Below are 230,686 nucleotides of genomic sequence, written 5' to 3' on the forward strand. Positions count from 1 at the left end.
CTCTGCGAACTCGTATGGATATGAGCAAGAATCGGTTGCGTCCCAATTAATAGACCAAGTCATCATTCCACGAACATTCGGGTATCCGTTTTTTTCAAACATAACATAAGAACCTGTGTAATTATCTGATTTTCCTAATAAATAATTCATTGCCATAAGGACGCTATCAGGATGCATATAGCCACTGCTTGCTGCAAGGTTGCAAGCGGGAAGCCCAACGGTAACTTTTTCTGGTGGGAACCCCTGAAAAAAACCACCTTTGGTATTAAATCCTTTGATTAATTTTTCCGTCATAGCAACTATAAAATCAGGAGTTGCCTGATTGTAAACTTTCCAGTCTAATCCATACATACCGCCGCTATTGTAGAGCTGCACATTTACTAAATCTATTGAATCGCGCAATGCGTTTAAAATCGGCAGATATGCTCCCCAAACTCCACCATATCCGCTTTGCCCACCCTGGACGTAAGCAGTTTCCGGAGAAATGGACAAAATTGCTTTTTTCCCGAAAGCTTCCGAATATTCCCGCATTATTTCTTTAATTGCATCAATCAGCAATATAACGCAAGAATCAACCGGTTGTGATATTGTGCCGCCAGAGATTCTTATTGAATTGCCCTCGAAGTCAATATCTATTCCATCGAATTCGTAGTCGAAAAGAAGCCGAAGAACAGATTGGACAAAAACGTCGCGTTCCATTGTGCTATCGAGTTTGATAGTAGTATTTCCGCCACCGATGGAGAGCAACACCTTCTTGCCTTGTGATTGAATTGTCTTTAGGCGTGATTTGAAATCATCTTTTTTGATAATCAACGGATGAAAATATATGTCGTAGTCTGTTCCTGCACGTGGAGTAGCAAATGCGATATTAATCACATTATAGGCTGGATGAACTCTTTCAGGACCAATCATAGGAGCAAGTGGATTATCCCAATTGTGCCAGTAGCCAACAAGAACTTTTTCAGGCAAGTTGTCAGAATATATCTTATTTATATTAATCAGCAAAAATAGAATAGTAATAAACAAAATGTAATAATTTTTCACGTTGTTTCACCTTAGTTCACAATTTCAATTAATGAATGCACGTTATACATTTTGCCGAAATCAATAATAATGCCGATTTTTAAAAACAATATATTTTTTTTAAAAAAGTCTATTAAATTTGTTTAATTGTTGAATTTGGAGAATAATATATGCGTTTCCAGTTGTTAGTTTTGTTAGTAATAACATTATTTTCTACAAATATTTTATTTTCAGAGGGAAAAATGGATAGACCAAAGTATTTAATCACAACTTATCAGAAAGGCGAAGAGCTTGGGAAAATAAAGATTGAGCTCTATAATGATGTTGCACCAAAACACGTTGCAAATTTCGATAGTCTTGTATCAATTGGTTTTTATGATGGAACTGCTTTTCATAGAGTAATTCCCGGATTTATGATACAAGGAGGCGACCCTAATTCAAAAGATAAACCACGTGAAATGTGGGGATTCGGCGACCCAAGCCAAACAACAGTTCCGGCTGAGTTCAGCAAATTAAATCACAAGCGTGGAATCATTTCTGCTGCAAGAAAGCCAGACCCAAACAGTGCTACTTCCCAATTTTTTATCTGCGTTGCTGACGTACCACACTTGAACGGACAGTATTCGATTTTTGGTGAAGTCATTGAAGGTATGGAAGTTGTTGATAAGATTGTAAATATGCCAAGAGATAGCAGAGATAATCCAATTGACAAAGTTGAGATGAAAATTGAAAAGATAAAATAATGAAGCGAGCAGTTTTTTTTGATAGAGATGGAATAGTTAATATCAGGATAGTTAGTGATTATGTAAAAAAAATTGAAGAATTTATCTTTATTGAGGATTTTTTTGATTTATTTTCGATTGTTAAAAGGCTTGGTTATTTGGCAATATTGGTAACAAACCAACAAGGAATAGGCAAGGGATTAATGACAAGCGATGATTTGGAAAAAGTGCATAATTTTATGAATGAAAAGTTGCAAGAGAAGACAAATTATAAGTTTGATGCTATTTATTACTGCCCTGATCTTGCACAATCTGGGAGCAAAAGGCGGAAACCAAATCCCGGAATGTTTATCGAAGCAATCGAACATTTTGGGATTGATGCAAAGAATTCATGGACAATCGGAGATAGCATTACGGACATTGAGGCTGGGAAAACAGTTGGCACAAAAACAATACTCGTTGGGTTGCATCTGAAAAATAAATCAGCAGATTATATTTTCCCATCAGTAAAAGAAGTAAGGCTTTTTTTTGAAAATATGCAAAATTCAAAGGAATAAATATGAACGAACGTTTTGAAAAAATTATCGAGTTTATAAAAAATATTGTTCCAGAAGCAAGCGAATATATTTTTCGGGAACAACTTAGTATTAATGTCCCGAAAGAAAAACTTGTTGATGTGGCAGAAAAATTAAAAACCGACGCAGAAATGTCTTTTGATATGTGCATCGATGTAACAGCAATTGACTGGCTCGATAAAAAAGATAAGCGTTTCGAAGTTGTATATTTTCTATATTCAAATAAATTCAAAAGCAGGGTCAGAATTAAAACAGAGATTGATGAGAATGATTGCACTTGTCCAACATTGACTAATGTGTGGGCTTCGGCGAATTGGTATGAAAGAGAGACTTATGATATGTATGGGATAAAATTTATTGGGCACCCTGATTTACGACGTTTTTATATGCCGGAAGACTATGTAAATCCAGAAACTGGCGAACCGATTCATCCTTTGAGAAAAGATTTTCCGTTGATGGGAATACCTGATTCATTGCCTCTTCCACCCTATCCTGAAAAATATGGTGAAAAATAATTGATTTTATTTTTTTTGAATTTAAACTAAAATGTGGTTTGAAAAAACCACATTTTTATTTGGTAAAATGTTCAGCAAAGAGTATAAAATACACTACAAAATAAATTGGGGCATCGCATATCCGTTAGTGCTTGGGCAAGCGGGGCATATGATTACCTCAATTGCAGATACAATAATGGTTGGGCAATTAGGCTCGTTGCAACTTGCAGCAGCATCAGTTGCACACAATGTTTTTATTCTGGTGTTTGTTTTTGGACTGGGGATTTCCTATGCAACGACTACAATAGTTGGCAAAGCATATGGCGAACGGAATACAGAACTGCTTCAAAGCATTTTTTTTAACGGGCTTTTTGCAACAATTGGTTTTGGGATACTGCTTACAACTCTGATGTATTTGATAACATACTTATTTCCATACTTGCAACAAAAACAGGAAGTCATAGAACTTGCCGTTCCTTATTATAAAATTTTAGTCTTATCGTGGCTTCCCTATTTTATTTTTATGCATTATAAACAATTTGTGGATGGGCTGACCAAAACAAAACCCGGTATGATAATAATATTAGTATGTAACGTAGTAAATGTGATTTTGAACTACGGATTAATTTTTGGGAAACTTGGAATGCCTAAGATGGGACTAAATGGAGCAGCAGTTGCAACAGTAATTGCGAGAAGTCTGATGGCAATTTGTTTTATATTATTAATGAGATATAGCAAGTCGTTAAGTATATATCTGAAAAAAGTATCTATAAAATATTTATCGTTCGAAAGAATAAAGGAATTTTTCAAATTGGGATTGCCGATAGGTGTTCAGCACATATTGGAAGTAGGTGCATTTGTTGTGGGAGCATTGATGACCGGTTGGCTTGGAGCAAAACAATTAGCAGCATATCAAATAGTAATAAGCCTTGCCTCGCTTACTTTTCTTATGTCGAGTGGAGTATCATCAACTGCTACAATAAGGATAAGCAATTTGCTTGGTGAGAGAAAATATCATAGATTGAGAGTAGCTGGTTTCTCTGCATTTTATATGGTATTAACTTTTATGTCAATTTGCGGAGTATTGTTCATAATTGGGAGATATGTAATACCTTCGATATATATAAATGAACCTGACGTAATTAAAATTGCGGCTCAACTTATGATAATTGCCGGATTATTTCAGATAATGGATGGCACACAGGTTACTGCTCTTGGTGCTTTAAGAGGGCTGCAAGATGTTAATTACCCAACTTTAATTTCCTTGCTTTCATACTGGATAATTACACTACCATTTGCATATTTTTTAGGTATATATTTAAATTATGGAGTGAATGGAATTTGGTGGGGATATTTGATAGGGTTGTTTTTTGCAGCAGTTATCCTGACAAGCAGATTTCTTTATTTGCTGAAAAGAATTAATAAACAATTGATTTTCAATCATTCGTCTTAAATAATTATGATAAAAACGGTATATATTACTTTAGGATTTATTTCGCTTGGGTTTGGGATTTTTGGCATTTTCATTCCTATTCTTCCGACAACACCATTTTTGTTATTAACTGCATATTTGTTTGCAAAAAGTTCTCCAAGATTTTATAATTGGTTAATAAACAACTCACTTTTTGGCTCTTACATAAGAAATTACAAAGAACATAATGGTATGCTATCAATACATAAAATTGTTGTGATTGTTTTACTATGGTCAGTAATTATAACCACGATAATCTATGGAGTAGAGGAATTTTGGATAAGATTAGCACTTGCAATAGTCGCAATTGCGGTAACTACACATATATTGATGATAAAAACATTAAAAAACGAGATATATGAAGAAAGTCGAGTTAAATCAGCTGAGCAAGAAACAAATTGAGCTTATTGAAGCTGCAATTCAGGTTAGAAAAAATGCTTATGCACCATATTCCAAGTTCAAAGTTGGAGCAGCTGTATTGGATGAAAATGGCAATATACATACAGGTTGCAACATTGAATCTATCGATTACACACTCACTTCGCATGCAGAGATGGTTGCGATTGATACAATGGTAAAATCCGGATGTAGAAATCTGAAAGAAATTGCGATTGTATTAAAATCAACAGCTTATTCTGTTCCTTGTGGACTATGCAGACAAAAAATGGTTGAATTTTCTAACAGTGATGTAAGCATCATCTGCGTGAATTTAGATAGCGATGAGCAAATAAAAGAGATATTCGCAACTTCGCTTAGTTTGCTACTTCCATATGCTTTTAAAGAATTATAGAAGAAGCAGCTTAGGCTGCTTCTTCTATAAATAACGAAAGAATGTCTTCTGCTTTAATATTTGCTTGTGCGCCCAGAGCTTCTTTTGCATAAGCATCTGTATTTAAGAAGCGAAGTTCAAGAAGAGCTTCTTCAAACGTTTCAATAGGGCGATTTTCAGTTTTATCGAGCGGGTGACTTGCATCGGATTGGACTTTATTTTCAATTAATTCCAATGCTGAAAGTAAAATGTCTTTTTGCCAATTCATACTTTCTGCAGAAATTTCAACTTTGTCTTTGATAGGATTGCTTTCAGCTTTTTTTTCAACTTTTTCAGGTTGAAAAGACTTAACATCAACAGCCGGAACGCTTGATGGGCGGATTTCTGTAATTTTCATTGGTAGCCTCTATTTAGTTACAACATATTTCAAAACAAATTTATATGAAAAACGTCAAGAATGATGCCAGAGAGTGGAAGCAAGACATAAATAATAACATATGCCATTGAAATACAAGGAATTACAAAGCTGTGCTTTGCCTCTCACAATAATATAGTCATTGAACACTATTAACCATTTTTATTAAAAATTGAAGAATAATATTATTATTGTAGTAAACAAATTAGGAATATGTTAAAAAAATAATTATGAGTAGTAAAATATGACACAAGAGCACAATTATTACAAAATGAGTATTGATGAAACATTAAAAGCATTGAATAGCAGATTGAATGGTCTCACAGAAGAAGAAGTAAAATCAAGATACGAGAAATTCGGAGCTAATGAACTCAAAGAAAAAGAAAAAGAACCGGCTTGGAAATTATTACTTTCTCAATTTAATAATTTACTTATCTATATATTAATTCTATCGGCTATTATTTCAATATTGCTGGGCAAAACAGTAGAACCAATAGCTATTATTGTCATAGTGATATTGGCAGGAATAACCGGCTTTGTGCAAGAATATCAAGCTGGAAAAGCAATTGAATCTCTACGCAAAATGGCATCCCCGAATGCTAAAGTGCGTCGAAACGATAAAATAATCGAAATTCCGGCAAAAGAACTTGTTCCCGGAGATATTATTTTACTTTCTGCAGGCGATAAAGTTCCGGCAGATGCAAGATTAATTAACGCGAATTTACTTCGTGTGGAGGAGGCAGCATTAACCGGCGAATCAGTTCCAGTGAGTAAGCATATTCTACCAATCTCAGGGGACAACATTCCGCTTGGAGATAGAAAGAATATGCTGTATATGGGCACTGCAATTGTTCAAGGACGTGCAGAAGCAGTAGTTGTTTATACAGGGATGCAAACAGAATTCGGGAAAATTGCTACATTATTGAACGAAACAAAAACAGAACGAACACCGTTGCAAAATAATTTAGATAAATTAGGTAAGCAATTAGGTATTTTTTCTATTGTTCTGGCAACTTTGGTCAGCGTCCTTGATTTTTTGAGAGGGTCTCCATTATCGGAAGTATTTGTCTGGGGTGTGGCTCTTGCAGTTGCAATAATTCCAGAAGCATTGCCAGCAGTAGTAACAATTACGCTTGCTTTGGGCGTAAAACGGATGGTGAAACGTAGAGCGTTAATAAGAAAATTGCCAGCAGTTGAAACGCTCGGTTCAACTAATATAATTTGTTCGGACAAAACCGGAACCTTAACACAAGATGAGATGACAATTAAAAAAGTGTATGTCTATGATAGATTGCTTGATGTTACAGGTTCGGGATATGCACCCGAAGGCAAAATGCTGGAGAATGGAGTCGAGATTAATCCGCAAAAAGATAAGCAAATATCAGAAGCAATAATAAATGGGCTCTTGTGCAATGATGCTAGTTTGTCGTTTGTAGAAAATGAATGGCAAATAGTTGGAGACCCAACCGAAGGTTCAATAATAGTGCTCGCAAAAAAATTAGGATTTGAACCGGATACTATTAAAAGTATGCACCCGAGAGTGTCCGAAATACCATTTTCGTCAGAAACGAAAAAGATGACAACAGTCAATCAATTTGGGGACAAAAAAATTGCAATTTCGAAAGGTGCACCTGAAATTATTCTTGCACAATGCGATTATTATTACGATGGAGAAGAGAAAAAGCAATTGACCGAAGAGGTAAGGAATAGAATCTTGCAAGTTTATCGGGAAATGGCAGAAAATGCGTTGCGTGCAATTGCTGTTGCAAAGAAAGAGATAATAAATGAGGGAGATGAGGAAGAGACACAACAAATCTTTTTAGGAATATTTGGAATGATTGATCCACCACGAGAAGAAGTTAAGGACGCCATTAAACTTTGCGAAACAGCCGGAATTAAACCAATAATGATAACAGGAGATCATAAAATCACTGCTGTTGCAATTGCAAAAGAGCTTGGGATAATGAAGAATGGAATTGCAATTGCTGGTCCCGAATTAGAAAACATGAAAGATGGTGAACTGGAAAAAGTAATTGACAATGTTGAGGTTTTTGCGAGAATATCTCCTGCTCATAAACAGAAAATTGTAGATGCATTGATAAAAAAAGGTAACATTGTAGCGATGACTGGAGATGGAGTAAACGACGCACCGTCTTTGAAACGGGCTGATATAGGAGTTGCAATGGGAATTACCGGAACAGAGGTAAGCAAAGAGGCTGCTGATATGATATTGACGGACGACAATTTCGCATCGATTGTAGCAGCAGTAGAAGAAGGAAGAAGTATATTTGAAAATATTCGCAAGTATCTTGTTTACTTGTTGAGTGGGAATATGGGAACTGTATTTGGATTGGTTGCAGCATTGCTGGCTGGGTTTGCCGCTCCACTTACAGCTGTGCAAATACTCTTCATTAATTTTGTTATGGATGGGATATTAGCGATTACATTAGGTGTAGAGCCACCAGAGAAAGGTATCATGCAACGTAAGCCAAGACCAAAAACAGAAGGAATCCTGAATAAAGCATCTGTTGCCTATATAGCTTTTGTAGGTGTGTGGATTGGTGTGATTTGTCTTGTTGCTTATATGTCGTATATTTATATTTATGTGAATTTAGCATTTTTCCAAAATATATTTAGTCTGGTTGGTTTGCATCCTGCTAACGTTGAAATAGTTAATCCAGAAGCTTATGCGATGACAATGTTCTTTGCAACATTAATCTTTGCAAGAATATTCAACGTTTTTGCAACACGTTCCCTAAATGAATCATTTATTAGATATGGAATAAAGAAGAATAATACATTGCTTGTTGGAGTGGGTGTTACTATTATACTAAGCGTGCTTACAATCAACTGGCAGCCAATGAATAAGGTGTTTTCGACCGTTCCGCTGACAATTCAGGATTGGGCAATAGCAGTAATTTTAGGCTTTTCTGTTCTTTTAATTGCTGAAATATTCAAATTTGCACACAACAAATTGCAAGGAAAGAACTAAGACATGATTTTTTGAGATAGAGCATTTCTTTTGAGAGTGAGTTCTGCTTGACGCTTTAAAAGTCTATCCAAGATCTCACTCTCAGCATTAGCTATACGTGCTTTTATTTCATCGATTTCATTGTTGATAATCCGAAGTTCTAATTTGATAAGAGCATCGGATATTATTTTTCTGACATCAATATTTTCTACTGTTTCATCAATTTCTTTCCAACGTTCGCTGGGAGCTTCTTCCATCATCATAGAAATAAGGGAATTTTTGACATTTGAAGGATAGTTTTCATTTTCGATGATACTTTGTAAGATGTATAATTCGTTGGAATATTCGTGGATAATTGAGTAAACTGTTTTTGCAGAAGCTGAAATAAAGGTTGCTTCTGTAATACCCATTTCATCAATAATTTTGAAATACTTTGGCAATTTCATCGCCAATTTAATAATCATTTTTTCTTCGGGTAGAATTTCATCAATATTGAAATGGATAGAATTTTCTTGATCAACGGAATTTTGTGGTTTTTCCGGAGTATCTGTTTCTATATTTTGCAAGCTGGATTTAACATTTTTATTTCGTTCTGAATAAAGAAGTCGAACTTGATTTTCTGTAAGATCAAGCAGTCTTGCAAGTTCGGTGATAAGAAAATCGTGCTGAAAAGTATCCTGAATTTTGCTGATTAGAGAAAGCATTTCACGAGCAAAATTTGCTTTAGCCAAAGCAGTGGGCTCGCCTTTTGATAGGAATAACTCTACAGCATATTTTAGAAATGTTTTGCTATCGCGAAGTCTTGCTTCGAAAAGCGATTTTCCGTGGTGGTTAATCAAACTGTCCGGGTCTTCGCCATCGGGGAGCGAAACTACTTTTAGGTCGAAACCTTTTGATAATCCAAGCTCAATTGCCCGATAAGTGGCTTTTTGTCCTGCTTCGTCGGCATCAAATACAAGAAAAAGATTTTTACTGTATCTGCCGAGTAAATCAAGTTGTTGTGAAGTAAGGGCAGTTCCTGAGGAAGCAACAACGTTTTTGACACCTGCCTGATGGAGCGAAATGACATCAACATAACCTTCAACAATAATAGCTTTGTCCAGATTACGAATTTCATTTCTGGCTTCAAAGATACCGTAAAGGATTTTGCTTTTGTCATAAATTTTGGTTTGAGGAGAATTGACATATTTAGCAATATCATCTCGTCCAGAAATATCGCGTCCTCCAAAACCAACGACACGACCAAGAAAATCGCGGATAGTGAAAATAACTCGCCCAGCAAAACGGTCGTAGAGAGAACCATCGCTGCGACGTCCTGCTATTCCTGCATCAACTATTACTTTTTCATCAAACCCAAGTTTTTTGAGTTCAAATATTATTTGTTCATAATTGATTGAATAGCCTAAGAGGAACTCTTTTATTGTATTTTGCGTAAAATTACGTTTGTAGAAGTAATCTAAAGCAACAGAACAATCCTTTTTAAATAAATTAGAGTGGTAAATATTCGCTGCAGATTGGAGAACATTGAAAAGAATTTCTATTTCGTCGCTTGATTTTTTCCCAGATTCAGCTTTTAAATTAACGTTATATTTTTTTGCTAAAAATTCAACAGCTTCGGTATAGGTCATTCCTAAATAATCAGAAATAAATTTAAAAGCATCACCTGAACGCTTACAACCGAAGCAATGATATAATCCTAATTCTGGAGAAATTGAAAAAGAAGGCGTTTTTTTATCATCGTGAAATGGGCAGAAAGCAACATAGCGTTTGCCAACACGTTTAAGTCGCAGATATTCACCAATAACGTCTAAGATATCGGTTTTAAGTCTCAGTTCTGCAATTGTTTCTTTTGAATATCCCATATTAATTTGAGAATACTTTTACGACTGAACTATCGGTGCAAACTTGCAGTAATTCTGAAATAGTATGCTTATAGACAGGATGAACCAATTCAGCAGCAATTTCAGCTGCCGGAATCAACACAAAACGTCGTTCCTGCATACGGGGATGAGGGATTTGAAGATGTTCGCTTTCGATAATGTTATTGCCATAGATTAATATGTCTATATCAATTTCGCGTTCAGTCCATTTCTTTCGAACCTTACGACCGAGAAGGTACTCAACTGATTTACAAAGCTGAATTAATCGGTTAAGTTCGAGAGTTGTTTCGGCAGCAACTACGGCATTAAGGAACCAAGGCTGATCTTTATAACCAACGGGCTCGGTTTCATAAATTGAGGAAGTTTTAATGATGCGTATTTCCTGATGTTCGGAAAGCAAACGAATAGCTTTTTCTATGGTGTCTTTCCTATTCCCAAGATTAGCACCGATTGAAAGTAATATGAAATTGGTATTATTTTTCATCAGTTATTTTCTTTCAATAGTGTGTTCTGCTTCTACGTAGTCAGTATAATTTTTAATAGGAACAGAAATTTTACGAACTTTAATAGTAGCCTTTTGAAGATATTCAAACTTTTCCATAAGCAGGTTTAATATTTCGCTTGCAAGAGTTTCAATTAAATTGTAGCTTTCTTCGGAGATAATATCAGAAATAATATCGACTGCTTCTTCGTAATTGACAGCAAATTTTACGTCGTCGTGAATAATTGCGTTGGTGGCATCATAGTATAAATCTAAATCAACTTCGTATTTACCACCAACATCTTTTTCTGATTTTTTGACACCGTGATAAGCGTAGAACTTAATTCCACGCAAGCTCAATTTAGTAAGATGAGTTACTTTCATATCTAAGCAACCATATATTAAAGAAAATTGCAAATTAACAGTTTTTTGCTATCTTTGCAAATTATTAAAGATTAATAAAAGTTTATGAAAATTCTTGTAATAAATTGGCAGTGCATAAAGAATCCTTATGGTGGCGGAGCAGAAGTTCATTTTCACGAGATTTTTTCGAGGATTGCCAGCAAAGGGCACACAGTAGTATTACTTGCCTGCAAATTCGAAGGGGCAAGCGAATACGAAGTAATCGATGGAATTGAAATATATCGCAAAGGAAGCAGAAGCTTATTTAATTTTTATGTTCCAAAACACGTAAAGCAACTTGATAAAAAATATAATTTTGATATTATTATTGATGATATTAATAAAATACCATTTTACACACCTTTATACGTCAGGAAACCAATTCTTGCAATAAGCCACCATTTTTTCGGGCGTAGTATATTCAGAGAAGCATCCGTGCCGGCTGGGTTATATGTTGTTGTAGGTGAATATTGTATGAGATTTGTTTATAAACATACACCATTTAGCGTTGTTTCGCAAAGCACATTAGATGAATTTACAAAGATGGGATACGATAAACGATACTTTACGATTATCTATAACGCAATTGACCACAATCGTTTTCCTTTTTCAATCGGTGAAAAAGAAAAAGAACCGACTGTATCGTATTTTGGGCGACTGAAGAAGTATAAAAGTGTTGATCATTTACTGCAAGCATTTGCAATTGTAAAAAAGAAACATCCACAGGCGAAACTTCACATTTTAGGTCGCGGGGATTTTAGAGACGAACTTGAAAATTTGGCAAAACAGTTGGGAATAGATAAGGATACGATATTTTTTGGGTTTGTTTCGGAAGAAGAAAAGGTAAGGTTGCTATCGCGGGCGTGGTGTGTTGTAAATACCTCTATGAAAGAAGGATGGGGAATCACAAATTTAGAGGCGAATGCAGCAGGAACACCAGTAATCTCTGCAAACTCACCTGGATTACGTGATTCAGTTTCAGTCGGGAAATCAGGTTTGCTTTATGAATATGGAAACATTGAAGAACTTGCTGAAAAAATTGAGAAGATATTTTCTGATGCAGAATTGAGGAAAACATTATCCGCAGGAGCAATTGATTGGGCAAAGCAGTTCAGTTGGGATAAATCTGCAGATGAAATGATAGTATTAATTGAAAAAGTGATAAGAGGTGAGTTTAATTTTTAGCCATTTTCTGATATTTTTTCGGGCTAATTCCATATTTTTTTGAGAATTCACGAGAAAGATGCGCGGGACTGCTATATCCAAGTTCGTATGAAATATCAGTTACATTATTTCCATTTTCAAGCATTTGTTTGGCAATTTCCAATCTTTTATTACGAAGGTAGTCGAAAACAGTAAGACCAAACTCTTGTTTAAAAGCTTTGTTGAGCCGGGTGTGAGTAATATCGGCAATTCTGCATAATTCTGCAAGTGGAGGCACATCTGCAATATTTTCGAGAATTATTTTTTCAACAAACCGGGCTTTTTCCAAATCAGCATCTGAAATATGCGAAGAAGCGACCTGAAATTTTTCGCTGATTTGGTTAATCAACAGCGTCATTAATTCAAGTGATTTCGCTTCGAGGAGCATTTTGCGAGGAACAGTAGAGTAATTATCAGTTATCTGCGTGCAAGCGATTTTCATCGAAGGATTGATTTTGCTGGTAATAACAAAAGGGTTTCCAGATTTTGAGAAAATCAACTCTTTCAGATTTTCTGGAAAGTATTCAATTTCATTTTCGATAAATTTCTTGAAATAATCAACAGAAGTGTGTAGAGAGAGAACTAATATTTTATCCTTGCCGTTAAGAAACAATTTTCCTTTTGAATTAGGAAGGTAAAAAATAGCACAAGTGCCAGCAGAAATTTCAAGAAAATTGCAGAAATTATTAGCTGAAAATATTTCAACTGACATACTGCCGGATAGACAGAAAGCAAATTCGAGAGGAGCTTGTTCAATTGAAAAATCGACGCTGATGTTTTTTTTAGGCTTATATTCGGTAATAATAAGTTTAAGACCGTCTCGCAATTCAATTTCTTCTTTGAAAGCTTTTTTTATTTTATTCGAAAGAGAAAAAAGCGGCAATTTCAGAGAGCGTTTGCCAAGTTTGATACTTACAGAAAAATTATAATCGTCCATTTTAACTACGTTTTTTGTTGAAATAATAATAAAGAGGAATTCCAATTAAACAGAGAAAAATACCGAACAACGAATTTATAAGCTGAGTTCTGCCTTCGATAAACATTTGAATATCATTGTATAAAGTAAAAATCACATAAATAATAGAAAAGCATATAAAGAGCAGCGGGACAAGCGGGTATCCCCAAACCCGATAAGGACGTTCTGCATCGGGGAGCTTACGACGCAGTACAAAAACTCCGGCTGCACCAGCAGCATAAAAAATCCAGCTAACAAAAATCAGCATATCAGTAAGAATATCGAATGTGCCACTGAGCACCAGCACAGAAGCCCAAACGGCTTGCAAAATGAGCGAATTCGACGGAGTATGCCATTTGGGATGAACCTTTGCAATAGATTTGAAAAATAAATTATCGCTTGCCATAGCAAAATGAACACGAGCACTTGCTAATATTGTTCCGTTAGCGGTTCCGAAAGTTGAAATCATAACAGCGGCAGAGACAAAAGCCCCACCAATTGCTCCCATAGAAATAGTTGCAGCATCGGCAGCAACAAGCGATGAGTGAGCCATTTGTTCAATCGGCATAACATAAATAAAAGCAAGGTTAATCAGAACATAAACGGTGATGATTATCAGAGTGCCAACACCGAGAGCAAGTGGTATATTGCGGTTCGGGTTGCGAACTTCACCAGCGATGTATGTTATATTATTCCAGCCATCATAAGCCCAAAATGCTCCGGCAAGAGCAACCATAAATCCTGAGAAAAAGCTAATTTCACCGGATAAATATGCTGTCGAAGGTTTACTGAAATTTTCGAAACTTCCGCCGCTGAAAGAGAAACAGAAAATAACAAGCAGTAAAATTGCTGTAACTTTCATAAAAGTAAAGGTTGCAGAAACAGCGCCACTGAATTTAACGCCGTAATAATTAACAGTAGTTAGCCCGGTAATTACAAAAATAGTAAGCAATTTGACGCCGATATTTTCAAGAGGATAGATGTATCCAATAGCAGGAAGAAAGATACGGTAAGTTTGTTCAATTTCTGTGCTAAACCGCGGTAAATGTATAAAAAACTGTGAATATTCAGAAAACACATAGGTAATTGAGGCAATAGAACCAGTTTGAATTACTGCAAAAATAGCCCAGCCGTAGAGATACGCAACTAAATCGCCATACATACGTTGGAAAAACACGTATTGTCCGCCAGTGGCAGTAATCATACTTGCTATTTCTGCATTTGTCAAAGCACCGAAGAGAGTAAGAAGCCCTGCAATTACCCAAATAGCAATCAGCCACTCCGGTGAACCAAGATGAGCAGCCATAAATGCAGGTTTTTTAAAAATTCCGGAACCGATGACAGCACCGACAACAATAGCAAGCGTAGTGATAAAACCAAGTTGTGGAATTAATTTAGGTAACTTTTCGCTCAAAATAGCTCCGTTCGAATATTGAAACTTTGCAAATATAATTAAAAAATATAAGTGCAAGTATTGGAAAATTCTCAGAAATAGTTTTCAGAAATGATAAAACAAATTGAATTCAGGAAGTGCAAAAAAAGAGCAGCCAAATAAATTGGCTGCTCAGGTAAAAATGTTTTATCAAATTATCGTTCTACGCAACAATCGGCAGAGATAATAAATTTCTCAGAGAACTTAGCGAGTTGAATAAAGAGATTTAAGCGGCGGATAGCATCATATTCTTTTTCGTTATCTTTTACAACAGGGTCGAATTTTTTCCCTTCAGCAATAATGATAATTTTGGCGTTGCGTAGTGCTTCATTCATTTTTTCCGGAGTTTCGAATTTTTGAGTTGGGAAGAAAACAAGCCCTTGATTTAGATATTTTTTAAATCTTTCATCTTTTCGTAGTAATGCCATAAGCTCTGTGAAACCGTAATATGCACGAAGTTTAGAAAGATTATCGTTGTCGGAATTGAGATTATCCCCGTTTTTGATAACCACTTTATCTAAAATAATCTGTGAATTATCATTAATTTTACCCTGAATGTAGCTTACTGTTTCGCCAAAATAATTGCAAAGTCCGGCATCACGAATATCACTATAAGCTTCAAGCTTAATTATTAATTTAGTTTGAGGTGATAATTTTGATATTTCTTCGAGTGCAGGGATGAAATGGTCTGTGATTTCAGTTTTCATTCCAAGAAGATTTCTATCAACTGCCTGAGCATATTTACGATATTCGTTCAGACGTGTTTCACGATTAATACCTGTCCAGACACCGTAGCGAGTATTTCGCGGATGAAGCTCAATACAAGTTGCATTTTCAAGAGGATTGCCTCGCTGCATAGTAAGAAGATGGCGCGGAAGGTTAGCAGAAGTGTTTACTTCCCAAAATGCAGTCTGGAAATATGGAACATTTTTGTAATAATCATCAAGAATATCAACAAATCTAACTGAACACTTAGGCTTAGCAAAATATTCCGGCTCAAGAAGAATAACATCGTCTATAACCGTATCTCGTTCAAAATGCAGGTCGATAGGTTTTAGCATTGTCTTTTCAGAACGGGCAAGTGGACCGATAACGATTTTATTATTAGTATCGATTTGAGGAATTGTATCGTATTCAATTAATTTAAGAGTTTTTTTCTGAGTACGACCACCTTCATAAACCAGCCGTTTATTGATAACTTGCTTTGTAATTTCGACAAGAGTAGAACGAGTTTGAGTAATTACTTCAGTTTTAGTAACTGGTTTGACTTCACTTTTTTGAATAACTTGTGGTTCGGCAGGTGCAACATTTCGAGGCGGACACCTTACATAGCGGATATTGGTAACAGTTTCTTTCTTCTGCACCTGATTATCAGTATTATCAGACTGAGGAACAAATTCCTTTTCGACACGAATTGAATCCACAATGGAAATTGGGACTAACTCAGTAACGTAGGTTGTATCGTAAACGAACTTTGGAGTAGGATTAATAATTGTATCGTATTCAATAATCTTCTCTTTTGAAAGAATCTTAGGAACAGTGTAGAAAAGCTCGTTATACTTATAATATTTTAATATAGTTGGTTGAAGTGGGTCGCCGCAATCAATAGTATTATGGTTGGAACCACCCCAAACCTCGTATTTATGTCCATTTATAAGAGTGAAAGAAGCTTCATTTGCATTTTTTTCCTGTGATGTGCCAGTTGTCAAATCAACAAGTTTAATAATTGGAAGCAGAACCTTGTCGGAAGGATTTTGTTTGTTGACAACTTTAACGTTAATTGTTGCAACTGGTGGTGGAGGTGGTGGAGGTTCTTTGCATTCAAGTGAGTAAGTAAACATATAAATGTCAAATTTACCCTTGTTTGCAACAATAGTATCACTATTAGGTTTTAAAGATTTTGGAGTAATATTTCTGTTTGAAGAAATAAACAATTCTTTTTGAGTTTCATTAAAGTATGGGAATGCAACAAGCGGAGAAAATTCATCAGCATTAGTATTGATAAATTGATGATCAAAGTCGAATTGGCTACCTTTTGTTAATTGACGGGCTGTACCAATTGGTCTTATAGTTTTGGATTTGAAATCAATTTCAATATCTGCTTCGTAAATATCATAATCTTTATCTCGATTTGAAGCAAAAAGAAGTTTAGGAGAAATTTTAGAACAAGCTACAAATGGAGTAATTTCATTATATTCATCAGTATTAATCAGGCTGGGCGCGTCGAATTTTTGTGGTGAGGACCAAACTCCATCTATACGGAAAGCGTAGAATAAGTCAGAATTACCTTTTTTGATGATTTGCTTATCAAGAGAAGTAACAACGGAATAAGGATTGTCTCTGTCCGAAGCCCAGATAAGCACTAAATTACAAAGAGAATCCATACCAACCCAAGGATGCGAATCCCAGAAAGCTGAATTAATTGGTTCGGGCAAAGAGCGAAAAACGTAGCGTCCGTGTTCTTGTTGAAAGAAATAAATGTCAGTTCCACCAACATATCCAACGAAAGGAAGTTCCATAATACGGGTGTAATTTGCATCAGGACCGTGAGCAAGAGAGACAAAACCGCTCGTGTTAGTAAGAAAAGAAACGCTTTCAAGTTGTTTTGTAAGATAGTCTATAACTCTTTTGTTTTTTGTTGCAAAATCATCTCCTAACAAATCGCGGAAAAATGACTTAGATGGTTTTATTCTTGTAGTAGAAGGTTCAATATATAGATTAGAACTTTCTTTGCGATATGCACTTAAACAGTTTGTTTCGAGGACACGTTGATATGGTGCGATTTCGTCAAACGTAGAATTGATAGAATCGGATGGACTTGATTGCCGCACTAAATCGAGATTGCCTTTTGGCAAAATATAGTATTTTGGCGAACTACAAGAAAAAGCAATAAAAGCTAAGAATAACCCAATAAATATATTGTTCTTCATAAATTTTCTCTCCTATTTATCCAAAGGATAAAACATAATAGTAACGCGTTTTCTGTTAGGTGGGACATTAGTTTGGCGAATTTCACTAACAAAGAACACAAAGCGTTTTCCATTTTTTGCGATGTAAGTATAAACATTTCCAGGTACGACAGTCAAATCCACAGCTATACGAGAAGCGGCTTGTGAACGGAGGTCGTTAATAATATTTGCAGGTGGTGTAGGAACGTTAGGAGCACCAACTGTTCCAACTATTCTCCCGTTTTGGTCAATTACAACAATATTTGCAGAATTGAAGCGAACAAGAGAAGCACCGGGCTGGTTCTGCCCAAAACGATTAGATGCATTGTAGCTGGCGAAGGACTGAACTATTGTTGGCAAAATACTATTAACATAATTGCAAAAAGCCTGTGCATCTTCATTTAGATAATTTCGGTCTATTTGGTCGATACTTCCAAAAATTCTTAAAGTAGCTGTTTGAGAAGTAGCATTGACATCACGAACAAGAATATCACCGGGGAGTTCGCTATTGATTGGATAATTGTCCACAATACCAGCATAGTAGATTTGATTATCTATTACAAATGGAAGAGAAACAATCGGAATTTGCACTTTATTGACAAAACGATTATCATTAGGGAAGCTACCAGAAGAGTTAGTATTAATTGGGAATTCGTAAGTGCCAATATTATAATCTGGGTCTAAAATAGTTTGTTCCTGACCAGTATTTGGGTCAGTAATGATTGTGAAATTAGAATTAAATTGCTCGATAGTAACAATTCTTGTTTGGCAAATTGTAACAGGATCAGCATTTTCGAGAGGGCAATCGTTACACGCCGCAAGAAGAATACTAAAAATTAAAGCCACAAACAAAATTAATTTATTTTTCATAATAATTCCCTTTATATTGTTATTCCAATTCTGAAAATTAAAGAGTTAATGCGTTTGCGAGTAGGTGAAACAAATGACAAATTGTTAGTTTTGTCTGCATAAGAAATTGAACGAAAGCCCAAGTCAGTAGAAAAGTCGATTTTTCGAGAAATCGGGACTTCAAATCCGATACCGAATCCAATATTCAGAGGTAGAGAAATATCTAAATCGGGTGCTTTGGCATCGACTTTCTTTTTGCAATCATTATTGAAGCTTAGTTGCATTAATTCGACAGAAAATTTATCGACACTAAGACCAAACAACCCATAAACGAAAGGCACAAAGCAAGGTCTTTTTTCATATTCTTCGACAATTTGCCGATTTTTTACTTCAACAAGATAACTTGGATTAATTTTCTGGATAATTATTAATGAATCACCTTCTTCTGGACACTCGCAACTTTTGGGAACAACTATTGTATCGTAGGTGAACATTTCGGGAGTTTCTTTAACTGAAGTATCGGAAATATTAATACTTCTGGTAAATCGGTCTCTTAAAAGTTCATATCTGCCATAGAGATTGATAGAAAATCTACGTGAAAGGGAACTATCGAATTGATTGAATGTGCGAACACCTGTTGAGGCGATAAGCCCTATCCCCCATCTGCGGGAGCTGCCAAATCGGAGGCCGAAAGCAATATCGGCAGTCCAATCATCGCGACCAATTTTCTTTGAAAAGGCATTAAAATCATTGTAGATAGAATAACCTGGCTTAATTTCGAGGAAATATTTCTGAAGTTCTCTATCGGGGCATTCAATACATAGCAGGCAAGGAACTTCAAGATCTAAATCAAAATCAACAGTGAGAGGTTTGCAATTGCAAGGTGTTGAGCAAGTATCTCTATATAGAGTATCAACAGGTACTTCTCTAAGCATTCTTGGCAGAAGAGGGTCGTTGTAATTTTCGAAATAATTAATGTTTCCGTATTGATTTTGAGGAAGTTTTACTTTTTGTCCAATTAAATCAATATCTTCAAGAGGGATTCGTTCTTTGAAGTTTCTTTTTTTGACAGAAGAATCAACAAAAACTACAAAACTTTTATAGACCCAGTTATTCATTGGGCAGGAATCAGGATAGCCAATAACTTCGATTTTTTTAACTTCTCCGCGAAGAGTAGAACCGGAACGGAAATTTTTAGTTTTCGGATGAGCAATGTATTTATAAGCTGAATCCTGTTTAATTCTAACAGCGTCGTCCCAGGAAACCTTAGCAGAGCAAGAGAAAAGCATTAGAAAAGCAATGCTTATAATTGGCATAGTAAGTAAATATTTTTTCATAGGCTTACACTCAAAGATAATCCACAATTAATAGATTTAAGGTTATCACGTTTATCGGCTCTGTAAATAAAATTTGGGGCTGAATAAAGAGCTTGAGCATCAATCATCCAACATTTTTTAAAAAGTTTGAAATTATAGGCAATGCCAAGTCCCAATCCACCACCTAAACCGAGCTTCGAAAGATTATCTGTGCCTGAAATGGAACTCAGATTTATTTGCCCTTCGATGTAAGGAAGGAGCTTGTTATCGAAGCAATCTCGAACAAACGGTGAATACTTTACTACGGGTGAAATAAGTGTTTCTTTTTTGAAATAACTAACCTGGTCTTTCTTTTTAAGATTAAAATGGTCAATTCTCAAACCATACCATAAGCGGCAATAATTTTTGTTCATTACTTCGAGCTTAAAACCTACTGAATTTTTGTTTTTATCTTTAAACTTTTCAGTAGGAATAAGGTAATTAATGCCAGCAGAATAGTATATACTGCTTATGGCATTGATTGGTAGAATAAAGACTACAAAAACTAAGACAGCAAGAAATTTTCTCACAAATCCTCCTATTGTTATCAAAAGAAATACTTGTTTTTATATCTCATTTTTATTTCAGGTATTTACAAATAAACGTCAAGAAAATAGTTCGTGCTTATACCAATATAATACCTTATTTAGAATAAAAGCAAGAAAAAAATGAATTATTAAAAGAAACTAATTATTCAATAATCGAATATTCATAAAAACAGCAGAAATTTACATTTAATATTTTTTCTTTTCATCAAATTATGTTATACTTCGGACCAGATTGAGTCAGGACGCTATCAATAAGTTGAATTCGAAAACTTGGAAGAGTTCCAAAATACTCCTGTGAATATTTATCCAAATAACGGTAGAAGCTATTAGAAACACTTTTCATACGAAGTAGGGTAAGGTGAGGTTTGAATTCTCTGTTTTCTTTTTTTACACCAAAGTCAGAACAGATATCATCAACAATAATAAATTTCTCGAGCAACAAATTAGTTTCCGTTTGGATATCTATATATAAAACACGCGGCATTTTGCGGTTTGGAAGGACTGAGACACCGGAAAAGACTAATTTTTCCTGGTATTCAGTAAGATGCTCGGAAAGAGCAGATTTTAATTCAGGAATCCGATTTATCGGGAAATCACCGATAAATTTTAATGTAAAATGAAGATTATAGTCTTCGACCCACTTCCCTATTGTAACTCTATCAAAATCTTGCTTGAGCTGAATTAACTTATTATTGAAAATTGAATAATCTATGAAAACACCTACAAATAATCTTTTATTCATAACTCTCAAAAATTAGTTGATATATTATTAAAATAACTAAAAATAATAAAATAATACTCTCAAAGTAGAGAATATAAAAAAATATTTTTTTTAAAACTAAGAAAAAACGCGTAAATATCTAAAATCAACAAAATATTGCAAAAAATGTCTACTCTATCCAAAAGTAGAAGAGCAGACATTTTTAAACATATAAATTAAATTAAATTATCAATAAGATAATTTTTCAAATTGTCAGCATTAATTCTAACTTGCTGCATTGAATCGCGTTGGCGAACAGTAACAGTATTATCTTCCAAAGTCTGACCATCAATAGTTATGCAGAATGGGGTACCAATTTCATCCTGACGGCGGTAACGTCGACCAATAGCCCCAGAAGTATCATACTGAACTTTAAAGTATTTCTGTAAATCTCTATAAATAATTTCAGCTTTTTCGGGCATACCATCTTTGTTTACAAGAGGAAGAACGGCGGCTTTAACAGGAGCAAGCACATTAGCAAAACGAAGAACAGTTCGTTTGTCGGTTTTTCCGTTGTCGGCAGGAACCTCTTCCTCGTCGTAAGCATTGCAAAGGAATGCCATAAAAGAACGGGAAACGCCACCAGAAGTTTCTATTACATAAGGAATATAGCGTTCGTTATTCACAGAATCAACATATTCCAATTTTTTACCAGAGAATTCCTGATGGTTGCGAAGGTCGAAATCGGTACGTGAATGAATACCCTCAATTTCACCGAAACCGAACGGGAATTCGAACTCAATATCAACAGCATAGTTGGCGTAGTGAGCAAGTTTTTCGTGAACTTTCCAGCGAAGTTTTTCTTGTTTCATACCCAAGCGATTGTACCAATTCCAGCGTTGTTCTTTCCAGTAATCGAACCATTCTTTTTCGGAACCGGGTTTAACAAAGAATTGCATTTCCATTTGTTCAAATTCGCGGGTGCGGAAAAGGAAATTTTTTGTATTTATTTCATTGCGGAAAGCTTTGCCAATTTGAGCGATACCAAAAGGAACCTTTTGGCGAGCAGTATCTAGAACGTTTTTGAAATTAACGAAAATACCTTGAGCAGTTTCGGGACGTAGATAAACGACAGAGCTATCGTCTTCTATTGGACCAATAAATGTTTTAAACATTAGATTGAAATTGCGGACCGGAGTCCAGTCAGTAGTGCCTGAAACAGGGTCAGGTATCTGATATTTCACAATAATATCATAAAAATCGTTTGGTTCTTTAGCTTGATTGAGAGCATTTTCTATTTCACTTGCAAGCTCAGGTTTATTCTTTTTTCTCATTTTTTCTATAAAATCTTCGATTAAGTTATCAGCGCGATGGCGTGCTTTGCTTGTTTTGTTATCAATCATTGGGTCACTGAACTGTGAGGTGTGGCCGCTTGCATCCCAAGTGCGCGGGTGCATAAGTATAGCAGCGTCGAGACCTTCAATGTTATCACGGAAAGTCATTTCTTTCCACCAGGCATTTTTAATATTAGCGAGAAGTTCAACTCCTAACGGACCGTAGTCCCAGCAACCGTTGAGCCCGCCATAAATTTCGGAAGATTGAAAAACGAAACCGCGTCTTTTCGCAAGAGAAGTAATTGTATCAAGTGAAAACATATTTCGAACCAGATAGTGAAACTTACAAATTTTCAAAAATAATAAAAAGCATAATAAGAAATAAGAAAAAATAAATGTGGATAATTTTATTTGGATAATATTAGTAATTTTAATAATTTTGTATCTCATATGTAATTAAGGAGCGTAAAAGTGAATACTTTAGATTATGTAAATCAAATACTGCTTGAAAAAACAATTGAAGCCCGTAAAAACAAAGACGGTGAAAATTTTGCAGAAATACCTGATTTTAAACCGGGCGATACAGTAAATGTAGCAGTTCGAGTAGTTGAAGGCGAAAAAGAGCGTATTCAAAATTTCAAAGGGATTGTGCTTTCACGTCGTGGTTCTGGTATTAATGAAACTTTTTTAGTAAGAAAGATTTCCAACGGAGTTGGTGTTGAAAGAATTTTCCCATTATATTCGCCGATGATTCAAAGTATAAAAGTTGAGCGCGAAGGACGTGCACGTCGTGCTAAATTATACTATTTAAGAGGAATGAGCGAAAGAAAGATACGCGCTAAGACTTCGAACAATTAATAATGATAAAAAAATTATAAAAACTGTCTTGCAAATTTGCAAGACAGTTTTTTTTTGAAAAAACTTAAAATATTTATTTTGTTAGTTCGTGTTTTTATTAGTATATTTATTTAAGCAGATTCAAACAGATTAGCATCGATTAAAAAATAATTTAATATAGAGAAAAAATTAATTATTTATTAATTTTCTTGTATTTTTTACAATAAATAAGTATTTTACGATATTAAATCTTGCAGTTATGCAATTTTGTTTTCAGCAAAAAAGCAATATATAAAATTAATCGAATATTGTTAATTATAAAGATACATTGGTATGGCTACACTTAAATTAAAAAAAACAGCTCAAACTGCTTTAAAGGACTATATGGGCGTATCAGAAGACGAGACTTTGCTTGTATTGTCTGATGAGCCTATGCGTGAGATAGGAATGGCATTGTTTGAAGCAGGAAAAAATCTTTGTTACGAAGCGTTTTATTTAGAAATGTCCCCGAGAAAGCTAAATGGTGAAGAACCTCCTGACCAAATTGCTGAATTTATGAAAAATGTGGATGTAGTGATTGCACCCACTTCTAAGTCGATTACTCATACAAACGCCCGAAGGGAGGCATCTAAGCAAGGAGTACGAATTGGAACAATGCCCGGAATATCGATAGAATCGATGACAAGGTGTTTGTCTGCCAATCCGGATGAAATAATTGAAATAAATGAAAAACTCTCGACAATTCTTAAAAACACAAAAGAAATTCGTGTTACTACCAAGCTTGGAACAGATATTGTAATACCAATTAAGCAAAGGAAAATAATATCATCAACTGGTGTTTTGAGAAATATCGGCGAAAGCGGTAATATTCCATCTGGTGAAGTATATGTGGCTCCAATAGAAGGAAAAACAAACGGAGTGGTTGTAATAGATGGCTCTATTGCAGGATTTGGGCTTGTTACTTCTCCAGTTACAATTGAAATAAATGATGGTTTTGCTGAAAAGTTCTACGGGAAAACAGACGAGGCTCGTCAGTTAGAAAAAACGCTTCAAGATGTTGGTAAATATGCCCGTGCAGTTGGAGAATTTGGAATAGGCACTAATCCGAAAGCGAAAATTTCGGGAGATATTTTGGAAGATGAGAAAGTCTTAGGCACTGTTCATATTGCATTCGGCAATAATTTATCAATGGGTGGAAAAATCAGCGTCCCAATACACATAGACTGCATAATCAAGAAACCAACAGTCTATGCAGATGATGAAAAAATAATTGCTGCCGGGAAACTCACATTAGATTAATCTTTTTCTATTCTTATAAATTGTGTATGCAGCTTTGAAAGCCTCGATTGTGCTTTGAGGGTCAGCTGCTGATTTTCCTGCGATTTCAAAAGCAGTACCGTGATCAGGAGACGTTCTGATAATTGGCAAGTTAGCTGTAAAATTAACACCATTGCCGTTAGCCAAGAGTTTTAAAGGAATTAGTCCCTGATCGTGATACATTGCTAAAATGCCGTCATATTTCTTATATTCACCGAAACCAAAGAACCCGTCTGCCGAAAAAGGACCGCTAACATTTATTCCACGTTCCTGAAGTTTCCGTAATGCAGGAATTATTATTTCAAGTTCTTCCCGACCGATGTTTCCATTTTCGCCGGCGTGGGGGTTAAGTCCAAGAATTGCAATTTTTGGATTTTCAATACCAAAATCAATATTTAATGAATTGCTAAAAACAGAACCAATATGAATAATTCTATTATAGGAAATCTCAAATGGAAGTTCTTTGATAGGTGTATGAAAAGTAACGAGAGCCACACGAATATTATTGTGAAAGAGTATCATTAGAGGATGTTTTACACCGAGAGCATTTGCTATCATTTCAGTATGTCCCGGGAATTTCCATCCGGCAAGTTTTATAGCTTCTTTAGAAATTGGCATCGTAATGAGAATATCATAATTATTTTTAACAAGTTCGGAAACAGAAAATTCGAGGGAATGTGCAGCTACTAAACCTGAATTTTGTTGTATTTTACCAAAATCAATATCAATATCATCAGTAGCAGAAATAATTTTGTATTTTCTTTCATTTAACACAAGATAATTATCCACAATTTTATAAGGATAATTTATTTTTTTTAGATACTTATCGATTAAATTTACATTGCCAGCAATATCGAGTTGGACATTTAGGAACCAACTGCAATTATGATTAAGATAATCGAGAGCTTTTACCAAACATTCAATACCAATGCCATTTGGGTCGCCGATTGTTGAGATAATTTTTATCATATTGACCTCTTTAAATAGTGAGTTCTATGAACATTCATCACCAAGCCAACAAGAATTAAATTTGAAATGACAAAAGTGCCTCCATAGCTCATAAAAGGAAGAGGAATCCCCATAACTGGCATAACACCGATAGCCATTCCTATATTAATAAAAGAATGATAGAATAAAATAGAAACTGCACCAATGCAAACAACGCTATGAAATTTATCGTGAACAATGGAAGCAATATTTATCATTCTCCAAATCATAGAGAAGAGAAGCAAAATAACAGCCACTCCGCCAATAAATCCGAACTCTTCGGTCGGTACAGAATAAATAAAATCTGTCCATTGCATAGGGATATAACGAAGCTGTGTTTGAGTGCCCTGAAGAAAACCTTTCCCAGTGAGCCCACCACTACCGACTGCCATCACAGATTGGATAACATTATAACCTGCTCCCAAAGGATTAGCCTCTGGCTCGACAAAAGTCTGGATTCGAAGCTTTTGGTGGGGAGAAAGTTTTTCATATACGTTGTCAGAAATGAAATTGATTGAGAAGAAAATCAGAATTAACCCAATAGTAAGAATTAGATTTCTTCGGAAAGTAAATAGAAACAATGATAAGACAGCAGCCAACGAATAGAACCAAATATCCCCTTTGAAAGAAAAAAGAATAAGAAAAGGGATGCTAATTAAAGTATATAGAATAAAAGGACTAAATCCAATCCAGAGCAGAATTCCGTACAGCATTGCAAATATAACTGTGGCAGTGCCGAAATCTGGTTGCTTCATAATCAAAAAGGATGGGACGGCAACGATAAGCAGGACAAAAGCAAAATCTCGCCAAGTATGGATATTCACACCTTTTCTGGAGACAACAGAAGCAATAGCAAGCAACACTCCAATTTTTGCAAATTCAGCTGGTTGCAACGAGAAGCCACCTAAGCGAAGCCAACCTTTTGTCCCATTTATTTCCACACCTACAAAAGCAACGACAATAAGAAGAAGCAAACTTAATATGTAAAACATCCAACTATTAAATTTAATCCAACTGTCAGGCAAATATATGATAATGAACATCAGAACAAAACCAATACCAATAGAGACAATCTGTTTATAGAAAAAACTGCTCATATTGGAATCGTAAGTAGCACTATATAAAGAAATTAAACCGATTAATAGAATAGCAATAGTGTTTAATAACAACATCCAGTCAAATTGAATTTTGCTTCGATTATTAAATAGTATATTTCTATCAAGTTTCATAAGTTACTTAGCGATTGTTACATTAATAACTGTTCCTGGTGAAGCTAATTCATTAGGTTTTGGGAATTGGTCGATAACAGTATTAGGTAGATAAGTTTCGCTAACTTTATATTGCACAGAACCTAAAACAAAACCAGCTTCCTCGATAATCAATTTGACTTCTTCAAAACTATACCCAATCAATGATGGAATTAGTGTTTGATTAATTGGTCCTTTGCTGATAATGATATTTATTTTACTACCAAAAGGTACCATTGTACCTGCAGAAATAGATTGACTGTAAATAGTATCTTTTGGATATAAATCATTAAAGTCATAGATAACATTACCAAGTTCAAGACCGCGCTGCATCAAAGCAAGCCTTGCAGAGCGAAGGCTCGAACCTATTAAATAAGGAACAGCAACTTTTTCTTGACCTTTGCTGATAATTAGAAGAATCGGGCGAGAAGATTTAACAAATAAATTAGGAGATGGCATTTGAGAAATAATTGTGCCCGAAGGAAATTTTTCTGAATAGGTTTCCTTAGTAATTTTCCAACTAAGTCCAAGCTTTTCTAAATCAAACTTGGCTTTTTCTAATTTTTTCCCTATTAGATAAGGTACTTTAACTTTTTCGCCTGAATTGATAACAGCAGGCATAATCAGGTTGTCAAATAACATTAAAAAAAATACACAAACTGCTAAATAGATAGCAAGAATGATGGCATACTTTCTGTATTTGTAGAAATCAATTCTCACTTACAATAATAAACAGAATAAAATAAACAAAAATCGAATAACTAATTTACTAATAAATTGTTAATTTTAAGAGCAAAAAGACAAAATATCATGCATTATTATGTATTTTATTCAATATTAATTTTTTCTTGATATTCAGTTTGTGAAATAGAAAAAATGTTTACAAATGTTAAGAAAATATGAAGAAAATATTAAGAATTTGCGAATTAATGCATTTTTTTTCAGAAAAAAACTAATTTTTTTTTGCTTTATAAAATAATTTTTTCTAAATTAAGGGTGAGAATTAGATTTCAAGTGATTTCAGCACAGTTTAATAATTATTAACATAGGAAGGGGGATTATTCATAATAAATTAACTTACTCATTTCAAAAAGATTTTTAACGTTGTTTCTAGTTTCATTTTTTCTTTACAGTTCATTACTTTTTTTCACAAACAAAGGGTAGTGCCTATGCTAAAATTTGCATGCTTTAAGCTACCACGGAAATCATCAAGTATGATTTTCAGAGGTATCTTTTTGACGGTTTTGATAGGGGTGCTTTCGCTTTCATTGATGAATGAGAGCGCTATAGCCCAATCAAAACGTGCTACGGTTAAGGGTGTTATTTATGATGCTGAAACAAAAGCTCCACTCCCAAGGGCTTCTGTTTCGATACCTGCATTACGTGTTGGCGCTGTTACTGATGCAAAAGGTGCATTTTCATTTGAAGCACCTGCTGGAACACACACTATAGAAGTAAGATTTGTCGGATACGAAGCACATACGACAAAAATAACATTAAAAGAAGGCGAGACAAGAAATTTAGACATTGGATTAAAAACACAAAGTATATTAACAAGCCAAATTGTAGTTGTTGGCTTGACGGGCGAAGTTGATAGAAACACACTTGGCAATACAATTTCATCAGTAAGCGGAAGAGATGTAGCCAATGTTGTTTCACCATCAGCAATAGATGCAATAAGCGGACGGGTGCCGGGCGTATTTGTTACGAGGAACTCAGGAACACCTGGTGCCGGTACTTATATCACGATGAGAGGACGCAAGTCAATTCTTGGTTCATCGGAGCCTCTCTATGTCGTAGATGGTATTGTAATTGATAACAGTTCACTCTATGACGGAAGCGGTACAGTTCAATTTTCTAACCGTGCAGTAGATATTAATCCACAAGATATTGAATCGATAGAAATTCTGAAGGGCGCTTCTGCTGCTGCAATATATGGTTCACAAGCAGCAAATGGTGTAATTTTGATTACAACAAAGCGCGGTAAATTACAATCAATGGATAAACCTGCCCAGATAACTTATACAAGTTCATATACATTCGACAAACAAGCAGGGGAAGTGCCTCTTCAACGAGTATATGGTCAAAGAGTTAAATTCCAAGAAGGAAAACCTGGCAGTAATGACTCATGGGGAGCAAAATTGCCAGACACAGTAAAAACATATAATCATTCAGAAGAGCCATTCCGTAATGCATTTTCATATGAACAATCACTGACAATATCCGGTGGTGTTCCTCAATTTGATTACTTGATCAATGGAACATATGCAAGAAATGAGGGTTATGTTAATGGTTCGTTGTTGGAAAGAACGAGCGTAAGAGCAAATATCGGAGCTCAAATTCTTCCTGGATTCAACATCAAAACTAATAATAATTATATTATTACAAACAATGATCTGCCACAAGACGGTTCAAACACTTCGGGTATCTTGTTAGGTGCATTACGTACGCCACCGGAATTCAACAACAAGATTTATTTATATCCTGATGGCTCGATGCGTAGATTTGGGACTTACGACAATCCGATTTGGACACAAAAATTCAATAAGTTTAATTCAAAAATTAATCGTTTCTTACATTCTACTGACGCAAAATGGCAAGTGTTTGACTGGATGAGTTTGAATGGGCGAGTTGGATACGATAGATACTATTATCAGAACAACTCAAGACTGGCAGTGGGAAGTGCAGCTTCACCAAATCGTGAAGGTTCAATTTCTGACCAAAGAATTGATAACGAAAAAACGAATCTGGACTTTACAGCTAACTTCCAGACATATTGGCTCGATAATCAATTTTTTACAACTTTTGTAACAGGTAGTCAGATCATCTGGGATTACCGCACATCTAACTTTGGTGATGCTACAAGCACAATTCCGTTTTTTGATATGCTCTCTGCAGGTGCTACAAGAGATGCAGGTTCAAGCAGGTATGAGCAAAAAACAGTAGGTATGTTTGCTCAGGTTACGAACACCTGGCAAGAGAAATTATCTCTGACTCTTGCATTGAGACGAGACGGCAGTTCGACATTCGGGGAATCTGATAAGTTCCATTACTATCCAAAGGTTAGCTTCTCTTATGTTTTGAGTAATGAAAGCTTCTGGGAATCATTGAAACCAACATTTTCAAATGTTCGCTTGCGTGCATCCTGGGGTGAGGCTGGTTCGCCATCGCTTCCAGCAGCATATCAGACTAACTTCCTTTATGGTGTAGCCGGATTTTTTGATCCTTGGGGACGCTCAACGACAGCTTCTCGTTCCGGATATATTGGAATAAAACCGGGTGGAGGTACAAGTGCTGACGAATATATAGTTGCAGGAGCAAAAGACATAAAGCCAGAATTGACAATAGAACGCGAATATGGTTTAGACATCACATTGTTTGATAATTTATTTAATATTGAAGTAACTTACTACAAACAAAATGTATTTGATATGATTCTGAATGTCCCTGTTCCAACTTCAACAGGTTACGATCAACAACTTCGCAATGCTGCTGAGATGTGGAACGAAGGATTAGAATTTTCATTAAAAGCAAATCCAATTTCAACATTTGATTTCAATTGGGTAACAACATTCAACTATTCACATAACCGTAACAAAGTTACAAAGATGATCATCAGCCCGGTTCAGAAGCCAACAGATGTAATTACATTAGGTGGTGGATTTGTTGGTATTCAGAACGTAGCAATGGTTGGACATCCTCTTGGAGTATTTTATGGTTATGGATGGTTGCGTGATGTAAATGGCAAAATTGTCTATTCAGGAGAATATATTAAACTAAACAGCGACGGCTCGATAATGCGTGATAAATATGGTCGCGTTACCAAAACAGATGCAAATGACCCGAATGGTTTGCTAATGGAAGACGATTATGGTAATCCATATATTAACACACCAATACAAGACCCAGATCAAAAGATCATTGGTAACTCCAATCCAAAATTCCAGATTAGCTGGAGAAACGACTTTACAATTATGCAGAATCTAACAGTGGGATTCTTATTTGATGCTGCAATTGGATTGGATGTATGGAACGGAACTCGTGGTGCATTGTATAACTTTGGAACTGCTGGGGACACAAAGGATCGTGATGAGCCTTGGATTAATTTCGATGGCAAACCTGTATTGGACGTTACAGATCCAAACAATCCTAAGCAGGTTACCAAAACTCCTTTCTACCGTATGTATAGCAACGGGTTCTATATTAACGAGCCATTCATTGAAGATGGTTCTTACATTAAGTTAAGAGAATTTTCAATTGAATATCGCTGGAATGGCTTGAAAGATTGGAACATACAAACAGTTGCATTTACTTTCTCAGCCCGTAATTTGTTAACAATAACTGATTACAAAGGCTACGACCCAGAAGTAAACACTTTCTCATTAGCAGAAGGTCGTGGGTTTGATTACTTCACTTTGCCACAGGTACGTTCCTATCGTTTTGGTATTTCAATAATGTATTAATCGGGGGATAGAATATGAAAAAATCAAATAAAAAAGTATTTAGCCTCTTGATGATGCTTCCATTGTTTGCTCTGATAGCAATATCGATATCGAGTTGCGATATTGATGATAGCATCAATCAATCACCTAATGCAATTAATGAAAGTAATGTAAAGACTGCAACAGGAATTAAAGGCTTGCTTATCTCAATGCAAGTTGCAGCAGGAGATTTTTATTCAGGTGATCGCTCACGTATTGCTTCGATGTGGTCACGTCAGATGTGCGCTCCTCCTGGATTGGGACGTCCTCAACCTGTGAGCTGGAACTCATATCAAATGCAAACGGACGGTTTTGTCGATGATATGTGGAAACTTGGTTATCGTGGTGTTCGTATAGCAAACGACATCATCAATTATTCACCAGAGGTTACTTTTGGTGCTAATAATCAGGCTTTGCAAAACACATTTATTGGAATTGCTAAAGTATATAAAGCATTGTTCCTTGGTGAACTTGCCGCATTCTACGGTTCAATTCCTGTTGATATTCAGGGATTGCAGGCACCAACATTTGTTTCGCAAGCTCAGGCTTACGACAAAGTTCAACAATTATTAACTGAAGCGATAGCTCATTTTGCTAATACTGCTGCAGTTCCGCAGGATTTGAACTTTGGTGGAGACGGTGCAAAATGGATAAAGGTGGCTCACTCACTCAAAGCTCGTTATTACTTACATGCAATGAATTATCAAAAAGCAGCTGAAGAAGCCGCATTAGGTATTGATGCTCCAAACTTAGTGCTTCTTGGAATATACAATGAAGCTGCTGGTGAATACTCCGTTTGGGGACATTGGGCATTGACCGAAGTAGGTGAACCAATTCGCGCTACACATTCTTTCGTCCGCGCTCTTCAGGCAGAAGCTGGCGACAAACGTTTAAGTGAATACTTCAATCCAAATTCTGATGGTAATTATGTTGGATACGCTTATTTCGATGAACCAGGAATAACTCCTACAGACGATGAAAAAGACATTTCGAAACTTGTTTCTTTGAAAAAATATGGTAAATACGCTGATGATTTCCCATTAATTTCGTATCAAGAAACAGTCTTGATTCTTGCCGAAGCACTTGCTCGCACATCAAGAGAAGGCGAAGCTGTAATTCAACTGAATATTATTAGAAATGCAGCCGGTTTGACAGATTTCTCGGGTGCAGGCGAAGCACTTATTAATGAAATACTGAAACAGAAATACTTACAGTTGTTCTTAGAAGGACAAGCATATACAGATATGCGCCGCACTGGGAAGAAACCAGTTGCAAACCTGCCGATGCGTTTTATTTATCCAATAACTGAAAAGAACGCAAATCCAAATGTTCCGGCTGACAGTGATGGCTTGGTAATGTGGCAGAAGTAGAATAGAATTGTTCAGAAAAATGGCTGTCTCAATTATTTGGGGCAGCCTTTTTTATTTAATAATTAATGAAAAATAATAGTATTTTTTTCAAATAATATATTTAGTATGTTGAATGTTACGTAATTATTCATATCTTATCTTAAATATTGTAATAAATAAAACTTAACAAAATATAAATAAATTGAAACCAATATCAAATAAAAGCGTAAATATTTAATAGTTCTTTTTTTTAACATTAAGGAGAAAAAATGAAAAAATTAAAAACTAATCGAATTTATTACACAATTTTTGTTTTTATGCTTGCGATATTTAGCTTATCGCAGGTATTTGCACAAGCACCAGATATTAAAATAGTAGGCGGCTCACCAGCAAATATCGAAGATTATCCTTACCAAGTAGCACTATTTTCGGTTGATGAAGAAGGCAACGTCAACGAATTTATGTGTGGCGGTTCAATAATTGATAGATATTGGGTAGTAACTGCAGCTCATTGTGTATTGCAGAATTCACACAAAAATCAAAGAATCGTAGCCGCATTTTCCAAATTAAGCGAAATTGATAATGCCGTTGTATATGAAATTTCTGATTATATTATTCACCCTGAATTCAATACGAACACAGTTGAGAATGATATTGCATTACTTAGGTTAGCATATCCGATAGATACAACAAATTCCGGAAGCAAAATAATCAGATTGGTTACTCCTGAAGAAGAACAAACTGGACTAATTTCTCCCGGGACGATGGCAACAATCACCGGATGGGGAACAACACAGTATATGGGCGAACAACCAGATCAACTACAAGTTGGGGTTTTACCTATAATTTCTGTGGAAACTGCAAATCAATGGTTTGCAGAATCTACTCAAGGGATGAATACGGTTCTCGAAAGTATGCTACCAGCAGGCTACGAAGAAGGTGGAGTGAGCGGTTGCCACGGAGATAGCGGTGGACCACTTGCAGTAAAAGACTCTACGAATAATTACGTTTTAGCAGGCATAACTTCGTGGGGAAACATTTGTGGGGCACCAAAACAACCAGCTGTTTATACCCGTGTTCCATATTTTTACAACTGGATAATAGAAAATTCACAAATCAATGCAAACAATGAACCTGCAAACGATAATTATATTGAGTTGAATAGATTAATTATTAAAGAAAAAGTTTATTCATGTGGAGATGTTCCGCAAATCGGAGAATATTTAGTTGTAAATACCGGGAAAGCACCACTTGAAAAATTCGACGTTACAATAAAAATTGGGATTGACCCCAATAATTTGTTAAACTCAACAACTCGGACAATAGAAATTAATAATCCGTTACCAACAGGCGGAAGTAAAAGATTTCCAATTGAAATGAGCGGAGCGTTCGAAAATTATGGGATGTATTGGGTAGAAGTTACAATTTCCAAGCCAAACGGTAATAATATTGAACTCGAAAAATATACGGATAACAAGTATTTCGAGTTAGCAAAACCAAACACGCTTAATTTATCACTTGATTTAGGTAATATTATGACGGTTGGTTGGGCAATTCTCGATGCAGAAACTATGGAACAAATCGAGACAAAAGAATATAATTTTGCTTCTTCGGGCAAGAAAATAGAGGAACAGATTTGTCTCGGAGACGGAAATTATATGTTCTATATAGGTGGAATGGGAACTTATGATTTCAATCTTGCAATTGATGCAGATGGCAAAAAATATGATTTGCTATGGAACGAGGAACAATCTTTCTTCCATATGACATCATTTTCAATTCCTTTTGAACCTGTTTATGATGTTTCTGTATTGAAGAACGATATGACTGACTATGTAGTAGTTTGTGATTTATCTGATGTAAGCGAAAACCTAAACTTAACTTTGAATAATTCCGGGACATTACCAATAAAGAATTTAAAATATAAGATAACTTATGAAAACAGTCAATATTCGGAAGTTGATACATTACCTAACACTATATTTGCAGGAATGGCATACCCAGTCGAACTCAACCTTGAAAAATTATCTGTTGGGAACAACAAAATAAAAATCGAGATAATTTCATATGATAACTATGATGAAGAAACAAATTTAGATGACAACACATTAAATGCTGAATTTCAGGTCGAATTACTTCCAAAATTTGCAACTATGAATATACAAACAGATGAAAACTTCTGGTTATATAGTTGGGAAATTATAGACGAGGAAGGCAACATTGTTATGAGTAGAAATGTAGAAAGTCCGTACTCGAATGAATATGATTTATGTTTGCCAGAAGGATGTTATTATTTTGTGCCAATAAATAATTCGGAAGGAGGAATAAACATAGATACTGCAGTAACAATAAGAAATATTGCCGGAGAGATAATATTAGCAGTAACTGGCGAAGAATTTATTAATGAAAACCAATTCAAATTCTGTAATGATTTTTCATCAGTTAAAGATGAAATTTTAGTCGATAACCTATCGTTGTATCCTAACCCAGCAGCAAATTCAATAAATCTGTCGTTTGCGGCAAATAATATTTCAAAAGCAGAGATTTCAATTACCAACACTTTAGGTAATGTTCTATACTCTAATCAAATTCAAGCAGTTGTTGGACAGAACAATAAAACAATAGATATAAGCAGGTTACCTGTCGGAGTATATTCCGTAAATATTAAGATTAATAACAGTGTAGTTTCAAAGCAATTTGTAGTCATCAGATAATGTGATATAAGTAATGTGAAAAAGTGCTCTTCGATTTTCGAAGAGCATTTTTTTATGCAAATTTTCATTTTTAAAATATCAATATTGTTCATATATTAACGAAGATTTTTTTCACAAAAAAAGGTAGTATATGAAACAATTTTACGGAGTTAATTAATGGAAGCACAAAGAGGACAATGGGGTTCAAAAATTGGATTTATTTTGGCTGGAGCAGGAGCTGCGATAGGATTAGGAAATATCTGGCGTTTTTCATATGTAGCCGGTGAAAATGGTGGCGCAGCATTTGTTCTGACTTATCTGATTTTTGTAATTTTCTTTGGTATTCCTTTGATGATTGCAGAAATTGCAATAGGTCGAAAAACACAAAAAAATCCAGTTGGAGCATTTACAAGCATCAGTAATTCTAAATTTTGGAAATTTGTAGGATATTTCGCGGTTCTTACAAATATTGGGATTTTAGCATTTTATTCAGTAATAGCAGGATGGACATTCGGCTATATATTCAAGATGTTGAGTGGAGATGCTTTTGGCTACCAGACTTTTGTATCAAATCCAATTTTTGAAATAGGGTTATTCGCTATATTTTTAATTTTCACTGCTGGGATAGTTTACGGAGGAGTGGAAAAAGGAATAGAGAAGTGGTCAAAAATATTAATGCCATTACTGTTTCTGATAATGATAATTCTGATTATATATGCTAATTTTTTAGAAGGCTCATCGAAAGGTTTGGAATTTTATTTAAAGCCAGATTTCTCGAAAATCACACCTAAAGTAATTCTTTCGGCAATAGGACAAGCTATGTTCTCGCTCAGTCTTGGGATGGGACTAATGGTTACTTACGGCAGCTATTTATCTAAAAAAGAGAATATTTTCGTAAGCGGAACAACCATAGCTCTTTTGGATACAGCAGTAGCAATAATGGCTGGATTTGTTATTTTCCCTGCTTTATTTGCAATGGGTGGCAATCCACAGGCTGGACCGGCACTTGTTTTCGAAGTATTGCCTAAATTATTTATGGGGATGCCCGGTGGACAGATAGTGGGTGCATTTTTCTTTGTTCTGCTCTCTATTGCAGCACTTACCTCGACAATTTCAATGTTAGAGGTTCCTGTATCATTTTTCGTTGATGAAAAGAAAATTAACAGAAAGAAAATTGTGATTTATGCTACAATTTTCACATTTATAATGGGTCTTCCTTCTGCTCTCTCGCAAGGAACAGTTGATGTTTTTACTAATTTTGGATTGTTGCCAAAATCAATTTGTTCGCCAGGTTTTCTTTCGCATATGAATTTTATTTTTGGTGATTTTGCGGTCGTCTTAGGAGCACTGTTTGCTTCTGTATTTGTTGGATGGGTGTGGGGAATAAAACCTGCAACTGAAGAGATTTCGGAAGGCTCGAATAATTTCAAAAAAATTGCTTTCTTATGGGGTTTCTTTATCAAATTTATTATTCCAATTGTTATTTCATTAATTTTACTTAGTTTATTTGGTATTATATAAATAAATTCCAGAAATCAGGAAAAGATTTATTTACAGAAGCGGGATTGTCCAAAACAATTCCGCTTTTTGAATTAAGAGCAGCAACAGCAAGTGCCATAGCAATTCGGTGGTCGTTTCGAGAAGAAACCTCTCCCCCACTTAGTTGCGAATTCCCTTGAATAATAAAGGTATCATCAGAAATTGAAATATTAGCACCAATTTTGGTAAATTCTTCCAGCAGAGCCAAAGCTCTATTGCTTTCTTTATTCAGAAGGCGATGGACACCTTTAATTACAGACTTACCTGTTGAATTTACTGCAAGAACGACAAGTGGAGGAATTAAGTCGGGATAATCAGTTGCATCGAATTCAAATTGAGGAATAATGGATTTTTCGCAAGTGATTTTATAAGGGTGATTAACGATAGAACAGTTGAGCCCGAGTTGATGAATAAAATCAAGAAAAACTTTATCGGGTTGAGACGATGACTGTTCTAAATTCAAAATTTCGACTTTCCCAGAAATAAATCCGGCAACCATTAAGAATGCAGCGGCACTCCAATCCCCCGTAATTGTAATTTTATCAGAAGTAACGATTGAATTATTTGCAAGATAATATTCATTTTCACAATAATCATAATTTACCCCAATTTTTTCGAGCATATTCAGGGTGAGAGCGATATAGCCTTTGCTAACTATATTTGAACAACGAATAACAAAATTATTCTCAGCAAAGGCATTTCCAATTAGCAAACCAGAGAGCAATTGAGACGACTGAGAAGCATCAAGTTCGATTGTATTGTGTATATTACTTTTGAATATAGTAAATGGAAGAAAAGGTGAATTACCTTCAAAAATAATATTATTACGCAAAAGAAAATCAAAAACATCAATAAGATTACGAGAGATAAGAGACCCAGAAGCACAAATTTTGGCATTCCACCCCATTATTGCAGATATGGCAGTAAGACTTCGAGCCAGGAAAGCTGATTCGCCACAATGAAAGCTAAAATCATTAGTTTGATTTATTTTTTCGACAAATATCTGAGTATCCTTAAACAAACAATTAGCATAGTTTTGTAATATATTAATTGCGGCAGTGGCATCTTCGGAATTCGGGATATTTTCAATAGTAAATTTCTTACTCAGTAAAGCGATTAAACAAGCTCTTAGAAACTCGCTTTTGGAAAATGGGACAGAAATTTGGCAATTGATGGTTTTAGGATTAATCAGCATTTAAGTAATTTTTTAATTCATTTTTAAGAACATTGAAAGCAATGTCGAATTTGGAGAAAGAGTAGATTAAATCGGAACATTTGAAATAATTATCAAGTCTTTGGTTAAAAATATTTAGGAAATCATCATAATTAGCGTGTTTCAATATTGGACGATTTTCAGTATTAATATCATTCCAAATATGTTCAGGTTTTCGAGCGAGAAACACAACAAAGGAATTGGAATTAAGAGTTTCAATATTTTCTGAGAAAATACACGAGCCACCACCGGTATCGATAATTGTATTTTTGAGGGACCTGATTTGTTTGACTGCATCTGATTCTATCTTTCGGAATTTGTCTTCACCATCTTCTTCAAATATTTTTGGGATAGACTTACCGGCAAGTTTTTCGATAAAATCATCAACTGAAAAATAATCCATATTAAGTTCATTAGCCAGAGCACGGGCAAATTCAGTTTTTCCAACGCTTGTCATACCAATTAAAGAAATATTGTCTTTTTTAATTTTCTTTTGTCTCAAAAGGTCAGAGATTTCTTCATCCTCGAAAAGAACATTTTTCGAATTGAAAATATCATCTGCGAAATGATTAAAAGCATAAAATGCTTGATTTTTTAGAATTTCGAAGCCATCAATCAAATATTGGCAGTTAGGAATAATCTTGCAAAGTTGGTTTTTCATATAATTAAAATCGAACAATATCTTAGCACTTGTCAATTCTGAGTAATGTTCGAAAAAAGATAAATCAGAAGCAGTATTAATTATCAGGTCGTAACTATTTTTAACAGAATCTTCGTTGATTATTTGCACATTATCGTAAAAACTACAAATAATATTGACGTTTTCTTTTGTTCTATTGACAATATCGATTTTTTTATTTAGTTTACTTAAGATGTCCACAACCGTTATAGCAGTGCTACCTGCACCAATGACCAGAATATCAGAAAGCGAATCGATATTGATTTTGTGAAGTGCATCGTAAGTGGCTTTATAATCAGTATTATAGCCAAAAATTCGCTCTTTGAAAATAAGAGTATTGCAAGTTTCGGTAATTTTTGAAATTTCGTCCGGGTAATCAACCCAACCATAGACTAATTGTTTGTAAGGCATAGTTACATTAACAGCATCGAGCTTAAGCAAATGAAAGGTTTCCAAACCATTTTTAATATCAGTAACAAGCAATCTAGAATAATAGGCATCTAAATTATTGATTTTGAACAAGTGATTATAAATGATTGGGCTAGCACTATTGATAATCGGATTTCCAATAACAGCAAATTTTCTCATATTACACCTTTTTAATCTCATCAAGAGAAAATTGTCCAGGAGCAGTTTCGCCAAAAGCAGGATGGGAAACATACATAAACGGAGAACCTTTTTTTATTGCTTCCAAACGTGTATATTTAAGTTCTTGCCCCATTCCAAAAAGCAGTAATTTATGATTTGGGAAAATATCGTAAAAATTTAATAATTGATTTGTTTCAAGCAAATTTTCAGAATTAAACACAAGTTTGATATAATCAGGGCAAAAACTCAACATTTTTCTAATCAATGATTCAATATACTTAATATTAAATATTTCTTTTGGCAAATGAAAAGAAACAATTGATTTGACGTTGTATATTACTGAATAGTTTATTAGTTCAAAAAGATTACCTTCAAAAGATAATAAATCAATGTCAATATAATCAGGAGATAGTGCAATAATTTTTTTTATTTCGTTTAAGTCAATAACAATTTTTGGTGAAATAATACATTCATAATTTTCTATTACTCTTTTAATATCATCGAGAGAAAATGCAGTATCGAGCCTGTATTCAATAAAGCTCCCTTTTGGAATGAACTTTTCTATTCCCGAGACAGAATTAATATTCGTGATGCTAATGCAGTATTTAATTGTATGACTTGACATATGAATACTAACTACTTTTGAAATAATTAATTACTATTTCAGCGGCAAGCCTTCCGCTTGATGCAGCACTTTCGAGAGTAGCAGGCAGAGAGGTATTTACCCAATCGCCACAAATAAAAAGATTATCATAAGCCGTTTCAATCGGAAGTCTTTTATTGAAATTGTTTATATCTATTGAAACAGTTGCTTTTTTGTCGAAAATAAGTCTTGAATGAATAATATCTGAGGTTTTTCTGATAAGCCCAAGGTTGGTCAGTTCGTCAATAATCATTTGAGAAATTTCGGGAAGGCTCATATTATTCATTTCTAAAGCATTACTAATAGTAATGGTATAAAGATAATTTTTTGGATTGACAGCATTTGATATTTCAGACAAATTGAAAAGCCAATGAGATTTTGTTCCAATCATTGCATTAATCTCGGAACAATCTATTTTAGTTTTTGACCAAAAGTAAAAAGAAATAATTGGTGAAAAATTAAAAAAGGATTTGAAATCATCATTAATTCCACTATTGTTAAATATTTTAGCTAATCTATCAAACGGAAGGGCAAGAATAAAAGCATCAGCAGAAAAAATATCACCCATTTTGTCTATACAATTTGTAATTATTTTTTTACTCACATCTAATTTGACTATTTCAGTGTTTGTATAAATATCAGAATTGTAAGTCTTTAAAAAATCATCCACAGGCTCCAATAATCTAATTAAAGGCACGGTAGAGAAATAAATTTTGGCATTATGAACGCTTTTGAACATAATTTTAATAACTTCTACGAAAAGACTTGCTGGCGATTTTTCGACAGACTGGTTCAAAGTGGCTAAAATTAATGGCTCCCAGAAGTATTTAATTGCTAAATTTGTTTGACCGTTTTGGAATAAAAAATCCTGACAACTAATTTCGGCTGGAATATGAATTTTATGTATTTTTAAAATCATCTTAATAATAGAAACTTTAGATTTAAAATCAAGTTTTCGAAATGTTAGCAATGCAAGAGCCAGAGGCAATTTCCCGCTTGATAGATTTGTCGCCAGCTTTGCAGAACCTTTGTCGTCAAAATAATTAATTTCGAAATTGGATTGGGCTTTCACAAAATTGAAAGTATTTAAATTGCGAAGTAAGTCAAAAAAATTATTGTATGCTCCAATAAAAATATGCTGTCCGTTATCAATAATGTTTCCAGTAGTAGGGTCGGTAAAAGAGAAGAATCTGCCACCAATATTTTTTTTTGCTTCAAATAATTGAACTTCTATTCCGGCTTTTGCAAGATGGACGGCAGCATTAATTCCGGAAACTCCAGCACCGACAATTATTACTTTTCTTTTCATAAAAATTGGTATAAACTTTGTTATAAAAATAGTGATTTTTGGATTAAATGGAAAGTAGTAATGAAAAAAGGATTATTCATTATAATGTATATAATTTTATTTACAGTGATTTCTAATAAATTATGTGCACAGGATAATTGGTTCGAAGTAATTGAAGATGGAGAGACAGAAGAACAGCATAATTATAACCATCACTTAGGGTTATTTTTAGGAGCATTGTCAAGCCTGAATAACGGTGAGATAAGTTTTTCCACAGGTATAGATTATACATATTATTTCAGCAACACGGGAACAATGATTGGTGTTGGTGGATTTATTGAAGGAGCGTTCGGAAAGCATACAGAAGCAATTTTTGGAGGAACGTTTAACATTAAGCCTTGGCAGGAAGTGCAATTTCACATAGCTCCGTCAATTATTTATAGAGAATTACAAACTGATATTATTGATGAAATACATTCAACAAGCAAAGTAAAATTTTTGTTGAGATTTGGAGGGAACTACACATTTCATTTGCAAAATTTTTCGATTTCCCCAACGATAAACGCAGATATAGTAGGAAGTAAAGTTGGATTAGTGTATGGAATAGGATTTGGGGTTGGAATATAAAAAAACGCCTTGAGAAATTCAAGGCGTTTTTTTTATATCGAAAACATTAGATTATGCATTTGCTTCTGCACCGATCTGCACGCCACGAGGAACTTTGCAAACGACGATGATTGTATCGCCGGGAACAACGAATTCAATTCCTTCCAAAGACAAATCGCGAATATGAAGAGATTTTCCTAAATCAAGATTTGTTACATCTACTTCAAGAGCATCTACTAAATACTTTGGCAAGCATTTAATAGTAACTTTATGCAAGGATTGCTGTAATTTCCCACCTTTACGAACGCCAACAGACTGACCTTTAACAACAACTGGAACTTCGACAGTAAGTTTTTTCTCAGGATTAAGCCCAAGAAGGTCGAAATGTAGTATTTGGTCAGAAACCGGGTGGAATTTTATATCTTTTAGAACGCAATCTTTTGTTTGCTCTTCGCCTTCAATTTGAAGTTTAATCAATTTAGTAGAGGAAGTATAAACTATGTTGCGAAGTGAAAGGAAATCAGTAGCAACAGGAATGCCTGGTTCGCCATTGATATAGTAAACGCCTGGGATAAGACCTTCTTTACGAATTTTATTAAGGCTTTGCTTCCCAACTTCTCTTTTTTTAACTTTAAGAACAACTTCTTTCATAATGAACCTCATTTATAAAATTTATCTTTCAATTTCAAACAGTGAACTAATAGAACGGTTGTCGTGAGTTCTAATGATAGCTTCGGCAAGTAGTTCAGCAACAGACACTATTTCGATTTTGTCGGAATGACGTTTTAGAGGAATAGTATCAGTAACCAAAACTTTAGAAACAGCATTTGAAGCATCAATTTTATCCAAAGCATTCCCAGAAAGGACAGGATGGACACAAACACCAATAATATGCAAGGCTCCTTTATCCATCAGAGCTTCTGCACAATTAACGAATGTGGTGCCTGTATCAATCATATCATCGACAATCACAACATTTTTATCCTTGACATCACCGATAATGTGCATAATTTCAGCAACATTATGCTGGGGACGTCTTTTATCAACGAGAACTAAATCGCCACCGAAACGCTTTGCATAGGAACGAGCAGTTTTTGCACCACCAACATCAGGGGCTGCGAAAGTAACATTTTCGAGACCATTTTTTTTCAGCTGGCGAATAAGAACCGGCGAAGCATAAAGATGGTCCATTGGAATATCGAAAAAGCCCTGTATTTGAGAGGAATGCAGGTCAATAGTAATAATTCTGTCTGCACCAGCACGCTCAAGTAAGTTAGCGATAAGTTTAGCTGTGAGAGCAACTCGTGGCTGGTCTTTTCTATCCTGCCGGGCATATCCGAAATAAGGAATGACAGCAGTAACGCGTTTAGCAGAAGCACGTTTTGCAGCATCAATCAACATAAGAAGTTCGAGGATATTATCAGCAGGAGCAAAAGTAGATTGAATAATAAAGAGATCTACACCACGGACGTTATCATTGAATTTAACCCAGATTTCGCCATCGCTAAAATTACGCACAAGAGTTTCGGAGAGCTCCAATCCGAGGTGGTTTGCAACTTTATCAGCTAACAACTTGTTAGAACGTCCCGATGCTATTTTAAAATCGTGCATAGAACACAGTTTAAATTAAAAATGCTGGGACGGCAGGATTCGAACCTACGAATGCCGGAACCAAAATCCGGTGCCTTACCGCTTGGCGACGTCCCAGTCATACATCAAGTTAGGAATACAAAATTATTGTTTTTTTTTATTTTATGCAAATAAAAATTTGCCACAAATTATCAATGAACGATTTCATCAAAAAAGCCTTGCGACAATCAAGGCTTTTGTGTGACCCCGGCGCGACTCGAACGCGCGACCCTTTGATTAAAAGTCAAATGCTCTACCGCCTGAGCTACGGGGTCTTTTTTTGTATTTTATTGTTGTTCACAATAAAATAGAGTACAAAATTAAAGAATAAATATAAAATAGCAAAACATTTTTTTATTTTTTGGCAAAATAATATTTATCGTTTTGAGCAAACAAGTGATTTTGCTCTAAAAAATCAATCACTTGCTTAAAAATACCTTTTTCGTCCAAACCGATTTCTTCTAATAATTCTTCCTGGGTGCCGTGCTCAATAAATTCATCTTCGATGCCTAATACAAGAATATTAGGTTTAAAGGAAATACTGTTGGCAAATTCAAGTACAGCAGACCCAAAACCACCTATTTTTTGTCCTTCTTCGACGGTAACAATATAATCGAAGCGACTGAGAACATCTTTTAGCATATCTTCATCGAGAGGTTTTGCAAATCGTGCATTTATTACGGATGCTGATATTCCTTCTTTTTCGAGTAATTCAGCAGCTTTAAGTGCGTAGCTAACCATTTTCCCGAATGCAATTATTGCAAGATTGTTTCCATCTTTTATGATTTCAGATTTACCCAATGGAATATGTTTCATTTGAGTAACAGGAATACCTTGGGCATAGCCACGAGGATATCGAATTGCAATAGAAGCATTCGGATAGTGGTAAATAGCGGAGAAGAGCATATCTCGCAATTCTTGTTCATCTTTTGGGGCAGCAATAATTTGATGAGGAATTGTTCGCAAGTAAGAAATGTCAAATACGCCGTGATGAGTTGGACCATCGGCACCGACAAGACCTGCTCTATCGATAGCAAAAATTACCTTTAAGTTTTGAAGAGCCACATCGTGAATAATATTGTCGTAGGCTCGTTGCAAGAAAGATGAATAAATAGCAACAACTGGTATAACGCCCTGTATAGCTAATCCAGCAGCAAAAGTAACGGCGTGCCCTTCGGCAATACCAACGTCAATAACACGTTCTGGCATAACATTTTTTAATTTGTCGAGACCGGTTCCTTCGCACATTGCAGCAGTAATTGCAATAATGTTTTTGTTTTGCTTACAAAGTTCCACCATTGTATCGCCAAAAACATCCTGATAAAGCGGAATGTTTGGTTTTTCGGAAAGAGATTTGCCGGTTTCTTTGTCTATTTTGCCGATAGCGTGCAGATTATGGATATCGCATTCAGCCGGACCATATCCTTTACCTTTCTGTGTCATTACGTGGAGAAAAATAGGACCTTTAAGATCTTTTATTAATCTAAGTATTTTGACAAGTTTAATAACATTATGCCCGTTAAATGGACCAAAGTAAGTAAAGCCAAATGCTTCGAACAAAGCGCCCGGTGTGATGATAGCTTTCATACCTTCTTCTATACGTCCAGCCAATTTTCGTAGCCTATCACCGAATGAATCGAGTTTTCCAGCCAAATCCCATGCATTTTTCCGGATAGACTGTACAGTAGAAGAAGCAAAAATCTCATTAAAATAATTAGAAAAGGCAGAAACATTGGCATCGATAGACATATTATTATCATTGAGGATAACAATAATATCTTTTTTTTGGACGCCTGCATTATTCATTGCTTCAAAAGCAAGTCCACCAGTCATAGAACCATCACCTATGACAGCAGCAACTTTGTAATTTTCTCCCTTTAAGTCGCGAGCTGTAGCAATACCTAATGCTGCTGAGATACTTGTGCTGGCGTGCCCAACACCGAAAGCATCGTATTCAGACTCAGATGGCTTCAAAAAACCCGAAAGACCACCTTTTTGGCGAATTGTGTGAAGGGTATCACGGCGACCTGTAAGAATTTTATGAGGATAGCCCTGATGCCCGACATCAAAGACAATTTTGTCCGTAGGAGTATCAAAAACATAATGAAGTGCAACAGTGAGTTCAACAACACCGAGACCAGCACCGAAATGCCCACCAGTTTTGGTAATGGTATCTATCATAAAATCGCGAACTTCATCACATACTTTAGGAAGCTCATCCAGTGGAATTGTTTTGAGGTCTGCCGGAGAATTTATTTTTAATAAATATTGATAATTTTTCATTTTTTTTAATAAATCATTAACAAAACATTAAATATGACGATTTATTTAAAAGTTAGTTTTAATTATTCCAAAATAGTGCATTCAACATCGGCAATGCCATCCTGAAGCATATCGAGCTGGCGAGCAGCTTCGTAGGATAGATCGATAATTCTGCCTTCAACAAAAGGTCCTCTGTCGTTTATAATAACAACAACTGAACGACTATTTTTTAAGTTTTTTACTTTAAGTTTACTTCCAAAAGGCAATGAACGATGAGCGGCTGTAAGTTTGTTTTGGTCGAAAATCTCGCCGCTTGCAGTAGAGCGTCCGTGGAATTTATCTGAGTAGTAAGATGCTTTTCCTCTGAAAGTATAACCAGCAGGCAAATCATTGGTTTGTGTGTTAGAAGAAGCATGAATTTGAGTATTTACAGAGCTATCAGAGATATTATCAGTAAAACGAACAGTTGAAGCACAAGAAACGAGGAGAAGAGAGACAGAAATATATAATAATATTTTCATATAAATTCGTTTATAATATAGAAATAAATACAAAAATATGTAGATATTCTATAGCTAAAAAATACTTTTGAATTATTTATGATATTTTTATAAATTAAGCAGAATTATTAATCAACTTTAATCGTAATAAAATTATCAATACAAGGGGAAAGAATGGCAGATCAGGCACAAAGGATAGTTTTTTTGTTAAAAAAACTACAGATGGGAAACAAATATACAACGTCAGAAGCTTATGAGATGATTTGCAAGGAATTTGGACCGCATTCGTTAAGAACTGTACAGCGCGATATGTTGCTTTTGCAAAAGTGCGAACCAACGGTAAATGCTACACGAGTTGGGAAAGAGCATTTGTGGTTTATTCCGAAGGAAATACGCAAAGCTGAAGCAATGATGCGAATTGATAATAATGAGATTTTGTCGTTCTATATTTTAAAAGCACATTTGAAAACATTTAGTGGAACGGTGATTGAAGATGATATCAACAGGTTGGTAGATAAATTAGAAAAGTTTGCCCCTGAGGAGATATACGCACCTGAAAGTTTGTTTTGGGATCAAAATATTGGATATTTCGATTATTCAAAGTATAACGACAAGTTAAAAGAAATAATTGATGCAATTGTTTACAAAAAATGGATAAATATAGATTATAATACCTCAAGCAAAGGTATAATAAACAAGATATTGCTTAATTTAAGATGTTTATTTACATACAGCGGAGCGTTGTATGCGGTTGCTTATGTGCCAAAACACGATTCGCATATAGCACTTGCACTTCATAATATCGTAAAAACGGAGGAAGTTCAAAACTACAAGAAGAAATTGCCGGAATTTAGTTTTAAAGAATGGACAAAAAACAGATTTGGCGTGTTTTATGGTGAACCGAAACGTATTGTATTGACAGTTAAGCCAGAATTCAAGCATTATTTCATTAACAGGAAGTGGCATCAAACACAGAATATTATTGAAGAAGAAGATGGAAGTTTGACGATGGAACTAAAAGTTCCAATCGGACCTGATTTCATTAGTTGGGTTATGAGCTGGAGTTCTGCCATTATAATAAAGAAGCCAAAAGAACTAAGGAAAGCAATTATTGAAAAACTTGAAAGAGCATTGATAGATTATGAATATAAAGAAATAGAAGGAAATGAAAAATGAAAGTAAAAGATATTATTGAATTTGCAATTAATAAGGAAATTGAAGCAATAGAGTTTTACCAAAAGCTACAAAACACAGCAAAGTATGAATCGAGCAAAGCATTTCTGAAAGAGTTGGAAGAAATGGAAGTATCTCACAAAACCATACTTCAAAACTATTTGGATAATCCGTCGGAAATAGGAATAATAGAGCAGCCAACGAATTTGCTTATTAGTGATTATATAGATGATGTGGAAGCGGAAAGCGACATAACATTTCAGCAAATATTAATAATTGCGATGAAAAGAGAAGAACGAGCAATGAGTTTGTATCAGCAATTAGCGGCTGAGGTGGAAGGCGAGGCACGTAATGTATTCATTCGATTGTCTCAGGAGGAAGCAAAGCATAAATTACAACTTGAAACTATTTATGATGAAGAAATTTTAAAGGAAAATTAGATAAAAATGGAAAATTTATTTTATTTACTGCTAATTCCTATTACTTTTTTGGGAATGGTTGGCAATTTGGGTGCAACCCCTTGGGATGCTTCATTACAAAGGCTACGAGAAGGAAACGAACGCTTTGTTGCGGGGCAAGCCACTCATCCAAACCAAACATTTGAACGTAGGCAAGAAACAGCTAACAAAGGGCAAAAGCCATTTGCAACAATCCTTGCTTGTTCAGATTCACGGGTCCCGGTGGAAGTGATTTTCGACCAGGGAGTTGGGGATTTGTTCGTTGTAAAAGTAGCTGGAAATGTTGCAGACGTTAATGAAATAGCAACGGTTGAATATGGAACAGAACATCTAGGCACTCCTGTGCTTGTTGTTTTAGGGCATACGAAATGCGGAGCGGTAACAGCAGTTGCGAGTGGTGCTCAATTAGAAGGGCATCTACCTAAATTAGCTGATAAGATAAAGCCAGCATTTGAAAAAGTTCAAAAAGAGCATTCCGACAAGCATGATGTGGTAGATTTAACTATTAAAGAAAACGTATTTCAAACAATGAGCGATATTATTTCAAAAAGTAAAATCATAGGACATTTGATTGAGGAGAAAAAGCTTGGAGTTGTTGGAGCAATATATGACGTAGAAACAGGGAAAATTGAGTGGTTAGGCAACCATCCAGATGAGAGGGAACTTGTTGATAAGTCAAAGCATAGTGAAGAACTTCATCCAAGTAAAGAAAGCTTTTTCACATCAAAGAATTTTTCCTTTATGGGAATTTTCGTTGTAATTGTGAGCTTAATTGCAACAATTCTTGTATCTATTCTATCAAAAAGGAAAGCTTAATTGAAGAAACAAGTTTACATACTGGTAATAATTCTATTATCAGCAAATGTTTCTTACTCTCAATGGATAAACAGAAATACTGATGCAACATTCCAGATCAATTCGTCCCATTTTGTTGATGCGAATAATGGCTATATAGTAGGATTGCTTGGAGCAATTGCCAGAACAACAAATGGCGGGAGCAGTTGGATTAGCCAGAATGTTAGCAATACTTATATGCTATCTGGCGTTTATTTTACAAATGTAACAACAGGCTGGGCTTGTGGATTATTTGGTATTATTCTGAAAACGACGAATGCCGGAAGTAATTGGAATCTTCAATTTAGCGGGACAACAAATGACTTGCTTAGAATTCAGTTTGTGAACTCAACAACTGGTTGGGCAATCGGAAGGTCTGGCACAATAATTAAATCGATTACAGGTGGTTCGCTCTGGACATCTCAAACAAGTGGGACAACAGAAGATTTATTTGGAATATCTTTTATTAGCTCAACAACGGGATGGGTTGTAGGAGCAAATGGAACAATTCTGAAGACAACGAATGGTGGAACAAGTTGGCTGACATTAAACAGTGGCACAACAGAAAATTTAGCTGGTGTGAGTTTTGTCAATACCAATGTTGGTTACGTTGTCGGTGGAAATGGAACCATACTTAAAACTACTAACGGTGGGACAACCTGGATACAACAAACAAGTGGCACTAACGCTCAGCTTACTGCAGTGCATTTTTATGATATGAACATTGGGGCGTGCGTAGGAGTTGGAGGGGAATTATTGAGGACAACTGACGGCGGAGCAAACTGGATTGATGAATCGACGAGTTCATCAGTGCAATTAACCGATGTTCAATATGTTTCGTCAAGTATCGCTTACGCTGTGGGTTATGGTGGGAATGTGCTACGTTACGAACAAAGTGCATTGCAACCTCCAAATTTAATTTCTCCGGCAAACAATTCTACAAACATTAACCCAAATACATCTCTGAATTGGGGCAATGTATCGCTTGCATTGTCATACAGAGTACAAGTATCGACAAATAGTAATTTTAGTAATTTTATTTTGAATACAACTACAAATACGACAAATATTCAATTACAGTCTTTGCAATTAAATACAACTTATTACTGGCGAGTATGTTCCAAGAATGCGACAGATTCGTCTATTTGGTCCAGTGTTTTTAGCTTTACAACTGCTGATAGCACGACACAAAACATTAATCTGTCTGCTGGTTGGAACTTAGTGTCGTTGAATGTATTTCCTTTTGACAGTTTGTTTTCGCAAATCAAACAAAAGACGAGTGGTAAATTAATAATTGCTAAAAGTGCAGATGGAAGAATATTTTGTCCACCTTTTGTAAATACATTATCAGCCTGGAACAACAGAGAAGCATATCTGATAATGGTATCTGACACGACAAGTTTTGGTGTTAGTGGTCTTGCGATAAGTCCTGAGAATTACTCAATAAGTTTAAACAGAATTGGTTGGCACTGGATACCCTATCTAAGGAATTCAAGTATTTCTCCTGCACTTGGATTTATTTCTCTCACCGGAGCATACGACCACGTCAAAGATACAGGAGGGAATTCCTTCAAGCCAAATTCATCAAACACATTGCAGAATTTAATCCCCGGTAAAGGATATATAATTTACATCACAAACACTAACGCATCGTTGCTCTACCCACCTAATTAAATGAAAATTTAATTAAAACATTTTTACTTTTCTACGTCTAATTCAAAAAAACTGAAAATTAAGTTACCTTATAGAGTAATATATTATTATGAAAAAACTAATATTATTATTAGTAGGAGTTTTTCCGTATTTAGCTGAAGGCAATGTAGTTATCTCTTATCTGCAACCTGATATTGTTGCTCCCGGAATGAACAGTTACGTTGAATTTATCGCACCATATAACGCATACGGTAATTTTGGAGCAGATAGAACATTTTACAATTTGCCGACAGATACTTTGAAAATTGAGGTTGTCAATCCAAGCGACAGGTGGAAGATAACCTTTGGTCCATTGGTGGTAAGCTGGCAGGGAAGAATGATTTCGACGCAAGTTTTTGCTCATCCCTCATTGAAACCAAACTCGTGGGACTGGAGTTTGCTTCAACAGGATTTCAGAATAAAAGTGCGAATAAATAAAAATGGTGTTTTATCGAACGAAGTAGATTTATACGTTGTTCAGCCATTTCCTTTTGGGAACAAAAGCAGTAGTATAGATAGCGTACTTGGAGCTAGTTCTCTTGGCAAGCGTTCGCCGCGTGGAGCAATGATAGTTGATTCTATGATATTGGCAAATCGAACTTATTATGTATCGACATCGGACCCAGACCCGACAACACCCGGTAATCAAGGCTATTTACCGTTTATTTTAATATCAAAAGGTCCAATCAGAGGTGGAGCAAATACATTAATTTCAGTAGATGGCGGATTAACCGGTGGACAGACAAGACTATTAGATGCTGGTCCTGGTGGTGGAGGTGGCGGAGGAAGATTTTACGATGCCGGTCTGTTTTCGGATAACTCTCAAAATGGGGATGATGGAGGAAATGGATTTACCGGTGGTGGCAGCGGTGGACGAAACAACAGCAGTTTGCCTGGTGTAACTAATTCAATGAAATCACCTGGAATAGGTACCTTAGAAATTACAAGCAACACACCAGCAAGAGGTTATTCGTTGAATGGAGTTCCGCCAAGTTACATTCCAAATGTTTATGAATCTGCTGGTGGTGGAACCGGACATCCATTTGGGCGTTCGGGAGAACATTGTAATGACGGCAATAATTGTATTCCAGCTGGTGGCTATGGAGGTGGTTCCGGAGTAAAACAAAATACACCGGGAGGTTCTGGTGGTAATGCTACAGATGGTCAAGGAAATAATAATTCAGGTGGTAAAGCAGTAGGTAACAGAATGATAACCCCATTAGCCGGAGGGAGTGGTGGTGCGAGCGGGAACCCACAATCTGGTGGCAATTATTCCGGAAGTGGAGGTGGCGGCGGTGGGGCAATAATGATTTATGCACCAGAAATCAGCAACGTTCGAATTTCTGCAAAAGGTGCAAATGGACAAAATGGCGTCAATTCATCAAATGGAGGAGGTGGAAGCGGAGGTTCGGTTATTACCTCAGCAAAATTATCTGTTGATAATGGCAGTTCCCAATCAATTTTTATTGAAGGTGGCAAAGCCGGTGGTGCGACAAACCAGTTTGGCGGTTGGGGACGTGTGCGTAGGGATGCTCCGAATTGGAATGTAAATATCGGCAGCGCCGCTGCAGAGCCAATGACATATTATCAAGGACCTTCGACAGATACAACAAAATACATAAAACCTCTTGTCCCATTTTTGGTTAGAGGTAGCAAAAAATTTGAGGATTCTTTGCAGATATGGCTAAAACCTGAAACCCGTGAATGGACTTATGTTACAACTATTCCACAAAATCAGGGTTTCTGGGAAGTGCGAATGCTTCTTGATAGAACAGATTCTGTGTATTATCTCGTTGCCTTGCAAAATGTTCCAAATCCTGAAAAATCAAATGAGTATCGCTGTGAACCTGATTTTTTGATGACCCAAGCAGCAGCCAATGTGCTTTTGTTAGAGAAAATACCTGAGTTTTATTGCCAAGATACACTTTTCAGTGATACTTTGCTCGCTTGCGATGGACAAGAAGTCAAGTTCAAAGCAAGAATCTATAACTTAGGTGATGCAGATTTGATATTATCGGATGCGTATTCGGCTAAGGGTTTTCTTTTGTCTAACATAAATAATACAATGGTTGCACCGTTTGATAGTATAGACATTGAAATATCATATAATTACAAGAAAAATCATCCAACAATTATCAACGACACTCTATTTATTAATCATAATGATTATTGGACAGGAGCTGCCAACCCCTTCCCTATTTCCGTTAATATGAACATATTAACTCTAAATTTATCTACTAACTTGCACAGTTTTATTCAACCATACAGTAACGGAATAAATCTATCGAGTGTGAAAACTTATACTATTAATGCCTGCTTAGGACAAAGCTACAAAATACTTGCAAGTGTTGGGAACTTGTCTGACACAATTATCAATTTAGAAAATATCTTAACAAGCAGTTCAGATATTAGCACTCAAATAGTTGGGAATCGCTCAATTCCAAAGTTGGATACTTGCACCTACACTATAGATTTGACTGCGAATAGTTTGGGAACAAGAAGCTACAAATTATATTACAAATTACAGGAATGCGACAATATTATTGACTCATTAGAAATAATTTTGATAACAACAAGAGCAGAACTGACATTTTTGGATAATGGGGATTTCCCTGATACGCGTATTGGAAGCTCGAATTTAAAAGGAATAAGAGTGAGAAACACTGGCAATTCCAAAATTCATATAAATTCTGTAAGTGTTTCTGGGAATGATTTTTCGATGGTAGATGTAATGCCAGGTTTGCCAAGAGTATTAAATCCAAATGATGAGATTACTATTACAGTTAGATTTTCTCCGTTGAATCAAGGCAATTTACTTGGACAATTGAATATTATAACATTGCCAACCGACAGCACGTGCGTATATGATAATGGAATTCCGCTTAGAGGAAAGGGATTAGAAACAAGTGTTCTTGCTTCAAAGTATTTGCTTGATTTTGACACACTATATACCTGCCAAATTGCATACGATACAGTTTATTTAATAAATCCGACAGGTTCGAATTTTAGATATAATGTAACTCAACCTGCTAAAATTGTCGGCTCAAATGCATTTGCAATTGCAGAACAGCCAAATACACCAGTTGCTGTTCAGCCCGGTGATTCTGTGCGATATATAATTAAGTTCGAGCAAGGATTTGCCGGAAGTTTTGCAGCAGAACTGATAATCAACACAGATGAACCCGGTTACGAAGAAGTGAAAATACAACTGAAAGGAACAAAGGATACATTGGATATTGTGATTGTTCCAAATCCGATTGATTTAGGAGATGTTCCGGTAGGTACTACACTTAATTCAACATTTAGTATTAAAAACAATGGTCTGTTACCAATAAATCTGAAAAACATAAAGTTCGAAAATCAGCAAATTGCCGGTAATTTTACACCAACAAACGGAGTAATTCTGCCTAATGAAGAACATTATATTGATTTTTCAATCAGAATTGATAAAGGAATCAACAAATCAGAGCCATTTTTGCTTGAATTTGAAGAATGCAACTGGATAGCAACTGAACTCATTACATTTAACAAGATTTACTCTCACCCAACCACAAACAGCCCGGTGGACTGGGGAATTGTTTCCGGTTGCGAAGATACTGTCAAATCAATTTACGTTAGGAATACATCTACGAATCCAATTATTTTGAAGTCCTGGCAAATCGATGGAATTGATAAAGATTTATTCCATTTTCGTGGGCAAAACTTCACATTACCAAGAAGTTTTGTACTGAATGAAACATTTGAAATGATAGTATCGTTTGAACCCTTAAATAGCACAAATGGCAATAAACAAGCATATATAATGTTCGAGGCTGAGAGCAACGGAGAGGACACAACAATTGTCGTTCAACTAATTGGCGAGAAACGTTCAACTGCTATTGCTGTGCCAGATAATATTTCTTTTGGTGGGAAAGTTATAAACACTATTTCACAGATGAGTTTTTCGCTTACAAACACAGGAATTTTCCCAATTACAGTAACTTCTATTGAAATGCCAAAGTATTATCCAACTGTTTTTTCTGTCGATCCAGATATTTCCGGATATACATTAAATCCGCAGGAGCAACAAATATTCACAGTTAGTTTTTTACCACTTGCACAAATGCAATATTTCGACACAATCGTAATAAATACCCGATATAAGAATTGTGATGAAAAAATATATATTTATTTGGAAGGAAGTGGTCTTCCTCCTCGTATATTAACTTTAAAGATACCGCAGTTAGAATTGCTCGATCCGCGCTGGACTGATTATTCTATTCCAATTTATGCGAAAATAGAAAACGACACTTTGCAAAACTTCAGTATTGATTCGCTTTTTGTTGAATTCAACCGAAGTTTATTTTATCCAAAAAACGTTGCAAATGGTAGAATAATAAGCAACAGCATAGTAAATCAGAATAGAATTATTGGGGTTGGAATTAACAATATTAGTATTGCTCAATTGAATACTGAGATAAAAATAGCCGAGATAGTCGGAGACGTTTTGTTAGGGAACGATACAGCAACAACACTCAGGTTTTTAAGTGTAAGTAATCCTGATACAATAAGAGTGCAAAGGTATAATTTTGAAAACGGTTCATTGTCGATAAAAGTTTGTCCGGAAGGCGGGAATAGATTGCTTGATGTGCATAACCGTCCTGTTTCGATAATTGTATCGCCAAATCCGTTCTCGGACAATACTACGATAACCCTTAGTTTGCTCGAAAGCGGTTTTCATAAGCTTGAACTATATAATTTGAACGGTGTAATGGTTGATGAAATTGGTTCTTTTGAAATTGGTCAATCCGGAATAAAAGAGAGAACTATTAATGTTAATTCATCAAAATTAGCCAACGGTGTTTATTTATTAAAATTAACAACACCAACAACTTATTATACAAAATTAATCATTGTAAATAAGTAGAAAAGGATAAATCAATGACAAAGTTTATAAAAGTTTCTTTAATCTTATTAGTAATATCAAGCAATTTGATTTTTTCTCAGGAAAGAGCAATTCAATTTTATTTAGGTGGATATTTTGGACTGAACTACAACAATCATATAGCATCATTTAACAAATTAGATGAGAAATATGCTAATTGCTGTCCGAAGTTCAAAAGTGCAGTTGGAAGTGGTCTTTCAATTGGCGGATTGTTTGAAAAAGAAATTAATGAGCAATTTTCCTGGGGCTTGAAATTTGGTTTTTCGCAATTAGATGGGACTTTTTCACCCAAAGAAATAATTGGAAACACTGAACTTCGTGAGGAAGCACCACCTTACAATACAATATTAGTGCAAAGAGCAGAAGTCGAACACTTTTTATCAAGCAAGCAATATACACTTGGTGCAGAACCATACATTTCATATAATATTTTCGATAAATTAAATTCAATAGTCGGGCTTAGACTTTCTTACTTGTATGAAGCTAATTTTAGCCAAAAAGAGAAACTACTGCGTCCCAATAATGTTACATTTGTTGGTGGCTCAAGAATACGTAATGAATACAAAAATGAAGAAATTCCAGATAAAAATGCATTGCAATTATTTGGGGATATTGGTTTAAGCTACGATTTGAAGATTGGTGCAAATTCATATATGTCCCCTGCGATAAACTTTTATATTCCATTTACTAACATATCGAAAGTTGATTGGAAAGTTAATACTGTTCAATTCGCTTTGAATTTGAAGTTCCCTATTTATGAACCCAAACTAATTACTTTGAGAGACACAATATTTGAAAAAGATACAACAGTAATAGTCGATAAGAGCGTTAAAACTGAATTTGTTCGACTGACTAAAACGACACGACAAACAAAAATAATAGAGAATGAAAAAGATAAAATTGAGAGAACAATAATAAAGGAATATTACGAACGGGTTTTGCCAAAAGAAGTATTGTTAGAGGTAAGTTTCGATGTTTTTGGTGTAGACAAGCAAGGCAAAAAGACGGAAAATCCTACTTTGATAATTGAAGAGGTCGAAACAGAAGAAGGATTTCCGCTATTACCATATGTGTTTTTCCCGGCGGGAGAAAAATCGCTGGAAAAAACAAAAATAAGGAGGATACCAAAAGAGGAAACTCCAAAATTTAGTGAAACCAAGTTAGAATGGAACACTCTGGAGATTTATTATCAATTGTTGAATATTATTGGCAATCGTTTACGAAATAATCCCAAAGCAAATATTACTCTTACTGGAACAAATAACAATACGGGTGTGGAACAGAATAATTTGCAACTTTCTTTGGAGCGGGCAGAAGCCGTTAAGAATTATCTTGTGGGAGTATGGGGAATTGAACCTCAGAGGATAAAAACACAAGCATCGAATTTGCCGGCAAAACCAACAAATCCAGTGATACCTGAAGGCATTGAAGAAAACAGTCGAGTTGAAATTACATCAAATGATGCTAATATAATTGCACCTGTTTATATGAAGGAAATTGATATAATTGCCAATCCACCGGTAATTGAAGTAAGACCATTAATTCAAACAAGCGCTGGAATTAAAGAATACAAATTAGATATATCACAGGGCAATCAAACAATCAGAACTAATGAAGGGAAAGGAATACCAGAACAATTCGTGTGGGAAATTGTTCAATCTCCTATACCCAAATTAGAACAGGAAGCAATTATCACCCTAAAAGTTGAAGACAACGAGAACCAAGTGAAAACATATTCGAAAAATATTAGCATTCAGCAAAAAACAATTCGTAAAAAGCGGGAAATTATCGAAAATGATTATCGCATAGAGAGATATTCATTAATTTTGTTTGATTTTGATAAATCAACAATACTCGAAATTCATAAACCAGTGCTTGAATATATTCAAAGCAAAATAACTCCAAATTCAAAAGTGAAAATATTTGGTTATGCAGATAGAACGGGCACTTTAGAATACAACAGGGAACTGGCTCGGCGGCGATCGGAAGAAGTTCGGAATTATTTAAAAATAAAGCCTGAAAATGTTGAGTTGTATCCTATTGGAAGCGATGAACTGTTATTCGACAACAATATTCCAGAAGGTAGGAGTTACAGTAGAACCGTGAAAATTGAAATAAGAACACCTATTTTTTAATTGTATTGAGAAATAAAATGAAGAAAATAATTTATCTATTTTTTTTGTTTTGTCTGCCTGTAATAATTTTTGCGGGCAACGAAGAATATTATCCGAATAAAATTGTTGTGAAATTTAAAAAATACTCTCAAGCTGCGAACAAATGGAAAGCCGAAAACAGGCAAACAAGTTTTATCGAATTTGAAAAGATTATTGGAGAAAACACTGCAATCCCTTTTATTTCTGATAATTTACTGAAGTTATATAATACAGCAATAATCAAAAAACGGCAAAAAAATGCTTCTGGGAGCAAAGAAATAAATTTAGATTTAATTGCAGTGATTGATTACAAAAAGTCGATTGATCCATTTGTTGCTGCAAGGAAAATTGCAAATTATCCTGATATAGAATATGCTGAACCATTGTTTATGCATAAATTACTGGAAATTACGAATGATCCATTATTTACCGAACAAAATTACATTGAGCAAATAAAGGCAAACTTAGCCTGGAACTACATTGATACAAACATCACGATAATAGTTGGGGTAGTTGATACAGGAATAGATTATCTACACGAAGATTTAAAAGACAATATCTATTATAATGAAGGTGAAATTGGATTTGATGAACACGGAAATGATAAACGGAATAATGGAATTGATGATGACCGGAATGGATTTGTAGATGACTGGAGGGGCTGGGATTTTTACGGTGATGGTGATAACGACCCAATGCCCGGGCATTCGCACGGAACACACGTAGCCGGAATTATTGGAGCAGTGGCTAATAATGGGACCGGGATAGCAGGTGTTGCGAGAAATATCAAATTGCTACCTGTGAAAATTGGTTCTGACATTCCAAATGCTGCAAATATTGCAAATGGATATGCAGGAATTTTGTATGCGGCTTCGATGGGAGCAAAAGTAATAAATTGTTCGTGGGGTGGAACGCATTTTTCTTCTGCAGAAGCAGATATTATTCGAGCAACAAATGAATTAGGTTCGCTTATAGTAGCGGCAGCAGGCAACAATAATCAATATTTGATTTTTTATCCAGCTGCTTATGATGGGGTAATGTCTGTTGCAGCGGTTGATAGCGAGGACAAACGAGCATATTTTACAAATTATCATTACAAAATAGATGTATCAGCTCCGGGCGTAGAAATTCTATCGACGGTTCCTGGTAATGAATATCGCCAAATGAGCGGCACTTCGATGGCATCACCAGTCGCTGCTGCAGTTGCTGCGTTAGCAATGAACCGTTTCCCCGGTAAACCAAATTTCGTAATACGTGAGATTGTAAAAGCAAGTTCAGATTACATTGACTACAATAATCCTTATTATTCAGGGATGCTGGGCAAAGGGCGGGTAAATGCGTTGAGAGTGATGACAGACAATTCTTTTATTTCGCTGAAAGTTCTTTCGTTGCAAAATACTGGTAAAACCAATGGTAATGAATATTTTCCGAATGATACGATAAAATTCAAATTAGCAATTATCAACTATCTAAATGATGCAGAAAATGTAAGGATTAAGATATATACAACAAATAGTAATTATATAACTGTACTTAATGATACCTGTTTCATTGGAAAAATCAATAGCTCTGAAATCGCTCAAACAGATGAGTTTGCTTTTATAGTAAATAATACTAATGAATATGATAAGGAAATAAAGCTTGTAGTAAGGATTATTGCCGATGGCTATCTTTCGGACAATTTCGCTTACGAAGCAATTATTTCACCATCATACAGAACATTCGACAAGAATAATGTAACTGTATCAATCAATAGTATTGGGAATATTGGTTATAATGATTACCCGAAAAATCAGCAAGGAAAAGGCATAAGATATAAAGACAGCGAAAGTATGGCTTATGAAGGTGCTTTGTTGATGTCTGTAAATGGGAATGAATTATATAATGTGGCACGTGGTGAATATCAGATGAGAAAAGATGTCGATTATGAAATAATTAAGACAATGAATCTGAATAGCCCCGGAGTTTTTGGAGATGCGGAAGGAGGTTGTTTGTTCGAAACGATTAATGACGACACATTGAATGTTAGCAAATTGAGGATTAGCCAAAGTAATTATCAGTTTAAAAAGAAAGAAATTGAAAATACTATATTCACTTTTTACAAAGTCTATAATTTATCCAACAAGGAGATTGATTCTGTTTATCTTGGATTATATTTTGATTGGGATATCGGAAGTCCGCAAAGAAATTTTATTCGGTGGGACGAGCAGCAGAACATAGCAATTGCGAAATCAATTGACGAAGGAGTGCCAATTGGTGCTGTGGTAAATTTGTCTCAATTCAATAATGGTTTTTTCGCAATTGATAATGATGGAAATAGTGAAGAAAATCCGGGTGTATATGATGGTTTTACAAGAGAAGAAAAATTGCGTTTTTTGAAAGGCGGAGTTCAACGTCAGCAATCATCAATTACAGATGCATCAATGGTAATTTCGGCTGGACCATTTAAATTAGCAGCGGGCGATTCTGCAATTGTGCCTTTTGCGATAGTGCTTGGAATGGACGAGCAAAACATAGTGGCAGAAGCAAGTTATGCGAAATCTTTCGTTAATCAGATTATTTCTGCAAGTGTTGAAATCAGAGATAAAGCAAACATTTTTAAAGTATATCCAAATCCAGCAACAAAACAAATATTTTTAGAATTATCTTCTGCAAAAAACAATGTTGGAAGAATTTCTATTTATAATGAACTTGGTAGGGAAGAAAAAATATTAGACGAGAAAAAATTTATCGGTTCGGGAATAAATACATTGACATATGATATATCAGAATTGACAACTGGTATGCATTTTCTTCGTATAACGTTTGACGATGGAACTGTTCTAAGTACAAAAATTATTCTTGTTGATTAATTTTTGATAATATTTCATTGGCTTTTTCTAAATAATAATCGTATTTCTCAGGCTCTTTTCCGGAAAGAGTGAGATATATCTGATAGGCTTTTTCGAATTGCCCTTGCTGAACAAGTATTTTCGCCATAGTTTCAGTAGCAGGAGGAGTGTAATCTACAGGTTCTTCTTCAGTTTCCTCTTCAATTGGTTCAGAGATTTCAATTTTACTGATGTTTGAAATTTTTTCAGCTAATTTTTGTATTTCATCTTCTTGATTTGATTTCTTTTCATATTTAGAAATTATGGAATTAATGTCGAAGTTTGCTTCAATTTCTAAATTTGAATACTGTTTGTTGGACGAAAAATCATAGAAAAGATAGTCGAAAAGCCCATCAATCAATAGTTTATTTTCAACATTCAGAGAAGGATGGTAATCAGCAGGAATTATCGCAGTTGCAAAAGCTTTGAGAAAACCTTTGGGCAAATTTATCGATTGCAGAGGAACATCATCAGAAATTTCGAGCTCAGTTTCAATATCTGTTTCTTGAATAAGATTGTTTTCAAAAGAAACATCTTGATTATTTTCTTCAAAAGTCGAATCAGCAGGTAATTCTTCAAAGCTCTGTCGGAGTTCGGAGATTTCAAGATTATCTTGAATCAAATCAGTTTGTTCTATTTCAGTTTGAAGTTCAGATTGGTTAAACGTTAGTTCGTCGAAACTACTATCCTGTCTATCGCTTAATTCAAGCTCATTATCTTGATTGTCTTCTAATTCAGTTTGATAGGCTTCGAGAATGCTGTTTAAAGTAGTTTCTTCGATAGCTTGTTCAATATCAGGGATTATTTCATTTTCATCTGCAATTGAAGTATCCTGGGCTTGTTCGAGAGAAAGAAGTATTTCTTCGAGTTCAGAAATTTGCTTGTGATTATTCGAAATCAGTTTGAATTTATCCAAGTATTCTTTAGCTTTTTGGGAGTTGCCAATTTTAATAAATAAATCAATAATTGTAACATAGCCGGTAAGATAATCAGGGAATTGCTCTATACCTTCAATACACAAGGCAATAGCATCATCATAGTTGCCATTTTCGAAGAGTTCAACTGCATCGAGAGCAAAAAAAGGTGAAATTTTTGCCATATTAGAAATCTCTTGATACAACAAATTCAGCAAAATTTAGCAAAGATTTTTTTGCATCTGAATCGGGAAAATCTTTTAGGCACAGTTTTGCTTTTTCTGAGTAATTGTATGCAATTTTGCGAGAATATTCAATGCCACCAGCCTCGATAATTAAATCAAAAATCTCACGAATTTTTTTCTTGCTTAAATTTCCTTTTTTAATTGCAGAAATAATATCTTTTGCTTTATCTGTGCTTATGTTTGCTAAAGTAAAAATAAGTGGTAATGTAATCTTCTTTTCCTTCAAATCATTTCCAACAGGTTTCCCAATATCCGAATTTGAGGAGGTAAAATCGAAAATATCGTCCCGAATTTGGAAAGCAAGACCGCAGAAAGTGCCATAATCACGTAGAAGATTTTGAGCATTTTTGTCGTTAGTTGCTGAAAAAGCCCCGATTTCACAGCAGACACTCAGCAGAGATGCAGTTTTAGCATTAATAATTTTGAAATAATCATCTTCGGTAATGCGAAGAGTTCGACTTTTCTCAATAGCAAGAAGCTCGCCCTCGCTCATTAATCGAACAGCACGTGAAATAATTTCCAAGAATTCGAATTCTTTATTTTCAATGGCGGTTAGCAATCCCTTAGAAAGCAGATAGTCGCCCATCAGGACAGCGATTTTGTTGTTCCATTTTTTGTTGATAGAGGCGATTCCCCTACGCTCGTCGGCATCATCGACAACATCATCGTGAACAAGGGTAGCAGTATGAAGCATTTCCACTAATGAAGCACCGATATATGTGCGAGTATTAATTCCACCACAAAGAGAAGCCGAAAGCATAACAAGCGCAGGACGCACCTGCTTGCCTTTTTTATAAGTCAAATATCTTATAATTAAATTGAGCAGAGGAACGTTCGTTTTTAAATTCGATTTAAAAAACTTGTTAAAATCATCTAATTCGCGTTTAATTGGTTGTGTAATTTCATTCAAATTCATATTATATTGTCATTTATGATTATTTTTGCAATTAAAAATAGTAATTTTTAGTCAAATTAAAAAATTTAAAGAAATGACGATAATAATGTTGAATAGAAAAAGGATATGGCAAGATAAATAAAAAAATTGAAAAAACGTCTATGTCTATGTGAATAACGAAATAAAATAAAAAAGAGGAAAAGATGGAAGCAAATTTCTCGAATAGAGTAAACGAAGTAATACGATTAAGTCGTGAGGAAGCTATACGCTTGGGACACGATTATATTGGCACAGAGCATCTGCTGCTTGGGATAATTCGTGAAGGCGAAGGTCTCGCGGTAAAAATGCTGAAAAATCTGAATGTTGATTTGTTTCAATTGAAGAAAACGATTGAAGATACAGTTCGCACAGGTAATGCAACAATGACAATCGGGAATATCCCATTAACGAAGCAAGCCGAAAAAGTGTTGAAAATTACTTTGCTTGAAGCAAGGTTGTATAAATCGGATGTAATTGGAACTGAGCATTTGTTGCTATCGTTGCTGCGGGATGAAGAAAATATTGCGGCTCAAATTCTATCGCAATTTTCTGTCAGTTACGATAGTGCTCGCCGAGAGTTGGACAATTTTCTTTCAGGAGGAACAATGAAGCAGGAATATTCGCAAAGAAATATACCGCAAACACCTAAACCAAAAGAAAAGGTTAAAACCCCTGTTCTGGATAATTTTGGCAGAGACCTAACAAAGCTTGCAACAGAAGGTAAGTTAGATCCAGTAGTGGGGCGTTTGAAAGAAATTGAGAGAGTATCGCAAGTATTATCGAGACGTAAAAAGAACAACCCGGTACTTATTGGCGAACCGGGTGTTGGCAAAACGGCAATTGTGGAAGGGCTTGCATTGAGAATAGTGCAGAAAAAAGTTTCGCGGGCATTGTTCGATAAGCGAATAGTAACGCTTGATTTAGCTTCGATTGTTGCAGGCACCAAATATCGCGGACAATTCGAAGAAAGAATGAAGGCAATACTCAATGAGCTTGAAAAAGCAAAAGATGTGATATTGTTTATAGATGAATTACACACAATAGTCGGTGCTGGAAGTGCAAGCGGTTCGCTTGATGCTTCAAATATGTTTAAGCCTGCTCTGGCTCGAGGAGATATTCAATGCATTGGCGCGACTACACTTGATGAGTACCGGCAATATATTGAAAAAGATGGAGCATTAGAACGTCGTTTCCAGAAAATATTAGTGGATGAGCCATCAATTGACGAAACTTTACAAATATTGAATAATATAAAAGACAGATACGAGGCTCATCACAATGTGATTTATTCAGACGAAGCAATTCAAGCTTGTGTTCGGCTCGCGGAAAGATACATTACAGATAGGATGTTTCCGGATAAGGCAATCGATGTAATGGATGAAGCAGGGGCAAGAGTTCATCTTGCAAACATTGTAGTTCCAAAGCATATTATTGAAATAGAAGAAAAGATTGAGCAAGTTCGGAATGAAAAAACGCAAGTTGTAAAGCAGCAGAACTTCGAAGAAGCTGCACGGTTGCGTGATATTGAGAAAAATTTGCTAAACGAGCTTGAAATAGAAAAAGCCAAGTGGGAAAATGAATCTTCGGAACGAGTTTTTCCAGTTACAGAAGACGATATTGCAGATGTTGTTGCAATGATGACCGGAATACCTGTAAATAAAATTGCTGAAAGTGAATCAAACAAGTTGCTGAAGCTTTCTGACGAGTTGAAGGCGATGGTTGTCGGGCAAGACGAAGCAATAGAGCACTTATCTAAAGCAATTCGCAGAGCTCGTGCAGGACTGAAAGATCCTTCGCGCCCGATTGGTTCATTTATGTTTCTTGGACCAACAGGTGTTGGCAAAACTGAATTGGCAAAAGCCCTTGCGCGCGTGATGTTCGACAACGAAGACGCGTTGATTCGCATTGATATGAGCGAGTATATGGAGAAGCACACAGTTTCTCGTCTGGTTGGTGCACCTCCGGGATATGTGGGATACGAAGAAGGAGGTCAGCTTACAGAAAAAGTTCGAAGGAAGCCATATTCGATAATATTGCTTGATGAAATAGAGAAGGCACATCCAGATGTATTCAATATTTTACTTCAAGTGTTTGATGATGGTATTCTTACAGATGGATTAGGACGGAAAGTTGATTTCAAAAATACTGTGATTATAATGACTTCCAATGTTGGAACCCGTGATTTAAAGGAAGGAGGCAGATTAGGATTTGTTGAGAAAACAGCTGAAAATGAATACGAGAACGTAAAATCTACGATTGAGGAATCAGTCAGACGTTTGTTTAATCCTGAGTTTATCAACAGAATTGATGATTTTATTATCTTCCGAAAGTTAGAACGTAAGCATATTTATGGAATTATAGATATTCAATTAAGAAGATTAATGGAGCGATTGAAGGTTAATCGAATTGACCTTGAGCTGACAAGCGAAGCAAAAGATTTTCTTGTCGATAAAGGTTTCGATGAGAAATTCGGTGCTCGTCCGTTGCGTCGTGCATTGCAAAGATATGTAGAAGATGAGTTAGCAGAAGAGATATTGAAAGGAAATTTAAAAACAGGTGCAAAAGCCATTGGCGAATTAAATGAAAAGAAAGACGCTATTGTTTTCAGAGTTGAAAATGTAGCAACAGATGATGAGAATTCGAATACTGTAGTAGCCAATGCAGAAGAAAAGACATTCTATGATACAGATATTTCGACAAATTAAGTTGTGTAAAGGTTGATAATACTAAACTCCGCTAAAAGAAATAGCGGAGTTTTTTTGTTTTGAAAAAACAATAATGAGTATATGTCTATTCTATTTTTTTATTTGACCACAGAAATAATGTAACAAAAAAAATAGACAATTAATTATAATTTGAAACGAATTAATCAGTTGAGTGTAATTTGATTAAATTAATTTCTATACAATTATGTCCGGTATGTGAGCTCGAAATATAAAACATATAGCGACAGGGAACTTGTCTTTCTGCTAAGGCACGACCAGATGGAAGCGGAAAAGGCATTTAGTGAACTATATAATCGCTATTCATCACAAGTGCACGCATACTGCTATAGAGTAATCAATAATCCTGATGTTGCCGAAGATATTTTCCAAGAGACATTTATTCGGTTTTACCAAAATGTAAAGGATAATCATAAAGAGTTGAATGTTCCGGGTTTTTTGATAACAATAGCAAGAAATTTGTGTTTGAACTACAAACGCGATAGGAAAATTGGGGTGCCGGTAGAAGAAGCGAGAAATTTATTTTATCAAGATAATTATGAATCGAAGGAATTATTGGATTTGATAACCCGAGCTTTAGATTTGCTTGAAGATGAGTATCGCGAAGTATTTATTTTAAAAGAATATGCAGGGATGCAGTATAGTGAAATAGCAGAAATATTAAATATATCGCCTGCCAATGCAAAAACACGTGCATTTAGAGCAAAGCAAAAAATTAAAGAAATTTTGTCGCCATATTTAAAAGATTTGACAAGAAATTGATGAGGTTAAGTGATGGAAGAAAAATATCAAATAATATATGAATATTTAGACGGGGAACTGCCCCCCGTGCAAGAAAGCGAACTATTCGCTCTTCTTGCAACAGACCAAGAAGCACGCAACGAAATGAAATCTGCTCTGGCAATCAAGGAAGCTGTGCGAAGCGATAGCGTAGCTTTTGTTCCACCAATAAAATCAACGAATAAGATTTTTTCTGCACTTGGTTTTTCTGAACCATCAGCAATTGCAGCAACGGCATCAATTTCCAAGTTTGCCGCATTGAAGAACTGGTTGTTACTGCAAACTAAATACATTGCAACAGGGATTAGTTCAGCAATTGTTACAGCGGCAATAATGCTTATGTTGCTACCCAAAGAAAATGCAAACGATAGTATTTCAAATGTAAGTTCAACTAAAATTTATAACCCGAAAGAAACAATTGCTCAGCAGCCACAACCAATGCCAGAAATAAAGGAAAAAGTTGTGTATAAATATATTGTTGTTGAGCAAAAGAACCCAGACAGCAAGAGCGTCGCGAGCAATGACCAAGTAATCAAACTAAGCAGTAGTTTTCCTGAAATTATAAAGCCGCAAAATAATTTAAATGCAGGCAGAGCTCAAATGTTTCCGATGAATATTAATATTACAAATTTATTGCCGGAAGAGATATTGCCTGACAAACAAGACAGCAAGATTTCGTTTGAAATCAAAGGATTATCGTATGCATCAGACTTTGAAGAAAAAGTGCGACCTGCCGAAAAGCAAAGCCTGAACAATTCATCTTTTTCTGTTATCTACGATTATTCAAATGAATTTGCATTTGGTTTGAATTATTCACGAGAAAATTTCTACCAAAAGTTCGAGGGATATGAAAACAATCAGCTATACCAATACGAGCAAAATCCAAATTTTGAGACATTTTCATTAATAGGAAGGTATAGTCTGGAATTCCTGAAATTCGATTATGGAAAAATTTACACACAAGCAGCAATTGGAGGCAATAAAGTAGGATTTGTCGGGAGGTTAGGTATCGGAGCTGAAATACCAATATTTAAAGAGCATAGTCTTCAAGTTGGTTATGACATAAGCAATATGTATTACAGACATCAAAGTAAATGGTTTTCGTCGAGCAAAAAAGGTCTTGCATTTGGAGTGAAATTGAAACTATGAAAAAGAATTTGAGAAAATTTATTGCAAAAATTGAATATTTAATATTCACAATTTTAGTTTTTTCCCTAATTTTTTATTCCTGCACCGACCCGCTCGGAATAGATAACAATGTAATAAAAACACCCTTCAAAGTGGATACTTTAATTCTAAGGGATTCGATATTTTATATTGATAGCATATTCATTATTAGAGTTGATACAGTAATAAATTATAAAGATACAATAATTCACAAAACAGATACAATATATTTACCTGCGGACAATCCTTCGAGCAATAGATTTATCCCTAAAAAAGTAGAAATATTAATTACAGAAAAATATTTTAAGCCGGGTGATGATCCGATTACCGCAATCTGGCACGTTGCGAGCGGATATGCGAAAGTAATTGCAGATACAAGTTTGAATATTCCAGTAATTTTTACTAGTATTAATTTGGTGAATGAACAGAACAACTTTAACATTCCGGGGTTGGGCAGGCAAGAAATGGCAAAAGAAATTAATGTAAGGTACTGGGGATTTGTGCTGGCAAATAATGCACCAGTTGAATTTGATGGAGGACCAACAAGCGGTAAGTATGGAGTGCTGGCACTTCGAAATCGGGATGGATATTATAGATATATTCGAAGTAATGAGAATCGTTTTACAATTGAACAGATACAAGAAAAGAAAAATGGAAAAGGAAAAATTATGGGAGTATTGATTAAAATCTCAACTGAATACCAGTCAAATTCATTAAGAACAAGTTTTGAAATGCTAATAGATATAGACTTTTAGTAGCCTGAAAAATTAGTTTATTTTGGTAAAACCAGAAACTGTAAATAAGAATATTGGCTTTTGCAAGTTTTTGAAGATTAAATTCAGATGGGACGATTGTTTTGATGAATTAGAAATTTTGCAAGAGACAAAGTTATCTTCGAAAAACAAGTTTTCGTCAAAAGTTCTTCTAAATGAGCGATTTCCTTGAATTGAAAAGCGACCAAAATTTAGTTTGATTGACAAAGTATCATTTTTTGCAGAAAAATTAATCGAACTATTTCGCGTAATTTCTGAGCGAATTGGTGAAATCACCTCTATATTGCGACCAAAGTTGTAAGAGACTGCTTCCTGAAAACCAATTTTCATTGAATTGAGACGGTTGATTTTATCTGGGGCAGCGATTACATATATAGTATCAGCGGATGATGGAATTTTTTGAGCAAGGTCTTCGAGATAAGAGTTTGTCCTATTCCCTACCTCTTTCCAAAGCATTGAACGCTCGAAATTATAAAATATGAGAAACAACGTAGCAATCAGAAAGAGAGTGATTTTTATTCTATCAAATTTCCCATCGTCGAGAATCTGAAAGATTGCAACAAACAAACCAAAATATGCTAAAAATCCATACCATTGCATAAAAGTAGGTATTGCCGGACCAATAAACAACAAATACCAAAAAACACCAAACAGAAATAATTTTTGACGAGGGCTTCTGAGTTTTATCAAGAAGAACAAGTTCCTGAAAAAATATGCTAATATAATTAATATTGGTATTAGAACCCGAAAATTGAGCTTTGTAGCAGAGATGTAAACATTTTCCAAAATATCTGCGTTAATGAATGCGAGAGGAATATATACGAGGAAATTAACCGGTAATTGAATAAGAGACACACCTGAATAGTTCGAAGTTTCAAATGGAGTGCCACCGATTAGGAAATATCGGTAAATCAATGAAATGATAATGAATAAGAAGCCAATAGAAGTGGAAATGTATATATATTTTTTTGTAAATTTTTCCTTTAACACAAAATAATATAGTGAAAGAGGAATAGCAACACCAGCATAAGCAATTTCCTTACTCAGAATAGCCAAAAGAAAAGAAAAAGCTGTTAATACTTTTAAGAGTATGTTTTTTTGCGAATGAATAAAGGCAATTGTAGCAAGTATGATAAAAAAAGCGGCAAACAGGTCGGTTCGACCAGGTACCCAAGCAAAGTTCAGTTCCCTTGCAGGCAAAAGAGCGAAGAAAATTAATCCAAAGAAAGCAAAGTTTTTATTTACACCAAGTTGGCGAAAAAGTACAAAAGCAAGTGAAATCAAAGCTGAATACACAAAAATATTAGTTAAATGATAAGGCAAACCATTCATTCCGAAGAAAAATTTAGTAACAAAATACGATGACCACACAACAGGTCGCCAGTATGGACCGCCTGTTGTGCGTTGCCAGAAATCGCGAAAGCAATCAGCAAAAGTTTGCGGATTATTCCAATGCAGGACTAAATAATCTTCGTTGAAAAGCGGAATATTAGCAAAGGGAGATAAACATAAAAAAATAATAGCAAATAGTAAAACAGCAAATATTATATCTTTGTTTTTCATTTTGTGAGATTATCGATAATTTGTGATAGTTGAGGTTCGAATGGAGAGCCTGCAAAGCGTATTATTCCTTGCCTATCGATGAGGAAGCACATTGGAATAACCTTAACATCGTAGGACTGTCCTACATCATAGCGGCTATCGTGAATATGCAGCCAATTTAATTTGTAGGCGTCTATGTAGCTTCTATGAGCAGTTGTATCGTAATCACGAGAAATTGAAATAATTGTAAAATCTTTTGAAGCATATTTTTCCCAGAGAGAAAGCAAGTTTCCAATCGAATTGCGACTATACGGACACCAAGTAGCCCAGAAATGAAGAAGGACAACCGAACCTTTGAAATCACCAAGAGAAACGTTCATCCCATTAATGTCGTAAGTTGAAAATAGAGGTGCTTTTTGCCCTACTCGCAAACCGAATGGAATATCAGAAATACTATCGGATGGGTTTTCCTTGCAAGCTACAATGGAAAGACAAATTATAATTAACAATAATTTTTTATATATTGTCTTCAACATAAGAAAATTAAAATAGAAATTAATACAGTTCTAATATTAAAAAACTAATAAAAAGAAACAAATAAATAACAACAATATTATTAATTTTTTCTAATTTTTAATTTTATTCATAAATAACTAAATTTAGTTATAGTTTTTTAAGTGATGATAGTTATGAAGAATAAGATTGGCTGGAAAAGAGAAGATATATTGAGGTTGTCGCTTTATAGAAAACTTTCGCTTCGAGAACAAAAGTATATTACCGAAAAATACGATTCGTATAGTAATTTTTTGCAGAATCCGCCGGAATGGTTTGAAAGTAAATACAATGGAATTTTCAAGAATGATGAAACAACAAGAATTGATTTTGAAGATTTATTGGAAAAGCTTGAAAAAGAAAATATTAAATATATTACGTATTATGATGAGAATTATCCGGAATTATTGAGAGAGATATATTACGCACCAATGATTTTGTATTATAAAGGACAGCTAAGCAATGGATTAAATTCGATAGCGATTGTGGGAACAAGAAGAAATACACTTTACGGAAAAATAACAACTGAGAAGATAGTTGAAGAGTTGGTGAAAAATCAAATAATTGTTGTATCTGGATTAGCTTATGGAATAGACAGCATTGCACATAGAGAAACACTAAAAAATAAAGGAATAACATATGCAATAATAGCTTCAGGAATTGATGAAATATCTCCTGCTATTTCTCGCGACTTAGCAAATAAAATCATAGATTCTGGGGGAGCGGTTATTTCGGAATATCCACCCGGAACAAAGGCTCGCCCCGGATATTTTCCGCAAAGGAACAGGATAATAAGCGGAGTATCACAAGCAGTAATAGTAGTCGAAAGCGACATTAAAGGAGGAGCACTTATTACAGCAAGCTTTGCAATTGACCAGTCGCGGGAATTATTTGCTGTTCCCGGACCGATAAATTCAAGCAAAAGCGCCGGGTGCAACAAACTAATTCACGATAGTCAGGCAACTGCGGTATTGTCTGCAGAGAGCATTTTGCTGGATCTGGGATTAATTAGTAGCATACAATATAAAGAAAACAGGGAAGAAATTTTATTTGATGATAAAATTCAAAAGATTATTTACGAAGAAATTTCGTCTGAACCAATGCATATTGATACAATTGCAGAAAAAGTAAATATTGATGTGCCGACATTACTTGTGAAACTACTCGAGCTTGAGTTCAAAGGATTAGCTCGACAACTTCCGGGAAAATATTTTATAAAAAATTAGGAGTATTTATGAATTTTGAAACGAAATTTGATGAATTCCGCAAAATAATTGAAAATAGAATTAAAGAAGCAACACAGATTTTCGAGCCAATTGACCTATACGAGCCGTATAATTATTTTATGGCGGAAGGTGGGAAACGCATTCGTCCGGCACTTACAATGATGGCTTGCGGAGCAGCCGGCGGAGCACCAGAAAGTGCGTTAGATTGCGGGGTGGCACTCGAAATTATGCATAATTTTACGCTTGTTCACGACGATATAATGGATAAATCAGATTTTAGACGTAACCGACCAACGGTACATAAAAAATGGAACGAATCAATTGCAATTCTAACTGGCGACGCAATGATAGGCTTTGCTTACAGACTTATTCCAAATCAAAAACGCTATTTTGAAATAATCCAGACATTTACAAACGGATTGATTGAAGTATGCGAAGGACAAGTGTATGATATGCAGTTCAATACCTCACAGAATGTAAAAATTGATGATTACATTAAAATGATTGGTAAGAAGACATCAGCATTGTTGGAAACCTGCAGTGTTATTGGCGGATTGGTTGCTGATGCCGATGATAAAATAATTAGTGGCTTGAGAAATTATGCGAAATATTTAGGTTTAGCATTTCAAATTCAAGACGATTTGCTTGATATGATTGCCGATGAAAAAGTGTTTGGGAAAAAAGTGGGATTAGACATTCAAGAAGGCAAAAAAACATATTTAGTAATACTTGCAAACGAAAGAGCAGAAAAGCCTGAACACAGAGAGTTATTAGACAAATATTATAATTCAAACGGATTGAGTGCTGAGTATGTTCCCAAATTCAATGGAATGTTCGTAGAATTAGGGATTTTCGATGAGGCAAAAAGCAAAATTGCTGAATATTTCAGATTTGCTGAGGAAGCATTAGAGGAACTGACTGATAATGATTACAAAAAAATGCTACTATGGCTGTTGGATAAATTGAACAATCGGAACTACTAAAATCAATACAAAATTATTTCATTCGTTAATTGATTTTTGAAAGTTTATTCAAAATAATTGAGTTAATTTATGGACAACATCACTCCAAAACTACTGTTACCAGAAATAGAGGACTACGATAAATTAGAGGTATATCGCCAACACGGAGGATATGAACAATTCAAGAAAGCTTTGCAAATTTCACCAGATGAAGTAATAGATATTGTCAAAAAATCCGGGCTACGCGGTCGTGGTGGGGCGTGCTTCCCAACAGGTCTGAAATGGTCGTTTATGCCCAAAGGGAATGATAAACCTAAATATCTTTGTGTGAATGGTGACGAATCGGAACCAGGTTCGTTCAAAGACAGACAAATATTTGAGTATAATCCGCACCAGTTAATCGAAGGTATTCTTATTGCTTCGTATGCGATGGGGATTACTGCAACTTATGTGTATATACGTGGCGAATATCATAAATGGATAAATCTATTTCAGAAAGCGTTAGATGATGCTTACGAAGCGGGATTAGTCGGTGAACGGATGAAACAAACATACGGAACAAATTTTTCAACTGAGATATACGTACATAAAGGAGCTGGAGCTTATATCTGTGGTGAAGAAACGGCACTAATGAACTCGATTGAAGGCAAACGCGGCTATCCAAGAGTGAAACCACCGTTTCCTGCTCAAAATGGACTATGGGGTATGCCAACAACCATTAACAATGTTGAAACAATAGCAACTGTTCCGGCAATTTTTAAGATTGGAGCCGAAGAGTATTCAAAAATCGGCGCCGAAGGACATCCCGGCACTTTGCTATATGGAGTAAGTGGTCATGTAAATAAACCGGGAGTATATGAACTTCCGACGGGAATATTACTTACTGAACTTATATACGACATTTGCGGGGGCGTGCCCGGTGGGAAAAAAGTAAAGGCAGTAATACCGGGTGGTTCTTCTATGCCACCACTGCGAGGCGACGAGATTGAGGGTGTACGAATGGATGAAGAATCGCTTAAGAAGCTGGGAACTCATATTGGCACTGCAGGAGTAATGGTAATGGACGAAGACACGGATATAGTGGCTGTTACTTTGCGGATAGCTCACTTTTATCACCACGAATCTTGTGGTCAATGCACACCGTGCCGTGAAGGTTGCGGATGGATGGAGAAAATATTAAAACGAATTGCTAATGGTGAAGGAACAATTCGTGATTTAGATTTGCTGGTGGATGTTGCAAATAACATTGAGGGCAACACTATTTGTGCTCTTGGTGATGCAGCAGCCTGGCCTGTTCGTGGATTTGTTACAAAGTTTCGAGATGAATTTGAAAAAGCAGTTAAAGAAAAGCGTATCTTTGTTGCTCCGAATGTTGTTCATGGCAAGCGCGCAACAAAAGTGAATTTAATTTTCGATGAAAATCTGGAATATAAGCCTGCTATGTGATGAGTTTTAAGAAATTACACATATATTTTTTTATTTTGTTTCTGCCGATTGCATGTATGCTTTCGGCAGATTATTTATTTGCCCGACAAAGTGGAGGACAAAGAAATCTATCAATTGATGAATACGCAAACAGAATTTTTTTCAGTAATATTTTTATTAAAGCAAAAACTAACAAAAAAGAATGCTACGTTGGTGAACCCTTTGTTGTTGAATACGAATTGTACGTTAATGATAAGATAATTCTGACGGAAGTATTAGACGAAAAGACACCTGAATTTAATGATGCATTGGTCGAAGAAGAGGACATCGGAGCATTGCGTTACACATACGAAAGCATTCGAGGTGAGGTTTTTAGAAAAGCATTGATAAGAAAATATGTTGTAATTCCTACAAAAGAAGGTGCGTTTGAAATACCAACAATTTCCTTGAAAATCAATGCTTCGCTGGAATACTCACCTGAATTTCCTACAGATGAGAAATATTATTCAAGAATAAAGACATATACATCAGAAAAAATTCAAATAAACGCAAAGCTGATATTAGAAAAAGATGAGAACTTTATCGGGGCTGTCGGGAATTTCCAAGTAAAATCTATAATTGCAAAAGATACAGTTATTGTTAATAAGAATTTCGAGTACATTATAGAAATTGTCGGGACCGGTAATTTATATTTGATTAATGCACCAAAGTTGAAATTACCTGATTATCTACAAATCGTTGGTGAAGCAAATGTAATTGATAGCATCAAGATAAACAATGGAATTAATGGTAAGAGAACTTTTATTTACACATTAATATCTCAGAAAGAAGGGAATAATACTATTCCGGAGCAAGTATTAAGTTATTTTGCCCCCGAGAAGGGAAAATTTATATTTTTAAAGACCAAACAGCACAGCATTGAAGCAATTGGAGTTGATAAAATAATACAAAAAAAGAACTTTGTTGGTGAAAAGAAAGATTATATAAGCTGGATTCTTGTTGTTCTAGGATTATTGTCGCTTAGTACTCTGGTTATCTTACTGAGAAAAATTAACTCTGGCGGAAATACGAGGTCGTTCAATCAGGAACTGAACACTCAAACAAAGAAAGGAATTGCCGATGAAATAAGAAATTTCAGCAGTTCGAACAGAGAAATAGTTCTGGACTTTTTATTCAGGAGCATTACAGAAACATTGTTAATACATTTGAAATTAAAAAAAGAAGAATTATCAGTTGAAAAAATCAGAAGAAAAATGATAGATAAGAAATTTGATCAAGAATTTATTGAAAAAGTAATTGATTATTTAAATGAGTTGAAAAGACTAAGATTTTACAAAATAGATGAGGAGTTGGATATAGAAAATTTAAAAGAGATTGGTATTGAGATAATCGAGAGAATAGAGAAGTGAGCAAAAAACAATTAATTAATTTTCATCTTGCAGAATAAATTAATTTTATCAATATAATTAAAAACTATTATTATTTTTTTTTCGTTGTTACACAAATGAAATTGTAATAAAAACTCGGGTATAGATTATGTTTGATTTAGTCCAGTTAATAATTCTATTTCCATTGCTTGGGTTTATTGGTATCGGGGCGTTCGGGAAATATTTAAAAAGCGAAAAATTGATTGGAACAATAGGTTCAGCTACAGTAGGTATATCCTTCGTAATTTCAGCAATATTATTATTTCATATTATTAGTACAGGGCTTGCAAAACCATATATTGTAGATGTTTTCACCTGGATTGCAACAGGAGACATATCAGTAAAAATATCATATCAGGTTGACCAGCTTTCAATATTGTTCTCGCTAGTAGTAACGGGTGTAGGATTTTTGATACACGTCTATTCTATTGGCTATATGCACAATGATAGAAGTTTCGCAAGGTTTTTCGCTTATTTGAATTTGTTTATTTTTATGATGCTAAATTTAGTTTTAGCAAGTAACTTTTTATTAACCTTTCTGGGATGGGAAGGCGTAGGACTTGCCTCTTATTTACTGATAGGATTTTGGTATGACAGAAAATTCCCCGGAGTTCGAATAACCTGGACAGGCGACGCCGCAAACAAGGCATTTATTGTGAATCGTATAGGTGATTTTGGATTTTTGATTGCAATGTTTTTAATTTTTACAAATTTCGGAACATTAAGCTACACAGAAGTGCAGGATATAGCATATTTAGGGAAAAATATATATTTTGATACGGGCTTGATAACAGCAATTACCCTACTTTTGTTTTTAGGGTGCACAGGAAAATCCGCACAGTTGCCGCTTGCAGTATGGCTGCCTGATGCGATGGCGGGTCCGACACCTGTAAGCGCTCTCATTCACGCTGCAACAATGGTAACAGCAGGGATTTTCTTAATTGCCCGCAATTCGGTTTTGTTTTCGCTTGCACCAATAACAATGGAGGTTGTTCTTATCGTTGGTGTAATTACTGCATTTTGGGCAGCAACAATCGGGATAACACAGAACGATATTAAGAAAGTGCTCGCATATTCGACAGTAAGTCAGTTGGGATTTATGTTTGCGGCACTTGGAGCAGGAGCATTTGTTGCAGGAGTATTTCACGTAATGACCCACGCTTTCTTCAAAGGGCTTCTTTTTTTGGGAGCGGGTTCGGTTATTCACGGGATGCACGAAGAACAAAACATAAAGAAAATGGGCAATCTTGCCAAATATATGCCTGTTACATACAAAACATTTTTGCTTGGATCGCTTGCAATAGCCGGAGTGCCATTATTCAGTGGTTTTTTCTCAAAAGATGCAATACTATGGGCAGTGTACAATGATGGTGGATTTGTATGGTGGCTAATACTAACGATTGCTGCATTTTTCACTGCTTTTTATATGTTTCGTCTTGTTTATTTGGTTTTCCACGGAAAGGAACGTTTTGATCATCATAAATTACATCCGCACGAATCCCCGAAAGTAATGACAGTTCCTCTTGCGGTGCTTGCGTTTTTGTCAGTATTTGGTGGATTTTTGGGCATTCCGTATGTGCTTGGGTTCTGGTTTTCACATCATCCGAATGCACTTGAGAGCTTCTTAATGCCAATTTTTGCGAAATCGAACAATATATTGGGCGTTCCTCTTGAACACGAATTGCACGCTATTGAATATTTATTCATTGCAATAGCAATTGCAATAGCTTTGTTAGGCATAAAAGTTGCAATAAATTATTATAGCGACGATAAATTATTACATCCTCGTCGTATAGCTGAAAGGTTCAAAACCGCATTTCAATTATCGTTGAATAAATATTATCTTGATGAAATATATTTTTATTTGATAGTGGACCCAATAGTCAATGGCTCCCGAAGTTTTCTATGGAAGAAATTTGACGTTGGAGTAGTTGATGGGATTATCAATGGTTCGGCAACGGTTGTTCAAAAAATTGCAGAAGCGTTGCGAAGAATACAAACAGGTATTGCACAAAATTATGCTTTGCTTATGATGGCTGGAATTGCAGCTATTATTGCGTGGGTTGTTTCAAGTTTTTAGTTTTGTTTAAGAATTAAAGAACAATAAATATGACAGAGTTATTTCTTACATTATTAATACCACTGATTGGGTCTATTGCTCTACTTTTTATCAACAAAGAGCAAGTGAAATTAATTAAGTATGCAGCATTTGGATTTTCAATAATTGCATTTATTGTGTCATTAACTCTATTATTCCAGTTCAACTCTAATAATCCAAATCTTCAGCTTAGTTATGAAAAAGTGTGGATACCATCGCTTGACATTGGATTTAGAGTTGGGATAGATGGAATGTCTCTTTTGCTTGTATTGCTTACAACATTTATTTCACCTATTGCAATATTTTCTTCGTTTGATGCAATCAAGAAGAGAGAGAAATCATATTATTCGTTGCTGTTATTGCTTCAATTTGGGATGACAGGTGTATTTATTTCATTGGATTTGTTTCTATTTTATATTTTCTGGGAACTTATATTAATTCCAATGTATTTTATAATAGGGATCTGGGGTGGAAAAGACAGAATATATGCAACTGTTAAGTTTTTCTTATTTACTATGTTCGGTTCATTACCGATGCTTGTGGGAATAATCTGGCTCGGTCAATTTGTAGGAACACATCTTGCCCACGTTCCAAACGGATTTACAACGAATTATGAATTAATAAGACAATACAGTCATTTTATACCGTTAGATTATCAGAAATGGTTATTCTGGGCATTTGCACTTTCATTTTTGATAAAAGTACCTGTTTTTCCGTTGCATACCTGGTTGCCTGATGCTCATACAGAAGCACCGACAGCGGGTTCAGTAATACTTGCTGGTGTTTTACTTAAAATGGGAACATATGGCTTAATTCGTTTCAATTTAGAACTTTTTCCCCAAGCAAGTTTTATGTATGCTTCGATAATTTCGTGGTTGGCAGTGTTTGGTATAGTGTATGGTGCATTGGTTGCAATGGTGCAATCGGATGTAAAACGACTTGTTGCATATTCATCTGTTAGTCATTTAGGATTTGTTGTGCTTGGTATTTTCTCTATGACTGTGGAAGGAATACAAGGTGCAATAATACAAATGGTAAATCACGGGCTATCGACAGGTATGTTGTTCCTCTGTGTCGGGGTTCTTTATGAGCGGAGACATACCAGAGAAATCGAAGAATTTGGTGGAATAGCCCGAATAATGCCAGCATTTACTGTATTTTTTGCAATTGCAATGCTTGCATCGGTCGGATTACCCGGACTTAATGGTTTTGTAGGTGAATTTCTTACATTATTAGGAGCATTTAAATCTCCATTTCTTGGTTCTATATGGTTTTCAGTGATTTCGGCAACAGGAGTAATTTTCGCTGCAGTTTATTTACTCTGGATGTTCAGACGGGTAATGTTTGGCACAATTACAAATCCAGCAAATCACGGACTAAAAGATATTAATAAACGCGAATGGGCAACATTTATTCCGATTGTGCTCTTTATTGCGTGGATAGGTGTTTATCCATCTACTTTTTTGCAATTATCTGAAAATTCAACTAAAAAACTTGTAAATAAACTGGAAAAAATAAAATTTGGCAAAGAAAGATATGAATTGCCAGTAGTACCAGAAATCTCTAAACCCAATAATTCAAATATTGAAAACAATCAGTAAAGAAATATGGCAAATGAAATACTAAAAGAGTTGATGCTTGGTTTCCCGATTTTTTTCTTATCAGCAACCGGAATATTGCTGGTTATAAGTGATGCACTAACGGGAAAGAACAAGGTAATTAATTACATTTTTGCAATTATAATATTAAGTTTAACAATTGGTTCCTCAGGCTGGATATTGCTGAACCAGTATTATAAAGAAGCGAGTAGTTTAGCAAGCTATCCAATTACAATGGGAATGCTTGCATACAATGGGTATGCATATATTTTTGATCTGATTTTTGTAGTTGCAGCTCTGCTTACAATAATTGCAGCCCGAGAATATAATGAAAGAGCAGAGTTCGAATATAAAGAGTTCTATTCGCTTGTTGTATTGGCAACAGTCGGAATGATGATGATAGCTCATTCAGCAGATTTGCTATTGATGTTCATCGGCATTGAATTTATGTCCATTACATTTTATGTGCTTGCAGGATATTTCCGTAAGAAGATTACTTCGGTAGAAGCTGCATTGAAATACTTTTTACTCGGGGCATTTGCATCAGGATTTTTGTTATATGGCATAGCATTGATATACGGAGCCACTGGAACTTTGACTTTTCAGACAATTTCGCAAAAAATTTTAGCACAAGATTATAACAATTTATATCTGATTTTAGGAATAACTCTTGTGTTTATAGGGCTTTCATTCAAAATTGCGGCATTTCCATTTCATCAGTGGGCACCTGACGTTTATCACGGTGCTCCAACTGTAATTTCGGGATTTTTGAGCACTGCGGGAAAGGCAGCAGCAATATTTGCGTTTATTTTGATTGGCAAAAACATAATGTTTGTGGCAATCAGAACATTAGACAGCAATCATATTATTACTTTGCAAAATATTTTGGCAGTGCTTTCTGCTGCGACGATGCTTGTTGGCAATATTACAGCAATAGCTCAGAATAATGTGAAGAGGATGCTTGCATATTCATCTGTAGCACACGCTGGTTATATGCTAATGGGAATAGTCGCAAACACGCCTGATGGCTGGGCAGGAGCTTCGTTCTATGCAACTGTTTACGTATTTATGCAAATTGGTTCATTTGCCATTGTAGCAAATCTCGAAGGTAAAGATGGCGAATATCTTGATTTCTCACATTATTCCGGATTATATAAGACTCGTCCATTCGTATCAGCAATGATGGTAGTATTTCTGCTATCGCTTGCCGGAATACCACCGTTTGCAGGATTTTTCGGGAAATATTATATATTCAAGTCTGCTATTAATGCTGGATATCTCTGGCTTACTATTGTTGGAATTGTTTCGTCGCTTATTTCTGTATATTTCTACTTGCGACTACTTATCTACATATATTTTCGTGAAGCAAGTGAACAAGTTTTGCACACAAGCGAGCCACGAGCGGCAGGTTTCACATTGCTAATTTCTGCTGCATTAACTGTTTTGCTTGGGGTATTTCCGAGCTACTTAATAGAATTGTTGCTATTTTTAAGATAAGTTAGAATATTTCCAGAAAACTATTGCAGAGCAGGCAGCCACATTGAGTGAGCCTGCTTTTTTATTTGTTCTAATTTCTACTACTTCGTCTGCTATTTCCAAAACAGGATAGCTAATGCCTCGGCTTTCGTTCCCGAAAATAAAGCAAATTTTTTCGTGTTTTTTGCCCGAAGAAATATCTATTGATTTATCTGATTGTTCAATGGCAATAATTGTATATCCATTATTTTTTAAAGTTTTAAGAGTTACTATCGGATTTGTGGAAAGAGCAATTTTCATTGAGAAAACGCAACCGAGCGAAACACGGACAACACGACGAAGATACGGAAAGCAACTTCCGGCTGAATAAATAAGTGAATCAATATCAAAAGCTAAAGCATTACGGATTATCGAACCAACATTTTCCTGCTTTGATACGCTATCGAGAAAAACAATTTTCTTGCCGAGTTCTTCAACATTTGTAAAAGATGGAATTTTTGCAATTGCGTAGATTGGTTCGTTCGGCAAAAAGCCAATAATCTTTTCCAGAAATTTTTTATCAGGACAAATAAAAACAGTGGTATTGGAAAATCTGTCTGAAAATTCTTGAATAATATTTATGTATTTAGAAGTTGTAAGAACAGAAATAATTTCAATATTGCTTTCAAGCAATTTCTTGAAAGAAACAATTCCTTCTGTAAGAAACACTTTATTCTGAATATGAGACTTAGGTGTGAAATTAATATTCCGGAATAAGTCCAGTTCAGCCGGAAGAAGTTCAAAACTGTATAAGTAATTGAAATTCATTACTTAATAAGAATAAATTTACGCATACGTTTCTGATTTGGGACATCGTAAACCAAAATATACTTGCCTTTTTTTAGACTTCCGTTGATTTGAATATCTTTTCTAAATTCACCTGAAACTTCAAATTCGTTCACAACATTCATAATCAGGTTGCCATCAGTATCGAATAAATCAATTTTGGCACGTCCAACTTTTTCGAGTGAATAGTTAATAATTAGAATAGAATTTTGTGAATTGCGAAGCGGAGACTGAACGACTTTTGCATTAATGTCGTTAGTTTTGGAAATAGATTTAGAATAGAATTCGGCAATATTCAGCCATTCCCGGTCGAGCAAACAATCTATATCGTGTTTGCAAAGGGTTGTCGAATACACAAAAGGAATGCTGTAGAAAGCAAGACTATCAGCAAAGGTTTTATTAAGAGATTTAAAATCACCGACAGATATGTAAAATAAAGTATCAAGGCTTAAAATATCAGAATAAAAACTAATATATTTCCACGGAGCGAATTCAGCGAATAATTTTTCGTTATTATCAAAAACTTCCTTTGCAATTTGAGGGCGACCGCTTAGCAAAGTAGCCCACGTTCTCATTCCACCATCTAAGGATACTGCTTTTGCAAATAATTCGGGATATTTAGAAATGAATTTAACGGCACCAAATCCACCCATTGAAAAACCTTGAACAAATCTGAACTCGCGATACGGAACAGTTCGATAAAAATAGTCTACAAACGGTATTATATCGTCGATAAGGTCTGATTCTGCAGTTTTTGAGCCGTCGGCACTATTTCCCCACATACTATTTTCGTAGCCATCGGGGAATACAATGATACAATCATCAATAATGCCTAAGTTCACAGCATAGTTGATATATTTAATTACAAGCGAACGCCAGGCACTACGAAAATTATCACCTAAGCTATGAAGATGATAAATAACAGGATAAGCTTTGTTAGACTTCTCGTAATCAGGTGGCAGATATAAACTAAAAGAAATTGGTTTCCCACTTTTCTGGCTAATAATTGTTACATCGCGAAACGAGCCATTCTGGGAAAAAGCATTAGCAAAATGCAACAGAGAAACACTGAGAAAAACAAGAAATTTGTATTTCATAAATTAAAAGCTCACAATCCCGATTTTTTTATAGACCTTACGCAAAGTTTTCATAGCAACTTTGTTAGCTTTATCAGCACCGAAAGAGAGAATTTCCTGCAAATACTTTTTGTTGCTTGAAATTTCAGCGAAACGTTCACTAATTGGGCGTATATATTCAGCAACTTTATCGGCAACTTCGGCTTTGAAATCACCATAGCCAACACCTTCGAATTGTTTTTCGATTTCAGCAAAGGATTTTCCGGTTGCTATGCTATAAAGTTGCATAAGGTTTGAGACGCCCGGTTTGTTTTCTTCATCATAACGAACAATAGTATCGCTATCGGTAACAGCGCGCTTTATTTTATTGCGAATTTCTTCTGGCTTATCGTTCAAGAAGATTGTAGAGTTTTTATTTTCATCAGACTTGGACATTTTGGAAGTTGGATTTTGCAAACTCATTATCCGAGCTCCGACCTCCGGAATAAATGGTTCGGGCATTTTGAAAGTATCGGAATAATAGTGATTGAAGCGTTGAGCAAGATTGCGAGTGAGTTCGAGATGTTGCTTTTGGTCCTCACCGACAGGAACTAAATCCGCCTGATAGAGTAGAATATCCGCAGCCATCAGAACAGGATAGGCAAAAAGACCGACATTTACATTTTCCGAATGTTTTTTTGATTTATCTTTGAATTGCGTCATTTTAGAGCATTCGCCCATACCGGTAAAGGTATTTAGTACCCACGCAAGCTGGCTATGAGCCGGAACGTGAGATTGAATGAAAAGAGTGCTTGTTTCGGGAGAAATACCACAAGCAAGAAACATAGCAGCAGTATCAAGGGTACGCTGGCGTAGTTCTGCGGGATTTTGCCTGACAGTAATAGCGTGAAGGTCGGCTATCATAAAATAGCAATCGTATTCAGATTGAAGTCGTACCCAATTTATTAATGCACCGGTTAAATGTCCAATTGTAAGAATTCCAGATGGCGTTATTCCACTTAATATTACTTTTTTTGTATCGGCATCCATAGTAGAAAAAAAGAAAATTTAAGACATAACAAGTATGCAAATTACAAAAAGTTAGAGAAAAAAGTAAGCACAATATCTTACTTTTTCCAGAATGAAGGTGAAAACAAAATAAGAATAGTAAAGATTTCGAGACGCCCAAGCAACATACAACCGCTGAGTACCCATTTAGCAAAAGCTGGAAGCACTGAAAAGTTTTCAACCGGTCCGACCAAGCCAATACCGGGACCGACACCATTCATTGCAGCAGCAACAGCACCAAGAGAGGTGGATATATCAACACCATCAAAACACAAAGTAATGACAGCCGAAGCAGAAACAAAAGCATAAAACAGTGTAAAAATAAGTATGTTAATTGCTATTTTTCTTTCAATAGGTTGTCCGTTAATTCTAACGGGAACAACAGCCTGAGGATGGATATATTTTTTTATTTCGGAGTTAATTAATTTAACTACAACGATGAAGCGGATTTGCTTAATTCCACCTGATGTGGAACCAGCCATACCACCTAAATACATTAGCGTTATTAATAATAATTGAGCTCCATAATTCCATTTTTCATAATCTTCTGTTCCAAATCCAGTTGTAGAAATTAACGAAACAACATAGAATAGAGCACTCCGAAATGCACCTTCTACTGTTTTGCCGTTCTCAAAAATCAGAAAAAGAGAAATTAATATCGTTGAAGATAGAATAATTAGAATGAACCATCTAAGTTCTTCGCTTTTCAAATAGGTTTTGAAAGAACCTTTCAAAGCAGAGTAATGCAGAGAGAAATTGACAGCAGAGATAAACATACAAAAAACCACAGTGTATTCGATTAGTGGGCTATGGTAAAAGCCAATACTTGCGTTTTTAGGAGAAAAGCCACCAGTTGCAATTGTGCCAAAAGCATGGCAAATAGCATCATAAACAGGCATACCAACAAGTAAATACAGAAGCAAAATAAAAGCAGTGATTATTAAATAAACAAGCCCAATTATTCTTGCTGTTTCTTTTATGCGCGGAGAAAGTTTATCGGTTGTAGGGCCCGGAGTTTCAGCTTTGAAAAGTTGCATTCCTGCAACACCTAATATTGGCATAATAGATAAAGCAATAACTACAATCCCAACTCCACCAATCCAATGAGTAAGACTTCTCCAGAGCAAAATGCTTTTGGGTAATTTTTCAATATCTGACAAAATGGAAGAACCGGTTGTTGTAAACCCAGAAGCACTTTCAAAAAAAGCATCAGTAAAATCAGAGATTGCTCCACTTATCAGATAAGGTAAAGTTCCGGAAAGAATTGTAACTATCCACGCAAAAGTAACAATAAAAAAGCCCTCACGAATTGATAGAATTTTATCATTGTCATTTTGTTTTGATTTTAGAATAAAATATAATGAGAATCCAACTCCAGAGAGAAACAAAAAAGACACAAAAAAACTATAGGTAACATTTTCATTGGTAAAAAACGAATAAAGCATAGGAAACAACATAAATAATCCTATGCATCCGACGATAAGCGATAATATTTGAATAATTGTCTTGATTTTCATTACTTTCTCCAGAATACAGGTGTAAACAGAACTAAAATTGTAAATACTTCAAGACGACCAAGAAGCATAAGGAAAGAGAGATACCATTTGACAAATGGATGAAAACGAGAATAATTGTCAGTTGGTCCGACATCAGCAAGTCCGGGACCAATATTATTAATACAAGCGGCAACAGCACCAATAGAAGTAACCATATCAACCTGGAATAGCGTTATTAACATAACTGAGAATGCAGAAATCAGTAAATAGACTATGAAAAAAGCTGAAATATTCGACAAAATATTTTTTTCGATTGCTCTGCCACCGAAGCGAACAGGAATGATAGCTTTTGGATGAATCAATCTTTTGATTTCTGTATAAACGTATTTTGTGAGAATAACGGAGCGAATTACTTTTAAACCACCACCAGTAGAACCGGCACATCCGCCAATAAACATAAGTATTAAGAAAATAAAATGCGTCGTAGCACTAAGTTTTTCGTAATCGAAAGTTCCATAACCAGTAGTAGTAATAATTGAAACAACCTGAAATAGTGCATATCGAATTGAATCAGACAGATTAGCATAATTTAATCTTAAAATATCATATGTTACAAAAGCAGTAGCAAAAAAAATCACAAGAAGAAAATACTTTAATTCTTCGTTTCTGAACAATTCACGATAATTGCCGGTTAGTACGCGATAATGAAGGGCAAAATTTGCCCCGGCAATAATCATAAACACAATAATGATGTAATCTATTACAGGGCTATTGTATGCTGCAACGCTTGCATTTTTGGTTGAGAACCCGCCAGTTGCCATAGTGCCGAAAGTATGGCACAAAGCATCGAAAAGGTCCATACCTGCGAACATCAGCAGAACTGTTTCGAGAATAGTAAAAAGGAAATAGACGCCCCATAAAATTTTAGCAGTTTCGGTAATACGAGGAGTAAGTTTATCAGCGGTTGGACCAGGAACTTCGGCTTTGAACAACTGCATCCCGGCAACACCAAGGAAAGGCAGGATAGCAATTGAGAAAACGATAATTCCCATACCACCAATCCAGTGAGTAAAACTTCTCCAAAAAAGGATGCCTTTTGGCAAAGCCTCTATATCGGTAAGGATTGAAGCGCCGGTAGTTGTAAAGCCAGACATTGTTTCGAAGAATGCATCTGTGTATGATGGGATTGCACCAGAAATAACAAAAGGCAAAGCACTGAACAGAGACAAAGCAATCCAGCCAAAACCAACTATGGCGAAACCTTCTTTTGGGTGAATATCTTTTTGGCTTGAACCCAGATTTCTTTTTGAAGAAAAGAATGCTAAAATCCCGACAAGAAAGGTTATACAAAAGGAAAAGATAAAACTCGCCTGGTCCTGACTATTATAATAATACGAAAAAGGCAATGGTAGCAGCATTGTAAAACTAAGAAAAACAAGAATAAGTCCAAGGATTTTAGCGACAATTCTAAAATTCATATTACTATTTGAATAATTTTTCTACAATTTTGATTTGTTCTGTAGTGCAAAGGATAAGCACTTTGTCGCCTTCGTTAATATGAGTATCGCCAGTTGGAATGATTAAGTTATCCTGACGGTCAATAATTGCACCAACAATAGCACCGCGTGGGAAATCTAAATTTTTCAGCTGTTTTGTAGTAATTTTGGACTTCGGTTTAGCAATATACATTGTTATCTCAGCTTCAATGCCGGGCAGTTCCACAACATTAGCAATAGATTGCCTTTTGATGAAGCTCTCGATAACGTTTACAGTTATTTGTTGTTTGCTAACAACAGCATCGAGCCCAAGAGTTCCGGAAAGAGGCAAATATTCGTTTTTATTTATTAGAGTAATCGCTCTTGGCACTTTGAGGTGCTTGGCAATAATGCTAGTAATGATATTAGTTTCGTCGTCGCCTGTGATAGCAACGAACTCGTCCATATCGGGCAGTCCTTCCAAAGTAAGCAAGTCGAGATCGCTTCCATCTCCGTGTATTACCAAAGTATCTCTCAATTGATTAGCTATATCGATAGCCTTTTTCTCGTCTTTTTCAATAATTTTAATATTCAAATCGCTTTGCAATCTTTCTGCAATAAAGTATGCAATTTGTCCACCTCCGATAATCATTACATCTTCGATTTTAACGTTTTTCTTGCCAAATATTTCGAGAAGCTCTTCAAAATAATTAGGGTCGCAGGTAAAGAAAATCTGGTCGCCCTTCATTAAGAAATCGCTTCCTCGAGGGATAATTGTTCTTAAATTACGTTTAATTGCAACAATTCTCATTGGAATATGTTTGTATTTCGTTCCAAGCTCTGCAAGCGGCACCCTTAGGATATCCAAATGAGAATCTATTCTAATACCGGTAAAATGAACTTTTCCGTTTTCAAATTCAATAGAATCAGTAGAGGAAGCCAAGTTAATTAATCGGACAATAGCTTTTGCTGTTTCTTGTTCGGGATGCACCATCAGATCGACGCCAAAATCTTCTTTTTTCACAATGAAATTGGGATTGAGGTATTGAGCATTTTTGATACGAGCAATGGTAGTCTGGACACCCATTTTTTTCGCAAGTTTGCAGGCAAGCAGGTTAATTTCGTCGTTTCGGGTAAGAGCAACGAAGGCGTCCATTTTATCAATTTGAGCAGATTTAAGAATTTCGTAATCAGTAGCATTGCCTTCGATAACCATAGCGTCTAAGTGCTCACGAGCATACTCAGCTTTGTCTGAGTTTTGCTCTATAATAACAATATCGCCTTCAAAAAGAGTGAAGCGTTTTGCAAGCTGATAACCAATGCTTCCAACACCAACAATTGCAATATTCATATTATAATACCTGAGTTTAAAAAAGCAAAATTATCAAAAATTATCAATAAAGTGTAAAGAAATTATTAAAAGTGTAAAGAAATTATTATAAGTAGTTTTCTATAAATATTGCTTTTTAATATCATTTATAGTATTTTTGATATATTTTAAAGATTTATTTATAAAAAATGAGGGAATTATGTCATTTGTAATTGATGGTCATAGTTTGACAATTGAAAAAGTTGTAGAAGTAGCCCGCAAAGGTGAAAAAATCACATTGGATGAAAAAGCAATAGAACGAATTAAGATATGCCGCCAAATGTTGGAGAAAAAGATTGAAGCCAGAGAAATAATGTATGGTGTAAATACCGGAATTGGGGAATTTTCCGAAATAGTATTAACAGATGAACAAATAAAAGAATTTCAAAAGTATTTGATATACAATCATTCAGCTGGTATTGGTGAACCATTGCCGATTGAATATGTTCGTGGCGCGATGCTGGGACGTGTAAATGTTCACGCTCACGGGAACTCGGGATGTCGTCCGGAGATAACTCAAACACTTGTCGAAATGCTCAATAAAGGCGTAACACCTGTTGTTTGCAATAAAGGTTCGGTTGGGGCTTGCGGAGACCTCTCCCCTATGTCTCAGATAGCATTGCTGATGATGGGCGAAGGCGAAGCATTTTATCAGGGTGAACGTTTGCCCGGCAAAGTAGCTTTTGAACGTGCCGGAATACCTGTTCCCGGACTAAAAGCTCGCGACGGACTTGCAACAATTAATGGTTCGAATGTATTAACTGCAATGAGTGCCATTCACATTTGGGAATTCAACCGTATTTTGAAAATGGCAGAAATCGCTGCTGCAATGTCGCTCGAAGCATTGCTTGCTAATATGAAACCATACGACAAGCGTTTGCACGAATTGCGTGGATTTACCGGAGCAATCAGAAGTGCCAAAGCAATTAAGAAGTGCTTAGAAGGTAGCGATTTATTGACCGGCAAGATGAAAACTAAAGTGCAAGATGCTTATTCAATGCGTTCAACACCGCAAGTTATCGGTGCTGCTCACGATGCACTTGCTTATGCCCGTAAACAAGTTGAAACTGAGTTGAACGGAGTTGGAGATAATCCTATTTTCATTCCGGAAGATAATTTAACATTGACAGGAGCAAATTTCCAAGGAACTCCGGTATCGCTTCCGATGGATATGGCAGGTGCGTCGATTACAATGGTATGCGTATTATCAGAACGCCGTCTGAATAGATTGCTCAATCCTGCTTTGAGCCAAGGATTGCCTGCATTTTTGACAAAGGGTGCCGGTATGTTCTCGGGAATGATGTTGAGCCAATATACAGCAGATATGTTAATTGTAGAACAAAGAATTCTATCAAATCCTGCTTCAATTCAGTCAATTCCTGCTGCTGCCGACCAAGAAGATTTCGTTTCTATGGGAATGAACACTGCACTTAAAAATCATCAGATTCTGGACAATGCTTATGGTATTCTTGGAATTGAGTTTATGGCAGCTGCCCAGGCTTTGGACTTCCGCAACTTCAAAAATGGTCGTGGCGTAGAAGTTGCCCGCAAAGTTATTCGCAAGTATGTTGATTTCCTTGATGTAGATAGGCCACTCTACAATGACCACAACAAAATGAAAGAATTGGTGAAATCAGGTGAAATATTGGATGCAGTTGAAGCAGAAATCGGTAGTTTAGAAGAATAATCTGAAGATATATTAGATTTTTTAGGAAGATAAAAATTAAAAAAGGGGCTATATGTTTAGCCCCATTTCTTTTAAAAACTACAAAAAGATTAGAAATAACCTATGAATTAATTTGCTTTCCTTCTTTTTTATGGCGGAAGATAGCCCAAAAAAATCCAATTACAACTAAAATTGTTCCGAGCCAAACGAAATTGATAAAAGGTTTGATTGCAAAGTCGAAAGAGAAAAGCTGAACGGGTTCTGGTAATGATTCGCCTTCACGCTGGAAAACAAATGCAGCCTGAGAACCGCCCTGCATCATTGCAACAAGTTCAGTAAATCCAACCATAATATCTGTTCCGCGTACTTTTTTCATTTCAGGAACACCTTCCTTGGAATTAATATCTATGGCTGAATAAAGTGTGTCGCTATATTTTTCGTTTGTTGAAGAAAATTCAACAGCAACCCCTAACCGAACGCGATTATCAGCAGACATTTCCATTGCGTGGTTCATATCAAATCCAAGCATCTGAATTTTCCAAGAAGTATCGAGAGGCACTTTGGAAACTTCTTCGCGAGCAAGTAGCACCATAGGCAAATTTGATTTTCTTTCGGTAGATTTTGGAGAAATATAAATATCGTAAAATGGTTTTTCAATAATACCGGGTTCGAGGAAAGGAGCCATACGATCGTTGAAATCACTCCAATAGAAAATTGGTTTAAGTGTGTGCGTATTTTCAGCTTTTTTGGCAGTAACTATAAATTCATATTTTTCTCTATCCTTAAAATGCTTTTCTATTTGGTTAATTTTTTCGAAAGTAATGTCGTAACCGAAAACATTAATTTTATCACCGAGAGCAAGTGTAACGTGTTGAGTGGACGAATAAGCACCGGAAATCAAGGCTCCAAGCAGAAGGAACGCTACTCCCATATGAGAAATATAAGTTCCAAAGCCGTGTTTGTATGACTTCCAATTTCGGATAATAAATTCAAGATTGACAATAATAGTATAAATTGCTGCAAAGGCAAGTAGCAGATATGCAGCAGAATTAATACCAAACCAAAAAGCGACCAAAGACAAAAGAATTGAAATAGAAAGCGAAATTGAAATTCTGTTTATTTTGCTTTTAATGTCAGTGGAGTTCCAATGTAAGTACAGAGAAAAAGCACTTGTCAGAAGAAGTAAAATTGCAAAAGGCAAATTCCATTTATCGTAGAAAGAAATATCAACACTTGACTTTTGAGAGCCAAAAATTTCAGTAAAGAGAGGCCAATTAGTCCCGATGAATACAATTATTGCGATAGCAAAAAGAATAATCGAACCAAGAGAAAGGAAAAATTCACGTGAACTACCCTTGAAATCGATAGCTCCAGAAATAGATGAAATCTCTTTTGAACGAATAATAAGCGAGACAATGCCAATTAAAAAGAAAACAACAAGTGAGGCAACCAATAAAGAATAAATAAACTTGCCCGGTTCGCCAAAAGAATGCACAGAGATATCGCCTAAAACACCGCTGCGAGTTAGAAAAGTTGCATAAAGCACCAATATAAAGGAAATAATTGCAATAACAAAGTTAGTCCGGACAAGTCCTTTTGTTCGTTTTTGGACAAGCATTGTATGGACTAGCGCAACCGCTACCAGCCAAGGAAGAAGCGAGGCGTTTTCGACTGGGTCCCAACCCCAAAAACCGCCCCAACCAAGTACTTCGTAAGCCCAAAAACCACCGAGCATAATCCCAAGTCCAAGAATACCAGTTGCTGCAAGTGTCCACGGCAGAGAAATATCAATCCAGTTATGATATTCACGCTTGATTAGTCCAGCAACGGCAAAAACAAACGGGACGCTCATCATTGCGTATCCAGCAAAAACGATAGGAGGATGAATAGCGTTCCAGTAATTTTGCAAAATCGGGTTTAGTCCTCGACCGTTCGGTGGAGTGAACCCAACAGGGGCTCCGCTATCGGCAAATGCTTCCCAGATATACTGAAACGGGCTCTTGGAAATAAGCATCAAGGTTAGAAACACAAGAATTAGTGAATAAAGCCCCATTACTAATTCCTGGTAACCATATTTTTTAGCATAAGGTTGCAAGAAGAAACCAATAAGCACCATCATTAGTGCCCAAAGCAAAATAGAGCCTTCCTGCCCGGAATAGAATGAAGTAATAAGCAAGCCAAGAGGTAATTCTCTCGAAGAGTAGGACCAAATATAGTAGTATTGAAAATTATAAGAGAGAATATTTGACAAAAGAAAAGCAGATGCGAAAACAATTGCCGCAAATAGACCCCAATAGGCGTATTCTGCTATTTTTATATTCTTTTTATTTTTTAGGGCTAAAAAGTAAAATAAAGTAGATAATAAAGCGAAAATTAGCGAAACGTAGATAGATAATTTACCAATCATAAAGAACCTAATAATGTTTATAAACAAATGTTAATTATTTTTGCATTTTGCCTTCGTATTTGCTTGGGCATTTGGTAAGAACTTCCGATGCGATAAAAATATCGCCCTCGAATTTTCCTTTGACAACAACCATAGGAGCAATGTCGAAATTATTAGGCTTCCCACCATTGTAGAGAACTTCTGCTGTTTCATTTTTTTCGTCTTTTAAATGAAACTTAAATTCGTTTTTTTGGTTATCGTAGTTTGAAGGAAGTTCTTTGACCCAAGAACCAATAATTTGAACAGTTTTGTGCTCTTTACGAGCAGATGAAAAATCGGAATATTCGATCTTACTTGAATCGAATGAATAAATTGCTAAAATAACGAAAACAATCCCTACAATTATTCCGATTAAATATTTCTTTTTCATAACAATACTCGTATTGAATAATAAATTTTACTTAAAATAATAAAATTAATTTAAAAAAAGTAATTTTTTTGGAATGGTTAATTAATTTTTAAGTATGAATAAAATGAACAGGTAAAGAAAAAGTAAATGAAGTCCCAACACCGAGTTCGGACTGGAAACTGATTTCACCACCTAATTTTTCGACAGCATTTTTTACAATATACAATCCGAGTCCGGTGCCCTGAATTGATTCAGAATTTTCTCCCCGATAAAATTGCTCAAAAATATGTTTTTTATCATTTTCAGGAATTCCAAAACCTTGATCTTTAACTTGAACATAAATAACATTATCTTCAATAAGACCTACAGAAATATGTACATCGGTATTCATTGGTGAGTATTGAACAGCGTTTGTTACTAAATTCATCATAATAGTTTTGAATAAATTTTCTTCAGTAACAATCATTTTATTTTGAAGATCGACAAAAATATTGAAATTATGATGATATTGGTCTATGGCTTTGATTTCATCAACTACATTTTCGATCAAATCAGCAATATTGAAAGGAGAAAAATGGATTTCGTTAAGAACTTCTTCTTCGCTAAGATGACCGGTTACCAGAACATTGTCGAGCAAGTGCGTCATTTGACGAGCAGCGATGCGAATTCTATCGACGTGTTTGGAGAGAGTACCCAAATCGTTTTTAACGATAGCGAGTTCCATCAGAAAGAGAGATGTAAGCATTACAGTTAGAGGCGAACGATATTCTTCAGAAATCATTTTTAGAAAACGTGCACGCAGTTCGCTAAATTCTTTTTCTTTAAGATAGGCAGATTGGAGTTCATCTTTTGCATTACGAAGTTCTTCGAGAGCATCTTCGAGTTCGGCAGTTCGAAGACGGACACGTTCTTCTAACTCGACATTCATTGATTTCAGTGCTTTTTCATTTTGCTCATTAATAATTGCAGCAGCAAAGATTCGGGCAGCAACTTCGAGAGCATCGATTTCTTGTTGGATCCATTGTTGTTTAGTTTCAACATTTCTAATTAAGAAAAATCCCCAGAATTTATTGTATGGAATAATCGGAATGAAAGTAAGCGAAGTGAAATGAAAATTCTCCGGGAATATCTGATGGTTAGGAGGAAGTTCATCATTATGAATTACAACTATATCACCGGCAAGAAGTTTATTTTTAATATTGTGGTCTTCTGAAAACAAGAGATTAAATTCAGAACTTGTGCATAATTGTTCGTTAGAAATATCAATTAATGAAGAATAATTTAAACATTTTAAAATAAAAGTATCCTCGCTTTCACTAATATTCTCGAAAAGATATACAACTGATGAATCGGTAATCGAAAGAAGTCTATCGAGGCTAACTTTAATTTTTTTACGCCAATTTGGCTCAATAAGGAATTGTTCCGCAGCGTGACTAATTGTTTCTAATATTTCGTCCTTTCTTGAAATGATTTTGTGCAGACGCTTTGTAGTGGTTAAATCCTCAACAATTCCAATAAAATAATGAAATTCGCAAGGTTCGTTCAAATGAATTTCATTTAACAAGACATTTCGTACTTCACCATCTTTTCTACGAACGGATAATTCAAAACTTGTTGGAAGATTTTTGCCTTCCTGCATTTCAAGAGCTCGCTTTCGAATAACTGGTCGAGAGCTTTCTTCAATTAATTCAAAATAATCGAATGCAGGGGACAATATTTCGTCTTTTGTATATCCAGTAAACTCACAAAATTTTTGATTAACGTAATAAAATTTATGATCCTTCATAATAAACATACTGTCGTTGGCATTTTCCAGCAGAGAATAATATTTTTTCTCACTTTCAATAAATTTTGTTTGTATAATATGTCTATTCAGTGCGATTGACAAGACATTAAGAATTCTTGAAAGAATTTTAATGTCTTTTTTATGAAACTGTGAATCTTTATTAGCGAGGAAAATATATCCGAAATTCTTCCCTTCAATCTCAACAGGTGCATAGAGATAATTTTCTATCGTTAATATATAGTCGTTAAATTTAATTTGAAATGGTCTATTGAAATTTTCAAAAACAAAATTATCTTTTGCAAACTGTTCTTGAATTATATTATCAAATATTGAAATAGTATTATGATCTAATTCGAAAGAAGGATTATGAACAACATTAATTTGATCACCAAGGTTCTTGATGGTTAGAAAGCTGAAATGATTAGCGAAAATATTAGTAAATGAATAAAGCACCAGTTGGCAAATTTTATGCAGCTCAGTTTCATTGATAACATAGTTTGAAAGCAATGCGACATTATTATTAATAGTTAGCTCTTTTTGAAGCTGAATTTCCTTGTTCACTCTATCAATTGCTGATACTAATATATTAGTAAAAGTTCTTAGTAAGGCAGAATCTTCGTTTCTCCAGGAGCTATCAAGCATAGCATTAAAAATAGCAATTCCCCCATACAAATTATTATCGTAGATAACAGGAACGATAAAAATATTAGTCAGCCCAAGCAATTTCATATATTTCCGAACTTCTGGGGAGGTGCGTTCGAAATCAACCAAAAAATTATCTGAAATACAATCACTATTTTTAAAGAAGGAATAAATCCATTGATGAATATTGTCTACTCTTTCTTTGAACTTGCGGACATTTATTTGTAGTGTATTAGCAAAATATGCGTGTTCAGGAACGACAATTTCATCATTAACAGAATAAATAACAATTCCATCTGCATTAGCAAAAAGGCAAAATTTTTTGAGTGCATTTAGTGTTTTATCTTCGAGTTCATAAGTTTCTAAGCTTGTGAAATCCTGAGCAATTTCGCTGAGAAGTTTTTCAAAATTCTTTCGATACTCAAGGTTTAAGCGAAGTAGTTTGTTGCTTTTATCCTCTTTAATTACAACGCCAATAAATTGGTTCTCTTGTTCAATAATTGGATAATAAATTACATAAATATTCTTTGTTTTGTTATCACCAAAGAATAATGTGTATTCCGATGTTGCAGGTTTTTCGTTGGCTTGTGTGGTGTTGTATAAGTTTTTATATAAGTTTTCGATAAAGTTTTCGGTCAGATAATCCTTGTTGTTTGGATTAACAAATTTGAAAAACAGTTCATTGACTTTGAAGCTTTTAATAGTATCAACCGGGATTTCAAAAATATTCTCGGAGAAACTATTGCAATAGATGATATTACACTCTTTGTCAACAATCAAAAGTGCTTCGTTTGATAGTTCAAAAAGTTGCTCGAAGATACTGATTGAGATTGAATTTTTATTCATTTTACAAATACAATGACAAACATTAGGGAAATAAATATAACAAACTATAATAATTAAATCAAAGAATTATTTTTTTTGTGCGTTAATTCGTAACCAGACATCATAAAAAGGAGATGTTTGCTTCCACATCGGTTGAATTGGACTATTAGCAAAAGCAACTATAATATCAAAAAGCAAATTAGCGTGTTGCAAAGAAGCATCATAATTTACCTGAAATTTGAAGTCGTCGTTTGGAGTATGATAAACATTATTTGCATAATGAGAGAATTTGCCGGAAGCTTCTTCTGGAGTGAAATTTTCTAAATCGAGACCATCCATAATAAGCAAAGCCGGGACACCATTCTTAGCAAACGAATAATTATCAGAATAAGCGAATGAATTGTCCAATGCAAATGAAGGCATTTCCGATAAATATAAATTATTATTTTTCAATACACTATCGAGAGCATCCAAATTATTTAAAAATTCTGCACCAATTGCAACAACAGATTTAAATCTATCCAAAAATGCAATACCGTCAATATTGATATTAAGAATTGTTTTGAGAAGTGGACGCGCAGGATAATCGCAATAATAAGTAGAGCCAAGCAAACCGTGTTCCTCTGCTGTTGTGAAAAGGAAAATAACGGAACGTTTGGGTTTTATTTTGTTTTCCATAATATTACGTGCTATTTCGAGAGCAACAGCACAACCAAGGGCGTTATCTGTAAGTCCGTTATAGATGCTATCGCGACCGGAAGGAATACCAACACCAAGATGGTCGTAGTGAGCCGAAACCAACACGTAACTGTCGCGAAGTTTTTCATCAGCACCCTGAATAATACCAACAATGTTTACAGCAAGGAAATCGTGGCGTTCAACCTGAGGCTTGAATTCAAAGAAAGTATTCAGAGGAAAGCTTGATAGTTTATTATTTTTTGCAAGTTCCAATATTTGATTTAAAGAATAACCAGATTGATCAAAAATAAAATCAGAAGCGATTGGGTTGAGAATAATGCAGAGATTTTTATTCAAATTATAGGCAAGCGAAAAATCATCGAATTGGTAATTGTATATCATTTTTTCCCAGTGACGCTGATTTGCAATACTTTGTGTTGAGATAATTATTAATGCAGAGGCACCACGAGAAACAGCGATGAGTTGTTTTGTTTCGTAGCTTGAATAGGTAGTTGGTCGTTCGCCTGCAAAGAAATCAGGAGACGTAGAAAAGGGTTCACCATCTAAAACAACAACAACTTTACCTCGAACATCGATGTTTAAGTAGTCGTTATAGTCATATTCGGGAGCAAAAATACCAAAACCGGCAAATACCATTTCCGTGCGACGCGAAAGAAATATCTGATGAGATATTTTGTAAACCAAATAATCCTCGTTTAATGAATATTCACGAAAATTGTTTTCGGAGTATACAGTAAGTTTTGTTTCAGGAAGAATTTTAGTAGAATGCATAGGGATATACTGATAAAAAGTGCCATCGTTGCCGATAGGTTTCACACCGTATTTATTCAATTCTGAAGCTAAATATTTGGCAGCAATTTCGCTACCGAACGAACCTGTAAGGCGACCTGCCAAAAAATCGCTGGCAAGAAAATTAACGTGGCTGATAATGTTATTTTTATTAATCTCAGCAATCAAACAAGAAGCAAACAGCAAGGTTATTATATATAGATATACTCTCATAAAAACAATTTACTTAATAATTTAAAAATAAAAAAAATTTGATTGAAGATAGTTTATTATTCAATAAATGGCAAGGAAATTGAGAATAATCAGTATGAATAATTAAAAACAGCATAAATACTATGTTTTTTGAATAATGAAGAATAGAAATGGCTAAAAATACACAAATAGATGTATTAAATTCTCCTGCAATGAACAAAATCCGGAATAATATACTTCCTCAATTGAGCAGAAACAGAGATATATTGTTAGCGATGGGAGTTTTGCTCATATTAGGATTATTAATTATTCCGTTACCACCAAAACTGTTGGATATATTTTTAGCAACAAATATAACTTTGTCTGTATTAATATTAATGATAGCAATATACATAAGAACACCGCTGGAATTTTCTTCGTTCCCAGCTGTGTTGCTTATGACAACTTTGTTTCGGTTGGGACTGAACGTTGCAACTACACGTTTGATATTAGGCGAAGCGTCAGCAGGAGATATAATTCACGCGTTTGGTTCATTTGTAATCAAAGGCAATTATGTAGTTGGGGTAATAATATTTCTCATATTACTTGTAATCAACTTTATAGTAGTAATAAAGGGTTCGACACGTATTGCCGAAGTAAGCGCACGATTTACTCTGGATGCATTGCCCGGCAAACAAATGAGTATTGATGCAGATTTAAACGCGGGATATATAGATGAAGCAACAGCCAAAAAGCGACGCGAAGACCTTACTCGTGAGGCGGACTTCTTTGGTGCGATGGACGGTGCGGCGAAGTTTATCAAAGGAGATGCAATAGCAGGATTAGTAATAACGGGTGTCAATATTCTTGGTGGATTGGCAGTTGGAATGTTGCAATTTCAAATGGATTTTGCTACGGCAGCATCTACATATACCATTTTGACTATTGGTGATGGTCTTGTTGCTCAAATTCCATCGCTTTTGATTTCTGTATCGGGAGGTTTGGTTGTAACACGTTCGAGCGGTTCGGATTATTTAGACAGTGAACTTTCGTTTCAGATCGGTAGTCGTCCGAAACCACTTGCGATTACTTCGATAGTATTGCTGATAATGGGAACAATTCCGGGTTTTCCATTTATTCCATTTTTTATTCTTTCGATAATCACCGGGGGATTTGCTTACTACCGATATAAACAAATGAAGCAAGAGGCAGAGAAAAAGCTTAAAGCAGAAATAGAAAAAGCAGAAGAAGTAAGTGCCCCACCGGAGCAACCGGTAGAAGAATTGCTCAAGATAGACCCTGTAGAAATTGAATTAGGTTATGCACTGATACAATTAGTTGATGAAACTCAGGGAGGCGATGTATTCAAGCGAATTACAAATGTTCGGCGTCAATTAGCTCAGGAACTCGGTATTATTTTGCCGCCAGTAAGAGTAAGAGATAATTTACAGCTTGATCCGGAAGAATATGTAGTTAAAATACGCAACAATGAGATTGCAAGAAACAAGTTGTATCCAAATATGTTGCTTGCAATGAATCCGGGAAATGCCGAAGGCACTCTTGATGGAATAAATGTAACTGAACCAGTGTTTGGATTGCCGGCAGTATGGGTAAATCAAAACTTGCGTGAAAATGCAGAGGTAATGGGTTACACAGTAGTCGAAGCAGCCACTGTTCTGACAACACATTTAACAGAATTGCTGAGACGAAATGCAGATAAACTCCTAACCCGTCAGGAGGTAAAACGATTAATTGACAACTTGAAAGATGACTATCCGGCATTGTTAGAAGAAATACAGCAAGAACAATTGCCACTTGTGCTTGTCCAGAAAGTGCTGCAGAATTTACTTGCCGAAGGAATTCCTATCAGAGATTTGCCGATAATATTAGAATCAATTCTGGAATATTCGAAAGTAACTAAAAATACAGATGTATTAACAGAATATGTTCGCCATAATTTATCTGAAACGATAAAAAAACTATACCAAGACAGGTTTGGAGTAATTCACGCTATTGCATTAGATCCGCAAATTGAAGAAAAAATCACGAATGCACTGCAAATGCACGGAACAACTGCGATAGCACCATCAATTGGATTGCCACCGGATTTTATCGAAGCAATGAAAAATAGTTTGAATGAAGCAATTGAGGAAATATCGCTTGCGGGATATTTGCCTTTAATAATTTGTTCCGCACAAATACGTCCATATCTATATAGAATGATTCACAATACTTATCCACTTGTAAGCGTTGTCAGTTTCACTGAACTGCCGGCAGATACTGACATAGAAATACACGGACAAGTGCGTGTTTGAAAAAGATAGGATATGAGAACAAGCAAATTAATCACAATTGACCATCATATTTCAAATGAAAAATCGTTGCATCCCCGTTCCACAGGGGAATTTTCGGCTTTGCTTCACGATATTGCACTTGCAATCAGGATTATTTCCCGAGAAGTAAGACGCGCCGGACTTAATGAAATGTTTGGACTAACCGGAGAAGAAAATCAGAACGGCGATAAAGTAAGAAAGTTGGATAAATTTGCAAATGAAATAATAAAAAACTTAATCCTACAAAATGGAAATGTGTGCTGCATAGTAAGTGAAGAAGAAAATGATATAGTTTATGCCAAAAACAACGAGAATGCAAAATATATTTTAGTATATGACCCGCTCGATGGTTCCACAAATATTGATGTAAATATTACAATTGGTAGTATTTTTTCAATTTATCGTCGGCTCGATGATAGTATTCCTGTTAATATAAATGATGTATTGCAGTGTGGCACAAGACAAGTTGCAGCAGGATATGCTCTTTATGGTTCATCTACACTTTTTGTATATACGACAGGAAATGGAGTTAATGTCTTTACTTATGACCCAACTTTAGGTGAATTCTTTTTAACACAAAAGGATTTGAGAATTCCAGAATCAGGGAATATTTACAGTTGTAATGAAGCAAACTATTTCAAATGGAAGCCACAAGTGCAGAAATTTGTAGATCACCTGAAAGGAGCCAATGGAAGTGGACTTTCGTATATGCTACGTTACATTGCAAGTGGAGTAGCTGATATACATCGGACTTTACTATATGGTGGAATTTATTTATATCCTGAAGACACTTCGCATCAGACGGGGAAATTCAGACTTGTGTATGAAGCAAATGCACTTGCAATGATTGTTGAACAAGCAGGTGGTCTGGCAACAGATGGCAAGCAAAGAATTTTGGAAATAATACCAACTTCAATTCACCAAACAATCCCTCTGATTATTGGAAGCCCAGAAGAAGTAAGGCTTTACGAAAAGTATTATAAACACAATATTAGTTTATAAATTTTTGATTAATAACTAATAATTTCTGGTTTTATATTTCCAAAAAATCAATCAAAAATTAAATATTTCCCATAATTACTCAGTAAAAAAGTAATTACAATTGCTATTATTAAGTAATTGTGCCCTCTTTAACAAATTTCAATAGAAAAAATTTAATTTTTTAAAAAATTTTTAAAATTTTTACAATAATTATTATTTACATACGACTATAAAATAGAAATTATTTGTAAATAAGAATAATTATAAATTAATGAATAAGCTCAAAGAAAAATTAGCAAGCAAAGGATTAAAGGCAACTGTTCAGCGGCTCTATGTTTATGAGGCATTGCTAAACAGTCGGCAACATCCTACAGCAGAGGAAGTGTATCTGGAAGTATCACGAGTATTACCAAGCGTATCGTTAAGCACAATATACAATACACTTGAAACGTTTGTAGAACATAAGCTCGTCAATAAAGTTCACAACGATACCGGAATAGCCCGATATGACGCTTTTGTGGAAACACATCATCATATATATTCCGAAAATGGAGAAATAATAGCGGATTATTATGATGAAAAGCTTGCTGAATTGCTTAATGACTATTTCACCAAGAAGAAAATAAATGGCTATGAAATAAAGGAAATACGCCTTCAAATTATATGTTCAACCAAAGAAAAGGAAACAAAAAATGAGTAACCTGAATCAAATTGGGCTCGATGCTAACAAGTCAGCAGAATTAGCAGAAAAGTTGAATGATTTATTAGCTAATTATCACGTGTTTTATATGAATGTACGTGGATTTCACTGGAACATACGCGGAGAGAAGTTTTTCGAGTTGCATTTAAAATTCGAGGAACTTTACGACAACTTAATATTGAAAATTGACGAAATCGCTGAACGTATTTTAACAATAGGGAGCACACCTCTACATTCTTTTAGCGATTATCTGGCAAAATCGGAAATCAAAGAAGCAAAAAATTTATCGTCGGCAAAAGACACAGTTGCTTCGATACTTGATAGTTTCAAAATACTTCTGCTTAAACAGCGCTATATATTAGATCTATCGGACGAAGTCGGCGACGAAGGAACAAACACACTAATGAGCGATTATATTCGTGAGCAAGAAAAGTTAGTCTGGATGTATTCAGCATATTTAAATAATTAATTCTAACAACTATTTTTAATATTTAATGGAGGTTCAAATGTCAGATTACAAATTCCCATCAATTGGAGAGAAATTTCCAGAAATCGAAGTTCAAACTACACTTGGCAAAATGAATTTGCCAAAAGATTTAGAAGGCAAGTGGTTTATACTATTTAGCCATCCGGCGGACTTCACACCTGTATGCACAACAGAGTTTGTAGCATTTCAGAAAAGATATGAAGAATTCAAGAAGTTAAATTGTGAGTTAGTTGGACTTTCGATTGACCAAGTTTTTTCACATATCAAATGGGTAGAATGGATTAAAGACAATTTGCAAGTAGAAATTCAGTTCCCGATAATTGCAGATGATGGAACAATTGCAAAAATGCTTGGTATGCTTCATCCAGGAAAAGGAAAAAATACAGTGCGTGCAGTATTTTTCGTAGATCCAACAGGAACAATAAGAGCAATATTGTATTATCCACAAGAACTTGGACGCAATTTTGATGAATTATTGAGAATGGTAAAAGCATTCCAGGTATCAGATAGCGAAAAAGTTGCAATACCAGCTAACTGGCCAAACAATGAATTAATTGGCAATAAGGTGATTATTCCACCAGCAACAGACTACAAAGCAGCAATGTATAAGAAAGACCGCTATGAAAACTTCGACTGGTGGTTCTTGTATAGAGATATTGAACAGAAATAAAGCAAAAAGATAAAGAAATGGCGGGAATGATACCCGCCATTTCATTTAATTTTTGTGTATATCACGATGCATAATGCGTCGTGATTCTTTTAATTTTTCGTCGTCTGGAAGAGAGAGCAAACGTTGATTTAAGTCTTTATCGTTTTCATTTTGAAGTTGAGCAGCAACAAATGAAATAACCTGAGGTGGGAAAACATTGTCGCGTTCGTATAGCTCACGGTGCTGGAGTAATTTTTCGCTCGACTCGACACAACTTGTAGCAAGTTCAGGAAGTTCATTTTCGATAGAAGACTTATGAATATTTGTGCTGACGTAGCTATTATTAGCAATATCGAGGGATTTATCTTTGTTAGTAAGTCCCCATTCAGCAGCCATAGTAATACCTGAAAGCAACAAATGAGCGTTTCCACTTCCGTCAGGACTACGGATTTCGACTGTTTGGCGGTAAATACGCTTTTCGAGAGGTTCAACCGGGCAATCATTAACAACAGAAGCAAGGTTCGACAGGTTATTCCAGCCGAGTGGAACGCGAATAAGAGCGCTACGGTTCATCTCGCTCCAGCAAACGCGAGTAGGAGCTTCCTGATGTGGAACAAGTCTTAGATAAGAAGCAGTAACCATATTACCAAATCCAGTAAGGCTTGGAGCATAGTTGCAGAGCCCACCTATGAGCACTTTAGCATAGTCGGTAAGAGCACCTTTTTCGTCTGTCATAATATTTTGACCATCTTTCATCAGTTGAAGATGGAAGTGCATTCCGTTGCCAGCGTGCCCGATTTCTAATTTTGGAACAAAAGTAGCAGTAAAATTATTTCTATAAGCAACATTTCGAATAATCCATCGGGAAAGGACAATAATATCTCCGGTGTCTTCGATTGGAGTAGGTAAAAATTCAACTTCGACTTGTTCGGCGCTTTTACCATTTAGTTCAGGATAATCACTTTCGATACGTTCAAGATAACCTACTTCGAAATGGGCATATTTAACGTTTCCGGAAATCTGGGCGATATAGCGAACCATTTCATTCAACACAGCAGCACTTTTGACGAATGGTTCGGAGGCGTGATAACCACGCTGTTTTGGCATAGGGAAAAGTTGATTATTAGTATGACCGATAAGGTAGAATTCCAATTCACCTAAAGCCCAAAGCTCTAAGCCAGTTCGTTCTTTCAGCATAGTGTGAGCTTTATGAAGAATATTATCGGGTGCAAATGGAGCGCGTTCGCCGTTTTTATTCAGGAAGCGACAGACAAAATCAATACTCTTATTATCAAAAGGATTAAGAAAAGCAGTTTTATAAACAGGGAGCACATACATATCAGAAGAACCTGCATCCACAATTCCTTTGAAGAGAGAAGAGCCATCAACGCGTTCACCTTCGGTAAGAATCATTTCAGCCTGCTGAGTACTGCAGATAGGAATTCTGAGCTCTTTGATTTTTCCATCAATGCCGGTATAATGGAAAGTAATGCGTTCCAATTCTTTTTCTTTAATAATTCTAATTAAATCATCACGAGTAAAATCTTTTGGTTCCTTACCTAAAATAACAGAAATGGGATTACTTAAAGCAAAATTTTCAAGTTTAGTCATAAAGCACCATCAAAAAAATTGTAAAATTATATAATACTAGAAATTTAATATAATAAATGTTCATAAATTTTTCATATTTTTATTTTGAGAAAAAGTGAAATAAGAAGAAAAAGTAATCTTAATGGAAGAAATTGTTTATCATACGAATTATAGATTAGAGAACGAATACTGGTGGTTTGTAGCAAGAAATGAGATTGTAAAAACTCTGATATTACAAAAGACGGACATACCACAGGGGAGTTACGTATTAGATATTGGTTGTGGAACAGGTGGTTTTTCTGAAAAAATATCGCATTTGTATAATCCGATATGCTTAGATACATCGGAATTGGCAATTGATTATTGCCGGAAGCGAGGATTGAAACATACATATAAATCGACTGTGGAAGAATTTGATTTTGAGCAGTATCCAATAAAAGCAGCAATTATGCTGGATGTAATCGAACATATTGAAAATGACAATGCAATAGTGAAGCAAGTGTACGATAAATTACCGAACGGAGCGTGGTTTATAACAACTGTTCCTGCTTATCAGTCGCTTTGGAGCCGTCACGATGAAATTCATAAGCACTACCGCAGATATAGCAAATCTGAATTTAACAATATTCTTAGACAAGCAGGATTCAATATTGTATATTCTTCATACTTCAATACACTACTATTTGCTCCGGCAGTGTTGAAAAGATATGTTGATAAGCTAACCGGTGCAGAAAAGAAAAAGGACGAACCAGTTGAAAATGTTTCACCATTAATAAATAAAATATTTAGAAGTATATTTTTATTAGAAAAATATATGATTGGGAAGATTATTTTCCCATTTGGATTGTCGATCATTACAATCGCAAGGAAATATAAATAATGTTCAAAAATGAGAAATATAATATGGAGAGAAAAAAACAATTATTTGAAAAGGTTCAAGAAAGCGTAAGCTATTTAAAGCAAGAATCAGTCATTTCTCCAAAAACCGGAATAATTTTGGGCACAGGATTAGGTGAATTAGCTACTAAAATTCAAATTAATAAAGTTTTTGATTATACAAATATTCCCCACTTCCCTACTTCAACGGTAGAAAGCCACAAAGGTAAGTTAATATTTGGGGAGTTAGAAGGAAAAGAAGTGGTTGCAATGCAGGGACGTTTTCATTACTACGAAGGATACTCGATGGAACAAATAACTTTTCCGGTTAGGGTAATGAAATATCTTGGAGTAGATAAGTTGATTATTACAAATGCTTGTGGCTCATTGAACCCATATATACCTGTTACAAGTATAGTCGTAATAGATGATCACATCAATTTGATAGGCGATAATCCACTAATAGGCGAATATGATCCAAGATTTGGAGCACGTTTTGTAGATATGAGCGAACCTTACAGCAAACAAATGATAAAATTAGCAGAAGAATTAGCATTGGAATTAGGAATAAAGTTGCACAAAGGAGTATATGCCGCAATGAGTGGTCCGAGTTTGGAAACACGAGCGGAATATCGTTTCTTGCGTTTGATTGGTGCGGATTTGATTGGAATGAGTACGATTCCGGAATGTATTGTTGCCAATCAGATGGGAATGAAAGTGCTTGGTTTTTCTATTGTAACAGATGAATGTTATCCAGATGCACTAAGACCAGTTTCTTTGGACGAAATAATCAAAGCAGCTCAGATTGCTGAACCGAAATTAACAAAATTAGTAATGAAGATAATTAGTAAATTAGATTAATTTTTGCAATAGAATGATAGTTCCAGATGAAATATTGAATTTTACGTTTAAAGATATGTATCACGGATTCGCCGAGTGTCACGGGAATTTATCTTTGGATGAGAATTCAATAACTATAGAGTATTTTGTGAAAGATAGCATTATCGGCTTTTTTAAGTCAAATATCAAGAGAGTGAAGATAAAATATTCTGAAATTATCAATACAGAAATTAAGAAAAAGTTTTTTAGGAGATATTATTTAATTATTCGGATAAAATCTCTGAATAATATAATCGACTTACCTTTTATTGACGAGAACGCCAAGTTGAGTATTAAGATAAGCAAATCATCGTTGCTGACTGCAGAGGAAATATCATCATACATTAACTACAGGGTCGCTGAAAATAAACTTTCTAAAATTGATAATAATTATTAAATTGGTTGAATAAATTCGAAAAATTGCGAACAAGTGATATGGAAAATAAAGGGAAGTTATTAATAGTTGATGACGAAACAGCATTTTTAAAAATCCTGAGTATAATGTTTTCAAAGTTTTACGACGTGCGGACGGCTGAAAGTGGAGAAGAAGCTTTGAAAATATTAAAGGATGGATTCAAAGCAGAGGTTATATTATCGGACCAAAGAATGCCGGGTATGAGCGGTGCAGAATTTTTAGAAAAGAGTATGAGCATTGTTCCAGACGCTACCCGAGTTATACTAACAGGATATACCACACCGAAAGATATAATCCCGGCAATAAACCAAGCACATGCATATATGTATTTGATAAAGCCAGCAGATGAGTTAGCTTTAGTCCAATCGATAAAGATTGCATTCGATAATTACAATAAAAACAAAAAAGTTAAAAAACAAGCCGCAGAACTTAAGAAAACAGTGGAGCAGCTGAAAGAGAAGAATGAAGAACTTCAGCGTTCAATAAGTGAGAATACAGAATTACTTAATCAGACTATACAAGCAATATCCGGAATTGCAAGTTACGCTGAAAGGTTTTATTTTACGAATCACACAAAATTTGTAGCAATTACATCAAAATTATTTGCAGAAGAGTTAGGATTATCAAAAGATAGAATAAATAATATAGTATTGGCTTCTTTGCTTCATTCAAGTGTATTAAACGGGATGCCAATTAATTACATATTAACAGATCCGCATGATTTGACTGATGACAAGAAAATGGAGTATCTCAAATATTTCAGGACTTCTCTGGACACTATACTAAAAGTAAAAAAGCTAAAAAAATATGCAGATATTATAGCAAATATCTGGGAGCACCACGATGGGAGTGGTTTTCCGGCGATGCTCTCGGGAACTTCAATTTCTTATGAATCGCAAATAATTGCACTTGTTAATTTTTATCACAATAACGTTTATCGAATGCAATTGCATGAAGTGCCACACTTTTTTGAAATAGGTTATGTATTGCAAGGACCTGATCGCACCAAAAAAAGACACGAGGAAGCAATAAAATCGCTTTATCGGCATGCAACATGGTTCGATTATGATTTGTTCCATCATTTTCAAGATATTATCAGGAAAAAAACTATTCCTACATTAGTGCCTGAACAGGGTGAGCTGAGAATTGTTAATATTGATGTTTATGTGGCTGGTCTTATTCAACCTAAAGTGAAATCAAGCGAAGAAACTAATGAAGAAGCGGAAGAACCAATTGAAGCTATTGAAACTTCGCAGGGACAAAAAATGCGTGAGATGAACGTTTTTGTCTCTCAATTAGAACCCGGAATGATGATGGGACAAACATTATTTACCAAAAATGGTATGCTTGTTGTAAAAAATGAGACAATACTTGACGAAGCTACAATAAAGAACATAAAACAGCTCGAAAGCACAGAAATGATACCTTCGAAAGTAACAATATTAGTCCCACTATAATTTATGAGAAACATAACTGTAATGAAATTTGGCGGGAGTTCAGTAGCAAATGCTTCCGCAATGCTCAATGTATTAAAAATAATCTCTGCCAATAACAGCAAAAAGCTTGTTGTTTTATCTGCCTGCAAAGGAGTAACCGACTTATTAATAGAAGTTGCGAACTTTTCATTGCAAAATTTATCAAAAGCAACCGAAATAATTGATGAAATATCAAAACACCATAAGCAAATCATTGAAAATACTCTAAAAACTGAATTAAGAAATAAAGCGCGTGAAGAAATAGAGAAGCTAATTAAGCAGGTTAGAGAATATAGTGAAGGAACTCATTTACTACAAGAGCTGACACCAAAGATGATGGACTATTTTGTGTCTTTCGGGGAGAAATTATCAACAACTGTTTTTTATTATATTTTGCTTGAAGAAAAAATAAATACTGCTTTGATAAACTCGGAAAATTATATAATAACAAATAGTAAGTTTGGAGAGGCAGAACCTAATTTTACTTTGATAAAATCAAAAATTCAAAAAGAGTTAATACCGCAATTTGAAATATACGATACAATAATCGCGCAAGGATTTATTGGTTCAGATACAGATGGCAGAACAACAACATTAGGACGAGGCGGTTCGGATTATAGCGCCTCGATTTATGGGCTGGCTCTTGGTGCAAATGAAATTCAAATCTGGACAGATGTGTCGGGAGTAAAATCTGCCGACCCAAGACTTGTTGAGCAAGCAATCACAATAGACGAAATGACAATCGATGAAATTCGTGAACTTTCATTTTATGGAGCAAAAGTATTACATCCCGATACAATAAAACCAGCTATTGAAGCAGGCATTCCGATAAAAGTATTAAATACATTTTCTCCATTAGATCAAGGAACAGTTATAAAAGAGAACTTTCAAGAGAGCCAACCGAAATTGCACTCGATTAGTTTATTAAGTGAAGTTACAAAATTGCATTTCCATCTTGATGCAAAACGTAACAACAACTTGCAAGTAGTGGATATTCTGAATTATTTTATCAGAAGGGACATCAAAATATTGTCTTCCTCGCAATCAGAAACCTCATTATTATTGTTTGCAAAAATAGATAATCAGCAAATAGATAATTTGAAAGCAACTTATACAGATTATCAAGTTGAAGCAAACAAAGGAGATTTGATTTGCCTGGTGGGAAATAATATATTACTTGATAAAGAATTATTATCTGAATTATTCAAAAAAATTGAGAATTACCAAGTGGATTATATACAATTTGGAATAAATAAACAACTTTCTCTATTGTTTTCGAAAGAAAACACAAAAGAAATAATCGAAAAAATTCACTCAATTATTGGCAATTAGTTTTTAATTTCTTTTAGATTTTCAAAATATTTTCTAATGAGTTGCTCATAATCTTTGGTATAAGTGCGTCGAGCGTTGTTTATCATTTCCTGAATGAATTGATTCTGGCGGATAAACTTCTCGAAATCTGCTGAATTCGGACTATCCCGAAATATATCCTGAGCAGTACGACCTTGGCGGCGTTCTTCGAAGTCCCTATCATAAATTGATTTTGTAGCATCGAGCAAACGTGAGAGAATTCTTTCCTGCTTACGACGGGTTTCGGGAGAAACATTTCCACTTTGAATTTCGCGAGCCACTTCTTCCATTTCGCGAGCAATTCTATTTAAATCACCCAGAGCTAATTTATTTCCATCGGGAGCATTTCTTTGCTCTTCGGCAAGTTCCTGAAGAGATTTTTGAGCTCTGCCCTGACGGTCGGCAAGACGTGCCATTTGAGCTCGCTGTTCTTGTGAAAGGCTTCCGGGATTGTTGCCCTCGCCAAGTTGCTGCATAGCTTGGTTAATTGCTTGCTGTTCGGCAGCTAATTGTTGCAATCGCTGCTGGAAAGCCATACCTTGTCCGCCACTCTTGCTTTGTCCCTGTCCCATACCACCACCTGCATCGCAAGAACTTTGCTTGTTTTGCATCTGGCTTAGCATAGATTGCATTTGTCCGATAGTAGAGTTTAAGGATTTCATTGCCTCAATTTGTGATTTGGCAGCCTGGGACATTTGTCTGTTAGCAAGATATTCCACAGTTGCCCGCATTTGCATAAGAGCATTAGTCAATTCAGAGCCCATCTGAGGAGTAACAGCAAAGGATTTTTCGGCAAGTTGAGCCATTGAATTAGCGACATTGGAAACACTTTCGAATAAATCAGCTTGTTCATTGGCATATTCTGGAATTTTAGTAGAGTTAAAATCGGATTTTTGAGTTTTATCTTTCAATTTTTCTTGATTATTCGAGGTTGTAAGTAAATCCTGAAGTGCCTTTTGCATTTTGCGTTGAGCTTCACGATTTACTTTATCATTCATTTTGTCCTTGACTTCATTCATTTTTTGAGAGAAATTCTTAATTTTTTGAGAAGCTTTTTGCTGTTTCGATGAAGATTTTTTGAAATCACCTTTTTCTAATGAAGAAGAAGCTTCCTGCATATCCTGCGAAGTTTCTTCATAATTTAGTTCATCAGAGGCTTCGTTAAGTTCGCGTAAAGGCATTTCCTGTTCGCCAATTTCTTTCATAAGATTGCGAAGTTCATCGAGTTCTTTATTGATAGATTTCAATTCTTCCCGAAGTTCTTGCTGTTTGCGAGCAAGTTCTTTTCTTTTGTCTTCGTCGTTAGGATTAGTATTTTTCAACTGATTTTCAAGTTGATTTTGTTGATTTTTTAGTTCTTCGGAACGTTTGGCAATAGCATCAGCTTTTTGTTCTGCCTGAACACGTTTAAGAATTTTCATAGTTCGTTCGATACTACGGCGGAATTTTTCTTCATCAAATTGTATTGACTGCATAGCTTTTTGAAGTTGTTCGGGCGACATATTTTGCAGAGAATTTTCCATTTGTCGCTGTAATCGTTCAAGTTCGGGTGAACGCACTTCTTGCATTAATTTCTGGAGTTCGAGATATTTTTGCAGAGTTTCGGGAGATAATAAATTATTTTGTTGAAGTTTATCGGTTGTTTGAGATAAATCCTGCGATAAATTATCAACTTTCTTTTGTAATTCAGACTGTTTTTTCAGAATATCTTCAACTTTTTTCTTTTCTTCCCAATTAAGTTCTTTTTTATCTTTTTTCAGTAGTTCCCGGTTTATCGCTTCCATTTCTTTCTTTAAGTTTTCAGATTCTTTAGCAATTTTCTGAAGTTCTTTTTCAACCTTTTCGTGAACAACATCTGAGCGATTCATTAATTCATCAGGAGAAGGAAGCCTGACGGTTATAGTTTGGGTGCGTGCGGACTTTGGACCATTGATAATGTCGTTGTCTAAAACTTCCACAAAGAATTCATATTTATCTTCGGGAGTGATATGCACTTTTTTTAAGTCCCAAACATAGGGCAAATCCTGAATAGTAGAGTTGCTTGCAGATAAAGGAATTGGAATTTGCTTATAATTTTTATCCGGTGAAGAGTATTTTGATTCAATTAATTTATAGTGCAATTTTACAGAACTGAAGCCATAATCATCGCTAATTGCAACTTTAATTGGAAGAATAGCATTTTTATCGAGTTCGACATTCATTGTTGGAGACTGTAGCGAAATTGATGGATATTCATCTTTGCCGGAGACCACAGAATAACGAATAGGGTCAGGATTTGTTTGCCCATCGACATCTACAATTCTAATGTGATAGAAACCATTGAAATTGCATACAAATTTGCCAGTTGCGACTTTATCTTTGACAGACATCTGGATAAGAGTTGTATCAAACCGAGGGATTGAGTCTTTTTCACTGAATTTATTTTTTTCTATTACCAATTGAGCGGATTTGATTTTCTTGTTGGAAAGCACAGAAATATTTACCGAAGAACCATTAAGAGCAGAAATATCGGCATTTTGCTCATCAAAATCTTTTGGAGCAAGTCCTGTATAAGAGGGATAGGTAACTCTGCCACTCAATGAACGGATTTGAGGCAAATCAACTACCTGAATAGAACCTAATTTAGTGATGACATTTGTTGTAAGCCATTCAGCAGAAGCATAGAACTGAAGATTGGATTTTACAGCAGCAATAGAGTAAATATAGACGTCGCCTGTATCGAGACGAAGAATGTATTCGTCATAATTTTTTTGCTTTTCTTCTTTAATAAGTAATTTAATAGTTTCCGGGGCTTGACCTCTGGATTTAATAACTATTTGAGCGGGTTTGCCTCGCAAAATAGTTTGTTGTTGATTGACTAATGTCAAGCTAAATGGAGGAGGTGGGAGATATGATTTATTCCAGTTTATTACTCGTTCGAAGGCAAATCCAAAAGAAGACTGAAAGACAAAAAATGAAAAAAGAAAAACAGTCAAAAAAACAAGAAATCTAATAACCGAATTTTTGAGTTTTTTGGTATCTAAAATCACACTGTAATCTCTGTCTTTCGAATAAGAAGTAATTTGTTCAAAGGCAGCTTCGATGAGTTCGGCGGACATTCCATTAGGTTTATTACGTTCCTGATAAATTTGAACTGCATTGCTTAATCTATCTTTGACATCAGGGTATTGGGCACCAACTCTGAGAGCTATAAGATGCAGTGGTGGACGACTTTTTGGTAATAAGAAGCGAGCTAATCCATCTTTCAAAAAGAATGACAGTAGCATTATTGAAGAAAAAACAACAAATCCGAACAATATCCCACGGAAGAAAACATCTCCCTGAGCAAAAAGTTCAATTAAGGTAACAGTAAAAAGAACTGATACAATAAAAGTAAGGGCATTGAAGAGCCCTGAAAACAGAATAATGAAGCTTTCTTTTCTGCGAGTGATGCGAAGCTTCTGGATGATTTCTTTATATGTATCTCTTTTCATATCAATCAATTAGTTAGTGCATAAACAATAATATTTGTGCCAATTTTCAAGGCAGCTTCCCTTTTTTCAGGCGGGTTGTTGTGAACCTCGGGGTCTGCCCAGCCGTCGCTTGGATTGGACTCATAAGTGTAGAAAACGCACAAACGCCCATTATGAAACATACCAAAACCTTGCGGGGGGTTGTTGTCGTGTTCGTGAATTTTAGGAAGACCATTTGGAAAAACAAAATGACAATTATAGATTTTATGATTGAAAGGCAGTTCAATAAAATCTTTATCTGGAAATACTTTTTTCATTTCACGGCGAATATGCTCGTCTAAACCGTAATCATCGTCGATATAGAGAAAGCCTCCATTTTCTAAATATGAGCGTAAATTTCGTGCTTCTTTTTCGGTGAAATTAACATTTCCGTGACCGGTAAGAAAAATCACCGGATATAGGAACAAATTATCATTAGCTAAATCAACGTAAAAGAAAGTAGATTCAACATTTATGTTTGTGTTTTCACGAACAAATTTGAGCAAATTCAATTCTGCCGATTGGTCGTTGTACCAGTCTCCCCCACCGGAATATTTGACACGTGCAATTTTGAAAGCACTTTTTTCCTGCGACTGTGCAAATAAGTTAATCGATAATAATGATATTATTATTGATAAAACAATTAGTTTTACATTTATCTTAAACATACAGTATAATTTCTAATAAAATACCATAATAAAATAAAGACGTTTTAATAATAAAAATGTTACAAAGATAATCAATTAATTATGATGAATTCATAAAATATAAGTTTTGTTCATCGAATATTAGCAATGATTGCTGAATAAATCTAATTTTGTATGAAATTAGTTGCAAATTTGGGGGATAAAAATGAAAAACGTATTTTTTACACTTATTATGTTTTTTGCATTTATTTTAATTGCAAAATCTGAAACATTAGTAAAAGGTATGGTTCTGAATTACGATACAAAACAACCTATTGAAAAGGTAACTGTCGAAACAAGCAATGGATTGATCAAAACATTAACAGATGCCAAAGGAGAATTTCAAATAAGTTTGCCAAATAGCGGGGAGTACAGAATAACTTTCACTTCTCCAACCGGCAATCAACTTACAAAAAAGATAAAAGTCGGGGATGAAAAGGAGCTTCTTCTAAATGTAGAGATATTATCGAAAAATTACAATTTAGGTGAAGTGGTGGTATATGGTGCATCCAGAAGAGCTGAAAAAATAATGTATTCGCCATCGGCTGTATCGGTTGTATTCAGTGAAGAGTTGGAAAGGAAATCACGCCAGGGACAATTAGCATATTCAGTTGCGGGAAATGCAGGAATAGATGTACTTCGCAATGGAGCAAATGACTTTATTGTTAATGCAAGAGGTTTCAATTCCGGATTAAATCGCAGAGTATTGGTATTGCAAGATGGACGCGATGTGGCTATGCCACTGCTAGGGGCTTTGGAATGGAATTCTTTCTCTTTGCCAATGGAAGAGTTTGAAAGCGTTGAATTTGTGAGAGGACCATCGGCAGCACTTTACGGAGCAAATGCATACAATGGGGTATTGCTTTTGAAAAGCCAGTCGCCTCGCTACAATCAAGGTGGCAAGGTTTCTATTTTAGGCGGAGATTACAATACATATAAATTTGATTTACGTTACGCAGGCAGTTTTGAAAATCTTTATTTCAAAGTGAATGCAGGGCGTTCGTATTCATTAAATTTTGCAAATAGACGCGATTCAGTCAGATTTTTAGAATATTCCGGCTTGCCGTTGGAAAAGCGTGTGCTTCGCCCGGAAGACAGGAATACTTATTCGAACTATGGTGCAATACGTTTAGATTATTACTTCGACGACAGCAAATCAATTACAGGTGAATTTGGTTATTCACACAATGGAAATGAAGCATTTGTGTTCGGACTTGGAAGAACGTTTGTCAAAGAAACAGAGAGACCATATTTCAGGTTGGCATATAATTCTGATAGAATAAATATTCACTCTCATTATATGAGCCGTTTTACTCCGGATACGATGTGGTTACTTGTTCCAAATGCTCCGTTGTTAGATAACTCGAAAGATGTGATGTTTGATGTTCAGCATAATTTTTATTTAAGAAACAATATACACTTTATTTGGGGAATAACTGAACAACTTCAATACATCAGAACATACGGAACAAGCATTCCGAATAATGTAGATGCAGATTTCACAGGTGTTTACTCTCAGATTGAGTGGCAAGCCGCAGACAATTTGAAACTTGTGGGGTCAGCAAGATATGACCACGCGAGCATTCATCCATCATATTTTTCGCCAAGATTTTCTGTTGTTTATTCACCAATAGCAGGAAACCAATTTAGATTATCGATAAATAAAGGATTCCAAAGACCAAATTATTCAGAATTATATCGATTAACTCCAGACGCACCAGCATTTTCAACCAAGACGAAAGCACCTGTTAATTTCAAAAATATTGAAAAGATAATTGCAGATAGTATAGCAAGCTTAAGCGGTGTGCGTCCGGAAATAAACTTAAATCTAAGTCCAACCCGTGCATTTGCCGTTGGCAACGACAAACTCGAAGTAGAAAAAATCACTTCTTTTGAATTTGGATATAAAAACACTATTTCGGATAACTTCTATATTTCAGTTGATTTGTTTTATAATAGACTTACAGATTTTATTACGAATTTTTTGCCTGGTGTCAATCCAAATATTCAAAAATGGTCGCCTCAACTGCCAGATAGCTTAAGCCAATACGCTGAATTGGTCAAGAACATTGTTTATTCCGAGCTTTCAGCAAGAGATAGAGCAAGATTATCAATATTTAACGGACAACCTGCTTTTATTGTTTCAAATACGAACATTGGCAAAGTTGATGAATATGGAGTAGAATTAACAGCATTTTACAAAATAACTAATAATTTCAGTGCAAAAATTGATTACAGTTATTTTGGATATGATGTAGTTGAAAACAAGTCTGCTCAGCCATTGCTACCGAATACAGCTCCACATAAAGCAAATTTATCTTTAAATTACGTTCAGCCAAATTCATATGATATAACATTAGATGTATATTATTCACACAAATTTGATTGGCTTGCAGGAACGTTTCAAGGCAAAGTGCCGAGCTACACAATAGTTAATTTAAATGCGGGATATGAATTAACAAACAATTTAAGTCTTGGTTTAAACGTTTATAACTTGTTAAACAAAAAGCATTATCAAATATTTGGCGGTACGTATATACCGCGAGTAGCAACAGCAAAAATTAATTATAAGTTTTGATGAAAAAAAAAGTAGTTTATATTTGCAGAGAGTGCAGTTATAAATCACCACGATGGCTTGGGAAATGCCCTAATTGCAATGCCTGGAACTCATTTGATGAAACAATAGACGATGCCGGTGCACGCAGAAGCAGCACCGGCAAATCTATTAATCCGGCAACTGTTGTTAAATTAAGCGATATTTCCACAGATAAGCAGTATCGAATTCATACTACGATAAAAGAACTTGACAGAGTGTTGGGCGGTGGAATCGTCCCTGGTTCAATTGTGCTTGTGGGAGGAGACCCGGGGATTGGCAAAAGCACGCTTATGCTGCAGATGTGCTTTGGTATTGCTGAACAAAATCCGCTTTATATAACAGGCGAAGAATCCCTACAACAGATTAAATACAGAGCATTGAGAATTAAGGATATTGATGAGGAATTAGAAATTCTTGCTGAAACAAATTTAGAAACAATTGTAAATAAGATAAAACTATCTGAAGCAAATGTAGTTGTTGTGGACTCGATTCAGTCTGTATTTTCGGAATTAATTGAAGCAACACCTGGTTCGATAACTCAGGTACGGGAATGTGCGACTCATTTGCAGCAAGTAGCCAAAAAGTATAACAAAGCAATTTTTTTAATCGGGCACGTAAATAAAGACGGTGCTATTGCAGGACCGAAAATATTAGAGCATCTTGTTGATACAGTAATTCAGTTCGAGGGTGAAAAAACATATTCATACAGGATTTTGCGAGCATTGAAGAATCGTTATGGCTCTACAAATGAAATCGGCATTTTTGAAATGAGCGAAAACGGACTAATAGAGGTCAGCAATCCATCGGAGGTGTTTCTTACCGGGCGAAATGATTTTGCTTCCGGGATAACAATCGCTTCGATAATGGAGGGAAGCCGTCCAATTCTGCTCGAGGTGCAGTCGCTTGTAACACCAACAAACTACGGTATGCCACAACGTGTATCAAACGGATTTGACAACCGCCGGTTGCAAATGATACTTGCAGTATTGGAAAAACGGTTAGGAATACCATTCAGTCATAACGATGTGTTTGTCAATATTGCTGGTGGAGTATATTTAAATGATGCTTCGGCAGATTTGGCTGTTGCAATTGCACTGGTGAGTTCGTTCAAAGACATCGCAATAGATGCAAAGACTGTATTTGTTGGCGAGATTGGGCTGACCGGGGAAGTGCGTTCAGTTGCATCAATCGAGCAAAGAATAGCCGAAGCCGATAAGCTTGGCTTCGAGCGAGTATTCTTCCCTACAGGAAATGCAAGCAAGATATTGAAAAAATTTTCTGCTAAATTGGAGCCAATCGAAAGAATTTCCGCATTGTTTAATCATCTTTTTTAAAGCAAATCATATTTTTTCGCTTTGTTCGTTTACTTTTATTTAAAATTTAATTGAATAAAATGGAAAAGATAAACGAACTACGAGAAAGAATTGATGAATTTGACAGGCAACTGATTAAGATTTTTGCCGAAAGACTGCAAATTGCAAAAGAAATCCTAACGTTAAAAATAAGCAATCAACTCAAGGCGGATGATTTCAAAAGAGAAAGTGAAATCATTGAAAAGCTATATAGTGAATTTGGAGATGAAATTTCTAAATATGCAATTGAGAGGCTATACAAGACAATTTTTTCTATTTCTAAAGAAAGCTTTAAAAATGAACACAAAAATTTAACTGCCATAGAATTATTAAAACTAAGACCTATTATGATTGCTGGACCTTGCGTAGTAGAATCGCGAGAACAAGTATTCAGAATTGCTCAGGAATTATCTGAAATTGGCGTTAAATTATTGCGTGGCGGAGCATTTAAGCCACGAACCCGTCCCAATAGTTTTCAAGGGCTTGGAGACGAAGGACTTGATTATTTGCTTGATGCCGCTTGTAAATATCAGATGTACACTGTTACTGAAATACTCGATACCGAACAATTAGAAAGAAATTACGAAAAAATTGATATAGTGCAAATCGGTAGTAGGAATATGTCCAGCTACGGATTTTTAAAGCAAGTCGGAAGATTATCTGCACAGGATGAGAAACCTGTAATATTAAAAAGAGGATTTGCAGCAACAATAGAAGAATTCCTGAATGCCGCTGAATATATAAGGCAGGAAGGCAATCCAAACGTAATATTATGCTTGCGTGGAATAAGGACTTTTGAACAGATTGACTCAAAATTAAGATTTACTCCTGATATTGGAGCAATTATGGACTTGAAAGAACGAACAGATATGCCTGTAATTTTCGATCCATCTCACTCGACAGGGGTTACAAGATATGTGATTCCAATTGCAAGAGCTGCGCTTGCCGCAGGCGCTGATGGGCTTATGGTAGAAACTCACTATAACCCGGAAGAAGCATTGATTGATGGTTTTCAAGCAATATTTCCCAAAGATTTAAAGGTGATAATTGATGAAACGCTTAATTGAGATATATTTTAAAAGTCAGAAGTCAACTATCTTTTTTGAGCCATTTGATAATTTTGCTCAAATTTATCCTAATACAAACGTTGTATTACTAACGGACGAAAGAGTGCATTCTCTCTATCAAAATAAATTTGAGGAATGTAATACAATCGTTGTTCCAGAAGGAGAGAAATGCAAAAATCTTGAAACTGTTGTTAATTTAATTAATGAATTACTGAAATACAAAGCCGATAGAGATACAGCAATAATAGGGATAGGCGGTGGTTCAGTTTGCGATTTGACAGGATTTGTGGCGAGCGTGTATATGCGAGGTCTTAGGCACTCGTTTGTGCCAACAACATTGCTTTCGATGGTTGATGCAAGTATAGGCGGGAAAACTGCGATAAATTTTGATGAAATAAAGAATTTAGTTGGAACATTCAAGCATCCGGAATTTGTAGTAATAGACACGAGTTTTTTGGATACATTAAGCGACAAAGATTATGCTTCCGGTATTGGAGAACTTATCAAAATTGCTGTAATCTCTGATGAAAAATTTTTCGAAGTGCTTGAAGAAACAGACTTAAAAGATAGGAGAAACATAAATTATAATATAATGTTCGAATCTTTACGAAAAAAATCTGAGATAGTAATTCGGGATGAAGAAGACAGAGGAATACGCCATCTTTTGAACTTTGGTCATACATTCGGGCACGTGATAGAACGGCAGTATAAACTGCCACATGGGCAATCTGTAATTTTAGGGATGCTGATTGCAATGAAAATATCTATAGAAATGAACGAGTTAAGTGAAGAAGTATATAACAGAATTTACAGAACATTAGAAAAATATTTATTCTATAAGGAAGAAATTGATATCTGCAAGCTGGCTTGCGGTATTAGTTTAGACAAGAAAAGAAGGAAAAATACGATAGATTTTATTTTGCTAAAAGAGATTGGCTTCCCGAAAATTGTGAATATGAAATTGGAAGATATTCAACAAATATGCAATAAAATAACATTGGAATTGACATAGTCAATTCCAATGTTTTCCGAAAAAAATAGGCAGAGATTAAACTTCTAATCTACTATCAAGAACTTTAACAATGCGCTCGTACACTTCTTTAAAATCGCCTACTCCGTTGATTTTAAATGCTAATCCCATAGAGGAATAATACTTGATGAGAGGTTTTGTCTGAGACTCGTATACCATCAACCGGCGGCGAATTGTTTCTTCTTTGTCATCTTCGCGCTGGAACAACTCAACATTTTCTTCTGGCAGAGGTGGATTGAACAAAAGATGATATATTTTGCCTGTTTTTTTATCAACACGGCGAAGACTAATTCTTTGAATAATTTCCTCGTGTGGCACTTCAAGAACGAGCACGCAATTTAGTTTTAGTCCCATCTTCGACATCATTCCATCGAGTGCTTCAGCTTGCGGGATAGTTCTTGGAAAACCATCGAGCAGGAAGCCTTTTATATAGTCAGTTTTTTTCAGTTCGCTGGCAATAATATCTATCATAATTTTATCCGGGACAAGTTCGCCTTTGTTCATATATTCAGCAGCAATATTACCAAGCTCGGTTTGGTCTTTGACATTTTTTCGCAAAATATCGCCTGTGGAAATTTGCTTAATCCCATAGTCTTTGCAAATATTTTGCGATTGCGTTCCTTTTCCAGAACCGGGAGGTCCTAAAAAGATTAATCTCATAAAATGTTCCTATTTTGAAGATATAAACAATGAACAGTATTGTTACTAAAATAATTAAAAAAATAAATATTCAAAATATATTTTTAATTTTTACTCAAAACTAAATTAATATCTTTCAGAAGTTTATCGAATTTATACAATACGGTGCCATTTTCGTTCATTTCGATTTCGCCGCGGTAATCAATAAGCATTTTGTTCAATATACTTTTTGCAATTTCAAATTGGTTTTGATCAATACGAGCTTCGTAAAAAATATCATTTTCGGTAGCAGGTTTATTGATGTTGAGAATAGCACGAAATAGTTTTTTACGAATAATATTTTTTTCACGTTTTATATTTAAAGCGAAATTGACAAAAATTCGAATAATTGGTATCACAAAAAACAAAACTGAAAAAACGAAAGGGAACAGCCCAAAAAAGAATAAAAATGTAGAACTATCAATTGGCATGCTTAATATAGAATAAGAAATAAATAAATTAAATAAATTCATAAAAAATATAGCAGTATTTTTACCTGAAGAGTTTCCATTGAGAATATATGGTTCTTCGATTTCATCAAAATAGTAAATAATTTTACCTTCAAGAAGTTCTTTGCTAACTTTTTGCAAGTTAGGGAATTCAGCATAGACAGAGCCGTCGCTGTTGATAAATAAATCACCTTTGAATTTGCCGACATATTCAGCCAATTTGCTTTCAGCTACATCCATAGGGACACCTGACAAAAGCGATATAGCACCAGCAGTAAGTCTGCCGTTGGATACTTTTTGCAAATATGCCATCACTTCACGTGCATCGGACAAATCGTCTGTTTTCACACGTTCCGGACCGAACACGAAGTCGTAAACAGAATTGATAAAACTTTTTTTAGGTTCTTTTTTCTGGCTTCTGTAGTATAATCCTGAACTATCTGTATAGTAGTCCGTCATTTCTCGTGTAATATAGGAAATTTGCATACCACGGATAATAGCATAAATAATATCTACAATGAAGCCCAAGTTGATATTGCTACGTCTGTTGTCTCTATCACCTGTGGATGAAGCTACAAGAGCAGCTAAAATTAGCAGAGCAAATAAGACAGTATAAACAATCAGAATAACACCGATAGAAATTTTATAGACTTTCTTGAAAATCTGGTAGGATTTATCAGCAATCAGAGCCAAAGTTTCTTTAAAAGATTGTTTGCCACGTTTTACGAGAGGATAAGTGAAGACAAACTCAACCGAACCTGTTTTCAAATCTGCCTGAATTTTGGACTCATAGATTTCAAGCAGTCTTTTTAATGCATCATTTATCTCGTCAATAGAATAGCCGGTTTCTAACGCTATTTCGTAGGGGTTAATTTTACCTTTTTTTAGCTTGATAAATTCTGGAATTTTATTTACTAACTGGCTTTCTGAAATTTCTTTATTTTTCACAATTATCCCCAAAACTCTTTTAAAAAGTGAATTTTCACAAGTGTTTCTAACGCATAAGCAACAGTTTTATTTAACTATCGACTTTATATTTTTATAACATATAGAAAAAACATTGTATTGCTACATTCTACTTCTCAGAGCACTGCGGGTAAGTCCAAGGAATTCGGCAGTCTTAGTTTTGTTGCCTCTGAACTTTTTTAGGGCTCGGCGAACAATTTCACGTTCAAGTTCTTCCAGATTGAGACCATTTTCGGGAAGCTGGAAATCAGCGGTTGGAGTGAGCACAAAAGAAGAATTCGCGGAATAGTTTTCATCAAGAAAACTTAAATGCCGGGCAGAAAGCTCGATATCGTTATTATGAAGGACGGCTCTATCGATAGCATTCGCAAGCTCGCGAACGTTTCCTTTCCATTCATAATTAAGAAGCAAATCAATGGCAGATGGAGAAATTCTTTGAAACTGCTTACCTCTTTTAAGGGAATATTCTTCCAAAAACATTTTAGCAAGCGGAATGATAGATTCTTTTTGCTGGTTCAAAGGTTTGAGTTGTATATATCCGACTTTAATTCTATGGTAAAGGTCTGCCCGGAATTTGCCTTGATTGACAAACTCTTCTAAGTTGCGGTTTGTAGCACAGATGATGCGTACATCAATACTTATGGGCTTTTGTCCGCCAATGCGATATATTTCACGTTCCTGAATAGCCCGAAGAAGTTTTGGTTGCATTTCGAGAGGCATTTCGCCAATTTCGTCCAAGAACAGAGTGCCTCCGTTGGCTAATTCGAACTTGCCGGCAAGCCCGGAGGAACGAGCACCAGTGAAAGCTCCACCAACGTAACCAAAAAGTTCACTTTCAAACAAATTGGGCGAAATAGCAGAACAATTGATAGTAACAAAAGGCTTAGTGTTGTCTATACCGTGAATCAGATTAGCAATAATTTCCTTTCCGGTTCCGCTTTCGCCTTCGATAAGCACATTAACAGTCCTATCTTCATTATAGATGTTGGCAAACTTTATTGCTTGTTTGAAACTATCTGAAAAAACGCCAATTTTCCCAATTTTGGGGATATAAAAAAAATTCCCAATTTGATTGCGGTTATCTTCGATTATTTCTGATTGATGGTTAATATTCTCATTAAATATTTTACTGATTATTTCATTTAATTGAGAAATATCGACAGGTTTGATTAAATAATCGGTAGCTTGGTATTTGAGTGCATCAACTGCGGATTTTACATCAGCAAAAGCTGTCATAAGAATAAACGGGCAGTTTTTTCCTTTTTCGGTTTGACGAATATTTTTTAGTAATTCAATCCCGTTCATTTTAGGCATTTTAATATCTGCGAGAACCAAATTGAATTTTCCATCGTTGAAGGCACGAAGAGCCTCTTCCCCATTTGGAAAAGCCTCGACTTCGAACTGCATAATTCCTTTTAGGAAATCCTTCATTACTTCGCGGCTATCTTCGTCATCATCAACAAGAAGAACACTGATAGGATTCATCTTGCCAAACTCGATTGATTTGACAAATTCAATTTGTAAAATAATAAAATTATTTTAACTTTGAATAATTTTTGTGTAAAATTATGAATTATTTATAGGTGAAAAATGAAATATCTTAAAAGTTTATTATTAGTCATAATAGCCATTTTCATTACTTCCTGCGAGAAAAAAATGGAAAGTCAGCCTGAATTATCCGAACATGCTAAACAGATAAAACAATTAAGCGAGCAGTTCGCAAAAATTGAGATCACAGCAGATGTTTCTCATTTATCGCAAAGAGAAAGGGCTTTGCTCGAAAAGCTGATTGAAGCCGGGAAATTATGTGATGCAATATTCTGGAAGCAATCTTCGCATGATGCAATTGCAGTGAGAGATTCTTTGATTAAACTCAATACTGAAGAAGCGAAAATCTATCTTGAGTATGTTAATATCAATTATGGACCATACGATGTGTTAAACGAAAATGCACGTTTTGTGGGTGTTGGACCTGAAAAAAGACCCCCTTGTGGAGGCTTCTATCCAGAAGATATGACAAAAGAGGAATTTGAGAACCATATTAAAAATAATCCACAAGATAAAGAAGCATTTGAAAGCCAGTATACTGTAATAGTAAGAGAAAATGGTGGTCTAAAGGCAATTCCATATAACAAGTATTACCCAGAGACAGAAAAATTAGCCAAAATTCTTGAAGAAGCAGCAGAATTAGCCGACAACCCAACTTTGAAAAACTATCTTATTTTGCGTGCGAAAGCAATCCGCACAGACGATTATTATGAAAGCGATATGGCTTGGATGGATATCGAAAATAGCAATATTGACGTTATTATTGGTCCAATTGAAAATTATTCGGATGCACTCTACAACTATAAAACTGCTCACGAAGCCGTTGTAATGGTAAAAGACATTGAAGCCTCGAAAGAGCTTGAAATGTTTCAGAAGCATATTCCGGACTTCCAAAATAATTTGCCATACGACAAAAAATATATTGAACCAGTGAAAACTGAAAAGGAAATTTTGCAGATTGTAAACGTTGTATATTTTGGCGGAGATTGCCAGAAAGGCACTAAAACTATTGCAGCAGCACTGCCAAACGACCCAAGAGTGCACGAAACAAAGGGTGGCAAAAAGTCAATGTTCAAAAATATGATGGAAGCAAAGTTCAAGACAATAGTTGTTCCGATTGCAAATATTATCATCACACCAGAACTTCGTAGTTATGTTGATAGCAAAGCATTTACAAGCTTTGTTACTTTGCATGAGGTTTCGCATACATTGGGGCGTGGATTTGTTTACGGAAGCAAGGAATTAACTGTCCGGAAAGCATTAAAAGAAAGATATTCAGCAATAGAGGAAACAAAAGCAGATATTTTGAGTATGTACAATCACCAGACATTGCTGAAGCTTGGAAAATTAGACAATGAGTATATAAAGAAAGCTATAGTAACTTATATTGCGGGATTATATCGTTCATTGCGATTTGGAACAAACTCTGCTCACGGACAAGCAAATTTAATTCAGCTAAACTATTTACGTGAAAAGGGTGCAATAATCAGAAATCAAGATGGGACATTCAGTTACGATGAGAAGAAGTTTTTCGATGGAGTAGCAAGTCTTGCTAACCTGATTCTAACAACTCAAGCATTAGGTGATTACAATAAAGCAGGCGAAATAATCGAAAAATATGGAAAAGTAAATGACGAGATACGTTCAACAGTTGATAAGTTAAAGAACATACCAAGAGACATAAACACAACATATAAATTTTAATTTTTTAGATATTATTGATTTTATTGAGGTTTGATATGGGAAATTTCAAGATTGAAAAAGCAACAACGACAAGAATTAACAATGTAGATTGGGATAATTTAGGTTTTGGTGTATATTTTTCAGATCATATTTTCGTTTCAGATTATGAGAATGGGAAATGGGATGAAGGAAAGATAATTCCTTATGGTCCGATGCCTGTAGAACCGACTATGTGCACATTGCATTATGGTCAGTCGGTTTTTGAAGGATTGAAAGCATTTCGCGATGTAAAAGGAGGCATAAATATATTTCGTCCGGACAAAAATGCAGCTCGGTTAAATCATTCTGGTTCAAGAGTCTGCATTCCGCCGTTTGATGAAAAAACATTTGTTGAAGCAATTAAAGAGCTAGTAAAAATTGATATTAACTGGGTGCCCAAAAAACGTGGTCAATCTTTATACATTAGACCGGTAGCATATGGATCGGGGAACTTTTTGGGAGTGCATGCCTCTTCTTCGTATCGCTTAATAATTATGACATCCCCAGTTGCGTCCTATTATCCCGAAGGGCTAAATCCGGTTAAAATATTAGTATCGAGCGAATATGTGCGTGCTGTTCGTGGAGGATTAGGTTCAGCAAAGACAGCTGCAAATTATGCTGCTTCGTTATTAGCAGGCACGCTTGCTAAGAAAAATGGATTTTCGCAGGTATTATGGCTTGATGGTGTTACTCGTCATTTTATTGATGAAGTCGGGGCAATGAACATTATGTTTGTGATTAATGATGAATTAATTACACCATCATTAGAACAGGGAACAATATTAGCAGGGGTAACCCGCGACAGTGTACTGACACTTGCACGTGAATGGGGAATGAAGGTGTCGGAACGCCAAATCACTATTGATGAATTAATCGAAGCTTATGAAACAGGTAAATTACAAGAAGTATTCGGAACAGGCACCGCTGCAGTGATTTCGCCAGTCGGACTAATACAATACAATGATAAATCAATGATAATCAATAATATGGAAATTGGTCCGATAGCTCAGAAGATGTATGATACAATTACTGGCATTCAATACGGCGAGTTGGAAGATGTTCACGGTTGGAATGTACATATAGATATTTAGTATTTAGTGGTATTATAAGAAAATCCCCTGATATTTTAGAATTTCAGGGGATTTTTTTATGGAGTTCTGCTATCCGTGTCTGACATTAATAATATCACCGTCCTGAACAATATATTCCTTTCCTTCGAGACGGAACAAACCTTTTTCCTTACATTTGGCGAATGAACCTTCACGAATAAAGTCTTCGTAGCTAACAACTTCAGCACGGATAAATTTGTTAAAGAAATCGGTATGAATTACACCGGCTGCTTCTTGTGCAGTATAGCCTTTTTTGATTGTCCAAGCACGGCACTCGTCCTCGCCAACAGTGAAGAAGCTCTGAAGTCCAAGCAATTCGTAAGCGTTACGAATCATTTTTTCTAATGGAGATTCAGTAAGCCCGTATTCTTCCATAAAAATTGCTCTTTCATCATCCGACAAAGAGGATAGCTCAAGTTCAATTTTCGCAAAGAATGGTTCAATACGAATTTTATTACCTTTGAAGGTATCGCGAAGCTTAGAAATAATCGTATCTGAGTTTTTAATTTCATTTTCGGAGAAATTAACAGCAATCATAAGAGGCTTAGCAGTAAGAGGCTGATAGTTTTTGATATATTTCAAATCGTCGTCTGTAAGTTCGGTTTCTCTTAAAGGAATGCCACTTTCCAAAGAAGAATGCCATTTTTTCATTATTTCGAGTTCTTTCTTTACGTCATCTTTATTTTTTTGCTTCATCATATCTTTTTCGAGTTTTTCGAATCGGGATTCAAGGAATGCCATATCATTGAGGAAAAATTCATCTTCGAGCAATCGAATATCGCGTTCGACGTCGATGCTCAAATTTGGGTGTGGCACAGAAGGATCGTCGAAAGCGCGCACAACGTGCAGAAAAGCGTCATTTGTACGAACTTTTGAGATGAACTGGCTATTAAACATAGAGCTTGCTTTGTCGGTTTTCTGCACACCGACAAGGTCGACAAATTCAATAGTAGCATTAACTTTCTTTTTGGGATTGAAAATTGAAGTTAGTTTATCGAGACGGCTATCAGGCACTTTAACAATTGCTTGATTTGTCTCTTTTCTGAAAGAAGACTGATCAATTTGCGTTTGTGTAATAGTTTGAAATAAAGTAGTTTTTCCGGAAAATGGCAATCCAATAATACCAATTTGCATTTTATCACCGAGACTATTAATTAATAAATACAAAATTAATGAATTTAGAAATAGCATCTTAAAAATTAATTCTATTAGAAACAATTTTCATAAATTTGACGTATTAATGAAAACGAATTTACATTTTTGGAGTATTTATGTCCCAAACACAATTACCAAATCAAGGGAATTACCCGTATCCACCATACTATGGTCGTCAGAAACGTCGCTCAAACTGGTGGATAGTTCTACTTGTCATAGGAATTATATTAGTAATAGGTTTTGGAATTTTTGCAACCATTATTGGTGTAATTGGTTCTGCCTTTGAGAAAGAACAAGTAGATGTGAAAGACAACAGTGTGTTAGTCATTCGACTGAGCAATAATCCTGAATATACACCAAGCAATCCATTTTCGATGTTTTCAGGAATCAAGCAACAAGTTGATTTTATTGAACTACTCACATCAGTTCGAAGAGCTAAAGATGACCCTAAGATTAAAGGGATATTGTATCTAATCAAAGGAGAGAGTGGATTATCAGGTGCGAAAGCAGAGGAATTTCAGAAAATTCTGGAAGAATTCAAATCAAGTGGTAAATTTATTTATACATACATAGAAACAGGAACGGAGAGAAATTATTACAATGCGTTGCCATCAGACAAGATATTTATGTTGCAAGAAGGTTTGCTCGAAATGAATGGATTTGGGGCAACATCACTATTTTTCAAGAATGCACTTGATAAAATTGGAGTGGATGTATATGTTCAGCAATATGAAGATTTCAAGTCGGCAGCTGAAAATTTAAGTCGTACGAAATTTAGCGACTCTGCTCGTTATCAATTAAAAGTGCTTTTGGATCAAATTAATGATGATTTTATTAATCAAGTAGTCAAGTATAGAAAGATAAGTAAGGAAAAAGTATTGGAAGCTCTGAGTAATGGGCTTTATACTGCAGAAGAGTTACAAAAATACGGTTTTATTGATGGAATAGCATTTGAAGAAGAAGTAAAAAACATAATCAAGAAAAAAGTGTTTGGTGAGAAGAGCGATGATAAGAAATTAAATTTGATAAATATTAACAGGTACGCGGCAAGCGAAGAGGAAGTTCCGAAAGAAAAAATGGCTGAAATAAACAAGCAAATTGCAATTATTTATGCTGTAGGAGCAATTAATCATCAGCCCGAGGAAGGATGGAGCAACGAAGCGAGCGTGCGTTCAAGTGAGTTTGTCAGATATTTGAAAAAGGCGCGCGAAAATAAGAAAGTAAAAGCCATTATAATAAGAATAGACAGCCCTGGTGGTTCAGTAATTGCATCTGATGAAATTTATGATGAAATTATAAAAACCAGGAAGGTGAAACCTGTGTATGCTTCGATGGGCAATGTAGCGGCATCGGGCGGATACTATATAGCAATGGCTTGCGATACGATTTTTGCACAACCTCAAACAATTACAGGTTCTGTTGGCGTGATATTTATGCTAACGAACTTCAACAAACTTGTCGGGAAGCTTGATATTTCGGTGGATACGATTTCGACATCACCCGCATCGCAGTTCTTATCTCCGTTTGTACCAATGAGCAATCAGGACAAAGTGCATTTAGAAAGTCTGTCGAGAAATGTATATCACAGATTTGTTTCGAAAGCTGCAGAAAGACGCAAAAAAACGTTTGATGAAATGCGTAGTTTAGCCAAAGGAAGAGTGTGGAGCGGAAAAGATGCACTCGAAAGAGGACTTGTTGATGTAGAAGGTGGTTTGCTTTCAGCGATTGATTGCGCGAAAAAGAGAATAGGAGTTGAAGCAAATAAAAAAGTATTACTCGACATATATCCACGACCACAGGATGAGCTAACATCAATATTGAAAATATTTGGTATTGAAAAGCAAGAAGACCAAACAGTTAATTTGAAGTCGTTATCACGTGAATTGAAAATTTCATATCAAGATTTAATTTCGATGTGGTCAGTTTTACCTGAACAGCTCAGAAAAGAATTAATCTACAATTATCAATTAATTGAAATGTCGAAGAATGAGAAAGTGTTGATGGCAATGCCAGAAAACTTCGACATTAAATAACAGATAGTTGAATTTATAAGATTTAGGCTACCATATTGGTAGCCTTTTTTATTAACAATTTCTGACAAAAATAGATAAAAATCCAATTTGTATTTTCAGTTGAAGCAATGCATATCGAAAATATACTTTTTTTCTTAACAATTTTTAATTAATTTTAACAAACAAAATTTCTTTTTTCATTATAAAAGGTGTTCTATGAAATTTTTCAAAAACTTAATTGCATCTTTTACCTTATTATTAATTGGAACTCTGTGCGTGGCTAAGGCTGAGCAGACAGTATTCTTCCAAGAAAATTTTTCAAACGGAATAGGCAACTGGAAAACAGTCGATGTTGATGGGAAAGTAGTGCATTCGGAAATGCTTCAAACATTAAACAGCATAGGCATAACTTTACCAAATAATAAAATGTCCTGGGTGGTTGGAAAAGTGTCAAGCAATCCAGACCAATATATGGCATTAAGCACTTCATATTATAATCCGGCAGGACGTGCTGATGATTGGCTCATTTCACCTAAAATTACAATCGGAGAAAACGCATATCTCGAATGGAGTGCTATTGCATTCAGTTCTTCCTATCCAGATGGATACGAAGTATATATTTCAACAACAGATGATGAAGTTTCAAGTTTTACAACAAAAATCTTTTCAATTCAAGCCGAACCAAACGGTTCATTAAACAGACGTTTTGTGAATTTATCCAAATTGGGATACCAAAATCAGGATATATACATTGCATTTAGAAACAACTCGAATGACAAATTTTTGTTAGGTATTGATGATATTATTGTATGGCAACCTTTTGCCTTCGACCTTTCTGCTTTGATGATTGATTTGAAGAAATATATCAAACTTACCGAGAATGGAATTTCTATTCCATTTTATGTAGGTTCGATGGGTGTTGATAGTGTATATTCATTTGTAGCAAATTTCCAGCCTGATGGTGAAGAAGTTGTTTCAGTAACAATGAATTTGGATAATTCGATTCCTTACTATTCATATCAAAAATTCACGTTGCCTTTCCAATGGGCACCAACAAAATTAGGTTACAGAACAATAAAATTGTGGGTTTCAAATATTAACGGGAACAGCAACAATGATGTAAATCCTGCGAATGATACTACATCAATTGAAGTATATGTATGGAATAATACGATAGCCAGCAATATTTTCCCACTATTTGAAGAATTTACAAGTTCGACGTGCGCACCTTGTGCAAGCGTAAATAAATATCTAAATCCATTGCTTGCTCAATTTGAAGACAAAGTGGCAATTGTAAAATATCAGATGAACTGGCCTGGTAATGGCGACCCATACTACACAGCCGAAGGTGGTGTTCGCCGCACTTATTATGGAGTAAACGCAGTTCCTTCTGCATTTGCTAATGGGGAACAATATTCATTCACTCAGGAGAATTTATCTTCAGTAGGAATGAACAATTTAATGGATCAGCCCGGATTTTTTGATATTATTAATCCGGAATACAAAGTAGATGGAAGAACAGTTACAGTGGAAGCCGATATTAAGCCTTTGCAATCATTTGCTGGTTCGAATGTAGTTGCTCATATTGCAGTTATTGAAATGACAACTAGTAATAATAAAACAACAAATGGTGAGACTGAGTTTCATTATGTAATGAAAAAGATGTTACCAAATGCTAGCGGCACAACGGTAACTCAGCTTGATAAGGATGCCACTCAAAAATTGTATTATACTTATGAGTTCCCAGCTAATGCAACAGTAGAAGAATATGACGATTTAGCAGTTGTAATATGGGTGCAAGATGTAAATTCCAAGCGAGTTTATCAGTCTGCCTGGGCAGTAAAGAAAACCATCCTTGACGTTCCTTATGAAAATGATGGATCTGGTATTATTGCTGTATATCCAAATCCAGCGAATGAATTTGCAACTGTAAAATTTGCTGTTAAAAGCGAAAAAGCAATTTCCTATGAATTATATACAATTGATGGAAAATTGCTCAATGCAGTTGAATTAGGTTTATTACACAACGGCTACTTCAATGAAAGAATTAACACATCAAACCTATCAAATGGTCAATACATTTTAAAGCTCAAAATTGGTGATCGCGTCTATACAGACAAAATTATCGTAAACAGATAATTTAGAAAAATAAAACAAAGAAGGGGCTAAAATCAAGCCCCTTTTTTTATTTATTACAAAGCGAAGTGTTATTTTTCAATTTTAATTCTTGCATCAACAGCAATTAGTGCTTTTTGTGAACCGAGAAGTGGATTGATGTCCATTTCGGAAATTTCCGGTGCTACTTGCAGCAGAGCCGAAACACGTTGAATGTAGTTAGCAAAAATTTGTTCGTTCACACCTTCTTTGCCACGAACACCTTGAATTAATTTATATGAACGAAGAGAGCGAATCATAGAAAGTGCCTCTTCATCCGAAATTGGAGCTAAGGCATAGGAGAAGTCCTTCAGAACTTCGATAAAAATTCCACCGATACCACAAAGGACAAGATGACCAAACTTCTCTTCTTTCTTTGCTCCGATAAAAATTTCATTGCCAGATGCCATTTGTTGAATTAATACGGCTTTCGCATCCTGAATTTTCATTAATTTTTCGAAGGCAGCGGACAGTTCATTTTCGTTTTTAATTCCGACAATTACTCCACCAACATCTGACTTATGAACAGGTCCAACTACTTTTGCTACAAGCGGATAACCGATTTGATCAGCAGATTCAATAATATCGGACAATTTACCTGAGGAGAATTCCATTGGATGAGCAATACCAGTAGCATCTAATATTTTCGTTACTTTTTCTGGTTCGAGATAGCCGTTTTGGGCATTGTCAATGATATTGCGAATTGTATCTTTGTCGATATCAGGCAAATCATCAGATGAAATAGGTTTCGCAGTATGATATATTTTAGCTAAAGCGTTACCGGCTGAAACTTCATCAATAAAAATGCAATTTCCCTTTTCAATAAATTTATCTGCGGCTTCTTTGGCGAGCACAACCGATGGCAGGACAGGGAAAATTGGCTTTTTACAGGAACGAATTTTTTCGTGAAGCACTTCATAGACCGGATAAGAATCAAACATACCGGTTGTTCCGAAAATAACAACAGAAGCATCAATATCATCAAAATAATTATCGCAATAGTCGAGAATAATTCCAAGCTGCTGAGCAGTGCCAGTGGCAAGAAAATCAACAGGATTTGCAACTGAGGAACCGGGGAAAAGATTTGAGAGTAATTCATTGGCTTTTTCACCGGTAATATGTGGCACTTGCATATTATTTTTGTCAAGTGTATCAGTAAGCATTACCCCAGGACCACCAGCATGAGTAATTACAGCAATTCGATTACCCAAGAGAGGTTTTTGTTGAAGAGCAATTGCTACATCAACAAGCTCGCTTCGGCTGTGGCAGCGAATAATTCCAGCTTTGCGGAATAAAGCGTCGACCGGCAAATCGGAACCGGCAAGCGCTCCTGTGTGGGAGGAAACAGCACGAGAGCCTGCCTCGGTTGTTCCCGCTTTAATAGCAGCAATACGACATCCTTTTTTAATAAGCGAACGAGAATGTTTTAAAAAGAGTTCCGGATTATTAATTTTTTCAAGGTACATAATTTTAACTTTGGAGCTTGTCGCCTCGTCGAATGTTTCGTCCCAATGACGCAAGACATCTTCGACACCAGTTTGAGCACTATTCCCTACTGAGTAAACGCTTGCGAATGTGAGACCTCTTGGTATAGCAAGTTCCAGAATAAAGCAAGCAGTTGCACCTGAGCCCGAGACGAAATCGACGCCCTTAGGTTCAAGTTTCGGAAGCGGACCAGCGAAAACACCTTGATAAGTAGGAGTAAGAACGCCAATACAGTTAGGACCGATGAGAGTGCCTTTGTACTTGTTGATAATTTCAACAATCTCCTGTTCGATTTTTTTCCCTTCGTCGCCAACTTCGCTAAATCCGGCAGATAAAATAATAAAACCTTTCGTACCTTTGTTTTCAGCCAGTATTCGAACAGTATCGGGACAAAACTTAGCAGCAATTGCCAAAACTGCAAGTTCTACATTTGGCAGTTCTTCAACTGATTTGTAGCATTTCAAGTTCTGTACTTGATCTTCTTTTGGATTGACTGCATATAGAGAGCCCTGAAATTTTCCGTCAATTATATTTTTCAAAATTCTACCACCGGGCTTAGTGATATCGTTTGAAGCACCAATAATAGCAATACTTTTGGGAGCAAAAATTTCACGAACCATTTTTTTCTCTCATAAAACAACAAATAAGTTCGATAAAATTACTAATTTTTTCATAAAATTGCAGAATTGAAATAATTAAAGGAGAAAAAATGTTTTCTACAGTCAAAAGGCTACATTTTGTTGGAATTGGCGGAATTGGAATGAGCGGCATAGCCGAAATATTATTAAATGAAGGATTTGAAGTAAGTGGCTCAGATATTGCAAAATCTGAAAATACTGAATATTTAGAAAAGTTAGGGATAAAAATATATATCGGACATAACGAAAAAAACATTGACGAAGCGGAGGTAGTGGTATATTCGAGTGCTGTTAATCCAAGTGAAAATCCGGAGACTATTGCAGCAATTCAAAAAAATATTCCATTGCTAAGACGTGCTGAAATGTTGGCAGAAGTATCGAGATTAAAATATAATATTGCAATTTCCGGAACTCACGGAAAAACCACAACAACCTCAATGATTGGGCTTATTCTGATAAAGGCTGGATTGGACCCAACAGTAATTGTTGGCGGAAGGCTTCGTGATTTTGGTGGAACAAACGCAAGACTTGGCAAAGGTGATTGGACAGTTGTAGAAGCAGATGAATTTGATCGATCATTTTTGCAACTATTTCCAACGGTAGCGGTTGTCAATAATATTGAAGCTGAACATCTCGATATTTACAAAGATATGAATGATTTAACGGAAACATTTGCACAATTTGCAAACAAAGTGCCATTCTATGGGTTTATTGCACTTGGAATTGACGATCCTGGGGTAAAATCAATATATGCAAAAGTAAACAAAAAGATTAGAACTTATGGCTTTTCAAGAAATTGCGATATCAGAGCAGAAAGAATTGTTTATGAAAACAGGCAAATCAGAGCAATAATAATTGAAGATAACGTTGAATTAGGAGAAGTTACAATTAATGTTCCGGGAGAACATAACCTGAAAAATGCTCTGGCTGCAATCACAGTTGCGCGTGGACTGAATATAGAATTTGATACAATTAACGCTGCATTGCAAGAATTCAAAGGAGTTTTTCGTAGATTTGACATTAAAGGCGAAAAGGATGGCGTTTTGTATGTGGATGATTATGCTCACCATCCTACAGAAGTGAAAGCAGTGCTGAAAGCAGCGCGAAACAGCTGGAACAGAAGAATAGTCGCGGCATTTCAACCACATACATATACAAGAACAATGCATCTACACGAGCAATTTGCGGCTTCTTTTGATGATGCTGATGTAATTATCATTACTGACGTATATCCTGCACGTGAACAGCCAATAGAAGGAGTAACGGGGAAGTTGATTGCTGATGGTGCAATGAAATATGGACACAAAAATGTATTATATATCCCAACCTTAGATGAATTGAAGAAACAACTGCCTTTAATTTTGAAAGAAGGTGATGTATTTATTACAATTGGTGCCGGGAATATTTGCAATCTTAGTCAAATTTAGAGTTGCATAATTAGTTTCAATCAAACGAACGAGTTTTCCTTTGAAATTGCGTTATTAAGCAATTTTAAATATTTATTGCTGCTAATTTCGATTGCACCGAGTTGGGCAGTAAAATGATTGATATATTGAGAATCAATAAAATGATAATTACGATTTTTAAGATGATTTACCAGAAAACAGAAAGCAGCTTTCGAAGCATTGTTTACCAAATTGAACATTGATTCACCAAAGAAAGCAGAACCTATGGCAACACCATAAAGCCCACCGCAAATTTCGTTTTCGGACCAAACTTCTACAGAATGAGCATAACCAAGACGGTGAAGTTCAACATAAGCTTCGATAATTTCGTCGGAAATCCAGGTATCTTCCCTATTGGAGCATTGTTCAATAACAAATTCAAAATTTACGTCGATAGTAAACTGAAAATTATTGTTTTTTATGCTTTTGATAATTTTACGAGGTATTTTGTATTCTGAAAGCAAAAATACAGCCCTCATTTCCGGGAAGTGCCAGTAAACCGGACCATAACGAGACTGAGCCATTGGGAAATAGCCAGAACAATACGCTTTTATTAATATCTCAGGAGACAGAAGACCTAACATATTATTTTATTTTCTACAAATAATCCGATAGAATGGAATTCCAACGCGTCTGCAAAAATCCTCTTTATTTGTAACAGGATAATTCCACTCTTCATCATTTTCTACTATTTGAACATTGTATAATTTAAATTCGTTTAATATTTCCAAATGATAAGCGTGAACTTCCGGGACATCTGTTGCAAGAAGAAGTTTGCCCTCGTTTTTCAAAATTCGATGAACTTCACGAATAAAATCAAGATTAAAGGCGCGTCGCTTAATATGCTTCTTTTTGGGCCAAGGGTCCGGGAATAAATAATAGACTTCTTCAATGCTATTATCTTCTATAAACGGCAATCCATTGACAACAGAATAGCGAATAACGGACACATTTGTTAAACTTTCGCCTTTTATTACTTGTTGCAGCCATTCGACAGGCAAAGGGCGAACCTCAATCCCCAAAATATTTTTATCTGGGAAACGGAAGGACATATCTAATAGGAATCTGCCACGACCACAGCCAATATCGATTAAAAGAGGAGGTTGTGAATTTGCAAAATGATTAGCCCAATCAATTTTATCAATTAGAGGAGGGTAGCCCTTTGGAATAATTTGCAATTCGCTTGCGGGAAGATAAAAATTTGGAGAAGTGTGGTGCCGCATTCTATTTGGCAGTGGATATTTAGAGAAGTCAATCATTGAGGCACCTCTTGATTACTTTGAGATTTCCATAAGCGTTCAGAATTAATTAGTGTCATAGCCCGAGCAGTTCCAAATTCAACAACTGTTTCGATAGATTGCAAAGCTTTTTGTATCATTAAATCGAGTGCGTCTGATTCATCGTCTCTGAAATTTGATAGAACATACTCCACGAGCATTCCTTTCGGAAAATCATTTCCTATCCCACAACGTAACCGATAAAAATTTTTATCATTAATTTCCTGAATAATCGAAAGAACTCCGTTATGCCCTGCGCCGCTTCCTCCCAATTTCAGGTGAAGTTTTCCGAGTGGGAGGTTGTAATCATCTACAATGGCAATAATTCTTTCATTTGGGATTTTGTATTTAATTTTAAGAGCTTGCACAGCTTTGCCAGAAAGGTTCATATAGGTTGTTGGCTTAGCAAGAATAATATTTTTTCTTTTATAACTAAGTTTTGCAGTGAGAGATTTTTTTTCGTCCGAAAAGGAAAGATTATATTTTTCAACAAATTTATCGATAACCATCCAGCCAATATTGTGTCTGTTCCTCTGGTATTTAGTTCCCGGATTGCCAAGACCCACAACTAACCACTCAAAATTACTCATCAATGGAAACCTTATAAAATTTCATAACAAAGTCGAAGAGGGCATCAGGCATCAATTGCAGAAGATTTGTAATCAGATAAGTTGGCAATGGAAAATTAATTCTTGCTTTTCCAGCATCGAGTGCATTGATAATTATCTCGGCGGCTTGCCCGGCATCAATCATAAAGGGCATAGGGAAGCGATTTTTTGCAGTCATATCGGTGCAAACAAAGCCGGGGCGGATAGTTACAATTTTAATATTGAAGCGGTGGAGTTCAGCGCGTGCAGCTTCTAATGTTCTGGTAAGAGCCGCTTTGCTACTGGAATAAGCGGCACTTCCGGCAAAACCGCGCACATCAGCAAGAGAGCTTGTAACGGCAATAGTTCCACCATTATTATTTTTCATCGAAGGGATTAAATATTCAAAAAAGTGTAAAACACCAAAAAGATTTGTGTTAAAAATATTTTTGTATTTTTCAGAAGTGAAATTTTCGAAGCTTTCGGAACCGCTGATACCTGCATTGAGAATAGCTAAATCAATTTTATTCAGAAAATTGCCGGCGTTATGGATAGCATTATCGACATCGGATTTATCGGAAACATCACACGAAGCAAACTCGAAAGTAGTGGGAAATTGTTCTTTGAGCGTAATAAAGTTAGAAATATTACGTGAAACGGCGAAAACACGGTTACCGTTTTGTAGATATTTTTGCAGTAGTGCCCATCCAATACCTCTCGAAGCACCAGAAATAAGAATATTTTTCATATATTCCTCAAATAATTTTAAAAAAGCGTTTCACAAAAAGTAAAACGCTTTTTTGGATATTAATTACTTACGCTTCTTGTGTCTATTCTTGCGCAAACGTTTTTTACGTTTGTGAGTAGCCATTTTATGGCGTTTTCTTTTTCTACCGCAGGGCATTTTCTACTCCAAGGAAAATGAAAAAATATATTAATTTTCAGTTTGTTTCATCATATCATTGACTTTGCTGAGAAATTCGGGAGAAGGTTTGAAAACAGGCACATATCTTTTTTCGAGTTGCACAACTTCACCAGTTTTTGGGTTACGAGCCATTCTTGGCTTGCGACTTTTAGCTTTGAACACACCAAATCCACGTAACTCTATTCTTTTTCCTTCTGAAATCGCTTTCACTATGCTTGCAAAAACACCATCAACAACGGACTTAGTTTCAATTTTAGTTAGTCCCGTAGCTTTTGCAATTTCATCTACAATATCAGCTTTTGTCATATATTTCCCCAACACAAAAGTTATTAAACAACTTAAATTAACTAAAAAATAGCATTTAATTAATTTTCAAGATGACAAATTTACAAAAATAGCATATACTTTTCAAAAATTTTTTTCATTTTTGTTCATTAAATATTAATAATCAGGAACGAATTGAATTTAGAATATTCGATAATAGTTTGTAATTTTGCAAGAGGTTGAAAATGAAATATAAAATAGCAGTAATAGAGAACAAACTATTTGAACCATTATATAATAATATTGGTTCAGATGGTGTAATTATAAAAACGACAGAAGAAAAAGCAGCAGAACTGCTTCAAAGCAATCAAGTCGATATTGCACTGCTTACTCCGACTGCATTTGCAAAAATATCAAGGAAAGGAGACTGGCGAATAATACCATCAACAGTATTAGCAACGAAAGGATATGCAGAATTACTAACTTTATCTTTTAAGCAAAATCTAAATTCGATTGATAGTATTTATTTCGAAGATGCTAATTATTATCTAAAATCGATTATTCAACTGCTGCTTGCAGAAAAATTCGATATACACACCAAAATTAGTTCGGGCAATGTAAATATAGAAGAAGTGGATGCATATATTTCTTACTTTGCCGAAAATGCTGGAGATTTTTCGATTGATATTAGTGAAGAATGGTTTGACGCTTTTGAATTTCCTTTGCCAATAGCTTTTTGGGTAACATGCGGAGAAATTGAAAACGCGGATATGCTTGAAATTACTGATAATATAAAAGACAACTTATTATCAAATAAAGAAACAATAAATGAACGCACAGATACGGCAAGATATCAAGAGCGGAGCGGAGAGATAATCTGGAAATGGAGCGAGGAAATTGAAAGTGCTTTGGACAAAACAATGGATTTACTTTTCTATCATCAAATAATTGACGATATTCCAGACACAAAAATATTAGGGCGAGACTACTCTGATGACGATTGAAACAATTATAGGATTGCTTGCAGCAATACTAACTACAAGTGCTTTTATTCCACAAGCTGTGAAAGTAATAAGAACTAAGCAAACCAAAGATATTTCATTAATTATGTATCTGATTTTTGTTGTTGGCTTGATACTCTGGCTAACTTATGGAATTCTCCTGTTAAATCTTCCGATAATAATTGCTAATATCTTTTCTTTAATTTTTGCTTCTATAATATTATTTCTAAAAATAAAGTATAAGTAATAGTTCAAATTTGAACGATGAATACTTTTTAATGATTTAGTAATAAAAATTACAATCTCGTCATATAGCGATTAACTTATTGAAATTAAAAAGCAATGCACAATGCAAATTATTCGCCACGAGCACAAGCACTTTTATTTACAAGCAATTACAAAAAAAATATAACATCAAAATACTTTTTTCATTTTTTTCTTAATAATTTTTTAACAATCCAATTTGTTCAAAATTGAACAGTAAATTATGAAAAAATCTGATTTTGTAAGTTATTGTATTAATTAAACTTTTAGATAACCAAAAATTAAAATTTTTAAACTGAATTTTTTTATTTGTTTGATATTTTTTTTATTATGATATTTACTTGTGAAAGGATGAAACAATAATTTAAAAGACAATGGTTGAGTATGGTAAATTATTTACAAGTATTCAGCAGCAAATAAGCTCCTTTATAAAAGAATAGTAATAATAAAATATTAGTTTTTTTACTAAAAACAAGATTTTGGCACAGTTTTTAGATGGGGTTTTATCCCTTTTTTGAGAAAAGTGAGGTTAAACAAGATTATTGAGGAGAAAGAATTGGAACAGATGCTTGAAAGAAGTATTTCATTGTTTCCGGAAATGGAAATCAGCGATAAGACCAGATTTAACAATCATTTGCCGGAAACAACAGACAAAAAAGCAACTGAATTATGGAATAAATGTTTAGAATTTATTGAGGATAATGTAGATAAACAAGTTTTTGTAACCTGGTTTAAGCCGATTAGGGCAAAGAAATGGAGCGAAGAGAAGCTCACGATATTGGTACCAAGCCAATGGTTTTATGAGTGGATAGAAACGCATTATTACGATTTGTTGCAGAAAACGATTGAAAAAATAATCGGGCAGGGTGCAAAATTACAATACGAAGTGGTAGTAGAGGAGAACAAGAAAGCCTCGGAAAGCAAGACTATTCTATTACCCGGATTAAAATATCCAATAAATAATATTGTAAAGCAAGAAAAACCTTTTAATAGCAATTTAAATTCAAGATATGCATTTGAAAATTTTGTTGTGGGCGACTGCAACCAGTTAGCATACTCAGCAGCTATGGCAGTGAGCAATGCGCCCGGCGAGACAAGATTTAATCCATTATTTATTTATGGAGGAACCGGGCTTGGGAAAACTCATATCATTCAAGCAATTGGAAACAAGATAATAAGAGAGCATCCTAATAAAAAGGTGTTATATACAAACAGCGAACGCTTTACAATCGACTTTATCAATGCAATTCAAAATAATAAAGTTCACGAGTTTGCGGCTTTGTATAGAGATGTGGATGTGTTAATAGTTGATGATATACAATTTTTGACTGGAAAAGAAAAAACTCAGGATCATTTTTTCCATACATTCAATGACCTTTATCAATCCAAAAAGCAATTAATTTTTGCAAGCGACCGTTCTCCAAAAGAATTGACAGATATTGATGCAAGATTGATTTCGAGATTTCAGTGGGGGTTAATTGCCGATATTCACCAGCCAGATTTTGAAACACGGCTTGCAATTATTAAAAGAAAAAGCGAAGACGAAGGAATTGATATTCCACTGAACGTACTTGAATTTATTGCCGGCAATGTTAAGTCAAGTGTGCGGGAGTTAGAAGGTGCATTAATCGGATTATTAGCCAAAATCACATTCGATAAGAGAGAACTTTCAATAGAATTAGCAAAAGAAGTAATTTTCGGAAGTTCAGATTTTGAAGATAATGCATTAATAAGCATAGATGAAATAAAAAAAGCAGTATCGAGTAAGCTGAAAATCACAATTGAATTAATGGAATCGAAGGTGAGAAAGCACGAAGTTGCATTTGCCCGACAGATGGCAATTTATCTTGCAAAACAATTTACAGATTTGTCTTTGAAACAAATAGGAGCTTCGTTTGGCGGGCGTGATCATTCAACAGTTTTGCATTCTTGCCAGGCAATAGAAAACTATTTAGCAACGGATAGAAGTGCAAGGAAAATATACGAAGAATTGGTAAATCAATTAAAGAGATAACAACGAGTTTTACTGAAAAAATAATCGATATGTTTTTCTTCCGCACTCCATCGGAAGAAGACGACTACAAAGAACCAAAGATTACTGTTGGAGCAATAGTTTTTGGTGCATTATTAAGAAGTGCCTTACTTATTTTATTTTCATTTTTTGGCGTAGAATATCTTGATATGAGAGGGATGTGGTGGATTACTGCATTTCTTGTGTGGTTTTTAGCGATATATCCGGCATATAAACAATACGAGCAATATCAAAAACGCATAGCAAATTTCCAACAAGATACATTATGTGGGAAGTGTAAACATTTTGATCCGTCGAGCCAACTGTGCAAAATATTAGATGTTCACGTAACAAGAAATGAGCCCCCGTGCGAAGGTGAGCTGTGGGAGCCCATTTCTTACGAAGATTAAGCTTGTTTAAGTTCGTCCATAGTAAAAAGAGAAATCAAGTCAATATCGTTATTCTTCAGATGTTCTTTGCCACCTGATTCCCTGTCGATAACGCAGATAGCTGAATTTACAATAGCCCCGAGATTTCTCAAATCATTGGCAGAAATAACGACCTGACCGCCAGAAGTAACAACATCCTCGACTATAAGCAAGTGCTTATTATTTATTTCGAGACCTTCGGCTAATTTACAAGTTCCATATTTTTTTGCTTCTTTTCGGACAAAAACAACCGGAATACCTGTTTTAAGGGATAATGCGGTAGCGATAGGAATTCCACCCATTTCTAATGCCGCTAAATAATCAATATTATCAGGTATAAGTTCAGACATAAGTTGAGCGATAGAATCAAGCAGTTCTGGCTGAGATTCGAAACGATATTTGTCGAAGTATTCGTTGCTAATTTTGCCTGAACGCAAAACGAAATTGCCTGTGATATAGGCAGCATCATAAATTTTTTTAGCTAATTCTCTTTTTTCCATATTTTCTATAAAATATATCTACTTAAATCACTATTATCAACAATGTTATTGAGATTTTTGCGAACCATTTCAGCATCAATAACTATATTTCGGTCAGAAATGTTATCGGGAGCATTGAACAAAATGTCTTCGAGCAAAGTAGTCATAATAGTATGAAGGCGACGGGCACCGATATTAGTAATTTGTTCATTGACACGAGCAGCAATAGAAGCAATTTCTTGGATCGCACTATCATCAAAGGTAAGTTCGATATTTTCGGCAGCTGCAAGAGCCTTATATTGTTTAATTAAGGCATTTTCAGGAACAGTAAGAATTTTGACGAAGTCCTCTTCTGTTAGGCTTTTCAGTTCTACACGAATCGGAAAACGCCCTTGAAGTTCCGGAACTAAGTCAGATGGTTTAGAAACGTGAAAAGCACCAGAGGCGATAAACAGGATATGTTGAGTGTGCACTTGCCCGTAACGAGTATTGACGGTGCATCCCTCAACAATCGGTAAAAGATCGCGTTGAACACCTTCGCGGCTAACTTCTGGACCGTGTCCGCCAGAGCCACGTGATGCAATTTTATCAATTTCGTCAATAAAAATAATACCATTATTTTCAGCTTTTTGAAGAGCTTCACGAACGACAGCGTCCATATCGATCAATTTTTCGGCTTCTTCTTTTTGAAGGACTTTTTTAGCTTCTGCAATTTTCAGGCGTCTTTTCTTACTTTTCTTGGGCATCATACTGCCGAAGAGATCCTGTAAATTCATACCCATTTCGTCTAAGCCGATTGGTCCCAGAATTTGCATAGAGGGAACCTGATCGACAACAACATCAATTTCAATATGGCGTTCATCGAGAGTGCCACGACGAAGCATTTCCCGGAAATGCTCACGGGTTCGATGATTCTCTTCAATTTCAGAATCGGTAGCGGTATCAAAAGAAGGACCTCTTGTAATTGGAGGAATTAAAATATCAAGAATTCTATTTTCGGCTAAAATTTGAGCTTCGTTGAGTTTTTCTTTTGTTTTTTCCTCACGAACCATAGCAACAGAACGTTCTACAAGATCGCGAACCATTGATTCGACATCGCGACCAACATAACCGATTTCGGTGAATTTTGTAGCTTCAACTTTAACGAACGGAGCACCTGCAAGCTTTGCAAGACGGCGAGCAATTTCAGTTTTACCGACACCGGTTGGTCCAATCATAATGATATTGTTTGGATTAATTTCTTCTTTGATTTTGTCCTGAACACGCTGACGGCGCCAACGATTACGCAAAGCAATTGCAACAGCTTTTTTAGCGGCATCCTGCCCGATAACATATTTATCGAGTTCAGCAACAATTTGCCTTGGCGTGAGATAACTATCAGATATATTTGTTTCGTTTGATTGCATCAATAATTCGTTTTGATTCATAGCAATAAAACTCAATAATTAAACAAAAAATTATAATTCTTCGATTGTAATAGCAAGATTAGTATAAATACAGATATTACCGGCAATTTTCAAAGATTCTTCCACTATATCACGAGCAGAAAGATTAGAATGTTTGACTAAAGCTTGTGCTGCGGAAAGTGCGTAAGGACCACCAGAACCAATAGCAAGAATATTATCCTCGGGCTGAATTACATCACCAGTGCCACTAATAAGCAATGCCTCTGTATTTGTCATCACAGCAAGCATAGCCTCAAGACGACGCAAATAACGGTCAGTTCGCCAATCTTTGGCAAGTTCGATTGAGGCACGGTATAAATTTCCTCGATGCGATTCGATTTTTTCTTCGAAGCGTTGAAGTAGAGTAAAAGCATCGGCAGTAGCACCAGCAAAACCGCAAAGGATAGAGTTATTGTATATTTTTCTTACTTTTCTTGCATTATGCTTCAATACAGTATTACCAAATGTAACTTGACCATCCGACCCCATAGCGCAACGTCCATCACGAATTACGCCAATTACAGTTGTTGAACGTAAATTATTTTTTTCCATAATTCCTCCTATTCATATCTACGTTTAAATGGTTTGAACCAAATTTCACCGATGCTAATTTCGACAAAAAGCCTACAGAAATATTCATTAATCAGGTAATCATTTGACCGTCCACGGTTGCCTAAAATAAGAGCAACATCTAAAATGCCACCGCTGCCCAATGGAATTTCGCCACCGAAGCTTAAACCCAATTCATTAATTTCTTGATTATTAATCTTGTAGTAAAGTTTTTGATAATAAATTCCGGCTTTGTAATTAACTCTATCTAATATTTCTGAGAAACGGCTTGTATTGCCATAGCGAATTGCACCAAATGATAATTTGTAAGCATCTGTAAATTCTGAATTACTAATTGGATTATATTTGAAATCTTTGAAATTCATCATCAAAAAATCAGACGAAAAGAGGAATTTCCCGGTTTTATAGGATATTCCAACACCATATTGAGAAGGGAATTTTTCGGAGAAAGAAGATTTAATAATTGTGTCGGAAATTACAGATGATGAGAATTGTGTTTCACGCTTGAACTTAATATCATCGACGAATTCGTAAAATGCTCCGAAATGCAAATTATCGTAATAATAATAAATGCCAAAACGAGATCCCCAAGAAGTAGCATAATCTGATTTTATTACTTCATAATTGTATGAATAATAATCATCGAATTCTGTATAGACTGAATTTTTAATAGGTCCGAAAATAGCAAAAGCAGACGCACCAACTGAAAAATCATCTATAATATTAGCAGATGCACCTAAATACGCACTTGATAATCCACCACTACCTTGAAAAGTATTTTTACCTGTTTGAGTAAGCCCATCTTTTTCAATGGAAAATTTGTTAGAAACCAGATAATTTATGTTAGAATATGAGTGCAGCCCAAAGCTTGCAGAAATTCCTAATGATTTATCGATATTGAAAAGAGTGAAAAGTCCGCTGATTTTACCATTATTTTGGAAAAGTGTTGCATCGGAAGTTTCGTTAAGATGCTGATTAAAATTGTATCCTAAAAGAATACGGGTAGAAGAAGCAACAGACCACATCGCAGGGTTTTTGACATTTATGCTGTTTTCTGCAGGAACTGAGATAAAAGTAGAACCCATTGCCTGATATGCAGCATTAGTAGATGGGAAAAGGTCGCCTATGCCTATGGAAGAATAGTTGGACCCGCCCTGTGAAAATGACTTAAAAGGTGTTATTGCAACCAGCAGAAGCAAAAAATATTTAACTTTCATTGCTTATTAATCCTTTTTTTTAAGGACTGAGTAAATTACAATCAATTTAGGTCTTTTTGTTGAATCTGGTTCATTTGGGGTATAGAACGAAAACTTATTCAATCTATATTGACTTGTTGAGTTCTCGAAATTCACAGAAAGCGAACCTTTGCCAGTATTTCTGTTCCAGTAGCTTAGTAGCGAAGTTAATGAATAGACTTTGAAAACATCGTTGCCGGTATTTCGAATGCCATAATAATAATATTTTGGGGATTTTTTGTTTATCTCGTCTGTTTCGTTTTCGTAATAATCCAGCCTGATAATAGTATCGAGTGGAACATTTGCAGAAAAGCATTTACTTCTATCAATTGGCAGATGAAGCTCAGCTTTGTGAATACCGGCAAATTTTGGGATAGAAGAAATATCGAAATGAAATTTTGGTTTATAGCAGATAGCCCCTTGCAGAGTGAGGCGATTATCATCTAACTTATTATCTGTGATGGAGAAATTTTTTTCCATAGCAGATTCCAAGTAGAGAGTATCGACTTTATTTGACTTTGTGTTGTTGAAAATGACGCGAACGAAAGGAGCCAGCCGGGAGTGCGAACCCGAGCCATAGAACTGACTTATTATTTTAGAATTGTCGTTTGGAATAATAGAGATGCCCCAAATTGTATCTTTTTTCTCAGCTTGTTTTTTGAACCAGTCGAGTAATAAAGCTTTATCAAAATCAACAATTATTTTTTCCATAGTGTCTTTTCTTGGGACTGAGCCAGAGAAAGTTGCCATTGGAGTTTGCTTTTGGAACTTTTTCTGGAAGAAATCTTCGGCTGATGTTTCGATTACCCACATACTTGTATTTTCGTAAACGCTGAAAGAAAGATAATTAGAGCCGAGAGTGTCGCCAAGAGCATATCTATCGGGTTGTAAATTGAGAGCACATTCGATTATATCATTTTCCTTGACGTATGTTAAAGTATCAGGAATTCTTGAGAAACGGATGACAACCCCAGATTTTATTCCATTTGCCGTGCCAATAAGTGAGAAGCCGGGGTTAGCATAATTCAAAGGCAAAAAATATGTTTCTGCATTTTCAATCAGAGGATGCTCGAAGCTATTAATTGCATACAGTTCGACAGTATCTTGAACGAGCGAAAAACCCAGAGGAGTAGGAGCTTCATTACAGGAGAACAGCACAAGCGCTAAGAGCAAAGAGGCATAGGCAAAAAATTTACGTTTCATAATGATATGATTAAGCATTTTGTTCTTTCATAATATTTCTATAAATCTCATCGTATTGAATAGCAGAATTTTGCCAGGAATAATTTTTACCCATATTTCGTTCGATTAAATCGTATAATTTATTTTTATCTGCATAAAGATTGAAAGCACGTTTGAAAGCGTTGGAGAAATCTTCGACATTATGATTTTTGAAAACGATTGAGTTGCCTTGTTCCTGATTTTCGTCTATATCGATTGCAGTATCAACGAAACCGCCGCTACTGAAGACAACAGGAATACTGCCATAAGCAAGCGAATAAAGCATATTCAAGCCAAAAGGTTCGTTTACAGCAGGAAGAAGGAAAAAGTCGGAACCAGCTTCTATTTGATGAGCAAGAGATTCATCCATACTGAAAATTACTTTAATTTTTTTGCTGTATTTTTTGGCTAATTTTTCGAGCTGTTTTTGAAGGTCTGCATCTCCAAGACCAAGAATAACCAATTGAAAATCTTTGCGAATAATTTCAGGAACAGTTTCGAGGAGCAAACCAATTCCTTTGGAGTTGTCGAGCTTGCTAATCATCGCAAAAATTGGCTTTTTGGGATCGAATTCGAGCCCAACTTTATTACATAATTCAACTTTATTATTATACTTAAAATCTTCGATATTGCCATCGAATTTAGAATGGATGTAATAGTCGTGAGATGGGTTCCAAGTGAATTGCTCGATACCGTTCAAAATTCCTTTAAATTTGCTGCTGTGTTCCTTGAAAACAGAATTAAGCCCGTTGGTATATTCTTTGTCGGAAAGTAAGATTTTAGCGTAATTTGGGCTAACAGTAGTAACAAAATTGGAATAGATGATTCCAGCTTTGAAAAGATTTAGCAAATTCTTGTGCTTGAACGAAGAGATACAATCTTTTGGCAAACCAGTTTTCGAAAACTCGCTCAGAGGAACAGCAGGATGCCCCTGAAGGTTATGAATTGTAAGCACAGTGCGGGTTTTCTTAAATTTATTCGGAAAGAGAAGTTTTAAATATGCCGGAATAATGGCAGTATGCCAATCATTGCAGTGAATAATATCAGGGAACCAACCGAGTATGAGGCAAGTTTCGACAACAGAACGAGAGAAATAAAGGAAACGGTCGAAATTATCTTCGAACAGTTTCCAGTCGGCTAAATTATGGTAAATACCTTTGCGGGAATCGAAAAATTCATAGTTTGTTGTGATATAAGCCTGAACTTTGTAGCGCGGGTTCGAGAGTGAAGAACTCTTTACAGTGGCTGGAAAAGATTGCTCACCAATTGAAATTGGAATATCTCGCAGACGGTTGATTTCGTGAATTTTGTTTTTTCGTTCCGAAACATTGCCATATTTAGGCGTCATAACACGAATATCGTGTCCGAGTTCCCTCATAGCAAGAGAATAAGAGTAAGCGAAATCGCCAATTCCTGATTCTTTTGCGTAGGGATAAATTTCACTGGTAACGAATAATATACTTAAAGGTTTTGCCATTTTATTTTTTGCGAATAACGAATATACAAGTTACAAAATTAATTAAACTTATTGACAATTAAAAAGTTTATTTAAATAATCAGGATAGATATGATAATTTGTGAGGGACCGGGTAAATTATTGAATTTGATTAAAAATTTTGAGGAATAGCAATTTGTTCGAAATAATGATAAAGGTCGATAAGTTCGGAAAGTATCATAGCGGTTGCACCCCAGAGAACTTCTGGTTTGTTCAGGTCCCAGCAAGGTATTTCAATAGTTTCGCCCAAAAACTGCCTTCGTTGCAACAAAATATTATCTTGTTGCACTAAAAATGAAAATGGAACTTCGATGATTTCTTCGACTTCACTTTTATTAATTACCCAATTATCAAAATTTGTAACCCCGACAAAAGGATGAATTAGCGAATTAGATGGAGGGACGTAAAGTTCGGAAAGATGTGAAATAACTTCAATTTCTTCGGAAGGTATTCCTATTTCTTCGAAAGTTTCGCGGAGAGCGGCCTGGAGCGGAGTTTCATTTTCTTCGATTTGACCGCCGGGGAAGCTAATTTGCCCGCTATGGGATTTAAGGTGCTGGCTGCGGAGAGTGAGCAAAACGTTGAAATCATTTATATTTATCGGTTTAAGTAAAATCATTACTGAGCTTTTTCTAATTTGCCTGCCGTTAGGAGAAAACACCCGGAAAGGGGTTCCGTTTTTTTTCGGAGCTAATTTTATGTGTGAGTTTAAACCGAATAATTTGTTATTGTTTTTTAGAAACTCTATAAAATTTGAATAATGATTTTTCATTATTAAAAGTAATTAATTTTTTACTAAATTAATGTATCAGTAATTTCAAAGAGAAAGACGTATTAATGAGAATTTCCTTTTACTTAATAATAATACTGCTGTTTCAACATATATCAATTGCTGAAAACAAAGAGATTATTGAGTATAAGTATCTGAGAAACAAGAAGTTTAACGACTCTTATCTTGATTTGTTTTTTAAAACAACACCTACGGGGCTTCCATCAAGCTGGCTTTTTGCAGACGAAAACTTTGTTTATAAAAAGAATAACAATCTTGAACTAATTCCAATAAACAGAACTAAACTATCCCGGTATCCTTACTTTGCATTCGAAGGTGTTCCGATTTATAATATAGTGGACGGAGGAATAGATTTATCAAAATTTGTGCTGTTGCCAAATTTTTTCTATATAGAACACGAAAGAGCCGATAGCAGCAGATTTCCAACAATTTCTGACTTCAACAATATTATATCCGATACTAATCTGAGGAAAAGCGCGACGAGTGTGAATATTGGAGCAGGGAACCAGCTTGGGAATGTATCGGGTAATATATTTGTAACACACAAGCAATTTAAATACTTTGTTTCGGGCAGTTTTCTTAATTCGCCGGGGATAATTGTTTCTGACAAAATTGCACCGAAAGCCCGAACCCATTTGAACTATCTGAACAACTCTGATTTTTCGCAAGGGAACTTATTTACAAAAATATATTTTGATAACGGAATTTCGCAGGTTGGGCTGAACGCATATTTTGTCGGCGGGAAAAAATCTATTCCGCCGATTATTGACAGCACGGATAAATACCAGAAATTTCCTAACATAAATAACATAATATTAAGCTTGGATTTCAACACACAATTCGATGAAGGAATAATTCTGTCAGGAAATTTGTTTTATAATAATCGCTACTCGAAAAGAAGCATATTCGATGATAGTTTATACAATAGCCAGAGGATGCCAAATTCGAGAGATGAAATATTTTATGGATATAATTACGGCAGTGTACTTGCTATTAAAACGAATTTATTTGATGCCGTTCCAACAAATATTTTATCAATATCGTATATAAGAGATATTTTTAATAGTAGAACAAAGAAATACTTTATTAAGAACAGATTTGAATCAGAGAATTTACAAATTAGCTTCCGGCAACCATTTCATTATGGGAGAATGTCTTTTTATCCGACTGCAAGATATATAGTGCAGAAGCCACTTTTTTCGAATATTGTATTTTATCACCAGACTTTGAAAGGTGTTGATTACAGAATAGATATTAATTACAGATATTCAGATGATTTTTTGATGTTTGCGGGAGCTTCGAGCGAGAATAGTATTATTGCGAACGAAGTAATTTTCAACAGCAAATCGATTGACTTTGAGAAAGAGCTATTTGCGAATGTAGGTTTTAAAATCAGAACGCCTGATTATGAATTAACCACAAAAGCATTTTATTCTATTCTAAAAAATATTATCGAATTTGATGAAGCTGAAAGAAGCTTTTACAACAATCGGGGTTCGCTTTTTAGCAAGGGAATTGATGCAAATTTAAAGATATTTTCAGATTTTGGCTATATTCTGATTAATTACACTTATAACGATTTGAATAAATTAGTGAATTTCGCAACAAAGCCTAAGCATATCGGAGAGCTGAAAATATACAATACTTATGAAATTGGGTTGCGGTGGATGCTCGAAGTAGAATATTTTTCGAATGAATATAACCTGACAGATAATGTTAATAATTTAGGAGTGAAGAATTTAATTCTGATGAATTTTCGAATGGGATACAGAATTATCAAAGAGAATGAAATATTTGCGGCTGCATATAATTTTCTGAACTCGAAGTATTATGTTTCGCAGACTTTGCCGGGAACAGGATTTAGTTTTTTTGTGGGCTTGCATATACATCTGTAAGTTTTATAAAATTTTGCCCCGACAATATCGTTATATAACTCAAAATTATTTTAATTTTTAATTGAGAAGTGATGAAAGTAATTGCATTTAATGCGAGCCCAAATAAAGAAGCGGGAACAACGGCACTAATACTTAATCCATTTTTGAAAGGGATGGCAGAAGAAGGTGCAGAAATTGAGCTGAAATATATATATGATTTGAAAATTGAACCGTGCCGTGAATGCACAAAAAATATAGATTTCGAGCCAGATTTGGATTGCAAAATAGACGATGACCTGAAGGAACTCTATCCGATGATGAATGATGCCGATTTGTGGATTTTTGCTTCGCCGAATTATCTCAATAGCGTTACATCTGGTTTGAAAAATCTTTTCGACAGGTTGGAACCTTTGTTTGTGCCACCACATATTTACGAAAACAATGCTTGCCACGATAAAATCAGGAACTCGCTCAAAAAACGCACAACACCGGGAAAAGTGCTTCTTATTTCCACTTGCGGCTTGTGGGGAATAGAAAATTTCGATGCGATAATTGAGCAGACACGGGCAGTGGCTGATATGCTTGGCAGAGAATATTTAGCTCCTATATTGAGGCCTCACTCAGGAGTGCTGACAACTCTTACAAATCTTGGCAAACCGGCAAGCGATATATATGAAGCCGCAGAGAAAGCCGGACGCCAGCTGATGAAGCAAGGTTTTGTGGATGAAGATTTGCTTCGGTATATTTCGAGAGAGTTGGTGCCGAAGGATTCTTTTTTGCACGAATTATCATTGCTTGTTAGATAAAAATTTGCAAAAAATAAAAAAAAATATTAATTTTGTAGTCTAATGCTCTGCGCCGGTAGCTCAGCTGGATAGAGCATCAGCCTTCTAAGCTGAGGGTCACTGGTTCGAATCCAGTCCGGCGTGCAAAGAAAAAAGGGACCGAGTCCCTTTTTTTTATTTTTCTTCCTCAATATTTAACAATATTAATCAGTTGTTCATTCTATTTTTTTACTAATATGTAATCAATTCAAATATTGCAGATAAACAGAAACAAGCAGATATTTTTCTGTGTTGTTGGAATAATTTTATCAAAAAAAAGAGGCTGCCCTTGGGGACAGCCTCTTGTGTTGTGTATGTGTTAGTTTATTGAACGTACCAATTAGTTCCGTCAGAGACAAGAGTAATCATTGAATTGTTAGAAAGTGAAAGAGATAGAGGAGTAATATTAATAGTATTTCCAGTTGCGTTGATAATATAGAGTATCTGACCAGCTGCACCAGCCGGGAGAGCAGAGATAGTGCCTGTTCCAGATGTTCCTGTTAGTTTAATAACAGAAGCATAACCAAAGTTAGAAAGATCAAAATCATCAGATGAATCAGGAGTTGGATCTTCTGTGTAAGATAAGAGGACACGACCTTGATTAACCTGAATAGCGGTGGAAGCGGATGTTAAGTTGTCATTATTCACTAAAATTGCCGGGTTACTATTAGATTCATTTGTAACTGTAATACCACGACCTGCTTTAGAGGAAAAGTATGCAGCATCGTCTTGATGGACACTAGCGGAATTATCAATAAACATCAAAGCGCCATCCTGATTCAGAGTATTAGATTGATTGGCAATTTTTATTGCAGCAAGAGGAGTACCGGATGTAATAACGCCAAATATTTGTGATTTCGGATGACTTAAATCAATTCTACCTTTAACTTGCATAGCTAAAGGATCGCCAGGACCAGTAGTATTGTTCTCGACTACGAGAGCATAGTTAGTGTTTGAATTATTGGAGATAGTAACAGCATTGCCAGTAGCGGTAGTAAATGAAGCGGCTTTGCCGGTACCATTGCTTGTAACGCTGAGCATAAAGTCGTTGTATGTAGCATTTGTGTTGGTTAAGCTAACAAAAGGAGTAATAAGAGTACTGGAACTGGCAACTAATCTGCTTGCATTGCCAAGGTTAATATCACCATTGGAAACTTCGATTGCACCATTAACTTCAACGGCAGGAGTTGGACCAGTTGAAGTAACAGAAAGAGCCGGGCGTGAGTTATCGTTTTGAATCTGAACATTGACGTCGGTTGCAGCAGAGCCGACAGTAACATCAGCAGCAAAAGTGGAAGCTGCATTTACAGTGAGGACATCAGTAGCAACATTGCCAACAGTAACATTGTTTTCGAATGTCCAGTTAGGAGTAATAGTAGTAGCAGTAGTTGTTTTAGCAGCAACCCAAACAGGATCTGATTCAGCAGCAGGGATATCGCTAAGGAGAGCGATTGTGCCATCGTTATCTGGGAGTGTGTAAGTTCTTGTTGTGCCAGCTGTGATGCCACTTAATTCAAATTGTGCTTGTTTTGTATTGTCGCTATTATCCTGTAGTGTGAATTTATCGTCTGTTGTGGCTATTGTCAATTCGTTTACTACCATTGCATCTGTGATGGAGTTTGCTGGAAGTGTTACTGTTCCTGTAGCTGTTAAATTTGTAAATGTAGCAGCTGCTGGTGTTGTTGCTCCGATTGGCGTATTTTCTATTGTGCCACCATCGATTGTCAATGCATTAGCAACATATGCATCGCCAATTACTGAACCATTCCAAGTACCTGTTGTGATTGTGCCTAATGTTGTAATATTTGTTGAGCCTGCCCATGTGGACAATGCTACGTTCTCTACGTTGCCTAAGCCTACATCTGCTTTGGTCGGTGTTGAATATGCAAACGCTCCGTTTCCATCGTTATGCAACCATCCTGCTGCATTTGCCAAGCCAGCTATTGAGGTTAAGTTTGTGTTCAATGGCTGAGCATCTGTAATTCCATAGCCTGCCAATGTTGTCGGTTTATTTGTAAGGTTGTCGAAATGCAATTGTGCTTGTCCGCTTGTTTGCATATTTGTCTTTGTGTAGTAATTTGTCTTGTCGGAATTCCATACCGGATCTGTTTCTGCTGGGATATCGCTGAGAAGGGCGATTGTGCCACTGTTATCTGGGAGTGTGTAGGTGCGGTCAGCAGTCAAAGCACCAAGTTGGAATGTACCAGAATTAGTACCATTTGAAATAGCTAAATTGCCTTCAACATATACGTTGCCAACTGCTTCGAGTGAGTTGCCAGCACCTTGGTTTTCAATAACAACGGCTGGAGCAGCAGAATTAACAGTAAATTGTGCAGCAGAGCCATTAGCAGCAGGGTTTGTAACAAAGAAAGCGTAGTCGTTAGCAACAGTAGCATTAATAGCTTGGCGAGCAGTCCAGGTGTTTTGGTTTGCAAGGTTGATGCCGAGCGGATTAGCTGTTGTACCATCGCCGGTAAGTGTATTATTTGAGTTAGTAACAACAGAAGTAATAAATGCAGGTGCATTTGCAATCTTTGACCAATCTAAACCTGTCAACCAGGATGGATCATTGTATGTTAAGTCTGTGCGTACTGCGTTTGTGATACCATAACCTTGAACTGTTGTCGGGGTATTGTTTACATCTGCCCAATCATGTTGATGTGCTGATGGTGGGAATGTTGCAGGAGTATTATTTATCTTTGTCCAATCTAAACCGGTTAACCATGCTGGATCATTATACGTTAAGTCCGTACGGACTGCATTTGTGATTCCATAACCTTGTACTGTTGTCGGAGTATTGTTTACATCTGCCCAATCATGTTGATGTGCTGATGGTGGGAATGTTGCAGGAGTATTATTTATCTTTGTCCAATCTAAACCGGTTAACCATGCTGGATCATTGTACGTTAAGTCTGTGCGTACTGCATTTGTGATTCCATAACCTTGTACTGTTGTCGGGGTATTGTTTACATCTGCCCAATCATGTTGATGTGCTGATGGTGGGAATGTTGCAGGAGTATTATTTATCTTTGTCCAATCTAAACCGGTTAACCATGCTGGATCATTATACGTTAAGTCCGTACGGACTGCATTTGTGATTCCATAACCTTGTACTGTTGTCGGAGTTGCGGTTACTTCACTCCATGGATGTGTATGTGCTGATGGCGGGAATGTGGCTGGCTCGTTCTGAATATAGCTCCAGTCGAGATTACCTTGGAATGAAGTAGCAATTACATCGCCTGTTACTTCAACGTCGCCAGTTGTGCGGAGAGCGATGCCAGTACCTTGCTGTTCAATTGTAACAGTAGCGTCTAATGCATTAATATTATTTGAGCTGAATATTGCAGCAACACCATTATTAGGATTAGAAATCTGAGCAGACAACAGAGTGCCGCTGAAGTTTGCATCAGAATTAGTAATAATAGCAGTACCATCAGTAATAGTATTGCCTGCTACTTGCAGAGCAGTACCAGTAGCATCATCCTGTTCAATAACAACAGTAGCAAAGTTTGGATTATCTGTATTAAAATATGCAGCGGAGCCGGTTGCATTTGGATTTGTTACAAACAAAGCGAATCCATTAGAAACATTTGCATTGATGCTTTGTTGAGCAGTCCAAAGATTATCATTAGCAAGGTTAATACCAAGAGGATTAGCTGTTGTGCCATCGCCGGTGAGAGTTGCATCAGTTGTAACAGTAAATGCAGGAGCATTAATTATCTTTGACCAATCCAAACCAGTTAACCATGCAGGATCATTGTATGTTAAGTCGGTACGGACTGCATTTGTGATTCCATAACCTTGTACTGTTGTCGGAGTTGCGGTTACATCTGCCCAATCATGTTGATGTGCTGATGGTGGGAATGTTGCAGGAGTATTATTTATCTTTGTCCAATCTAAACCGGTTAACCATGCTGGATCATTGTATGTTAAGTCGGTACGGACTGCATTTGTGATTCCATAACCTTGTACTGTTGTCGGAGTTGCGGTTACATCTGCCCAATCATGTTGATGTGCTGATGGTGGGAATGTTGCAGGAGTATTATTTATCTTTGTCCAATCTAAACCGGTTAACCATGCTGGATCATTGTACGTTAAGTCTGTGCGTACTGCATTTGTTATGCCATAGCCTTCTACTGTTGTAGGAGTTGCAGTTACTTCGCTCCACGGATGTGTATGTACTGATGGCGGATATGTCGCTGGCTTGCCATTTATCTTTGACCAATCTAAACCGGTTAACCATGCTGGATCATTGTACGTTTGGTCTGTACGAACTGCATTTGTGATCCCATAGCCTTCTACTGTTGTAGGAGTTGCAGTTACTTCGCTCCACGGATGTGTATGTACTGATGGAGGGAATGTGGTCGGCTTATTATTTATCTTTGTCCAATCTAAACCGGTCAACCATGTTGGATCATTATATGTTAAGTCGGTACGGACTGCATTTGTGATTCCATAACCTTGTACTGTTGTCGGAGTTGCGGTTACATCTGCCCAATCATGTTGATGTGCTGATGGTGGGAATGTTGCAGGAGTATTATTTATCTTTGTCCAATCTAAACCGGTCAACCATGCTGGATCATTATATGTTAAGTCGGTACGGACTGCATTTGTGATTCCATAACCTTGTACTGTTGTCGGGGTATTGTTTACATCTGCCCAATCATGTTGATGTGCTGATGGCGGGAATGTTGCAGGAGTATTATTTATCTTTGTCCAATCTAAACCGGTCAACCATGTTGGATCATTATATGTTAAGTCGGTACGGACTGCATTTGTGATTCCATAACCTTGTACTGTTGTCGGGGTATTGTTTACATCTGCCCAATCATGTTGATGTGCTGATGGCGGGAATGTTGCAGGAGTATTATTTATCTTTGTCCAATCTAAACCGGTCAACCATGCTGGATCATTATATGTTAAGTCGGTACGGACTGCATTTGTGATTCCATAACCTTGTACTGTTGTCGGAGTATTCTGAACATAGCTCCAGTCAATATTACCAGCTAATGTATTAGCAAATACTGTATCTGTAGCATTGACGTTGCCATTGATACTAACACTGCCATCGAAATTCAATGGGTCGCCTGGGTTAGCAGGTGGAGTGATAACTACAGTATTTGAGCCACTTCCAACAACAATTTGGTTTGTTGCATAGAGATTTGTAGCAAAAATGCTACTATTAACAATAATGTCGCCATAAGTTTTGATTGCAGGTTTATCTGGGTCTGAGCTTGTGTTGCGAACGATCAAAGTAGCATCTACTTCATCATTAGGATCAAGACTGCCGATAACCCATCCGGTCGGATAGCTTGTATTAGAAGTGATTTCAGCAGCACGACCAGTGCCACGGGAAGCTTTCAAAGCAAGGTTGTTTTCAGCAGCGATATTAAATGCAATATCATTTCCAGTATATGAATCAGCAAAAGGAATGAAAGGAACTTGATTAGCAAATGTCAAACGACCATCTTCGTCAACTGTAAAGGTTGGAATATGAGTTTTGTCGCCATAAGTGCCAGCATTAACACCAGTAGCAATAAGTTCTTCTGCACCGACAGCATTTTGAGCAATTTTATCTTTAGTAACTGCATCGGGAGCAATTTTTATATTAGTAACTGCATAGTCAGCAATTTTTTGAGTAATAACTGCTTCGTTAGCAATATTCCAATATTTCACAACATTTGAACCAAGTTGTGGATTTGGATATGTTCCAGTGAGGTCACCACCAGCAGGCCCACCTGGTATAAGTTGAATATCGTCAGCAAACATATCAGCAGTAATTTGTCCTTTTAATGCTGTTCTAACAGCAGCAACATTGAGTTGTGGATTTGGGTATGTTCCGGAAAGAACACCGCCGGCAGGTCCCCAAGGAATTGCCTGAACTCCGGGAGCTAATTTTGATTGAGTAATCGCGCCATCAACAACTGTTTCTGCTAAATAAGCAAATTGAGCAGTATCTGTTGTTGAAGCATACATTGAGTATGGAACCGAAGTAAGTTGAGTGCGAGGATAGGTTTTACCATCAACAGTGATCTGCACCCAATATTGCTTATCAAATTTGATAAATTTAGGGAATGGAGTTCTGCTACCGAGATATACATTGATAAAACCATTTTCAGCAGAAACATTTTGCTGCTCTACCCAAAGAGCACTGCCACCAGTTTGAGTTTCATAAATTTCGAAAGTGATAGGAACATTGCCATTAATCGGAGCATTGGTCCGGCTATCAAGCAATTGAGCCTGGAAGGTTATTACTTTCGGAACATTAGCATAGCTGACATTTGCAGCAAGCGAAAGTCCTAAAAGTAACACAAAAAGTGAAAGTAATTTCTTCATTTTGAAAACCTTAATAAATTGAACAAAATATATATTTGAATTAATCATCTTTTTCGCAGCTTATTTAACGATAACCATTACATTTCTCAAAGAATAAGCAGAACCTGAAGAAACACCTGAGCGTTCGGCAGGTTGAACAAGAAGTTCATAAATATATGAACCGCTCGGGAGGTCTAATCCTTGGCTATTGCGAGCATACCACTGAAAAGTATGTTCACCTTGCGTTTGGAAATCATCCTGGAAGACAATAATTTGATTGCCAACCATATCAATGATACGAAGAGTAACAAATGAATTACTTTCAAGATTATATTTGAAAGTAGTTACATTATTAACAGGGTTTGGGTAATTGGAAATCTGACTATTGTAAGTAAAGACAGGTTCGTCTACGCTTGTAACGAGACCTTCTGGCACCCAAAAGCCTTGATGAACAACGTTGCCAACCTCTAATTCTCCTTGAAGAATTGAGCGTTTGCCAATGATAGTTTGGCCAAATGCTCCGGACATTCTATAATCACCATTGCTAACACCAACAAATCCACCAGAAACAATAACCTGCTTTCTGATTTCGATTTGGGCATTTAGCGAATGATTAAAGAATGCAGAGCAAAATGCAATTATAAAAAAGCAAAGGAGAGCTTTTTTCATTACGGCTCCTCATAATTTATTGAAACAATATTTATTTTTTTCAACAATAAATAAGACAAAATCTATATCCAGCTTATTTAGACATACATAAAATCACAAAAAACACTACTCTATTGACTGTTAAAATAACAAATAATTTTAAAAATAAAAATAACAATTCTCATAAAATATAGAAATGTTACCATTATTAACACTTGTAAAATTATTTTGTTGCAGAATTCCTTATGCTGCGAACGAAAAATAAGTTTTTTATAAATAAAAGACAAATAAAAAAATTATTTTTGCATAAAAACCGGGTAAGAAATGAAATTAATTGGACTAATCGAAAATACTGCATTGCTATTAAGCATTGCAAAACGGAATCCTGCTCCAACTGATAAAGTTGCCGCTGAGTTTCTAAAAAGCAAGAGAAATCTTGGAAGCAACGACAGGAGGTTTGTTCTTGATATCCTGTTCGTTACATTGAGAAACCTAACATTAGTAGAACATCTAACTAATTTAATAATTAGAAACTCAAATATTTTCAATAATTTTTCAAAGAACGACAGTTTAAAGGCAAAAACAGAAGATGTTATCACAATAATTAATACACTTTTACTAATAGCATCGAACACTGATTTTAATCGATACTCAAATGTTTTCGAATACTTAAATCAAAAAGAAAAATCGTCTAACTCAGATATAAATAAACTGATTTTAGAAGTTGTTCAACATACATTTTGCTTAACGAATGATATTTTAACATATTGGAAAAAAAAATTATCTTTTAATTATGAATTAATTAAAAATTCATTATTAAATACAAATAATTACGACAATAATTTTGATATTAGTTTTTTGAAAAATATTGAATTACTATATTCATTTCCTGAATGGATAATGAAAGAATTATTAAAAAATAAATATGCAGACTTTGATTTTTTCTCAAAATTATCATATGCTTTTACTCAAAATGCACCAATTACTATTAGAATTACCAAACATAAAAACATTAAAATAGAACAAATTGAAGAAGAACTGGGTAAAAATAATGTCTCGATTGAAAAATGTAGCCTATCACCTGCTGCATACAATTTATCTAAAAGAATATTTTTAAATGAAAATCCATTATATAAAAACGGAAGCATTGAAATTCAAGATGAAGCAAGTCAATTAGTATCCTACGCTCTGGCACCAGAAGAAAACTGGGTGATTTTGGATGCATGTGCAGGCGCTGGTGGTAAATCTTTGCATTTAGCGGACTTACAAATGAACAGAGGTAAGATAATTGCTCTTGACAAAGAATATAATAGGTTGAAAGAAATTCCCAAAAGAGCAAAAAATGGAAATATTACAACTATTTTCCCTTATTTAGTTGATAAGCAAAACAATCCGATAATTGATGATGAGAACATAAAGCATTTTAAGAATAAATCATTTGACGCTGTGCTAATAGATGCTCCGTGTAGCGGTATGGGAACGCTGAGAAGAGATCCAATGAAAAAATATCGAACTACACCAAGACTTATTGAAAAACTTTCAGAAATTCAATACAGTATATTAGAACATTATTCGCAGTTTTTGAAAAAAGGCGGAGTGCTTGTTTATGCTACTTGCTCCATTATGCCTAAAGAAAACGAGGAAGTAGTAGAAAAGTTTTTATCTCAGCACCCGGAATTTGCTCCAAGCCCAATTGAGGAAGGATTTAGTAAATATGGGATAAACCTACCTGATTTAGGAAATAAATATTACTATACTTTTTACCCTCATAAATACGGCACTGATGGATTTTTTATAGCAAGAATGACAAAAAAATTTGATTGAAAATAATTAACCAAATAAACTATATAATAAATTAATTTTTTGTGTAACCATTTTAGTTTTAAAACGTAATTATAAATGAAAATTGTCTTAAAATTTTTTAATTTTAGGACAATTAGCCCTGCGATTGGGAGACGCAGGGCATTTTTGTAGCTATTAATTTTCGTTGCTTTCTTTTGAAATTTCTTCTTCTATAGGAATTGGATATTGGCAGGTAAAGCAGGCTGTGCAGTAGTCAATACCATCATCATACGGAACGGTTTCCATTAGTTTCGAAACGCTTAAATATTTCAAATCGTCAACTCCAATTGCTTTGGCTATTTCCGATTCTGAAGAATAATGATTAGCAATTAATTCTTCTTTGCTTGGGAAGTCCATTCCATAGAAACAGGGAGATACAATTGGCGGAGAAATAATTCTCATAGAGATTTTTTTGGGATTTGCATCACGAATAAGTTTAATCAGCGCTTTGGAAGTAGTTCCCCGAACTATTGAATCGTCAACAATTACTACGTGGCGACCCTCAATAAGTCCGCGAACTGTGTTAAACTTTGTTTTAACTTTAAATTCCCGATTATCCTGACCGGGAGCAATAAAAGTGCGTCCGACATAATGACTTCGAATTAACCCAATTTCAAATGCAGAAGGATATCCTTGCTCTGAATTTTTCTTTGCAAATCCCAGAGCGGCAGTATTAGCACTATCGGGAACGGGAATAATGAAAACTTTTTCATCATCATCGTTAGGAACAGGCGATTCTAGTGCCAAGTATTTGCCAAGTTTGCGACGTACTTTGTCTACACTATGACCATAGATTTTGCTATCAGGACGAGAAAAGTAAATGTACTCAAAAATACAGTGTTTAGCAACAGGTGTATTTTGAATAATTTTATAAGATTTAATATTTCCAGTTTCTAATGTATCATTATCAATTTCAATAAGTTCGTTATGCTCGACAGAACGTATATATTCAGCATTAACAATATCGAAAGCACAAGTTTCAGAGGCAACGATATAAGAATAACGATTATTATCCAATTTAATTCTACCGATGCTAAGTGGACGAACCCCGTGAGGGTCGCGAGCAGCAAAAAGCGATGTTTCTGTTAGAATAACAAGTGAATAGGCACCGTGAGCAATTTGCAAAGCTTCACGAATTTGTTCGAGATGAGTTTTTTTTCTGCTATGGGCGATTAGATGCATAAATAGTTCAGAATCAGTAGTAGTCTGGAAAATGGTGCCTTCGTCGATTAATTTTTTGCGTAGGCTCTTCGTATTAGTAAGATTGCCGTTATGAGCAAGAGATAATATTCCAGAATGGTATGTCATATTGAAGGGCTGAATATTAGCACGAGTAGATGAACCAGTAGTTGAATAACGATTATGTCCTATAGCTGAGGAACCAATTAAGACATCAGAAAAAATTTTGCTATCGGAAAAAACATCTAAAACAAGCCCTTCACCACGGGTATAAGCATAACGCATTTTTTTCTTTACTTCATCATAATAGAAAGTAGAAATACCAGCCGCTTCCTGACCCCTATGTTGCTGAGCGTGAAGAGCATAATATGTTATCAAAGCAGCCTGAGGATGACCGTAAACGCCAACAACTGCACAATTTGGACGAGCTTTATCTTCGAGAAACATTTCAATTATAACTTGCTTGTTATACAAAGGACAAATTTACTAAATGATTTTGAAAATATTATTAAAATAATCCTAATAGCCGTCAAATTCGAGACCGTGAATTTGAGGTAATTTAAATTGATGATTTCTGAAAGCAGAGAAAAATTGTTCGAAAGCAATGATTACTTCGCTGAATTTTTTTGTCTGATGATTGTAGGCAACGTCTATTCTTAAAATATGCTTAGGATTGTCAGATTTATTAAAGTGGAGGCGTAGCCCCGCACCAGTTGCAAGCAAGAATTTAGATTTACTCAATTTAGTTTCTTGCCTCCAAACTGTTCCCAAGTCAGCAAAGGAAACGAAAGAAAGATTGAAAATTGACAAAGGAATATCAGGGAAGTATCTAATTTCGGTGTTAGTAATAATTCGGTTGTCCCCTGAATTCTCGTAAAGTTTGTAACCACGAAGTCCTATATCGCTATCAAGAATTAGCTGACGAATTTTTTGCCAATTCCATACCGTTTGTTGTTGGATGCGAGTAGTGAGCACTAATTTGTCGAATATTTTATAAAACAAATTTCCATAGAATTCCTGATAAGTAAAGTAGCCCGATGCACGTTTGAATGCACTTGCACCAACTAAACGAGCAAAAACATATATTTTTTTTGTGTAAAAAGACTTTTCGCCTTCTCCTGCAACATAGTAGTAGCTCTCTCCCCTACTTCCGACAGGAAAAATTTTGCCTAAAATTGCACTTCCCCATCCACCAATAATTAAATCTTCGTAAAAATATGAATTAACATTATTAACAGTAAAAAAATCTTCAGAAATTGATGAGAAGCCAAAAAGTAGCTTCCCACAATTATCGAAAGCTCGTTCATATTCTGGTTTTTCTCGATTTGCCTGATGATATTGTCCAAGAACACTAAAGAAAACTCTATCCTGACGCGACCAGGCACGAGAGAACCAAACATCCACTTTTTTTTCATCAATTGTTGTTAGAATATGCTTAGCTTTTAGATAAATAAATTCATTTCCGTCATTAACGTCCGAACTAAAACCATACGAAAAATTGTCGTCAAGAGAAAGATACTGCTTTGCAAAAGAAAAATTATATGAGTTACGGAATTTGTTGGAAAGATACTGAGCATAAAGGCTGAAATCTGTTCTGAAGAAACGGCGTTGAGCAAGTTCGAATCGAGATTGCCAACCTATATTATTTTCTTTTCGGTTGAGAATTTCAGCGGAAACCTTTGTGCCTGTTCCTAAAAAGTTGTTTTCATCGATTGTTGCTCCATATTGCGAGAAACCACCGCCAGTTTTACCTTTTGGAATAGGATAGAGGGACCATCTGTCTTTTGTGAGAACATAAACATCGTATAAATCGGTGCTTATGCTGTCGAGTTCTATTCTAACATTAGTAAATAAGCCAGTAGAACGCAAGTTTCTCTCTGTTTCTAAAAGGTATTCTTCTGAAATAGCTGAACCTTTTCGAAAAAGCAATTCATCTTTGATAACGTATTCTTTCGTTTTAGTATGAAAAAAGTTCAAAAATGGAGCGGCGAAAAACCAATCTTTGTCGTTTTTTTCGAATACATCTCTACGCTGAATAATTATATCATTAACAACAATATTTTCAGAAAAAACATTTGCAAAACAGACAAACCAAAGAATTATTATTAATTTAGTTTTCATAGATATCCAACTAAGCATATACTATGCAAAAATAACATAAAAAGATAAATAAATAACAATATGTATCGTTTAAAAACATTGTTGAAATGAATAATTGATAATTATTTAAAAAAGATAGAAAATGAAATTAAGCTTTGATTTAGGACTTAGAAAGAAGAGCGAACTAATCACAGATGATTACCGTCTTGGAGAAAACCCGCAAAATGATTTAACATTATTATTAAATGAATGTAAGTTACATTTACCGAAATTTGATGAAAACCGCATAAAAAAAGCGTTTGAAATGTGCTACAATGCACATTTGAATAAATTGAGGAAGTCGGGAGAGCCTTTTTACACTCATCCATTAGAAGTAGCACGAATAGTAATGAGAGAAATACCGCTTGATGAAGATGCGGTAGTTGCGGCACTTTTACATAATGTAGTTGACGAGGGCGAATTATATAGTTACGATGATATCAAGCACGAATTCGGGGTTGAAGTTGCACAAATTGTGGATGGAGTATCAAAAATAAAATATGTCGAGAGCCAGCATATAAATAGTGAGGTGCAAGCCGAGAATTATCGTCGGCTTTTACTTGCATTGTTTAAAGATGTGAGGATAATACTGATTAAGCTTGCAGATAGATTGCACAATATGCGAACTCTGGAATCACTAAACAAAGAAAGTCAGGAACGAGCCTCGCGAGAAACCCTGGAAATATATGCACCATTTGCAAATAGATTTGGATTAAGAAACATAAAGTGGGAATTAGAAGATTTAGCTTTCAAGTATTTGCATCCGGATAAATATGAAGCAATAAGAAAGGCGTTGCAACTAACCCGAAAAGAGCGTGAAGAATACATTGTAAAATTCATCGAACCGATTGAAAAAGTGTTATCAAAAGACGAATTATTGAAAAAGCTGAAAATAAAATATGAAATAACAGGTCGAGCAAAGCATATATATTCAATATATAATAAAACCATATTAAGGCAGAAATCTATTGATGAACTGTATGATTTATTTGCTGTAAGAGTAATTCTTGATACGGACGATAGGAATATGTGCTTTTATGTTTACGGTATTGTTGCCGGGATTTATCCACCAGTGCCAGAAACTTTTAAAGATTATATATCAGCACCCAAAAAAAATGGCTATCAATCAATTCATTCGGCTGTAGTCGGACCAAGCAATAAACCTGTTGAAGTGCAAATTCGGACACGTCAAATGCATCTTGTATCGGAAAAAGGTGTGGCAGCTCATTTCAAATACAAGAGCGGAGTAAAATCGAGTTCGTTAATAGAAGATGTGCATTTGCAGAAATGGATGGACGATGTCCGTGAAATATTTGAAAATGCAGGCGATGAAAAAACACCGGAATTATTGGAATCAGTAAGACGGAACTTGTTTATTGAAGATATTTATGTTTTCACACCTGCAAACGAACTTAAAAAATTGCCGAGAGGAGCGACTGCATTAGATTTTGCATTTGAAATTCATACAAAAGTAGGTTACCACGCAATTGGAGCAAAGATAAATGGGCGGGTTGCACCACTATATTATAAGCTTGAAAATGGTGATAGAGTAGAAATACTTGTTTCGAAGAACCAAAAACCAACAAAAGAGTGGCTGAAATGGGTAACAACCGGCAAAGCAAGCCAAGCGTTACTTAAATATATAAGAGATGAAATTAAGAGATATGAAGCAGAAGGTAAGCAAATTTGGACTAACAAATTGAAAGAACTGGGTATCACATTAAACGACGATGAAATCGAGAAACTGCTTAAATCATTGAAATTTATTCATATTTCAGACTTCTATGCTGCACTCGCAGATAAAACTGTAAATCAAGCAAAAATCAATGATTTCTTACTGAGGAAAGTTCAAGAAATTCAGAATGATATTCCTGTTACTGATGAAATACAATCATTGTTTAGTAAAATTCCGAATTTGGAAATTCATCCAAATATTACATTAACATATGCAAATTGTTGCAATCCGAAGCCCGGAGAAGATATTATTGCTGTTAAATTAAATAAAAATTTTGCAACAATTCACAAGATTGAATGTTCGAATGTAGAAAAAGTCTTAAATACACATAAAGAAGATTTAGCAAAAGTATCGTGGGAAGATTTGCCTGAAAAATCATTCCTAATAGAAATACGTGTAATAGGCGACGACAGAGAATATATGCTTCAAGACATTACTGCTTCTATAATAAAATCCGGAAATGCAAGCATTAATAGCGTAAACATAAATACTATAGATACTATTTTCGATGGTGTAATTACGCTCAAAATTAATAATAAATCAAATATAAACAGGGTGTTAGAAGAAATATTAAAAATCAATGGGATTAAACAAGCTGAGGTCGTCAAGTGATGAGAAAATTAATTAAAGGAATATTTCTTAATCCCAAATCAGATTATTCAGTAGAAGTATTGAATAATTATTATTTATTAATAGACAACGGTAAGATAGAACAAATTGAGAAAAACATTGAAATAAATGAAGTTGCTTTTGATGTTTTTTACGATTTTGGGGATAGAATAATAATTCCCGGAATGATTGATTTACATACACATATTCCACAGTTCCGTGCAGCCGGGATTGGAAAAGGTGAATTATTAGAATGGCTTGATAATTATATTTTTCCACTTGAAGCAAAATTTTCAGAAAAATATTTCGCTGAAGATAGCACAAAGTTGTTTTTCAAGCATCTGATAAGTAAAGGAACTACAACGGCTGTAATGTATTCGTCGCCTCAGAAACAAGCTTGCGAAACCGCTTTTGAAATTGCTGATGAATCGCAAGTTCGGGCATATATAGGATTGCCTTTGATGGACAGGAACACACCAGAAATACTTGTTCAGAACACAGAGCAGGTAATTAACGATATTTTTTCAATTGCAAAAAAGTGGCATAAAAAAAACAAGTGCGAATTTGTGCTAACACCACGATTTGCATTATCCTGCACAGAGGAATTATTACAAAAAGTAGGAGAAATTGCAGAAACTGACAATTTTTTTGTTCAGACACACCTTGCTGAAAATAAAAAAGAGGTGCAAGAAGTAAAATTACAATTTCCTGATATTGAAAATTATACAAGCGTCTATGATAGATATAATTTGCTCACACCGAAGACGTTACTTGCTCATTGCATATTTCTTAATGATGAAGAAATTGAGAAAATTAACGAAAGAAACTGTATAATAGCCCACTGCCCTACTTCGAATAAATTTTTAAGAAGCGGAATAATGAGAGCAAATAAATATATAAATGCCGGACTTAAAGTTGGATTAGGTACGGATGTAGCAGGTGGCTACTGCCTGTCGATGCTAAACGAAGCAATGGAGGCTTGCGAAGTATCGAAATTATTGTCGGTTCAAAATGAAATGCACGACGATGTTCTTGAAGCAGAAAGTGCATTTTGTTTATCAACAATTAAGGCGGCTGAATTTTTAGAAATTTCGGGAGAAGTCGGAAATTTTGAAATCGGGAAGAAATTTGATGCGGCAGTTTTTGAATTATCGGAAGTCCATAAGATAACAGAACTAAAAGAAGATGAACTGTTAAGGGCATTGATGTATAAAATTGACAACCGAACTGCTAAGGCAGTTTTTATTGACGGGAATTTGGTTTATCATAAATAGAGGATAAAATGAAAAGTTTTCGCAAAGAATTATGGTTCAACACAAGAAACAGGCGCGAATTTATAAACATTACGCGTCAAGTGGAGGAATGCGTCAGAGAAAGCGGAATAAAAGAAGGGCTTGTGCTTGTGAATGCAATGCATATAACAGCCTCAGTTTTTATTAACGACGATGAATCGGGTTTGCATAGTGATTTTGAAAGATGGCTTGAAAGATTAGCACCAGAAAAGCCATATGAGCAATATGCTCATAACGGTTTCGAAGATAATGCTGACGCACATTTGAAACGCCAGATAATGGGTAGAGAAGTCGTTGTTGCAATTACAGACGGAAAACTTGATTTTGGACCGTGGGAACAAATTTTTTATGGTGAATTTGATGGGAAGCGGCGTAAACGCGTATTAGTAAAAATTATTGGTGAATAAAATAATATATGAAAAATAAAGTTTCTTATTGAATTGTATAAGATTAAAAAAAAACAAAAAGGCTGTCCTGAAAAACTCAAGACAGCCTAAATTATTTAAAAAGTAACATTATTCTTCTTTCTTTGCGCGCATTGTTTCCCAAGCAGAATAAAGCATAAGGAGAATGAACATAACAATGGCGAGCCATTCTCCACCTTTCGAGCCATTTGCCCAAATATCCAAGCTTGCATCAATTTTAAAGAATTTAAGCAAAGCACCGAATACACCAAACAAAGCAGCTCCGGCAATAAATCCAGAAGCGATAAGAGTTGCTCTTTGGTGACGAGCATTTACTAAATCTTTGTCTTGTGAGGAACGACCTACAAGATAAGAGAGAAAACCACCAACAATAAGAGGTGTGTTGAGCTGCTGAGGAATAAACATACCAAGAGCAAAAGCAAGTGGAGAAATACCAATCATATTCATCAGAATAGAAATAATTGCACCCACAAGGTAAAGCGTCCATTTAATATTTGGATTAGGAGACATAAGCGACTGAATAACAGCAGCCATAGCGTTAGCTTGAGGAGCAACCAGCGGGTCAGCTTTTTGCACTTCGTCCTTGTATTTAGCAGCTAAGTCCGGAGTAGCTGTGTTGTTGTGAACTGCTTCGATTTGCTCTTTTGAGAACTTACCTTGATTTATCAGATAATCATCAGCAGTAAAGCCATAAGAAGAATTAAGCATAAAGATAACTAAACCAACAGTAGCAGCAGAAACAAGGGTTCCCAAAAACTTCCAAGATTGTTGTTTTTTCGGAGTAGAGCCGAGCCAATAACCAATTTTCAAGTCAGTAATAAATCCACCAGCCATAGACAAAGCAGTGCAAACAATACCACCAATAATGAGAGCGCTAAGCATTCCTTGTTTGCCGGTGAGCCCGACTTGAGCTAAAATAATGGAAGACAAAATCAAAGTCATCAATGTCATACCGGAAACCGGGTTCGTTCCGACAATAGCAATAGCATTGGCTGCAACAGTAGTAAAAAGAAAAGCAATAATAACAACAGTAAAGAGAGCAACAACAGCCTGCGAAATAGTAATATTAATTCCAGTTGCAAGGAAGATAAAAATTGCGATTATTGTAAGAAGGCTAAACATAACAACAAAGGTCATTTTAATGTCGCGTTGAGTGCGAATGTCTTCTGCGGAGGAATCTTTTTTCCCTTTTCCGGTAATACCATTGTAAGCAAGCACAAAAGCGCTTCCAATGATTTTTGAAGATTTAAGGATACCGATGATACCAGCCATAGCGATTGCACCGATACCAATATGGCGAACGTAATCACGGAAAATTACTTCAGGAGACATTGTAGCGAAGATATTAGTTCCGCTGCCAGCAGCAACACCACCGATGTAGCTTACCAAGGGGATAAGAACCCACCAAGCGAGCAACGAACCAACAGTTATGATAGTTGCGTATTTCAAACCAATTAAATAACCGAAAGCAACAATCATTGCAGAAATGTTAAATTGGAATACTAATTTAACTTTTTCAGCAAGGTATTCGCCGGCTGCAACAACGCGAGAAGTAAACACTTCTTCCCATAAACGAAGAGTAGAGAACATAAAATCGAAAAGACCACCGACCAAACCACTGGTGATTAAAATACCTGCTTGATTGCCACCTTTTTCGCCTGTAACAAGAATTTCTGTTGTAGCAGTAGCTTCGGGGAATGGGAATTTCCCGTGCATATCCTTAACGAAATATTTTCTGAAAGGAATAAGGAAAAGAATACCAAGAAATCCACCTAACAGTGAGGAAAAGAAAATCTGGAAAAATTTGACGTCAAGTTTCAAAATATAAAGAGCCGGAATGGTGAAGACAGCCCCAGCGACAATAACACCGGAGCTAGCACCGATAGACTGGATAATAACGTTTTGTCCGAGAGAATTTTTTTTCTTAGCAAAGTTAGCAAGTCCAACAGCGATAATAGATATTGGGATAGCTGCTTCGAAAACCTGCCCAATTTTAAGTCCGGAATATGCTGCAGCAGCAGAAAAGACTACTGCCATAAAAAGCCCCCAAAAGACAGACCAGAGTGTAACTTCCGGAAACACCAGATTGGCAGGCATCACTGGATGATATTCTTCGCCGGGTTTGAGCTCACGATGAGCATTTTCAGGCAATCCACTTTTACCGATTTGACTTTCCATTTAATCTCCCAAGTAGTTAAATTGATTTTTCAACATATATTTTGCAAAGTTCAATCATTGTTTCAACTGTTTTTTGCAGAGCATCTATAGATACCCATTCAGTTTTTGCGTGGAAATTTTGACCACCAGTGAAAATATTCGGTGTAGGCAATCCCATTTCGGTTAGGCGAGAGCCGTCTGTTCCACCGCGAATAGGTTTCCAGTATGGTTTGACACCTGCGCGAAGAGCAGCTTCCCAGAGATTATCCAATACTTCCGGGCATTTTTCGAGACTATCGAGCATATTTCTATACTGGAATTTGACTTCCATTTCGATTTTAGTTTTAGGATGTAACTTCTGAACTTCGTCGATAATGTTCTGCAAAATTTTCTTTTGTTCTTCGAGACCTTCGGTGCGAAAATCACGTAAGAGAATTTTAAGCTCAGTTTTGGAAACACTACCTTCGATATTATGTGGATGAATGTAAGGTTCGTATCCTTCTGTAGTTTCGGGAGACATATTTTTTGGCATACGAGCGATAATATCAGCCATCGCACGAATTGAATTAACCATAACATCTTTGGCACTGCCGGGATGAATATCTCTACCGAAAGTGCGAATAATAGCGGCATCGGCGCTGAAAGTTTCTTTGTTGAGTTCGCCGGGCATATCTCCATCAATCGTATAAGCGTATTTCGCACCAAATTTATCTATGTTAAAGTATTTAGTTCCTTGCCCAATTTCTTCATCAGGAGTAAAGCAGATACGAATATCGCCGTGCAAAATATCATTATTATTCAGAAGAATTTCAGCAAGTTGCATAATAGCGGCGACTCCGGATTTATCGTCAGAGCCTAAAAGAGTTGTTCCATCGGTAGTAATGATAGTATGTCCGAGGCATTCCTGAAGCTTAGGGTTCTCTGCTTCAGTGATAACGATGGAGCTATCGGCAGGAAGAACAATATCGCCACCTTGATAATTTTCTATAATTTGAGGATTAACATTTGCACCGCTAACATCAGGAGAAGTATCAACGTGAGCAACAAAGCCGAGTACGGGCACTTTTCCATAAGCAGGATGGTCTGAAGGTATGTTGGATGGAATGGTCGCCATCAAATAGCAATTATCATCAAGTTCGGCATTTTTTATACCCAAATTATTGAGTTCTTCTAATAGGATTTTTTGTAAATCAAATTGTTTCATTGTAGAAGGAAAAGTTTCGCTGTTAGGGTCGGATTGAGTATCGACTTTTACATAGCGGAGAAATTTCTCAATTAGTTGCTGTTTCATAATTTACCCTAATAATAATTAGTAAAAAATACAAAATAAAGAATGTTAAAAATATGAAAAAATTTTTTAGTTTGCTTAAATATTTTGGAGAAAATTTGTTTATATGATATACAAACGAAAAATTACTTTTATTCTACTGTTTCTTGGTGCAAGCCTGATTAAATTATTAGCAGGCGAACCAATAATACTTGAATATAGTGATGCCTTGGTCGGCGAGCAAGACAGCTTGACAAATGTGAGGAAACTTGTTGGGAATGTGCGATTAAGGCAAGGAAACGTTCGAATTACCTGCGATAATGCAATACAGTATATTGGGTTGAATAAATATGATTTGATTGGTAATGTCGTAATCAAGCAAAATACAATAATGCTAAAATCGCCAATAATTAATTATGATGGGAATTCTTACATAGCAACTGCACAAAATGGTGTAAAAATCACTGACCGAGAAACGAAATTATCTGCCGATTATGGGACATATTCGACACAAACTTTAATTGCAAATTTTGCCGGGAACGTTGTAGTAGAAGATGATTCTACGATAATATATTCGAATTACGTTACGCATAACAGAAATAACAGAGTATCGAATGCTTGGGGAAATGTATTAATCATAGGCAAATATACGAATGCGAAATTAGCTGGCGATTCAGTTGTAAATATTCCAATGCAAAATTTATCGGAGGTATTTGGAAATCCGAAGCTTTTGCAAATTGATACAAATGATGTAAACAATCAAGACACATTGTTTATTTCTGCGAATAAGATGGAGGCTATTCGGGAAGAAGGAAACGAGAGATATATTGCTCAGGGCAACGTTGAAGTAATAAGAAACAATCTACAAGCAAGAGCAGAAAATACGGTTTATTACAAAGCAAAAGATATGATTTTTCTTGAAAAATTCCCAATTTTATGGTATGATTCGACGCAGCTTTTTGCTGATACAATTATTGTGCAATTAGAAAGCAATAAATTAAAAAGAATTGATGCTATTTCGCGTGCTTTCAGTGTGAGCCTGAATGATACAATGAACCTTGCAAGAAAAGATCAAATGTCTGGAAAGATCATAACGGTCGAATTTGAAAGCGACACACTGAAGCAAATTGTTACCGATGGCAATGCTCGTTCGTTGTATTTTATTGAAACAGACGAACAGCCTGATGGGTTAATAAGTGTAAGTGCAGACAAAATAACAATTGAAGTAGTTGATAAAAAAGCGGAAAATATTATAATGATAAATAATGTTCCCGGTGAATATTTGCCTCAGCCATTGATTGTGAATGAAGAGGCTAAATATTATTTGCCCGGATTTAAATTTTCGCAGGATAGACCTCAAAGGATTGATTTTTCAATATTTGAATTAAAAAACCGAAATAAAAAAAAGGAGGAAAAATGAAGATTTGTGTTACTGGTGGAGCTGGATTTGTTGGCTCACACATTGTTGATAGATTAGTTGAAAATGGTTTTGATGTAACTGTAATTGATAATTTATCAACGGGAAAAATTGAGAACATAAATAAAAATGCAAAATTTATAGAATTAGATATAAATAATGAAAAAATACACGAAATTTTCGAAGAAGAGAAATTTGATGTTGTTTATCATCAGGCAGCTCAGATGAATGTGCGTTTTTCAGTTGATAATCCAAAGGAAGATGCAGTAACAAACATTATTGGTAGTATTAATTTATACGAAGCGTGTAAAAATTCAGGTGTAAAGAAAATTATTTTTGCTTCGTCAGGTGGAACTATATACGGAGAACAGGTGCAATTTCCAGCTGACGAGGAGCATCCGACGAATCCGTGTTCACCTTATGGAATTGCAAAGCTTGCAAATGAAAAGTATTTATTTTATTACAACAATAGCTATGGAATAAAAACTGTGTCGCTACGATATGGAAACGTTTATGGACCAAGGCAAAATCCAAAAGGCGAAGCAGGAGTTGTAGCAATTTTCATTGGAAAAATGCTTACAGGTGAACAACCCATAATAAACGGCGACGGACTAATCACAAGGGATTATATATATATTGATGACGTTGTGGAAGCAAACATAAATGCACTTAATGAAAAGATTGACGGAATATATAATGTTGGAACCGGTATTGAAACAAACGTTAATACTATTTTCCATAAGCTTAAAAATCTAACAGGTGCAAATTGCGACGAATATCACGGACCGGCAAAAATTGGAGAACAAAGACGGAGCGTAATTTCATATTATAAATTAAAACAAGAATGCGGTTGGGAACCGAAAGTATCTTTTGATGAAGGTTTAATTAGAACAGTTGAGTATTTTAAACAGAACCTAAAATAATATGTCGCTTAATTTAATTGATATATTAATTGTTGCATTCTACTTTGCAATAATATTGATAATTGGAATTAGGTTTACACGCAAAGATAAAAACGACAACAAGGAAAGCTATATATTGGCAGGTCGGCGGGTTACATTACCATTTTTTGTTGCTTCGCTGGTAGCAACGTGGTATGGAAACATAATGGGAATGGGAGAATTTGTATATAACTATGGTATTGTAGCATTTTTTTGTTTCGCATTTCCTTATTACATAGCGGCATTGTTTTTTGCAATATTTGTAGCAAAAAGAATTCGTGCTTCTTCTGCTGCAACAATTCCAGAACAAATAAAAATCACTTATGGGAACAAAGCAAGTGCAATATCTTCTGCAATAATATTAGTCATTACAATACCGGCAGCGTATATATTAATACTTGGAAAACTGATTGAACTTTTTACGGGTTGGAGTTTGGAATTATCATTGATAATCGGTACAATAATTTCACTGATAATTATATATCACGGAGGACTTAAAGCTGATATTATTGCAAATACCGCTCAATTTATTTTTATGTATATAGGTTTTGGTGGGTTGCTTTTTTTCTGTTTGACGGAATTGGGTTCTTTTAAAGAGATGATATCGCGATTGCCAGCTACACATTTAACTGCAACAGGTACACTATCTTGGCAATATGTTCTGGCGTGGTATATTATAGCATTTCAAACATTTATAGACCCAAGCTTTCACCAAAGGTGTGCTGCAGCAAAAAATCCACAAACAGCAAAGAACGGAATATTAATTTCGATTGTTTTTTGGTTAATATTCGATTTTTTGACACTAACAACCGGGCTCTACTCTGCCGCTTATTTGCATTTGCCTTCACCGCTTGATGCATATCCAATACTTGCAGACACTGTGATGCCCAATATGTGGAAAGGATTGCTATTAGTTGCGATAATTGCAACAGTAATGAGCACTTTGGAAAGTTATTCATTTATCAGTGCTGCTACATTTGGAAATGATATTTTCCCTCAATTTTTAAAAAAATTGTCTCCTGAATTAGGAACAAAGATTGGGCTAATAGTAACAGGCGTATTAGGAATATTGCTTGCGATTGTAATACCATCAGCAATTGATTTGATTTATAAAACTTCTTCTATTGCAGTGCCTGCATTAATTATTCCACTAACGGTATCATATACACAAAAATATTATTTGGAGAGAAAACACAGCCTGATAATAATGATTTCAACAATCTTGCTAACATTATTCTGGACTTTATCAAATGAATATAGTGAAAAATTTGGATTGGAAATATTAAATTTCACGCATAATTTTGAACCAATGATGCCGGGAATTATTTTGTCAGTATTATTAGGAATAATATTTGTTAAAAAAAGAAGCAAATAGGGTCTGGACAATACCGAACGTATTGAGTTTTATTAGATTAATGTTGATTGCACCAACTGGAATGATTTTGTGGAACGGAGAAAATGTTTTGGCTGCAACACTTGCATTGCTTGGAGGCTTACTTGATATTGCAGATGGAATAATTGCACGAAAATATAATCAGACATCAGAATTAGGCAAAATAATAGATCCACTTGCAGACAAATTATTTGTAGCTGTTTTAGTAGTCATTTTGTTCATACAAAACAGGCTTCCATTATGGTTTATCTTAGCTGTGATTTCCAGAGATTTGTTAATCATCATAGGTGGTGCAATAATATCAACAAAAATAAAGATAGTTCCTCCATCAAATTGGCTTGGGAAAATCACAGCTTTGACAATAGGAATTACAATTTTATCAATAATTGTCAATATTGAAAAAATATACACAATTTTAATGTATTTATCCGTTGTATTAATTGTTTCGTCATTTGTAAATTACGTTGTAAGTGTAACAAAACAAATAAAAGGGATTGAAATTGGCAACAAATAAACGATACATACCATTAAATTCAAAAGAGATTCAGATTTACCGACAACAAAAGGCTATACAAGAAACTAAACGTGAAGAAAAGACAAATAATGCTTTGATTTCACTGAGAAAGAAGAATTTAGCCGTAATTAATGCAAATCCTACTTTGAAAGCAAAAATTGAGCGTTTCAATGTATATGTAAAGAAGAAAAAAATTGACGATATTGTGAAAGTCATTCATTATCTACTTTCAGACTTATATCAAGAAACGCAAGAAGCATAAAGCGTCTGCAATAGTTTCGACAAAAACAGATACGAATCATCTCAAAACTGCATATTATCTGCAAATAATATTCTAATTCAATTGATTTTTTGCTTATGCTTTAAGATGAAAACCACGATTTCAGTAAATAATGAAATTTATGAACACCTTTGCGGTTCAGAAACATCATCGGACAATACCCATAGATAATTTCTATTTCTTTTTCTTTGGCAATTTCATTAATATTTTTCGGTTTACTACCTAAAACAAACCAAACAGACTTAATTTTTCCTTTTTCTGCACTTGTAAGTATTTTTTCAGCTTCTTTCGATGGAACAGAAAGAACTAAGTTTAGTGCTTGTTGAGGTATTTCATTAACCGAAGCAAACGAGCGAACACCTTCAATTTCCTGACAGGAACGGCTAACCGGAATTGGGTTGTAATCATTCTTCAAGAAAACTCTGAAAAGTTCATTGCCCCAGGCATTATTGCTGCTCGAAACACCAACAATAACAGGAGATTTGTCTTTGAGAAATTCACTTATTATGTTGTTCATATACATCCTTTTGAAAGCAAATGAATAAGGAAGTAATACGAATTGAAAGCAGGAATAGTTTCATACGACAGATTGACAGCGAAATCAGAATTAATGTCATACAATTTTCACGCAAGATTGGGATTATACTGACAAAAATTCATCAGAACAGACATTATGGCTCATTAATGCGTCATTTTGACTTGCAAATCATTTTGGCACGATGTTGGTATATGAAAAAGTGAATTTAATTAACAATATTCAAAAGAGGTAAAAAATGACAACATTAAGATTTGATCCGTTCCGTGGTTTCGAGCAAATGCTCCGTAAAATTAACGAAGTTGCAGGTGAAATCGAACGTGGAGTAACTGTGGAAACTGGTGGTTACAACCCACGTATAGACATATTCGAAGATAATTCGAACGTTTATATTGTCGCAGAAATCGCAGGAATACCCAAAGAAAAGGTAAATGTAAAATTAACTGAAGACAGAATCCTAATGATTTCAGGTACAAAAGAACGCTGTGAAGGCGAAAAAGACAAGACATATTTAAGAAGCGAACGAAATTTTGGTGAATTTAGTCGTTCATTTGTACTACCAGAAAATCTGGATTTATCTGCCGTTAAAGCAAATTATCGTGATGGAGTGCTCGAAATAACAATTGCCAAAAAGCAACCTGAGCCTCCAAAAGAAATAGAAATTGCTATTAGTTAATCAATTATGTTAAACACAAAAGGAGGGATTAGCTATGGCAATAGTAAAATTTGATCCATTCCGCGGTTTTGAAACTTTGGCTCGCAGAATGAACAGCTTGATGCAAGATTTCGACAAAGGGTTTAACTTCGATTTCGGTGGTTTTTCTCCAAAGATCGATATTTCGGAAGATGAAAAACACATTTACCTGCAAGCTGAAGTGCCAGGTATTTCAAAAGATGAAGTAAAAGTAACAATTACAGAAGATAATGTTCTGACAATCAAAGGCGAAAAGAAACGCGAGCAAAAGACAGAAGACAACAAGGAAGGGTATTCTTACATTCGTATTGAACGTAGTTTCGGTGAATTCTGCCGTTCGTTTATGTTGCCGGAAAATGTTAAGAAAGACAGCATTAATGCTAAGTTTGAAAATGGCGTGCTAAATATTACTTTGGAAAAAATTGAACCAGAAAAACCGAAAGAAATCGAAGTTAAGATTGAATAAAAATTGCGAGCCAGGAAGGCGAGACACGGCTAATAGCCGTGTCTTTTTTTTCAATCAATTTCAATTTCTTTTGCAGGGATTTTAAATAATATTGCAATGGCAGAGAATAGCATTGTGTAGAGAGTTGCAGACACACCATATTGAAGGAAAAATTTCCAGAATGATGTTTCGGCAGGTTTCAAATAGAAGAAAAAGTAAATTAAATTGTGAATAAATGCAGAAATTAAGACTACAACAGTGAAGCGTAAAGTATTCAAGTTGGATTTAATATTTCTTTCTTTGTGAAAGAAACCGGCAAAATAAGATGCAACTAATTTAGCGAGAGCATTAGTTCCAATCACGTCTCCAGATATGAAATCAAAGACCAGCCCAATGCCGAATGCAAAGAATAATCCAACGAACTGCCCTTCGGCTAAAGTAATCCATACACACAGTATTAACAGCAAATCAGGAGTAACATTTTCAATAGCAATAATATCGATAAATAACAACTCAACGAGCATTAATAATAAAGCAAGAATGGCATAGACAATGTATCTTATCTGAATTTGTTTGAGGTAATATTTGTTTTCAACTAATTTCATTATTTTCTAAGTCTATTTTTTGCTTTAATAGTTTCTTCAATTTTTTTTGTCAGTTCAATAATTTCTTCATCTACAATGTAATCAATAACGTAAACTTGCTCTAATGAAGCAAAATTAGCATAAGGTTCAACAAAAATTTTATGAAAAAGCGATCCATATTCTTTTTCGACTTTAACTACTTTACCAATTGGGATGTTGTGTGGATATTTCACGCTATAATTAGATGTTACAATCATATCTCCGGGATAAACTTCAAAAGAAGTAGGAATATTGTTAAGAACAAGATAATTGCCACCTTCCCAGCTTAAAATACCATCAATCTGATTTCTAAGAATTTTTGCAGAAACTTTAACGTGTCGGTTATTAAGAGTTTCCACCAAAGAGTATCTATTTGTAGTAGCAACGACTTCGCCGACAAGTCCGGCATCCGTCCGGACAGCCATACCTTCCCGGAGTCTGTCTCTCGTTCCTTTGTTGATAGTAACATAAGAACGCATTTGAACGTTTGTTTTATTTACAACTTCTGCAGGAATAAGTTTTTCAGATGAAGTATCTTTGAGAGCAAGCATAGAGCGAAGGCGGTTATTCTCAATAAGAGCACTTCTCATTTTGATAACTTCAGAGGAAAGCTGCAAATTCAGATCACGAAGAGCTTGATTTTCGCTTCTCAGAGCTACTGGATTAGGCACCCAAGAAAAAAACTTTTGAATATTGCTAATTGAGGCAATTACAACAGCTCTGAAGCCACTAATTTTAGAAACTTCTCCTAATGAAATCAAAGATAAAGAGATTACACAAAGCGCTGTAAACGTAATTAATACCTTAAAACGCAATATTGTCTTAATGAGTTCCTGCATCTACAAAACGATATTAATACCGAGTGCTTTTAATGAGAACAGAACGGAAGTCGCTAAGATTTTCGAGAACTCTTCCAGTGCCTCGGACGACTGCTGTAAGAGGATCTTCTGCTATATGAACAGGCAGTTTTGTTTCTTCACGAATGCGTTCGTCTAATCCTTTGAGCAAAGCACCACCACCGCTAAGCATAATTCCACGGTCGTAGATATCAGCGGCTAATTCAGGTGGTGTTCGTTCCAAAAGACGAAGCACAGCGTTTACAATTTCTTGAACAGATTCAGATAAGGCACCGCGAATATCTGCTGAGGTTACTTCAATCATTCTTGGAACACCAGTGAGCAAATCGCGTCCTTTGACTTCTATTTCCAACTCATCTTTAAGAGCGACGGCTGAACCGACAGAGCATTTAATTTGTTCTGCGGTGCGTTCTCCAATTAAAATGTTATGTTGGCGACGGAAATAATTAACAATAGCGGCAGTCATTTCATCGCCTGCGATTTTTATTGATTCGTCGCTAACGATACCGGAAAGAGCAATCACAGCAATTTCAGTTGTGCCGCCGCCAATATCGACAATCATATTTCCAACTGGTTCGTGAACATTCAGCCCAATACCTATAGCACTTGCCATAGGTTCGGCAATGAGATGGACTTCTTTAGCACCGGCATGCTCGCAACTATCCCGCACAGCTCTTTTTTCAACTTCTGTAATTCCACTGGGAACGCAAACAACAACTCTGCGAGCAGGTTGCCAAGACATTGAAACTTTGCGAATAAATGCTCTCAGCATACCTTCTGCTATTTCGAAATCAGCGATTGCTCCGTCTTTCATTGGGCGGATAATCTTTATATCACGGTGAGTTTTGCCAATCATCTGCTGAGCATCGTGTCCGATGGCAATAATATGTTTATCGGAGCGGTCGAAAGCCACAATCGAGGGTTCATTAAGAACTATTCCTTTGCCTTTCACCCAAATAAGGGTGTTGGCAGTGCCTAAATCTATTGCAACATCATTCGAGAAAAAATTAAATAGTGCCATTATTTTGATTATCTTAAATTCATACAATTTGTAAAATACAAAAATAAGCAAAATTATTTTACTTTTTTATTAAAGTTTATAGATATAATAATTTTCAATTACAATTATTGCTTAATAACTTCGATTATATAATTTTAAAAAGGAGCAATTATTATGAATTCGCAACTAAGCAATGATAAACTAATTGAGATTTTGAGAAACTGGCAAAAATTAGAAGATGCAGCTGTTGCAAACACTACAGAGATTATTAAAAATTCGCGAAATCCATTTATTCAGATAATTATGGAAATAATTCGCCAGGATTCAGTTATGCACAGACGCATTCAGCAATTAATAATAGATAGTCTTGAAATGAAAGATTTTGCTATTGACCCAAGCGAAATAGAACTATTATGGGAAAAAATTGAAGAACACGACGAGATGGAAAAGAAAGTTGTCAAAATTGCTGAAATTGCTCGTAATGAAACTTCATCACCCGTTGTTAGGTATTTGCTCGATTATCTACTTGAAGATGAGCAAAAACACGACAATTTGCTTATTAAATTAGAGCATCTCAAAAAATAAGATAAAATTATTTGCAAAAAAGGAAAGCTGCCCGAGGCATCGGGCAGCTTCCTATATTTTTTGTTCGGACGGGGGGAATCTCCGAACTGTTACAAACGCGACAAGTTTTTGTCTTGTTTTATTCTGCCGACACGAGCAAGGTAATACTTTGTCTCGGCATCAGCGGGATCTTTATCGGCATCTACAACGAGAAAAATATTCTCATTGTACGGGAAATTAGAAATTGATTTCAGCTTTTCATAAATATCTTGAAAATTCTCTGAAGAATCAATTTTTGAGATTATTTCTACCGGGATGCAGGCCGGCTCATTAATCAATGAATAAGCATAATAATATTTTTTGCTCATTTTGCCGGAAATATTATGCTTCCCGCGCAGAAACCCTTCAATTTTTACTTTTGCAAGTCCCAATCCTTCAATTTCTTTGGCAGATGCGTAGGAGAGATCTAATAATCTACGCTGGATATGGGGACCGCGGTCATTAATTCTCACCAGTGTTGCTTTGCCATTGGACAAGTTAGTAACTTTCAAAATAGTTCCAAATGGCAATCTGCGGTGAGCAGCAGTGTTTTCGAACATATCGAAACGCTCACCGGAAGATGTGCGTCTTTTATGGAATTTGTGTGCATAATGCGACGAAATCCCACTTGTCGAAAACAGATAGAGAGCATTTAAGTTTGTTTTTGAAATTATTTCTCTGTAATCATCTTCATTTTTATTAACATTTTGTCCTTTAACTTCATCGTCGATTTCGATTATATTCCCTTGCGCAACACCCAAAAATTGAATTGAGACTAATGCGATTAAAGGAATTAAAAGCCATAGAACACTATAACGGCTTTTGAATAATTTAGAATAACCCATGGAGTTCTTCACTCCTATTTTTTGAAACATACTTTTGTTAGAAGCGTTTTAGCTTCTAAAACTTCCCCCCTTAATAATCCTCTATTTGTTTAACATAATTTTTATAATTTTGTAAATTTCGAAATCAATATAACGATATTTATTTTAATTAATTGTAAAAAAATGCATTGAAAATTAAATTTAACGCTCCCGATTAAAATCTAACCACCGAAAATTATTATATATTGTATGTTTCAGAAAAATGAAAAAATGATTAAAAAAAATATCATTTTTCATTTTTGATAACAATTCACCTATAAACAGAAAAAATAATTGATAAAAATATTTTCATATAACATTCATTAATCTCTTATATTAATTAATGAAAAGGATTATTTCTATCATAGAAATGCGAATAATTTGGAATATTATAGTTTTGTTTTGAAGGTTTAAAGCATATTTAATTCTATAATCAATTTGTTTCAATGAATAAATGAAGAGGCTACCTTGTTTTTGGGGTAGCCTCCTGAAAATATTTTTGCAATATTATTTTACTATTTTCTGATGAAGAGGGAATTTGGAAGTGAATTGGCGAACTTCTTCAGCAACTTGTTTATGAAGTTTCTCATCATCGATATTAGAAAGAACTTTGTCGATTAATTCAGCAACATATTTAAAATCATCTTCTTTAAATCCGCGAGTAGTAAGTGCTGGTGTTCCAAGACGAATACCTGAAGTAATAAGAGGCGATTTATCATCAAATGGAACGGAATTTTTGTTGCAAGTGATTCCGGCTTCATCCAAAGCAAGTTGAGCTTGTTTGCCTGTAAGCCCCTTATTACGTAAATCAACGAGCATAAGGTGGTTATCAGTTCCTCCGCTAACTAAATTATAGCCGCGTTTCATTAATTCTTCGGCAAAGACTTTAGCATTTTTGAGAACCTGCTGAATATATAAATCGAATTCTTTCGAAAGACATTCGCCGAAAGCAACAGCTTTAGCAGCAATTACGTGCATAAGCGGTCCACCCTGTACGCCGGGCATCACCCAGGAATCAATTATTTCGCTCATCATTTTAGTGCGACCAGACTTTGGAGCAACAATACCGAAAGGATTTTCGAAATCTTTGCCCATCATAATCAGACCGCCACGAGGACCACGAAGAGTTTTGTGAGTTGTGGAGGCTACTACGTGGCAGTGAGGAATAGGACTTGTCAGATAACCTTTGGCAATAATACCAGCAGGATGAGCTATATCAGCAAACAAGAAAGCGCCGACCATATCAGCTATTTCGCGGAATTTTTTGAAATCGATGTCGCGTGGATAAGCAGAAGCACCAACTGTAATTAACTTAGGTTTGTGCTGACGTGCAAGTGTTTCGACCTTATCGTAGTCGATACGTCCAGTTTTTTCATCCACTTCGTAGGGGATAAAATTAAAGAAACGACCAGAAAAATTGACAGGCGAGCCGTGCGTAAGATGTCCACCGTGGGCAAGGCTAAGCCCCATAACTGTATCGCCCGGTTTGATAAATGAGTAGTAAACAGCCATATTTGCGTTAGAACCGCTGTGAGGCTGAACATTTGCGTATTCAGCTCCGAACAATTGTTTCAGTCTGTCGCGAGCAATATTTTCGGCAACATCTACCCACTCACAACCACCATAATAGCGATTTCCTGGATAGCCTTCTGCATATTTATTGGTGAGAACAGAACCTTGAGCTTGCATCACTGCATCGGAGACAAAATTTTCGCTAGCAATAAGCTCTAATTTTTCTGATTGACGATGAAACTCGTTTTTAAGAGCTTCCCAAAGTTCTACATCTTGTTGTTTGACTATATCGTACATTTCAAAACCTTTATTATTTTGTAAAAATAAAATATTGTAAAATTAGTGAATAATATTTGAAAATTGAACTTATTTATTCAATAAATTATATTCATCGATTAAATCTCTGCATTTGAGTTCATCTTTTTCTATTTGGTAGGAAAGTTCATCGATATTCTTAAATTTTTTCTCTTCTCTTATGAAATAATGGAAACTTACGGTAATTTCTCTATCGTATAAATCATCAGAAAAGTCGAAAAAGTGGACTTCGAGAGTGGATTTGGTATCGACAGTAATAGTTGGACGAGTGCCGATATTTGCCATACCGAATAGTTTTTTGCCATCAATTTCGGAGGAAACAATATACACACCATCACCAGGTAGCAATTTATAAATGTCGTGAGGTTTAATATTTGCAGTCGGATAGCCAATAGTTGCGCCACGCCCGTTGCCGTGGACAACTTTTCCACGAACCATATAAGGATATCCAAGATATTTATTTGCAGTAGCAACTCCAGCTTCGAGCAATAAATGGCGAATTTTTGTACTCGAAACAACTATATCATCTTCAACGTAATCTTCGACTTTTTCGATTTCGAAATCATATTTTTGCGAATATTCTTGCAAGAGTTCATAAGAACCCTGACGGTTTTTGCCGAAAAAGTGCTCGCGCCCCATCAAAAACTTTTTCAGACCAATTTTATCAACTAAGTAATTTTTAATAAATTCTTCGGGAGAAGTTTGTGAAAATTCGTAAGTAAAATGAATAATGAAAACGTTTTCCACACCAAACTTTTCAAATAAGTCTAATCGCTCTTTTATTGAAGTCAATAGTTGAATTTTAGGTTTATCGGAATCCTGCAGAACAATTCGTGGATGCGGGTCCATTGTAATAATAACTGGTCTTAAGTTATCCTGGCGAGCTATTTCGTTTAGCCTGTTAATAATTTTTTGATGTCCTTTGTGAACGCCATCGAAAGTTCCCAGCGAAATAACCGTATTTTTATTATATTCTATTTCGCTAATATCTCTATAAACAATCATAATTTGCCTGAATTTAGAAAATTCACAATATCACTAATTTTCAATGCCTGTTCGACATCAAAATCACCGATTTTGGTTCTGCGAAGGCTCGACAGAAACGCTCCGCAACCAATTTCACGACCCAAATCGCGAGCCAAAGAACGGATATATGTTCCTTTGGAACAAGATATTTTTAATTTAACAAAAGGATTTGAAAAATTCAAGATTTCAATTGAAAATATTTTAACTTTTGATGGAGGAATATCGACAGATTTATTTTTGCGAGCGAGTTCGTATAATTTTTTCCCTTGTACTTTTTTAGCTGAAAACATTGGTGGAACTTGCAAAATTTCACCAATGAATAATTGAGACTTTTCAACAATCAGATTTTCGTTCAGAAACGAAGTATCCTGGTGATTTTCTTCCGGGGCTTCTGCGTCGTCGGTGCGAGTGGTAGCACCGAACTTAACTTCGGCTATATATTCTTTTTTCAGGTTCTGGAATTGCTCAATTGTTTTGGTTGCTTTTCCTAAACATAAGATTAGCAATCCGGTTGCAAGCGGGTCGAGAGTGCCAGCGTGTCCAATTTTTTTGATATTAAGCAAATTTCTGATTTTTGCGACAACATCGAAGGATGTCCATCCGCTTTCTTTATCAATTAAAATGGTTGCACCTTCGGTATTGGCAAGGTGCAACCATAAATTAAAATCATTTATGTTAGTTTTATCAAGGAGCATAAAACAACTACTGGTTTTCTTTTAATTTTGCATCTTCTTCTTTGGCTTTATTGAGGAGATGCTGAATATGCTCCATTTGGTCGATAGTATCGTCGAAGAAAAACTTCAAATCGGGAATAGTTTTAAGCCTGACACTGCGAGCAACAATACCACGAAGTTCGTATTTTTCTTCTTCGAGCATTTGAAGAAACTTTGGAGGAGAAATTTTGCCACCGTATAAGCTAATATATACTTTGGCAAGGGTTAAATCTGGCGAAAATCTTACAGTAGTAACAGTAGCAATACCAGCATTATGCTCGCGGGCAAAATCGCTAATCGGTTGAGACAATGCTCTTTTTACAATACTTGCTACTTTTTCAGCTCTAATAGACATAATATACTTTTCAAATAAAAATTAAAGAGTACGACGAATTTCAACTAATTTATATCCCTGAATAATATCGCCTTCCTGAATATCATTAAAACCATCAAGCTGAATACCGCACTCATAGGAGGTATCTACTTCTTTGACATCATCTTTATTACGTTTGAGCGAAGCGATAGTACCGTTAAAAACAGGCAAACCATTTCTGAGAACTTTCACACGGTCGTTTCTGTTAATTTTGCCACTGAGTACATAGCAACCAGCGATAGTGCCGATACGGCTAATTTTGAAAATTCTTCTAACTTCAACTTCGGCAGTAACTTCTTCTTTGATTTCAGGTTTGAGCAAACCTTCCAATGCCATCTGCACTTCATTGATACAGTCATAGATAATGTTGTACAGTCTAATATCGATTTTTTCGTTATCAGCCAAACGCCTTGCAGCAGACGAAGGCGACACATTAAATCCAATGATAATTGCCTGCGAAGCAGCGGCAAGCATAACATCGGACTCGGAAATTTCACCAACACCTTGATGTAAGATATTGACGCGAACTTCGTCAGTAGAAAGCTTTAGGAGCGAATCGCTAATAGCTTCTACAGAACCACCAACATCACCTTTGATGATAAGGTTAAGTTCCTGAACACTTCCAAGCTTGATGCGAGAAGATATTTCATCAAGCGAAAGATGACGAACACGCCGCATTTCCTGTTCGCGTTTGAGTTGCTTACGTTCGTTGGAGATGCTGCGGGCTTCGGCTTCGCTATCGACAACAAGGAAATTATCACCAGCCTCGGGCAAACCATCGAACCCCATAACGCGGACAGGCACAGCAGGAGTTGCAACTTCCATTTTGTTTCCGCGCTCATCTTGCATTGCACGCACACGACCGTGATGAATACCGGAAACAAAAGGATCACCTATTTTCAAAGTTCCTTTTTGAACAATTATTGTAGCAACGGGACCAAGACCTTTGCTTACATTTGATTCAATCACAACGCCTTTTGCTTTTCTATTAGGATTGGCTTTTAAATCAAGGATGTCGGCTTCGAGCAAGATTTTTTCGAGTAATTCATCAATATTAATACCTTTCTTAGCAGAAATTTCTACGTGCTGATATTTTCCGCCCCATTCTTCTATAAGGACACCGTGGTCAGCAAGTTGCTGTTTAATTCTATCGGGATTAGCATCAGGTTTGTCAATTTTATTGATAGCGACAATCATCGGAACGCCGGCAGCTTTTGCGTGGCTAATTGCTTCGATTGTTTGGGGCATCACACTATCGTCAGCAGCAACAACAAGAACTACAATATCAGTAACCTGTGCACCACGGGCACGCATAGCAGTGAAGGCTTCGTGACCGGGAGTATCGAGAAAAGTAATTTCACGACCATTTTGCAAAGTAACTTTGTAAGCACCGATATGTTGAGTGATACCACCAGCTTCACCGGCAACAACATTTGAACGGCGAATATAGTCGAGAAGTGAGGTTTTTCCGTGATCAACGTGTCCCATTATTGTAACAATAGGTGGACGCTGAACAAGCGATTCCGGTGGATCAATATCTTCTTCTTCAACCTGAACTTTTTGAGTATCAACAAATTCTACTTCATAACCATAATCATCTGCAATTAAAGTGATGGTGTCTTTATCTAAACGTTGATTTATAGTAACCATTAATCCGAGAGCCATACATTTTAAGATGATTTCGTTAGGCGATTTGCCCATCATATTTGCAAGATCGCCGGTGGTAACGAATTCAGTAATTCTTAGGATATGGCTTTCGCGTTCAATTTCTTCAATTTGACGAATTTCTTTTTCTTTGCGTTCCTGCTTCTTTTTCTGGCGGATGCGTTCGCGCATAGAACCTGTATGAGGTTCCATCCCAGCGTATGTTTCGCGGATTGCGCGCATTACTTCTTCTTCGGAAATAGTTTCCCGGATAGACTTTTTCTTTTTCTTACGCTTCTTGTCTTTAATTTTACCTAATTTTTCTTCTGCTTCGGGATCGAAGTCTTTAATTTTTTTCTTGAATTTATCTTTTTTAATTTCAACCTTTGATGCATTTTCAATAGGTTCTACTGCTTCAGTAAACTTTTCTTTAATTTTCTTTTTATCTTTATCTTTCTGTTTTTCAAACGGTTTTTCGGGGGCAATATCAATTTTGCCAAGAATTTTCAGTCCCGAAGGTTTTTGAGTTTGATCGACAACTTCAATAATCTTTTTCTTTTTCTTACGCTTCTTGTCTTTTTTAACAGTTGGTTCAGCCTGAACGTCATCTTTAACAGCATCAGGTTTTGGTTTTTCCTGAATTCGATCAAATCTTTCAGTTGTTTCGCTGATAATTTCAACGGGTTCTGAAGACTTAGGAGTTTGCTCGGCAGGAGCTGGTTTTTCTTCTATAGAAATTGGTTCTTCAGCTTTTTCCTGTTTGGTTGGAGGTTCGTGATGTTCAATAACAACAGGAGTTGGCTTTTCTTCTTTGATTTCAGGCTCGATTGTTGGTTGTGGTTCAGGAATTTCTTCAACAATAATAGTTTCTGGTTCAATTTTTTGAGGTTCAACAATTTTTTTCTTAACCTCGATTTCATCAGTATCTTTGACGACAGGTTTTACAGGTTCTTCAATATCAAGAGTATCTTCAACTTTGGCAGAAATATCAATTTTTGCTTTTGGCTGAATTTGTTTGTGAATTTCTTTATGTTTCTGGAGTTTTTCACGTTGTTTTTCGGCAGCTTTCTTTTCGCGTTTAAATTTATCATAAACAAGCTCAGCCATTTCTTCGGTCAAGGTGGCAGTGGGCTTGTTGTCAATATCAAAACCTTTGGCACGGAGAAATTCAACAATTGTCTCGCGACCAATATTAATTTCAGAGGCAATTTTAATTAATCTTATTTTATTTGATTCAGCCATAATAAAGCAAAAATATTAAACAAACTATTTTTCAAAAATCTTCTTCGACAAGAAAGTAAGCACTTCGGGGCGTTCTTCTTCGTCGAATTCGGTTAAAATGATTTTACGATAATCCATCAGGCTTTTTGGAGAGAGCCCTTCGATTTCAAGTAACTTGTTGAGGTCTGCATCGAGAAACTCACGGGCAGTAGTAATTCCCATATTTCTTAATTTTTCGATAAGTTCATCGCCAAATTCAACTTTAAATTCAACCAAATCAATATCTTCGCCACCTTCTTTGACAAGCTGGATATTAAATCCTGTGAGTTTGGAAGCAAGACGAACATTTTGACCATTTTTACCGATAGCGAGGGACACCTGATCGTCGGCAACAAGAACCGTAGCTGTGCGAGTTTCGTAAGAAATTTGGATATCGCGAACTTTTGCAGGAGCAAGAGCACGCATAATGAATACCTGAGGATTTTCAGAAAATTCTATGAGGTCTATACTTTCGTTATTCAGTTCTCTAACGATGGAATGAATGCGAACACCTTTTAACCCAACACAAGCGCCGACTGGATCAACTCTGTCGTCGTAAGACTGAACGGCAACTTTGGAGCGTTCGCCGGGTTCGCGAGCGATAGCTTTGATTTGGATCACACCATCATATATTTCCGGGATTTCAATTTCAAATAGACGCATTAAAAATTCATCGCAGGCACGTGAAAGAATAATATCGGGTTGCCCACCGGAACCACTACGACGAACTTCTTTAATAATAGCCTTGATTGGCTGGTTCTTTTTGTATCTATAAGGTTCATTAGGGATTTGTTCTTCGCGAGGCAAGCGCATTTCAATTTTATTATGCATAACAAGCAAGTCGTGGCGACGAATCTGATAAATTTCACCGACAATAATTTCGCCGACACGATTGGCGTATTCGGTGTAGATATTGTCTTTTTCGACTTCTCTTATTTTTTGGTTCAAGTTCTGAGCGGCAAGCGAAATTAATCTTCGACCGAAGCTATCTGAAATGTTGTCGAGCGTAATTTCTTCGATATATTCATCGCCAATTTCCAAAGGCTCGTCGGTATACATTTGAGCTTCTTCGAGAGAAATTTGGGTATCGGGGTTTTCAACTTCCTCGACAACTTCACGCATCAAGTAGATTTCGATATCGCCTTTTTCCATATTGACGATAATTTCAAAATTAGCGTCCTGCCCGTATTTCTTACGGACAACCATCGAAAGAGTTTCTTCGAGAATACCTTGGAGAAGGTCTCTATCGATGTTTTTGGCTTTAGCCATCTCCATAAAAGCATCAACGATAGTCTTTTTGTCTATCTTGTGCTTTGCTTTACGTCTTGCCATTTTTCCTTGACTGATAATTAGTTTTTTAAAATATTTTTAATATTTTTCGTTAAAGTCTATTATAATTGTATAAAATTAAAATAAAAATTTATACAAAAAATGGGCTTGAAATTTCCGAAGCCCATCTCTTTTTGAGATATTCAAAAATAAGTAAAATTATTGATTTTGAAAAATGTTTTTTTAACTTAATGATAAATCAAGGAGTTTTTATGGGGTTCAAAAGCATAGATTATTTCAACATCGATGAACTTTATACAGAAGAAGAACTTCTAATAAGAGATTCGATAAGAAAGTTTGTTGATGATGAAGTAATACCAATAATTGAGCAATATTATTTCGACGGGAAATATCCAGAGCATCTTACACAGAAACTTGCAGAACTTGGAGTTTTTGGGATAACACTTTCAGAAGAATATGGTGGAGCGGGTGCAAACTATACATCTTACGGACTTGCAATGCAAGAACTCGAACGAGGTGATTCTGCTGTTCGCTCGTTTGCGTCTGTTCAAAATTCGTTGGTGATATACCCGATTTCGAGATATGGGACAGAAGAACAAAAACGCAAATGGCTTCCGCGTCTTGTCCGAGGCGAAGCAATCGGATGCTTTGGATTGACTGAACCTGATTTTGGTTCAAATCCGGCTGGGATGATAACAACTGCAAAGAAAACAGATGGAGGATTTCTGCTAAATGGTGCAAAAATGTGGATTACGAATGGAACGGTAGCGGATGTAGCAGTAGTTTGGGCAAAATTGGACAATGAAATTCACGGCTTCCTTGTGGAAAAAGGAACGAAAGGGTTTTCTGCACCTGAGATGAAAGGTAAACACTCTTTGAGAGCATCGGTTACATCTGAGTTGATTTTCGAAGACTGCGAGATTCCAGAGAAAAATATATTGAATGTAGCGGGATTGCGAGGACCTCTTTCCTGTTTAAATCAGGCTCGGTATGGGATTGCCTGGGGAGCAATCGGAGCGGCACTTGCAGTATTTCACTCAGCACTTGAATATTCAAAATCGAGGATACAATTTGGAAAGCCAATCGCAAAATTTCAGATTACACAAGAAAAATTAGTGTGGATGCTGAATGAAATCACAAAAGCACAACTTGTGTGCTACCGACTTGGAAGACTTATGGACGAAGGGAAAGCGCGTCCTGAGCAGATTTCTTTTGCGAAACGCAATAATGTCGATATAGCATTGCAATGCGCCCGTATTGCTCGAGAAATTCACGGTGCAAATGGGATTTTGGGCGAATATCCGGTGATGCGTCATAGTGCTAACCTTGAATCGGTCAAAACATACGAAGGAACTCACGAAATTCACACATTAATTTTGGGCAGAGATATAACTGGTGAAGATGCTTTTGAATAGGAGAAGAAATGTTAAAAAACAAGGCTAAATTTACATCTGCTGAAATAATTGCAATTTTCGGGGAAGAAAACGTATTAAATGTTCAACAAAACGAGTTTATTGGTGTTTCTATTGATACACGCTCAACTGAGGCGGGAGAAATATTTGTTCCTCTGATTGGTGAAAAAATAGATGCACACGAACTTCTGCCAGATGCATTTTCGAAAGGAGCTTCGCTTGCAATAGTGTCGAAAAGTTGGTTCGACAATAATGCTGAAAAAGTAGAAGGAAAGCCGCTTGTTTTAGTTGAAGATACACTTTCTGCACTTGGAGAACTCGCGTTGTTTCATAGAAATCGGTTTAACATTCCAATAATTGCGGTAGCTGGCTCGAATGGCAAGACAACAACCAAAGATATGATTGCAGCAGTTCTTTCAAGAAAATTTAAGGTTTTGAAAACTTTCCAGAATTTTAACAACCGTATAGGTGTTCCACTGATGATTTTCAATCTTGATGAGGCTATCGAATGTGCAGTAATAGAAATCGGGACTAACGAACCAGGCGAAATATTTATTCTGTCGGAAATACTTGCTCCGACAGAAGGGATTATTACAAATATCGGGCAGGAGCATTTGGAGAAACTCATCGACCTTGATGGGGTTGAAATGGAAGAAACGAGCTTATTTGGATATTTACAGCGTTTTGGAGGAACTTGTTTTATCAATTGTGATGATGAAAGGTTAAGTAAATACCAAAGGATTTTAGATAAAAAGTTCACTTATTCAACTAATGACGAAGAAGTGAATTTAAAAGTTGAAATTGAAATAAACTCGAACATTAATCCAATTCTTAAATATTCAGTCGGTGGAAATCAAAATAAGATTCAATTGAATACGTACGGAATTGCTTCCGGATACAATGCAGTTGCAGCAATTGCTATTGGAAAATATTTTGAAATAGATGATGCTGAAATAAAACTTGCTCTTGAAAGTTTTGAACAGGAAAAATACAGTGGCTATGCCCGAATGATACTTCAAGAAATAGAAGGATACACTATTTTAAATGATTGCTATAATGCTAATCCGTCATCAATGAAAATGTCTATAGAAACATTACAGAGATACCAAGGGAAACCGAAGCGAGCAGCAATACTTGGTGATATGCGTGAGCTTGGCGAAAAGTCTTTTGAATTGCATCTTGAAGTGCTTAGATATGCTTCTAATGTATGCGACAGAGTGTTTGCAACAGGTGATTTTATGCAGAAAGCAAGCGAAAAACTTCAAGCAGACAATGTAGAACACTATTCTGATTTAACTGAAATTGCCAATGAAATTAAAGAGTTAAAAAATGATTATGTATTTCTTCTGAAAGGTTCTCGCGGAATGAAAATGGAAAGAATAATTGAAATGCTGAATTGAATTTGTTTATAATAAAAATGAAATAAAGTGTGAAGTCATTTTTCTTAATTGTTTCAATTTATTATATTTGTAAACTATATTTTATTAGTTTTAACAATTTTTGAGTGATTATATGGCTGGTCATAGTAAATGGGCTAACATAAAACATCGTAAAAGCAGACAAGATGCAAAACGTGGTAAAATGTTCACTCGTCTTGCAAAGGAAATAACAATTGCTGCCCGCGAAGGTGGTGGCGACCCTGAAAGCAACCCAAGATTACGTCTTGCAATTGCTAATGCACGTGCAGTGAATATGCCTTCCGACAATATTCAGCGAGCAATTAAGAAAGGGACTGGAGAGCTCGAAGGCGAAAATTATATGGAAATTATGTTCGAAGGATATGCACCGGGTGGGGTTGCTGTGATTGTTGAAACAGTAACAGATAATAAAAACAGGACACTGCCGCTTGTGCGATCCACAATGAGTAAGCTTGGGGGTAGTCTTGCAGAAACAAATGCGGTTGCCTGGAATTTTGAACGAAAAGGTGTGATTTCGATAAATACAAATGGTAAAAGCGAAGATGAACTGCTTGAAGTAGTACTCGAAGCCGGTGCTGACGACCTTGAATACGATGAAGAAGTGTCAAGAGTGATTTGTGCAATGGAAAACTTCTCCAGCGTGAATAAATATTTTGAGAGCAATGGATTTCAAGTGCAAGAAGCTAAGCTTGAATACATTCCTAAGCAAGTAATAACAATCAAAGACGTTGCTGAAGCACAAAAAGTAATGAAGTTTATCGAAGGAATAGAGGACCTTGACGACGTTCAGAATGTGTTCTCTAATTTCGAAATAGACGATTCGATTGCGGACAAGATAGAAGAATAATGATAATATTAGGTGTCGACCCTGGCTCGGTTTTATGCGGTTACGGAGTAGTCGAGCATGATGGACGAAATGTGGCATTGATCGAGTATGGAGTAATTGAAGCAAAACGTCGGCACATAGATTTCAATCAACGGCTGAAAGAAATATTTTCGAGATTGAATTCTGTAATTGAAAGAACAAACCCAGATGCTGCTGCTTTCGAAGCATTGTTTTATTCGAAGAACGCACAAAGTTTGATCAAACTTTCGCATGCAAGAGCAGCAGCAATTTTAGCCGTTACCAACAACAACATACCAGTTATTGAATATTCCGCCAGAGAAGTGAAAAAGTCTGTTACAGGACGAGGCTCTGCAAGCAAAGAGCAAGTGCAGTATATGGTGCGAAGCATACTCAGTATAGAGGAAACACCTCAATTTTATGATGCAACAGATGCGCTTGCAGTTGCGATTTGTCATATCGTCCGGAAAAATCATAACCAAAAGAAAAGCACAAGCTGGGCTGATTTCCTGAAAGATCATCCTGAATTAATCATTTCAAGATAGAATGAACAGCAATTTTCAAAACAGAAAAGTATTTTATACACTGCTTGCTTTTTTTGCATTTGCGGTGTTTTTTTTCAATCAAAACCACCTTAATCAGGATACTATATATTTCAAACATATTCTTCCAATTGCTGAAAACGTGTTGAAAGGCGAAGGATACACAAACGCAGCAGGAGAACCTGCTTTCTATCCGATTTGGGGTTATGTATTTTTGCAAATGCCCGGATTGATAATGGGTTTACCTCAGCTTTGGACATTATTCATTCAATTTTTCTTGTCAATTCTTGCGGTTATACTCTTTTACAAATTATTTGAAATAAATGAAAAGTATTGGCATATTCCGTTTTTTTTACCATTTTTTGCATTATGTTCAATTAAAACAGCTGATGGGCTGGCTTCCATATTGCTTGTTGCTTATGCCTATAATGTGATTGTTTACTTTAAGACAAGAGAAATTAAGAATTTGTATTATTCTGGGCTTGCACTTGCAATATTAGTAAATTTACGTTCAGAATATATTTATTTACCTGTGTTTCAAACATTATTTTTTCTTTTTTGCTTAAAAAATTGGCGGAAATACTTCAAAATAAATGTGATTTTTGTAATAATTGCGTTTGTTGCTATGCTGCCCTGGGCAATCCGAAGTTATTTAATCACTGACAATATTCGATTTAATTCAAGCAATGGCGGTGCAGTAATGTATATTTCGCTCGGGCAGCTTCCACAGAATAAGTGGGAAATTTCACCAACTGACAGCACAGCATATTCAATTGCTGCAGCAAACGGAATAGACGATCCGTTTTCTCCTGAAGCAGACACACTTTTTCAACGATTGACAAAAGAAGCAATTTTAGATAATCCATCTGAATTTATTAAGAAAATGGGCTATAATGCTATTAAGGTGTTTACTAATGGCGTTTATACAGGAGAATATGCTAATTATTTTTTGGGAAAACAATTACGTTCGAAAATTGATAATAAGCTTAATATTACCCCAAATAAAATTGAACAAATCAAAATTATCATCAATTTGCCATTAAATCAGTCAATTCCGCTTATTGTAGAAAAATTCATTCAAATGTTATTTCTTCCAATCTTTTTTATGTTGATGTTATTTCTGCTTTATAATATTGTTTTTAACAAATCAAGGAATAACGAAACATTATTAACAGTTTTGATGATAATTCTTTTTAAAATTTTGCTAATATCATTAATACAATATGAGTATAGACATACGACAGGTTTTTATTTGCTGGCGTTCGGGGTTTTTGCGTTTTTATTAAACAAAAGAAGTCTGATAAACAGAGAACATTAATAATATTGAGCAACAAAAGGCTAAATTATTTTCATTTCACGAAATACGCTAATTTCATTAAAATAAATTTAATTTTATTCGTTAAACTTGTATCAGTAAAATTATCAATGATTGAGAAAGTAATGAAAAGTGATGTGATTTATATTGATAGTGAAAATTTGAATAGAATGGTCGAAATACCGGTTTATGGTCATTTTGGTTCATCGCTTTTATTGTTATTTTCGACTGAGGAAGACGACCCATACGAAAATGAAGAAAATGGATTAATTCCACATTTATCTCAGTATATAAAGGCAGGTAAGGTTCGAATTTACTCGCTTCCAATTCCCAAGATATGGGACGAAGTTGCTTTGTCTAATGAAGAACGATCTCAAATATTATTCAACTTTAATAATTTCATTGTCGAGGAGCTTTTAGCAAAGGTATATAATCATTGTGGACAGATTGTGCCGATATTAACAGCTGGTGCTTCGAAAGGCGCATATTATGCATTGAATACGTATTTCAGGCGTCCGGATTTATTTCTGGGAACAGTTGCAATGAGCGGGAAATATGATATTTACTGCCATACAAAAGGATATTTCGACGACAACTGTTATTTTAATTCTCCAATTCATTATCTGCCAAATTTGAACGATAACTACTGGCTTACTTTTTTGCGTAGTCGTCATCACGTTTATTTAATGAGCGGGAAGGGCTATGGCGAAGACCCTTCACCAAGTTATAATCTGTCGAATATACTAACGCAAAAGCAAATACCCCATACAATAGATATATGGGGCGAAGAATGGGGACATAACATTGATACCTGGAAAGCAATGTTAGCAAAAATTATCCATAATAAGTTTTAATTTTTCGATTTAGATTTAGCAAAGATTTTTTTTAAAGCTTTGTTTTCGCTTTTCATAACAAGTTGGTAAATAGTTTCGCCAGACGATGTTTTTGCGTTTGCATCAGCACCATAATTAAGTAAAAGTTCAGCCATTTCACAATTTTCTAAAATCAAAGTCATTTCAAGAGGATATTTTCCTTGTGAATTTTTATTATTAATTAAATTGCGGTTATTATCTAAAATTGATTTTACTTTACCTTGGTCGTTTTCCAAAACAGCATTTGTAAGTTCATCGATTGGGTTATTTTTTGCATTAATTTGTGTTGTTTGTTCAATGGCAGAAGGTTTAGCATATCCATATGAGAATGATGAAAGAACTAAAAGCAATGAAAATACAATAATTCTCATATATTCCTCCAAAATATTCTGAAAATAATAATGATAATACGCAATAATAGAATATTAAGTTTCAAGAATCAATCATTGAAACAGACAAAATGAAGGGATTATCTAAATAACGGGTAGCTCTTCTTTTCGATTTTCAAATCTTGCAGAGTAGATGATTTTATTCCGAAACGCAGGTAGAAGCCTCTATTGAAACCGATTGGATTCCAGTTAAGAATTAGCTCCCAGCAATGAAGGTCTTTTTTGAGATTAATCTGTGGGGTTAGAAATTCTTTGCGAATGAAGTCATAACGAGCATTTGCAGAAATGTTCCAGGTTTCAGTTAGCTGAAGATTAAGTGTCAGATAAGTGTTCAGGCTTCTATCAATTCTATCAATAGTGAATTGATTATAATTGAAATTCAATCCATAACCAATAAGCCAAGGAAATGCAAAAGGGCGAGCGCCAGGGGAATTATCGCCGTACCAGTCAAATGATGCGTCAGCATCAGAATGACGGGATAAAAAGCGTGCCCCAAGCATCGCCTCAAGAGTATCTATGTCTTTTTCTGATTGGTTTTCTTCCGAAAAGGATGTTGGAGTAGTGTGAGACAACCCCTCTGAAGCAAAACTGCCAGATAAATTAACTGAAAACGAGGTCAATCGGGCTAAACCTTTCCCCTGCTCAATAAGAAATTTATTAATTTTTCGATAACCTGAATAACTGCCCTGTGTGAATTTAACTTCGTCGTATGCAGTGAAACTTGCATTGCCCGAGAATTCGAAGGCACCGAGTGCTGGAGTTCGGAAAGACATATTAATATCAGACAGATTTAGAGAATCTGCAGCAAAATTGTAGCTTGTGGAGAAGGTTAAACGCAAAAGTTCGATGTTTTTGTCGGGAAGAGTATCACCCTGCTTAACTTTTATTTCGAAGCTATGCAAATCGGAATAAGAAATACGTTGAGCCATCTGTGATGGTGCTGCACCGCCATCGCTTTCGTAGCGAGAATATTTTATTGTTCGGTTTTGGCGAGGGTCGAAATACCGCCCGTAAAAACCAAACTTATCTTTGGAAAAATCTGGTGTGAAACTATAGCCAATAGTGGGTTGATATGTATGACGAAATGCTTTAAATCCAAGGCTTTCAGGACTGATGAAACCGAAAAAGGGTCGTTGGGCGTCGGCAACACCGAAAAGGCGTGTGGAAGCAGAAATTCCGAAGCTATAATAATATTCAGTGAAAAAGCCACGTTTGTATTTATCAATTGTTGAAGAATCCTGAAGATTGATTTGTCGCTCAAGTTGGCGGAAATAATTATTTACAGATAGCGAAACAGAGGGAGTTAAAGTGAAATATCCAAATTTTGGAGAAATAGAAACGCCGGGCGAATGGCTGATTTTATTTCTTTCAGTGTATTTGAAAGAGTTACCGTCTGTTGTTTTGGAGAGACTATTGGTGTAATTGCTACGGTAACTGAAAGAGATGTCGCGAACGAATGAATACCAAGCGCGGGTTGAAGGTGAAATCACACTTTTTAGTGGAGTAAAATTTGGGATTGAGTAATTAATAGGAATAACCTGACTATAATTCTGAGTAATCAAATTTTGGTCGCGTTGGAAGGAAACGGAGAAATTCGAACCATTATCAAAACTTTTAGAATATGAGGCGTTCGAGGTGATATTTTGCTGAATTCTTGATTGATAGTCGGTCTGGGTATTCCGATTGAAATCGCGTGAAGCAAAATTAACACCAATATCAATTCGTTCGTAAGGATTGAAAATATGATTATGGTTGAGCTGGAGGCTCCAATTACGCTGATATTGGTCGTCGGGATTATAGCGAGTTCTGCCAAATTGAAGAGTAACGCCACCATTATGAACATCTCTAAGAGCCCAGCGAGTAGTATTTTTGAGTAAGAAGCCACCTTTTGAAAACAAATCAGTTTTAAATTGAGTATCCCAATAATCAGATGCAGCCCAATAAAATCCTAAATCCTGAAATACAACGCCACGATTTTTGGAAAAATAGAAAGAAGGTATAATAATTCCAGATTGTCGTCCGGTTTTACTTGGGAAGAACAGCCCGAAAGGAAAAATAAAGATAGGCATATCTTCAACGTAAAAAATAACGGGATCGATGTAGATTTTTTCCTTTACTGCTAATTTCATTTTGGGCGAACCGAAGTAATAGTGCGGGCAAGCATCGTTGCAAGTTGTATAATAGCCATCGCGGACGAACAACTCATTTTCAGAAATACGTTTAATCTCGGAGCCGTAGTAAAAACCTTCACCGGCTTGAGTTTCGCCGGCAACAATTTTTCCTCGTTTAGTTTTAAAATTATATGAAATTTCTTCGCCAAAGAAAATTTCACCGGCATCAGAAAAGCGAGGAAAACCATAACGTCTATTGTTAGAATCTGTTCTCCATTTTGCGCGTAAAATTGAATTATTGAAATCAATTTCGATAACTTCAGCGTTTAACTGTTGCACTTTGAAATCGATTTTAGATTTGCCGACAAGTCTCATTGTTTTTGAGCTTAGCCGAAAGACAGCAGTATCTTGTGCAAAAAAGGTAACAAGCGAATCAATACCTGATGGTGATTTTACTTTTTCATTTTCCGGCTTTTGGGTGAAAGCCTGACGCAGGGAATCAAGGACTTTGCTTTTTTCTTGTGGGTTAGTAATTTCCTGAGCAGGGAGCATTTTTTTTAATTCTTCGGTTTCTTGCAGAGATCGGCGAGTTGCTTCCTGAGAATAGAGAGAATTAAAAGAAAGCATAAATATACACACACACCAAAAGAATTTCTGTATATTTACTTTTTCTTTTTTCATTATGATAATAGTTTAAAGTTTACGTAATTATTACGTAAAAGCTAATCATCGAGTTTCTTGCGAAGTATTTCAGTAACAAGTTTAGGATTGGCTTTGCCTTTCATTTTTTCCATAACTTGTCCGACGAAGAAGCCGAAGACATTTTTTCTGCCACTTTTGTATTTTTCAACAGAGTCTGGATTATTTTCAAGGATTTCGTTGATTAATGCTTCGAGAGCTGAACTATCGGAAATCTGGACAAGCGAACGTTCTTCAATAATTTTTGCAGGTGATATGTTGTTTTGAAGCACTTCCGGGAAAATATCTTTTGCGATACGGCTTGAAATTTTATCTTCCGAAAGATAATCAACAATTTCTGCAACGAATTTCGGGTTCAGTTCGAGTTCGTTAATTCCAATTTTACGTTCGCTAAGGATTCGGAGCACTTCTGTCATAAGCCAATTGCTCACAAGCTTAAATGTTTTTTGAGACTTTTCAGACAGATGAGAGCAACAAAGTTCGTAATAATCAGCAAGATTGCGGTCTTCGACAAAAATTGAAGCGTCGTAATTAGGAATTCCGTATTGCTCAATTAATCTTTGCTTACGTGCAAAAGGAAGTTCAGGAATAGAGGAACGGATGCTATCGAGTCGCTCGCCCGAAACTTTTACTTTTACAAGGTCGGGTTCAGGAAAATAACGATAGTCGTGAGCAAATTCTTTGCTACGCATAGAGCGAGTAGTTTGAGAAGCAGCATCCCAGAGACGTGTTTCCTGGTGAATTGAGCCACCATTCCGGAGCACTTCAATTTGTCGCTGAATTTCGTATTCGATAGCTTTTTCAACATTTCGGAAACTATTAAGATTTTTAACTTCTGTTTTTGTTCCGAATTCCGAAGTGCCTTTGGGACGAACGGAAATATTAGCATCACAACGCAAAGCACCTTCTTCCATATTGCCGGTACAAATACCCAAATAGACAAGTATTTGCTTGATAGATGTAAGATATTTATAAGCTTCCTGAGCTGAACGAATATCCGGTTCACTTACTATTTCAATAAGCGGAACGCCCGAACGGTTGAGGTCAACGAGTGTATCAATATCGAGGTCGTGAATAGATTTACCAGCGTCTTCTTCCATATGAATACGAGTAATGCCGATTCGTTTACGTTCGGTTTCGGAGAGTTCGATTTCAATAAATCCGTCGTAGCAGATTGGGTCGTCGTATTGAGTAATTTGATAACCTTTTGGCAAATCAGGATAGAAGTAATTTTTACGAGCAAAAGTAGAGATTTCGCGAATTTTGCAATTTGTTGCGATACCCATTTTTATAATAAAATTCAATAGATTTTCATTTAATACCGGAAGAGCACCGGGATGACCTAAACAAACAGGGCAAGTCTGAGTGTTAGGCAAGGCACCATATTCTGCTGAACAAGAGCAGAAAGCTTTGGAGTTTGTGAGAAGTTGAGCGTGGACTTCAAGTCCAATTACTGGTTCAAATTCAATCATTTCCCGTAACCTTTAGATTATTTTCATCAATTTTATCTTTGAAGAAAAAGTGGTAGAAGAAGAAACTTTCGAAAACAGAGAGCAATACTAATGATAAAGTATCGTGGTTGAAATATGGTGTTTTCCAGGCGTCAGGGTAAACAGCATAGGAAAGCGACCCTGTCATAGCCCAACCAATCGAGAAAACTAAAAGAAAGACGCCCAATCCGAGGAAAGCGTCGCGAAGTGTTCTATTCTGCCAATTTTTTACAAAAACATATACTACTGCAATAATATGTAGCTCGAAAATAAATATTTCAATCATTCAAACGTTTCAATACAATGTTTATAAAATGTACATTTATAAATAGGTAAATTATGAAATCTTTTAATGAAATCCGAATAGTTTTTACCACTGCTTCCACTGCAGAGAATGCCGACGAAATAGCACAAGCTTTGCTAAGAGAAGGGTTAGCCGCGTGTGTATCGGTAATACAGAACGTTACATCTTACTTTATTTGGAAGGGTTCGTTGGATGTATCGAGCGAGTTTATTCTGAAAATCAAAACTTTCGAAGACAAAATAAATTTAATTGAAGAGAGAATAAAACAGCTTTCGAATTACGAGTTGCCTGAAATACTTGTTCTGCACGATATTGCATCATCGGAAGAGTACTATAACTGGATGAAAAGCCTGTTGTTTTAGTATGTTTTGATGAAATAATATTGCTTGACTTTGAATTGCTAATTTCCTTTTTATTCGAAAGTTTCATATTTTTGAATAAAAAGGAAATTTTATGTTCACGGGATTAGTAGAAGAAATTGGGAAAGTGCAAAAAGTCCAACCTATTGGCGGGGGACGAAAATTTACTGTTGAGGCGAGAAAGATATTTGATGATTTGAAAATTGATGATTCAGTTGCAATAAACGGAGTTTGCCAAACTGTTACCGAAATCAAGGGGAATTCATTTTCGTTTGTCGCAGTTGAGGAAACCTTATCGAAAACAACATTAAGCGAGCTTAGAAGTGGCAGTTTTGTGAATTTGGAAAGAGCATTGCGTCCGGTCGACAGGCTTGGGGGACACATTGTTCAGGGACACGTAGATTGTATTGGAACAATTACAAAAACAGAGAGTCTTTCGACAGCAGTTCTTTTGTGGGTTAAGTTTCCGAAAGAGTTTGAAAAATACGTAGTTCGCACCGGTTCAATATGCATTGATGGGGTGAGCCTGACGACTGCTCGGGTTCAGTCGAACGTTTTTATGGTATCAATAATTCCACATACCTGGGAAAAAACAATTCTCAAAGAATATTCAATCGGAACAAAGGTGAATCTTGAATTTGATATAGTTGGAAAGTATATTGAGAAAATTTTGGGAAACTCTTCCGATAGTTCAAGCATTTTCGAGCAATTCATAGACCAGCCGGAATGGTGATTTCTTGATAGTTAATAAGTAATATATTTTCTGAAATCAGAAAAACATTAGAAATGATTAATTAAAATTAACAATACTATTAAACGTCTTTAATTTTTATAATTTTCTGAATTTAATTGGGAATTTGGAGGTTCTTAATGAATGAAAATCGTGATAGCGGGAAAAAAAGGAGAAATTACGAGGACCCAAAGCAAGACCAGCAGCAATTTTTCCGTAATATGATGATATGGATGTTTTTGATTGCTACTGCTTTCACTTTGTATATTTTATTTCAACAAGGAACAAACAGTCAGGAATGGCCTGTTTCATATTCTGAATATGTAAGTTTTTTAGAACAGGATTTAATTTCATCTGCCAAGGTTGTAAAAACATCGTTCAATGATATTGAGTTCAAGGGAGTATTGAAAGAACCTGTAACGATTAATTATGAAGGTAAAACGAGAGAAATCACGCGATTTACAACAAAATTAGGTGTTCTGGATAGCGAAGCTGAGAAAGCCTGGAAAGAAAAGGGAATTCGATTGACTTACGAAAGCGGAGATAATGCGTGGTGGGGTGCGATTTTGTCTATTCTGCCGTGGATATTATTAATCGGGCTGTATATTTTCTTTATACGCAGGATGTCTGGTGGAAATTCAACGCGTGGAATATTCAATTTTGGCAAATCTCGCGCAAGATTGCTGACGGATAGCCAAAACAAAGTTACTTTCAAGGATGTGGCTGGAGCAGATGAAGCAAAATATGAATTGATGGAAATTATCGAATTTCTGAAAGACCCACTGAAATTTCAAAGATTAGGCGGCAAAATTCCCAAAGGTGTTTTGCTTTTGGGACCTCCGGGAACTGGTAAGACATTGCTTGCACGTGCAGTTGCAGGCGAGGCAGGAGTGCCGTTTTTCTCAATTTCCGGTGCAGACTTCGTAGAAATGTTTGTTGGAGTTGGAGCAAGCCGCGTAAGAGATTTATTTGAACAAGCTAAGAAAAATTCCCCGTGTATTGTTTTCATAGATGAAATTGACGCAGTGGGACGGCATCGTGGCGCCGGACTTGGTGGCGGACACGATGAGCGTGAACAAACTTTGAACCAGCTTTTAGTTGAAATGGATGGCTTTGAGCAAAACAGCGGAGTGATAGTAATTGCTGCAACCAACCGTCCAGATGTTTTGGACCCAGCATTGCTTCGCCCGGGAAGATTTGACCGTCATATTGTAGTTGATAGACCAGATGTAAAAGGACGGGAAGGAATTTTCCGCGTTCATACTGCAAAACTTCCGTTAGGAAAGGATGTGGATTTGGAAGTTTTGGCAAAATCTACACCGGGACTGTCGGGTGCCGATATTGCAAATATAGTGAATGAGGCGGCATTGTTTGCAGCAAGACGTAACAGCGATGTTGTTACAATGTATGATTTTGAACAGGCAAAAGACAAAGTTCTTATGGGAGTAGAACGAAAGAGCCTGGTAATTTCTGCAAAAGAGAAAGAAATGACAGCCTATCACGAGATGGGACACGCACTTGTTCGATATTTTATTCCAAATGCTGATAAAGTGCATAAAGTAACGATAATTCCACGAGGACGAGCACTTGGTGTTACTACTTTTTTGCCGAACGAAGACCAACACTCTCTAACAAAGGACTATATTGAAACACAGATTATTACTTTGCTTGCAGGACGAGCAGCAGAAAAAATTGTCTTTGGCAATCTGACGACCGGAGCTGCAAATGATTTGCAACGTGCGACACATCTTGCGCGTAAAATGGTGTGCGACTGGGGAATGAGCGAAGAAATTGGTCCTATTACTTTTGCTCACCAACACGAAGAAGTATTTTTAGGACGTGATATTTCACAACCTCGCGATCACAGTGAACTTACAGCTCAATTAATTGACAGCGAAGTAAGAAAAATATTAACTCAGTGCTCAAATAAAGCCGAACAGATATTAAACGATAATCTTGAACTTCTTCACAAAACTGCAAAAATTCTGCTTGAACGCGAAACTTTGGATTCGAGTGAACTTGAAGCAATTATTCGTGGTGAAGAATTGCCTCCTATTTCGGTGAATGCGTTGAATGCAATAAAAGCTATGGCTTACTCAACGCGTACTGATAAAATAACCAATGAACAGGAAAATAGTGAAACTAATAATGGGCAACCAAGTTAATTATTGAAGATTATTGAGAAGTAATAATGAAAAAGTGGCTGTCCCGGTAAAAGAGACAGCCACTTTTTTATGGATTAAAGACCTTGTTTTTGAAGGAAAACGCCTTTGTCAACTTTTGCGAAGAAATCCTGGTAGAATTTAGCATCATCGACTGAATAAACTTTGATTACATTACCATTATTATCAAGTTCTCTGGCTTGAAAATTCGCTCGAACTTTAGTTTGGCGACCGAATTCAGAAACGTTTACGGAAACTTCAATTTGTCTGATTTTTTTGTAAACTTCGCGCTGATTAGCATTAGTATTTGAGAGAGACAAGAAGAATTGCTCCCAGAAATCATCTTTTTGACGACGTGGATTTGAAAGGTCGATTTCTTTTGAAGCTGTAACGAGCCCCAAATCTACGACTGCATTTTTAACAATATATCCATCGTCCTGCAAAACGTTAAGAACTGATTTCATCACAAGTTTAACATCATTAGTATCAATAAATCTTGTCTGGAATTCACGTATTTGAGTTTGTGTCATTTGCGTTTCCTGACGTGAGGTGCTTATGACGGTGCAGGAAGACAAAGCCAGCATAAACAAGAGCAAAAATAACGAGTATGTTTTCATTGCTCCTCCGTTAAAATTTGCTTGAGTGGTATGCGAATGAATCAACTTTGCCTTGTTCGTTCATTTTAATAACAACAGTTAAAGTTTTTTGTGTTACAGAAGCATTGGAAGACGAACTACCCTGAGCAAAAAGAACAAGGAACAGAACGTTAGCACTTTCGTTATAGCGGGCTTCGGTTGCGATACGGTCGTAAACCCAAGTTTCGTATCCGTTTTGGTCGCGAGTAACAATATTAGGCGAACCAAGTGATTCGATAACTTCGGCACCGGACATACCTTTGCGTAATTCCTTTTGCAAGGTGCCGACAGTAATTTGTTTTTCCTGACTACCGGATTGAGCCGAGTACGAGCCGCCGGAAGTAACAGTGCAAGAACTAATACCAAATGCAAGGGCGATTGCTAACAGGGATGATAATAATACTTTTTTCATAAGAACCTCCATAAATTTTTATAATACATATTAAAATTCAAATACAAGACCAATTTGGAAAGTAGCTATATCAGTTTTGGATTTAGAGCGGCGGAACTCTGGCGATGAATCAGGATTGATTTGCTTAACCATATAGTAATCAACAGTAGTACCTTTTGCATATCGAGCTTTAATATCGAGAAGCAATCGAGAATAGTAGCTTGGAAGAGTAACAAAATCGACTAATTTTATCATAGTGCCAACCCCCAATCCTGCATTCCAGCCAGCAGATAACTCATTTTTTGAATCTTCAATACCAAAAGCAGATTTAAAATCACTATTTGCATTGATTAAAGTAAAACCGGCAAATGCTTCGAAGTATGGGAAAAAATATTCAGCGACATTGGGGCGAATTTGCATAAAAACAGTAACAGGAATTATCATATTTTGGTATGAAACTGTATCTCTAAGATAAGTCCAGCCACCTTGATTTTTATAGCGGAAAATACGTTCATCGCCACCATAGAAAAGTAAATCTGTTTGCAAACCAAGAGTAATTGGAACAGGAGCAAAGTTGTAGCCACCGTAGAGAGAAAATCCCTGACCGGAACGTTTTAAGTTATCGTAGAATTCTTTTTGTGGCACTGAATTAGTAAAACTAAGTCCGAACATACCTTTAAGCGGTTTACTCTTCAGAGCTTCGATTTCTTGCTGCTGAGTTTGAGCAGAAGCGGAAAATGCGATTAAAGCTGTTCCTATAATCATTAAAAAAAACATTTTTTTCATAACACACTCATAATTGTTAAATTCACAAAATTTTCTTAATTGTATTACGTAGTTAAAGATATGATGTTACAATTTTTTTTGAGGATAGGTTATGAGAATATTTATACTGACTACTTCATTACTAATATTATCTGTTAGTTATCTTCTCTGTGAGCAGGATTTCAAGATTACCGGAAATTTTCAATTAAGAACAGAGCTGGACGGAAGAGATTTTTCGAACAAAACGTATCCGTTAAGTTTTACTTCGATGCGAACTATGATAGGTATAGAAAAAAATCTTACGAAAAATATTAGTGCATTTTTCCAGATACGCGATTCAAGACTTTGGGGAGAAGCAAAGAACACAATCTACAACTTGAAGAATGTAGATTTGCATCAAGGCTATGTGCAATTTGATAATATTCTGGATGAGCCGATGAGTGTGAAAGCGGGGCGTTTCGAGATGCAATTCCGCAATGGGAGATATTTTTCAACAAATAATTTCCATTATATTGCCCGCTCGTGGGATGGTGTTTTGTTCAGCTACGACACCAAACCATTTGGAATAAATATTTTTGCACTAACACACAGCCGTTCTGTTGATGCATACATAGGAAGAGCAACTCCAGACACATCACAATATCCATATCCCTCAAAGCCAGAAGAAGGACATAATGTTTACGGATTTTGGAGCAAATTTGCTTTTGACAAAGAACATTATTTAGACCTTTTTTCATATTATGATTTTAACAGAAAGAGAACAACAAAGGGGAATTATACTTCAGACAGATTTATGAGTGGATTTTATTATAAATTCAGCTACAATGACTTTTTCACAGTGCTCGAAGGAGCTTACCAAGGTGGAGAAGCAGGAGACCAAAGATACAGCAACGCACCAAGAATAATTCAAGCTTTTAATGTTGCAGGAAGTCTTAATTACAAGATACAAGACTTAACGATAGGACTAAACGCAGATATATTATCCGGAACATCAGAAAAAGATATGAACGAAGGAAAGTTTTATAGAACATTTGATGCGACTTATCAAGGCAAGCATTCATTTTATTCAGGTATGGACTATTTTAGCGACATACAAAAGTCCACAAATAACAGAGGATTAAATGATTTGTTTATTAAAATCACATATAATATGAATCCTTGGACTTTCATTTTCGAAGGACATAATTTCACAACAAACAAAGTATATAAATTGCAAAACAATAATGAAAGCAGAGATTTAGGAAATGAATTGTATTTAATCACACGTGTGAATTTACTAAAGAATGCTACTCTTGAATGGGGAAATGCAGTATTTATTCCAGGAGAAGTGATGAAAGATGTTTACGATGTTAATAGAAATGATGGAATTGGCAACTATGATAGAACTGACCCGGCATTTTGGACATATTTGATGATGCGGGTTAGTTTTTAGCAAAAAATATTGTTTATTAAAGAAAATAATCATATTTTAGAAAATATTTTCCATTAATATTCAAGGAGTAGAAAATGAAAGTATTGAAGTATTGTTTACTATTTTGTTTTACAATTATTTTATTGAGCGGATGTGGCAACAAGCATGGGAAACCCGTTGAAATAAAAGATTTGAAAGAATACAAGGACGAGGCTGTAGGATTTTCGATAAAATACCCTTCGAATTGGGTAACAACCAAAATGACGGGAGTTCGCTTTGCAGCATTCTCATCGAATAGTGCCAAACCACGTTTTGCAAGATACGATACCGAAGGATTTCCGGGTGCTAAAATTGATGTAAATATCGTAAAAATTGATAGTGTTGTAACTTTAGATAGTATTATCAAAGTAAATAAAACATTCCAACCAGATTTGTATAAGTTCGACGAAGTAATGTTAGATGGAGTAAAAGCAAGTAAATTCACTTATTCATTTGAGTTGGAAGATGGCGAATTTATGGGTGAACTGTATGTAGCCACAAAAGATGGTAAACTTGCTACAGTATTATTCTTCGAGACATTTGCAAATACCTGGGATATGTATAAAGATAAATTCAATGAGATTGTTTCTTCATTGAAATTGGCAGCAGAACCAGCCGCTCCAACAGCAGCACCAATTAATGCAGAAGAACCACCTGCATCGGCAAATTTAGTTCCGAAGTCCGGTCCTGGATATGTAATAATGGTGCCTGACAACTTTAATCTGACAAAAGGCGTAGCCAGAAATGTAATTTCTTCACAAAATTATATTGGCAAACGTCGTGCTGATTGCAATATTCAAGTGGACGTAATTGATGCATCACAATCGAAAAACCTGAAGAAAATTGTTGATGAAAACAAGCCTACATACAAAAACAGTGGCGAACCGAAAGCAATTAATTTGGGCGGTGTGTCAGCATATATGTTCACATATCAACCAACCGGACAGGTAAAAGGACGCGTTTATTTCGCTTTGAAAGGGGACAGATTATATAGAATCACAATGAATTGGTTTGCAGGAGAAGAAAAAGACTATTTGCCAGTATTTGAAAAATCTGTAAACTCAATAAAATTCGAATAATAAAAATCAAATTTAATCTAAAAAAGAGGTTGTCCGAATTGGACAACCTCTTTTATATTTATAAGAAAAATAATTATTGGGTTACCATAAGTCTGGATTTTTGAGATAATCATCGATTGCAGCGGCGGCTTTGCGACCAGCACCCATTGCAAGAATAACAGTTGCACCGCCAGTAACAATATCACCACCGGCAAAAACACCTTTTTTGTTTGTTTTCATAGTGTTTTCATCAACAAGAATATTGCCCCATTTATTAACTTTTAGGTCGGGAGTTGTGGAGCTAATAATTGGGTTAGAACCATTACCAATTGCAACAACTGCAACATCAACAGGAATAGTCTCGATAGCATCTGGAATAGGAACAGGGCGACGGCGACCAGAAGCATCCGGTTCTCCGAGTTGCATTTTTTGGACTACCATTTCGCGAAGGTTACCAATTTCGTCACCACGAAGTTCAACAGGAGCATAGAGAAGCATAAACTCAACACCTTCTTCTTTTGCGTGATGAACTTCTTCAATACGGGCTGGCATTTCTGCTTCTGTTCTGCGGTAGCAAATAATAGCACGTTTTGCACCAAGACGAAGAGAGGTGCGAACGGCATCCATTGCTGTATTTCCACCACCAAAAACGACAACAGTTTTGCCTTTAATATTAAAAATAGGAGTATCGGCATTAGGAAAATCATAAGCACGCATTAAATTAACACGTGTGAGGAACTCATTGGAAGAATAGACGCCGTTCAGATGCTCGCCCGGGACACCCAGGAAGTAAGGCAAACCAGCACCAACACCTAAGAATACAGCATCGAAGCGTTGCAAAAGTTCATCAACAGTTTCAGTTAATCCGATAATGTAATTAGTAACAAAATTAACACCTAATTTTTTTAGTCCTTCGACTTCGGCACGAACAATCTCTTTTGGCAAGCGGAATTCAGGAATACCATAGATGAGCACACCACCTATTTCGTGAAGGGCTTCGAAAACAGTAACATCGTGTCCCATCTGGATTAAATCGCCGGCGCAGCTAAGTCCGGCAGGACCGCCGCCGACTATAGCAACTTTTTTACCAGTCTTAGGTTTTGTTTCAGCGATTTGAAGACCAATTGTCCGGCGTTCCCAGTCGGCAGCCCAACGTTCGAGGTATCCAATAGCAACGGGTTGTCCTTTCTTTGCTAACACGCAAACTTTCTCGCATTGTTCTTCTTGCGGGCACACTCTACCACAAACAGCAGGCAAAGCATTATCTTCTTTTAGAATTGCGGCTGCTTCTTTATATTTACCTTCAGCAATCATTTTAATAAAATCAGGTATTTTTACAGAGACAGGACAGCCGGCGACACAAGCAGGTTTTTTGCACTGCAAGCAACGTTCAGCTTCGCGGCGAGCAGTTTCTTCGTCGTAGCCTAAATTTACTTCTAAAAAATTTTTTATACGTTCGTTTGGGTCTTGTTCAGGCATTTTATGTCTTGGGATAGCCATTCTTTCTTTTGGAGTTAATTCTGCCATATTATTGCTCCTTTTGCTTTTTAAGTTCTTCGTTGAACATTTTGTCGTAATTACATTCTAAGTCTCGCAAGCTAATTTCTTCTTCGCTGCGATAAACTCTATTTCTTTGCTTTAAAATATCGAAATCAACTGCGTGTGCATCGAATTCCGGACCATCGACGCAAGCGAAAACGGCTTTGCCATCGACAACAACACGGCAGCCACCACACATTCCAGTGCCATCAACCATAATTGGATTGAGGCTAACAACTGTTTTTATATTATGGGGTTTTGTAACTTTTGCAACTGCTTCCATCATTGGAATAGGACCAATTGCAAGCACAAAATCAATTTTTTTGCCTTCATCGATTAATTGCTGTAATTTATCAGTAACAAAGCCGTGAAATCCATAAGAACCATCATCGGTTGTAGGATATACTTCATCGGCAATTTGTTTCATTTCGTTTTCGAGAATAACATAGTCTTTGGAGCGACCACCAATAATAGAGATAACATAGTTGCCGGCATCTTTGAGTGCTTTTGCAGTGGGATAAGCAATAGCAGTTCCGACACCACCACCAATACTAACAGCAGTGCCGAAATGCTCGATATGAGATGGTTTGCCAAGTGGTCCAACGACATCGAGGATGAAATCGCCAGCGTTTAAAGTGTTGAGCAGACGGGTGGTTTTCCCAACACCCTGAACAATGATTGTAATTGTGCCGTCAGCGGGATTGCTATCGGCAATAGTAATCGGGATACGTTCGCCTTTTTCGTGAACACGTAAAATTATAAACTGCCCGGCTTTTCTTTTTTCAGCAATTTTGGGTGCTTCAATTCTAAACAATTTTACCTCTGGTGCTAAAAAACGGGCTTCTACTATTTTGTTCATTAATACCTCTAATAAAATATATTAATAAATATTTATCGAATTAATTAAAAATCAGAAGATTTAATTTATAAAAATATCATTATTGATAAAAGAAAAATATTATAAGATGATTACAAGAAATAATCACAAAATCGTATATTTGCAATTATGTAGAGATATTTATAGTAAATATGAGAACAGTATTAATACCAGTCCTGCTATTGTGCAATGTATTTTTGCTTTGTGGTGAAAAAATATACTGGGCAGATAGTTTGATTGCAGTATCGTCGGAAGCAAGATTTGTGAATGCAAGCAAAACTGCTTTCAAAGGTATTCAGGCACTTGGCAAACCGAATATAATGCCAGATTTTGGTGTTAGTCCGTGTGCGTGGATGCCGGATTATACCCGCAACGGAATGGAATGGATAAAAGTTAGTTTTAAAAAGAGTATTACAGCAAGTAGATTATTTGTTTATGAAAGTTATAATCCGGGCGCTATTTCGAAAGTAATTGTTTTTGATGAAAATGAGAATGAGAAAGTAGTATATAACAATTTAAATCCAACACCAGTTCAAGAGACCGGACGAGTGATGAATGTTATGTTTTCAAAAACAAAAGTTAAATCTGTAAGAATTGAAATAACAACGGTAAACTATAAAGATTATTACCAGATTGATGCAATTGGAATTTGTGATTGTGAATATGATTATTCTCCCAAAATCAATCAGCCTGAAAATGTGAGTTACGAAGAGAAAATAAATTTAGGTGAGAATGTAAATTCGAAGTATGCGGAGTTGGGACCTGTGATAACACCTGACGGAACAACACTATATTTTACTCGCGACCAGCATCCGGACAATACCGGAGAAAACAAAGATCAGGATATTTGGTATTCATCGTCAGATAGTCTGGGCAATTTTTCACCAGCCCAAAATATGAATGCACCGATAAATAACGAATGGAACAATTTTGCAATTGGAATTTCGCAAGATGGAAATGTTTTGTATTTAGGCAATGTTTACAACACAGATGGGACGCAATCAAAAGGGCTATCGCGTTCGTTTCTGACAGATAGTGGATGGTCTTTTCCACAAAAAATTGAAATAGAAGATTATTATAATTTAGGACGTTTTTCAAGTTTTTCTTTTTCAACAAATGGGAAAGTGCTGATAATGTCGGTTGAGCGGCGGGACGGATATGGCGAAAATGATTTATATGTAAGTTTCCTGCAAGAAAATGGAGTATGGAGCAAACCATTGAATTTAGGTTCTGACATCAATACAGCAGCTTCGGAGGATACACCATTTTTGGCAGCAGATGGTGCAACTTTGTATTTTTCGAGTTCGGGACATTTGGGATATGGTTCGAACGATATGTTTGTTGCAAGGCGGTTGGATGATAGCTGGCAGAGATGGACTGAACCGATGAATTTGGGAAAACCGATAAACAGTCGAGGTTGGGACGGATATTATTCCTTGCCTGCTTCGGGTGAATTTGCTTACTTTGTTTCAAATGAAAACAGTATAGGACGGGAAGACATTTTCAAAATAAAACTTCCTACTGAATATCGTCCGTATAATGTAGTTCTGATTAAAGGAAAAGTGTTAAATGCTAAAACTAAAAAACCCGTAGAAGCAACTATCAAGTATGAATATTTAGAAAACGGAAAAAATGCAGGAATTGCGAAATCAAATCCAAAGACCGGGGAATATGTTATCACATTGCCGGGCGGACATCGATATGCTTATTATGCAGCAGCGAATGGATTTCTGGCTTTAAATGAGAATATAGATTTAAGCAGTTTGGAACAATACAAAGAAATAAGGAGAGATTTGCTGCTTGTTCCAATAGAAATTGGTCAAAAAGTAGTTCTGAACAACATTTTTTTCGAATATGGGAAGTATGAACTTTTGGAAGAATCTTTTGCAGAACTTGAAAGAGTGAAGCAATTTATGCTTGAATATCCGAACATTAAAATATCAATCGAAGGGCATACCGATAATATTGGTTCACTTTCGTATAATATGCAGTTATCGCAAAACAGAGCAAAAGCAGTGCGGGACTGGTTAGTTGGGAATGGAGTGGAAGCAAGCAGAATAAAATACAAAGGCTATGGACCAAAAAAACCCATTGCGACAAACTCAACGGAAGAAGGACGCAGCCGTAACAGGCGTGTCGAATTCGAAATTGAGTAATGATTGCTACATTGGAAGAATTTTAATATTTACGCGCCGTTTTTGCTTGTCTGGAAGAGTGCTATTATCTACCCCTTTACCTTCTATTTTCCAGATAATTTTGTTATTCAGATTTGGACTTTTAAGAGATATGTAGCGTTCGAAATACTTGGCTGTGTAGTATGCACGAAGTAAAGACAAAAGGTCGTTATCCATTTTGTCCCCGCGTTTAACGAAGACACCAAATTTTTCATCTTCAACATCTGCATCAGGGAAAACTGCTTTTGGGCTAATTGAGCGAGGGTCTGCAAATCCGTGCATCACAACTTGAATTTTAATATCATCTTTTTCAAGGCAATTATCGTTCAGAAGAGATACGATATCGTAAAGCTTTTCAGCAGCTTCGGTTAGAGCTTTTTCAACTTCTTCGGTGAAACTGTCGTAGATTTCACCGGGACGCTCAATATATTTAGTTTGTTCATCAATGCCAATCAGATTGTAGGCAAATTTCAGACGTAATGCTTCTAAGTTTTCACGGGTATTTGGTTGGTAGTATCCTGTAACAAAGAATGGAACTTTGATTTCGACTAAATCAAATTCTTCTACCGGATTAAATTCGAACATAGTTCGAACGACTACAACAGAGCTATCCGAGCAAGGAACCTGAATTTCACGTTCAGCTGTATATTTAGAATTACAGGAATTTTCGTAGCGAATTGTGTAGCGACGATTTGGAATAATATCAAATTTGAAAATACCGAAGTCGGAAACCTCTTGTGTTGCAACAATGCTGTTATTATTATCGAAGAGGTATGCTTTGCCGCTGAGTGGAAAATTTGGGAAGCTTGAGGTAACATAGCATTCTATTTTAGCCGGACCGCATAAATCAAAGGCATAGAGGTCTTTGCCACCACAACCATTGGGTCTGTTGGACGAGACGAAGATTTTATCTTTGAAAATTGCCGGACCAGTATCGTCTGCTGATGAATTAATCGGTGGAGGCATTAATTTTGGATTAGCCCACTTTGCATAACCAGATGGAGTAGCTTTGACAATGTTATAGACTTTTGGGTTAGAATAGCCTTGAGAAGAAAAATACAAAACACCATCCTCAGAAAGATAAGGAGAAATTTCGTTAGCATCGGTATTGACTTCTGTAAGGTTGCGAGGAGACGACCAGTTGCCTTTATTGTCGCGAATCGAAACATACAGGTCCAATCCACCTTTGCCATTGGGTCTGTCGGAACTGAAAATCAGTATTTTCCCGTCGGGCGAAACAAAAGGATGTGATTCAAAATGTTCAGTATTAATAGATTTTGCATTTTGAGGATTATTCCAGCTCTCCCCTATTTGTTCAGCAAAGAACAAATCTCTGTTAATTTTGTTGTTGCTACGAGTATTTGCTGCAAACCATATTTCTAAATTCCCAGAATTAGGATTTTTACAGAAGCTGAGGGAACTAACGTTTTGGAATGAACCAATTGGCAAATCATTAGCAACTTTTGGGCGAGAAAATTTACCGTCGGTAAATTCGCTTCTATAAATTGTTTCGTTTATTTTCTTTTGTCTATTGGAAACTGTATAATAAAATGAATTATCCCAAAAAGATGGCGAATATTCGTCATTATCTGTGTTGAATGGAGAAGATATGTTTCCCTCGGAAGGGACTTTAGGGCAAGTGTTCGAAGAGGCACAACCTGCAATAAAAGCGGACGCAAGCAACAATAGGAGTATTATTCTATTCATCATCATCCTAAAGTGATTTTTCTTTACATACTTATCGACAAAACAATAGAAATATTAATGCCAAATTTTGTTATTAATTTAATTAAAATTTTATTAAGTTAGTAATTAGTTCCTTAAAATGCAAAGGTTTCAAAATGGCAAAATACTATATTTTAGTTATAGTTATTAGTGTTGCTGCATTTTTCGGAGCAGCATACTACAAACTATCGCCACCGATATATATAATTAAGCAATATAATCTGAGCTATGAACAAAGTTCAATGAAAGAATTGAATGACAAAGAAGTAGAGATTTTCGACAGCTTGCTTCAAGCAAAAGGAATAAACCTCCGTTCTGCTGAAGCAGATAATATTTACGATAGTCTTTTAAACCAAAAACTAATAAATAGTGAAAATGAATTATTAAAATTAAATGAAACAGAATACTTTAAGAAAGCCAAGAAAGATAGTATCATTATTGTGAAAAATTCAGAGGGAATCAGTTTTATACACAGCATTTTCAAAGCCAAAAGCCAAAATGATATACCCGAGAAATATCAGAAATACTTAAGCAGCAATACTTTTAGTGTTGTTTTATATTTTACAGATAAGGATTTGCCAATTGATGTTTCCGGACATAAGATAAAGGAAGGAATACGTTATTTTATTGCAACGGAAGACTATAAAAATTATCTGACATTGACAAAAGTCAATGAATTATACACAGCAGAAGAACTAATAGACAAGGGTTATTTATCCGATAGAACCAAAATTGCAATTCCAGAAGATATTTTATATCCATACATAGAAAAGAGATTTTGGATTTTTCCAATAATGGTACTATTACTGCTGTTTCCAATGTATTCTATAATAAAACCGAAAGAAGACAAAGTTTATCTTAACAGATTGTCTGAAATGGAAGAAGTATTAGAAAGACAAGTTACAACTGCAAAAATATGGCTTTCGCTGGCGATTTTCTGTTTTGTAGCGGCTTGTTCCGTAATATTTTTCGAAATGAATATCTCAGAGGGCGGAGGAGCAATATTCTTTATAGGGAATTTTCTTGCCCTAGTAAGCATAATTGTGTTTTTTTATTATCGAAAACGGGCAAAACAACTCTCGCAAGTTCTTTCGGGTGAAAGTGTATTAGCGAAATGGGAATATGATGCTTTTTTCTGGCAAAATTATGTTGATAATATTTTGCAAAAGTTTCAAAAGATGAATAAATCCACTTTGCTAATGGTTTCGATAATTATAATAATAGTATTCGGTTTTATTATGATAGCCGACCCAAAGGCAGCCAAGACGATGGGATTAATAGGGCTCGGGCTGATTGCATTGATTACAATTGTAGCTAATATTGTCCCAATAATCTCTGCGAAAAATTTAGCAAAATCAAGTCCTATTGTAATTATCGGGCAAAATTGTGTGTTGCTTGGGAAGCAGTTTCATAGTTGGGGGATGTTTGGCAATAGGTTCGAAAGTGCTATGATAAGCGAGGACGAAATAAATATGCTAGAAGTGAAGTATTCGTATCGGACAAAGCATGGCCGCTCAACTGTTACAGTATTTGTTCCAATCCCAAAAGGGAAAATGGAAGAAGCACAAGAGATAGCAAAAAGATTAATGGAGGGGAAAAAGTAGAGATATTTACTCAATCCATCCGACACAAAAGAACATAGGAATCAACAGAATAAACAGAGTGAATATGTTGCCAAGCTTACGTGGCGGAAGTACTGTCAGTTAATGCAACATCTGAGGCGAAGTAATTGCCGGGTGGAGATGGGAATAGAGTGAAAGTGCAGCAAATGGTTAATGTATAGATTGTTGGCAATTTAAAGGTTAAAGTGTGTAAATTATTTTTATTTTAATGACTAATGTAATATTGTTTTTTTTACGATAAATATTATAAAAGTGTGTCAAACTATTTTTGGGTAATAGTATGAGAGAATTGAAACAAGTTGTTAATGTTGATAGTGAAAAATGCGTCAACTGCCATATGTGCATACTCGTATGTCCTTCAAAATTTTGTAACGACGCAACAGGAAATCATGTTAAAATCAATCCTAATTTGTGCATAGCTTGCGGCAATTGTATTAAAGCCTGCACACACGATGCTCGCATAGGAATAGACGATTTCGCTGATTTTATCAATTACATCAAATTTAACAAAGATGTAGTTGCTATAGCTGCGCCGGCGGTTGCTGCAAATTTTCCAGATTTGTACCTAAATTTAAATGGGTGGCTTAAATCACTTGGTGTGGCAGCAATTTTTGATGTATCGTTTGGTGCAGAGCTTACAATAAAATCTTATCTTGAGCATCTAAAGGAAAATAATCCAAAAGCAATCATTGCTCAACCTTGTCCTGCAATAGTTACATATATTGAAATATACAGACCAGAACTTGTAAAATATCTTGCCCCAGCAGATAGTCCAATGCTCCATACGATAAAAATGATAAAGGAATACTATCCACAATTCAAGCACCATAAAGTTGCTGTGCTTTCACCTTGTTTTGCAAAGCGTCGAGAGTTTGATGAAACTGGTCTTGGCGACTTTAACCTAACATATAAATCAATTGATAAATATTTACGAGAGAATAATATTCCGCTTGCTTCCTATCCTGCTGTAGATTATGACAATCCTCCAGCTGAGCGAGCAGTACTCTTCTCAACTCCAGGTGGACTTATGCGAACTGCTATGCGTGAAGTGCCTGATATTATAAACGTTTCTCGAAAAATAGAAGGCGTTGAAATCATATATCACTATCTCGATAAGCTCAATTTTAATATCGAACAGGGCTATTCACCTTTACTTATCGACTGCTTAAATTGTGAGATGGGATGTAATGGTGGACCCGGCACATTAAATCAGCATAAATCGCCCGATGAGATAGAATTCTTAATTGAAAAACGAAATCAAAAAATGATTGAACTTTACAAGAATAAATCAAAAAATGCTCCTGATGCAAATACGATTCAACAAGAAATCAATCGATTCTGGAAAAAAGGTTTATATCAAAGATTTTATGAAGATTTGCACGGTAATTTCAAAATTAAGACTCCAAGCAAAAAAGAAGTTGAAAAAATTTACGAACAAATGGAAAAACACGACAGCCGCGACATACTTAATTGTTCTGCCTGTGGTTATTTATCGTGCGAGCAAATGGCAAAAGCAATATACAACGGCTTGAACAAACCAGAGAATTGTCATCATTTCCGATTTACATTGCTGATGCGAGTTGCGAACATTATACAGCTTGAGCTTAAAACCAATTTTGAGAGAATGATGCGGTCTTCTGAAACACAGCTTGCAAGTATAGAGGAACTATCAGCATCAATGCAGGAATTTTACAAATCACTTGAATTAATTAAGAATAATATTTCACAGCAAACAGATTATGTAGATGATACAATTGGCTCGATGAAGATGATTAGCGAAGGAATAAATTCAATCGTTCGCAATTCTGAGGATATATCTCAAAAGGTGGTTGCAGACTCAAAAAGTGCCCGCGAAAGTTCACAAAGTGTGGAAAAGGTAATTTCCAAGGTTATGGATATGAACGAACAGATGAATAATATAATTCATGAAATCAGCTTGGTAGAAACTCAAACTGAATCAATCGATAAAATGTTGGCAGAAATCAAAGGAGTAGCAAAGCAGACAAATCTTTTAGCTTTGAATGCAGCTATAGAGGCAGCCAGAGCAGGTGTTCACGGACGCGGTTTTGCTGTGGTAGCGGATGAAGTAAAAGTGCTTTCAGATAGGTCGGACGCTCTCACAAAAAACATAACCAATATTATTACCGAAATAAAACAAAATATCGCCAATGCCGTTGCATCAGTAACCGGAGGGGCAAAAGTTGCCAAGGAAGGACAGCAACTTGCTGCTGAAGCTTCTGTAAGCTTAAAACATATTCTCAATAGCTTTGCTGATATTCAGAAAATGATAGATTCAATAGCCAAAGTATCGCGTGAACAAAGCGAATTTGCAAATAACATCTTTGAGAATACCAAGCAACTATCCTCTATGGCAGAAAGTATTAATCAAGAAGTAACGTTCAAAGTTACAAGTCTTAACGAAGTGCTTAGTGTGTTTGGTGGAATTGAAAAAATCACATACGAAAACAATGAGATAGCGAATAAGATTAGAAATGCTGCAGAAAACCTTGCTAATGAAGTAGATAGATTTAGTGAGTATCATTGATGAAGTTTTTATTTAGTTGTGCTCCACCTCAGAGGTGGAGCACAAATTTGTTTTTGCAATTACCCTTCCGAAGGTTTTGAAACCTTCGGAAGGGATAGAATCAGAAATGCAACGATAGAACATTTTTATTTGAAATTAATTCTAACATTTTGACAAATATAATTACTTTTGTAACTTTGTTACTATAAGAATAGGTTCTAATTTCCAAGAAATTGAATGAATAGGACTTGCTAATGAATAATGAAAAAACAGAAGTATTTGATTCTGAAAATCAAAATAAACAATAATGGACAATACACTTCAACGCAATACAATACGGCACACACGCTTAATATTTGTTGTCCAAAATAAAGGATATAAACAATAAAAAAAATTGTGAAAAAGAATCTTTCAACTCCACACTCGGAAACTTAGTCCATCTTTGAAATGTATAACAAATAATCAATAAAAAATTATGGCAAAGCAAAAAGAAAACAACAACAGCGAACCCTTAGAAAAACAACTCTGGAAAGCGGCTGACAAGCTCCGCAAAAATATTGATGCTGCAGAATACAAGCATGTCGTACTTGGTTTGATATTTCTTAGATATATTTCCAATGCATTCGAAGAACTTCACGCAAAACTAAAGAGCGGCAAAGGTGAATATGCCGGAGCCGATCCCGAAGATAAAGATGAATACAAGGCAGAAAATGTGTTTTATGTACCCGAAAAAGCCCGCTGGTCGTACTTGCAATCGAGGGCAAAGCTGCCCACTATTGGCAAAGAAATTGATGAGGCGATGGATGCAATTGAGAAGGAAAACCCATCACTCAAAGATGTGCTGCCCAAAGTATATGCCCGTGGTAATATTGACCCCACCAGTTTGGGTGGACTAATTGACCTTATATCCAATATCGCACTCGGCGAAGCCAAAGCCCGTAGTGCCGACATTTTAGGCCATGTGTTTGAATATTTTCTGGGTGAGTTTGCCCTTGCTGAAGGGAAAAAAGGCGGACAATTCTATACTCCACGATGTGTAGTTGAATTACTTGTTGAGATGCTCGAACCTTACAAGGGAAGGGTGTTCGACCCCTGCTGTGGCTCAGGCGGTATGTTTGTACAATCCGAAAAGTTTGTGCAAAGCCATCAGGGAAAAATCAACGACATTTCGATTTACGGACAAGAAAGCAACCAAACCACCTGGCGACTGTGCAAAATGAACCTTGCCATCCGCGGTATAGATAGCTCGCAGGTAAAGTGGAACAGCGAAGGCTCGTTCCTCAACGATGCCCACAAAGACCTCAAAGCCGATTTTGTTATAGCCAACCCTCCTTTTAACGATAGCGACTGGGGTGGAGACCTCCTTCGAACCGACGGCCGCTGGCAATATGGCGTTCCATCAGCAAGTAATGCCAACTATGCCTGGATACAGCACTTCATTTATCATTTAAGCCCAAGCGGAATGGCTGGCTTTGTGCTGGCAAAAGGCTCGCTTACCTCCAAGACTGGAGGCGAAGGTGAAATACGAAAAGCAATCATCGAAGCACGGCTGGTGGATTGTATTGTTAACCTGCCGGCTAAGCTTTTTCTAAATACCCAAATTCCAGCCTGCCTCTGGTTCTTGAGTAGAAACAAGGCTAACGGAAAATACCGTAATCGTACCGATGAAATTCTTTTTATCGATGCCCGCAATATGGGACAACTTATTAACCGTCGAAACCGTACACTTACCTCCGAAGATATTCAAAAAATAGCCCGCACCTACCACGAATGGCGAAACCCCAACGGAAAATACGAGGACATAAAGGGCTTTTGCTGCTCTGCCAGCATCGAACGAGTGCGCGAACTCGACTATGTGCTAACCCCCGGACGTTATGTAGGCCTACCTGATGAGGAAGACGACTTCGACTTCAACGAACGGTTTTCACAACTCAAAAAAGAGTTTGAAGAGCAATTGAAAGAAGAAGAAAGGCTGAATAAAGCAATAATTGAAAATTTAAATAGGTTAATACTATAATGAGTGCCAATCTTATTAAAACAGAGGAGATTCAAAAACGAATCTATACTATACGGAATGCTCAAGTGATGTTAGATGAAGATTTAGCCGTTCTATATGGTGTGGAAACAAGAGTGCTTAATCAGGCAGTTAAAAGGAATCAAGAGCGATTCCCACCAGAATTTATGTTTCAACTGACCAAAGAGGATATGGAAAACTTGAGGTCACAATTTGTGACCTCAAGTTGGGGCGGAAGACGATACCTTCCTTATGCTTTTACAGAACAAGGCGTTGCCATGTTATCGGCTGTTTTAAAGAGCGAAACGGCGGTTAAAGTTAGTATTCAAATTATGAATGCCTTTGTCGCCATGCGGCATTTTCTACTCTCGCATGCACAAATATTTCAACGCCTCGATAGTCTGGAATTGAAGCAGATCGAAACCGACCAAAAGCTCGATCGCGTATTAAATGCTATTGAACAAAAAACGGTAATTCCAAAACAAGGTATTTTTTATGATGGACAGGTTTTCGATGCGTGGAATTTTGTCAGCAATCTCATTAGATCTGCTAAAAAATCCATTATACTCATTGATAATTATATTGATGATAAGGTACTCACCCTTTTTGCCAAGCGAAACAAGGGAGTTACAGTTACATTGCTTACAAAAAATCCAAGTCAACAACTCAAAATAGATGTACAAAAGTTCAACACACAATATGAACCCATAAGGTTGGTAGATTTTAAAGCATCGCATGATCGATTTTTGATAATTGATGAAAAGGATCTTTATCATATAGGTGCTTCACTCAAAGATTTAGGAAAAAAATGGTTTGCATTTTCCAAAATGGATATTCAAACAGTGGAAATATTGGAAAATTTAAAAAAGGTGAAATTAACATGAAACTAAGATTTAAATTTCCATATTTTACTTTCAGACAATAAAGTAAAATATGTGGTTTTATAATTTACTTTGTAACGATGTATGGACATAAAAAATTTTATATCAGGAAATAGCATATTGCGGGAAATTACCGGTTACAAACGCAACAGAATTTTTGTTTTTCATGAATATATGAAATTGTTTGATTAAGAAATTTAATAATGAATAGAGGTAATAATACAAAGGGGAGGATGAAATGTAAGGAGCGTAAAACGCTAACTAACTTATGCCTTTGCGGAACAAGGGGTGAGTTTACCCGAAAACAGACATTGATTTATAGGAATTAAAGGATGAAAAATGAGTATGAAAAACGATATAAAAAAACAACAGCCAATGCAGGAACCAATGGTGAATCAAACCACAAACAAAGAAAGCGAAAATAAGGAACTCATGGGGTGGAAGGAATATAAGTTGGAGGATATTGGAGAAGTTTTAAGCGGAGGGACGCCCAATACAAAAAAAACTGAATTTTGGATACCAGAAATTCCGTGGATAACACCTAAAGACCTTTCAAATCATAACAGAAAATACATATCTGCTGGAGAAAGATTTATCTCAAAAAAAGGATTAGAAAATTCAAATGCTAAATTATTGCCAAAAGGAACTATATTATTAAGTAGTCGTGCGCCTATCGGATATCTAGCTATTGCAGAAAATGAAATTTCAACGAATCAAGGGTTTCAAAGTATTGTAACAAATGATAAAGTTTTTAATGAGTTTTTGTTTTATCTATTAAAAGCAAATATTGAATATTTAAAATCATTAGGTGAAGGAACTACATTTGGAGAAATTTCAAATTCAACAGTAAAAAATATCAAGTTCCTTCTCCCCCCTCTCCCCGAGCAGAAAGCCATCGCCGCCGTGCTTTCGAGCCTCGACGATAAAATAGACCTCCTCCACCGCCAAAACAAAACCCTCGAAGCCATGGCCGAAACGCTGTTTCGCCAATGGTTCATCGAACCCTGCAAAAATGGACTGCCTGAGGGGTGGGAGGAAAGGAAATTGGGTCAAGTTCTTTCTTTAATTGAATCTGGATTAAGGCCTAAGGGGGGTATAGATCCAAATCTAAAAGAAGGCATTCCAAGCATTGGTGCAGAAAATATAAATGGTATAGGACAATATGATTATTCAAAAACAAAATTTATAACAAAAGATTTTTTCAATACAATGAAAAGGGGAATTATTCAGGATTATGATGTTTTGATATATAAAGATGGAGCATATATTGGAAGAAAAAGTATGTTTGGTCGCAAATTTCCTTATGAAACATGTACTGTCAACGAACACGTCTTTATACTTAGAGCAAACGAAAGAATTAATCAATTTTTTCTGTACTTTATTTTGGAAGAAGAAGATTTGGCTCAATTAAATGCAAACTCTGCTCAACCTGGTTTAAATAAGGAAATGATGACATCATTTGAAATAATAATTCCTCCTAAAAATAGAGTAGATGAATTTGGTAATATAGTAAAACCATGGATTGACAAAATATTCTCCAATTCTAACCAAATCCGCACGCTAGAAAAATTGCGCGACCTGTTGTTGCCAAAATTGATTTCAGGGGAAATACGGGTGAAATATGAATAGATACGAAATTGACGATGTGGAAATGTTGTTGAACGATAATTATTAAAAATGTAGAGACAAGGCAATGCCTTGTCTCTACGGAAACGGAAACGGAAACGTATATGGATGTTGTCTAAATTAATGACAGGCGAAATACGGGTAAAATTATGAATAAATACAAAAACACATATCGCATACCCTCTACCCGATTGCTGCATTGGGATTATGGCCACAATGCCGCCTATTTTGTTACCATTTGTACGCACGACCGGCAAAATTTTTTTGGTGAAATATCGGATGGACAAATGGTATTGTCGGAAATTGGGCAATTGGCCAATCAATTTTGGTTGGAAATACCAAATCATTTTTCGTTTGTCCGTTTAGGCGCATTTGTGATTATGCCCAATCACGTGCATGGAATTATTATAATTGATAAACCAAACGATGGCGAAAACGAAAATAAAAATGGTAACGTCCATAACGCCAATAACGTCCAAAACGTCCAAAACGTCCAAAACGTCCAAAACGTCCAAAACGTAGAGACAAGGCAATGCCTTGTCTCTACAAATACCGATACCGATACGAATACGAATACAAATACAAAAACCATTGGGCAAAAACGGTTTCAAAACCAGGGGAAAAACACCCTATCGTCCATTATTGGTTCGTATAAATCGGTCGTTACCAAACGCGCACGTTCAATAAATCCCGCGTTTGCGTGGCAACGTAATTATTACGAACACATCATCCGCAATGATGAATCATATTACAGAATTTCAGAATACATAAACAATAATCCCCTGAATTGGGGTAAAGACGATTATTATGACCGTTAAAATTACCGAAACTACCATTGAAACCTTCGCCATTGAACTGCTTCAAAACCAGGGTTTTGAATATGTATATGGTCCCGACATTGCCCCCGATGGCACTAAACCCGAACGGCAGTCGTTCGAAGATGTGATTTTAATAGAACGTTTGCGGCAGGCTTTGGCTCGCGTAAATCCTGCTGTACCCGCCGATGCGCGCGAGGATGCCATCAAACAGATTCTCCGCCTCAATTCTCCAGAGCTAATTGTCAACAACGAAAACTTCCATCGCAAGCTTACAGACGGTATAAATGTAAGCTACCAAAAAGATGGCCACAGCCGCGGTGACCTCGTGTGGCTGGTTGATTTTAACAATATCGACAACAACGAATTTCTGGTATTGAATCAGTTTACCGTTATCGAAAACAATATAAACAAGCGTCCAGATATTGTTTTATTTGTAAATGGTTTACCGCTGGTTGTCATTGAGCTTAAAAATCCGGCAGACGAAACAGCTACGCTTCATGCCGCTTTTCGACAGATACAAACCTACAAAGAGGCTATAACGAGGTTATTTGCATACAATGGTTTTATAGTTATTTCCGATGGTCTTGAAGCAAAAGCCGGCACCATATCGGCAAATATCAGCCGTTTTTCCGCCTGGAAAACCGCTGATGGCAAGGTAGAGGCATCGCCGCTGATTGGACAACTCGAAACTCTCATCCATGGAATGCTGCAAAAACATACGCTTCTCGACTTGATACGCCATTTTATTGTGTTCGAAAAATCAAAAAAAGAAGATAAAAAAACCGGCCAGATTACCGTGGAAACTGTAAAGAAAATGGCAGCATATCACCAGTACTATGCAGTAAATCGTGCTGTAGAATCAACACTCAGGGCGGCTGGATACAAATTCACGGGCACCTCGACAAGCTCAGTGTCCGCTAAGGTACAGCTGGCTGAGCTTGTCGAAGCCACCGAAGTGATGGAATTGCCCGAAAATTATGGCTTGCCGGGTGTGAACAGCCAGAGTGTGGGTGACAAAAAAGGTGGTGTAGTATGGCATACCCAGGGTTCAGGCAAATCACTTTCTATGGTGTTTTTTACAGGTAAGATTGTGCTTGTTATGGACAACCCCACCATCGTGGTTATCACCGACCGAAACGACCTCGACGACCAGCTTTTTGACACCTTTGCAGCTTGCCGTCAGCTTTTGCGGCAGGAACCTGTGCAAGCCGAAAGCCGTGAGCATCTTAAAGAGTTGCTCAAAGTTGCTTCTGGTGGTATTGTTTTTACCACTATACATAAATTCATGCCCGAGGAGGGCAATGTCTATGAAACCCTTTCTGAAAGAAAAAATATTGTGGTGATCGCTGATGAGGCTCACCGTACCCAATATGGATTTAAGGCAAAAATCGTAGATGCAAAAGATGAAAACGGTAATGTTGTTGGCAAAAAAACAGTCTATGGTTTTGCCAAGTACATGCGCGATGCTCTACCCAATGCTACATATCTCGGTTTTACTGGGACTCCAATTGAGAAAGATGACAAAAATACCCCGGCTGTTTTCGGAAATTATATTGACATCTACGATATTGAGCAGGCGGTTAAAGATGGTGCAACAGTGAGGATTTATTACGAAAGCCGTCTGGCAAAAATCAGCTTAAGCGAAGAAGGCAAAAAGCTGGTTAGTGAGCTGGATGAAGAATTAAAACAGGATGATCTTTCGGAAACCCAGAAAGCAAAAGCCAAATGGACACAACTCGAAGCACTTGTTGGCAGTGCCGACAGATTAAAACATCTGGCTCAGGATATTATAACTCATTTTGAACAACGCCAGGAAGTTTTTGAAGGCAAAGGTATGATTGTTACTATGTCGCGTCGGATTGCAGCTGCTCTTTACGAGGAAATCGTCAAAATACGTCCTGAGTGGCACAGCGAAGATCTGAAAAAAGGTGTCATCAAGGTAGTGATGACTTCGGCTTCATCTGATGGTCCTAATATTGCAAAGCATCACACCACAAAAGAACAACGCCGCATGCTTGCAGACCGTATGAAAAACCCCGATGACGAATTAAAATTAGTAATTGTCTGTGATATGTGGCTTACCGGATTTGATGTTCCTTGTCTGCATACCATGTACATCGATAAACCTATGCAGGGACACAATCTCATGCAGGCAATTGCACGGGTCAATAGGGTGTATAAAGATAAAACTGGCGGGCTGATTGTCGATTATCTGGGTATTGCTGCCGATCTTAAAAAAGCACTTTCTTTCTATTCAAGCTCAGGAGGAAAAGGTGATCCGGTTGTAACTCAGGAACAAGCCGTAGAGCTAATGTTCGAAAAACTAGAGATTGTAAAACAAATGTTTTATGGTTTTGCTTATCAGGAGTATTATAAAGCAGATACAAGCAGGAAACTTTCAATTATTCTTGAAGCAGAAGAACATATTCTCGGTATTGAAGACGGCAAAAAACGTTTTATTGACAAGGTGACAGCCCTTTCAAAAGCATATTCAATTGCCGTTCCGCATGAACAAGCTATGGCAATAAAAGACGAAGTTGCTTTTTTCCAGGCAGTTAAGGCAAGGCTCGCTAAATTCGATAAAACCGACTCAGGTAAAACCAATGAAGAAATTGAAACAGCTATCAGGCAGGTAATTGATAAAGCCCTTGTAACTGATAAGGTGATTGATGTATTTGACGCAGCTGGTATTAAAAAACCAGATATATCTATTCTTTCGGAGGAATTTTTATTTGAAGTCAAAAATATGGAACACAAAAACCTTGCAATGGAGGTACTCAAAAAACTTCTCAACGATGAAATAAAAGCAAGGTTAAAGAAAAATCTTGTACAGGGCAAAACCTTGATGGAAATGCTTGAGAATGCTATAAGAAAATACCATAACAAAATATTAACAGCCGCAGAAGTTATTGAGGAATTAATCAATCTCGGTAAAGAAATTAAAGATATGGATAAAGGACCAGAAGAGCTGGGACTTTCCGATTATGAATATGCTTTTTATACCGCAGTTGCTGACAATGAAAGTGCTCGTGAGTTGATGGGAAAAGAAAAACTTAGAGAATTAGCAGTAGTTCTTTACAATAAAGTACGCGAAAATGCATCGATTGATTGGACAATAAAGGAAAGCGTCAAGGCAAAATTAAAAGTCATCGTAAAGCGGGTATTGCGGCAGTATGGTTATCCGCCAGATATGCAAATGTTAGCAACTGAAACAGTATTAAAGCAGGCAGAAATGATAGCTGAGGAATTGACACATGGAAAATCAGAAGTTGCCTACTCTGTTTAAACTACGTTAGCAAACAGGTAGAAGTATTACAAAATATAGGCAAAATCCTAAGAAAAACTCAGCCCATCAACAAATGCTCTATTCTTGTAAGACGGCGTAAAGGCGGAAAATGTTCGAAGAAAGCTAACAAAAGGAAATGAATAAAGATGAAAGATATTAAGATAGATGTATTGGGGGTTATTTTAGAGATCGCACAATCGATACAATATAACGGTAAGAGATTTAATGAAAGATACTTGCACCATTACTTCTCGCACTTATTGCAAGAAAAGTATCATTTGCTAAATCTAACTGAAAATATTTGGGAAATTACATTCCACCCAGAGTGGCCAACGTATAAACAACAAACAGGGTTAAACTTCGGTAGATATAAAAGGAAAAATAATAAATATCAACCAGCCCCTAGTGGCACAGCAGGATTTATTGATTTTGCAATTGGTAATTATGACAGTCCAGATATTGGGATAGAATTTTCATTGAAATATGGGTGGTCAAAAGAAGAAATTGTCTTTGATTTTCTAAAACTGTTAGACAAAAAAAATCCTTTTAAAATGTCTATTTCATATAAAATGATTATTAGAGAAAGTGAATTAGTAAAAGGAGGAGCTTTAAAAGACCTTGAAAAACATATGGACGAGGCGTATCAAGATGCTGTCAATAGATTAAATAATAATGGATGCGACGATTCAAGAGAAGTGTATCTTATTGTAACTGAAATTGATAAAAATAATAGTAGACGACATTGGTATTATGACAAGACACGTTGTAGTTTTATAGAAGGATTGCCTTTTCAACTCAAAGAAAGCATATAGATTTGTGCTTTGGTCTGTCCATCAGAACTAACAATTCCTTTCGAATCTGTATGTATACTAAGAAGTTGTACGGATTTTTTAAAAGTAAACTATTTTCATTCATCCGATAACTTGAAGTTATCGGATGAAGTTTTTATTTAGTTGGGCTTCACCTTAGAGGTGGAGCCCAACTTTGTGTTTGCAATTACCCTTCCGAAGGTTTCTAAGCCTTCTATTTTTTTATATTCAACGCAATAATACTAAATAATTAAAATAAAATTGTTAAATTGCGTTTAAATATTTGTTAGCGGTCAGCTTAAAACGACACAAAGCAAGACAATGAAATCGACAGTTGAAGACAAACTTGACAGAATTGCCGACATATGGAATTACTTCATATGGGACTACAAATTCTGTTCAAGCAAAATCAAGTTCAACGAAGACGTAAAGACAAATTACTTTGGTGATATCCTTGGGTATTTTAAGGATACCCTTGACTTAGTATTCACAAGCGAAAAACATTCAAACTATACTGATAAATTTTCCTTTACAATTAGCTTTTTGCAAGCTATTTATATTCAGCAGGACTTTGTTCAAGAAATGCTAGAAATTTTTAAGACAGGTATAGACAAAGGAGCATTAAAAAATGACCCAACGTATTACTTAAACCGAGACTTAAGGAATGAGCTCGTTGGACATCCCATAAGAAAATTAGAAGGCAATTTGATTTCATCAACGCTTTTTAGTTACCAAGCAAATGAAGACGAAATTCAGTATCTCAGGTATCATAAGGATAACAACTTTAAATTTGAGAGCAAGACCTATAAAATTGCTGATATTCAGGAACGACACCGAGAGTTCCTTGAAAATTATTTTGACAAAATTCTTTTAAAGCTGAAATCAATATTAGAAGAATATTTGTTGGAGCTTGAGAAACTGGAAAAGGTAATTGATAAACACGATTTCAAGACAGTATTAAAACTTGTTGAACTATATTTTGAAGCCATTTTCAAATCTGATTTCGTTTATGACAAAAGTTCGTTACTAAAAATTTATGACCGTAGAAATGAACATATACGTTATCAGAACTTTATTGATGGGTTTTACAATGACTTACGGACAGCTATAAGAGATAAAAGAAAATCGGTAAAAGAAATTTTTGAAAGAAATAAAGTTGACAAAACTACCCTTGAGAGTTTATCATTACCTCAAATAGATTTTGCATTTACAAACTTAGACGAAACATTTGAAATTGAAAAGCCAGAACAAGTAACTTATCAATATGAAATTGGCAAGATTGCAACTAAAAGAAATTTATTCGACTTTGAATTTTTTGGTGGAATGCTGAAAAGTAAATGCCAAGACAATGACTTGGTATTAAGTGAACTTGAACATATGAAACATAATATCTCGGACGAAATTGAATACTATACTTCATTGCGATTAATATGTACAGAATTGAAAGAAGTATAAAAAGCCGAACCGCTAACAACCGTCTGCTTCAATGGGGGCTGACGTGGTTTAATCAAGTGTAGTATTCCGAAATTCCCCACTGTTGTAAGCGGCTAAATGTTAGAGAAACATTTACAAAACAAGATAAATAATGATAAAAGATAAAGATACGTATCATTCATCCAATGACTTTGAGTCGTCGGATGAAGTTTATATTTAGTTGGGCTCCACCTTTGAGGAGGAGCCCAACTATGTGTTTACAGTTATCCTTCCGAAGGTTTTGAAACCTTCGGAAGGGTTTGCTAAATGAAAAAAGGCGGTTCTAATGAACCGCCTTTGTGTTTATAAATATTTTTATTAATTGCCAGGGACAGCTGTTGGTTGTTGTTGTTCAGCAGCTTGGCGTTTCAAGCGCCAGTAGCGGCGTTCAGCTTTGATTTCTTCAGGAGTTTTTGGTCCTGCTGGTGGGATTTTGAGAACTTGTCCCGGGAAAATAATGTCAGGATTGCGAATTTGGTCAGTATTTGCCTGCCAGATTTTGGGCCATTGGAGAGGATCGCCATAGATTTCCATTTTGCCGGAAATGTTCCACAAACAGTCGCGATTTTCTGCCCAAGTGCCAACAGTGTAAGTAGTAATTTTCTTTTCGCGGTAAAGTCCGCGAATATCACGTCCTAATTGCACCATTCTATCGAAGAATTTTGGCATAATCGAGATTTTATTTTTTCTGAGTTCGAGATATTCTTTTTCTAAAGCTTCGACATCGCTTCTGCGGTCGGCGAGTTGGTCGTCGTTAAGTCTTTTCATATCGCGAACTTTGCCTTCGAGCACGCCTAATTTTTGAGCAAAGGCTTCGATATCGGCATCGGTAACACCCAAAATGCGTCTAATTTCGTCATGGCAATCACGAAGAGCAGCATTGACATTTTTCAATTCGATTTCGAGTTCTTCATATTTTGCATTCAATTCATTTAATTTCGTTTCGAGAGAAGATACTCTTGATTGGAAATCCTGAATACGAAGTTCAGCTTCTTTGCGAGTAAGCTCGGCATCAGGCTTGCTTGCAGGTGGCATTTGAGCAAACACAAAAGCACCCGATAAGAATAAAATGCTAACTATTGTTAAAATCTTTTTCATATTTCTCCATTAATTGATTGTTTCACATTATTGTTCAAGAAATTAATCCTGCCAAACATTTGGCCATTGTGAAAGTTTTTGCTTAACAAATTCACGTTCTTTATCACAGTTTTTAAGTTCGCCTTTGCGAGCGTTGATTTCGCCTTGAATTTTGTTAATTTCTTGTTGTTTGTTTGAAATTTGTGTGTTAAGCTGACTTTCGCGTTTGCGTAATTCCTGAAGTTGCATTAGTTGCTCTTCGGTTATCATTCTTGTGCAATTAGAAAGCAAAGACGAAGAGAGAACTAACATTGAGGAAAGCCCGAAAATTGAAATGAGCTTTTTAAATTTCATAAATCCTCCTTGTAGGGGTTTAATAAACAAATATT

Annotated in this window: 179 protein-coding genes and 3 tRNA genes (1 of these 182 cut by a window edge); 93 read left to right on the forward strand and 89 right to left on the reverse strand. The window is 35.8% G+C overall.

Annotation, left to right across the window (positions count from 1 at the left end; all coding sequences use genetic code 11):
• Positions 1 to 1,044, reverse strand: the 5' portion of a protein-coding gene (locus ACY2LT_RS04370) for a glycosyl hydrolase family 18 protein (RefSeq protein ID WP_491816625.1). It extends 309 nt beyond the left edge of the window; the window shows 1,044 of its 1,353 coding nt (coding positions 1-1,044); the start codon lies at positions 1,042 to 1,044; its stop codon lies off the left edge, out of view.
• Between the two features lie 221 nt (positions 1,045 to 1,265).
• On the opposite strand from ACY2LT_RS04370, the gene ACY2LT_RS04375 reads away from it, so the two are divergent.
• Genes ACY2LT_RS04375 through ACY2LT_RS04400 form a run of 6 tightly spaced genes read left to right on the forward strand, consistent with a single transcriptional unit; the run spans position 1,266 to position 5,075 of the window.
• Positions 1,266 to 1,766 carry a peptidylprolyl isomerase gene (locus tag ACY2LT_RS04375; RefSeq protein WP_491816626.1) on the forward strand — a complete coding sequence of 167 codons (501 nt, stop codon included), beginning with the start codon at positions 1,266 to 1,268 and terminating at the stop codon, positions 1,764 to 1,766.
• Positions 1,766 to 2,302, forward strand: a complete 537-nt coding sequence (locus ACY2LT_RS04380) for a D-glycero-alpha-D-manno-heptose-1,7-bisphosphate 7-phosphatase (protein WP_491816627.1) — start codon at positions 1,766 to 1,768, stop codon at positions 2,300 to 2,302. Before ACY2LT_RS04375 ends, ACY2LT_RS04380 begins: the two co-directional genes overlap by 1 nt.
• 2 nt (positions 2,303 to 2,304) lie before the next feature.
• Positions 2,305 to 2,835, forward strand: coding sequence for an NADH-quinone oxidoreductase subunit C (locus ACY2LT_RS04385; protein ID WP_491816628.1), 531 nt, complete (start codon positions 2,305 to 2,307; stop codon positions 2,833 to 2,835).
• 31 nt (positions 2,836 to 2,866) lie between these two features.
• Complete coding sequence (locus ACY2LT_RS04390; protein ID WP_491816629.1) at positions 2,867 to 4,267, forward strand: MATE family efflux transporter; 1,401 nt, start codon at positions 2,867 to 2,869, stop codon at positions 4,265 to 4,267.
• Between the two features lie 9 nt (positions 4,268 to 4,276).
• Positions 4,277 to 4,687 (forward strand): YbaN family protein, encoded by a 411-nt coding sequence (locus ACY2LT_RS04395; RefSeq protein ID WP_491816779.1) that lies wholly within the window; start codon positions 4,277 to 4,279, stop codon positions 4,685 to 4,687.
• Positions 4,644 to 5,075, forward strand: a complete 432-nt coding sequence (locus tag ACY2LT_RS04400) for a cytidine deaminase (protein WP_491816630.1) — start codon at positions 4,644 to 4,646, stop codon at positions 5,073 to 5,075. Before ACY2LT_RS04395 ends, ACY2LT_RS04400 begins: the two co-directional genes overlap by 44 nt.
• A gap of 10 nt (positions 5,076 to 5,085) precedes the next feature.
• Here the strand turns inward: ACY2LT_RS04400 and ACY2LT_RS04405 are convergent, their stop codons facing one another.
• Positions 5,086 to 5,451 carry a hypothetical protein gene (locus tag ACY2LT_RS04405; protein WP_491816631.1) on the reverse strand — a complete coding sequence of 122 codons (366 nt, stop codon included), beginning with the start codon at positions 5,449 to 5,451 and terminating at the stop codon, positions 5,086 to 5,088.
• Positions 5,452 to 5,740: 289 nt separating this feature from the next.
• On the opposite strand from ACY2LT_RS04405, the gene ACY2LT_RS04410 reads away from it, so the two are divergent.
• The gene (locus ACY2LT_RS04410; RefSeq protein ID WP_491816632.1) at positions 5,741 to 8,461 is read left to right on the forward strand and encodes a cation-translocating P-type ATPase; all 2,721 of its coding nucleotides are present in this window, start codon (positions 5,741 to 5,743) and stop codon (positions 8,459 to 8,461) included.
• Here ACY2LT_RS04410 and dnaG read toward each other — a convergent pair.
• The 3 genes from dnaG to folB are packed head-to-tail and all read right to left on the reverse strand — an operon-like array spanning position 8,458 to position 11,185.
• Complete coding sequence (gene dnaG, locus ACY2LT_RS04415) at positions 8,458 to 10,302, reverse strand: DNA primase (RefSeq protein ID WP_491816633.1); 1,845 nt, start codon at positions 10,300 to 10,302, stop codon at positions 8,458 to 8,460. The genes ACY2LT_RS04410 and dnaG overlap by 4 nt on opposite strands.
• A gap of 1 nt (position 10,303) precedes the next feature.
• Positions 10,304 to 10,804, reverse strand: coding sequence for a 2-amino-4-hydroxy-6-hydroxymethyldihydropteridine diphosphokinase (folK, locus tag ACY2LT_RS04420; protein ID WP_491816634.1), 501 nt, complete (start codon positions 10,802 to 10,804; stop codon positions 10,304 to 10,306).
• A gap of 3 nt (positions 10,805 to 10,807) precedes the next feature.
• The gene (gene folB, locus ACY2LT_RS04425) at positions 10,808 to 11,185 is read right to left on the reverse strand and encodes a dihydroneopterin aldolase (RefSeq protein WP_491816635.1); all 378 of its coding nucleotides are present in this window, start codon (positions 11,183 to 11,185) and stop codon (positions 10,808 to 10,810) included.
• Between the two features lie 84 nt (positions 11,186 to 11,269).
• Here folB and ACY2LT_RS04430 point away from each other — a divergent pair, with 84 nt between their 5' ends.
• The gene (locus tag ACY2LT_RS04430; protein ID WP_491816636.1) at positions 11,270 to 12,388 is read left to right on the forward strand and encodes a glycosyltransferase family 4 protein; all 1,119 of its coding nucleotides are present in this window, start codon (positions 11,270 to 11,272) and stop codon (positions 12,386 to 12,388) included.
• Here ACY2LT_RS04430 and ACY2LT_RS04435 read toward each other — a convergent pair.
• From ACY2LT_RS04435 to ACY2LT_RS04470, 8 genes are all read right to left on the reverse strand, one after another.
• Positions 12,378 to 13,343 (reverse strand): helix-turn-helix domain-containing protein, encoded by a 966-nt coding sequence (locus tag ACY2LT_RS04435; RefSeq protein ID WP_491816637.1) that lies wholly within the window; start codon positions 13,341 to 13,343, stop codon positions 12,378 to 12,380. The genes ACY2LT_RS04430 and ACY2LT_RS04435 overlap by 11 nt on opposite strands.
• A gap of 1 nt (position 13,344) precedes the next feature.
• Entirely contained in the window at positions 13,345 to 14,775 is a 1,431-nt protein-coding gene (locus ACY2LT_RS04440; protein ID WP_491816638.1) for an APC family permease, read from the reverse strand.
• A 173-nt stretch (positions 14,776 to 14,948) separates the two neighbouring features.
• Positions 14,949 to 17,723: a hypothetical protein gene (locus ACY2LT_RS04445; protein ID WP_491816639.1), complete on the reverse strand. Its 2,775-nt coding sequence runs from the start codon at positions 17,721 to 17,723 to the stop codon at positions 14,949 to 14,951.
• A gap of 12 nt (positions 17,724 to 17,735) precedes the next feature.
• Positions 17,736 to 18,611 carry a hypothetical protein gene (locus ACY2LT_RS04450; protein WP_491816640.1) on the reverse strand — a complete coding sequence of 292 codons (876 nt, stop codon included), beginning with the start codon at positions 18,609 to 18,611 and terminating at the stop codon, positions 17,736 to 17,738.
• 11 nt (positions 18,612 to 18,622) lie between these two features.
• Positions 18,623 to 19,927, reverse strand: coding sequence for a hypothetical protein (locus ACY2LT_RS04455; protein ID WP_491816641.1), 1,305 nt, complete (start codon positions 19,925 to 19,927; stop codon positions 18,623 to 18,625).
• On the reverse strand, positions 19,924 to 20,475 hold the full coding sequence (locus ACY2LT_RS04460) for a hypothetical protein (RefSeq protein WP_491816642.1): 552 nt from the start codon (positions 20,473 to 20,475) through the stop codon (positions 19,924 to 19,926). Before ACY2LT_RS04460 ends, ACY2LT_RS04455 begins: the two co-directional genes overlap by 4 nt.
• A gap of 223 nt (positions 20,476 to 20,698) precedes the next feature.
• Positions 20,699 to 21,235, reverse strand: a complete 537-nt coding sequence (gene thpR / locus ACY2LT_RS04465; RefSeq protein ID WP_491816643.1) for an RNA 2',3'-cyclic phosphodiesterase — start codon at positions 21,233 to 21,235, stop codon at positions 20,699 to 20,701.
• A gap of 194 nt (positions 21,236 to 21,429) precedes the next feature.
• On the reverse strand, positions 21,430 to 22,848 hold the full coding sequence (locus ACY2LT_RS04470) for a glycine--tRNA ligase (RefSeq protein WP_491816644.1): 1,419 nt from the start codon (positions 22,846 to 22,848) through the stop codon (positions 21,430 to 21,432).
• Between the two features lie 195 nt (positions 22,849 to 23,043).
• Between ACY2LT_RS04470 and rplS the strand changes: the two genes are divergently transcribed.
• Both rplS and ACY2LT_RS04480 read left to right on the forward strand, forming a co-directional pair.
• Positions 23,044 to 23,385, forward strand: a complete 342-nt coding sequence (gene rplS, locus ACY2LT_RS04475; protein ID WP_491816780.1) for a 50S ribosomal protein L19 — start codon at positions 23,044 to 23,046, stop codon at positions 23,383 to 23,385.
• Between the two features lie 312 nt (positions 23,386 to 23,697).
• The gene (locus tag ACY2LT_RS04480) at positions 23,698 to 24,663 is read left to right on the forward strand and encodes an aminopeptidase (RefSeq protein WP_491816645.1); all 966 of its coding nucleotides are present in this window, start codon (positions 23,698 to 23,700) and stop codon (positions 24,661 to 24,663) included.
• Here ACY2LT_RS04480 and pdxA read toward each other — a convergent pair.
• From pdxA to ACY2LT_RS04495, 3 genes are read right to left on the reverse strand one after another with little or no spacing between them, the layout of a single operon-like run.
• The gene (gene pdxA / locus ACY2LT_RS04485) at positions 24,655 to 25,650 is read right to left on the reverse strand and encodes a 4-hydroxythreonine-4-phosphate dehydrogenase PdxA (protein WP_491816646.1); all 996 of its coding nucleotides are present in this window, start codon (positions 25,648 to 25,650) and stop codon (positions 24,655 to 24,657) included. The two genes, ACY2LT_RS04480 and pdxA, sit on opposite strands and share 9 nt — an antisense overlap.
• Positions 25,647 to 26,897 (reverse strand): rod shape-determining protein RodA, encoded by a 1,251-nt coding sequence (gene rodA, locus ACY2LT_RS04490; RefSeq protein WP_491816647.1) that lies wholly within the window; start codon positions 26,895 to 26,897, stop codon positions 25,647 to 25,649. The genes pdxA and rodA overlap by 4 nt, the downstream gene beginning before the upstream one ends.
• Before the next feature lie 3 nt (positions 26,898 to 26,900).
• Entirely contained in the window at positions 26,901 to 27,557 is a 657-nt protein-coding gene (locus ACY2LT_RS04495) for a PASTA domain-containing protein (protein ID WP_491816648.1), read from the reverse strand.
• A gap of 527 nt (positions 27,558 to 28,084) precedes the next feature.
• On the opposite strand from ACY2LT_RS04495, the gene ACY2LT_RS04500 reads away from it, so the two are divergent.
• From ACY2LT_RS04500 to ACY2LT_RS04515, 4 genes are all read left to right on the forward strand, one after another.
• Positions 28,085 to 31,378: a SusC/RagA family TonB-linked outer membrane protein gene (locus ACY2LT_RS04500; protein WP_491816649.1), complete on the forward strand. Its 3,294-nt coding sequence runs from the start codon at positions 28,085 to 28,087 to the stop codon at positions 31,376 to 31,378.
• A gap of 14 nt (positions 31,379 to 31,392) precedes the next feature.
• Entirely contained in the window at positions 31,393 to 32,766 is a 1,374-nt protein-coding gene (locus tag ACY2LT_RS04505; protein ID WP_491816650.1) for a RagB/SusD family nutrient uptake outer membrane protein, read from the forward strand.
• Between the two features lie 248 nt (positions 32,767 to 33,014).
• Positions 33,015 to 35,459: a trypsin-like serine protease gene (locus ACY2LT_RS04510; RefSeq protein WP_491816651.1), complete on the forward strand. Its 2,445-nt coding sequence runs from the start codon at positions 33,015 to 33,017 to the stop codon at positions 35,457 to 35,459.
• Between the two features lie 156 nt (positions 35,460 to 35,615).
• Positions 35,616 to 36,959: a sodium-dependent transporter gene (locus ACY2LT_RS04515; RefSeq protein WP_491816652.1), complete on the forward strand. Its 1,344-nt coding sequence runs from the start codon at positions 35,616 to 35,618 to the stop codon at positions 36,957 to 36,959.
• Here ACY2LT_RS04515 and ACY2LT_RS04520 read toward each other — a convergent pair.
• The 4 genes from ACY2LT_RS04520 to ACY2LT_RS04535 are packed head-to-tail and all read right to left on the reverse strand — an operon-like array spanning position 36,952 to position 41,409.
• Complete coding sequence (locus tag ACY2LT_RS04520) at positions 36,952 to 38,172, reverse strand: 3-phosphoshikimate 1-carboxyvinyltransferase (RefSeq protein ID WP_491816653.1); 1,221 nt, start codon at positions 38,170 to 38,172, stop codon at positions 36,952 to 36,954. The genes ACY2LT_RS04515 and ACY2LT_RS04520 overlap by 8 nt on opposite strands.
• Positions 38,162 to 39,457, reverse strand: coding sequence for a shikimate kinase (locus tag ACY2LT_RS04525; RefSeq protein WP_491816654.1), 1,296 nt, complete (start codon positions 39,455 to 39,457; stop codon positions 38,162 to 38,164). The genes ACY2LT_RS04520 and ACY2LT_RS04525 overlap by 11 nt, the downstream gene beginning before the upstream one ends.
• A gap of 1 nt (position 39,458) precedes the next feature.
• Positions 39,459 to 40,082 carry a type I 3-dehydroquinate dehydratase gene (locus ACY2LT_RS04530; protein ID WP_491816655.1) on the reverse strand — a complete coding sequence of 208 codons (624 nt, stop codon included), beginning with the start codon at positions 40,080 to 40,082 and terminating at the stop codon, positions 39,459 to 39,461.
• Between the two features lie 7 nt (positions 40,083 to 40,089).
• On the reverse strand, positions 40,090 to 41,409 hold the full coding sequence (locus ACY2LT_RS04535; protein ID WP_491816656.1) for a hydroxysqualene dehydroxylase: 1,320 nt from the start codon (positions 41,407 to 41,409) through the stop codon (positions 40,090 to 40,092).
• A 60-nt stretch (positions 41,410 to 41,469) separates the two neighbouring features.
• Between ACY2LT_RS04535 and ACY2LT_RS04540 the strand changes: the two genes are divergently transcribed.
• Positions 41,470 to 42,015, forward strand: a complete 546-nt coding sequence (locus tag ACY2LT_RS04540; RefSeq protein WP_491816657.1) for a hypothetical protein — start codon at positions 41,470 to 41,472, stop codon at positions 42,013 to 42,015.
• A 51-nt stretch (positions 42,016 to 42,066) separates the two neighbouring features.
• On the opposite strand, the gene ACY2LT_RS04545 is transcribed toward ACY2LT_RS04540, so the two are convergent.
• From ACY2LT_RS04545 to ACY2LT_RS04570, 6 genes are all read right to left on the reverse strand, one after another.
• Positions 42,067 to 42,645 carry a 50S ribosomal protein L25 gene (locus tag ACY2LT_RS04545; protein ID WP_491816658.1) on the reverse strand — a complete coding sequence of 193 codons (579 nt, stop codon included), beginning with the start codon at positions 42,643 to 42,645 and terminating at the stop codon, positions 42,067 to 42,069.
• A gap of 21 nt (positions 42,646 to 42,666) precedes the next feature.
• Positions 42,667 to 43,605 (reverse strand): ribose-phosphate diphosphokinase, encoded by a 939-nt coding sequence (locus ACY2LT_RS04550; protein ID WP_491816659.1) that lies wholly within the window; start codon positions 43,603 to 43,605, stop codon positions 42,667 to 42,669.
• Between the two features lie 24 nt (positions 43,606 to 43,629).
• Positions 43,630 to 43,701: transfer RNA gene (locus ACY2LT_RS04555), tRNA-Gln, on the reverse strand.
• Positions 43,702 to 43,825: 124 nt separating this feature from the next.
• Positions 43,826 to 43,898: transfer RNA gene (locus ACY2LT_RS04560), tRNA-Lys, on the reverse strand.
• 79 nt (positions 43,899 to 43,977) lie between these two features.
• Entirely contained in the window at positions 43,978 to 45,906 is a 1,929-nt protein-coding gene (dxs, locus tag ACY2LT_RS04565; RefSeq protein ID WP_491816660.1) for a 1-deoxy-D-xylulose-5-phosphate synthase, read from the reverse strand.
• 62 nt (positions 45,907 to 45,968) lie between these two features.
• Positions 45,969 to 46,406 (reverse strand): septal ring lytic transglycosylase RlpA family protein, encoded by a 438-nt coding sequence (locus tag ACY2LT_RS04570; RefSeq protein WP_491816661.1) that lies wholly within the window; start codon positions 46,404 to 46,406, stop codon positions 45,969 to 45,971.
• A 153-nt stretch (positions 46,407 to 46,559) separates the two neighbouring features.
• Between ACY2LT_RS04570 and ACY2LT_RS04575 the strand changes: the two genes are divergently transcribed.
• The 7 genes from ACY2LT_RS04575 (at position 46,560) to ACY2LT_RS04605 (ending at position 60,471) form a co-directional block, all read left to right on the forward strand.
• Complete coding sequence (locus tag ACY2LT_RS04575; RefSeq protein WP_491816662.1) at positions 46,560 to 47,561, forward strand: helix-turn-helix transcriptional regulator; 1,002 nt, start codon at positions 46,560 to 46,562, stop codon at positions 47,559 to 47,561.
• A complete protein-coding gene (locus tag ACY2LT_RS04580) occupies positions 47,558 to 47,998 on the forward strand; it encodes a ferritin family protein (RefSeq protein WP_491816663.1) in 441 nt (146 codons plus the stop codon). Before ACY2LT_RS04575 ends, ACY2LT_RS04580 begins: the two co-directional genes overlap by 4 nt.
• A 6-nt stretch (positions 47,999 to 48,004) precedes the next feature.
• Entirely contained in the window at positions 48,005 to 48,832 is an 828-nt protein-coding gene (locus ACY2LT_RS04585) for a carbonic anhydrase (RefSeq protein WP_491816664.1), read from the forward strand.
• A complete protein-coding gene (locus tag ACY2LT_RS04590; protein ID WP_491816665.1) occupies positions 48,833 to 50,524 on the forward strand; it encodes a YCF48-related protein in 1,692 nt (563 codons plus the stop codon).
• Between the two features lie 88 nt (positions 50,525 to 50,612).
• On the forward strand, positions 50,613 to 55,448 hold the full coding sequence (locus tag ACY2LT_RS04595) for a choice-of-anchor D domain-containing protein (protein WP_491816666.1): 4,836 nt from the start codon (positions 50,613 to 50,615) through the stop codon (positions 55,446 to 55,448).
• A gap of 14 nt (positions 55,449 to 55,462) precedes the next feature.
• On the forward strand, positions 55,463 to 57,601 hold the full coding sequence (locus ACY2LT_RS04600) for an OmpA family protein (protein ID WP_491816667.1): 2,139 nt from the start codon (positions 55,463 to 55,465) through the stop codon (positions 57,599 to 57,601).
• A 17-nt stretch (positions 57,602 to 57,618) separates the two neighbouring features.
• The gene (locus tag ACY2LT_RS04605; protein ID WP_491816668.1) at positions 57,619 to 60,471 is read left to right on the forward strand and encodes a S8 family serine peptidase; all 2,853 of its coding nucleotides are present in this window, start codon (positions 57,619 to 57,621) and stop codon (positions 60,469 to 60,471) included.
• Here the strand turns inward: ACY2LT_RS04605 and ACY2LT_RS04610 are convergent.
• Both ACY2LT_RS04610 and ACY2LT_RS04615 read right to left on the reverse strand, forming a co-directional pair.
• The gene (locus ACY2LT_RS04610) at positions 60,455 to 61,588 is read right to left on the reverse strand and encodes a hypothetical protein (protein WP_491816669.1); all 1,134 of its coding nucleotides are present in this window, start codon (positions 61,586 to 61,588) and stop codon (positions 60,455 to 60,457) included. The two genes, ACY2LT_RS04605 and ACY2LT_RS04610, sit on opposite strands and share 17 nt — an antisense overlap.
• 1 nt (position 61,589) lies before the next feature.
• On the reverse strand, positions 61,590 to 62,564 hold the full coding sequence (locus tag ACY2LT_RS04615) for a polyprenyl synthetase family protein (protein WP_491816670.1): 975 nt from the start codon (positions 62,562 to 62,564) through the stop codon (positions 61,590 to 61,592).
• 182 nt (positions 62,565 to 62,746) lie between these two features.
• Between ACY2LT_RS04615 and ACY2LT_RS04620 the strand changes: the two genes are divergently transcribed.
• The 4 genes from ACY2LT_RS04620 (at position 62,747) to ACY2LT_RS04635 (ending at position 68,007) form a co-directional block, all read left to right on the forward strand.
• Complete coding sequence (locus tag ACY2LT_RS04620; protein ID WP_491816671.1) at positions 62,747 to 65,287, forward strand: ATP-dependent Clp protease ATP-binding subunit; 2,541 nt, start codon at positions 62,747 to 62,749, stop codon at positions 65,285 to 65,287.
• A gap of 216 nt (positions 65,288 to 65,503) precedes the next feature.
• On the forward strand, positions 65,504 to 66,067 hold the full coding sequence (locus tag ACY2LT_RS04625) for an RNA polymerase sigma factor (RefSeq protein WP_491816672.1): 564 nt from the start codon (positions 65,504 to 65,506) through the stop codon (positions 66,065 to 66,067).
• 12 nt (positions 66,068 to 66,079) lie between these two features.
• Positions 66,080 to 67,234, forward strand: a complete 1,155-nt coding sequence (locus ACY2LT_RS04630; RefSeq protein ID WP_491816673.1) for an anti-sigma factor family protein — start codon at positions 66,080 to 66,082, stop codon at positions 67,232 to 67,234.
• Positions 67,231 to 68,007, forward strand: coding sequence for a hypothetical protein (locus ACY2LT_RS04635; RefSeq protein ID WP_491816674.1), 777 nt, complete (start codon positions 67,231 to 67,233; stop codon positions 68,005 to 68,007). Before ACY2LT_RS04630 ends, ACY2LT_RS04635 begins: the two co-directional genes overlap by 4 nt.
• A 12-nt stretch (positions 68,008 to 68,019) precedes the next feature.
• On the opposite strand, the gene ACY2LT_RS04640 is transcribed toward ACY2LT_RS04635, so the two are convergent.
• Together ACY2LT_RS04640 and ACY2LT_RS04645 are read right to left on the reverse strand one after the other, a co-directional pair.
• Positions 68,020 to 69,588: a hypothetical protein gene (locus tag ACY2LT_RS04640; RefSeq protein ID WP_491816675.1), complete on the reverse strand. Its 1,569-nt coding sequence runs from the start codon at positions 69,586 to 69,588 to the stop codon at positions 68,020 to 68,022.
• Complete coding sequence (locus ACY2LT_RS04645; RefSeq protein WP_491816676.1) at positions 69,585 to 70,103, reverse strand: peroxiredoxin family protein; 519 nt, start codon at positions 70,101 to 70,103, stop codon at positions 69,585 to 69,587. The genes ACY2LT_RS04640 and ACY2LT_RS04645 overlap by 4 nt, the downstream gene beginning before the upstream one ends.
• Positions 70,104 to 70,256: 153 nt before the next feature.
• On the opposite strand from ACY2LT_RS04645, the gene dprA reads away from it, so the two are divergent.
• The 7 genes from dprA to ACY2LT_RS04680 all read left to right on the forward strand — a co-directional run bounded on the left by dprA (position 70,257) and on the right by ACY2LT_RS04680 (position 80,352).
• Positions 70,257 to 71,345: a DNA-processing protein DprA gene (gene dprA / locus ACY2LT_RS04650; RefSeq protein ID WP_491816677.1), complete on the forward strand. Its 1,089-nt coding sequence runs from the start codon at positions 70,257 to 70,259 to the stop codon at positions 71,343 to 71,345.
• 8 nt (positions 71,346 to 71,353) lie between these two features.
• The gene (locus ACY2LT_RS04655; protein WP_491816678.1) at positions 71,354 to 72,328 is read left to right on the forward strand and encodes a polyprenyl synthetase family protein; all 975 of its coding nucleotides are present in this window, start codon (positions 71,354 to 71,356) and stop codon (positions 72,326 to 72,328) included.
• Between the two features lie 69 nt (positions 72,329 to 72,397).
• Entirely contained in the window at positions 72,398 to 73,753 is a 1,356-nt protein-coding gene (gene nuoF / locus ACY2LT_RS04660; protein ID WP_491816679.1) for an NADH-quinone oxidoreductase subunit NuoF, read from the forward strand.
• A gap of 56 nt (positions 73,754 to 73,809) precedes the next feature.
• Positions 73,810 to 75,141: a BatD family protein gene (locus tag ACY2LT_RS04665; RefSeq protein WP_491816680.1), complete on the forward strand. Its 1,332-nt coding sequence runs from the start codon at positions 73,810 to 73,812 to the stop codon at positions 75,139 to 75,141.
• Positions 75,142 to 75,268: 127 nt separating this feature from the next.
• A complete protein-coding gene (gene nuoL, locus ACY2LT_RS04670) occupies positions 75,269 to 77,239 on the forward strand; it encodes an NADH-quinone oxidoreductase subunit L (RefSeq protein ID WP_491816681.1) in 1,971 nt (656 codons plus the stop codon).
• A gap of 29 nt (positions 77,240 to 77,268) precedes the next feature.
• On the forward strand, positions 77,269 to 78,858 hold the full coding sequence (locus ACY2LT_RS04675) for a complex I subunit 4 family protein (RefSeq protein ID WP_491816682.1): 1,590 nt from the start codon (positions 77,269 to 77,271) through the stop codon (positions 78,856 to 78,858).
• Positions 78,859 to 78,864: 6 nt separating this feature from the next.
• On the forward strand, positions 78,865 to 80,352 hold the full coding sequence (locus tag ACY2LT_RS04680) for an NADH-quinone oxidoreductase subunit N (protein ID WP_491816683.1): 1,488 nt from the start codon (positions 78,865 to 78,867) through the stop codon (positions 80,350 to 80,352).
• On the opposite strand, the gene ACY2LT_RS04685 is transcribed toward ACY2LT_RS04680, so the two are convergent.
• From ACY2LT_RS04685 to trkA, 6 genes are all read right to left on the reverse strand, one after another.
• Positions 80,344 to 81,138: a TrmH family RNA methyltransferase gene (locus ACY2LT_RS04685; protein WP_491816684.1), complete on the reverse strand. Its 795-nt coding sequence runs from the start codon at positions 81,136 to 81,138 to the stop codon at positions 80,344 to 80,346. The genes ACY2LT_RS04680 and ACY2LT_RS04685 overlap by 9 nt on opposite strands.
• A complete protein-coding gene (locus ACY2LT_RS04690) occupies positions 81,138 to 82,253 on the reverse strand; it encodes an alpha/beta hydrolase (protein WP_491816685.1) in 1,116 nt (371 codons plus the stop codon). The genes ACY2LT_RS04685 and ACY2LT_RS04690 overlap by 1 nt, the downstream gene beginning before the upstream one ends.
• 3 nt (positions 82,254 to 82,256) lie before the next feature.
• Complete coding sequence (gene trpS / locus ACY2LT_RS04695; RefSeq protein WP_491816686.1) at positions 82,257 to 83,261, reverse strand: tryptophan--tRNA ligase; 1,005 nt, start codon at positions 83,259 to 83,261, stop codon at positions 82,257 to 82,259.
• A 77-nt stretch (positions 83,262 to 83,338) separates the two neighbouring features.
• The gene (locus ACY2LT_RS04700) at positions 83,339 to 84,796 is read right to left on the reverse strand and encodes a TrkH family potassium uptake protein (RefSeq protein ID WP_491816687.1); all 1,458 of its coding nucleotides are present in this window, start codon (positions 84,794 to 84,796) and stop codon (positions 83,339 to 83,341) included.
• The gene (locus ACY2LT_RS04705; protein ID WP_491816688.1) at positions 84,796 to 86,253 is read right to left on the reverse strand and encodes a TrkH family potassium uptake protein; all 1,458 of its coding nucleotides are present in this window, start codon (positions 86,251 to 86,253) and stop codon (positions 84,796 to 84,798) included. Before ACY2LT_RS04705 ends, ACY2LT_RS04700 begins: the two co-directional genes overlap by 1 nt.
• A 4-nt stretch (positions 86,254 to 86,257) precedes the next feature.
• Positions 86,258 to 87,601: a Trk system potassium transporter TrkA gene (trkA, locus tag ACY2LT_RS04710; protein ID WP_491816689.1), complete on the reverse strand. Its 1,344-nt coding sequence runs from the start codon at positions 87,599 to 87,601 to the stop codon at positions 86,258 to 86,260.
• Positions 87,602 to 87,779: 178 nt separating this feature from the next.
• Between trkA and ACY2LT_RS04715 the strand changes: the two genes are divergently transcribed.
• Positions 87,780 to 89,306, forward strand: coding sequence for an HAL/PAL/TAL family ammonia-lyase (locus ACY2LT_RS04715; protein WP_491816690.1), 1,527 nt, complete (start codon positions 87,780 to 87,782; stop codon positions 89,304 to 89,306).
• Between the two features lie 100 nt (positions 89,307 to 89,406).
• On the opposite strand, the gene ACY2LT_RS04720 is transcribed toward ACY2LT_RS04715, so the two are convergent.
• The 4 genes from ACY2LT_RS04720 to ACY2LT_RS04735 form a co-directional block, all read right to left on the reverse strand.
• On the reverse strand, positions 89,407 to 91,692 hold the full coding sequence (locus ACY2LT_RS04720) for a heme lyase CcmF/NrfE family subunit (protein ID WP_491816691.1): 2,286 nt from the start codon (positions 91,690 to 91,692) through the stop codon (positions 89,407 to 89,409).
• Positions 91,693 to 91,726: 34 nt separating this feature from the next.
• On the reverse strand, positions 91,727 to 92,101 hold the full coding sequence (locus ACY2LT_RS04725; RefSeq protein WP_491816692.1) for a cytochrome c maturation protein CcmE domain-containing protein: 375 nt from the start codon (positions 92,099 to 92,101) through the stop codon (positions 91,727 to 91,729).
• An 88-nt stretch (positions 92,102 to 92,189) separates the two neighbouring features.
• Positions 92,190 to 95,354 carry a sensor histidine kinase gene (locus tag ACY2LT_RS04730; RefSeq protein WP_491816693.1) on the reverse strand — a complete coding sequence of 1,055 codons (3,165 nt, stop codon included), beginning with the start codon at positions 95,352 to 95,354 and terminating at the stop codon, positions 92,190 to 92,192.
• Between the two features lie 66 nt (positions 95,355 to 95,420).
• Positions 95,421 to 97,034, reverse strand: a complete 1,614-nt coding sequence (locus ACY2LT_RS04735; protein ID WP_491816694.1) for a M20/M25/M40 family metallo-hydrolase — start codon at positions 97,032 to 97,034, stop codon at positions 95,421 to 95,423.
• Positions 97,035 to 97,183: 149 nt separating this feature from the next.
• Here ACY2LT_RS04735 and flhA point away from each other — a divergent pair, with 149 nt between their 5' ends.
• From flhA to ACY2LT_RS04760, 5 genes are all read left to right on the forward strand, one after another.
• A complete protein-coding gene (flhA, locus tag ACY2LT_RS04740) occupies positions 97,184 to 99,307 on the forward strand; it encodes a flagellar biosynthesis protein FlhA (RefSeq protein ID WP_491816695.1) in 2,124 nt (707 codons plus the stop codon).
• A gap of 12 nt (positions 99,308 to 99,319) precedes the next feature.
• Positions 99,320 to 100,327, forward strand: a complete 1,008-nt coding sequence (fbp, locus tag ACY2LT_RS04745) for a class 1 fructose-bisphosphatase (protein ID WP_491816696.1) — start codon at positions 99,320 to 99,322, stop codon at positions 100,325 to 100,327.
• Between the two features lie 250 nt (positions 100,328 to 100,577).
• Positions 100,578 to 101,006 (forward strand): Fur family transcriptional regulator, encoded by a 429-nt coding sequence (locus ACY2LT_RS04750; RefSeq protein WP_491816697.1) that lies wholly within the window; start codon positions 100,578 to 100,580, stop codon positions 101,004 to 101,006.
• Positions 100,999 to 101,475: a Dps family protein gene (locus ACY2LT_RS04755; RefSeq protein ID WP_491816698.1), complete on the forward strand. Its 477-nt coding sequence runs from the start codon at positions 100,999 to 101,001 to the stop codon at positions 101,473 to 101,475. Before ACY2LT_RS04750 ends, ACY2LT_RS04755 begins: the two co-directional genes overlap by 8 nt.
• A 37-nt stretch (positions 101,476 to 101,512) precedes the next feature.
• On the forward strand, positions 101,513 to 102,163 hold the full coding sequence (locus ACY2LT_RS04760) for a peroxiredoxin (protein WP_491816699.1): 651 nt from the start codon (positions 101,513 to 101,515) through the stop codon (positions 102,161 to 102,163).
• A gap of 45 nt (positions 102,164 to 102,208) precedes the next feature.
• Here ACY2LT_RS04760 and ACY2LT_RS04765 read toward each other — a convergent pair whose 3' ends face one another.
• Positions 102,209 to 103,753, reverse strand: coding sequence for a glutamine synthetase beta-grasp domain-containing protein (locus ACY2LT_RS04765; protein ID WP_491816700.1), 1,545 nt, complete (start codon positions 103,751 to 103,753; stop codon positions 102,209 to 102,211).
• Positions 103,754 to 103,874: 121 nt separating this feature from the next.
• Between ACY2LT_RS04765 and ACY2LT_RS04770 the strand changes: the two genes are divergently transcribed.
• Genes ACY2LT_RS04770 through ACY2LT_RS04790 form a run of 5 tightly spaced genes read left to right on the forward strand, consistent with a single transcriptional unit; the run spans position 103,875 to position 108,709 of the window.
• Complete coding sequence (locus ACY2LT_RS04770; protein ID WP_491816701.1) at positions 103,875 to 104,612, forward strand: class I SAM-dependent methyltransferase; 738 nt, start codon at positions 103,875 to 103,877, stop codon at positions 104,610 to 104,612.
• Between the two features lie 23 nt (positions 104,613 to 104,635).
• Positions 104,636 to 105,469 (forward strand): purine-nucleoside phosphorylase, encoded by an 834-nt coding sequence (locus tag ACY2LT_RS04775; RefSeq protein ID WP_491816702.1) that lies wholly within the window; start codon positions 104,636 to 104,638, stop codon positions 105,467 to 105,469.
• A 13-nt stretch (positions 105,470 to 105,482) separates the two neighbouring features.
• The gene (locus ACY2LT_RS04780) at positions 105,483 to 105,884 is read left to right on the forward strand and encodes a hypothetical protein (protein ID WP_491816703.1); all 402 of its coding nucleotides are present in this window, start codon (positions 105,483 to 105,485) and stop codon (positions 105,882 to 105,884) included.
• Positions 105,885 to 105,922: 38 nt separating this feature from the next.
• Positions 105,923 to 107,359: a response regulator gene (locus ACY2LT_RS04785; protein ID WP_491816704.1), complete on the forward strand. Its 1,437-nt coding sequence runs from the start codon at positions 105,923 to 105,925 to the stop codon at positions 107,357 to 107,359.
• A 3-nt stretch (positions 107,360 to 107,362) separates the two neighbouring features.
• Entirely contained in the window at positions 107,363 to 108,709 is a 1,347-nt protein-coding gene (locus ACY2LT_RS04790; protein ID WP_491816705.1) for an aspartate kinase, read from the forward strand.
• Here ACY2LT_RS04790 and ACY2LT_RS04795 read toward each other — a convergent pair.
• Positions 108,706 to 112,200: a hypothetical protein gene (locus ACY2LT_RS04795; protein WP_491816706.1), complete on the reverse strand. Its 3,495-nt coding sequence runs from the start codon at positions 112,198 to 112,200 to the stop codon at positions 108,706 to 108,708. The genes ACY2LT_RS04790 and ACY2LT_RS04795 overlap by 4 nt on opposite strands.
• 5 nt (positions 112,201 to 112,205) lie before the next feature.
• A complete protein-coding gene (locus ACY2LT_RS04800; protein WP_491816707.1) occupies positions 112,206 to 112,886 on the reverse strand; it encodes a DUF4159 domain-containing protein in 681 nt (226 codons plus the stop codon).
• A 184-nt stretch (positions 112,887 to 113,070) separates the two neighbouring features.
• On the opposite strand from ACY2LT_RS04800, the gene ACY2LT_RS04805 reads away from it, so the two are divergent.
• From ACY2LT_RS04805 to aroB, 4 genes are read left to right on the forward strand one after another with little or no spacing between them, the layout of a single operon-like run.
• Positions 113,071 to 115,482 (forward strand): TonB-dependent receptor, encoded by a 2,412-nt coding sequence (locus tag ACY2LT_RS04805; protein WP_491816708.1) that lies wholly within the window; start codon positions 113,071 to 113,073, stop codon positions 115,480 to 115,482.
• Complete coding sequence (gene radA, locus ACY2LT_RS04810) at positions 115,482 to 116,834, forward strand: DNA repair protein RadA (protein WP_491816709.1); 1,353 nt, start codon at positions 115,482 to 115,484, stop codon at positions 116,832 to 116,834. Before ACY2LT_RS04805 ends, radA begins: the two co-directional genes overlap by 1 nt.
• A gap of 59 nt (positions 116,835 to 116,893) precedes the next feature.
• Positions 116,894 to 117,919: a bifunctional 3-deoxy-7-phosphoheptulonate synthase/chorismate mutase gene (locus ACY2LT_RS04815; RefSeq protein WP_491816710.1), complete on the forward strand. Its 1,026-nt coding sequence runs from the start codon at positions 116,894 to 116,896 to the stop codon at positions 117,917 to 117,919.
• Positions 117,903 to 118,931 (forward strand): 3-dehydroquinate synthase, encoded by a 1,029-nt coding sequence (gene aroB, locus ACY2LT_RS04820; RefSeq protein WP_491816711.1) that lies wholly within the window; start codon positions 117,903 to 117,905, stop codon positions 118,929 to 118,931. Before ACY2LT_RS04815 ends, aroB begins: the two co-directional genes overlap by 17 nt.
• A gap of 36 nt (positions 118,932 to 118,967) precedes the next feature.
• Here the strand turns inward: aroB and ACY2LT_RS04825 are convergent, their stop codons facing one another.
• The 3 genes from ACY2LT_RS04825 to ACY2LT_RS04835 form a co-directional block, all read right to left on the reverse strand.
• Positions 118,968 to 119,609, reverse strand: a complete 642-nt coding sequence (locus ACY2LT_RS04825) for an adenylate kinase (RefSeq protein WP_491816712.1) — start codon at positions 119,607 to 119,609, stop codon at positions 118,968 to 118,970.
• Positions 119,610 to 119,692: 83 nt separating this feature from the next.
• Entirely contained in the window at positions 119,693 to 121,024 is a 1,332-nt protein-coding gene (locus ACY2LT_RS04830) for a hypothetical protein (protein WP_491816713.1), read from the reverse strand.
• A gap of 120 nt (positions 121,025 to 121,144) precedes the next feature.
• On the reverse strand, positions 121,145 to 122,527 hold the full coding sequence (locus ACY2LT_RS04835; RefSeq protein ID WP_491816714.1) for a sigma-54-dependent transcriptional regulator: 1,383 nt from the start codon (positions 122,525 to 122,527) through the stop codon (positions 121,145 to 121,147).
• 105 nt (positions 122,528 to 122,632) lie between these two features.
• Here ACY2LT_RS04835 and ACY2LT_RS04840 point away from each other — a divergent pair, with 105 nt between their 5' ends.
• On the forward strand, positions 122,633 to 124,294 hold the full coding sequence (locus ACY2LT_RS04840; RefSeq protein WP_491816715.1) for a DUF8614 domain-containing protein: 1,662 nt from the start codon (positions 122,633 to 122,635) through the stop codon (positions 124,292 to 124,294).
• Between the two features lie 35 nt (positions 124,295 to 124,329).
• Entirely contained in the window at positions 124,330 to 125,403 is a 1,074-nt protein-coding gene (locus tag ACY2LT_RS04845) for a branched-chain amino acid aminotransferase (RefSeq protein ID WP_491816716.1), read from the forward strand.
• Positions 125,404 to 125,472: 69 nt separating this feature from the next.
• On the opposite strand, the gene ychF is transcribed toward ACY2LT_RS04845, so the two are convergent.
• Positions 125,473 to 126,555: a redox-regulated ATPase YchF gene (gene ychF, locus ACY2LT_RS04850; protein WP_491816717.1), complete on the reverse strand. Its 1,083-nt coding sequence runs from the start codon at positions 126,553 to 126,555 to the stop codon at positions 125,473 to 125,475.
• 137 nt (positions 126,556 to 126,692) lie between these two features.
• On the opposite strand from ychF, the gene sppA reads away from it, so the two are divergent.
• Positions 126,693 to 128,609 (forward strand): signal peptide peptidase SppA, encoded by a 1,917-nt coding sequence (sppA, locus tag ACY2LT_RS04855; RefSeq protein ID WP_491816718.1) that lies wholly within the window; start codon positions 126,693 to 126,695, stop codon positions 128,607 to 128,609.
• A gap of 195 nt (positions 128,610 to 128,804) precedes the next feature.
• On the forward strand, positions 128,805 to 130,727 hold the full coding sequence (locus tag ACY2LT_RS04860) for a T9SS type A sorting domain-containing protein (protein ID WP_491816719.1): 1,923 nt from the start codon (positions 128,805 to 128,807) through the stop codon (positions 130,725 to 130,727).
• Positions 130,728 to 130,795: 68 nt separating this feature from the next.
• Here ACY2LT_RS04860 and ACY2LT_RS04865 read toward each other — a convergent pair whose 3' ends face one another.
• Positions 130,796 to 132,847, reverse strand: coding sequence for an acetate--CoA ligase family protein (locus ACY2LT_RS04865; protein ID WP_491816720.1), 2,052 nt, complete (start codon positions 132,845 to 132,847; stop codon positions 130,796 to 130,798).
• Positions 132,848 to 132,936: 89 nt separating this feature from the next.
• Between ACY2LT_RS04865 and murC the strand changes: the two genes are divergently transcribed.
• Entirely contained in the window at positions 132,937 to 134,292 is a 1,356-nt protein-coding gene (murC, locus tag ACY2LT_RS04870; protein WP_491816721.1) for a UDP-N-acetylmuramate--L-alanine ligase, read from the forward strand.
• A 20-nt stretch (positions 134,293 to 134,312) separates the two neighbouring features.
• On the opposite strand, the gene aat is transcribed toward murC, so the two are convergent.
• The 5 genes from aat to ACY2LT_RS04895 form a co-directional block, all read right to left on the reverse strand.
• Positions 134,313 to 134,894: a leucyl/phenylalanyl-tRNA--protein transferase gene (aat, locus tag ACY2LT_RS04875; RefSeq protein ID WP_491816722.1), complete on the reverse strand. Its 582-nt coding sequence runs from the start codon at positions 134,892 to 134,894 to the stop codon at positions 134,313 to 134,315.
• 6 nt (positions 134,895 to 134,900) lie between these two features.
• Entirely contained in the window at positions 134,901 to 135,569 is a 669-nt protein-coding gene (gene trmB, locus ACY2LT_RS04880) for a tRNA (guanosine(46)-N7)-methyltransferase TrmB (protein ID WP_491816723.1), read from the reverse strand.
• Positions 135,566 to 136,177, reverse strand: a complete 612-nt coding sequence (gene pth, locus ACY2LT_RS04885) for an aminoacyl-tRNA hydrolase (protein ID WP_491816724.1) — start codon at positions 136,175 to 136,177, stop codon at positions 135,566 to 135,568. Before pth ends, trmB begins: the two co-directional genes overlap by 4 nt.
• On the reverse strand, positions 136,170 to 136,922 hold the full coding sequence (locus tag ACY2LT_RS04890) for an SDR family NAD(P)-dependent oxidoreductase (RefSeq protein WP_491816725.1): 753 nt from the start codon (positions 136,920 to 136,922) through the stop codon (positions 136,170 to 136,172). Before ACY2LT_RS04890 ends, pth begins: the two co-directional genes overlap by 8 nt.
• Before the next feature lie 186 nt (positions 136,923 to 137,108).
• Positions 137,109 to 137,420: an HU family DNA-binding protein gene (locus ACY2LT_RS04895; protein WP_491816726.1), complete on the reverse strand. Its 312-nt coding sequence runs from the start codon at positions 137,418 to 137,420 to the stop codon at positions 137,109 to 137,111.
• A gap of 188 nt (positions 137,421 to 137,608) precedes the next feature.
• On the opposite strand from ACY2LT_RS04895, the gene ACY2LT_RS04900 reads away from it, so the two are divergent.
• From ACY2LT_RS04900 to ACY2LT_RS04915, 4 genes are all read left to right on the forward strand, one after another.
• Positions 137,609 to 138,367, forward strand: coding sequence for a hypothetical protein (locus ACY2LT_RS04900; RefSeq protein ID WP_491816727.1), 759 nt, complete (start codon positions 137,609 to 137,611; stop codon positions 138,365 to 138,367).
• A complete protein-coding gene (locus tag ACY2LT_RS04905; RefSeq protein WP_491816728.1) occupies positions 138,357 to 138,611 on the forward strand; it encodes a SemiSWEET transporter in 255 nt (84 codons plus the stop codon). Before ACY2LT_RS04900 ends, ACY2LT_RS04905 begins: the two co-directional genes overlap by 11 nt.
• 582 nt (positions 138,612 to 139,193) lie before the next feature.
• Entirely contained in the window at positions 139,194 to 140,642 is a 1,449-nt protein-coding gene (gene dnaA / locus ACY2LT_RS04910) for a chromosomal replication initiator protein DnaA (RefSeq protein WP_491816781.1), read from the forward strand.
• Positions 140,643 to 140,671: 29 nt separating this feature from the next.
• Positions 140,672 to 141,049 (forward strand): hypothetical protein, encoded by a 378-nt coding sequence (locus tag ACY2LT_RS04915; protein ID WP_491816729.1) that lies wholly within the window; start codon positions 140,672 to 140,674, stop codon positions 141,047 to 141,049.
• On the opposite strand, the gene pyrE is transcribed toward ACY2LT_RS04915, so the two are convergent.
• The 7 genes from pyrE to ACY2LT_RS04950 all read right to left on the reverse strand — a co-directional run bounded on the left by pyrE (position 141,046) and on the right by ACY2LT_RS04950 (position 148,131).
• Positions 141,046 to 141,567, reverse strand: a complete 522-nt coding sequence (pyrE, locus tag ACY2LT_RS04920; RefSeq protein WP_491816730.1) for an orotate phosphoribosyltransferase — start codon at positions 141,565 to 141,567, stop codon at positions 141,046 to 141,048. The genes ACY2LT_RS04915 and pyrE overlap by 4 nt on opposite strands.
• A gap of 5 nt (positions 141,568 to 141,572) precedes the next feature.
• Complete coding sequence (gene hslU / locus ACY2LT_RS04925) at positions 141,573 to 142,973, reverse strand: ATP-dependent protease ATPase subunit HslU (protein ID WP_491816731.1); 1,401 nt, start codon at positions 142,971 to 142,973, stop codon at positions 141,573 to 141,575.
• Positions 142,974 to 143,003: 30 nt separating this feature from the next.
• Positions 143,004 to 143,543 (reverse strand): ATP-dependent protease subunit HslV, encoded by a 540-nt coding sequence (gene hslV / locus ACY2LT_RS04930; protein ID WP_491816732.1) that lies wholly within the window; start codon positions 143,541 to 143,543, stop codon positions 143,004 to 143,006.
• Between the two features lie 8 nt (positions 143,544 to 143,551).
• Complete coding sequence (locus tag ACY2LT_RS04935; protein ID WP_491816733.1) at positions 143,552 to 144,778, reverse strand: hypothetical protein; 1,227 nt, start codon at positions 144,776 to 144,778, stop codon at positions 143,552 to 143,554.
• Positions 144,779 to 144,784: 6 nt separating this feature from the next.
• Positions 144,785 to 145,999: a hypothetical protein gene (locus ACY2LT_RS04940; protein ID WP_491816734.1), complete on the reverse strand. Its 1,215-nt coding sequence runs from the start codon at positions 145,997 to 145,999 to the stop codon at positions 144,785 to 144,787.
• 10 nt (positions 146,000 to 146,009) lie between these two features.
• Entirely contained in the window at positions 146,010 to 147,494 is a 1,485-nt protein-coding gene (locus ACY2LT_RS04945) for a glycogen synthase (protein WP_491816735.1), read from the reverse strand.
• Positions 147,495 to 147,624: 130 nt separating this feature from the next.
• A complete protein-coding gene (locus ACY2LT_RS04950) occupies positions 147,625 to 148,131 on the reverse strand; it encodes an NUDIX hydrolase (protein ID WP_491816736.1) in 507 nt (168 codons plus the stop codon).
• Positions 148,132 to 148,349: 218 nt separating this feature from the next.
• On the opposite strand from ACY2LT_RS04950, the gene ACY2LT_RS04955 reads away from it, so the two are divergent.
• The 3 genes from ACY2LT_RS04955 to ACY2LT_RS04965 all read left to right on the forward strand — a co-directional run bounded on the left by ACY2LT_RS04955 (position 148,350) and on the right by ACY2LT_RS04965 (position 151,105).
• A complete protein-coding gene (locus tag ACY2LT_RS04955; protein ID WP_491816737.1) occupies positions 148,350 to 150,197 on the forward strand; it encodes a TonB-dependent receptor in 1,848 nt (615 codons plus the stop codon).
• 71 nt (positions 150,198 to 150,268) lie between these two features.
• On the forward strand, positions 150,269 to 150,982 hold the full coding sequence (locus tag ACY2LT_RS04960; protein WP_491816738.1) for a flavodoxin family protein: 714 nt from the start codon (positions 150,269 to 150,271) through the stop codon (positions 150,980 to 150,982).
• A 49-nt stretch (positions 150,983 to 151,031) separates the two neighbouring features.
• A tRNA-Arg gene (locus ACY2LT_RS04965) sits at positions 151,032 to 151,105 on the forward strand.
• A gap of 219 nt (positions 151,106 to 151,324) precedes the next feature.
• On the opposite strand, the gene ACY2LT_RS04970 is transcribed toward ACY2LT_RS04965, so the two are convergent.
• Both ACY2LT_RS04970 and ACY2LT_RS04975 read right to left on the reverse strand, forming a co-directional pair.
• The gene (locus ACY2LT_RS04970) at positions 151,325 to 157,336 is read right to left on the reverse strand and encodes a DUF8740 domain-containing protein (protein WP_491816739.1); all 6,012 of its coding nucleotides are present in this window, start codon (positions 157,334 to 157,336) and stop codon (positions 151,325 to 151,327) included.
• A 60-nt stretch (positions 157,337 to 157,396) separates the two neighbouring features.
• Positions 157,397 to 157,984, reverse strand: coding sequence for a T9SS type A sorting domain-containing protein (locus ACY2LT_RS04975; RefSeq protein ID WP_491816740.1), 588 nt, complete (start codon positions 157,982 to 157,984; stop codon positions 157,397 to 157,399).
• A gap of 303 nt (positions 157,985 to 158,287) precedes the next feature.
• Here ACY2LT_RS04975 and ACY2LT_RS04980 point away from each other — a divergent pair, with 303 nt between their 5' ends.
• A complete protein-coding gene (locus tag ACY2LT_RS04980) occupies positions 158,288 to 159,787 on the forward strand; it encodes an RsmB/NOP family class I SAM-dependent RNA methyltransferase (RefSeq protein WP_491816741.1) in 1,500 nt (499 codons plus the stop codon).
• Positions 159,788 to 159,940: 153 nt separating this feature from the next.
• Here ACY2LT_RS04980 and purF read toward each other — a convergent pair whose 3' ends face one another.
• The gene (gene purF / locus ACY2LT_RS04985) at positions 159,941 to 161,431 is read right to left on the reverse strand and encodes an amidophosphoribosyltransferase (protein ID WP_491816742.1); all 1,491 of its coding nucleotides are present in this window, start codon (positions 161,429 to 161,431) and stop codon (positions 159,941 to 159,943) included.
• 72 nt (positions 161,432 to 161,503) lie between these two features.
• Positions 161,504 to 163,105 carry a BamA/TamA family outer membrane protein gene (locus ACY2LT_RS04990; protein WP_491816743.1) on the reverse strand — a complete coding sequence of 534 codons (1,602 nt, stop codon included), beginning with the start codon at positions 163,103 to 163,105 and terminating at the stop codon, positions 161,504 to 161,506.
• 121 nt (positions 163,106 to 163,226) lie between these two features.
• On the opposite strand from ACY2LT_RS04990, the gene ACY2LT_RS04995 reads away from it, so the two are divergent.
• The 3 genes from ACY2LT_RS04995 to ACY2LT_RS05005 are packed head-to-tail and all read left to right on the forward strand — an operon-like array spanning position 163,227 to position 167,166.
• On the forward strand, positions 163,227 to 165,470 hold the full coding sequence (locus tag ACY2LT_RS04995; protein ID WP_491816744.1) for a RelA/SpoT family protein: 2,244 nt from the start codon (positions 163,227 to 163,229) through the stop codon (positions 165,468 to 165,470).
• The gene (guaD, locus tag ACY2LT_RS05000; RefSeq protein WP_491816745.1) at positions 165,470 to 166,741 is read left to right on the forward strand and encodes a guanine deaminase; all 1,272 of its coding nucleotides are present in this window, start codon (positions 165,470 to 165,472) and stop codon (positions 166,739 to 166,741) included. Before ACY2LT_RS04995 ends, guaD begins: the two co-directional genes overlap by 1 nt.
• 8 nt (positions 166,742 to 166,749) lie before the next feature.
• Positions 166,750 to 167,166 carry a secondary thiamine-phosphate synthase enzyme YjbQ gene (locus ACY2LT_RS05005; RefSeq protein WP_491816746.1) on the forward strand — a complete coding sequence of 139 codons (417 nt, stop codon included), beginning with the start codon at positions 166,750 to 166,752 and terminating at the stop codon, positions 167,164 to 167,166.
• Positions 167,167 to 167,274: 108 nt separating this feature from the next.
• On the opposite strand, the gene ACY2LT_RS05010 is transcribed toward ACY2LT_RS05005, so the two are convergent.
• Together ACY2LT_RS05010 and pepT are read right to left on the reverse strand one after the other, a co-directional pair.
• Positions 167,275 to 169,362 (reverse strand): OPT family oligopeptide transporter, encoded by a 2,088-nt coding sequence (locus ACY2LT_RS05010; RefSeq protein WP_491816747.1) that lies wholly within the window; start codon positions 169,360 to 169,362, stop codon positions 167,275 to 167,277.
• A 16-nt stretch (positions 169,363 to 169,378) separates the two neighbouring features.
• The gene (pepT, locus tag ACY2LT_RS05015; protein WP_491816748.1) at positions 169,379 to 170,632 is read right to left on the reverse strand and encodes a peptidase T; all 1,254 of its coding nucleotides are present in this window, start codon (positions 170,630 to 170,632) and stop codon (positions 169,379 to 169,381) included.
• A gap of 103 nt (positions 170,633 to 170,735) precedes the next feature.
• On the opposite strand from pepT, the gene ACY2LT_RS05020 reads away from it, so the two are divergent.
• Genes ACY2LT_RS05020 through ACY2LT_RS05040 form a run of 5 tightly spaced genes read left to right on the forward strand, consistent with a single transcriptional unit; the run spans position 170,736 to position 175,135 of the window.
• Positions 170,736 to 172,028, forward strand: coding sequence for an OstA-like protein (locus tag ACY2LT_RS05020; protein ID WP_491816749.1), 1,293 nt, complete (start codon positions 170,736 to 170,738; stop codon positions 172,026 to 172,028).
• Positions 172,025 to 172,948: an NAD-dependent epimerase/dehydratase family protein gene (locus ACY2LT_RS05025; protein ID WP_491816750.1), complete on the forward strand. Its 924-nt coding sequence runs from the start codon at positions 172,025 to 172,027 to the stop codon at positions 172,946 to 172,948. Before ACY2LT_RS05020 ends, ACY2LT_RS05025 begins: the two co-directional genes overlap by 4 nt.
• Before the next feature lies 1 nt (position 172,949).
• Positions 172,950 to 174,341 (forward strand): sodium:solute symporter family protein, encoded by a 1,392-nt coding sequence (locus ACY2LT_RS05030; RefSeq protein ID WP_491816751.1) that lies wholly within the window; start codon positions 172,950 to 172,952, stop codon positions 174,339 to 174,341.
• Entirely contained in the window at positions 174,319 to 174,873 is a 555-nt protein-coding gene (locus ACY2LT_RS05035) for a CDP-alcohol phosphatidyltransferase family protein (RefSeq protein ID WP_491816752.1), read from the forward strand. The genes ACY2LT_RS05030 and ACY2LT_RS05035 overlap by 23 nt, the downstream gene beginning before the upstream one ends.
• Positions 174,860 to 175,135 (forward strand): hypothetical protein, encoded by a 276-nt coding sequence (locus ACY2LT_RS05040; RefSeq protein ID WP_491816753.1) that lies wholly within the window; start codon positions 174,860 to 174,862, stop codon positions 175,133 to 175,135. The genes ACY2LT_RS05035 and ACY2LT_RS05040 overlap by 14 nt, the downstream gene beginning before the upstream one ends.
• A 100-nt stretch (positions 175,136 to 175,235) precedes the next feature.
• Here the strand turns inward: ACY2LT_RS05040 and ACY2LT_RS05045 are convergent, their stop codons facing one another.
• Complete coding sequence (locus ACY2LT_RS05045; RefSeq protein ID WP_491816754.1) at positions 175,236 to 175,670, reverse strand: CoA-binding protein; 435 nt, start codon at positions 175,668 to 175,670, stop codon at positions 175,236 to 175,238.
• A gap of 256 nt (positions 175,671 to 175,926) precedes the next feature.
• On the opposite strand from ACY2LT_RS05045, the gene ACY2LT_RS05050 reads away from it, so the two are divergent.
• Both ACY2LT_RS05050 and ACY2LT_RS05055 read left to right on the forward strand, forming a co-directional pair.
• A complete protein-coding gene (locus ACY2LT_RS05050) occupies positions 175,927 to 176,364 on the forward strand; it encodes an Hsp20/alpha crystallin family protein (protein WP_491816755.1) in 438 nt (145 codons plus the stop codon).
• A gap of 34 nt (positions 176,365 to 176,398) precedes the next feature.
• A complete protein-coding gene (locus tag ACY2LT_RS05055) occupies positions 176,399 to 176,848 on the forward strand; it encodes an Hsp20/alpha crystallin family protein (RefSeq protein WP_491816756.1) in 450 nt (149 codons plus the stop codon).
• A gap of 50 nt (positions 176,849 to 176,898) precedes the next feature.
• Here the strand turns inward: ACY2LT_RS05055 and mreD are convergent, their stop codons facing one another.
• From mreD to ACY2LT_RS05070, 3 genes are read right to left on the reverse strand one after another with little or no spacing between them, the layout of a single operon-like run.
• Positions 176,899 to 177,432: a rod shape-determining protein MreD gene (gene mreD / locus ACY2LT_RS05060; protein ID WP_491816757.1), complete on the reverse strand. Its 534-nt coding sequence runs from the start codon at positions 177,430 to 177,432 to the stop codon at positions 176,899 to 176,901.
• Positions 177,432 to 178,289, reverse strand: coding sequence for a rod shape-determining protein MreC (gene mreC / locus ACY2LT_RS05065; RefSeq protein WP_491816758.1), 858 nt, complete (start codon positions 178,287 to 178,289; stop codon positions 177,432 to 177,434). Before mreC ends, mreD begins: the two co-directional genes overlap by 1 nt.
• A gap of 13 nt (positions 178,290 to 178,302) precedes the next feature.
• Complete coding sequence (locus tag ACY2LT_RS05070; protein ID WP_491816759.1) at positions 178,303 to 179,328, reverse strand: rod shape-determining protein; 1,026 nt, start codon at positions 179,326 to 179,328, stop codon at positions 178,303 to 178,305.
• A 153-nt stretch (positions 179,329 to 179,481) separates the two neighbouring features.
• On the opposite strand from ACY2LT_RS05070, the gene ACY2LT_RS05075 reads away from it, so the two are divergent.
• The gene (locus ACY2LT_RS05075; RefSeq protein WP_491816760.1) at positions 179,482 to 179,892 is read left to right on the forward strand and encodes a hypothetical protein; all 411 of its coding nucleotides are present in this window, start codon (positions 179,482 to 179,484) and stop codon (positions 179,890 to 179,892) included.
• A gap of 89 nt (positions 179,893 to 179,981) precedes the next feature.
• On the opposite strand, the gene ACY2LT_RS05080 is transcribed toward ACY2LT_RS05075, so the two are convergent.
• From ACY2LT_RS05080 to nusA, 7 genes are all read right to left on the reverse strand, one after another.
• A complete protein-coding gene (locus ACY2LT_RS05080) occupies positions 179,982 to 180,755 on the reverse strand; it encodes a septal ring lytic transglycosylase RlpA family protein (protein WP_491816761.1) in 774 nt (257 codons plus the stop codon).
• Positions 180,756 to 181,280: 525 nt separating this feature from the next.
• On the reverse strand, positions 181,281 to 182,582 hold the full coding sequence (gene glyA, locus ACY2LT_RS05085) for a serine hydroxymethyltransferase (protein ID WP_491816762.1): 1,302 nt from the start codon (positions 182,580 to 182,582) through the stop codon (positions 181,281 to 181,283).
• A gap of 69 nt (positions 182,583 to 182,651) precedes the next feature.
• Positions 182,652 to 183,605, reverse strand: a complete 954-nt coding sequence (locus tag ACY2LT_RS05090) for a bifunctional riboflavin kinase/FAD synthetase (RefSeq protein WP_491816763.1) — start codon at positions 183,603 to 183,605, stop codon at positions 182,652 to 182,654.
• Positions 183,602 to 184,321: a tRNA pseudouridine(55) synthase TruB gene (truB, locus tag ACY2LT_RS05095; RefSeq protein WP_491816764.1), complete on the reverse strand. Its 720-nt coding sequence runs from the start codon at positions 184,319 to 184,321 to the stop codon at positions 183,602 to 183,604. The genes ACY2LT_RS05090 and truB overlap by 4 nt, the downstream gene beginning before the upstream one ends.
• 7 nt (positions 184,322 to 184,328) lie before the next feature.
• Positions 184,329 to 184,694 (reverse strand): 30S ribosome-binding factor RbfA, encoded by a 366-nt coding sequence (rbfA, locus tag ACY2LT_RS05100; protein ID WP_491816765.1) that lies wholly within the window; start codon positions 184,692 to 184,694, stop codon positions 184,329 to 184,331.
• Positions 184,695 to 184,715: 21 nt separating this feature from the next.
• A complete protein-coding gene (gene infB / locus ACY2LT_RS05105) occupies positions 184,716 to 187,598 on the reverse strand; it encodes a translation initiation factor IF-2 (RefSeq protein WP_491816766.1) in 2,883 nt (960 codons plus the stop codon).
• Between the two features lie 24 nt (positions 187,599 to 187,622).
• Positions 187,623 to 188,948: a transcription termination factor NusA gene (gene nusA, locus ACY2LT_RS05110; protein WP_491816767.1), complete on the reverse strand. Its 1,326-nt coding sequence runs from the start codon at positions 188,946 to 188,948 to the stop codon at positions 187,623 to 187,625.
• Between the two features lie 209 nt (positions 188,949 to 189,157).
• On the opposite strand from nusA, the gene ACY2LT_RS05115 reads away from it, so the two are divergent.
• The 6 genes from ACY2LT_RS05115 to ACY2LT_RS05140 all read left to right on the forward strand — a co-directional run bounded on the left by ACY2LT_RS05115 (position 189,158) and on the right by ACY2LT_RS05140 (position 195,291).
• A complete protein-coding gene (locus ACY2LT_RS05115) occupies positions 189,158 to 190,321 on the forward strand; it encodes an acyl-CoA dehydrogenase family protein (protein ID WP_491816768.1) in 1,164 nt (387 codons plus the stop codon).
• Between the two features lie 8 nt (positions 190,322 to 190,329).
• On the forward strand, positions 190,330 to 191,718 hold the full coding sequence (locus ACY2LT_RS05120) for a UDP-N-acetylmuramoyl-tripeptide--D-alanyl-D-alanine ligase (protein WP_491816769.1): 1,389 nt from the start codon (positions 190,330 to 190,332) through the stop codon (positions 191,716 to 191,718).
• 112 nt (positions 191,719 to 191,830) lie between these two features.
• Complete coding sequence (locus ACY2LT_RS05125) at positions 191,831 to 192,583, forward strand: YebC/PmpR family DNA-binding transcriptional regulator (protein ID WP_491816770.1); 753 nt, start codon at positions 191,831 to 191,833, stop codon at positions 192,581 to 192,583.
• Positions 192,583 to 193,125, forward strand: coding sequence for a crossover junction endodeoxyribonuclease RuvC (gene ruvC / locus ACY2LT_RS05130; protein WP_491816771.1), 543 nt, complete (start codon positions 192,583 to 192,585; stop codon positions 193,123 to 193,125). Before ACY2LT_RS05125 ends, ruvC begins: the two co-directional genes overlap by 1 nt.
• Before the next feature lies 1 nt (position 193,126).
• Positions 193,127 to 194,440 carry a hypothetical protein gene (locus ACY2LT_RS05135; RefSeq protein ID WP_491814279.1) on the forward strand — a complete coding sequence of 438 codons (1,314 nt, stop codon included), beginning with the start codon at positions 193,127 to 193,129 and terminating at the stop codon, positions 194,438 to 194,440.
• Between the two features lie 122 nt (positions 194,441 to 194,562).
• Positions 194,563 to 195,291: an esterase gene (locus tag ACY2LT_RS05140; RefSeq protein ID WP_491814280.1), complete on the forward strand. Its 729-nt coding sequence runs from the start codon at positions 194,563 to 194,565 to the stop codon at positions 195,289 to 195,291.
• Here the strand turns inward: ACY2LT_RS05140 and ACY2LT_RS05145 are convergent.
• From ACY2LT_RS05145 to ACY2LT_RS05160, 4 genes are all read right to left on the reverse strand, one after another.
• Complete coding sequence (locus tag ACY2LT_RS05145) at positions 195,288 to 195,680, reverse strand: hypothetical protein (protein ID WP_491814282.1); 393 nt, start codon at positions 195,678 to 195,680, stop codon at positions 195,288 to 195,290. The two genes, ACY2LT_RS05140 and ACY2LT_RS05145, sit on opposite strands and share 4 nt — an antisense overlap.
• A gap of 98 nt (positions 195,681 to 195,778) precedes the next feature.
• On the reverse strand, positions 195,779 to 198,436 hold the full coding sequence (locus ACY2LT_RS05150) for a putative LPS assembly protein LptD (protein ID WP_491814283.1): 2,658 nt from the start codon (positions 198,434 to 198,436) through the stop codon (positions 195,779 to 195,781).
• Positions 198,437 to 198,531: 95 nt separating this feature from the next.
• A complete protein-coding gene (gatB, locus tag ACY2LT_RS05155) occupies positions 198,532 to 199,980 on the reverse strand; it encodes an Asp-tRNA(Asn)/Glu-tRNA(Gln) amidotransferase subunit GatB (protein ID WP_491814285.1) in 1,449 nt (482 codons plus the stop codon).
• Complete coding sequence (locus ACY2LT_RS05160) at positions 199,973 to 200,284, reverse strand: hypothetical protein (RefSeq protein WP_491814286.1); 312 nt, start codon at positions 200,282 to 200,284, stop codon at positions 199,973 to 199,975. The genes gatB and ACY2LT_RS05160 overlap by 8 nt, the downstream gene beginning before the upstream one ends.
• A gap of 53 nt (positions 200,285 to 200,337) precedes the next feature.
• Here ACY2LT_RS05160 and cutA point away from each other — a divergent pair, with 53 nt between their 5' ends.
• The 3 genes from cutA to ftsH all read left to right on the forward strand — a co-directional run bounded on the left by cutA (position 200,338) and on the right by ftsH (position 203,556).
• The gene (gene cutA, locus ACY2LT_RS05165; protein ID WP_491814287.1) at positions 200,338 to 200,664 is read left to right on the forward strand and encodes a divalent-cation tolerance protein CutA; all 327 of its coding nucleotides are present in this window, start codon (positions 200,338 to 200,340) and stop codon (positions 200,662 to 200,664) included.
• A gap of 91 nt (positions 200,665 to 200,755) precedes the next feature.
• Positions 200,756 to 201,394, forward strand: a complete 639-nt coding sequence (locus tag ACY2LT_RS05170) for a riboflavin synthase (protein WP_491814288.1) — start codon at positions 200,756 to 200,758, stop codon at positions 201,392 to 201,394.
• Between the two features lie 137 nt (positions 201,395 to 201,531).
• Positions 201,532 to 203,556: an ATP-dependent zinc metalloprotease FtsH gene (gene ftsH / locus ACY2LT_RS05175; protein WP_491814289.1), complete on the forward strand. Its 2,025-nt coding sequence runs from the start codon at positions 201,532 to 201,534 to the stop codon at positions 203,554 to 203,556.
• Between the two features lie 74 nt (positions 203,557 to 203,630).
• On the opposite strand, the gene ACY2LT_RS05180 is transcribed toward ftsH, so the two are convergent.
• Genes ACY2LT_RS05180 through ACY2LT_RS05190 form a run of 3 tightly spaced genes read right to left on the reverse strand, consistent with a single transcriptional unit; the run spans position 203,631 to position 205,365 of the window.
• On the reverse strand, positions 203,631 to 204,170 hold the full coding sequence (locus tag ACY2LT_RS05180) for a hypothetical protein (RefSeq protein WP_491814290.1): 540 nt from the start codon (positions 204,168 to 204,170) through the stop codon (positions 203,631 to 203,633).
• 10 nt (positions 204,171 to 204,180) lie between these two features.
• Positions 204,181 to 204,600 (reverse strand): hypothetical protein, encoded by a 420-nt coding sequence (locus tag ACY2LT_RS05185; RefSeq protein WP_491814291.1) that lies wholly within the window; start codon positions 204,598 to 204,600, stop codon positions 204,181 to 204,183.
• Between the two features lie 30 nt (positions 204,601 to 204,630).
• The gene (locus ACY2LT_RS05190) at positions 204,631 to 205,365 is read right to left on the reverse strand and encodes a hypothetical protein (protein WP_491814292.1); all 735 of its coding nucleotides are present in this window, start codon (positions 205,363 to 205,365) and stop codon (positions 204,631 to 204,633) included.
• Positions 205,366 to 205,456: 91 nt separating this feature from the next.
• On the opposite strand from ACY2LT_RS05190, the gene ACY2LT_RS05195 reads away from it, so the two are divergent.
• Both ACY2LT_RS05195 and ACY2LT_RS05200 read left to right on the forward strand, forming a co-directional pair.
• Complete coding sequence (locus ACY2LT_RS05195; protein ID WP_491814294.1) at positions 205,457 to 206,776, forward strand: alginate export family protein; 1,320 nt, start codon at positions 205,457 to 205,459, stop codon at positions 206,774 to 206,776.
• A gap of 74 nt (positions 206,777 to 206,850) precedes the next feature.
• Positions 206,851 to 207,873, forward strand: a complete 1,023-nt coding sequence (locus ACY2LT_RS05200; RefSeq protein WP_491814296.1) for a PsbP-related protein — start codon at positions 206,851 to 206,853, stop codon at positions 207,871 to 207,873.
• 81 nt (positions 207,874 to 207,954) lie between these two features.
• Here ACY2LT_RS05200 and gltA read toward each other — a convergent pair whose 3' ends face one another.
• Complete coding sequence (gene gltA / locus ACY2LT_RS05205) at positions 207,955 to 209,379, reverse strand: NADPH-dependent glutamate synthase (protein ID WP_491814298.1); 1,425 nt, start codon at positions 209,377 to 209,379, stop codon at positions 207,955 to 207,957.
• A gap of 1 nt (position 209,380) precedes the next feature.
• A complete protein-coding gene (locus tag ACY2LT_RS05210; RefSeq protein WP_491814300.1) occupies positions 209,381 to 210,250 on the reverse strand; it encodes a sulfide/dihydroorotate dehydrogenase-like FAD/NAD-binding protein in 870 nt (289 codons plus the stop codon).
• 170 nt (positions 210,251 to 210,420) lie between these two features.
• On the opposite strand from ACY2LT_RS05210, the gene ACY2LT_RS05215 reads away from it, so the two are divergent.
• The gene (locus ACY2LT_RS05215) at positions 210,421 to 212,424 is read left to right on the forward strand and encodes an OmpA family protein (protein ID WP_491814301.1); all 2,004 of its coding nucleotides are present in this window, start codon (positions 210,421 to 210,423) and stop codon (positions 212,422 to 212,424) included.
• Positions 212,425 to 212,430: 6 nt separating this feature from the next.
• Here the strand turns inward: ACY2LT_RS05215 and ACY2LT_RS05220 are convergent, their stop codons facing one another.
• Positions 212,431 to 214,149, reverse strand: coding sequence for a hypothetical protein (locus ACY2LT_RS05220; protein WP_491814302.1), 1,719 nt, complete (start codon positions 214,147 to 214,149; stop codon positions 212,431 to 212,433).
• 134 nt (positions 214,150 to 214,283) lie between these two features.
• Between ACY2LT_RS05220 and ACY2LT_RS05225 the strand changes: the two genes are divergently transcribed.
• From ACY2LT_RS05225 to ACY2LT_RS05265, 9 genes are all read left to right on the forward strand, one after another.
• Complete coding sequence (locus ACY2LT_RS05225) at positions 214,284 to 215,771, forward strand: hypothetical protein (protein WP_491814303.1); 1,488 nt, start codon at positions 214,284 to 214,286, stop codon at positions 215,769 to 215,771.
• A gap of 298 nt (positions 215,772 to 216,069) precedes the next feature.
• Positions 216,070 to 218,334 carry a methyl-accepting chemotaxis protein gene (locus ACY2LT_RS05230; RefSeq protein ID WP_491814305.1) on the forward strand — a complete coding sequence of 755 codons (2,265 nt, stop codon included), beginning with the start codon at positions 216,070 to 216,072 and terminating at the stop codon, positions 218,332 to 218,334.
• 454 nt (positions 218,335 to 218,788) lie between these two features.
• Positions 218,789 to 220,330: a class I SAM-dependent DNA methyltransferase gene (locus ACY2LT_RS05235; protein ID WP_491814306.1), complete on the forward strand. Its 1,542-nt coding sequence runs from the start codon at positions 218,789 to 218,791 to the stop codon at positions 220,328 to 220,330.
• On the forward strand, positions 220,330 to 221,211 hold the full coding sequence (locus ACY2LT_RS05240) for an ORF6N domain-containing protein (protein ID WP_491814308.1): 882 nt from the start codon (positions 220,330 to 220,332) through the stop codon (positions 221,209 to 221,211). Before ACY2LT_RS05235 ends, ACY2LT_RS05240 begins: the two co-directional genes overlap by 1 nt.
• A 342-nt stretch (positions 221,212 to 221,553) precedes the next feature.
• Positions 221,554 to 222,837 (forward strand): restriction endonuclease subunit S, encoded by a 1,284-nt coding sequence (locus ACY2LT_RS05245; RefSeq protein WP_491814310.1) that lies wholly within the window; start codon positions 221,554 to 221,556, stop codon positions 222,835 to 222,837.
• A 284-nt stretch (positions 222,838 to 223,121) separates the two neighbouring features.
• Positions 223,122 to 223,652: a transposase gene (locus ACY2LT_RS05250; RefSeq protein WP_491814312.1), complete on the forward strand. Its 531-nt coding sequence runs from the start codon at positions 223,122 to 223,124 to the stop codon at positions 223,650 to 223,652.
• Complete coding sequence (locus ACY2LT_RS05255) at positions 223,642 to 226,938, forward strand: type I restriction endonuclease subunit R (protein WP_491814314.1); 3,297 nt, start codon at positions 223,642 to 223,644, stop codon at positions 226,936 to 226,938. The genes ACY2LT_RS05250 and ACY2LT_RS05255 overlap by 11 nt, the downstream gene beginning before the upstream one ends.
• Before the next feature lie 146 nt (positions 226,939 to 227,084).
• Positions 227,085 to 227,750, forward strand: coding sequence for a hypothetical protein (locus ACY2LT_RS05260; RefSeq protein WP_491814315.1), 666 nt, complete (start codon positions 227,085 to 227,087; stop codon positions 227,748 to 227,750).
• A 318-nt stretch (positions 227,751 to 228,068) separates the two neighbouring features.
• Positions 228,069 to 229,202 carry a hypothetical protein gene (locus ACY2LT_RS05265; protein WP_491814316.1) on the forward strand — a complete coding sequence of 378 codons (1,134 nt, stop codon included), beginning with the start codon at positions 228,069 to 228,071 and terminating at the stop codon, positions 229,200 to 229,202.
• A gap of 336 nt (positions 229,203 to 229,538) precedes the next feature.
• Here ACY2LT_RS05265 and ACY2LT_RS05270 read toward each other — a convergent pair whose 3' ends face one another.
• The gene (locus tag ACY2LT_RS05270) at positions 229,539 to 230,318 is read right to left on the reverse strand and encodes a LysM peptidoglycan-binding domain-containing protein (RefSeq protein ID WP_491814318.1); all 780 of its coding nucleotides are present in this window, start codon (positions 230,316 to 230,318) and stop codon (positions 229,539 to 229,541) included.
• Positions 230,319 to 230,360: 42 nt separating this feature from the next.
• Positions 230,361 to 230,651: a hypothetical protein gene (locus ACY2LT_RS05275; protein WP_491814320.1), complete on the reverse strand. Its 291-nt coding sequence runs from the start codon at positions 230,649 to 230,651 to the stop codon at positions 230,361 to 230,363.
• Positions 230,652 to 230,686: the final 35 nt, after the last annotated feature.

This window comes from Eximiradius proteiniborus, assembly GCF_058546985.1.

Excerpts from the sequence above, each read along its gene's own strand:
- ACY2LT_RS04375 (WP_491816626.1), top strand. The coding sequence starts at position 1,266 with ATGGATAGACCAAAGTATTTAATCACAACTTATCAGAAAGGCGAAGAG.
- ACY2LT_RS04380 (WP_491816627.1), top strand. The coding sequence starts at position 1,766 with ATGAAGCGAGCAGTTTTTTTTGATAGAGATGGAATAGTTAATATCAGG.
- ACY2LT_RS04385 (WP_491816628.1), top strand. The coding sequence starts at position 2,305 with ATGAACGAACGTTTTGAAAAAATTATCGAGTTTATAAAAAATATTGTT.
- ACY2LT_RS04390 (WP_491816629.1), top strand. The coding sequence starts at position 2,867 with ATGTGGTTTGAAAAAACCACATTTTTATTTGGTAAAATGTTCAGCAAA.
- ACY2LT_RS04400 (WP_491816630.1), top strand. The coding sequence starts at position 4,644 with ATGAAGAAAGTCGAGTTAAATCAGCTGAGCAAGAAACAAATTGAGCTT.
- ACY2LT_RS04405 (WP_491816631.1), bottom strand. The coding sequence starts at position 5,451 with ATGAAAATTACAGAAATCCGCCCATCAAGCGTTCCGGCTGTTGATGTT.
- ACY2LT_RS04410 (WP_491816632.1), top strand. The coding sequence starts at position 5,741 with ATGAGTATTGATGAAACATTAAAAGCATTGAATAGCAGATTGAATGGT.
- dnaG (WP_491816633.1), bottom strand. The coding sequence starts at position 10,302 with ATGGGATATTCAAAAGAAACAATTGCAGAACTGAGACTTAAAACCGAT.
- folK (WP_491816634.1), bottom strand. The coding sequence starts at position 10,804 with ATGAAAAATAATACCAATTTCATATTACTTTCAATCGGTGCTAATCTT.
- folB (WP_491816635.1), bottom strand. The coding sequence starts at position 11,185 with ATGAAAGTAACTCATCTTACTAAATTGAGCTTGCGTGGAATTAAGTTC.
- ACY2LT_RS04430 (WP_491816636.1), top strand. The coding sequence starts at position 11,270 with ATGAAAATTCTTGTAATAAATTGGCAGTGCATAAAGAATCCTTATGGT.
- ACY2LT_RS04435 (WP_491816637.1), bottom strand. The coding sequence starts at position 13,343 with ATGGACGATTATAATTTTTCTGTAAGTATCAAACTTGGCAAACGCTCT.
- ACY2LT_RS04445 (WP_491816639.1), bottom strand. The coding sequence starts at position 17,723 with ATGAAGAACAATATATTTATTGGGTTATTCTTAGCTTTTATTGCTTTT.
- ACY2LT_RS04450 (WP_491816640.1), bottom strand. The coding sequence starts at position 18,611 with ATGAAAAATAAATTAATTTTGTTTGTGGCTTTAATTTTTAGTATTCTT.
- ACY2LT_RS04455 (WP_491816641.1), bottom strand. The coding sequence starts at position 19,927 with ATGAAAAAATATTTACTTACTATGCCAATTATAAGCATTGCTTTTCTA.
- thpR (WP_491816643.1), bottom strand. The coding sequence starts at position 21,235 with ATGAATAAAAGATTATTTGTAGGTGTTTTCATAGATTATTCAATTTTC.
- ACY2LT_RS04470 (WP_491816644.1), bottom strand. The coding sequence starts at position 22,848 with ATGTTTTCACTTGATACAATTACTTCTCTTGCGAAAAGACGCGGTTTC.
- ACY2LT_RS04480 (WP_491816645.1), top strand. The coding sequence starts at position 23,698 with ATGGCTACACTTAAATTAAAAAAAACAGCTCAAACTGCTTTAAAGGAC.
- pdxA (WP_491816646.1), bottom strand. The coding sequence starts at position 25,650 with ATGATAAAAATTATCTCAACAATCGGCGACCCAAATGGCATTGGTATT.
- rodA (WP_491816647.1), bottom strand. The coding sequence starts at position 26,897 with ATGAAACTTGATAGAAATATACTATTTAATAATCGAAGCAAAATTCAA.
- ACY2LT_RS04495 (WP_491816648.1), bottom strand. The coding sequence starts at position 27,557 with ATGTTATTTGACAACCTGATTATGCCTGCTGTTATCAATTCAGGCGAA.
- ACY2LT_RS04500 (WP_491816649.1), top strand. The coding sequence starts at position 28,085 with ATGCTAAAATTTGCATGCTTTAAGCTACCACGGAAATCATCAAGTATG.
- ACY2LT_RS04505 (WP_491816650.1), top strand. The coding sequence starts at position 31,393 with ATGAAAAAATCAAATAAAAAAGTATTTAGCCTCTTGATGATGCTTCCA.
- ACY2LT_RS04510 (WP_491816651.1), top strand. The coding sequence starts at position 33,015 with ATGAAAAAATTAAAAACTAATCGAATTTATTACACAATTTTTGTTTTT.
- ACY2LT_RS04515 (WP_491816652.1), top strand. The coding sequence starts at position 35,616 with ATGGAAGCACAAAGAGGACAATGGGGTTCAAAAATTGGATTTATTTTG.
- ACY2LT_RS04520 (WP_491816653.1), bottom strand. The coding sequence starts at position 38,172 with ATGCTGATTAATCCTAAAACCATCAATTGCCAAATTTCTGTCCCATTT.
- ACY2LT_RS04525 (WP_491816654.1), bottom strand. The coding sequence starts at position 39,457 with ATGAGAAAATTTGCTGTTATTGGAAATCCGATTATCAATAGTGCTAGC.
- ACY2LT_RS04530 (WP_491816655.1), bottom strand. The coding sequence starts at position 40,082 with ATGTCAAGTCATACAATTAAATACTGCATTAGCATCACGAATATTAAT.
- ACY2LT_RS04535 (WP_491816656.1), bottom strand. The coding sequence starts at position 41,409 with ATGAAAAGAAAAGTAATAATTGTCGGTGCTGGAGTTTCCGGAATTAAT.
- ACY2LT_RS04540 (WP_491816657.1), top strand. The coding sequence starts at position 41,470 with ATGAAAAAAGGATTATTCATTATAATGTATATAATTTTATTTACAGTG.
- ACY2LT_RS04545 (WP_491816658.1), bottom strand. The coding sequence starts at position 42,645 with ATGAAAGAAGTTGTTCTTAAAGTTAAAAAAAGAGAAGTTGGGAAGCAA.
- ACY2LT_RS04550 (WP_491816659.1), bottom strand. The coding sequence starts at position 43,605 with ATGCACGATTTTAAAATAGCATCGGGACGTTCTAACAAGTTGTTAGCT.
- dxs (WP_491816660.1), bottom strand. The coding sequence starts at position 45,906 with ATGAAAAATTATCAATATTTATTAAAAATAAATTCTCCGGCAGACCTC.
- ACY2LT_RS04570 (WP_491816661.1), bottom strand. The coding sequence starts at position 46,406 with ATGAAAATATTATTATATATTTCTGTCTCTCTTCTCCTCGTTTCTTGT.
- ACY2LT_RS04575 (WP_491816662.1), top strand. The coding sequence starts at position 46,560 with ATGGCAGATCAGGCACAAAGGATAGTTTTTTTGTTAAAAAAACTACAG.
- ACY2LT_RS04580 (WP_491816663.1), top strand. The coding sequence starts at position 47,558 with ATGAAAGTAAAAGATATTATTGAATTTGCAATTAATAAGGAAATTGAA.
- ACY2LT_RS04585 (WP_491816664.1), top strand. The coding sequence starts at position 48,005 with ATGGAAAATTTATTTTATTTACTGCTAATTCCTATTACTTTTTTGGGA.
- ACY2LT_RS04595 (WP_491816666.1), top strand. The coding sequence starts at position 50,613 with ATGAAAAAACTAATATTATTATTAGTAGGAGTTTTTCCGTATTTAGCT.
- ACY2LT_RS04600 (WP_491816667.1), top strand. The coding sequence starts at position 55,463 with ATGACAAAGTTTATAAAAGTTTCTTTAATCTTATTAGTAATATCAAGC.
- ACY2LT_RS04605 (WP_491816668.1), top strand. The coding sequence starts at position 57,619 with ATGAAGAAAATAATTTATCTATTTTTTTTGTTTTGTCTGCCTGTAATA.
- ACY2LT_RS04610 (WP_491816669.1), bottom strand. The coding sequence starts at position 61,588 with ATGGCAAAAATTTCACCTTTTTTTGCTCTCGATGCAGTTGAACTCTTC.
- ACY2LT_RS04615 (WP_491816670.1), bottom strand. The coding sequence starts at position 62,564 with ATGAATTTGAATGAAATTACACAACCAATTAAACGCGAATTAGATGAT.
- ACY2LT_RS04620 (WP_491816671.1), top strand. The coding sequence starts at position 62,747 with ATGGAAGCAAATTTCTCGAATAGAGTAAACGAAGTAATACGATTAAGT.
- ACY2LT_RS04630 (WP_491816673.1), top strand. The coding sequence starts at position 66,080 with ATGGAAGAAAAATATCAAATAATATATGAATATTTAGACGGGGAACTG.
- ACY2LT_RS04635 (WP_491816674.1), top strand. The coding sequence starts at position 67,231 with ATGAAAAAGAATTTGAGAAAATTTATTGCAAAAATTGAATATTTAATA.
- ACY2LT_RS04640 (WP_491816675.1), bottom strand. The coding sequence starts at position 69,588 with ATGAAAAACAAAGATATAATATTTGCTGTTTTACTATTTGCTATTATT.
- ACY2LT_RS04645 (WP_491816676.1), bottom strand. The coding sequence starts at position 70,103 with ATGTTGAAGACAATATATAAAAAATTATTGTTAATTATAATTTGTCTT.
- dprA (WP_491816677.1), top strand. The coding sequence starts at position 70,257 with ATGAAGAATAAGATTGGCTGGAAAAGAGAAGATATATTGAGGTTGTCG.
- ACY2LT_RS04655 (WP_491816678.1), top strand. The coding sequence starts at position 71,354 with ATGAATTTTGAAACGAAATTTGATGAATTCCGCAAAATAATTGAAAAT.
- nuoF (WP_491816679.1), top strand. The coding sequence starts at position 72,398 with ATGGACAACATCACTCCAAAACTACTGTTACCAGAAATAGAGGACTAC.
- ACY2LT_RS04665 (WP_491816680.1), top strand. The coding sequence starts at position 73,810 with ATGCTTTCGGCAGATTATTTATTTGCCCGACAAAGTGGAGGACAAAGA.
- nuoL (WP_491816681.1), top strand. The coding sequence starts at position 75,269 with ATGTTTGATTTAGTCCAGTTAATAATTCTATTTCCATTGCTTGGGTTT.
- ACY2LT_RS04675 (WP_491816682.1), top strand. The coding sequence starts at position 77,269 with ATGACAGAGTTATTTCTTACATTATTAATACCACTGATTGGGTCTATT.
- ACY2LT_RS04680 (WP_491816683.1), top strand. The coding sequence starts at position 78,865 with ATGGCAAATGAAATACTAAAAGAGTTGATGCTTGGTTTCCCGATTTTT.
- ACY2LT_RS04685 (WP_491816684.1), bottom strand. The coding sequence starts at position 81,138 with ATGAATTTCAATTACTTATACAGTTTTGAACTTCTTCCGGCTGAACTG.
- ACY2LT_RS04690 (WP_491816685.1), bottom strand. The coding sequence starts at position 82,253 with ATGAAATACAAATTTCTTGTTTTTCTCAGTGTTTCTCTGTTGCATTTT.
- trpS (WP_491816686.1), bottom strand. The coding sequence starts at position 83,261 with ATGGATGCCGATACAAAAAAAGTAATATTAAGTGGAATAACGCCATCT.
- ACY2LT_RS04700 (WP_491816687.1), bottom strand. The coding sequence starts at position 84,796 with ATGAAAATCAAGACAATTATTCAAATATTATCGCTTATCGTCGGATGC.
- ACY2LT_RS04705 (WP_491816688.1), bottom strand. The coding sequence starts at position 86,253 with ATGAATTTTAGAATTGTCGCTAAAATCCTTGGACTTATTCTTGTTTTT.
- trkA (WP_491816689.1), bottom strand. The coding sequence starts at position 87,601 with ATGAATATTGCAATTGTTGGTGTTGGAAGCATTGGTTATCAGCTTGCA.
- ACY2LT_RS04715 (WP_491816690.1), top strand. The coding sequence starts at position 87,780 with ATGTCATTTGTAATTGATGGTCATAGTTTGACAATTGAAAAAGTTGTA.
- ACY2LT_RS04720 (WP_491816691.1), bottom strand. The coding sequence starts at position 91,692 with ATGATTGGTAAATTATCTATCTACGTTTCGCTAATTTTCGCTTTATTA.
- ACY2LT_RS04725 (WP_491816692.1), bottom strand. The coding sequence starts at position 92,101 with ATGAAAAAGAAATATTTAATCGGAATAATTGTAGGGATTGTTTTCGTT.
- ACY2LT_RS04730 (WP_491816693.1), bottom strand. The coding sequence starts at position 95,354 with ATGAATAAAAATTCAATCTCAATCAGTATCTTCGAGCAACTTTTTGAA.
- ACY2LT_RS04735 (WP_491816694.1), bottom strand. The coding sequence starts at position 97,034 with ATGAGAGTATATCTATATATAATAACCTTGCTGTTTGCTTCTTGTTTG.
- flhA (WP_491816695.1), top strand. The coding sequence starts at position 97,184 with ATGGCTAAAAATACACAAATAGATGTATTAAATTCTCCTGCAATGAAC.
- fbp (WP_491816696.1), top strand. The coding sequence starts at position 99,320 with ATGAGAACAAGCAAATTAATCACAATTGACCATCATATTTCAAATGAA.
- ACY2LT_RS04750 (WP_491816697.1), top strand. The coding sequence starts at position 100,578 with ATGAATAAGCTCAAAGAAAAATTAGCAAGCAAAGGATTAAAGGCAACT.
- ACY2LT_RS04755 (WP_491816698.1), top strand. The coding sequence starts at position 100,999 with ATGAGTAACCTGAATCAAATTGGGCTCGATGCTAACAAGTCAGCAGAA.
- ACY2LT_RS04760 (WP_491816699.1), top strand. The coding sequence starts at position 101,513 with ATGTCAGATTACAAATTCCCATCAATTGGAGAGAAATTTCCAGAAATC.
- ACY2LT_RS04765 (WP_491816700.1), bottom strand. The coding sequence starts at position 103,753 with ATGACTAAACTTGAAAATTTTGCTTTAAGTAATCCCATTTCTGTTATT.
- ACY2LT_RS04770 (WP_491816701.1), top strand. The coding sequence starts at position 103,875 with ATGGAAGAAATTGTTTATCATACGAATTATAGATTAGAGAACGAATAC.
- ACY2LT_RS04775 (WP_491816702.1), top strand. The coding sequence starts at position 104,636 with ATGGAGAGAAAAAAACAATTATTTGAAAAGGTTCAAGAAAGCGTAAGC.
- ACY2LT_RS04780 (WP_491816703.1), top strand. The coding sequence starts at position 105,483 with ATGATAGTTCCAGATGAAATATTGAATTTTACGTTTAAAGATATGTAT.
- ACY2LT_RS04785 (WP_491816704.1), top strand. The coding sequence starts at position 105,923 with ATGGAAAATAAAGGGAAGTTATTAATAGTTGATGACGAAACAGCATTT.
- ACY2LT_RS04790 (WP_491816705.1), top strand. The coding sequence starts at position 107,363 with ATGAGAAACATAACTGTAATGAAATTTGGCGGGAGTTCAGTAGCAAAT.
- ACY2LT_RS04795 (WP_491816706.1), bottom strand. The coding sequence starts at position 112,200 with ATGAAAAGAGATACATATAAAGAAATCATCCAGAAGCTTCGCATCACT.
- ACY2LT_RS04800 (WP_491816707.1), bottom strand. The coding sequence starts at position 112,886 with ATGTTTAAGATAAATGTAAAACTAATTGTTTTATCAATAATAATATCA.
- ACY2LT_RS04805 (WP_491816708.1), top strand. The coding sequence starts at position 113,071 with ATGAAAAACGTATTTTTTACACTTATTATGTTTTTTGCATTTATTTTA.
- radA (WP_491816709.1), top strand. The coding sequence starts at position 115,482 with ATGAAAAAAAAAGTAGTTTATATTTGCAGAGAGTGCAGTTATAAATCA.
- ACY2LT_RS04815 (WP_491816710.1), top strand. The coding sequence starts at position 116,894 with ATGGAAAAGATAAACGAACTACGAGAAAGAATTGATGAATTTGACAGG.
- aroB (WP_491816711.1), top strand. The coding sequence starts at position 117,903 with ATGAAACGCTTAATTGAGATATATTTTAAAAGTCAGAAGTCAACTATC.
- ACY2LT_RS04825 (WP_491816712.1), bottom strand. The coding sequence starts at position 119,609 with ATGAGATTAATCTTTTTAGGACCTCCCGGTTCTGGAAAAGGAACGCAA.
- ACY2LT_RS04835 (WP_491816714.1), bottom strand. The coding sequence starts at position 122,527 with ATGAATCCTATCAGTGTTCTTCTTGTTGATGATGACGAAGATAGCCGC.
- ACY2LT_RS04840 (WP_491816715.1), top strand. The coding sequence starts at position 122,633 with ATGAAATATCTTAAAAGTTTATTATTAGTCATAATAGCCATTTTCATT.
- ACY2LT_RS04845 (WP_491816716.1), top strand. The coding sequence starts at position 124,330 with ATGGGAAATTTCAAGATTGAAAAAGCAACAACGACAAGAATTAACAAT.
- ychF (WP_491816717.1), bottom strand. The coding sequence starts at position 126,555 with ATGCAAATTGGTATTATTGGATTGCCATTTTCCGGAAAAACTACTTTA.
- sppA (WP_491816718.1), top strand. The coding sequence starts at position 126,693 with ATGTCCCAAACACAATTACCAAATCAAGGGAATTACCCGTATCCACCA.
- ACY2LT_RS04860 (WP_491816719.1), top strand. The coding sequence starts at position 128,805 with ATGAAATTTTTCAAAAACTTAATTGCATCTTTTACCTTATTATTAATT.
- ACY2LT_RS04865 (WP_491816720.1), bottom strand. The coding sequence starts at position 132,847 with ATGGTTCGTGAAATTTTTGCTCCCAAAAGTATTGCTATTATTGGTGCT.
- murC (WP_491816721.1), top strand. The coding sequence starts at position 132,937 with ATGTTTTCTACAGTCAAAAGGCTACATTTTGTTGGAATTGGCGGAATT.
- aat (WP_491816722.1), bottom strand. The coding sequence starts at position 134,894 with ATGTTAGGTCTTCTGTCTCCTGAGATATTAATAAAAGCGTATTGTTCT.
- trmB (WP_491816723.1), bottom strand. The coding sequence starts at position 135,569 with ATGATTGACTTCTCTAAATATCCACTGCCAAATAGAATGCGGCACCAC.
- pth (WP_491816724.1), bottom strand. The coding sequence starts at position 136,177 with ATGAGTAATTTTGAGTGGTTAGTTGTGGGTCTTGGCAATCCGGGAACT.
- ACY2LT_RS04890 (WP_491816725.1), bottom strand. The coding sequence starts at position 136,922 with ATGAAAAATATTCTTATTTCTGGTGCTTCGAGAGGTATTGGATGGGCA.
- ACY2LT_RS04900 (WP_491816727.1), top strand. The coding sequence starts at position 137,609 with ATGAAATATAAAATAGCAGTAATAGAGAACAAACTATTTGAACCATTA.
- ACY2LT_RS04905 (WP_491816728.1), top strand. The coding sequence starts at position 138,357 with ATGACGATTGAAACAATTATAGGATTGCTTGCAGCAATACTAACTACA.
- dnaA (WP_491816781.1), top strand. The coding sequence starts at position 139,194 with ATGCTTGAAAGAAGTATTTCATTGTTTCCGGAAATGGAAATCAGCGAT.
- ACY2LT_RS04915 (WP_491816729.1), top strand. The coding sequence starts at position 140,672 with ATGTTTTTCTTCCGCACTCCATCGGAAGAAGACGACTACAAAGAACCA.
- pyrE (WP_491816730.1), bottom strand. The coding sequence starts at position 141,567 with ATGGAAAAAAGAGAATTAGCTAAAAAAATTTATGATGCTGCCTATATC.
- hslU (WP_491816731.1), bottom strand. The coding sequence starts at position 142,973 with ATGAATCAAAACGAATTATTGATGCAATCAAACGAAACAAATATATCT.
- hslV (WP_491816732.1), bottom strand. The coding sequence starts at position 143,543 with ATGGAAAAAAATAATTTACGTTCAACAACTGTAATTGGCGTAATTCGT.
- ACY2LT_RS04935 (WP_491816733.1), bottom strand. The coding sequence starts at position 144,778 with ATGAAAGTTAAATATTTTTTGCTTCTGCTGGTTGCAATAACACCTTTT.
- ACY2LT_RS04940 (WP_491816734.1), bottom strand. The coding sequence starts at position 145,999 with ATGAAACGTAAATTTTTTGCCTATGCCTCTTTGCTCTTAGCGCTTGTG.
- ACY2LT_RS04945 (WP_491816735.1), bottom strand. The coding sequence starts at position 147,494 with ATGGCAAAACCTTTAAGTATATTATTCGTTACCAGTGAAATTTATCCC.
- ACY2LT_RS04950 (WP_491816736.1), bottom strand. The coding sequence starts at position 148,131 with ATGATTTTACTTAAACCGATAAATATAAATGATTTCAACGTTTTGCTC.
- ACY2LT_RS04955 (WP_491816737.1), top strand. The coding sequence starts at position 148,350 with ATGAGAATTTCCTTTTACTTAATAATAATACTGCTGTTTCAACATATA.
- ACY2LT_RS04960 (WP_491816738.1), top strand. The coding sequence starts at position 150,269 with ATGAAAGTAATTGCATTTAATGCGAGCCCAAATAAAGAAGCGGGAACA.
- ACY2LT_RS04970 (WP_491816739.1), bottom strand. The coding sequence starts at position 157,336 with ATGAAGAAATTACTTTCACTTTTTGTGTTACTTTTAGGACTTTCGCTT.
- ACY2LT_RS04975 (WP_491816740.1), bottom strand. The coding sequence starts at position 157,984 with ATGAAAAAAGCTCTCCTTTGCTTTTTTATAATTGCATTTTGCTCTGCA.
- ACY2LT_RS04980 (WP_491816741.1), top strand. The coding sequence starts at position 158,288 with ATGAAATTAATTGGACTAATCGAAAATACTGCATTGCTATTAAGCATT.
- purF (WP_491816742.1), bottom strand. The coding sequence starts at position 161,431 with ATGTTTCTCGAAGATAAAGCTCGTCCAAATTGTGCAGTTGTTGGCGTT.
- ACY2LT_RS04990 (WP_491816743.1), bottom strand. The coding sequence starts at position 163,105 with ATGAAAACTAAATTAATAATAATTCTTTGGTTTGTCTGTTTTGCAAAT.
- ACY2LT_RS04995 (WP_491816744.1), top strand. The coding sequence starts at position 163,227 with ATGAAATTAAGCTTTGATTTAGGACTTAGAAAGAAGAGCGAACTAATC.
- guaD (WP_491816745.1), top strand. The coding sequence starts at position 165,470 with ATGAGAAAATTAATTAAAGGAATATTTCTTAATCCCAAATCAGATTAT.
- ACY2LT_RS05005 (WP_491816746.1), top strand. The coding sequence starts at position 166,750 with ATGAAAAGTTTTCGCAAAGAATTATGGTTCAACACAAGAAACAGGCGC.
- ACY2LT_RS05010 (WP_491816747.1), bottom strand. The coding sequence starts at position 169,362 with ATGGAAAGTCAAATCGGTAAAAGTGGATTGCCTGAAAATGCTCATCGT.
- pepT (WP_491816748.1), bottom strand. The coding sequence starts at position 170,632 with ATGAAACAGCAACTAATTGAGAAATTTCTCCGCTATGTAAAAGTCGAT.
- ACY2LT_RS05020 (WP_491816749.1), top strand. The coding sequence starts at position 170,736 with ATGATATACAAACGAAAAATTACTTTTATTCTACTGTTTCTTGGTGCA.
- ACY2LT_RS05025 (WP_491816750.1), top strand. The coding sequence starts at position 172,025 with ATGAAGATTTGTGTTACTGGTGGAGCTGGATTTGTTGGCTCACACATT.
- ACY2LT_RS05030 (WP_491816751.1), top strand. The coding sequence starts at position 172,950 with ATGTCGCTTAATTTAATTGATATATTAATTGTTGCATTCTACTTTGCA.
- ACY2LT_RS05045 (WP_491816754.1), bottom strand. The coding sequence starts at position 175,670 with ATGAACAACATAATAAGTGAATTTCTCAAAGACAAATCTCCTGTTATT.
- ACY2LT_RS05050 (WP_491816755.1), top strand. The coding sequence starts at position 175,927 with ATGACAACATTAAGATTTGATCCGTTCCGTGGTTTCGAGCAAATGCTC.
- ACY2LT_RS05055 (WP_491816756.1), top strand. The coding sequence starts at position 176,399 with ATGGCAATAGTAAAATTTGATCCATTCCGCGGTTTTGAAACTTTGGCT.
- mreD (WP_491816757.1), bottom strand. The coding sequence starts at position 177,432 with ATGAAATTAGTTGAAAACAAATATTACCTCAAACAAATTCAGATAAGA.
- mreC (WP_491816758.1), bottom strand. The coding sequence starts at position 178,289 with ATGCAGGAACTCATTAAGACAATATTGCGTTTTAAGGTATTAATTACG.
- ACY2LT_RS05070 (WP_491816759.1), bottom strand. The coding sequence starts at position 179,328 with ATGGCACTATTTAATTTTTTCTCGAATGATGTTGCAATAGATTTAGGC.
- ACY2LT_RS05075 (WP_491816760.1), top strand. The coding sequence starts at position 179,482 with ATGAATTCGCAACTAAGCAATGATAAACTAATTGAGATTTTGAGAAAC.
- ACY2LT_RS05080 (WP_491816761.1), bottom strand. The coding sequence starts at position 180,755 with ATGGGTTATTCTAAATTATTCAAAAGCCGTTATAGTGTTCTATGGCTT.
- glyA (WP_491816762.1), bottom strand. The coding sequence starts at position 182,582 with ATGTACGATATAGTCAAACAACAAGATGTAGAACTTTGGGAAGCTCTT.
- ACY2LT_RS05090 (WP_491816763.1), bottom strand. The coding sequence starts at position 183,605 with ATGATTGTTTATAGAGATATTAGCGAAATAGAATATAATAAAAATACG.
- truB (WP_491816764.1), bottom strand. The coding sequence starts at position 184,321 with ATGCTCCTTGATAAAACTAACATAAATGATTTTAATTTATGGTTGCAC.
- rbfA (WP_491816765.1), bottom strand. The coding sequence starts at position 184,694 with ATGTCTATTAGAGCTGAAAAAGTAGCAAGTATTGTAAAAAGAGCATTG.
- infB (WP_491816766.1), bottom strand. The coding sequence starts at position 187,598 with ATGGCTGAATCAAATAAAATAAGATTAATTAAAATTGCCTCTGAAATT.
- nusA (WP_491816767.1), bottom strand. The coding sequence starts at position 188,948 with ATGGCAAGACGTAAAGCAAAGCACAAGATAGACAAAAAGACTATCGTT.
- ACY2LT_RS05115 (WP_491816768.1), top strand. The coding sequence starts at position 189,158 with ATGGGGTTCAAAAGCATAGATTATTTCAACATCGATGAACTTTATACA.
- ACY2LT_RS05120 (WP_491816769.1), top strand. The coding sequence starts at position 190,330 with ATGTTAAAAAACAAGGCTAAATTTACATCTGCTGAAATAATTGCAATT.
- ACY2LT_RS05125 (WP_491816770.1), top strand. The coding sequence starts at position 191,831 with ATGGCTGGTCATAGTAAATGGGCTAACATAAAACATCGTAAAAGCAGA.
- ruvC (WP_491816771.1), top strand. The coding sequence starts at position 192,583 with ATGATAATATTAGGTGTCGACCCTGGCTCGGTTTTATGCGGTTACGGA.
- ACY2LT_RS05135 (WP_491814279.1), top strand. The coding sequence starts at position 193,127 with ATGAACAGCAATTTTCAAAACAGAAAAGTATTTTATACACTGCTTGCT.
- ACY2LT_RS05140 (WP_491814280.1), top strand. The coding sequence starts at position 194,563 with ATGAAAAGTGATGTGATTTATATTGATAGTGAAAATTTGAATAGAATG.
- ACY2LT_RS05145 (WP_491814282.1), bottom strand. The coding sequence starts at position 195,680 with ATGAGAATTATTGTATTTTCATTGCTTTTAGTTCTTTCATCATTCTCA.
- ACY2LT_RS05150 (WP_491814283.1), bottom strand. The coding sequence starts at position 198,436 with ATGCTTTCTTTTAATTCTCTCTATTCTCAGGAAGCAACTCGCCGATCT.
- gatB (WP_491814285.1), bottom strand. The coding sequence starts at position 199,980 with ATGATTGAATTTGAACCAGTAATTGGACTTGAAGTCCACGCTCAACTT.
- ACY2LT_RS05160 (WP_491814286.1), bottom strand. The coding sequence starts at position 200,284 with ATGATTGAAATATTTATTTTCGAGCTACATATTATTGCAGTAGTATAT.
- cutA (WP_491814287.1), top strand. The coding sequence starts at position 200,338 with ATGAAATCTTTTAATGAAATCCGAATAGTTTTTACCACTGCTTCCACT.
- ACY2LT_RS05170 (WP_491814288.1), top strand. The coding sequence starts at position 200,756 with ATGTTCACGGGATTAGTAGAAGAAATTGGGAAAGTGCAAAAAGTCCAA.
- ftsH (WP_491814289.1), top strand. The coding sequence starts at position 201,532 with ATGAATGAAAATCGTGATAGCGGGAAAAAAAGGAGAAATTACGAGGAC.
- ACY2LT_RS05180 (WP_491814290.1), bottom strand. The coding sequence starts at position 204,170 with ATGAAAACATACTCGTTATTTTTGCTCTTGTTTATGCTGGCTTTGTCT.
- ACY2LT_RS05185 (WP_491814291.1), bottom strand. The coding sequence starts at position 204,600 with ATGAAAAAAGTATTATTATCATCCCTGTTAGCAATCGCCCTTGCATTT.
- ACY2LT_RS05190 (WP_491814292.1), bottom strand. The coding sequence starts at position 205,365 with ATGAAAAAAATGTTTTTTTTAATGATTATAGGAACAGCTTTAATCGCA.
- ACY2LT_RS05195 (WP_491814294.1), top strand. The coding sequence starts at position 205,457 with ATGAGAATATTTATACTGACTACTTCATTACTAATATTATCTGTTAGT.
- ACY2LT_RS05200 (WP_491814296.1), top strand. The coding sequence starts at position 206,851 with ATGAAAGTATTGAAGTATTGTTTACTATTTTGTTTTACAATTATTTTA.
- gltA (WP_491814298.1), bottom strand. The coding sequence starts at position 209,379 with ATGGCAGAATTAACTCCAAAAGAAAGAATGGCTATCCCAAGACATAAA.
- ACY2LT_RS05210 (WP_491814300.1), bottom strand. The coding sequence starts at position 210,250 with ATGAACAAAATAGTAGAAGCCCGTTTTTTAGCACCAGAGGTAAAATTG.
- ACY2LT_RS05215 (WP_491814301.1), top strand. The coding sequence starts at position 210,421 with ATGAGAACAGTATTAATACCAGTCCTGCTATTGTGCAATGTATTTTTG.
- ACY2LT_RS05220 (WP_491814302.1), bottom strand. The coding sequence starts at position 214,149 with ATGAATAGAATAATACTCCTATTGTTGCTTGCGTCCGCTTTTATTGCA.
- ACY2LT_RS05225 (WP_491814303.1), top strand. The coding sequence starts at position 214,284 with ATGGCAAAATACTATATTTTAGTTATAGTTATTAGTGTTGCTGCATTT.
- ACY2LT_RS05230 (WP_491814305.1), top strand. The coding sequence starts at position 216,070 with ATGAGAGAATTGAAACAAGTTGTTAATGTTGATAGTGAAAAATGCGTC.
- ACY2LT_RS05235 (WP_491814306.1), top strand. The coding sequence starts at position 218,789 with ATGGCAAAGCAAAAAGAAAACAACAACAGCGAACCCTTAGAAAAACAA.
- ACY2LT_RS05240 (WP_491814308.1), top strand. The coding sequence starts at position 220,330 with ATGAGTGCCAATCTTATTAAAACAGAGGAGATTCAAAAACGAATCTAT.
- ACY2LT_RS05245 (WP_491814310.1), top strand. The coding sequence starts at position 221,554 with ATGAAAAACGATATAAAAAAACAACAGCCAATGCAGGAACCAATGGTG.
- ACY2LT_RS05250 (WP_491814312.1), top strand. The coding sequence starts at position 223,122 with ATGGTATTGTCGGAAATTGGGCAATTGGCCAATCAATTTTGGTTGGAA.
- ACY2LT_RS05255 (WP_491814314.1), top strand. The coding sequence starts at position 223,642 with ATGACCGTTAAAATTACCGAAACTACCATTGAAACCTTCGCCATTGAA.
- ACY2LT_RS05260 (WP_491814315.1), top strand. The coding sequence starts at position 227,085 with ATGAAAGATATTAAGATAGATGTATTGGGGGTTATTTTAGAGATCGCA.
- ACY2LT_RS05265 (WP_491814316.1), top strand. The coding sequence starts at position 228,069 with ATGAAATCGACAGTTGAAGACAAACTTGACAGAATTGCCGACATATGG.
- ACY2LT_RS05270 (WP_491814318.1), bottom strand. The coding sequence starts at position 230,318 with ATGAAAAAGATTTTAACAATAGTTAGCATTTTATTCTTATCGGGTGCT.
- ACY2LT_RS05275 (WP_491814320.1), bottom strand. The coding sequence starts at position 230,651 with ATGAAATTTAAAAAGCTCATTTCAATTTTCGGGCTTTCCTCAATGTTA.